We start from the raw sequence: 228,423 nt of genomic DNA on the forward strand, positions 1-228,423 counted from the left end.
GAGATGCGAACACCTACGCGCTTGGGGTCGACGTGGACGAGCACTGCCTCGATCACCTCACGCAGGAACTGAAGCCGACCTTGCAAGCTACCGCCATATTTGTCGTTGCGCCGATTGATTGTTGGTGAGAGAAACTGATGCGGCAAATACCCATTCGCAGCGTGAATTTCGACGCCATCACAGCCCGCCTTCATTGCATTCGAGGCGGCCTTGCCATAGTCCGCCACGGTATCCTCGATTTCGTCCAGCGTCATCGCGCGCGAGGGCGTCGCGGCAATGCGGGCATAGCGGCCATTGGCCATCAAACCCCACACCTGCAGCGCGTCCAGGTCGTCATTTACCGCAGATGGGGACAGCGGCTGCTGACCCTCCAGGATGGCGTCAGCGCCCACGCGTCCGCAATGCCAAAGCTGCATGAAGATACGTCCGCCCGCTGCGTGCACTTCATCCGTGATATGTCGCCAACCGCGCACTTGGGTCTCGCTGTAAATGCCTGGCGCTTTTTCGAATGCGCAGGATTTTGGGGAGATGTTGGTCGCCTCGGTCACGATAAGACCGGCAGATGCGCGCTGCGCGTAGTACACCGCACTGATGGCTTGCGGGACATCCCCGTCGCCCGCACGGCAGCGGGTCAGCGGCGCCATGGCAGTTCGGTTAGGAAGATGCAGACCGTGCAGGTCTAGCGAGGTAAGTAAAGCAGACATGGCAGCTCCGTAGAATTGAAAATGTGACGCTCAGTCACTTCAGGCCGAGCTCTTGGCAGGAGCGCAGCAGCTTCTCGCTGGCCGGCTCCACATGGAGGACCTTGAAAACATCCGTCGGGTCGCGTGCCTCCTTGGAATTCGACTCGATGACAAGAACTGACTGAACCGACTGGTTGTCGCAGGCGCGGTAGTATTGCGGGCCCTTGTAGGTGTCGTATTTCAGCGTGCGCAAAGAGGCCGCGACCTTCTCGCTGTCCGTGGTGCCCGCTGTCTTGACGGCAATGAGCAGCGACTTGACGGCCGAGTAAGCCATCGCGCCATAGTCGGAAGGATATCGACCTTCGTTGGCGGTACGGAAGGCGGCATTAAAGGCCTTGGCCGAGGGCGTGCTGTCCTGGATGCCCCAGAAGTACTGCGTTCCGCCAATGACGCCTTCGTAGGTCGTGGCGCCGCCTGCGACGCGAGTCGTGTACGTCATGATGGGCGTGACGAACTTGATGGCCTTCTTCATGCCGAAGTCGTTGGCCTGCTTGATGGAAATCCGGTTGTCACTGCCGAAATTGTTGAAGATGAGCACGTCGGGCTTCATGGCCTGGATGCGCGGAAGGAAGGTGGAATAGTCCTGGTGGCCAAGCGGATGCTTGACCTCACCGACGACTTCCGCGCCCATTTCCTTGGCCACGCGTGTGAAGCCGCGCGTCATTTCCTGTCCGTAGGCGTAGTCAGCCGTGAGGAATGCCACACGCATGCCCTTCTTGAAGACGTAGCGGCCCACTGCCTGGGTCGTCATGTGCGGGTTCAACGCCTCGTGGAAGGTGTAGGGGCCGGCATCCGTGGCTTCGTTGATGGCATCGGACTGGCTGATGGACACATAGATGACCTTGCGCTGCTTGGTCACGTTGTTGATGGACAGCTGGGTCGCTGCGGACAGGCCGCCGACGATGAAGTGGGCTTGGTCCTTTTCGATGAGCTCAAGCGTTCGGGTGGCCGCTTCGCCAGGATTGAGCTTGTCGTCTCGGACCAGGAGCTCGGCCTTGCGACCGGTCAGCCCGCCGGCGTCGTTGAACTCCTTGATCGCCAGCTCAGCGTTGCGAACCTGGTCTTTGGCTTCGGCACCGTAAGGGCCAGTGAGCGGCACCGGCAGACCAATTTTGATGGCTTGTGCGTGCGCGGCGCCTAGCACGAGGGCGAACGACATAGCGGTTACCGCGTGTAGCGCCTTGCGAGCCGAGTGGGGTGGGGTGAGACTGAATTGGGTCATGGGGGTTCTCCGGGTTTCCGAACGTGACAGCAAGTGGTATGCTATTTATCGTTTGATAAGTTTATGCATGTCATTTTATTTGTCAAGTGATAAATTAACTAGGGAAAACCCGGAGTAAATGATGACGCTGGAAAACACGGCCGCGGTTCCGTTAACAGACCCCCTCAAGGAGCTTGCCTCCCCGCGGCGACGCTTGGCCCCGGAGGACCGGGAGCATCAAATCGTGCAGGCTGCCATCGCGTTCTTCGCGCGCCATGGCTTCGACGCCAGCACACGCGACCTTGCCAGGGAGATGGGGGTGACGCAGCCTTTGTTGTACCGGTATTTCCCCACCAAGGAGGCATTGGTCGACCGGGTCTATGACGAGGTATTCGTTCGGCGCTGGAACCCCGAGTGGGAAGAGTGGCTGGCGGACCGCTCCTCGCCGCTGGCAGACCGGCTCAAGCGCTACTTTAAGGACTATGCCCGCTTTGTCCTTAGGAGTGAATGGGTGCGCATCTTCATCTACGCGGGCCTGAGCCGGGGCGGCATCAACCAGAAGTACTTGGGACGTCTTCGTGAGCGCCACTTCCTGGTTATCGCTCGTGAAATGCGCCACGAGTACGGCATCCCGGAGCCGGCGGACAGTGCTGCCGAGGATGACGAGGTCGAACTGGTCTGGGCAATGCACTCAAGCGTCTTCTACATCGGTGTCAGGAAATGGGTTTATGACTTGCCAACACCGAAAAACCTGGAACGCCTCATCGACATGCGGGTAGATGCTTTCATTCATGGCGTACCCGTAGTGCTGAAAACTCAAAGGGGTGGCTGAGCTCAGCCTCAATCAGTTCTTTAGGGGGGGGCGGGCGCAGCCTGGTAAAAAAACGCTTGCGGGGGATTTTTCTTTCGTTTATTATTTATCTATTGATAAGTTAAATTAAACAGGAGTACCCAATGCCGATAAACAAGCTGGCCCATTTCTCCGTCCGGACGACTCAGCTGGACGCCTCCAAGCACTTCTACACCGACGTGCTCGGCTTCAAGGCGGGGTTTCGGCCGCCCTTCAATTTTCCTGGTGTCTGGCTCTATCGAGGCGGAGATGAAGCGGACTTCGGCGTCGTTCACCTTATCGGCATTGACAAGGACGACCCCTGTGGGCTTAAGGACTACCTGGGGGATAAAGCCGAGGAGAGTCTGCATGGCAGCGCAGCGGTTGACCACTTGGCGTTTTTGGCCAGTGACCTGGCCGACATGCATGAGCGCTTGCGCAAGGCTGGCTACCCGTACCGCGAGCGCACGGTCCCAAGTATCGGCCTGCACCAAGTATTTGTTGAAGACCCCTCGGGCATAACCATCGAGCTGAACTTCGCGGCCGATGAGGCAAGGGTTCCGGGTGCACCGGGCGCGGCGGCTGAGAAGCACAACGGCTGAACGGCCACAAGGAGACATTCATGACACAAGGCAAGAAAGCTATCGTCGTCGGCGGTTCCCTTGGGGGCCTCTTTGCGGCCAATTTACTGGTTCGGGCCGGCTGGGACGTCCATGTGTACGAGCGCGTGGCCGAGGAGCTGGAGGGGCGGGGTGCCGGCATCGTGACGCACCCGGAACTCATGGAAATCTTAAGCCAAGCGGGTGTCGTAGTCGACGACTCCATCGGTGTGAAAGTCGAGGAACGGGTGACGCTGGGGCGTGACGGTGAGACGGTTGGCTCGCGGGCACTCCCCCAGACACTTACCGCGTGGAGCCGGCTGTTTCATGTTCTGAGGTCTGCATTCCCCAGTGAGCGCTATCACAACGGCAAGACCTTGACGTCATTTGAGCAAGATGAAAACTCAGTGACAGCCCGCTTCGCAGACGGCGAGTCCGTGACTGGTGACGTCCTTGTGGCGGCGGATGGCGTTCGTTCCATCGTCCGCAATTCATTGGTGCCAGATTCCAAACCACTGTACGCCGGCTACATCGCCTGGCGTGGCCTGGTCGAGGAGTCGGCGCTTTCAGAGCGGGCCAAAAAGGAAATGTTTCCCTACTTCGCATTCGGCTTGCCGCCTCATGAGCAGATGATTGCTTATCCAGTGGCCGGCAAAAACAACGCGGTCGAGCCCGGCAAGCGCCGCTACAACTTTGTCTGGTACCGGCCCGCTGACGAGGCAACGACCTTGCGCGACTTGGTGACCGACGCGACCGGTAAAGTTTGGATGGACGGCATTCCGCCACCGCTTATCCGACCCGAAGTCCTGGCAAAGGCGCGCCAGGCGGCGCGCGACGTGCTCGCTCCGCAGTTCGCGGAGATGGTGGATAAGACCGAGAGCCTCTTCTTCCAACCCATCTTCGACCTGGAGGCTAAAAAGCTGGCGTTTGGCCGGGTGGCACTTCTTGGTGATGCTGCCTTTGTTGCGCGTCCGCACTGCGGCATGGGCGTCACCAAGGCGGCCGGCGATGCGGTGGCGTTGGTCAAAGCCCTGGGAGAGAATAGCGATATCATTGCGGCACTGAAAGCTTACGAGACGCCGCGTGTCGAGTTTGGCGAGTTCATTGTTGGCCACGCCCGGTCCCTCGGTGCCTACATGCAAGCGCAGATTCGTACGCCGCATGAACGCGAGATGGCGGAAAAGTACCGTACGCCAGAGGCAGTGATGAAGGAAACGGCTGTCTCGCTACGCATGCACTGAGGGATTGCCATGGCCTCTATTACGCAGCGAACCATACACTTGACGTTGCGCTTTCTCGCGCAACCCGGCACCGTCAGCTTTGGTGGCAAGGTGCATAGCGGCGAAGGAAATGTCGCGCTGCAAGATCGACAGCATCATTTCGATCACCGAGATCACGGGCGTCTGCAACCTCTCATGCAGCTATTCCATACATGCATTTCGCGGGACCACGAGCAAGATGCGGCATCAGCGACGGATCGCCCAACAGCTGGAGCGTGTGCGCTCTCTCCTCGCGGAATTCGAGCGCCTGCTCGCAGACGTCGCTGCGGCGTGCGGCTTTGCAAACCAAAGTCACTTCACGCGCGTCTTCACCCGGTGCACCCGCACACCGCCTGGCAATTGGCGCCAAAGGATGCAGGTCGGCGACTGAGCCCGTGGGCACTCGTTTTACCCGGCTCCACAATCCACGATATCGCACAAAACGAGAAATCAACGCCGCATTGTTCAAGCCCCAAACGCACTGAGAATCCAAGCTTGTTGTTGATTGACGCGCCGAAGCCTGAACGCCATGGCGTCGTCCCACGGAGCTTGCAATGACCATGAGAACTCGCTATCGACGCCGGGCCAAGATCTTTGCCGGTGCCCTGGCGATGGCGTCCGTGGGCGCATTAGCCGCTTGGGCCTTGACGCTTCGATCCGCGATGCCAGAGATAGAACGGCCCGTGGATGCGAAATTTTCCAAGGCGGAGATACAGCGGGGTGCTTCGCTCGCTGCGGTGGGGGACTGCGCCGTGTGCCATACGGCCGAGCGAGGGAAACCCTTCGCCGGCGGAAAGGCACTTGCCACACCATTCGGCACGCTCTATGCCACGAACATTACTCCTGATGCCGGTACCGGCATCGGTAGCTGGTCGGTCGAGGCCTTTCAGCGCGCCATGCGCGAGGGCGTAAGGAGAAATGGGGAGCATCTGTATCCGGCATTGCCCTATGAGCACTTCACGAAGACGAGCACCACTGATCTGGCGGCGCTGTACGCGTTTCTCATGACGCGCGAGGCCGTCGCTTCGCGGCCTCCGCCGAATGAACTCATTCCGCCGCTTGGCTTCAGACCGTTGCTGGCGGGCTGGAAGTTTCTCTTTCTCCCTCAAACGCCTTACATCCCGGATGCCACGAAGAGTGCCGAATGGAACCGCGGCGGCTACTTGGTCGAAAGCCTCGGGCATTGCGGTGGCTGTCACACACCGCGCAACGCGCTCGGGGCGGAAAAGTCTCACCTCGCGCTGACCGGCGGCAGCGCCGAGGGATGGATCGCACCGCCGCTTGACGGCAGTAACCCGTCGGTGTCGCGCTGGAACGCCGATTCTCTCTTTCGCTATTTGCGCACCGGTGCGGATGCCCGGCATGGCATGGCGGGCGGCCCGATGGGCCCGGTATCGCATGCGCTGGCAGGCGCATCGGAAGACGACGTGAAAGCCATTGCGGTCTACATCGACGCAGCGATGCATCCTGCGGGCGGCACGCAGCCCAGGTTATCGCCTGCGGCAGGGGCACTGATCGATCACACTGAATCCGCGGCGCGAGAACAGCCCGTCGGCGCCATCCTCTTCGCGGGCGCTTGTGCAGGGTGTCACGGCGATGGGGCACCCATGTCGAGGGTAGGGCGCGCGCCGCTTTCGCTCGTAACATCCGTCCAAGCGGGCGAGCCGCACAACACCGTGATGGCCATCTTGCAGGGGTTGCGCACCTCCACCCCAGAACAGCGGCCCTTCATGCCCGGATTCTCCGATGCGCTGAGCGATGCGCAGGTCGCAGCGCTCGCGGCCTATGTACGGGCCCGATTCACCGATCAGCCGCCATGGAGCGACCTGGAACGCAGCGTGGCAACGGCCCGCAAGGAAGGCACATCGCCATGACACTCCATCTCCAAATCAATGGCGTGCGTCGCGTGGTCGCAACCGATCCATCAACACCGCTGCTGTACGTGTTGCGTAACGACCTGGCGCTGAATGGCGCCAAGTACGGCTGCGGGCTTGGGCAGTGCGGCGCCTGCACCGTGCAAGTCGATGGTCGCGCGGTCTTTTCGTGCGTGACGCCCATCGCTGCGCTCGAGGGGCGGACTATCCGTACTATCGAAGGGCTCGGCAATGCCGGGAAGCCGAGCGTTCTGCAGCAGGCGTTTGAACTGGAGCAAGCGGCCCAATGCGGCTACTGCATCGCGGGCATGGTGATGCGTGCGCAGGCACTGCTTGACAAGAATCCACGACCCAGCGACGACGAGATCCGTGCCCACATGCAGCCGAACCTGTGTCGCTGCGGGACGCACGTGCGCATCCTGCGCGCGATTCGTCGCGCCGTCGACATGCTGAGCGCTCGGGTGGCGACTGGAAAGGACATGCCGTGAGTACGCCGCAAAACCTTCCATTTCGGCGCCGTTCACTGCTTGCCGCCGGCGCTCTTGTCGTCGGTTTCTCCCTTTTGCAAAGAGCGCGGTCGCAATTGGCCGGCGGCGGCGAGGGGAGTGCCGCACCAGAGGTGATTGCGCCCGATTTGGCGGGCGATCTGAAGCGCACACCGCTCCTCGACGCCTGGATCCGCATCGACTCGGATGGAAAGATCACCGTGTTCACGGGAAAGGCCGAACTCGGGCAGGGCATCCGAACGGCGCTCATCCAGGTGGCCGCTGAGGAGCTGGACGTGATGCCCGCGCATATCGCGCTAGTGACCGCCGATACAGCACGAACACCGAACGAAGGACTGACCGCTGGCAGCCACTCGATGCAGGACAGCGGCACGGCGATCCAGAACGCCTCGGCAAACGTCCGCATGCTGCTGACGCGCGCAGCAGCAACACAGTGGGGAGTGAGCGAAGCGTCCGTGCAGACGACCGGCGACGGCCGGCTGCTGTCCAGCGACGGACGTTCCGCAGGCTATGGGGAAGTCGCGGCGCGGTTGTCGATGCATGTGTCGGCGCTGGCGAATGTACCGCTGCGCGAGCCTGCCCGATTCCGCACGATGGGCAAGTCATTGCCACGCGTCGACATTCCCGCCAAGCTGAGCGGCGGCGTCGCCTACGTGCACGACATACGGCTGCCCGGCATGTTGCATGCCCGTGTGGTACGCGGGCCCAGCTACGGCACGCGTCTGACGCAGGTCGATGCAGCCGCCCTGGCTCGCCTTCCAACCGATGTCAAGGTGGTGCGGAACGCTGGCTTCATGGCGGTCGTTTCCGAAAGCGAATGGAGCGCCATCATCGCGATGCGTCAGTTGCAGGCGGGCCGTTTCATGCGCACCGCACCGCCGTTACCGCTCACGACGGTGACGCAGACGCTCAAAAGCCTGCCATCGCGCAATATTGTCATCCTCGACACGAACGACCGCACCGCGCCGGCGACACGCACCATCAAGGCGAGCTATGTGCGGCCTTGGCTTCACCATGGCTCGATCGGTCCGTCCTGCGCGGTGGCGTTGTTCAAAGACGATGTGATGACCGTATGGAGCCACAGCCAAGGGATTTTCGATGTCCGTCGCGTTGTGGCGGACCTTCTCGATTTGCCACTGAACAAGGTGCATGCGATCCACGCCGAGGGTGCCGGCTGCTATGGGCAGAATGGCGCCGACGATGCCGCCGCCGACGCTGCCCTCATCGCACGCGCAGTGCCGGGTCGGCCGATCCGGCTCCAGTGGATGCGCGAACAGGAGCAGGGCTGGGAGCCACTGGGCCCTGGCATGTTCACGGAGTTGGAAGCATCGCTCGATGCGGATAACCGCATCGTTGCATGGCGCCATGACGTCTGGAGCAACCCACACAACAACCGCCCGGTGGGCGCGGGCGGCGTGATTGCGGGTCAGGAAGTGAGCCCGTCCTTCCCGATGCCGGAAGGCAAGCCGATTCCAATGCCCGAAGGTGACGGCAGCCGGAATTCGAACCCGCTCTATGCGCTGGCCAACATGAAGGTCAACTACCATTTCATCAAGGATATGCCGCTGCGCGTGTCCGCGCTGCGCTCGCTCGGTGCGCACCTCAATGTGTTCTCGATCGAATGCATGTTCGACGAACTGGCCAAAGCGGCCGGCGTGGATCCGCTGACGTTGCGGCTGGCTCATATGAAGGACGAGCGTGCGCGCACCGTGATGCAGACGGTCGCACAGCGCTTCGACTGGTCGAAACGGCCGCGCGGCGGCGCATTGAAAGGCTGCGGCATGGCATTTGCCCGCTACAAGAACATCGGTGCGTACTGCGCCATCGCGATGGAAGTCGAGGTCGAGCAGGAGACCGGCCGCATCGCGGTGCGGCGCGTGGTCTCTGCAGTGGACAGCGGGCAGGCGGTGAACCCCGACGGAATTCGCAACCAGATCGAAGGCGCGATCGTCCAGTCGCTCAGCTGGACAACGGCCGAGCAGGCGACATTCGACTCGACGCACAGGAGCAGCTTCGACTGGAGCGCTTATCCCATCCACAGATTCTCCGACGTGCCCCATTCGATCGAGGTGCACATCGTCGATCGGCCCGGCCTGCCTTTCCTGGGCACGGCAGAAGCCGGTCAGGGACCTGCTGCCGCGGCGCTTGCGAATGCACTGGCAGATGCCACTGGCCAGCGCCTGCGTGAGATGCCGCTGAGTCCGCAACGCGTCAAGCTCATGCTAGGCGCTTCCCCTGGGAGTGCCTCATGACGACGGATATCCCTTGCACGTGTCAACATTTCCGCCAGCGGTATCGCATCGGCGGTTAGCGAGGGCGCGATGGCCATTGCCTTCGCCCATCAACATCTGGCCGGAAACCAGGGACACTCGGCCTCGACCTTGGCACCGACACCATGCCGCAGAACGGTCCCATTCCGCGCTACTACCGCGCCGCGTCCGGCGGCGGCACGGCACGCGGGGGCAGGCCTGATGCTTCACGGCATTGCGCCTGATTTCCTTCAGGCCCTTGCGCATGTTGATGCCCATGGCGTAAAGCCCGGCCGTGCCTCCGTTGTAGCGAATCTCGAACTGGAAATTCCTAGGTGAGGCAACGTCGCCGAGCAACTCTTTGAATGTTTCTTCAGACTCACCGGTTTCGATCCAAGCGAGGCCGCTGCCCTTCGCACCCCCGGAACCAGGCACGACGGGTAGGCTGGCCACGTGCTGGCCTGCGCCGGGTTTGAAGTACATGTTCGGCTTTCCGATGGGCCATGCAACCATCGCGCTCGGCGTCTGGAGCTCAAAGCCCCGTACCGTTCATCAGCTGTCGACCAGCGTCCTTGCCGGTCGTGCTCACGTCGACTGTCGTCTTGTGATCGGCGGCGAACGCGAACCGACGTCTACCGTCCAGCGCGCGAGAGTCGGTTCCCTGTTCTGCTGACCCATGGCCCATATGCCAAGGGGCCGGCATTTCAGGATGGTTGCCGTATGCCGGAGGCAGTGATGAAGGAAGCGGCTGTCTCGCTATGCATGCACTGAGGGGATTGTCATGGCCACTATCACGCAGCGAACCACACACTTTACGTTGCGCTTTCTCGCGCAACCCTGCACCGTCAACTTTGGTGGCAAGGTGCATGGCGGTACCGTCATGAGCTGGATAGACCAGGCAGGATACGCATGCTCAAGCGGATGGTCGCAGCGCTACTGCGTCACCGCCTATGTCGGCGGAATCCGTTTCGTCAGACCCATCAAGATTGGTGATGTTGTCGAAGTGGAAGCGCGGCTTGCGTACACAGGGGACACGTCCATGAATATTGCGGTCGAGGTGCGTTCGGGCGACCTTAAAGGTGGTGGACTGGAGAAGACAACGGAGTGCGCCATCGTCATGGTGCTTGTCGATGCGGACGGAAAACCGGTCGCAGTGGAGCCATTTCATCCGACCGATGATGCGGGGAAGACGCTGGCCGCTGAAGTGAAGAAACGCCTCGTTGGGCGTTGAGAACCAGGTCCAGTTGCAAAAGGCATCCAATGTCTGCCCTCACGGCTCGCTCTTCAGCCTTCGCTGGCTCGTGTGACGTGTTGCTCGAGAAACTCCAGCAGGGCCTGAACCTTTCGCGAATGCCGTCTATTGGGCAGATAGGCGGCGTACACGGAGACGGTCTCCTGCTGTGGGTTGACCTGCCAGTCCTCAAACAGCCGCTGCAGCTTGCCAGCGCGAACGTCGTTGCCGACCAGCCACTGGGGAAGCAGCGCGATGCCGACGCCGCCAAGAACCGCCTCGCGAAGCATGTCGGAGCTGTTGACGAGGAAGCGCCCACCAATTTCGACCTGTTCGGTGTCACCGCCACGCAGGAAAGCCCAGCGCTGTCTGCCTGGCTGATACGAGAACCGCAAGCACTCATGCGCCGCCAGGTCCTGGGGTTTCAGGGGCAAACCCGCGCGCTCAAGGTACTCCGGGCTCGCGACGACGAACCGGTGGTGCTCACCCAGCGTGCGGACGACCAGATTGGGTTCCTGGGACCGAACGCCAATGCGGACGGCTACGTCGATGCGCTCGCTTGCGAGGTCGAGGTAGGCATCCGAAAGCACCAGGTCCAGGGAAACGCGAGGATAGGTCTTGAGGAAGCTCGCTATATGAGGTCCCAGACACAGGCGCCCGTAAGTGACGGGCATCGACACCCGAAGCGGCCCAACCGGCTCTCCGCTGGTGTCTGCAACGCTGTCGTCTGCCTCCTCAAGTTCGGCGATGACCCGAAGGACTTGCTCAAGGTACGCGGTTCCGGTATCGGTCAGCGTGACTTGCCGGGTTGTTCGTGTGAGGAGGGCCGTGCCCAACGACTGCTCCAAGGCATCTATGAGCCGCGTCACCGAAGACGTGGCCACGCCCATGCGACGCGCCGCCTCAGAAAAGCCACGAGATTCCGCTACTTCGACGAATGCCTGCAAGGCTTGCAATTTATCCATATAACATTTGTTGCGCAAGGCGCAAAGCTGGGTTGCATTTCTAACATATTCTCTATTCTGCCTGCAACGCTTATCTTCTATGCATCCCAACAAGGAGTTCAAAGATGAAATCAGTCGAAGTAGAAGTTGTTTCCGACTTTATTTGCCCGTGGTGCTGGATTGGCCACCGGAATTTGAAGGACGGCATCGAGCGCGCCGGCCTCGATGCGGCGGCCGTTCAGTTGCGGTTCGTTCCGTACGAGCTCAATCCCCAAATGCCCAAGGAAGGCTTGAACCGCAAGGAATACCGCAGCCGCAAGTTCGGCAGCTGGGCGCGCTCGCAAGCCATGGATGCCGACGTCGCGATGGCTGGACAACGCGTAGGCGCACAGTTCAACTATGACCGGGTGGCGGTCACACCGAACACGCGTCAGGCGCACCGGCTGATGTACTGGGCGCAGTTGCAAGGCGACGGCGCCAAGAGTGCGGCGCTCTACGAGGCCATCTTCTCGGCGTACTTTTCCGAAGGCAAGAACATCGGCATTGTCGATGTCCTGGTGGACCTGGCAGTGGCCAATGGCTTCAATGGGGATGTCGTGCGCGCCTTCCTGGAAACCCACGAAGGGGAGCGCGAGGTTGTTGCGTCAGAGCTTCGCGCCTCGGTCGCCGGGGTGCAGTCGGTTCCCACGATTCGCATCGCAGGCGTTCAGGTCAGCGGCGCGCAGCCCTCCAACGTGATGGCACAAGCGTTGCGCGCAGCGGCGGTCGCAGAACCGGTGGCCTGAGCATGAACCAAACCGGCGTCATGGGCCCAGTCAACCGGGCTTATTCAATCGCGCTGGGCGCGGGCCGGATGACCATGGGTCTCATGACACCGGCTGCACGTCCGGCCGGGTCGATGGCCGACATGGCACTGGAGCGGAAGATTGCTGAACGAGCGGACCACCACGGCTTTGCTGCCTTGTGGGCACGCGACGTGCCGTTGATGGTCCCCCAGGGCGCTGACAACGAGTCCAGTCCCTTGGACGACCCGTTCCTGTGGCTGGCGACACTGGCTGCCGTCACGCGCAACATCGCCCTCGGCACCGCCGCCGCTGTATTGCCGCTGCGCGACCCACTGCACTTGGCCAAATCGGCCTTGACCTTGGACCGCCTGAGCGAGGGGCGTTTCATCCTGGGCCTCGGTTCGGGTGACCGGCCCGCGGAGTTTGCCGCGTTCGGGGAAACGTTCAGTGACCGCGGCGAAAGGTTTCGGAGTCAGTGGAATGTGCTGCGCTCGGCGCTGGAGCCGCGTTCGTCCGAACGCGCACCCCTGCTACAGGCCACCGGTGGGTACGACCTCATGCTTGCCCCCATCACTCGCGTCCCGATGGTTGTGGTCGGCTCGGCACGCCAGTCCCTTCAGTGGATTGCAACCAATGCCGACGCCTGGGCAACCTATCACCGTGACGAGGTGCGCCAGCAGGGTCGAATTGGCCTGTGGCAGTCCGCGCTGCGCGACCGGGTGGGCGGCGAGCCGAAGCCGTTCGTGCAGTCCGTGCATCTGGACTTGCTGGAATCACCTGATGCGCCGGCAGAGCCGCTGGAGCTGGGCCTGCGCGCAGGTCGTCGCGCGCTGGTCTCGTATTTGGCCCGAATGGAGCGTGCGGGCGTCGGTCACGTCATGTTGCACCTTGCACAAGGCCCCCGGCCGGCCATGGAAGTGGTCGAAGAAATTGGATTGGACGTTCTGCCAGGCCTGGCCGCCGAATTGACGTCTCTGAAAGAGAAAGATTACTCATGAATACCACCAAAACCCCCCGTGCCATCATCATTGGGGGGTCTCTGGGCGGCCTTTTCGCTGCCACCTCGCTGCGTGCCATCGGCTGGGACGTGGACGTCTTCGAACGCTCACCACACGAACTCGACAGCCGCGGCGGCGGGGTGGTGCTGCAGCCCGACGTCCTGGCGGCTTTCCGCTTTGCGGGCATTGTCCACTCGAGTGCGCTCGGGGTGCAGTCGGGTGACCGCATTTACCTCAACCGGGATGACCGTGTCATACAGCGGCAGTTCATGCCGCAGACGCAGACCTCCTGGAACATGCTTTATGGCGCGATGAAGCGAGCGCTGCCAGCCGAGATGGTGCATGCCGGCGAGGAATTTACCCGCTTCGAGCAGGAAGGAGACCGCATTCATGCGCATTTCGCAAGCGGTCGAGTTGAAACCGGTGACCTGCTGATTGGTGCCGACGGGGCACGGTCATCGGTTCGCAAGCAGGTGATGCCCGGCCACGATCCGAGCTACGCCGGTTATGTTGCCTGGCGTGGGCTGGTGCCGGAATCGAGGCTGCCTGCCGATGCGGCGGCAGTACTGGGAGGTACGTTCGCCTTTCAACAAGGGCTTGGCCATCTCATGCTCGAATACATGGTCCCGGGCGAGGACGAGTCGACCACAAAAGGCGAGCGTCGCTGGAACTGGGTCTGGTACCGCAAGGTTGGCGCAGGTGCCAACCTCTCGGATTTGCTGACTGACCGCGACGGTGTCCGCCATGCGTTCTCTCTGCCGCCCGGCGCACCCAAGGACAGCGATATAGCCGAAATGCACCAGGCATCAAGAGACTTCTTGGCCCCGACATTTCAGCGCTTGGTAGAGGCGACCGATGAACCCTTCGTTCAGGCCATTCTGGACTTGCAGGTGCCGCAGATGGTTTACGGCCGGGTCATTTTGCTTGGGGACTCCGCGTTCGTGCCGCGGCCGCATACCGCCGGAAGTACGGCCAAAGCCGCCGCCAACGCCGTCGCTTTGGCCCAAGCGCTGCGTGCTGACGGCGCAGATGTCGACAAGAGTCTTGCCCATTGGCAGGCAGGGCAGCTTCGCCAAGGAATAGGAATGACCACATGGGGCATGTCCATCGGTGACCGGATCATGAACATTCATCCCATCGGTGCCCCGTCTGAAGAGGAGTGACATAAAACATGCGCGAGGACAAAACGCAGTGGCGCTAATGCTTGGGCAAAACGCGGAGGGTGAGGTCACTGGGGATGACCCGATTCATTGATGCAGATTGAATAGCAGCGCGACCCAGTAGCGCGTGTACGTCGAACGCAGGTCCGACTCTTAAGGCCGGAACGCGCCAATTCATGAACTGTTCATAGGATTTGGTTGGCCTCTCCGGTTTATTGAAGAAATGGAGAGTTACGCCCTCGGTAAGAGACTTGGTGGCGCTAAAGCGCCGTTGCATCTCTTCAGTGACCTCGACCCATTTTTTTAAGGGTTCGTTCGGCCGCAGCTCTGCTGCCGCTTGGACGCAGGACAAAATAACCGGCAGTGAGTGAGCTATCCCGGTGAGATCATCGGGCGCACTTATGACGCGCAAAAGCGCAGCAGCGGACGGAGTGAATAGCGGTGTTGTAGTTTCAAAAGACTTTGCACGACACGTGCATGCAGGCGCACGTGCTCCAGTTCAAAGACCAAAAGGAAGGGTGTTTTTTCGCCCGGTGTTGGGCGCTGAACTGGACGCTTTAGTCCATACTTTTTATTAAGGACGTCCAATATTTTTCAAATTCGAATTGTGATTTCTTTGTGACCCCAATGGTCGTGAATGAGTCGGATCATTGGAGGGGCAAGAAATCTGGTGTGACATCGAATCGATTCGCGGGAGATCTAAATAGGCGTCATGTCACGCCACCAGGCACTGGAGCAAAGTGCTGCAATACTGATAAAATCACGCTATAGAGTGTGAAAAAAGCATTTGGCACCGACTAAAACCTAACGAGTTACATATTAGTGTTTGAACTCTCATAACCCAAAGTCTAGGCTGGTAGCAAACGCCCACTTCATGTGGGCGTTTTGCTTTTGTGCCTACTCTGTGCCCATATCGTGCCCAGCCTGTGCCCACAAAATTTCTCAAAATTCAGTAGTGACCATTGGGCTATTTCTGTAGGTAGCCGTGTCACTGACCGACTGATGAGCGTCTCTGGTCGTAGGGACGGCCCGGTTCAAGTTCCGACAGACCTTATTTCAAAGGCGTCTTTTTGCGGTGTCGGCGGTGGTGGTCTCGATTGGGTGCATGTTGTCGATGACTTTGGCTACTTGTGTAGAGTCCGACTGACTTTGGTCCCACGTTGCAACGTCAAAGGAATGTATTTGCGCAGGATTTTCAGCGGTTCAAGATTCGTTCGCCTGCTCAGTGATTGGGCCTCTGTGGAGGTTGATGCGTCGAGGCAGGATTTTGCGGAACGACTGGGCGAGTGGCTGGGCGTTTTCGATGCCATCACGCTCCATGCGGCGCACCAGTCGATCAATACGGTTGACGAAAAGAAACCATCGGATGCGCCGCTGGCCAGAACCTTCGCCCTGGAAGAAGAATTTCAGCGGGTGCGAACGGCCCTGGTGAAGGCCATCACGGCAGGCGGTGCAGCCCCTGCCAGCGGCAAACTTGTCAGGAACCCCGTACCCCAGCCAGAAGCCGCCACGGAAACGGACGCTGGCTATGCACCGTATCACCAGCGTTATCTCGATCAGCAACGCCAGATGGCATTGAGGATTGATGCCTTGCGTGCCTATGTCCGGCAAGCCCTCACGAAGCTCTCTCCCCAACTCGGGCAGCTGGCAAGCTTCGATACCGTGATGGAGCAGATGCTCGGTGGTCGGGAGCAAAAACTGCTGTCAAGCGTGCCCGTGCTGCTTGAACGGCGTTTCGAGCACTTGCGCAAAACCCACCAGCTCGGGCTGGACGCTGCGCAGCAACAGGACGTCTTCGGCAAGGAGATGCAGGAAGTCTTGCTGGCGGAACTGGAGGTCCGGTTGCAGCCGGTCGTAGGATTGATTGAAGCATTCAGCAAAGAGGTTAAGAAGTAGCCATGAACAGGATTTTTTTTGCAGTCGCCTTCGCTATCGGTCTGATCACCGTGGCCTGGGTGGGCTCGGGGTTTGTCGGCTCGAGCTGGATGGCCCTGGTCATGACGGCGGTGATTGCCGGCGTGTATTTGCTGGGCGCGTTTGAACTCAGGCAGTTTCGAGTTGCCACGTCCTCGCTGGCGGCGGCGCTGGCCGACATTGCGCCGCCGCTGCCGGACATGAGCGTCTGGCTAGGTGGCGTTCACCCCTCTCTGCAAAACGCCGTGCGTTTGCGAATCGAGGGTGAACGGGTCGCCTTGCCGGGTCCCGCGCTGACACCGTACCTGGTGGGGCTGCTGGTGATGCTGGGGATGCTCGGCACCTTCCTGGGCATGGTCGTGACCTTCAAGGGGGCCGTGTTTGCTCTGGAGGGTTCGACCGATCTTCACGCTATCCGGTCGGCGCTCGCTGCACCTATCAAGGGCCTGGGGCTTGCATTTGGCACCTCGGTGGCCGGGGTGGCCGCGTCGGCCATGCTGGGCCTGCTGTCGGCCATCAGCCGCCGCGAGAGGGTGGACGTCGCGCGGCAGCTGGACTCCCGTATTGCGACCGTCTTTCGGCCGTTTTCGCTCGCCCATCAACGCCAGGAAACCTTCAAAGCGCTGCAGGTGCAGGCGAATGCCTTGCCCGACGTGGTCGACAAGTTGCAGGCCATGATGGAGGGCATGGAACGCCGGAGCCAGCAGTTGAACGAGCAACTGCTGGGCAGCCAGGCGCAGTTCCACCGCGAGGTGAGCGTTGCCTACACCGGTCTGGCCGACACCGTCGGGCAGTCCCTGAAAGACAGCCTGACGGCCAGCGCAAGGGTGGCGGGCGAGAGCATCAAGCCCGTGGTCGAGGCGGCGATGACGGAAATTGCGCAGGAATCGAAGCGCCTGCACGAGCGCGTGAGCGACGCAGCGCAGACGCAGTTGACGGGCCTCTCGGCCCAGTTCAGCGCCACCGCCCGCACCGTGTCCGAGACCTGGACGACGGCTCTCCAGAACCATGCGCGGACCAGCGAAAGCCAGGTCAATGGCCTGGACCGGGCACTGGCTGCCTTCACGGACACCTTCGAGCAGCGCGCCAGTGCCTTGCTGGCCACGGTCAACGAGGCCGTGTCCAGGTCGCAATCGGACCAGGCCTCGGCGGATCGGCAGAGGCTGGAGGCCTGGACGCAGGCGCTGGAGTCCATGGCGGCCACGCTGCACGGCGAATGGCAGCGTGTCGGGGCGCAGACGCTCGCCCAGCAGCAGGCCGTCTGCCAGACACTGGAGAAGACCGCCGGCGAGATCACCCAGCGCAGCAGCGATCAGGCAAGCCGGACACTCGCCGACATGACGCGGCTGTTGGCCCAGTCCGAAGCGCTCATTCGTTCGCGCGTGGACTCGGAGGCCGACTGGGTGAAGCAGCACGGCGACCGCATGGAACAGCTGGCCAGTTTGTGGCGCACGGAACTCGGTGCGCTCAGGCAAGAAGAGGCAACGCGCGGCAACGCCGCCGTCGAGCGGCTGGGCGAACTGCAGGCTGCGCTGGCCGGTCATCTGGCCACGCTGGGCGCCGCGCTGGAAACACCCATGACCCGGCTCCTGCAAACGGCCTCTGAAGTGCCCCAGGCCGCTGCCGAAGTGATTGCGCAGTTGCGGCAGGAAATGACCCGGCTCACCGAGCGGGACAACCTCGCGCTTGAAGAGCGCACCGGCCTGGTGGAACAAATCAGGGCGCTGCTTCAGACCATCAACCAGGCCTCGGGCGAACAACGTGCGGCCATTGAGTCGCTGGCCGCCTCTGCGGCGGCGGTGATGGACCAGGCCAGCCAGCAGTTTGCCGACACGCTGGGCGCGCAGGCGGGCAAGTCCGCGGAAGTGGCGGCGCAGGTGGTCGGCAGCGCGGTCGAGCTGGCTAGCCTGGGCGAATCCTTCAAGCATGGCGTCCAGCTTTTCAACGCGACCAATGAGAAGCTGATTGAAAGCCTGCAGCGCATGGAGGGCACCATGAACCAGTCCATGGCGCGAAGTGACGAACAACTCGCCTACTACGTGGCGCAGGCGCGCGAGGTCATCGACCTCAGCATCACGTCGCAGCAGGGCATTGTCGAAGACCTGCGCCAGCTCCACAGCAAGCAAGCCGCGCAGTCCGTGGGAGTCGCCGGATGATCGACCTTGACGAAAGGGGCGACGGCATGGAGCAGACCGCGCCGGTCTGGGCCGTTTTCGGGGACCTGATGTCGGGCTTGCTGGGCGCCTTCGTGCTGATTCTGGTCGGGGTGCTGGTGGTCCAGATGGACCTGATGGCCAACCTGGAGGCGGAGGTGCAAAAGCGCCGGGTGGAGGAGCAGCGCCGTATCGCCCTGGAAAAGGCTCTGGCCATTCCGCTGGCAACGGGCCGGGTCACGCTGAACAACGGACGCATTGGCATCAGTGGCAGCGTGTTGTTTCCCCTGAACTCGGATCAGTTGCGTCCCGAAGGCCGGCTGCTGTTGAAGAGTCTCGTGCCCCCGTTGCAGGTGTACCTGGGTGAGCGCGATGAACTGTTGATGGTGAGCGGTTTTACCGACGACAAGCCCATCCAGGAAGGCAACCAGCGCTTTGCGGACAACCTGCAGCTGTCGGCCCAGCGCGCCCTGACGGTGACCCGTGCCCTGATCGAGGAAGGCATGCCGTCGTCCCGGGCCTTTGCCGCGGCGTTTGGCGCAGAGCAGCCGGTAGCCTCCAATACGGATGAAAAGGGGCGCGCGCTGAACCGGCGCGTGGAAATGGCGCCGGTGCCCAAGTCCGCCAATGTGAAACCTTCCACCCATGAGTGAGTCGGGGCTCGCCGAAATGCCGCATTCGCAGCGGGATGGAGAAAAGTCGCTTCTGTCGTGGCATGCGTCCTTGCGAAACGAAGGAGCCCAGCGCCTCGATCCCGCGCGCTTTCATTACCTGGAGGTGCTGTCGCAGCGCATGGACACAGCGCCAGGCGAGGTGCGACGCATCCTGGAAGGCAAGTTCAAAGTTGCACTGGCGGACTATGGCGAACGCTTCAGGCAGGCGCAGAAGGCGGCCAGCGACGAGTTGGCGAGCCTGTCAGCCAGGCATCCGGACCTGGCTAGTGAACTGCACCGGCTTTTCGCGGCAGGCGATTACGGGGGCATGCGCCGGCTGGGCGCGCAATCGGCGTTCAACAGACCCTGCGCGCCGCTGGCCCAGCTGAACCAGTACATCCAGAACGTGAAGCAGGACGGCATTGATCACCGCCTGGGGAGTGGTCTTGGGTGCAGTCTGGTCAGCGACATGGAGGCCAGTTCTGAAATGGCGAGCGTGCGTCGCTTCAGGGAGGCGTGGTCCAGGATTGCTGCCGAGGACCAGGTGGACCAGGCCGTCGAGCGAGGGCCTGTCAACGCCGGCCCGCTGAATTCGCACATGCTTGTGCTTCGTTCCCTTGCGCTGATGCGCAAGCTGTCACCCGACTACCTGCGGCGCTTTCTGTCGCATGTGGATACCTTGCTGTGGCTCGATCAGGCGAACCAGAAATACACGCCAGTGACGGCGAAACCGGCGCGTCGAAGCCGGCAGAAGAAATGAAGGCGAGTTGCGTGTGATTTGAGTCCTGCTATCTGCTATCTGCGATGTGCTCATGCAGATCAAGCGCCACCTCGATCTCTGCTGGATCGAAAGCGGTGATCAGCAGATAAGCGCCGGCATCCTGCGTATCAAGGCGCTTAAGCAGTGGTGGATTATTGAGAATCTTGCTCCCCGCCTGGTGCTCACCACCCATGAGCTGTGGGCCCTGAAGACCGGTCAACCCCCAGCAAGCCGGGCAGTGCATCGCAAGCCTTCACTCCGCTGGTCACACTCATCCGCTACGCAGGCGATGAACCCAACGATCTGGAACTGGTGTGCAACGCCATGGACCGGATCAGGAAGCTGCCTGCGGGCGCTGCGATCGCGCGCCGCTGGGCCGCGTTTGGGAAGTCATCACATCATGAACATCTACCCGCTGCAATTTGAAGTTCTGCAAATCAATGCCCAGTTGGAAAAGTCCACATTGACGGCTGGCGTCTGAGAGTTCCATGTCGCCGAACTTGATGAACCACTGGCAAGATGCGGCATGGCCAAGCTAAAACAGCCCAAGCGCATGATTCATCCATTGGAAATTCTCGTCTTAGCCAGATTGGGGGCGCTGATGGTCTGCTCTTTTTTACGCCCGTTATTTCTGCTGGAGCAGATTGGAATTTAGAAGTGAATTTCTTTACGTGTTGGGCGGTCGCAGGACCTGGTTGGCATCATCGCGCAGTTGCATTGCAATGCTGGCCGCCAGGTGGAGGCGGCGCAGCACCCACGGGCTGAGGTCGCTTTCAAAAGGGTCTGGCAACGCCACTGGGCCTGGTGAAGCATCGGTGCAAGGCGCGTCAGCGGCCGTTGCTGGCGGGTTGGCAATCAGGGTGGCTTCGATGATTTCGGCTGTCTGCATCAGTGGTGCGCGAATCTGCTCGGCATTGAGGCGTCCGCGACGCAGCAGCAGCATCGTTTTGACTGAGGTGAGTTGCGCGAGCAACTGGTAGCTGTGCGCGAGCAGCCTCCCAAGAGGCTCCAGCGGTGGGCGGACCGCGCGCGGCTCGGAGAGTGAGCGCTGGGTGGCCTGGACCAATGCCGAGAGGCTGTCATAGGCTTCACGCCGTGCGAGCCGCCATTCGAGTTCCGGCTCGTTGTCGACCGCCTGCAATTGACCCAGGCCCAGCGAGACGCGTGCATGGCGCACCTGGGCCGACAGCGTGCGAGCCACCAGCGCGGGGATCTGCGTGCGCTCCCATGAAGGCAGCACATAGCTGAAAGCCCAGGCGATGGCGACGCCTATCAGCGTGTCGGCCATGCGTTCGATCACGTCGAAGGCGGGACTCAGCTCCGCATTGAGCATGTGCGCCTGTACAAGGCCGAGCACTGTGGCCGCGACCGCCGTGACCAGATAGCGCCTGATGGCGAGGGCGTGCGCCACCGCCTGCGCGAGTGTCACGACCCCGAGCAGCACGGCCACCGGGGCATGCATGGACAGCAAGGCCGCGGCCAGAATACAGCCGATCAGCGTGCCTGCCACGCGGCTGTTGCGCCGTTCCAGCGTCTGGGCAAGGCTGCCGCGCAGAACCACCACAATGGTCAGCAAAATCCAGTAGTCGTGCGTGCCCCAGGGCAGCCCGAGTGAAAGGAGATAGGCGCTGCCGACGGCCAGCGCGGCGCGGATGGCGTGGCGCAGCGGCGGCGCATCCCAGCGCCACAGGGCGAAGAAAGGCCGCCAGGACCAGGCGGTTGGGCTCACAAACATTTGCCAGGCGGCGCGCACCACGGCCAGGTCGGGCTTGGCCTCGCCGCGCGCCAGTGCGATCAGGCGCAGGGTTTCATCATTGATGTTGCCGACGCGATTGGCCAGCCCGCGCGCCAGCATGGCTGGCGAGGGTGTGGCCTTATTGCCAGACGGCGGTGCATCTTCGCCCCAGTACAGCACCGCCAGTTGGGGGCGGCGGCTTTCAACGGGAGGCGGCTTGCGGCCGGCCAGCAGGGCGTCGGCCAACTGCTCGATCTCGTCGGCCAGGGCATCAAGAACCTCGCGCAGGGCATCCAGCACCGGTGCATGGCCGGGATGGGCCTTCAGCGTGTCGAGGTCGAGCTCGCAGGCCAGCAAGTGGTCGCGCATCTCCAGCACCTGGATCAGCATGCCGGCCAGCTGCTGCCGGCGCGGGGTGCGCGGCGATTCAAGCAGGATGTTTCGGGCCATTTGAAGTTGGTCGGTCAGTGCCGCCTGTTGTTTCAGCAATTGGCCAATCAGGGGTGCGTGGCGGCCGCGCTCCTCCGCGGCTGCCGGTGTGAACTGGCGCGACTGCGTGCGCATGAGACTGGTCAGCGATAGCAGCGTGTCCGCGAGCATCTGGACACGGTAACGCGCGTTGAGAGCCGCATTGGCGAGCGTCGCCCAAACCAGATAGCAGCCCGCGCCGAGCGCGAAATACAGGCTGCTGGACAGCGCGGATCCACCCGTGGAGTGCCCCGGCATGGCCATAGAGAAGATCATCGCGAACATGATGGACACCGCGATCGGCAGGCCGCGCTTGCCCCAGGCGCCCGCCAGGAAGGCGATAAAGGTGGCCGGCACCAGCAGCAGCCCCAGGTGAACAGGGGTGGCGTGCAGCACTTGGACGCCGAAGAAAAGTGGCAGACCGATCAGCGCCGCCGGCAGCAACTGCCAGAACTTCCCGCGCCTGGGAGCCGGCTGGTCGGGCGGAATGCACACGATGACGCCTACCGAGGCGGCTGAGGCGGCGAAAGCGCCCACAAACAGGTGCACGGCACTCGATATCAGCAACAGGCCGAGCGCAGCCGACAGACCAATCGTGATGTAGTAGCTCAGCGCGAAACGCAGGGCCGCCCGGGCGCGGCGTTGGGTGAAACGGGGGATCTGCATGGTGAATGGATTGAATGGCAAATCGGTATGAAAAGCAATTAGAGCGCAATTGTCTCGTCCGACCTGCATGGCCCGCTCGCCCCGTGCGGGTGATCGACATGGCGGATTCAAATTTGAAGTGCAACACCTTAACCAGGTAAGAAGGTGTCTCGCTGATAGACCGATGGAACCGGGGCCAGGGGCTTGACCAGACAATGTCGGTCAAGCCTCGGTTCAGTTTGGCGCTGAATCGGGGAGTACGGCTGTGACTTCAATCTCGATCTTCGCGCGCTCTTCCACCAGGGCGGCCACCTCTATGCAGGTCATGGCCGGGAAGTTTTTTCCCATGACTTCGCGGTAGACACCGCCCAACTCCTTGAGCCTGGCGACATATTCAGCCCGGTCCACGATGTACCAGGTCATGCGCACCATGTGCTCCGGCCCGGCGCCGCCGGCCTTGAGTACGGCCGCGATATTTTGCAGCGTCTGCCGGGTCTGCGCGATGAAATCATCGCTTTCAAACTGCTGCCGGGCATTCCAGCCGATTTGTCCGCCCACGAACAGCATGCTTCCGCGTGCGAGGATGCCGTTGGCGTAGCCCTTGGGTTCTGCCCAGTCGGGAGGTTGAATTTTTTTGATCATGATGCTTGCGGGATTCGTTGGAGGTAGGGTAAAAGCGCGCTGCGCAGTTCATCGGGAATGCACACGGGTTTTCCGTGGGGGATCTCCGAATAAACCACCACGCCATGGGCTCTCAGCTTGAGGGTGGCCGTGCTGCCCGGCGTCTTGGGTGGGCCATGAATTTCATACTGCATCCCTATGCTTGCGTTGCCCACTTTGGTCAATTCAAGCGTCATCGTGAGTTCGTCGCCATGGCGGCACATGCCCATGAATTCGGTTTTCAGGTCCACGATGGGAACGCCCGTCCCGCTTGCGATCAAGGCATGTTCGGGAAAGCCGATGTGAGTCAGAAAATCTTCCTGCACCTCATGCAGCAGGTAAAAAAATTGCGGATAGAAAACAATGCCGGCTGGGTCGCAGTGATGAAAGCGCACCTGTTTGTAGGTCGTGAATTTCATGATTGCCGCAGTTTGAAGCGTTGCAGCTTGCCGGTTTCGGTGCGCGGCAGTTTGGGCACAAATTCAATTTTTCGCGGGTATTTGAAGGGCGCCAATGTGGCCTTCACATGGTCTTGCAGTGTTTTCGCCAGGCTGTCGCTGGCCAGCTGATCGGGTTTGAGCACCACGAAGGCCTTGACGATCATGCCGCGCTCGTCGTCGGGCACCCCCACCACGCCGCATTCGGCCACCGCCGGGTGTTTGAGCAGCGCATCTTCCACCTCCGGGCCGGCGACGTTGTAGCCCGCCGTGATGATCATGTCGTCGGCGCGCGCCTGGTAGAAGAAATAGCCATCGGCGTCCTGCATGAAGGCATCGCCCGGGTAGTTCCAGCCGTCCTTGACGTAGTTGCGCTGCCGCGCATCGTCAAGGTAGCGGCACCCGGTAGGGCCCATCACCGCCAGCTTGCCAATGGTGCCGCGCGGCACTTCCACGCCATCGTCATCCACCACCCTGGCGGAGTAGCCCGGTACGACCCTGCCAATCGCGCCGCGGCGAACATCGCCTCCCGCCGATGAAATGAAAATATGGAACATCTCGGTGGCGCCAATGCCATCAATGATTTCAATGCCGGTGGCGTCTTTCCAGAGCTGCCGCGTCGCATCGGGCAGTCCTTCGCCGGCGCTCACGCAGAGCCGCAGGCTGGGCACGCCATGCTGCCTGGAAAAGGCGGCCATCTGGCGATAAAACGTGGGTGCGGTGTAGCAGATCGTGGCGCCCACCTGCCTGATGAGCTTGACCATCGCCTCGGGGGTGTAGGGGATGGATGGGTAGTAGACAGACGCCCCGGCCCACATGGGAAAAATCAGCATGCCGCCCAGTCCGAAGGTGAAGGCCAGTGGCGGTGAGCCCATCACGATGTCTTGCGGCCCGGCCTGGAGCACATGGCGTGGCCAGGTTTCGCAGGCGGCAAGTATGTCGCGGTGCGTGTGCACCGCCGCTTTGGGTTTGCCGGTGGTGCCCGAGGTGAAGGCCATCATGGCGATGTCGTCGGCCGCAACCGGGCAGGGCGTGAACTGGCTGTCCTTTTGCGCCGAGAGCACCGCCAGGGAACCCGGCTCGTTCATGAGGTTGAACGGGACGATGGTCTGCAGCGTGGCGCTTTGGTCTTTGGCGATTTTCAACTCTTCCAGCAGGCTGGCATCGCACAGCGCCAGCACCGGCTGCGCTTTCTCAATGATCTCGCCCAACTCCTTGGCGCGCAGCAGCGGCATGGTGGCCACCGCCACCAGACCGGCCTGGACCACGCCCAGCCAGGCCAGCGCCATGCCTATGGAGTTGCCACCCCGCAGCAAGACCCGGTTGCCCGGCACCAGCTTGAAGTCTTCGGTCAGCACCTGGGCAATCCGGTTGACGCGGGCCAGCGCGTCGGCATAACTCAGTGTGATCCTGTCCGAGCGCAGAAAGGGCCTGTCGCTGTGCCCCTCCCGAGCGGCCTTGGCGAACAAGACCTCCACCAGATTGGCCCGGGCCGGTATGCGCAGCTCGGGCAGCGCATAGACCAGGGTCGGGCATTGGTCCTGCGGCGGCAGGCGGTCGTGCACGAATCGGTCGGTTTGCGCCGAAGGCGCGGGAGAGCTTGAAGCGTTCATGATTGCAATACCGCCTTGCCAATGATGAGTTGCTGAACTTCGGTCGCGCCTTCGTAAATGCGCAGCGAACGGATGTCGCGGTACAGGCTTTCCACCTTGGTGCCGACCTTGACCCCCAGGCCGCCATGCATCTGCAGCGCCATGTCGATCACGCGCTGGGCGTTTTCGGTGGCCGTCATCTTGGCCATCGCGGCGGCCACGGTGCGGTCTCTGCGGCCTTCGGCCTCTGCCGTGGTGCCTGCGGGGCTGCCGACGCGCTCGCCTTGTTCGTTGTGATGGTCGCGCATCCAGGCGGCGCGGTAGGTCAGCAGCGCCGCCGCATCCACCAGGGCTGCCATGTCCCCGAGTTTGGCCTGCGTCAGTTGAAAGTCCGCCAGCGTCTGGCCGAACATCTTGCGTTCCTTCGCGAAACTCACGGCCTCTGCGAGGGCGCGGCGTGCCATGCCCAGTGCGGCACCGGCCACCGAGGCGCGGAAAATGTCCAGCGTCTGCATGGCCAGCTTGAAGCCGCCGTGCAGCGTGCCCAGCTGGGCGGCGCCTGCCAGTTGGCAGTGGACAAATTTCAATGTGGCCAGCGGGTGCGGCGCCATCACGGCGATGTGTTCGCTGCTGTCCAGGCCCTTGGTGGAGGCGTCCACGATGAAGGCCGTGATGCCGCGCGTGCCGGCGTCGGGGTCGGTTTTGGCAAAGGTGACGTAAAAATCGGCAATGCCGCCATTGCTGATCCAGGTCTTGCACCCGTTGAGGGCCCATCCGGCCTCCAGAGCGGTGGCGCTTGTGCTCATGGCGCCCGCGTCGGAGCCCGCGTCCGGCTCGCTCAGCGCGAAGGCGGCGATTTTTTCACCACGGGCTACTGCCGGCAGGTAAGCCGCTTGCTGCGCAGGTGTGCCTGCCAGGGTGATGGCGCCGCTGCCCAGTCCCTGCATGGCAAAGGCGAAATCGGCCAGCGGGGAGTGAAAGGCCAGGGTCTCGCGCAGAATCACCAGCGCCCGGGAGTCCAGCTTGTCGAGTGCGCCGCCCAGCGTCCCCTCCTTGCCGGCTGGCACGCAGTAGCGCAGCCAGCCCTGGTCGCCCAGCAAGCTGACCCATTCCCTGCAGGCCCGGCGGTCATCGCTTTCGTCGACATGCTGCTGCGGCATCCAGTCGGCCAGCCGGTGGCCGAGGTCGCGGTGCACGTCGTCAAAAAATGGCAGCGTCAGGTGGGTAGTGCTTGATCTCATGCGTGGAATATCCTTGCTGATTGGTTTGCTTGACTCAATCCCCGCGGAACACGGGTTTTTGCCTGGCCGCAAACGCTTCATAGGCGCGTGTGAAGTCCTGGGTCTGCATGCAGATGGCCTGGGCCTGGGCTTCGGCTTCTATCGCCTGGTCCAGCGTCATGGCCCACTCCTGGTGCAGCATGGTTTTGGTCATGCCGTGCGCAAACGTCGGGCCGCTGGCAAGCTCATGCGCCAGCTTGTGGGCCGCACCCAGCAGTTCGGGCGGCTCATGCAGCGCGTTGAAAAACCCCCATTGCAGGCCTTCCTGGGCGTTCATGGCGCGGCCGGTAAACAGCAGCTCCGAGGCGCGGCCCTGGCCGATCAGGCGCGGCAGCAGTGCGCAGGCGCCCATGTCGGCACCGGCCAGGCCGACGCGCGTGAACAGGAAGGCGGTTTTGGCCTGGGCCGTGCCCAGCCGCAGGTCGGCGGCCAGCGCCATCATGGCGCCGGCACCGGCGCAGATGCCGTCGATGGCCGCCACGATGGGTTGCGGGCACAGGCGCATGGCCTTGATCAGGTCGCCGGTCATGCGGGTGAACTCCAGCAGTTCGGGCATGCGCATCTTCGTCAGCGGGCCAATGATTTCGTGCACATCGCCGCCCGAGCAGAAGTTGCCGCCCGCGCCCGTCAACACCACCGCCTTCACATCGGTGGCGCTGTTCAGTGCGCGAAACAGGTCGCGCAGCTCGGCATAGGAGTCAAAGGTCAGCGGGTTCTTGCGCTCGGGGCGGTTCAGGGTCAGCGTGGCCACGCCGCCCTCGAAGGCGTAGGCGAAATGTTGCGCCTGGTAGCCGGCCAGCGCGTCGAATTGCGCGTGCATGGGGTTGGTGGGGCCTATGTAGTGCTTCATGCGGTTTCCAGTTTGTGGTTGCTGTGTTGGTTGCCTGATGGGGCGCTGTGGTGCTGCTTGACCTTGCCGAGCAGCTTGTGCAGGGATTCCACTTCGCGCGGCGACAGGGCTTCAAAGGCCGCCACAATCCAGGCCTCGTGCTGGCGCGCCATCTCGTCAAACAGCTTGCGTCCGCGCGCCGTCAGGCGCACGCGGTAGGCGCGGCGGTCACCCTCCACCTCCATGCGTTCCACCAGCCCTTCGGCGACCAGCTGGTCGGTGATGCCGGTGACATTGCCGCCGGTCACCATCATGCGGCGCGACAGCTCGTTCATCTTCAGGCCGTCGGGGCTGCGCTCCAGTTGGGCCATCAGGTCGAAGCGGGGCAGGGTGGTGTCGAACTGCTCGCGCAGCTGGCTGCGCACCTGCTTTTCCACCAGTTGGGTGCAGGTCAGCAGCCGCAGCCAAAGCCGCAGGGCTTCGGGGTGCTCGCTATGGCCTCGTGCTTCCAGGTCCATGGGATTCCTTGTGTTGATTTTGCTATCTATTTGGTAGCTTCTTGCGCCCGTCCTGCCTGGGCTGCAAGCTCTTTTTGCTTGGAAATTTCGCGGTAGAGCTGGTCCCTGCCGCTCAAATACTGTTTGGGCCAGTCCACGGCCCGGCTTTGCAGCTTGGCGGCCTCGTGCAGCGTCCAGGCCGGATCGGCCAGGTGCGGGCGGGCCAGCGCGCACAGGTCGGCGCGGCCGGCGGCAATGATGCTGTTGACATGGTCGACTTCGGAAATCGCGCCGACGGCGATGGTCTGTATGCCGACCTCGTTGCGGATGCGGTCGGCAAACGGCGTCTGGTACATGCGGCCGTAAACCGGCCGGGCCTGGCGCGTGGTCTGGCCCGAGGACACGTCGATCACATCGCAGCCGGCCTCCTTGAACAGCCGGGCCACCACGATCGCGTCGTCGGGCGTGTTGCCGCCCGGTGCCCAGTCGTGCGCGGAAATGCGCACGCTCATGGGCAGGTGCGCGGGCCAGACCGCGCGCATGGCGCGAAACACCTCCAGCGGGTAGCGGCAGCGGTTTTCGATGCTGCCGCCGTACCCGTCGCTGCGCACGTTGGTCAGCGGCGAGATGAAGGCCGACAGCAGGTAGCCGTGCGCGCAGTGCAGCTCCAGCCAGTCGAAGCCGGCGGCCGCGGCGCGCCGGGTGGCGTCCACAAACTGCTGCTTGAGCGCTTCCATGTGCGTCTGCGTCATGGCCTGCGGCGTCTGGTTGCGCTCACCATAGGGCACGGCGCTGGCCGACATCACCGGCCAGTTTTCATGGGGCCCACCGTCGGGTAGCGGTTCGTCCATCTCTTCCCAGCCCACCTGTGTCGAGCCCTTGGGGCCGCTGTGGCCGAGCTGCATGCCGATCTTGGCCGTGCTCTGGCCGTGCACGAAATCCACGATCCGCTTGAAGGCCGCCGTTTGCTCGTCGTTCCACAGTCCGGTGCAGGCCGGCGTAATGCGGCCCTCGGGGTTCGGGCTGGTCATCTCCACCATCACCATGGCGGCGCCGCCGAGCGCGCGCGCGCCCAGGTGCACCAGGTGGAAGTCCTGCGGCACGCCGTCGATGGCGCTGTAGGTCGCCATCGGCGAGCAGACAATGCGGTTCTTCAGCTCGGTGCCGCGCACCTTGAACGGGGTCAGCATGGGCGGCACGGGATGGCCCCCACGCTTCGCGGCGTTGCCTGCTGCGCTGCCCCCCGAGGGGGCTGCCCCGCTTTGGGGCGGCCCGGCGTCGGTGCGCCCGCCCGCCAGCCAGGCTTCGTAGCCTTCCAGCCATTTCGCATCGCGCAGCCGCAGGTTCTCGTGGCTGATGCGCTGCGAACGCGTCAGCAGCGAGTAGGCGAACTGCTCGATCTCCATGCCGCTGTAGCGGTTCACGTTCTCGAACCACTCGGTGGAGTTGCGCGCCGCGTTCTGGATCTTCAGCACCTCGACCGAGCGCACCGCCTCGTAGGCCTGCAGCGCTGCATCGGCGTTCGCATGCTGCGCAAAACAGCGGCTCAGTTCGATCGCATCTTCCAGCGCCAGCTTGGTGCCGCTGCCGATGGAGAAATGCGCGGTGTGCGCGGCGTCGCCCATGAGCGCGATGGGCACGCGCTTGCCTTCAACCGTTTCGTGATGCACCCAGCGCTCGCAGACCACGCGCGGAAAGCGGATCCAGATCGCCGAGCCGCGCACATGCGTGGCGTTGTTCATCAGGGCGTTGCCGTCCAGGTATCTGGCAAACAGCCGCTCGCAAAAGGCGATGCCGTCTTCCTGGCTCATCTGGTCCAGGCCATGCGCCTTCCAGACGGCTTCCGGGGTCTCGACGATGAAGGTCGAGGTGTTGTCGTCGAACTTGTAGGCGTGCGCGGCGAACCAGCCGTGCTCGGTCTGCTCGAACGCAAAAGTGAACGCGTCGAAGGTCTTGCGCGTGCCCAGCCAGACAAAGCGGCAGGCGCGCAGCTCGACATCGGGCTTGAAGGTTTCGGCGTAACGGTTGCGGATGCGGCTGTTCAGGCCGTCGCTGGCCACCACCAGGTCGGCCTGGTACTGCGCGGCGATGGCCTGGTCGTCTGTGACGTCGGTTTCAAACACCAGCTCGACACCCAGCGCCATGCAGCGCTCCTGCAGGATGTTGAGCAGGCGCTTGCGGCCTATGCCGCAAAAACCATGGCCGCCCGAGCGCACGCTGCGGCCCTTGAAAAACACCTCGACGTCGTCCCAGTGGTTGAAGGCATCGCCAATCAGCTGCGCGCTGACCGGGTCGGCCGCGCGCAGATTGCCCAGGGTCTGGTCGGACAGCACCACGCCCCAGCCGAAGGTGTCGAAGGGACGGTTGCGCTCGACCACCGTGACCTGATGCGCCGGGTTCTGCAGCTTCATCAGCAGGGCGAAATACAAACCTGCGGGACCACCGCCCAGACAAAGGATGTGCATGAATGCGTGCTCTCTAGATTAATCTAGCTTTAATTATTTAGGTTTAAAGCAAATTCGTCAAGTGCGTGTTTCCCCATGCCGAAAGGGCGGGCTTTCCGGGGGCGGGATCAGGGGTTGAAGAAGGGGGGCGGCGCGTCCGGCCGCGATGCTCAGGGCGCCTGAAAGCCTGCTGCGCGGTAAGTGAGCACCAGGGTGTCCCGAAAGCCGCTTCCGCTGTGGCCGTCGGCCGGAAGAATGGGCGTGGTTTCGTGAATCAGGCGGGCGTCGTCCAGCAGCAGGGCGGTCAAGGGCTCCTGCATCAAAAAACGCACGCCCTGCGGCCCAAAAGCGTCAAACACCCGGGTTTCACCGCCCTTCACGCCCTGGCGTGCGACCATCAGCACCACCACAAAGTCCACGCCGTCGCGGTGCGCGCCTTCAGGCGTAGGCCGGCCCACGCCGCCTGCGGTATCGATGCGGAACTGGTGGGCTTCGATGTGCCAGCGCGGCACGGCCCGAACCTGGGCAAACAGCTTGCCGAAGCTGGCCAGCAAGTCGGTCCAGGCGGGCGCCTGGGCCACGGCCGGCTCTATGGGGTCAAACCAGCGTTCAAAGCCGCCATGCAGGGCGTTGTATTCGGTGGGTTGCCAGTGGGCGCGGTGCGGGGTCTGGGTCAGCGTCCCGCCGGGAAACTCCTGCACGTAGCAGGCATGACGGCGCTTGCGGTAACCCCCGCCATCCTTGAGGTGGGCGTCGGGCGGCAGCCGGTTCCAGGAGTCGGTCAGCTGCATCCAGCCTTCCGTCCATTGCGGCGTCGGGAGCTGAAGGCTGGCCGTCAGGTCGGCCGGGTAAAGCAGGCTCAGGCCGTCCTGGCGAAGCGCCTGGTCGGCGGGTTTTTGAGCAGTGGCAATATTGAACATGCATCTATTTTGCTTTACCCCGCCGCCGTCCGCCCGGCCCGGTGAAGTCCGCAGAAATGGCGGCCACGGGAAGTCAGCCCGAGGCGGCGAAAAAGGAGGGAGGCCTGAGGGGCTATGGGTGAGTCATCAGCGGAAAATGACGGGTAAAAAGAAGTGAACCCGGCCTATGTACATGCCTCTAACAGCTGCTCATAATGAAATCGCTGTTTTAACCGAGAGGAAACCGCAATGCTTTACAAATTCAAATCAAAAGATATTGGCGACGTCATCATGCTGGAACCCAATGGCCGCCAGATGCTGGAAATCATCGGCAAGGAGGCCGGGCCCAGGGGCATCATCCTGCCCGAACAGATGGCCGCCGCGATTGCGGCGCTGAAAGCCGCCATTGCCGACGAGGAGGCCAGGGACAAGGTGCGCTATGCCGAACCGGCCGGCGCCGCACGCGAGGATGAGTTGCCCAGCCATGGCGATCCCGTGGCGCTGCGCCAGCGCGCGCAGCCCTTTATCGAGATGCTGCAGCACAACCTGGAGGCCGGCCACCAAGTCGTGTGGGGCGTTTAGCCTGGCCGCTTTTCAGCTGACCGGCTGACGCCCGCGCCACGAATCAGACGCCCCGGCCCCCGGGGCTTTTTTGTGGCCGGCTGCGGGCCATGCGGCATGGCCGCAAGAAGATCAGTCCACCTTGGCGCCGGAGGCTTTCACCACCTGGGACCATTTTTTGTGCTCGGCGTTGATGAAGGCGCTGAACTGCTGGGGCGTATTGCCACTGGGGATGGCGCCCTGCGCCAGCAGCTTTTCCTTGATCGCCGGCGTGTTCAGTGACTTGGCGACTTCCTGCTGGATGCGGCTGACGATGTCGGGCGGCGTGCCGGCAGGCGCCAGCAGGCCAAACCAGGAGCTGGCCTCAAAGCCCTTGAGCGCGGGGCCGCCCGCCTGCTCGACCGTCGGCACCTCGGGCAAGACCGCTGAGCGCTGCGAGCTGGTCACGGCCAGGGCCTTGAGCTTGCCCGATTTAATCAGCGCCATCGACGAGGGCAGGTTGTCGAACATCACATCCATGTCGCCGCCCAGCAGCGCCAACAGGGCAGGGCCCGAGCCGCCATAGGGAAAGTGGATCATGAAGGTGCCGCTCATGGTCTTGAAGAGTTCCCCGGCCAGATGAATCGAGGTGCCGTTGCCGCTGGACGCCATGTTGAACTTGCCCGGATTGGCCTTGGCCACGCGGATGAAGTCGGCCACATTGTTGATGCCGGCGGCCCGGGCTTTTTCGGTGTTGACGACCATCACATTGGGCACGCCCGCCACCAGGGTGATGGGGGCGAAGTCTTTTTGCGGGTCGTAGGTCATCTTGCTGTAGAGCGACTTGTTGATGCCGTGCGTTCCGACGGTTCCCATCAGCAGGGTGTAGCCGTCGGGCGCCGACTTGGCCACCACGTCGGCGCCAATGTTGCCGCCGGCCCCGGCGCGGTTCTCGACCAAAAAGGGCTGGCCGAAGGCCTTGGTGAGTTCGGGCGCCATCGCGCGAGCCAGGATGTCGGTGGTGCCGCCGGGTGCGAAGGGCACCACGATCTTGACCGGCCTGGCGGGCCAGGGGCTTTGGGCTGCGGCCGGATTTGCTGCAAAAATAATAGCTGCCAGCGCAGAGTAGACGAGGGCTAGGCGGCGATTTTGTTTGAAATTGAGCGTCAAGGTGGTCTCCGGTGGGTGATGGGCGCTGCGGCAGCAAAACGATAGCCCTGGCCAAACCGCTCTTCAAGAGGGTTAATCCGGGCATAAAAAAGCCGCCCGGCAATCACCGGGCGGCTTTGGCGGTCAAGGCCGGGCTGGTCAGTCGGCGAATTTGCCGGCGGCTTCAATCACCGGCTTGAGCTTGGCGATCTCGGCCGCCACAAAAGCCTTGTGGGCCGCCGGCTCGACGCGATTGTCAGTGACTACCACGGCGCCCAGGCCTTCCTGCCGCTTGATGAAGTCGGGGTCCTTCAGTGCCAGCTTGAGCGCCGCATTGATCTGGGCCAGGGCGGCGGGCGGCGTGCCCTTGGGGGCATACAGGCCGTGCCAGATCGTCAGGTTGAAGCTCTTCAGGCCCATTTCCTGCAGCGAGGGGTAGTCCTTGAGCAGCTTGTTGCCGCTCAGCGGCCTGGCGGTCGTCACCGCATAGGCCTTGACGCGGCCGGCTTCAATCTGGCCGGTGGTGTTGGTGGTCTGGTCGCACATCATGTCGACCTGGCCGCCCATCAGCGCGTTCATGGCCGGTGCCGTGCCGCCAAACGGAATGGTGGTCATGGCATCTTTGGCATTGATGGCCGCCTGCCACATCAGCCCGCACAGATGCGAGGCTGAACCCAGGCCGGCGTGGGCGATGTTGAGTTTGCCGGAGTTGTTGCGAATGTAGTTTTCAAGATCGCGGTAGTTGTTGGCGGCCAGCTGGGGTTTGCCAATGATGGTCATCGGCACTTCATTGATCATGCCCAGGTAGTCGAAGTCCTCGAGGGGCTTGTAGGGCAGCTTGCGGTACAGGCCGGGTGCGGCCGCCATGCCGATGTGGTGCAGCAGCAGCGTGTGGCCGTCAGGCGCCGCCTTGGCGACCTTGTTGGCGCCTATGGTGCCACCGGCGCCGTTGACGTTTTCCACCACGAAATTGGCGCCACCCATGGATTTGCGCATGGCTTCGGCCAGGTCGCGCGCCACGCGGTCGGTGGGGCCACCGGCCGCAAACGGCACCACCAACGTGATGGGCCTGGAGCCCGGGAAGGTTTGGGCGCTGGCGGCGAAGAGGGCCGTGGCTGCGGCAGCCAGGACTAGCAGGCGTTTCATGAGCATCTCCTTGTATTGAAGCCGCGAAGTTTAAGGGCGGTCCTCTGCGCTCGCATCGCGGGAACTACTTAGGGGCAATCCCGTCCATGGGGACCTGGCTGCGCTTTCTTATTTCTTTCTTATTGGTAGCTGCGGGCATCCTCTATCACCTTGCCATCGTTGGGCAGGCTGCCCGGCGCCAGCAGCTCCACCGTGCCGCGCAGCTTGGTGACATCGCGAATGGCTTCGCCGATGCGCTGCGCCATTCCGGCCGGTGCAGAGGCCGCCTCGACCTGGAGCGTCATGCTGTCGTTGGCCATCTCGCCGCTGACGACCAGCCGCGCCTTGATGACTTCGGGGAAACGCCGGGCGATGTCTGCCACCTGGGCCGGATGCACGAACATGCCGCGCACCTTGGTGGTCTGGTCGGCCCGGCCCATCCAGCCCTTGATGCGGGTATTGGTGCGTCCGCTCGGGCAGGCGCCGGGCAACACGGCCGACAGGTCGCCGGTGCCAAAACGGATTAGCGGGTAGTCGGGGTTGAGCGTGGTCACGACGAGTTCACCCACCTCGCCCTCGGCGACCGGGTCGCCGGTGCCGGGGCGGACAATTTCCACGATCACGCCTTCATCGAGCACCAGCCCTTCGCGGGCTTCGGTCTCGTAGGCTATCAGGCCCAGGTCGGCCGACGCATAACACTGGTAGCCGGCGATGCCGCGCTCGGCCAGCCAGTCGCGCAGGCTGGGCGGAAAGGCCTCGCCCGAGACCAGCGCCCGGGTGACGGTGGGCAACGCCACCTTCATCTCGGCGGCTTTCTCGACAATGATCTTCAGGAAGCTCGGCGTGCCGATATAGCCGGCGGGCCTGAGTTCGGCCATGGCCTGCACCTGCTGCTCGGTCTGCCCGGTGCCGCCGGGAAACACGGTGCAACCCAGGGCATGCGCGCCGGTTTCCATCATGGAGCCGGCCGGCACGAAGTGATAGCTGAAGCTGTTGTGGATCAGCTGGCCGGGGCGAAAACCCGCGGCATGCATGGCCCGGGCCATGCGCCAGTAGTCCTTGCGCGTGCCTTCGGGCTCGTAAATCGTGCCGGGGCTGGCAAACACGTGCGGCATCAGAGCGCCGTAGCGCAGCGCGCTGAAACCGCCAAACGGGTCGCCGCCCGCCCGGCGTTCGGCCTGCTGGCGTGCCAGCAATTCGTGCTTGCGGGTGACCGGCAGGCGTGCCAGCGCCGTGCGTGAGTGGATGGTGCTGCCGTCGACCCCTTGCAAGATGGCGGCAAAGGCCGGCGCATGCGCCTGCGCGTGGGCGATCTGCTGCGGCAGGGCGGCGAGCTGGCTGGCCTCGCGTTGCGCAGGGCTTCGCACTTCCAGTGCGTCGTAATGTGTTGTCATTTGAGATCTTCCAAATCTTGTCAATACCTCAGTGCGATCAGATTGCAGTGGCGGACCAGGCGCGATGAATTTCAAACCAGCAGGGGCCGCGGAACCGGCTTTGCCGGGCCGCAGGCGCAGCGCCCCCTCGGGGGGAAGCGACCCGCGCAGCGGCGGAGCGTGGGGGCCCTATGCCAGCCAGCGCTTGCGTCGCTTGTAACTCTTGACGTCCTTGAAGCTCTTGCGTTCACCGCCGCCCACGCCGAGGTAGAACTCCTTCACGTCCTCGTTGCTGGCCAGATCGCTGGCGGCGCCGTCCATCACGACCCGGCCGCTTTCCATGATGTAGCCATAGTCGGCGTATTTCAGCGCCATGTTGGTGTTCTGCTCGGCCAGCAGGAAGGTGACTTTTTCTTTCTGGTTCAGGTCCTGCACGATGTTGAAAACCTCTTCCACAATCTGCGGCGCCAGGCCCATGGAGGGTTCGTCCAGCAGCACCATGGAGGGATTGGCCATGAGCGCCCGGCCAATCGCGCACATCTGCTGCTCGCCACCCGAGGTGTAGGCCGCCTGCGAGCTGCGCCGGGTTTTCAGGCGCGGAAAATAGGTATAGACCTTTTCCAGGTTGGCGGCAATTTCGCTTTTGCTGTGGCGGGTGTAGGACCCTGTGAACAGGTTTTCTTCAATGGTCAGGTGGGCAAAGCAGTGCCGTCCTTCCATCACCTGCACCACGCCGCGCTGCACCAGGTCGGCCGGCGACAGGTTTTCGATGCGCTCGCCGCGCAACTCGATGGAGCCCTTGGTAACCTCGCCGCGTTCGCCCTTGAGCAGGTTGGAGATGGCGCGCAAGGTGGTGGTCTTGCCCGCGCCGTTGCCGCCCAGGATGGCGACGATGCGGCCTTCAGGCACCTGCAGGGATACGCCCTTGAGCACGAGGATCACATGGTTGTAGATGACCTCGATGCCGTTGACGTTTAAGACGATGGGGCTGGAGTCGTGTGTCATGGTTGCGATGAGCGGTGGAGGGTTTTCAAGGCCAGGACACCGCGCACCCGGCTTTGCCGGTGCGCCAGTGTCGCCCCTTGAGGGGGCGGCGGCGCTGAGCGCCGCCACGGGGGGAGTCAGCTTTGGCAGTCGGCCGCGTTGCGGCGGGTCATCTTCTTGTCGGCCATGTACTTTTCGGCACCGGCCTTGACCATGGGCTTGAGGATTTGCTCGTCCGCCTGAATGAAGTCGGAGCTGAACTCCCACTTGCTGCCGTTCCAGGTCTGCACGCGTGCCCAGGTCGAGCCCATGTGGTCAGAGCAGGATGTGGACAGCGGGCGCATGATGCCCGCGAAGCCCAGCGCGTCCAACCGCTTCTGGTCCAGCGCCAGGTTTTCCATGCCCCAGCGAACCTGCTCGCCGGTCATGACCTTGCCCTTGCCAAAGCGTTCCTGGGCCCGGCGCACGGCCTCGATGCTCAGCATCTGGATGATCACGCCGCGGGTGTACAGCACCTGGCCGACTTCATCCTTGGGGCCGGTGCCCTGGCCCTTTTCGTGCACATATTTCAGGATGTCCTGAATGACCTTGGGCTGCTGGCCGGAGGTGTTGAGCGCCAGGGCGTGGTAACCCTTGGCGCCTTCGCCCACGTCCTTGACGTCGGGCTCGGCACCGGCCCACCACACGCCATACATCTTGTCGCGCGGATAGCCGGTGGCCTGCGCTTCCTTGAGCGCCGTCGAATTCATCACGCCCCAGCCCCACAGCAGCACGTAGTCCGGCCGGGTCTGGCGCACCTGCAGCCAGGCCGATTTCTGCTCGACACCGGGCGCCGTGACGGGAATCAGCTGCAGGTCAAAGCCATGCATCCTGGCGCGCTCCTGCAGCAGCGGGATGGGCTCCTTGCCAAAGGGGGAGTCGTGGTAGACCAGCGTGATCTTCTTGCCCTTGAGCTTGTCGAGGCCGCCTTCCTTCTGGCCGATGTGCTGGATCAGGATGTCGGCGCCGGTCCAGTAACTGCCCATCAGCGGGAAGTTCCATTTGAAGGCCTGGCCGTCCTGCGAAACGGAGAGGCCATAGCCCAGCGTGATCAGGGGGACTTTGTCCGTGGGTACTTTTTCGGTCAGCGCAAAGGTGATGCCGGTGGCCTGCGGGTCGAAAATCGCAACGCCCGGGCGGCCCTTCAGGCGCTCGTAGCATTCCACGCCTCGGTCGGTGGCGTAGCCGGTTTCGCATTCCTCGTAGGTCAGCTTCACACCGTTGATGCCGCCGTCGCGAGCATTGACCATCTTGAGGTAGTCCTGCTTGCCGTTGGCCCAGGGCACGCCGTTGGGCGCATAGGGGCCGGTGCGGTAAGACAGCAGTGGGAAGAACTGCTCCTTGGCCTGCGCCCAGGCGCTGGTCGTCAGCATGGCCGAAGCGCCGGCGGCGATGGCAGCCACGGCCAGAATCAAATCTCGAATCTTCATGGTTGTCTCCTGAAAGTTAAAAGCAAAGCACCTGAAAAACCGATCTCGAAAACAGACACCTGAATCAGCGCGCAAGCCCCGGGACGCGCCTGGGCTTCAATGAGGAAAGGGCCACAGGCGCAGCTTCTGCTTGGCCGTGGACCACAGCTTGGCCAGACCGTGTGGTTCCACGATCAGGAACCAGACAATCAGGCCGCCAAAAATCATCAGCTCGGCATGGGAGACCCCCGCCGTTGAAATCTCTATGCCGGCCAGGCCCGCCAGCGCGGGCAGTGCCTGGCTCAGCGCAATCGGCAGCACGGTGATGAAGGCCGCACCGAGAAATCCACCCAGGATTGAGCCCAGCCCGCCTATGATCACCATGAACAGCAGGCGGAAGGAGAAGTCCACCGAAAAGGCCGCGGGCTCCCAGGCGCCCAGATGCACAAAGCCCCAGAGCGCGCCGGCCATGCCGATGATGAAGGAGCTGACCGCAAAGGCGCTGAGTTTGGCGTACATGGGCCGGATGCCAATGACGGCGGCGGCCACGTCCATGTCGCGAATCGCCATCCACTCGCGGCCGATCGCGCCGCGCACCAGGTTCTTGGCCAGCAGCGCTATCACCACCAGAATCGACAGGCACAGCCAGTACTTGCTGTGCGCGCCTTCAATCGGCAAGCCAAACACCTGCAGCCCGGTCACCGAGATGGAGCCCGATGGCGAGTCGTTGGTGAACCACTTGATGCGAAGAAACATCCAGTCGCTGAAAAATTGTGCGGCCAGTGTTGCCACCGCCAGGTACAGGCCCTTGACGCGCAGGCTGGGCAGGCCAAACAGGATGCCGAAGAAGGTGGCGCACAGCCCGCCCAGAATCAGCGCCGGAATCAGCGGCAGGCCGGGCATGCGCACGAAGAAGTTGTAGGCGCCATAGGCCCCCACGGCCATGAAGGCCCCCGAGCCCAACGAGATCTGGCCGCAATAGCCGACCAGGATATTCACGCCCAGTGCGGCCAGTGAAATGATCAGGAAGGGAATCAGGATGGCGCGAAAGAGGTAGTCGCTGGCCAGCAGCGGCACCGCCACAAATGCGAAAAGCAGAAGCAGACCGATGACGATGCGGTCCTGCAGGATGGGGAATATCTGCTGGTCGGCCCGGTAGGTGGTCTTGAACTGGCCGTTTTCTCTGTAAAGCATGTTGGATGTTCCGTTGATCTTTTAGCTACGACGCGCTGCGCTTAACTTGCTGCGCAAGCTGGCCTGCACTGAAAAATCATCCTTCGCCGTATCCGGCGAAGGACCCGCCCGCGGGTTGATCTCGTATTTCATACGCGGTCGATTATTTTTTCGCCGAAGAGGCCTTGCGGCCTGAACAGCAGGAAGCCCAGCGCCAGCACATAGGCAAACCAGATCTCGATGCCACCGCCGACAAAGGGGCCGAGGTAGACCTCGGAGAGTTTTTCGCCCACGCCGATGATGAGGCCGCCAATGATGGCGCCCGGTACCGAGGTCAGGCCACCCAGAATCACCACCGGCAGGGCGCGCAGGGCCACGGTCGCCAGTGAAAACTGCACGCCCAGCTTGCTGCCCCAGATCATTCCGGCGACCAGCGCGACAACACCTGCCACGCACCAGACGATGACCCAGATGCGGTTCAGCGGAATGCCTATGGACTGCGCGGCCTGGTGGTCATCGGCCACGGCGCGCAAGGCCCGGCCGGTGGAGGTCTTCTGGAAAAAAAGGCTCAGCAGGGCGACCAGCAGCGCTGCGATCAGGGCCGCGTAGAGATCTTCCTTGTTGATCAGGATGCCGCCCTGGAATGCCGACTCCAGCACAAAGATGGGTTCTTTGGGCATGCCGATATCGATCTTGTAAATGCTGCTGCCAAAAAGGGTCTGGCCCAGGCCTTCCAGGAAATAGGCAATACCCAGGGTTGCCATCAGCAGCGTTGCGCCTTCCTGGTTGACCAGGTGGCTCAGCACCAGGCGCTCGATCAGCCAGGCCACCGCAAACATGATGGCGCCCGCCACCGCAAAGGCGGCCACGTTGGCCAAGAGCAGGCTGTTGATGCCCGTCCACTGCGGAATCCACTCAGAGAACCTGGCCATGGCCAGTGCGGCAAACAGCACCATTGCACCCTGGGCGAAGTTGAAAACGCCCGAGGCCTTGAAGATCAGCACAAAGCCCAGTGCCACCAGTGAATACAGCATGCCGGCCATCAGGCCGCCTAGCAAAGTTTCCAAAAAAAATGCCATCAGATGCTCCAATTTCCAGCAGCGGCCGCAGAACCGGCTTCGCCGGGCTGCAGGCGGCGTCCCCTGCAAGGGGAGAGGCGGCTACGCGAAGCGAGTCCGCAACAGGGGTGTGTCATATTCATTAGTGACTGGTGCCGAGGTAAGCCCGGATCACGTCTTCGTTGTTGCGTACTTCGTCAGGGGTGCCGTCGCCTATCTTTTTGCCGTAGTCCAGCACCACCACGCGGTCTGAAATGTCCATGACCACGCCCATGTCGTGCTCGATCAAGACCACCGTCGTTCCGAACTCGTCGTTCACGTCGAGCACAAAGCGGCACATGTCTTGTTTTTCCTCCACGTTCATGCCGGCCATGGGCTCGTCGAGCAGCAGCACCTGCGGCTCCATGGCGAGCGCCCGGCCCAGGTCCACGCGCTTTTGCAGGCCGTAGGGCAGCTGCCCCACAGGCGTCTTGCGATAGGCCTGGATTTCGAGGAAGTCGATGATGCGTTCCACCGCTTCGCGGTGTTTGATTTCCTCTTTTTCGGCGGGGCCGATGCGCAGCGCCTGCAGCAGCAGATTGCTTTTGATCTTGAGGTTGCGGCCCGACATGATGTTGTCGAGCACGCTCATGCCCTTGAACAGCGCCAGGTTCTGGAAGGTGCGGGCCACACCCATCACGGCCACCTGGTGGCTGTTCATGTGCTTGAAGGTCTGGCCGCGGAAGGTAATCGAGCCCTGCTGCGGTGAGTAGACGCCGTTGATGCAGTTGAGCATGGAGCTCTTGCCGGCGCCGTTGGGGCCGATGATGGCGCGGATCTCGTGTTCCTTGACATTGAAGGAGATATCCGTCAGCGCCTTCACGCCGCCGAAGCTCAAGGAGATATTGCTGATATCCAGGATGACCTCGCCGATTTTCTTGGCCGTGACTATCGGCTGGTTGGCGCTGGTCTGTTCGACCAGCCGCGCCGCAGTGGCCGGTTCGATGATTTCAGCGGGCTCGGTCCGCAGGGGAATGGTGCTCATGCTACCGCCTTCACAGGTGCAAATGTTTTCGTGTCCGCAATCTTCAGGGTCGCGCTCACGCTGCCGCTGCGCCCGTCTTCAAACTTCACCACGGTTTCAATGAACTGCTCGGTCTTGCCGCCGTACAAAGCGTCAATCAGCGGCTGGTATTTCTCGGCGATGAAACCGCGGCGCACCTTGTTGGTCCGGGTCAGTTCGCCGTCATCGGCGTCCAGCTCCTTGTGCAGCACCAGGAAGCGGCTGATCTGCGAGCCGGCCAGCAAGGCATCGGCGCTCAGGTCGGCGTTGACCTTTTCGACGCACTCCTTGACGAGCTGGTAGACCTCGGGCTTTTGCGCCAGGTCGGTGTAGCCGGCATAAGGCAGGTTGCGCCTTTCGGCCCAATTGCCCACCGCGTCAAAGTCGATGTTGATGAAGACGCAGACTTTCTCGCGGCCATCGCCGTAGGCCACGACTTCCTTGATGTGCGGGAAGAACTTGAGCTTGTTCTCGACATATTTGGGCGCAAACAGGGCGCCGTCGTTGGCGCCGCCCTTGATGCGGCCCACGTCCTTCACCCGGTCAATGATCTTGAGGTGGCCGCTGGCGTCCAGAAAGCCCGCGTCGCTGGTGTGGTACCAGCCGTCGGCGGTCAGCACTTCCGCGGTGGCGGCAGGGTTTTTGTAATATTCCTTGAGCAGTCCGGCGGACTTGACCAGGATTTCACCGTTGTCGGCGACCTTGATTTCCACCCCCCGACAGGGCACGCCCACGGTGTCGGCGCGCGCCTGGTTGTCGGGCTGCAGGCAGACAAATACGGCGGTTTCGGTGGAGCCGTAAAGCTGCTTGAGGTTGATGCCGATGGAGCGGTAAAACGTAAAGAGGTCCGGGCCAATGGCCTCGCCGGCGGTGTAGGCCACGCGCACGCGCGAAAAGCCCAGATTGTTGCGCAGCGGGCCATATACCAGCAGGTTGCCTACGCTGTACAGCAGGGCCTGCAGGGCGCCCACCGGCTTGCCGTCCATGCGGGCTGGCCCCACGCGCTTGGCCACCGCCATGAAATAGTTGAACATGCCGCGCTTGACGCGCCCGGCGTCCTCCATGCGGATCATCACGCTGGTCAGCAGGCCTTCAAAGATGCGCGGCGGCGCAAAGTAATAGGTCGGGCCGACCTCCTTGAGGTCAATCGTCACCGTGCTGGCGCTTTCGGGGCAGTTCACCACGTAGCCGCAGCACAGCCACTGCGCGTAGCTGAAGATGTTCTGGCCTATCCAGGCCGGCGGGAGGTAGGCCAGCACTTCTTCGTTGGCCGTGAGCTGGTCAAAGTCGGCACCGGCTTGCGCACGGTCCAGCAGGGTCGCATGCGTGTGCACCACGCCCTTGGGGTTGCCGGTGGTGCCGGAGGTGAAAAACATCGCGGCCACGTCGTCGGGGCTGGCCTTGTCGACCTCCGCCTTGAACAGGGCGGGCTGGCTTGCTGCCAAGGCCTGGCCGGCTTCGAGCAGCCGGTCCAGCGACATCAGGCCGGGTTCGTCGTAGTTGCGAAGGCCGCGCGGGTCGTCAAAAATGATGTGAGCCAGGTCCGGGCAGCGATCGCGGATTTCCAGCAGCTTGTCGACCTGCTCCTGGTCTTCCACCATGGCAAAGCGCACGTCGGCATTGGTGATGGGAAACACGCATTCGGCGCCCACGGCATCCTGGTACAGCGGAATCGGAATGGCGCCCAGCGACTGCGCGGCCAGCATGGTGGCATAAAGGCGCGGGCGGTTGGCGCCTATCACCGCCATGTGCTCGCCACGCTGCAGGCCGGCCTGGTGCAGGCCGCAGGCAATGTGCTCGACCAGCGTGGCCATGCCGGCCCAGCTGTGCGCCTGCCAGATGCCGTATTCTTTCTCGCGCATGGCCGCGGCGTCCGGGCGCTCGGCCGCATGTTTGAGCAGCAATCGGGGGAAAGTGGTCTGCATTCCGCGTCCTTGTCTCGAGTTTTGGTGCGGCCTTCTTTCAGAAAAAGCCGCTGGTATGCGCCGCATGGTAAGACCGCATTTGACGTTATCTTGTCATTGCAACGACAATTTCGGGGTAAGTCCTACTGGGGTGTGCCCGGAGTTGGACCTGTTTATCGGATAGGGCGCCCTTTCTTCCATTCCTTTGAGACCCCATGTCCACTGACCTGACCCTCCACCAGCGCCGCCGAAAGCCCACGCCTGATGAGCTGCAAGGCATTCCGTGGCTGCGCCTGCTGCGCCCCGATGAGCGCGCATTTGCGGTGGCTGAGTTGCTGGTGGGCGATGCCGCGCCCGGCGACTATGTCTGCCGTGTCGGCAAACCGGTGACCTACTGGTTCGGCGTGATCGAGGGGCTGCTCAAGATGAGTTCCGACAATGCCCAGGGCATGACCATGACCTTCGCCGGCCTGCCGCCTGGCGGCTGGTTTGGCGAAGGCACGACGCTCAAGCGCGAGCCCTACCGCTACAACATCCAGGCGCTGCGCAAAAGCGTGGTGGCCGGTTTGCCGGTCGACAGCTTTCACTGGCTGCTGGATCACTCGATCGGCTTTAACCGCTTTGTGATGAACCAGCTCAATGAGCGCCTGGGGCAGTTTATTTCCGCGCGCGAGATTGACCGCATGAACGATCCGGATCTGCGCGTAGCGCGCAGCCTGGCCGCGCTGTTCAATCCGGTGCTGTACCCGGGCGTGGGCGATGTGTTGCGCATCACCCAGCAGGAACTCGCCTATCTGGTGGGGCTGTCACGCCAGCGTGTCAATGAGGCGCTGGCTTCACTGGAGGCGCAGGGCATGATACGGGTGGAATACGGCGGGCTGCGCGTGCTTGTGCCCGAGGCCTTGCGCTCGCAGGTATTTGCCAGGGGGCCACAGCCCTGACAGCCCCTGGTTGTTAAAGCGGCAGTGTGAGCTGCAGCCCTGGCGACCAGGCGCGGCCGGGCGCAGGCTAGTAATTCTGGCTTTGCGCCCGGCCGCGCCCGAAAGCCAGTCCCCCGCAACAAGCGCCAGCAGCAGTCGGGCTGATTTCATGAGTCCTCCTCTGTCAATGGACAGTTATCAGGGAACGCCGGATTTTCATGAGGCGCACCGGCGGCGAAAAAGCAAGGGGCCGGCGCCCCGAAAACGGGTCATTGGAGGGCAAATGCCGGCCGCCAGGATCACCGACAATCAAGGCTGGCACCACGCCGTCTCACAACGCTACACACTGGAATCTGAATCGGCATGACTTCTCCGTCGTCCCCTCCCCGTTACAAGGCCACGCCTTCGCAGGCAGCTGCCGCGCCCGCCGGCCAACCTGCCGCCACCATCCGCCTGAACAAACGCATGGCGGAACTCGGGCTGTGTTCGCGCCGCGAAGCCGACGACTGGATCGCCCGTGGCTGGGTGCGCGTGAATGGCGCCCCGGCCGTGATGGGTCAGCCCGTGGCGGCCGATGCGCGCATCGAGGTGGACCGCCAGGCCGAGCAGCAGCAGCGCCAGCAGGTCACCATTCTGATCAACAAGCCGGTCGGCTACGTCAGCGGCCAGGCCGAAGACGGGCATGAACCCGCCGTGGCGCTGGTGCAGCCGCAAAACCGTTGGCGCGAATGCAACAGCCGCATGCGCTGGGGCCATGAGCAGCTGCGCGGCCTGGCGCCGGCCGGCCGCCTCGACATCGACTCCATTGGCTTGCTGGTGCTGACGCAGGACGGCCGCGTGGCGCGGCAACTGATAGGCGAAGACTCCGAAATTGAAAAAGAGTACCTGGTGCGCGTCAGCTATGGCCCGGAAACCGTGAATGTGCAGGCCATTTTCCCGCGCGAAAAACTGGCCCTGCTGCGCCACGGCCTGAGCCTGGACGGGCAGGCGCTGCGGCCCGCGCAGGTGGACTGGCAAAACCCTGAGCAACTGCGCTTTGTGCTGAAAGAAGGCAAAAAACGCCAGATCCGCCGCATGTGCGAGCAGGTGGGCCTGTTTGTGACCGGGCTCAAGCGTGTGCGGATCGGCCGCGTCAACCTCGGCCACCTGCCGGTTGGCCAGTGGCGCTACCTGGCGCCGCACGAGCGGTTTTAACGCCCGCAAGCGACAGCGCTGGCTATTTAATTCCCGTCACAGTTTCTGAACGTCTGAAATGGCGCTGGATTCAAGCCATTCAGAGCGGCGTCACCATGAAATGGTCAGCTCAATGGGGTCCGCAGAGTTCATGGGCTGACCCGCCATCACGGCAAGATGGCTGTGATCAGGCTTACCAGCCACGCCATTCACCATGCGCTGGTATTGCCCGGTTTTGCCGGCAAAAGCGCTGGCAATCGCCTGCACGTCCACCGTCGCCGGGCAGCTGATGCTCAGCGTGCCGGCCTGCCCTTCGGCTTGCCTGCGGTGGGTGCACCGGTGATCGGCCGTGGCTGCTTCGCTGAAAGTGCGCAGCACAATGGTGACGCCAAAAGAGCCCGAAGTGCTTTCCGCGTGGGCCAGTCCGCCAACCCCCAGCAACTGGGCGAGAAGAATGACCATGGCGGTTTTGAAGGCTTGCATGGCGCTGGCTCCTTGTGGTCATCACTACATGAAAAAAATGGTAGTTAAATTGATAAGGCAGTGCAATATCAAATAAGTATGTGTTTTGTTCTTTTGTTGAGATTTAGTAATGAATCAGGGTTAATTTAAGAAGTAAATTATTTTTGATTGATAAAAATGAAAGACGTGGCGTGCTTCTATCCGCCTGGAAGGCAATTCGGCCCGTCTTGGGTGCTTGGCGGGCGCGGGTGCGATCCAGCACGGGGCTGCCGGGGCCGCTCTCTTTTCTGTTACGCCGTGTGGTAAATCGGGCGCGTGTTTGGGCCTGCGGGCGCTTGTTGACGATTTACTGAGGTCCGCGCCGGATGCGCGTCAAGGTTTGCCGCGTCGCTTGCCCGCAGGAGCCGCGGCACCTTGGTTACCCCACCCATTGCAGCGCCTGCCAACAAAGGCAGGCGGCCACTGGCGGCCGGGATGGTCAATCAGAAATCGTTGCGGAGGGCGCCTGGCTTGGCTGGAACGCGTCAAGCTTCAGCATGATCTTCCACATGGGCGGGTGATGACGTCTGAGATCCAGCCGACCGCCTGAGGCATGAACCATATGGAGTTGCTCAGTCGTCAGAGGTGGCGCAGCAACTGGCGCGGCTGACGACATGGAAGGTGCTGCCGGTTTAGTAGGTGACGGTGAGCGTTACCCCAGTCTTGGTCGCGGTGCAGGTGCCTGTCGCGCAAGTGCCGGCCTGCCCGGCCGCAATGGTGCCCGTGACCGTGTAGGGCTGGGCCAGACCGGAGCCGACAATGGCGGGTGGGCCGCCTGATGGGGACAAGGCCAATGTGTAGTTCAAGCCCAGCAGCGTGCCGGAGGTCAGCGAGAGTGCCAGTGTGTAGGTGGTGTTGCGCGTGCAGTCCACCGTGAAATTCATGGTCGCGGTCTGGTTTGTTGGCGCAAACGAGGTGTAGGCCAGCGTCAGTGTTGATGGCGAAATAGCCCCGGGTGCCGTGTTGCCGCTGGCGACCTGGCCCACGAAACACGCGGCGGTAATGCTGACGGTGGGCGCGAAGATCGCCGTTGCGACATTGGCGCCGGCTGTAGTCAGCTGCAGGTTTGCGGTAAATATTTCATCGTAAATGCCCGCCGTTTTACTGCTTTGCCCCGCCGCCACGAGAAAGTCATAGGTCAGCGGCGCGCTCGCACTCAGTGCCCCGCCGAAAGACAGCGTCCCGTTCGCGCGCCCGCTTCCGACGGTGGTCCAGTTGTTCCCGTCGCTGTTCCGGAGGACGCTGACATTGAGCCGGTCGGGGCTGGTCGCTCCGCCGCCGTGGCGAAAGACGCGCAAGGCCCCGGCTGAGCCACGGTTAACACCTACCCAGTAAGTCTGCGTGTTCGGGTCGGTCGACAAGCGCGTGCAGTTCACTGTGATCGTGCCGCTGGCAGTCGCATCGGAGCCCTGGCCGTTGACGTAGTTGAGGTTGACCGATGTTGCCGTGAGCGTGCAGGTGATGGCTGCGTTGGCCTGCAGCGCCCAACTGCACAGCAAGGCGGCTGCCACAAGGCGTAATGCGTAAGAAACAGTCATCGGGTTACTCCGTTGCATCGCACAGGCCGCGCATGTGTGATGGCTTTTAGATGATGGCGGTAACGTCTTGTAACGGTATCGTGAACGCTGCGATTTTTCAATCCCTGCAAGTGGCTCAGCGCCCGCCAACTCGTGACAAAAGCCTCAACGTGCCGCGCCCTATAGATCAAGAGGCGGCTCCAATCGGATCATGGACTGATTTTGGCCGCACTGGGTGGCGCAGATGCCGTTGAGCGTGAAGTTTGGCGGAAAACCCGTGTCCGTCTGGCGCGGTACACAAGTGAAGGAATACCGCTGCGGCAAGACGCCATGGCTTCATAGGGATCATTGCTTGACCCCTTGGCAGCGGACCGGGCCCACCCGCGTGATGTCTTCCAGGTTCCCGGGTGGCAGTTCCACGTTGAACATGCAGCTTGCCCCGTTCCACTTCAGGCGCAGGCGGTTCACGGTTTGCAGGCCCGTAACGAAAGCCTCGCCACGCCGGGCGACGAAAAACTCTTTCTTGTCGCCTACCAGTTCGATTTCTGCGCCGGCGGGCGCGGGCTCGCCGTCATCGAACACAATGCGGATCAGGGCGCCACGGCCCGAGCGAACCGGGAAGGTGATCTTGACCGCGCTACGCTGGGCCGGAACGGCTTCCTGTTCAATTGAATCGAGCTCGGCGCTGATGGGCAGCTCGGTCGGGTCCAGCCGCACGCTGTTGCGCTGGAACGGCAGCAAACGCGGCAGCAGGGCCACGCCGTCGGCGTTGGTGCGGGTCAGCGTGCTGCCCTGGAAGCCCACGCCTACATTGGCATAACCCGGCACCTCCACAATCGCGAAGCTGTCCTGCACCCGGCGTGTGGCAAATACCTGCCCTTCGGCCGCCACCAGGCCACCAATCAAACCCAGCCGCACATTCTGCTGGCTTTTTGTATCGCTGACGTCTGCGGAGAAAAGTCCTTTGGTGCCCTGGTAATAAGCGCCACCCTCTGCGTAGGCACTTTCCGCGCGTGAGCCCAGCGCCGTTCGCCAGCCCCAGCCGGTTTCCGCGCTCAGGGCTCGGCTGGCGTTCACGTAACTCTCGGTAGTGCCACTTCGGGTGGTTACTCCCGAAGCCACCGTGATGCGGTTTTCCAGGGGCACGATCAAAAACGCGCCTATGGATGTGCCGGAGGTCGTACCGCTGAGCCTGGTAGCGCTCAGGGTCAGGGCGCTGCGGACACCCAGACGCACGGTGTAGCTCAGGTTCAGGGTGTTGAGTCGGCCGGTGTCGTAGTTGTCAAAACTGGCATGGCTCAGGTTGAATGCCCCAAAATCGTCGCTGCTGTAACTGTAGCTGGCTGTGGTTTGCAGGCGCGGCAGGGGCGATTGGGTGTCGATGCCGAGTTGCCGGTAGCCGCGCGACGCGCCTTGGGCGCTGAACGAAACGCCATGGCGCATGCCGCTGCGCTCGACCCCGACCAGCCAGTTGCCGCCGCTGCCACCGGTGTCGCTATGGCTCACTGACAGCGCGGTTTGCCCCAGCATCTGTAAGGGCAGCCCGTAGCTGGCCCCCAGTCCTCCACGTTTCAGGGTCTTTGACCATTCGCCGTTGACCTCGGCGGTCAGGCTTTGGCTCAGGCCCTTGCGCCAGAGGCCTGAGACAAACCGGGGGCCGTAGTTGGCGTTGTCAGTGCCCAGGTTGTTGCGTATGGCTCCCAGTTCAAAGCTCCAGTCGTTCAGATTGGCTTCCAGCAGATTGGCGTTGCTGAAAAACGGCTGGGTGATGATGGTCTCGCGGCCCAGGATGTCGCGCACCACCACCCGGGCTTCGCCGGACCCGGTCAATGCCGGAAAGTTGTCAATGCTGAAGGGCCCAGAGGGCACCTTGGAGGTTTGCCGCAGCGCGTCATTGACATACAGCTCCACCGTGCTGGGCGCGGCAGACAAGCCAGTCACCGTGGGAATCGGCCGGGTGATGAAGCCAGGCTGCAGGGAAAAGTTCTTGGCGAACTGCACCCCGCCGAAGTAAACCGAGCGCCCCGAGATGCCGGTGCGTGTGGTGCTGTCCCCCAGGCGCAGCGTGCTGGTAGTGTCCAGAAAATTCCGGGTGTAGGTGGTTTCAAGCCGCCGCCAGGAGGCGCTGAGGCTGGGGTCCTGGCTGATCAGGTTGCGGCCCACATAGCTGCTGGTCAGCAAACCCCATTGCCCCGACAAGCCCAACTCGGTCAGCGCGCCCAGGTCCCGGGCATCCGCCACGCCGCCGGGGTTGCGGCTGCGGCTGATGGTGTAGTTCAGGTCGTAGTTGGCAAATGCCGCCGGAATCGTGGGCGACAGCGGGGGACGCAAGGTGGCTTCCTGTGTCAGGCGCACCGCGTTGAAGGCCGACGGAGAAAACACCAGGTCCACCGACTGGTTGGCAAAATTGAGCCTGGCCTCAAATCCGGGAATGGCCGACAGCGGGTACCACGGCTGCCCCTGAAACTGGATGTCCTGCGCACTGGGCTGGTGGTTCAGGCGCCACTCTTCAAAAGCGTCGGCTGGCGCATACAAAACGCCGTTGCGCTCCAGCAGGGTCCAGACGCCACCCTTGGTGCTGTTGATGAACACATCCAGCGGCAGCAGGCGGTCATTCGCCCCGCGGGCCGGGGCCGGCGGGCTAGAGGCAGGCGCGGTCTGGGCTTGTGCCACCGTACCGCAGCCCAAGCCTGCAATGGCAAGGGCCAGGAGATGCTTTTGTAGCGTCCATCCACACCTCCGCGTCATAAGTCGCTAGTGCCAGTTCAAGGCAGGGTGATGCTGGTGGTCAGGCTTTGTCCGTCGTCAAAGGTCACAACCAGTTGCGCGTCACCGGCCGCGACGGCTTTCTCGCCCATGAGGCTGACGGTTTTGCTGGCGCCCGGCAGGATGTAGCTGCCGCCCTCAAAGCGGGCCAGCGGCTGCTTGTCACGCAAAAGGGACGCTTCACGAATCTGGGCGTAGGCCGTGCCGGTGTTGCTGCACTGCAGATTGACGGTCTTGGTATCTGCCCGCTGGGCGGCGCAGTTCATTTCGCGTTTGGCTGCCGGGGGGGTGATAAAAACCGGCATGCTCAGGGCCAGGGCAATCGGCACCTGGATGCCCGAGGCCGGCTGGGCTTCCGGCACTTCGCGAATGATCATGCGGTAGGTCAGCTGACGGCTGGCATCGGCCGGCTTGAGCAGCGCCAGCCGCACCACCTGGCGCGCCTTGGGCGCGAGTTTGATGATGGGGGGAGCCAGAATCAGGTCTTCGGTCAGCACCAGTTCATCGGTCCCGTCCGGCTTTTGGTTCCAGGTGTTGATGTCGGCTTGCAACACCACTTCGGTCTCGGCTTCGTTGGTCAGCGTCACGGCAATCGCGCGGTCGCGTGGCGACATGTACAGCCGCACGGGCGTCACGGAAAAAACACCGGCTGTAGTTATTTGCCAGGGCGCCAGGAGTCCCAGCAGAAGGACGCAGGTGACGAGGTGGCGGTGGCGCTGTGGAGTGTTCATCCTTAAAAGGATACCAGCATCTCTACCGGCCCCGACCGGCCGTCGACCCGGGCAATCCGCAGGGCCGTCAGCAAGCCGCGGTCATCCTGCTGGCGCAACCGGGCCTGGGTTTGCGCGGCTTCGCCGTCCGTGTTCACGGCGTACAGCCGGCTCTCAACTTTCCACCCGTCGCCGGCTTCATTGCTGGCGCTCAAGGCCTGCTGGTCATCCAGACGGCAGGCCATGCTTGCCGCCCGGTCGTCACGTGAAATTTCACTGCGGCAGTAGTCAGGCAGCAAGGAGTCCCTGGCCGGCCGAAAACCCGACAGGAATCTGACAGAGCCCAGGGTATCGACCGGCGCAATATTGACAAAGACATTGGCCGAGCAGCGCACCTGCACCGAAGAACTGCCGGTGGCTGAACTGGTGGCGCTGACACAGCTGTCGTTGTTGGAGGTACCCGCGCTGTTCAGCGTGATTTGCACGCTGAATTGTCCGTTCGCACTGCCCGCAAAGCTGGCCGCAGCCACAAGCAGCAAAGAAACGCCTAGGACGAGGTTGCGGCGCATGGGTGTGGGCCAACAGCGAGTCGATTAGTACGTGATGGTCAGCGTGCGAGCGGAGTCGGTGGCGGTACAAACGGTTGGGGAGGTTTGTGCCGTGCTGCAGGTGCCAGACTGGTCCTTGGCCACTGTAGCCTTGATTTTATAGCTGGTCGCGGTAGTTCCCGCGCCTGTTCCAGTGCTGGCATTGGCCGTATCTCCAGCGTTACGAATAGCCAGGGTGTAGTCGAGGCCCACCAGTGTGCCCGAAGTCGAGCTCAGTGCCATTGAGTAGCCAAGGGTGTTGGTGCAACGTACCGCGAAATCGGTGGAGTTGGTCGCATCGGTGGTCTGAAAAGACGTGTAATTGACCGACAAATTGCCTGGCGTCGTGGTGATCTCGCATTTCGGCGTCAAGTTGACGGTAACGTCGAAGTTGCCAGTCGCAGTAGCGGCCTGGACGGGCAGGGTGGCAACGCTAATCAGTGCCAGGGCCAGAAGGGTAAGTAGTTTTTTCATGATGATCTCCAGGTGAGTTGAGGAGGAAATGTAAGTAATCGATTTATGTGTGATTTGAATGTAACCAAGAGTTGCGGGATTGAACAGTAGTCGGGCACTCCAAGGTTTGAGAAGTCGGTAATTTGTCACGACTTGCCATTGAAATCATTGATTTTTTTCAAATCAAGGCGAGGCGGCTGAAGGTGTTGAATTGTAAATGAGCTTTTCTTTTTGGCTCGCTCTTTTGGGTTTTGTAACTTCATTGATACATATTTGTTGCAACCTTGCAAAAACAAACCCTGTTCTTTTGGGCCGAAGGCGTCCGCCAACTGCGCCGGCACTCGCGCGGTGAAGGTGTTTTGAGGTCATTCGGCCACTGAGCTGCAGCTTGGTTGCTATGCTTGTGATAGCTTGTTGGCGCCGTATTTATTGGGTCTTTGGCTGTTTTATCAAAACCCCAGGGCCGGCCGGCGCGACGCTCCGCGCTCCACGCTGCCGTGGTGGCGACCGGCCCGGCCTTAACAGCCCCTCATCGGCCACACCGGCAAGGGCCCGCACCAGCGCCATGGGCGCCCTTCAAGGCGGGGGGCGTCAAACGGCAGGCGCCTGTTGCGCATAATCCAGCCTTGACAAGTTGCGGCACTGTCCCTATTTCGGGTGGGTTCCGCTCTTTGAAAAACTTATCCCCTCCACATTCCGTACTCCATGCAAAAACAAACCCTCGCTTTCCAGGCCGAAGTCGCCCAGCTGCTGAAGCTGGTCACCCATTCGCTGTACTCCAACCCCGAAATCTTCCTGCGCGAGCTGATCTCCAATGCCTCGGATGCCTGCGACAAGCTGCGTTTTGAGTCGCTCAATGACGCCGGCCTGTATGAAGGCGATGCCGAGCTCAAGGTGCGCGTGAGCTTTGACAAGGCCGCCCGTACCCTGACCATCACCGACAACGGCATCGGCATGTCGCAGCAGGAAGCGATTGAGCACCTCGGCACGATTGCCAAGAGCGGCACGCGCGACTTCATGGCCAAGCTGTCGGGCGACCAGAAGAATGACGCGCAGCTGATTGGCCAGTTCGGCGTGGGTTTCTATTCGGGCTTCATCGTCGCCGACAAGATCACCGTGGAAAGCCGGCGCGCCGGCCTGCCTGCCGCCCAGGGCGTGCGCTGGGTCAGCGATGGCACGGGAGAGTTTGAGGTCGGCGAGATCGAGCGCGCCGAGCGCGGCACCAGCATCATCCTGCACCTGAAGGACGACGCCACCGAGTACCTGAATGCCTGGAAGCTCAAGGGCATCATCAACAAATACTCCGACCACATCTCGCTGCCCATCCTGATGCCCAAGGAGGAGTGGAAAGAGGGCGAGAACGACCAGCCCGGCGAGATGGTCACCACCGGCGAGTGGGAAACCGTGAACCAGGCGGCGGCCCTCTGGACGCGGTCCAAAAAAGACATCACGCAGGAACACTACGACGAGTTCTACAAGCAGATCAGCTACGACAGCGAAGCGCCGCTGGCGACTACCCACAACCGGGTGGAAGGCGCCACCGAGTACACGCAGCTGCTGTTCATCCCGGCCAAGGCGCCCATGGACATGTTCAACCGCGACAAGGCGGCGGGCGTGAAGCTCTACGTCAAGCGCGTCTTCATCATGGACGATGCGCAGGCACTGATGCCGACCTATCTTCGATTTGTGAAGGGTGTGGTGGATTCGGCCGACCTGCCGCTGAATGTGTCGCGCGAGCTGCTGCAGGAAAGCCGCGCCGTGAAGGCGATTCGCGAAGGCAATACGCGCCGCGTGCTGTCCATGATCGAAGACCTGGCCGCCAACGACGCCGGGAAGTTCAAAACCTTTTACGCCGAATTTGGCGCCGTGCTCAAGGAAGGCCTGGGCGAGGACTTTGCCAACCGCGAGCGCCTGGCCAAGCTGCTGCGCTTTGCCAGCTCGACCACCGACACGACCACGGTGAGCCTTGCCGATTACAAGGCCCGCATGAAGGAAGGCCAGGACGCGATTTACTACATCACCGCGGATACCCTGGCCGCCGCCAAAAACAGCCCGCAGCTGGAGATCTTCCGCAAGAAGGGCATCGAAGTGCTGCTGATGGCCGACCGCGTGGACGAGTGGGCGCTGAATTATCTGAACGAATTCGACGGCACGCCGCTGCAGTCCGTCGCCAAGGGCGCTGTGGATCTGGGCAAGCTGCAGGACGAGGACGAGAAAAAGGCCGCCGAAGAAGCGCAGACCCAGTTCAAGCCCATTCTCGACAAGCTGAAGGAAGTCCTCAAGGACAAGGCCAAGGATGTGCGCGCGACGACGCGCCTGGTGGACTCCGCGGCCTGCCTGGTGGTGCAGGACGGCGACATGTCGACCCAGCTGGCCCGCCTGCTGAAACAGGCCGGCCAGGCCGTGCCCGAAGTCAAGCCCATCCTGGAAGTGAATGCCCAGCATCCGCTGGTCAAGAAGCTGGAAGCCAGCGCCGAATCCGCGAATTTTGACGACCTGGCCCACATCCTGTTTGATCAGGCCTTGCTGGCCGAAGGCGGCATGCCGCAAGACCCGGCGGCTTACGTCAGGCGAGTGAACGCCTTGCTGCTGTAGTTTTTAGCCGGTCGGCAGGCACACAATCACCAGGGCCCTTCGGGGCCCTTTTTTATGACAAAAAGTGGCTCAAGCCGGCGTCAGGTATGCGTTGTCAGCTATTGATTGAATAGCGTTTGACGGGCCGCCCTGCGCGTTAGCAGATCAGCGGCGCTTCCTGCATGGCCTCGATCTGCTCTTCCAGCATGTCGACCTGGCCTTTCCAGTAGTCGCTGGAGCCAAACCACGGAAAGTTGATCGGGAAGATCGGGTCGTGCCAGCGCTGCGCCAGCCAGGCGCTGTAATGCACCAGGCGCAGCGTGCGCAGGGGCTCGATCAGGGCCAGCTCGCGCCGGTCGAACTCGCCAAACTCGTCGTAGCCGTCCACCAGCGCGCCGAGTTGCCGCGTGCACTGCGCGCGGTCGCCCGACAGCAGCATCCACAAGTCCTGCACGGCCGGTCCGCTGCGGGCGTCGTCCAGGTCGACAAAATGCGGGCCGGCCAGCGGCAAACCTTCGGGCGTCCACAGGATGTTGCCGGGGTGGCAGTCGCCATGCAGGCGCAGCTGCCGGACCTCGCCCACGCTTTCAAACACGGTCTGTGCCACGCGCATCGCTTCTTCAAAGGCCTTGTGCCAGCGTGACTCCATGTCCAGCGGCAAATATCCGTGGGAGCCGCCCGCCAGCAGGATGTCGCGCGAGGTGTAGCCAAAGGTTTGCAGGTTCAGCGCGGGGCGGTGCGTGAAGGGCCTGGCCGCGCCCACCGTATGGATGCGTGCCAGAAAACGGCCTATCCACTCCAGCACGTCGAGGTTGTCCAGTTCGGGACGGCGCCCGCCCCGGTAGGGCGACACGCTGAAGCTGAAGCCGCCGAAATGGTGCAGGGTGGCGCCGCCCAGTTCCAGAGCGCCCACCACCGGGATTTCGGCCTCCATCAGCTCGGCGGCAAAGGCGTGTTCCTCGATGATTTGGGCATCGCTCCAGCGCCCAGGCCGGTAAAACTTGGCGACCACCACATTGCTCGCCAGGTCGCCCGAGCCCACCGGGCTGTCCAGATGGACCTGGTAGACCCGGTTCTCGTAGCTGGACAGCGCCATCAGGCGGCCATCGCCCAGCAAGCCCACGCTGGCCAGTGCGTCCAGCACCAGGTCAGGCGTCAGGGGCTCATAGGCATGCGCGGCTGCGGGGGCCGTGGCCGGGGTTTTTTCAGTCATGCCCTATTGTCTGCGCAGATGGCTTTGCGTTGTGCGGCTGGGGGCGGTCTTTTGCCCGGTGGCCCGTGCCGCGGGCCGGACCTTTTGGCCGCAGGATTGAAGGTTAAAAGTTCTTTTCACCCAGGATTGGCGGGCACTGTGAGCTATGAAAAGAGTAGCGATTCCCTGCGTGGGTGAGCGTGTTGACGGCGCTGCCGGCGCCAAAAAAACAGCCCCTGGGAAGAGGGGCTGGGCGGGATAGGAAATGGGCGAACCTGGGGACTTACTTGAGCGTGATCGTGACGTCAATATTGCCGCGCGTGGCGTTGGAATAGGGGCAGACCTGGTGGGCGGCATCGACCAGCGCCTGGGCGGCGGTGCGGTCCATGCCGGGGAGGGACACGTCCAGGCGGGCGGCAATGCCGTAGCCGTTGGGGATCTTGCCCAGATCCACGCTGGCGTCGATGGCGAGATCGGCCGGCAAGGTGATTTTCTGCATACCGGCCACAGCCTTGATGGCGCCAATGAAGCAGGCCGAGTAGCCGGCGGCAAACAGCTGCTCGGGGTTGGTGCCGGTGCCCGGGGTGCCGGGCGAGCTCAGGGTCACGTCCAGCCGGCCGTCGTCGGTTCTGGATTGGCCATCGCGGCCGCCGGTGGTGTGGGCATGGGCGGTGTACAGCACTTTGTCGAGTTTCGTGGTCATGATGCTTCCTTGGAAAAATGCCTCGGGCGTGAGGCGGGTTGAGAAATCTGAAAGGGCGGTGTGGGGCGCATGAAGGCCGCTCAAGCCACCAGTTGCCGGCGCAAGGCCTGCACTTGCTGGGTCAGTGCCACCAGTTCCGGAATACTGCACCGGGTGGCGCTGAGCACGCAAGCGGGGATGCCGGCGGCCCGGGTCTTGAGGGCGCGGCCCTCGGGCGTGAGGGTGATGTGAACGCGGCGCTCGTCTTCCACGGCGCGCAGGCGGGAAATCAGGCCGGCCGATTCCAGCCGTTTGAGCAGGGGCGTGAGCGTGCCCGAATCCAGGTACAGGCGCTCGCCGAGTTGCGACACCGTCAGGCCATCGCGCTCCCACAGCACCAGCATGGCCAGGTACTGCGGGTAGGTGAGCCCCAACTCATCGAGCAGCGGCTTGTAGATCTTGGTCATGGCCAGCGAGGTCGAGTACAGCGCAAAGCAGAGCTGGTTGTCCAGCCGCAGCATGGCGTCGGCCTTGGCGGACAAGGGTTTGGGGGTTGGCATGGGTGAATTATAGCGCGCAATTAAATTGTGTGCAATACAACTGCAAGATGCTGCCCGGGCAGGGCCTTTGCCTGCTAGCGGCCCCGGGGCGGTAGGGCGGCACTAAACTCAAGGGCCATGCAAAAAACCAGTCCCCCACGCGAGAGCCAGCCGTCGCGCAAATCGCCAGGCGCCGCGCCGCAAGCCACCGGCAAGACCGCACAGGTCATTGAAGAAATCCGCCCCGGCCAGTCCATAGAACTGCTCAAGGAGCTGCACATCCTCACGCGCGAGGGCCGGCTCAACCAGGACACGCGGCGCAAGCTCAAGCAGGTTTACCACCTGTATCGCTTCATTGAGCCCCTGCTCGAGGAAATGGCCGAAGTGGCCGGCAAGGAGCGCGGCTTCACACTGGCCGACCACGGCGCCGGCAAGTCCTACCTGGGCTTTATTCTTTACGACCTGTTTTTCAATGTCGCGCATGCCGGGCAGCCCGTCGCCGGCCACATCTACGGCATAGAAACCCGTGCCGAACTGGTCGAAAAATCGCGCGAACTGGCCGCCCGGCTGGGCTTTGCGAACATGTCCTTCCTGAACCTGTTGGTCGCAGAGGCCACCACCTCCAGCGAGCTGCCGCCGACGGTGGACATCGTCACCGCGCTGCATGCCTGCGACACGGCCACCGACGATGCGATTGCCTTCGGGCTGGCCAAGCAGGCGCGCCACATGGTGCTGGTGCCCTGCTGCCAGGCCGAAGTGGCCGGCGTGCTGAAACGAAACAAGGTGCTGGCCATGGGCAAAACGCCGCTGGCCGAACTCTGGCGCCATCCGCTGCACACGCGCGAATTCGGCAGCCAGATCACCAATGTGCTGCGCTGCCTGCAGCTGGAGGCCAGCGGCTACCAGGTCACCGTGACCGAACTGGTGGGCTGGGAGCATTCGATGAAAAACGAACTCATTCTGGCCAGCCGGCCGGCCATGCCCAGCGCCGGCAAAACCCGCGCCGCACAGCAGCGCTTGCAGCAGGTGATCGAGCAGCTGGGCCTGGGCGACCTGACGGCGCGGTTTGCGGTGACGGCCGATGCCGTGTAGAAAAGCAGGCTCAGGCGCTTGTCAATCCTTGCTTTGATGCTATCAATCGAATAGCGCTCAGCACTTCGCCCTGGGCTTGGGTGGGGCTCATGTCGGCCCGCAGCGTCAGGCCCACGAGCTCCTCGGTTCCGGCCATGCTGACCGGCAGGCTCACCAGCGCCCCGCTGTCCAGCTCGGGCCGCACGGCGCCCAGCGGGAAAAACCATACCGCATCGCTGCCGGCGGTGTAGTGGCGGGCGACGGTCACCGACAGGGTTTCCAGGGTGCGCGCCGGCGGGCCCAGGCCGCGGGCCAGCAAAAAGCTGTCGACCGTGTGGCGTATCGCCGTGCCCTGGCTGGGCAGTATCAGCGTGAACGCCGGCAGGTGCGCCAGCGGATTGGCCCGCAGGACCGGGTCGCTCAGCAGGGGGTGGCCCGCACGCACGGCCAGCACCAGCGGGTCGGCATACAGGTGCTCAAACGTCAGGCCCAGCATGTGGGCGGGTTCGGCAAAGCGGCCAATCACCAGGTCCAGCTCGCGCTGGCGCAGCTGCGCCAGCAACTCGGGGTTGGCGCCGGTGTGGATGCGCAGGCTGGTGTTCAGGCCTGCCTGTTCCAGCTGCCGCAGCAGCTGCGGCATCAGCCAGGGCGCCACCGTCGGCAGCACGCCCACGGTGACCACGGCGCGGCCCTGGCGGCGGGTTTGGTCCACGCTGGCCACGGCTTCACGCAGGGCGCTGACGCTGGCGCCGGCGTGGCGCATGAAGGCTTCGCCCTCGCGCGTCAAAACGGCCCCCTTGCGGCCGCGCTCGAACAGCCGCACCGCCAGCATCTCTTCAAGCTCCTTGAGGGTTTTTGAGACCGCCGGCTGGGTGATGGACAAGACACCGGCGGCTTTCTGCAGGCTGCCATGCTGCGCCACGGCCAGAAAACACTGCAAATGCCGGAATTTGATGCGGTCTTCGATCATGCGTAACTATATCCAATGGTTATAAATGCCTGCAGAAAATGTCAATATACATAACCATTGATGTCGAATACAGTCCCTTCATTCCTCGTCGAGGTGCCTGAACGCACCCCGCGGATCGTTCCAACATCCCATGGAGACCTTATGAAACCGGACCTCAGTGACAGCTACCTCGCGCCCCGCGACTGGACCAGCCACCCCGCCCACATTGACCCTTTGTACAAGTCGACGGCGCTGCGCGGCCCGACCAGACCGCTGCTGCCCATCAAGCAGGCCCTGTCGCAGCTCAATGCCCCGGTGTATGGCAGCGACAGCCTCGGCCCGCTGGACAACGACCTGACCAAAAACGCCGTGAAGAACGGCGAGCCTTTGGGCGAGCGCATCATCGTCACCGGCCGGGTGACGGACGAAGACGGCCGGCCGGTGCGCAACACGCTGGTCGAGGTGTGGCAGGCCAATGCGGCCGGCCGCTACGTGCACAAGGCCGACCAGCACGATGCGCCGCTGGACCCCAACTTCCTGGGCGCCGGCCGCTGCATGACGGACGACCAGGGCCGCTACAGCTTCAAGAGCATCAAGCCCGGCGCCTACCCCTGGGGCAACCACCCCAATGCCTGGCGGCCCAACCACATCCATTTCTCGCTGTTCGGCGACTACTTTGCCAGCCGCCTGGTGACGCAGATGTACTTCCCCGGCGACCCGCTGCTGCAGTACGACCCGATGTACATCGGCGCGCCCGAGCACCTGCGCGACGTGATGGTGGCCAGGTTCAGCCTGGACGTGACCCAGCCCGACTATGCGCTGGGCTATGTGTTCGACATCGTGCTGCGGGGCCCCAAGGCAACGCGTTTTGAATAAGCCGCCAGGAGACATCATGAGCCAACTCAAACAGACCCCTTCGCAAACCGTGGGACCCTACTTCGCCTACGGTCTGGCACCCAGCCAGTATGGCTACGACCTGAAGAGCCTGTTCACCCCCGTGCTGGCCCAGCCGCACGCCGCGGGCGAGCACATCCGCATCACCGGCCAGGTGTTTGACGGCGCCGGCAATCCCGTCAACGATGCGCTGGTCGAGATCAGCCAGCCCGATGCGAACGGCCAGCCGGTCGCCTCCGTCGCCGATGCCGAGGCCAGGGGCTTTGCCGGCTTCGGCCGCTGCGGCACGGGCACGCTGGCGCAAAACCACTATGTGTTTGACACCGTCAAGCCCGGCGTCGCCGAAGGTTTCGAAAACAAGGGCCAGGCGCCCTTCATCAACGTCTGCGTGACCATGCGCGGCCTGCTGGTGCACACCTTCACGCGGATCTATTTTGATGACGAGGCCGCGGCGAACAGCCAGGACGCGGTGCTGGCCAGCGTGCCCGCGGAGCGGCGCGCCACCCTGATCGCCAAACGCCAGATGACGGGCGCCGGACCGGTGTACCGCTTTGACATCCACATGCAGGACAGCGCCAGGGGCAAGGAAACGGTGTTCTTCGATTTGTGAAGGTGCAGTGCCGGGCCGCAGCGCGCGGACGGCCAGCATTCGCTATTAAAACAATAGCTGTTTGCGCCCGAGTCTCCTGGGCGCGGGCGCTATTTTTCTTGTGAAATGGGGCAAAGACAGCCGTCCGGCGCGCTGGCCCGGCACGGGCTGCCTGGGCCGGATTAAGGTTTCTTTAGGGTTGGCGTAAGCAATTTTTAGCAACGCCGGCAGGTGCATCTTTCTAGACTTTGGCCATGGTTTTTCGGTCCTGCTGGCGCGTGGCGCCACGCCGGGAAACCTCCAAGCAGGCGCTCGCCTGAGAAAGAAGCCCCATGAATATCCATCCCCAAGAAATGCAACAGGTCGCTGCACAAGACGCACCGCGCCTGGACCTGTACGCCGGCATTCACAAGGCGCTGCGCGCACTGATGGCCGACACCCTGCTGGCGCTGGGCCGCATGGACGCCGACGATGCGCTGGAGCTGGCCCAGACCAGCCAGCGCGTGCTCGAACTGCTGGATTTTTGCGCCTCGCACCTCCAGCACGAGAACGAGTTCATTCACGCGGCCATGGAGGCCCGCGCCCCCGGTGCCAGCGAGGCCATCGCCCACGAGCACGAGGAGCACGAACAGCACATCGCCGAACTGGGCGGGCTGGTGGGCGCCCTGCTCAAGGTGCCTGCGACGCAGCGCGCCGGCGCCGCGCTGGAGCTTTACAGGCAGCTGGCCCTGTTCATTGCCGACAACTTCCAGCACATGCATGTGGAGGAAACTGCGCATAACGCGGTCCTCTGGTCGCGCTACACCGATGCCGAACTGGCTGAGCTCCACGCCGCGCTGGTGGCCTCCATCCCGCCCGACGAAATGATGTACGTCGTGCGCTGGATGGTGCCCTTCATGAACCCGGCCGAGCGCATCGCCATGCTCGCTGACATGCAGGCCCATGCACCCGCGCCGGCCTTCGCCGCGGCCCTGGATCTGGTGCGCCCGCACCTGAGCGATGTCGAATGGGCCAAGCTCACGCGCGGCCTCGGGCTGCCAGCCGTACCGGGGCTGGTCCAGGCCTGAATACGGCCGGAAAGCGCCGCCGGCTCAGGCCGCCACGTCTGCGAGGGCCAGCGGGCGCTGCACGGCCAGCCTGAAGCGGCCGCGCCCGGTCTTCTCGATGCGGATATGCGGGCCATGTTCTGCCAGGCGCCGCTGCAGCAGCAACAGACGGGCTTCCAGGTTGTCGGTCACATCGGGCAGGCGGATGGCCGGATCCAGCCGCAATTCACGGTTGGAAAATTCGGTCCGTCCCTGCCGGACATAGTCCGTCACCAGTTTCCAGAAGATCGCGCCCGCCACGCCCTTGATGAGGTAGCTGTCGTTGACAAACACGCTGTCGTTGCTGTTGAAGCGCCGCAACTGCAGGGCGGAACCACCGGCCTTTCGCGCAGCCCCTTCAACCCCTTTTGCCGGCGCTGCATCCGGCAACTCGGCCGCTTCCGGGCCGGCCTGCATCAGGTCGATGGCCGCACCCAGATGCCCGGCCAGCGTGACCAGCACGTCTTCCTCCTCAAAGCCGAACTGCAGGTCGTGGGGGCTTTCGGCAAACAGCACCCCCAGCAGCCGCCCGGCCGAGACGATGGGAACGGCCAGCTGGCTGTGCGGCTCGGCCAGGCCGGGGTAGGGAATGTCGGTGTCCAGCATCAGCTCAGGCATATCGGCGCGCAGGCCGCTTTTAATCGCCCGGCTGTAGGCGTAGGCGCTGCTCATGTGCACGATGCGAACGGGGGTGTGTTCCCGCGCGGCCACGCCAATCACGCCTTCGCCCATTTCAATTTCCGAGCCCACCCCCGAGGTGGCATAACCGCAGCTGGCCACGGTGTACAGCCGCTGGGTGGCCGCATCCAGCATCAGCACCATGGCGTGCCGGATGTCCAGGAAATCGGTCAGCGTCGCCAGGGTCGCGTTGAGCAATTCCCCCAGCCCGGTGCAGTGCGACAGCCGTTCACTGCCGCGGCGCAGCACCGTCAGCATGCTGGTGCGCGGTGAGGGCGCGGGCAGCGGCTCGCCGGCAACGCATTCAATCGCCTGCACTTCGTAAATGTCGGAGCCCAGCAGCCGGAACACCCCCGCCATGCCGCTGTGCGACGCGATGCCGGCCAGCTGGGCCTTCATGCCCTCGAACACCGGCCCCTGTGTTTCGGTGCGCAGGTAGCGGATATGCATGCGAAAAAATGCCGCCGTGACCGGATGCAGCACCAGCACGGTGGCATGCGGATTGGCCAGGATGTTCTTTCGCGTTTTGTTGAAGAACTGGAAGGACAGCGCGACATGGCGCTCGTCCACATAAAACACCTGCGAGATGTAGGCCACATTGGGCGTTCCGTCCAGGGCGCAGGTGGCCATGACGGCCGGGATGGCGCCCTCCAGGCAGGGGCGTATTTCCGCCAGGGTGGGCTCCGGGGCCAGCGGCGCCGCGTTCATGGCGGGCTCCCTGGCCCATGGGGCAGCGGCGCACCGGCTTTGGGGCCAGGCGTCTGGTCAAACGCCTGCGCGGGTTCAAAGCTGATGGCCACCAGGTCATCAAGCCGCCCTGCCAGCATGGCGCGGGTAAACGCCGGCGCGTAACCGACCCGTTCGATTTCCTTTTCCATGGACGCCAGATAGCGCTCCAGCGCCGGCTCGTCCGATGCCTCGGCGCAGCGGATGCGTGCGCCCCCGGCCTTGACCTGAACCGTGCGGTGCGAATCCGGCTCGGAAAACACCACGGCGATGCGGCCGGTGCTGGCAATGTCCTGGATCAGCTGCCGCGACTGCTGCCTCGACACATAGACCGTGATGCTCCGGCCATCCGGCGCAATGGCGCTGCCCATCGCGCGCATGATGCTGGGACGCATCTCGAGGCTGCAGGCGCTCACGATGACGGACACGCCCTTGTCCATCATGGCGATGAGATCTGGCGGCAGCAGGGCAGGGAGAACGGGCGCGGCGGCGTTCATGCGGCGAGTATAAAAGTGTCGGGTTGGCGTTGCCGCCCCGGCGGCCCGAGGCAGGGGCGCTTGAATCGCACTGGCGGCCGGAGTACCCTGCTTTGTTGCAAGCATTTTTGCAACTTCGCCACTCAAGGAGACAGCCATGCACCCACGTATGAAACTCGCCCTTTTGGCCTCGACCGTCGCCGCGCTGGGCGCCTGCGCATCCATGTCCTCGATGTCGCAAAACCCGATGAGCTTTTTTGTGACCAGCGTCAACCCGGGCAAGGGCGCCGATCTCGGGGGGCTTGCCGGCGCCGATGCCTACTGCAAGCAGCTCGCCAGCACGGTCAATGCCGGCCGCAAGAACTGGCGCGCCTACCTCAGCACCACGGCCAGCGGCGCCAGCCCGGCCGTCAATGCGCGCGAGCGCATAGGCCGCGGCCCCTGGCAAAACGCCAAGGGCGTGGTGGTGGCGGCCAATGTGGAGGAACTGCATGGCGCCAACATGGTGAACAAGCAGACGGCGCTGACCGAAAAGGGCGAGGTGGTCAGCGGCCGCGGTGACCCGGTCAATATGCACGACATGCTGACCGGCTCCACGCCCGACGGCCGCGTCGCCGTGGCGGCCGGCGACACGACCTGCGGCAACTGGACCCAGAGCGGCGAAGGCTCGGCCATCGTCGGCCATCACGACCGCACCGGCCTGGACGACTCCGCTGCGGCCCATTCCTGGAACGCCTCCCATGCCACGCGCGGCTGCAGCATGGAAGGGCTCAAGACCACCGGCAGCGCCGGGCTGTTCTACTGTTTTGCCGCGAATTGAGCGGCGGGCGATGGCGCTACTGTTTTAGTAGCTGCTTGCGCCCGTGTTGATTGGGCTGGAGCCCTGTTTTTCTTAAGAATTTAGTGCCGACGCTGGTGGGCGGCTCTAGCTCCGAAAACGCCGGCGCGTCAGCGCCAGCGCCACCCAGAAGGCCAGCGCGGTGTAGACCACCAGCACCAGGCCGTGCCGCAGCGGCGCTTGCGGCCACTGGTCCATGAACAGCGGGCGGATGATCTCCACCGCGTTGGTCAGCGGCAGCCAGTCGGAAATGACGCGAACCACCGTGGGCAGCTGCTCGCGCGGGAAAAACACGCCGCTCAGAAACATCATGGGCGTCAGCACCAGCGTGAAGTAGTAGGTGAAAAAATCGTAACCCTTGGCCAGCGCGTTGAAGATCAGCGCAATGCAGGAAAACATCATGCCGACCAGCAGCAGGATAGGCCAGGCCAGCAGCAGCTTGGGGCTGTGGCTGATGCCCAGGGCCAGCATCACGCCCAGGATGGCCGTCACGGTAAACAGCGCCTTGAAGGCCGCCCACAGCATCTCGGCCAGCAGCACGCTGTCCAGGCTGACCGGCGCGTTCATGATGCCGTCCCAGGTTTTTTGCACATGCATGCGCGAAAACGCCGAATACAAGGCTTCGAAGGACGCGGCGTTCATCGCGCTCATGCAAATCGAGCCGCTGGCCAGAAACAGGATGTAGGGGACTCTGGCGGCATCGCCGCCCACGCTGACCTCGCCGACCAGCGCGCCCATGCCGTAACCAAAGGCCACCAGCCACATCAGCGGCTCGGCGATGTTGCCGACCAGGCTGGGAATGGCCAGCTTGCGCCAGACCAGCAGGTTGCGCATGAACACCGGCCACCAGCGGCCCGACAAGTCAGGCGCACGCCAGACCGATTGCTTTTTCATGCTTGCCACCACTTGATGATTTGCCATCACGCATCCTCCCTGATTTGGCGGCCGGTCAGCTTGAGAAACAGGTCTTCCAGGTTGGCGGGGCGGTGCAGCGTGCGCAAGTGGCTGCTGGAAGCCAGACTGGCCAGCAGCGGGCGCGCGTCCTGGGTGTAGAAAAACACGGTTTCACCGCTGACCTCCACGCGCGAGGCCAATGCCCGCAGTGCGGCGTGCTCGGCGGCTCCGGCCAGTGCCAGCGCACCCGCGCCGTAGACCTCCACCACATCGGGCTCCAGATACTCGGCGATCAGCGCCTTGGGCCGGCCTTCGGCGATCTTCCTGCCGTGGTCCAGCACCAGCAGGCGCGAGCACAGGCGTTCGGCCTCGTCCATGAAGTGCGTGGTCAAAAGGATCGACTTGCCCTGTTGCAGCAGCAGCTGCAGGCGCTCCCACATCAGGTGGCGCGCCTGTGGGTCCAGCCCGGTGGTGGGTTCATCGAGCAACAGCAGCTGCGGGTCATTGACCAGTGCTCGCGCCAGGCTCAGGCGGCGGCGCATGCCGCCCGACAGCTCGCCGGGCTTGCTGCGGGCCTTGTGCGACAGCGAGGCAAATTCCAGCAGCTCCGGCACGCGCGCGCGCACCTGCGCCGCCGTCATGCCGAAATAGCGGCCGTAGACCTGCAGGTTTTCGGCGCAGCTGAAGTCCGGGTCCAGGGTGTCGAACTGGGTGACCACCCCGAGTTTGGCCTTGATCGCCAGCGCGTCTTCGGGCATGCGCCGCCCGGCATCTTCGCCGTTCAGATGGAAGGAGATGCGGCCCGCGTCGGGCACGGTCAGGCCCAGGCACATGCGTATGGTGGTGGTTTTGCCGGCACCGTTGGGGCCTATCACGCCCAGGCATTCACCGGGGGCAATCTCAAACGACAGGTCATTGACCACCACGGCGTTGCCATAGTGTTTGCTCAGGCCTTGGACATGGACGAGGGGATGGCGCATGCGGCTATTGTTGCCTATCGAAGGCCATCCATGGCTTGCCTGCGGCCGGCTCAGGCATCTTCGCCGTAGTCGTGGTCAGGGTGATTGACCGTGCCCAGCTTCCAGTAGCCGCGCCCGACAATCCGGCTGCGGTCCACGCCAAGCTCATCGATCAGCAGCCGGCGAATGCGGCGCATGGCGGCGGCCTCGCAGGCCAGGTAGATGCGTGCGTCGGCGGCCGGCGGGCCGGCCAGGCGCAGCGCCGCTTCCAGGGCGCGGCCGGCCTGGGCGTTGTCGGCCCCCCGGGCGACCCACTGCGCATCGACTTGCGCGGCACCGGGCAGCGCGCGCTCTTCCGCGCCGTCCACCACCTCCACCAGCAGGCGCGCATGTGCCGTGGCGGGCAGCCTGGCCAGAATGGTTTCCAGGGCCGGCAGGGCGCTGTCGTCGCCTATCAGCAGGTGCTCGGGCGCTTGCGCCGGCAGCGGGTAGCCGGGGCCCGGCCCCATCAGGTACAGCACCTGGCCGGTCTGGGCCTGTGCCGCCCAGGTCGATGCCGGGCCATCGCCGTGCAGCACAAAGTCCACATCGACTTCCAGCACCTCGGGGCGTACCGCCAGCGGCGTGTAGGTGCGCATCGCGGTGGGGCGGGGGCCGTCGGGCAGTGGACGGTCGGGTTCGGACTGCCCGGGCTCGGGAAAAATCAGCTTCATGTAGCCGGCCGGGTCCTTGACCTCGAAACCCTCCAGTTCCGCCCCCTGGAGCGTGATGCGGCGCATCAGCGGGCTCAGGGTCTGCACGCGGGTGACTTCCACCCGCCGGGGCGGCCGGCGTTTGCGCGGGGGCGGGGCGATGTCGGTGGATGGGCTGGTGTCGGGGGTTTCGGACATGGTGACTTTCGGACGGGCTCCCCATGGGGAACGGGACAGGGCGCTTAAAGGCGGGTTTTGTTGAGAATGATTTTCATGTAAAAGCATTGACCGCTGGCCGGCAGGGGCAAAATGCCGTGTTTGCGGCCCGGCAAGCGCCGTTTCGTTGTGCAGTAAAGTAGCCGGGACTGGACGCCATGCCCGCTGTGCCATGGCCCCATCCGGCGCCGCTTTCCTGGCGCATTTTTTCTTCTCTATTCTCCTCGGCGTATATGACCACCTTCGGTACCCCCTTGTCCCCCCACGCAACCAAAGTCATGCTGCTCGGCTCCGGCGAACTGGGCAAGGAGGTGCTGATTGCGCTGCAGCGCCTGGGCGTGGAAACCATCGCCGTTGACCGCTACGCCAACGCGCCGGGCCAGCAGGTGGCGCACCACGCGCGCACCATCACCATGAGCGACCCCGCGCAGCTCAAGGCCTTGATTGAAAAAGAGCGGCCCCATCTGGTCGTGCCCGAAATCGAGGCGATCGCCACGCCCATGCTGGAGGAACTCGAAGCTCTAGGGGTGGTGCGGGTGATTCCCACGGCACGTGCCGCGCGCCTGACCATGGACCGCGAAGGCATACGCCGCCTCGCCGCGGAAACGCTGAGGCTGCCGACCAGCCCCTATGTGTTCTGCGATTCGCTGCAGGAGCTGCAGGCCGCCATTGATTCCAAAATCGGCTACCCCTGCATCGTCAAACCGGTCATGAGCTCGTCGGGCAAGGGCCAGAGCAAGATTGCCGGACCGGCCGACGTGAAAGCCGCCTGGGATTACGCCATGGCCGGTGGCCGCGTGAGCCATGGCCGCGTGATTGTCGAAGGCTTCATCGATTTTGACTACGAGATCACGCAGCTCACCGTGCGTGCCGTGGGTGAGGGCGGCCACATCGAAACCCATTTTTGCGACCCGATAGGCCACATCCAGGTCAGCGGCGACTATGTGGAAAGCTGGCAGCCGCACCCCATGCGCCCGGCCGCCTTGCAAAAGAGCCGAGAGATCGCCAGGGCCGTGACCGACAACCTCGGCGGCCAGGGTCTGTTTGGCGTCGAGCTGTTTGTCAAGGGCGACGACGTGTGGTTCAGCGAAGTGAGCCCGCGCCCTCACGACACCGGCCTGGTGACCCTGTGCACGCAGTGGCAAAACGAGTTCGAGCTGCATGCGCGCGCCATTCTGGGCCTGCCGGTCAACACCGCGCTAAAGAGCTCGGGCGCCAGCGCCGTGATTTATGGCGGCGTGGACGCCCAGGGCATCGTGTTTGACGGCGTGGCCGAGGCCCTGCAAGTGCCCAATACCGACATTCGCCTGTTCGGCAAGCCCGAGAGCTTCGTCAAGCGCCGCATGGGCGTGGCGCTGGCCTTTGATGCCGATGTCGAGGTGGCGCGCACCCGGGCCAAACTGGCGGCGGCAAAAGTCAGGCCCCGGGTGGCCTGACCTCAGGCCGCCGGACCCAGGATTCATCCCGTCTGCCGCCTGAAGGCCAAGTGGCGAGGCAGCTCAACTGAAAGTGACATCAAGTGCCCTTCAAATCGGGGAAAAATCGTCCTGACTCAAGGGCGCACTTTTTCACAGTACCCCTTAAGCGACAGCGACCTGCCCTATATTGGCCGGTTAAATTGAATAAACTCATCTCAACCCATTTCAAACCAGAGGATCGCAATGACAACCGGAAAATCGAAAATCATTTACACGCTCACTGACGAGGCGCCGCTGCTGGCGACCCATTCCCTGCTGCCCGTCATCCGCACGTTCGCGGCACCGGCCGGCATTGACATCGTCGAGAGCGACATCTCGGTTGCGGCGCGGGTTCTGGCCGAATTCCCCGAGTTCCTCACCGATGCGCAGAAAGTGCCCGACACGCTGGCCGAGCTGGGCCGCCTGACGCAGGACCCCGACACCAACATCATCAAGCTGCCCAACATCAGCGCCTCGGTGGGCCAGCTTGTGAGCGCCATCAAAGAGCTGCAGTCCAAGGGTTTCAACATTCCCGACTACCCCGAAAGCCCCAAGACCGACGAGGAAAAGGCCATTCGCGCGCGCTATGCCCGGTGCATCGGCAGCGCCGTCAACCCGGTGCTGCGCGAAGGCAACTCGGATCGCCGCGCGCCCAAGGCCGTCAAGGAATACGCCCGCAAGAACCCGCACTCGATGGCCGAGTGGAGCCAGGCCTCGCGCACGCACGTCTCGCACATGCACCACGGCGACTTCTACCACGGCGAAAAGTCGCTGACGCTGGACAAGGCCCGCGATGTGAAGATGGAGCTGAGCACCAAGAGCGGCAAGACCATCGTGCTCAAGCCCAAGGTCTCGCTGCTGGCCGGCGAGATCATCGACAGCATGTTCATGAGCAAGAAGGCGCTGCTCGAGTTCTACGAAAAGGAAATCGACGACGCCTTCAAGACCGGCGTGATGTTCTCGCTGCACGTCAAGGCCACGATGATGAAGGTCTCGCACCCCATCGTGTTCGGCCACTGCGTGAAGATTTTCTACAAGGATGCCTTTGCCAAGCACGGCCAGTTGTTTGACGAGCTGGGCGTGAACGTGAACAACGGCATGGCCAACCTGTACGAGCGTATCTCCACCCTGCCGCAAAGCAAGCAGGACGAGATCAAGCGCGACCTGCATGCCTGCCACGAACACCGCCCGGAGCTCGCCATGGTGGACTCGGCCAAGGGCATCACCAACTTCCACTCGCCCAACGACATCATCGTGGACGCCTCCATGCCCGCGATGATCCGCAACGGCGGCAAGATGTGGGGCGCCGATGGACGCCTGAAGGACGTCAAGGCCGTGATGCCCGAATCGACCTTTGCCCGCATCTACCAGGAGATCATCAACTTCTGCAAGTGGCACGGCAACTTCGACCCCAAGACCATGGGCACCGTGCCTAACGTGGGCCTGATGGCTCAGCAGGCCGAGGAATACGGCTCGCACGACAAGACCTTCGAGATCGCCGAAGACGGCGTGGCCAGCATCGTGGACATCGCCACCGGCGAAGTGCTGTTTTCCCAGAACGTCGAAGCCGGCGACATCTGGCGCATGTGCCAGGTCAAGGACGCACCGGTGCGCGACTGGGTCAAGCTGGCCGTGACACGCGCGCGCAACTCGGGCATGCCGGCCGTGTTCTGGCTCGACCCCTACCGCCCGCATGAAAACGAGCTGATCAAGAAGGTCGAGTTGTACCTCAAGGACTACGACCTGGCCGGCCTCGACATCCAGATCATGTCGCAGGTGCGCGCCATGCGCTACACGCTGGAGCGCGTCATCCGCGGCCTGGACACGATCTCGGTGACCGGCAACATCCTGCGCGACTACCTGACCGACCTGTTCCCGATCATGGAGCTGGGCACCAGCGCCAAGATGCTGTCCATCGTGCCCCTGATGGCAGGCGGCGGCATGTACGAAACCGGCGCCGGCGGCTCGGCGCCCAAGCATGTGCAGCAACTGGTGGAAGAAAACCACCTGCGCTGGGACTCGCTGGGCGAGTTCCTGGCGCTGGCCGTGTCGCTGGAAGACCTGGGGCTCAAGACCGGCAACGCCAAGGCAAACCTGCTGGCCAGGACGCTGGACGCCGCCACCGGCAAGCTGCTTGACAACAGCAAAGGCCCCAAGACCCGCACCGGCGAGCTGGACAACCGCGGCAGCCATTTCTACCTGGCCATGTACTGGGCGCAGGCGCTGGCTGAGCAGACGGAAGACAAGGAACTGCAGGCGCATTTCGCGCCGCTGGCCAAGGCGCTGACTGAGCAAGAGGCGCAGATCGTGGCCGAGTTCAATGCGGTGCAGGGCAAGCCGGCGGACATCGGCGGTTACTACCTGCTCGACACGGCGAAGGCCGAGGCCGTCATGCGCCCGAGCGCCACCTTCAATTCAGCATTGAGCGCGGCGCACCTCTAAGCGTCAGGCTGTGCGGATCTGCGCGATGCGGCAGATCCGCACTGGCAGGGCCGCAAGGCCCAGGGAAATCCCCGGAAGCCGCGCCCGTCTAGAGGGCGCAGGCTTCGGCCGGCTTGCTGCCGGCTGGCACGCAGTTCATGAAGGCATGGCTGTCTATCAGCGGGAATTGCCCGGCGTCCGGCAACTGGTAGTGCCACCACTCATTGGGATGGTGCACAAAGCCCGCTTCCAGCATGATGGTGAGCAGGTACATGCGGTTGACCTGGATGGCCGCCGGCAGCGCCGCATGAAAATGGTGGGAAGCGGCGGTCATGGTGTCCACCGGCGTGCCCATGTCGAGCACCTGCCCGTCCGGGCCTGTCAGCGTCAGGTCGACGGCGACGCCCCGCGTGTGGTTGGAGCCCTTGGCCGGGTCTGCGACATAGCCGGGAATGGGCGCGACGGCCCACAGTGCTTCCTGCGCCTCCTGCGGCCGGAATGCATCGAGGATTTTGAGCCGAAAGCCAAACCCCCGGGCGGCCGCGCTGGCCTTGCGCAGGCCCGCTTCAGCCTTGGGGTGCAAAAAGCACAGCGGGTGCTCGTAGATCACCTGGCCGGTGAAGTTGTCCTCGCCGGCGTAGATGAGATCAATTTCTACGTCGTGGGTGTGCTCGGTGATGAGCACGAGGGGGCGCTGGGTTTCCATAAATCCTGAGCGGTCATTTTTGCCAGAACCTGCCATTTAAACACGGACCGCGGCCATGCGAGGGGGGGGAGCGGCCGGGCGGGCATACGGTGCCTCGTGCGATGATCATGGGCATCACAAACGATGATGGTCAAGCCCCACCGAAGGAGTCTGCATGGAACTGCGCCAACTGCGTTATCTGGTCCGGGTGATCGAGCTGGGCAGCATCAGCCGCGCGGCGCTGGACCTGGACATGGTGCAGTCGGCCCTGAGCCAGCAGATCAGCCGCCTGGAGGGCGAGCTGTCGACCCGCCTGCTGCAGCGCAGCCCCAAGGGCGTGGTGCCCACCGAGGCCGGCCTGGCGTTTTTCCGCGAGGCCCAGCTGGTGCTGCGCCATGTGGAGCAGGCCGCCCGCGCGGCGCAGCACTCGCGCCTGTCGGGCAGTGTCAGCGTGGGCATGGCGCCCACCACCGCCGCCGTGCTGGGCCTGCCATTGATGCGGGCCATGCGGGCGCGCTACCCGGATGTCCGCCTGCACATGGTGGAGAGTCTGTCGGGGCATCTCACGGCCATGCTCAACGCGCGCCAGCTGGATCTGGCCGTGCTGTTCAATACCCATGCCGGGCGCCGCTGGAGTGTGCTGCCCCTGCTCGAGGAAAAGCTGTATTTGATCCGGTCGCGCCAGGGGCTGGCGGGGAAGCCCGCCAGCCGCATCCGCGTGGCCCAGCTGGCCGGCATGCCCCTGATCCTGCCCACCGGCACGCATGGTTTGCGCAGCACGCTTGACAGCGCCTTTGCCCGGGCCAAATGCAAACCCACGCTGGTCGCCGAAATCGATTCCCTGGCCATGCTGATGGATGCGGTCGACAGCGGCCTGGGCTGCACGCTGCAACCCTGGGCGGCGGTGAGCCGTTTTGCCGATGCGCCCCAGCGCTTTCATCTGGCGCAAATCACCGACACGCTGGCGCACCGCAGCAACTCGCTGTGCAGCCTGTCCGACGACGAGCTGTCGCCGGCCGCCCTGGCGGCGCGCGTGGTGCTGGCGGACTGCGCGGCCGAGGCGGTGCGCTCGGGCCGTTGGGTCGGCGCACGGCTGGCCGCGGGCTGAAACGTGCCTGACCCGCCTGAACCCCATCACGTTTTGTGATGGCCCCATGCCATGCACCGCCTTCCGCGGGCCGCGCTTCAGCGCTAAATTGCAGCCTTCGACGATTTCTACCCAAGGCCAAGAGGAGGCAACACGATGGATTTGCAACTTGAAGGAAAAACCGCGCTGGTGACCGGCGCCAGCACCGGCATAGGCCGGGGCATTGCGCTCGCGCTGGCTGCCGAGGGCGTCAGGCTGGCGATTTCGGCGCGCCGCACCGCCCTGCTCAACGAGGTCGCCGAAGAAATTGTCAGCCGCGGCGGCCATCGCCCGGTGGTCATTGAGTCCGACCTGTATGCCGAAGACGCCGCCAAAACCCTGACGGGTGCGGCCATGGCCGGGCTGGGTCATGTGGACATCCTGGTCAACAACGCGGGCGGCTCGCGCTCCTTCGCCGACCTGCATGTGGACGAAGACCGCTGGCAGGAAGCCATCACCCTCAACTTCCACCGGCCACGCCAGGTCGCCGATGCGTTGATCGACCAGATGATCGCGCGCAAATGGGGGCGCATCATCAACATCACCGGCAAGAGCGAGCCCGACCATGTCAATGGCGCCTTCTGCGCCAAGGCCGGCATTCACAGCTGGGCCAAGGGCCTGAGCCGCATGATCGGCAAGCATGGCATCACGGTCAACAGCATTCCGCCGGGCCGCATCCATTCGGAGCAGATTTTCCGCAACTACACGCCGGAGTACCGCCAGTGGCAGTGCGAAAACGAAATCCCCATGGGCCGCTATGGCGAGCCGGAAGACATGGCCAACCTGGTGTGTTTTTTATCGTCGCCACTGGCCAGCTACATCACCGGCGCGGTGATTCCGGTCGATGGCGGCCTGCGCCGCTACCAGTTCTAACCACCAGGGTCCGCCAGAGATCCGTCCCCGCAAGGCCCTACCAGGAGACAGCCTCATGATGAACGTTTCAATTTCCCGGCGTACCGTTTTGCAGGCTGCCGCCCTCGGTGCGTCGGTGCTGGCCTTGCCCGGGGCGCGCGCCCAGGCCGCATGGCCGTCCCGGGCCATCCGCTTTGTGGTGCCGTTTGCACCGGGAGGCACCTCGGAAATTGTCGCCCGCTCGGTGGCCGCCGAGCTCAGCAAGCAGCTGGGGCAAAGCGTGTATGTGGACAACAAGCCCGGCGGGGCGGGCACGGTGGCCATGCACGAGGTGGCGAGGTCGGCCCCGGACGGCCACACCCTCATCCTGGGCCATGTGGGCACGCTGGCCGTCAATCCCTACATGCTGAAGAACCAGCCCTATGACGTCAACAAGGATTTCATCCCGGTGACCCTGCTCGCCAAGGTGCCCAACGTCTTTGTGATTCATCCCGATGTCCCGGCCAAAAACTTCGAGGAGTTTGTGGCCTATGCCAAGAAGAATCCCGGCCGGCTCAATTACGGCTCGGCCGGCAATGCCAGCGCCGGCCACCTGGCCATGGAGTACTTGAAGCTGGTCACCGGCATGTTCATCACGCACATTCCCTACCGCGGCACCGGCCCGCAATTGACCGATTTGCTGTCGGGCCGCACCCAGGCCTCGTCGGCGGGCCTGCCCGCCCTGAGCGCCTACATCAAGAGCGGCAGGCTGCGCGCCATCGCCGTGGGGACCACGCAGCGCATCTCCGGCCTTCCCGATGTGCCCACCGTGGCCGAGATGGGGTTCAAGAACTTTGAAACCTCGCAGTGGTACGGCATTCTGGCACCGGCCGGCACGCCCGCAGACGTGGTCAAGCGCCTGCAGGAAGAGTCGCTCAAGGCGCTGAAGTCACCGGCGGTCACGGCCCGCTTCACCTCGGACAACGCGATCAGCGGCGGCGGGCCTTCCAGTGAATTCGCCTCTTTCATCGCGGGCGAGCAAAAAATCTGGAGCGACATCGTCAAGCGCGCCGGCATTCACGCCGATTGACCAGCGACAGGAGTGATTGGCATGGTGGATGTATTGGTCATCGGTGGCGGCAACGCCGCGCTGTGTGCCGCGCTGATGGCTCGCGAAGCCGGCGCCAGCGTGCTGCTGCTCGAAGCTGCGCCGCGTGAATGGCGCGGCGGCAACTCGCAGCACACGCGCAACCTGCGCTGCATGCATGAGGCGCCGCAGGATGTGCTGACCGAGGCCTATCCGGAGGAAGAGTACTGGCAGGACCTGCTCAAGGTCACCGGCGGGCAGACCAACGAGCAGCTGGCCCGGCTGGCGATTCGCGAGTCCTCGCACTGCCGCGGCTGGATGCGCCAGCACGGCGTGCGCTTTCAGCCCTCGCTGTCGGGCACGCTGCACCTGTCGCGCACCAACGCGTTTTTCATGGGCGGCGGCAAGGCGCTGGTCAACGCTTACTACCGCAGTGCCGAGCGCCTGGGCGTGCAGATCCGCTATGAGTCACCGGTAGACCGTCTGGAATTGCGTGCCGGCCGTTTTGTGGCGGCGCACTGCGGTGCGGAGCGCATCGAGGCGCGGGCCTGTGTGGTCGCCAGCGGCGGCTTCGAGTCCAACCGCGAATGGTTGCGTGAGGCCTGGGGCCAGAACGAGGCCGGCGAATGGCCGGCCGACAACTTCGCCATCCGGGGCACGCGCTTCAACATGGGGGTGCTGCTGCGCGACCTGATCGCGCAGGGCGCCGACACCATCGGCGACCCGACGCAAAGCCACTCGGTGGCGATTGACGCACGCGCGCCGCTCTACGACGGCGGAATCTGCACCCGGGTGGACTGTGTCTCACTCGGTATCGTGGTGAACAAACACGCCCAGCGCTTTTACGACGAAGGCGAAGACTTCTGGCCCAAGCGCTACGCCATCTGGGGCCGGCTGGTGGCGCACCAGCCCGGGCAACTGGCGTATTCGGTGATTGACGCCAAGGCCATTGGCCGCTTCATGCCGCCGGTGTTTCCCGGCGAAAAAGCCGATTCGCTGGAGCAGCTGGCGCGCCAGCTGGGCCTGGACGAGCCGGCCTTTATGCGCACGGTGAAGGACTACAACGCGGCCTGCCGTGTCGGCAGCTTTGACCATGCGGTGCTGGACGATTGCCATACCGAGGGCTTGAGCCCTGCCAAGACGCACTGGGCCCGGCCTTTGGACACCGCGCCGTTTTACGGTTACGCGCTAAAGCCCGGCATCACCTTCACCTACCTGGGCATGAAGGTCAATGAACAGGCCGCCGTGCATTTCGGCGGCCAGGCCAGTCCCAACCTGTTTGCCGCCGGCGAAATCATGGCGGGCAATGTGCTGGGCAAGGGCTACACCGCCGGGGTCGGCATGACGATTGGCACGGCGTTTGGCCGCATTGCCGGTGTGCAGGCTGCGCAGGCAGCTATCAAAAATGGAGCAAATTTTGCAACAGCTTGAAGCCCTGACCCGCGACGCCCGCGCGCTGGCACTCGGCGAATTGGCGCTCACACCGTATGAGGCCGAAGTCGGCCGGCAGCTGCAGATCTGCAATGCCTGCCGCTACTGCGAGGGCTTCTGCGCCGTGTTCCCCGCCATGACGCGGCGCCTGGCGTTCGGCCAGGCCGACATCCACTACCTGGCCAACCTGTGCCACAACTGCGGGGCCTGCCTGCATGCCTGCCAGTACGCACCGCCGCACGAGTTTGCCGTCAGCGTGCCGCAGGCCATGGCCCAGGTGCGCGGCCAAACCTACGCCGACTACGCCTGGCCGCCCGCGCTGGGTGCTCTCTACAAGCGCAACGGCCTGACCGTGGCGCTGGCGCTGGCTGCCGGACTGGCGCTGTTCCTGGTGCTGGCGCTGGTGATGAACGGCACGCTCATTCACGCGCCGCTGGCCGGAAACTTCTACGCCATCTTTCCGCATAACCTGCTGGTGGCCATGTTTGCGCCGATTTTCCTGTTTGCCGCGCTGGCCCTGGGCCTGGGCGTGCGCAGGTTCTGGCGCGAAGTGTCGCCGGGGGATGCCCCGGGGGCTGCCGTGGCTGAGGCCGCCGGCAATGCCTTGCGCCTGAAATACCTGGACGGCGGGCACGGCGAGGGCTGCAACGACGCCGACGATGCATTCACGCTGTGGCGGCGGCGTTTTCACCACGCCACCTTCTACGGCTTCATGCTGTGCTTTGCCGCCACCTGCGTGGCCACCGTGTACCACTATGTGTTCAGGTGGTCCGCGTCCTACGGCCTCACCAGCCTGCCGGTGCTGCTGGGCACTGTCGGCGGCATAGGCCTGCTGGTCGGCCCGGCCGGGCTGTTGTGGCTCCATCTGCATCGCCATCCCCAGCAGGGTGACGCCGCGCAAAAGCCCATGGACCGGGGGTTTATCGGGCTGCTGTTCTTCACCAGCCTCACCGGCCTGGCCTTGCTGGCCGGGCGCGACACGGCGGCCATGGCCTTGCTGCTGGCGCTGCACCTGGGCGTGGTGATGGCGCTGTTTGCAACCCTGCCTTACGGCAAGTTCGCCCACGGCATCTACCGCTGCGCGGCGCTGCTGAAATGGGCGATTGAAAAGCGCCAGCCCAACCGCCTGCAGCTGGGCAGCGATTGAGTTTTTAAGAGGAAAGTGCCTCTGGCCCAGAAGCGGCGGTCGCTGCCAGCTATACAAAATATAGCGGCATGGCCGAGTGCCTACTGGAAAGCCACTTCCGAGAAGCTGCGCAGTTTGCGGCTGTGCAGCTGGCTGATGCCGCTGGCGCGCAGCAGTTCAACGGCGCGCATGCCGATGCGCAAATGCTGGTCGACACGCTCGCGGTAAAACTGGTTGGCCATGCCGGGCAGCTTGATCTCGCCGTGCAGCGGCTTGTCGCTCACGCACAGCAAGGTGCCATAGGGCACCCGAAAGCGAAATCCGTTGGCGGCGATCGTGGCGCTTTCCATGTCCAGGGCAACGGCCCGGCTCTGGCTGAAGCGGCGCTGCGGCTGGTTGCCGGGCAGCAACTCCCAGTTGCGGTTGTCGGTCGAGGCCACGGTGCCGGTGCGCATGATGCGCTTGAGGTCAGGGCCTTCGGCGTGGGTTACGTCGGCCACGGCTTTTTCCAGTGCGACCTGGATTTCGGCCAGCGCCGGGATCGGCACCCACAGCGGCAGCTCTTCGTCCAGCACATGGTCTTCGCGCACATAACCATGGGCCAGCACATAGTCGCCCAGCCGCTGGCTGTTGCGCAAGCCGGCGCAGTGGCCGAGCATGATCCAGGCGTGCGGCCGCAGCACGGCGATGTGGTCGGTGATGGTCTTGGCGTTGGCCGGACCCACGCCAATATTGACCATGGTGATGCCGCTGCGGTCCGCGCGCAGCAGGTGGTAGGCCGGCATTTGCGGCAGTCGCGGCGGCGCCGCGCCCACTTCGTCCCCGGCCTCGGCGGGCAGGCCCGCGCGCCGGGTCACCACATTGCCGGGCTCGACAAAGGCGATGTACTCGCTGTCCGGGTCGGCCATGGCCTCGTGGCCCAGGCGCACGAATTCATCGATGTAGAACTGGTAGTTGGTGAACAGCACAAAGTTCTGGAACCAGTCGGGCGAGGTGCCGGTGTAGTGGCGCAGGCGTTGCAGCGAATAGTCCACGCGCGCGGCGGTGAACAGCGACAGCGGCTGCGGCTCCCCGGGAAGCGGGGCGTGGGTGCCGTTGGCGATGCCATCGTCCATGGCGGCCAGGTCGGGCAGGTCAAATACATCGCGCATCAGCAGGCGGCGGGCCGCGCTCATGGTGCCCTCGATGTGGTCGTTTTCGGCAAACGAGAAATGGATGGGAATCGGCTGGGTGCTGGTGCCCACCTCCAGTTCCACATCGTGGTTTTGCAGCAGCAGGCGGAACTGTTCCAGGTAGTAGTCGCCATACAGGTCGGGACGGGTCAGCGTGGTTTCAAAACGGCCGGGGCCGGCGACAAAACCGTAACTCAGCCGGGCGCTGTCGGGGGCGGCCGGGGTGCGCGCCACCGTGTCGGTGTGCAGGCGTACAAAGGGGTAGCAGGCGCGCACATGGCCGGGCAGGGTCTCCCCCGCCACGTAGCGCTGCATGGCATCGCGCAGATGGGCAATTTGCCGGTCGTAAATCGCTCGGACCTGCGCCAGTGCGGCGGCGGGGTCGGTGTAGCGGCTGGGGGCGATGAAAGTGGGCAGGTAGGACATATGGAGTAGGTAGAGGCGTTGGTCAGTCGGGCGTTTTCACGGGTTCGCGCATGGTGACAAATTCTTCCGCGGCCGTGGGGTGGATGCCAATCGTGCTGTCGAAGAGGGCCTTGGTCGCGCCGGCCTTCATGGCCACGGCAAAGCCCTGCACGACTTCACCGGCGTCGGCGCCCACCATGTGCAGGCCGACCACGCGGTCGGTGGCGTCGTCGACCAGCAGCTTCATGAGCGTGCGCTCGGTGCTGCCGCTGAGCGTGTGCTTGAGGGCCTTGAAGTCGCTGCGGTAGACGCTGATCTGGCCGAATTTCTCGCGCGCTTGGGCTTCGGTATAGCCCACGGTGCCGATGTTGGGATGGGTAAACACCGCCGAGGGAATGAACTCGTAGCTCATGTGGCGCGGCTTCTTGCCGGCAGCCGGGCCAAACAGCCGGTCCGCCACCACCATGGCCTCACCCAGCGCCACGGGCGTGAGCTGCAGGCGCGCCGTGACGTCGCCAACGGCGTGAATCGAGGGCACCGAGCTCTGGTACTGCGCATTCACCTGAATCGCCCCGGCGTCATTGACCGCCACGCCCGCGGTGTCCAGGTTGAGTCCGCCGGTCAGGGGCTCGCGGCCCGTCGCATACAGGACGGTGTCGACCACGAAGCTGGCGCCGCCACCTTTGACTTCCACCCGCAGGCCTTCCGCCGTTTTGGTGATGGCGGCGATGTCCGTGTTGAGTTGCAGGTTGACGCCGGCCTTGCTCATCTCGCCGGCAATGAAGGCGCGCACATCATCGTCAAAGCCGCGCAGCACCTGGGCGCCCCGGTAGGCCTGCGTGACCTGGGCGCCCAGCCCGTTGAAGATGGAGGCGAATTCGCAGGCAATGTAGCCGCCGCCCACCACCAGCAGGCGCTTGGGGAAGGGCGTCAGGTCAAAGATCTCGTTGGAGGTGATGACATGCTCGCGGCCGGGTACTTCGGGGACGCTGGGCGTGCCGCCGGTGGCAATCAGGATGTGGCGGGCGCTGTAGTGCTTGCCGCCCACGTCCACCGTGTGCTTGTCCGCCAGCGTGGCCCAGTCTTCAATGATCTGCACGCCCGAGCTCCTGAGCAGCTGGATATAAATGCCGTTGAGCCGTGAAATTTCGCGTGCGCGGTTGGCCTTGAGCGCCTCCCAGTCCAGTGTGGGCGCCTCGCCGACCCAGCCAAATCCATGGGACTCTTCAAAACTCTCGGCGTAGTGGGCGGCATAGCTGTAAAGCTTCTTCGGGATGCAGCCCACGTTGACGCAGGTGCCGCCCATGGCCGCCACTTCGGCCAGCGCCACGCGGGCGCCGCGCTGCGCGGCCATGCGTGCGGCGCGCACGCCGCCACTGCCCCCGCCGATGACGAAAAGATCAAAGTCAAAAGCCGGCATATGTTTTTTTTCCTTTCAGGACTGGAATTCCTGGAGTTCCTTTTTGATCCACTCGATGAACACCCGGGTGCGCATGGGCAGCAGCCGGGCGTGCGGGTAGACCACGTTGATCGGGTGCCTCGGCGGCTCAAAATCCTCCAGCACGGTGCGCAACTGCCTGCTCCGCAAAAAAGGCGCCACCTGGTAAGAGAAAAAAGAGCCCAAGCCCGCACCCGCCGCGCAAGCCGCCACCGCCGGAGCGATCTGGTTGAACTCCAGATTACCACTGACGGCCAGGCGCAGTTGCCGGCCCTGGTCATTGAACGGCCCCCATGTGGGGGTATGGTCGGTCACGCGCACGCAGTTGGCTTTCAGCAGGTCCTTGGGATGTCGAGGCACGCCGTGGCGCCGCAGCCAGGCGGGGCTGGCCACCACCAGGCGCCGGATATGCCCGACGTTCTGCGCCACCAGGCTGGAGTCTTCGGGCTCGCCAATGCGAATGCCCACGTCAATGCCTTCTTCCAGCAGGTTGACCACGCGGTCCAGCAGCACCATGCTGCAACGCATCTTCTCGTGCTGCTGCACAAAGCGCGTCACGGCAGGCGCCACATGCATCTGCCCGAACAGCATGGGCGCGGTGATGGTCAGATGGCCTGCCGGTTCCGCCGCTTCGGCCGTCAGCGCCGCCTCGGCATCGGCGAGTGCGGCCAGCACTTGCCGGCAGCTCTCCAGGTGGCGCCGGCCTTCTTCGGTCAGTGAAATGCGCCGCGTGGTCCGGTTGAAGAGGCGCACGCCCAGTTGCGCCTCGAAGCCGGCCAGTGTGCGCACCATGGCCGGCAGCGACGATTCCATGACCCGGGCCGCGGCGGTGAGGCTGCCTTCTTCGGCAATATGAATAAAGGCCTGCATGGCCCTGAGCTTGTCCATGGCGGGGATGTTACTTCTATTCATCCATTCAGTGGATTGGTTAAATGCGTCACAAGCTATTTATTCAGAATAACGGATCAAACAGAATCCAGCCTTCCAGATCAACTCCCCGAAAGACCCGCATGAACACCACCGCCACTTCAACCCCCAGCGCGGGCCGCAAGGCCCTTCCCGCGCAGCCCATCACGCTGTACCGCTCCGCCATTTCAGGCCACTCCCACCGGGTGGAGCTGTTCCTGTCCCTGCTCGGCCTGCCGTTTGAGCGGGTGGATATCGACCTGGCGGCCGGGGCCCACAAAACGCCGGCCTTCCTGGCCATGAATGCCTTCGGCCAGGTGCCGGTGATTCAGGACGGCGAGGTCACCCTGGCCGACTCCAACGCCATCCTTGTCTACCTCACCGGGCGCTATGCCGTCGATGCGGACCAGTGGCTGCCTGGGGAGCCGCTGGCCGCCGCCGCCGTGCAGCGCTGGTTGTCGGTGGCCGCCGGCCAGCTGGCATTCGGGCCCGCTGTGGCGCGCGTGATCCAGCTGTTCAAGCGACCCGACAGCCCGGATGCCGCCGTGGCCCGTGCCCACGCTCTTTTTGCGGTGATGGAGCAACAGCTTGGGCAGTCCGCGTTCCTCACCGGCAGCACGCCCACGCTGGCCGACATTGCCAACTACAGCTACGCCGCCCATGCCCCCGAGGGCAATGTGTCACTGCAGGCCTACCCCCGGTTGCGTGCCTGGCTGGCCCGCATTGAGGCGCTGCCACGCTTTGTGCCCATGGTCAAAACCCCCATCGGGCTGGCGGTGTGAACGCTCCCACCTTTCACGAAGGCGAGCGCGCGGTGCAGGCGCGCGTGGGCGTGCGGGAGCGGCTGGAGCAGATGGGCCCGCGCGTCATCCGGGACTTCATGCCGGACCAGCACCGCGCGTTCTTTGAGCAACTGCCGTTTGTGCTTGCCGGCACGGTGGATGCGGGCGGCCAGCCCTGGGCCTCGGTGCTGGCGCAGCCGCCGGGCTTCATCCGCTCGCCCGACCCGCAGCACCTGCTGCTGCGGGCGCGGCCTCTGCGGGGCGATCCCCTGCAGGACACGCTGGCGGACGGCGCGCCCATAGGCCTTTTGGGCATCGAGCCGCACACGCGGCGGCGCAACCGCATGAATGGCGTGGTGCAGGGTGTGAATGCCTCGGGGTTTGGGGTGGCGCTGAGCCAGAGCTTCGGCAACTGCCCCAAATACATCCAGGCTCGCGAGCCGGTGTATGTGAAAGAGCACCTTTCCATCCAACCGGCTGTACACACCGCGACGCAACTGGATGATGCCGCGCGCCGCATGGTTGCCGCGGCCGACACGCTGTTCATCGCCACCGCGTATGCCGGAGACAGCGCGCAGGCGGGCCGGGCCGCTGGTGTGGATGTCTCGCACCGCGGCGGCAAGCCCGGCTTTGTGCGGGTGGATGCCGACGACACCCTCACCGTGCCGGATTTCATCGGCAATTTTTTCTTCAACACCTTGGGCAATATTGCGGTCAACCCGCGCGCCGGGCTGCTGTTCATCGACTTCGACCGCGGCGACCTGTTGTACCTCGCCGTCACCGCCGACATCATCTGGGACGGGCCCGAGGTGCGGTCCTTCGCCGGGGCGCAGCGCCTGCTGCGTTTCAAGGTGCAATCGATGCGGCGCGTGGAGAACTCACTGCCCCTGCGTTGGGGTGAGGCGGAGCTGCCACCCTAGAAACGGCAGTTGACCGCTTATCACTGTCTCGCCGGCCGCATGGATGCTGACGTTGGCGGCTTCGATGGCGTTCACCCGCGTGGTGAACAGCGCTATGCACCCGCCAGCACCGCGCTCGACGCACCATGCGGCGTTGCTCCTCCTTGCGCACAGGAGTGCGCCGCGTCGTCTCGCCTTGCTTGGCACGCCGATCACGGCACTGGCGGGCGCATCCAACTGCCGTTTCTAGGGTCACCGGTGCTGGAGACCACCGGCGCCTGGAACGCCTGGAAATGAGGGCCTGACCTGCAACGTTGACGCGAACTCAGCCGATGGCTTCCATCGCGAGCTCGCGCTCCAGCCAGGCGCGAAACTTCTGCACGGCCGGGCGCTCTGCGCCGTGCACTGAGGTGACGATGCGGTAGCCCATGCCTTCGACCGTCTGGCCGGGTAGCACCACCTTGAGCTGGCCGCTCCTGAGCAGCGGCAGCACCAGCGGCGTGCGCCCTATGGCGATGCCGGCGCCCTGCACGGCGGCGGTCAGCACATGTTCGTACTGCGAGAAATAGAGGCAGGGCTGTTGGGTCGACTGCTTGAGGCCCAGCCGCTCATACCAGGCCGTCCACGACATCCAGGAAAAGCGCGTGGCCGGGTCGTAATACACGAGCAGCGGCGTGCGCAGGATGCCGTCGGCCGTTTCGATGCGCGCCGCGACGGCCGGCGCCGCCACCAGCAGGGCTTGTTCCTGCAGCAGGGGCGGCGGGCCTTCGCCGCCGGGTAGCGGCGGGCTCAGCCGCACGGCCAGGTCCATGCCTTCGCGTTCCAGGTTCACCCGCGCTTCCGAGGCGTCAACGCGCACGTCGATGGCAGGCTCCAGCTGCTGGAACTTCGCAAGCTTGGGCGCCAGCCACAGCGCGGCAAATGACGGCGTGGTGGTGACCGACACCGACACCCTGTCCACCGCCAGCAGGCGGTCCACGGCCGAGGCCAGTTGCGCCAGCGAGGCACGGGCCGCCTCAAAGAGCTGGCGGCCCTCGGGCGTGAGGCTCAATCCTTTTCCGCCGCGCAGGAACAGCGCCGTGCCCAGCGCATCTTCCAGGCTTTTGACCTGCTTGCTCACGGCCGACTGCGTGATGAACAGCTCTTCGGCCGCGGCGGTGAAACTCAGGTGGCGCGCGGCCGACTCGAAGCCGCGTATCGCATCAAGCGACATGGCGCGCAGTGCACTGGAGGAAGAAGGGCTCAGCATGGCATGAATGATTGGAATACCCCGGATGACAAACCATCCGGCCGCGCGGGCCGGAACCAGGAAAGAATCAAACCACACTTTCCAGGGAGATCGCCATGCTTGCCCCGCAAACCCCGCTGAAGCTCGGGTCCATCCCGAAACCCCTGCGCCTGCGGCGCGGCCAGGTCCTGAGCTGCGCCGGGGGCTGCCTCTGGATCACCAGCGATGCGCTGGCCGGGCGCCGGGACAGCGACGTCGTGCTGGAGAGCGGCCAGTCCTTTGTCACGCCGCAGGCCGCGACCTACTTTGTTGGCGCCCCGCGCGGTTACGGCGTCCTGTCATTTTTATCCCCCGACACCCCTGCCCGAAACCCTCTGGAGACAACATGCTGATAGAAACCGAACGCCATGGCCAACACGTGGTGTTGACCTTGAACCGCCCCGAAAAACTCAACGCCCTGAGTTATGAGCTCATTGACGAACTCATGGACCGGCTCGATGCGCTGGAGCGTGACGAGACGGTGCGCTGCCTGGTGCTGACCGGCCGGGGGGACAGGGCTTTCTCTGCGGGTGCCGACATCGCGGGCTTTGCGCCCGACGTCGCCGCTTCACCCGAGACGGCGTACCGCAACTTCGTCATGCGCGGCCAGGCCATGACGCGGCGCATCGAGAACTATCCCAAACCCATCATCGCGGCCGTCAACGGCATCGCCTTCGGCGGCGGCTGTGAAACCATGGAGGCCTGCAGCCTGGCGATTGCAGCGGAGCACGCCACCTTTGCCAAGCCCGAAATCCGGCTGGGCTTTCCGCCGCCGTTCGGCGGCACGCAGCGCCTGCCGCGCCACATAGGCCGCAAGCGCGCCAATGAAATGATCCTGACCGGAGAGGCCGTCAGCGCGGAAGAGGCGCTGCTGATCGGGCTCATCAACCATGTGGCGCCGGCGCAGGACCTGCTGCCGGCCTGCCTGCGCATGGCGGACCTGATTGCCGCCAACTCGGCTGTCGCCGTCACGGCCTCGTTGCGCGCCGTCACACGCGGCCTCAACGTTTCCATCGACGAAGGCCTGGCGATCGAGGCCGCGCAGTTCATGATCGCCTCAGCCTCGCCTGATGCGAGGGAAGGCACGGCCGCCTTTGTGGAGGGGCGGCGGCCGGTGTTTCGCCATCGCTGAGGAGGCTTTGCACAGGCTGGCGCGATGGGCCGTGCGATATCCTCTCGCTCTCGAATAGGCAAGCCCCTCAAATCCGGCGTGTGCAGTCTTCGGGGCGCACCGCCGCCATGATGGCGTCTATCAGATGCTGTGAGAACGCATCACCCAGTGCGCTGAGCGGTGCTTTCTCCAGCGAGGCAATGCCCAACTGGTAGGCGATGCGGGGGCGAAACGGGCGGCTGACGAAATTCATGTCCCGGCAATAGCTGGCCAGCAGCGCATTGACGATGGATACCCCCAGGCCCTGCGCCACGAAACCGCAGGCCACCCCCACGGAATGAACTTCGGCAGCGACGCGCGGCAGTACGCGGGCCTGCCGGAAGGCCATGTCGATCTCGTGGCGGATCAGGCGCTGGCGGCCCAGCAGGATCAGCGAGACGTCGATGAGGTCAAGCACGCCGACAGTTTCCAGTTTCTCCAGGGGGTGCCCCCGGGGCATGATGCAGACGGCCTCCGATTCCAGACAGGCCGTCGCCTTGAGGCCCGCCATCTCCACCGGCAACCTGACCAGCCCCATGTCGGCTTCGCGGCTCAGTACGGCCCGCTCCGCGTCGGAATAGGAGCCGGACAGCACTTCCAGCACCACGCCCGGATGCTGGCGCACGAAGCTGGCCACCACGGACGGCATGAGTTGCTGGGACAGGGTGCCTGGCACGGCCACTTTCAGCAACGGGCGGTTGAACCCGCCCAGACGGAGCTGTTCGCTGTGCCGTCGAAAGCATTGCGCGGAATCGACCAGGCCCTGGGCATCCTGAAGCAGAGCTTGGGCCTCGTTCGTGGGGACCAGCCGTCCTTTTTCGCGGACAAACAGGCGCAGGCCGAGATCTTCTTCAAACTGGGCCAGCAGGCGGCTGACGGCGGATTGCGACAGGTCCAGGCGTTGCGCTGCACCCGTCGTCGAGCCCGACGCCATGATGGCCTGGAAAGCTTCGAGTTGTTTGAAGTTCATGGCGGCACAAGCCCGGTTGGAGATTCGCTTCACCGACCACCCTTTCGCGCCGGTTTGACCATGCTATTGCGCCCATGAGCACACCGCAATTTCTCCGCGAATCGCATAGCGCAATGCGAATTCATCATACCGTTGCGGGTCCGAAGCGCGCGCACCAGAATCCCTACTCAACAAGCTTGCGTCGAACTCCCGTTAACCTGGCCGGAGCACTGTTTTCATGAAAATCCCTGCCCTGAGTTCCGGCATCCGTCACCGCTTTTGATTTCGCCGCCACCTTTTTTCCTCTACTGGAGCAGACTTTCATGAGCAGACGTCATTTCTTGCGGGTCGCTGCACTCGCCACTTTCGCCGGCCTGGCCGTCCCGGGCGTGCAGGCCGCCGGCTATCCCGACAAGCCCGTGCACATCATCATTCCGTTTCCGGCGGGCGCCGCGGCGGACAACGCCATGCGCGTGGTCACGCGCAAGCTCTCCGAGTACTGGGGCCAGGCGGTCATCGTCGACAACCGTCCAGGCATTCCGGGCATGCAAGCTGCGGCAACGGCCCCGGCGGACGGGTACACGCTGGTGCTCGGCGCCGGCTCCGGCATCGTAACCACGCCGCTGTTGATGAGCAAGCTGTCGTACAGCCCGTCCAGGGATTTCGCTCCGGTGGGCAAAGTGCTGACCAACACCCCGGTGCTGACCATCCATCCTTCGATGGGCGTGAAATCGGTCAAGGAGCTTATTGCACTGGCGAAAAGCAAACCCGGCACGCTCAACTACAGCTCCAGCGGCACGGGCGGCCCGAGTCACCTGGCCATGGAGATGTTTCTGGCGATGACCGGCACCGAGATGGTCCATGTGCCGTACAAAGGTGCCGCACCATCGGTATCGGAGCTCGTCGGCGGCCATGTCCAGCTGGGCATCAACGCGGTGCCGAGCGTGGTCCAGTACATCAAAACCGGCAAGCTCACGGCCCTGGCCGTGGCCAGCACCAAGCGGTCCAGTGCGCTGACCCACATTCCCACCATGGCCGAGTCGGGCGTGCCGGGTTTTGAATACGACATCTGGTATGGCCTGTTTGCGCCGGCCCGCACGCCGGCCGACCTCATCGGCAAGGTCAGCGCAGACCTGCAGCGCGCGCTGCGCGACCCCGAGGTGGCGAAGCAACTGGTGACGCAAGGCAGCGAGCCTGCGCCGAGCAGCGCGCAGGAACTGGCCCAGTACATCAGGGACGACACGGTGCGCTGGACCAAGGTGATCAATGAACGCAGGCTCAAACTCGACTAGCCGGGCGACTACCACATGAAGAAACTAAAACAGATACAGGAAGCAGCGCGCGTCGGCTCGACAGCGCGGGCGCATGACGTGGTGACGCAAGGCGGCGTCATGGTGGTGATGCGTGACGGCGTGCGCCTGGCGACGGATGTGTACCTGCCGGCCTGCAATGGCCAGCCCTTGGCCGGCCCGTTCCCGGTGCTGGTGGAGCGCACGCCCTACGGCAAGAACAACGAAGCCAACCGGGAGCGCACGGCGCGCGATCCGCGCCCCGTGCCCCGTGCCGATATCGCGGCCTGGTTCGGGCGCCGCGGCTATGTCGTTGTGTTGCAGGATTGCCGGGGCCGCTTCGCCTCGGAAGGCGTCTTCACCAAATACCTGGGGGAGGCAGACGACGGTTTCGACACCCTGGCCTGGATTGCGCAACAGCCCTGGTGCAACGGCCGCATCGGCACGCTGGGCCTGTCTTATGCGGCGCACACCCAAACCGCGCTGGTGAGCCGGCATCCCCCGGGCCTGGCGGCGATGTTTCTGGATTGCGGCGGCTTTGCCAATGCCTACCGCGGCGGCATCCGCCATGGCGGCGCGTTCGAACTCAAGCAGGCCACCTGGGCTTACACCAATGCCCAGCGGACCGGCCCGGCGCAGCGTGACCCTGTCATCCAGGCGGCGCTGGCCGCCGAGGACATCGCCGCCTGGTTTACCGCGATGCCCTGGAAGCGCGGGCACTCGCCGCTGAAATGGGTGCCCGAGTACGAGCACTATCTGTTCGAACAATGGGAGCACGGCAACTTCGATGCCTACTGGCGTCAGCCGGAGCTTTACGCTGCCGGGCACTATGACCGCTTCGATGGAATCCCCACGCTGCTGATGTGCGGCTGGTGGGATCCCTATGCCCAGACCACGACGGACAACTACCTTGGCATCTCGCGCCGCAAGGAGGGCATCGCGCGCCTCGTGCTTGGGCCGTGGACGCACGGCGAGCGCAGCGTGACCTACGCCGGGGATGTCGATTTTGGCCCGCAGGCAACGCTCGATGGCACGCTGGCCGAGAATCATCTGGCCTTTCGCCTGGCCTGGTTCGACCGCTGGCTCAAATCTGATGCCGAGGGCGGGAACCTCAGCGCGGCGGACGATCCGGCGGTGCGCTATTTCCGCATGGGCGGCGGCTCAGGGCATCGCACGGCGGGCGGGCGGCTCGATCACGGCGGCGCTTGGCGCACGGCCAGCGGCTGGCCGTTGCCCGGCACCGAGTTCCGGCCGTACTTCCTGCAGGCCGATGGCACGCTGCAATGCCAGGTCCCCATGGAGGAAGCCGTGCTGGCGTTCGATTTCGATCCGGCGCACCCGGTTCCGACCATTGGCGGCTCCATCACATCGGGCGAGCCCTTGATGACGGCCGGTGCGTACGACCAGCGCACCCAGCACGGAATTTTCGGGGCGCAGCCTCCTTATCTGCCGCTCGCCGCAAGGCGCGACATCCTGGTGTTCGAAACATCGCCGCTCGAAGAGGACATGGAAGTGACAGGCCCGGTCGTCATCAGGCTGTGGATTTCATCGAGCGCGCCGGACACCGATTTCACCGCCAAGCTGATCGATGTGCATCCGCCCAATGCCGATTACCCGCAGGGCTACGCCATGAACCTCACCGACGGCATTCTTCGCAGCCGCTACCGGCGCTCGTGGGAAAACCCGGAGTTGCTGTCGCCCGGCGAAATTGCCGAGATCACCATCGAGCCTATGCCCACCTCCAACCTCTTCAAGAAGGGGCATCGCATCCGCCTCGACATCTCCAGCAGCAACTTCCCGCGCTTCGATGTGAATCCCAACACCGGCGAACCCGAAGGCCGCGCGCAGCGCAGCCAGGCAGCCGTCAACCGGGTGCATGTGTCAGCGGCTTACCCCTCGCAACTGCTGCTGCCCATCGTGTCGCAGCCGGGCGCCGACGGGCACTGAGTCGCGTGCGCCGATAATCGGCGCATGAGCACCCTTTCCAAGACGCCATCATCTGGCGCAGCAAGCACTGACTTCAACACCCTGTCGCTGAACCCGGCGATGCAGGCCAACCTGCAGCAGCTGGGCTACCTGCAGATGACCCCGATCCAGGCCGCCAGCCTGCCGGTGGCGCTGCTGGGCAAGGACCTGATTGCCCAGGCCAAGACCGGCAGCGGCAAGACCGCCGCCTTTGCCATTCCCCTGCTGGCCAACCTCAATGCGCGCCGTTTCGCGGTGCAAGCCCTGGTGCTGTGCCCCACGCGCGAGCTGGCCGACCAGGTCACCACCGAAATCCGCCGGCTGGCGCGCGCCGAGGAAAACATCAAGGTCGTGACGCTGTGCGGCGGCGTGCCGCTGCGCAACCAGGTGGCGAGCCTGCAGAACGGCGCGCACATCGTGGTGGGCACGCCGGGCCGCATCATGGACCACCTGGAGCGCGAGACGCTGAACGTCGACGCGCTGAACACCCTGGTGCTGGACGAAGCCGACCGCATGCTGGACATGGGCTTTTACAACGACATCGCCACCGTGACCAAACAGTGCCCCGATGAGCGGCAAACCTTGCTTTTTTCGGCTACCTATCCCGAAGGCATTGCCAAAATCAGCCAGCAGTTCATGAAGGAGCCGCAGACCATCACCGTGCAGGCGCAGCATGAAAAAAGCAAAATCCGCCAGCGCTGGTATGAGGTGAAGGAAAGCGAACGCCTGCACGCCGTCTCGCTGGTGCTCAACCATTACCGCCCGGCCAGCACCCTGGCGTTTTGCAACACCAAGCTGCAGTGCCGCAACCTGGCGCAGGTGCTCAAAAGCCAGGGCTTCAGCGCGCTGGCGCTGTACGGCGAGCTGGAGCAGCGCGAGCGCGACCAGGTGCTGGTGCAGTTTGCCAACCGCAGCTGCTCAGTGCTGGTGGCCACCGACGTGGCGGCGCGCGGCCTGGATATTTCGCAACTGGAGATGGTGATCAACGTCGACGTGACGCCCGATGCCGAGGTGCACATTCACCGCATAGGCCGCACCGGCCGGGCCGACGAGGAAGGCTGGGCCATCAGCCTGGCCAGCATGGACGAGATGGGCTCGGTCGGCAAAATCGAGCAGTTGCAAAATGCCGAGTCCGAGTGGCACAAGGTGGCTGAGCTCACGCCCGCCAGCCAGGAGCCGCTGCAGCCGCCCATGGCGACGCTGCAAATCGTGGGCGGGCGCAAGGAAAAAATCCGCGCCGGTGACGTGCTGGGCGCGCTGACCGGCGAGGCCGGTTTCACGCGCGAGCAGGTCGGCAAGATCAACGTCAACGAGTTTTCAACCTATGTGGCGGTGGACCGCAGGATTGCCGCGGAGGCGCTGCACAGGCTGTCCACCGGGCGGGTCAAGGGCAAAAGCGTCAAGGTGCGCCTGCTGGACGACGAATCCTGAGAACTGACAGGAACGAGACATTCTTAATAAAATCGGCCCCTAGCCCAGATAAATAGGGCGTGAGAAGCTATTAAATCCATAGCGAAAATCTGAATCAATGGTTTCTGCCGGGTTCCTGTGTAGGCGCCCACGCCAGCAGCAGGCCGGACGCGGCATCCAGATGCCGGAAGCCAAAGGCGGAAATTGCCGGCACGGCACCGGGCCGGGTTCACAATGATGGGTACACCCGTCCAGCGGAAGGTCCGCTCGCCCGCCCAAGGCGGGTGCCACCCGCTGGAACGCATCAACCCTTATTCCCTTATTGATATTGACGGTTTGGCGATGGCCGGCCCCGCGGGGGCCGCGCCGTCATGGACCCGCCAAGGAAAGAACCCATGGTCAGGCTCCAGTTCTCCGTCGAACTCAACTACGATATTTCGCCGCCGGGCGGCGACTTCATCTTCAACATTCACGCGGCCCACACGCTGCAGCAGACCGTGGTGAACGAGACCCTGCACGTCAGCCAGCCGGTGCCCTACACCATCGACACCGACCCGGCCAGCCGCAATCGCTACCTGCGGCTGCAGGCCCAGGCCGGCCTGCTCAAGGTCATGTACGAGGCGACGGTCGAACTTCAGCATTACACGGCGGCGCCCAACGCGCTGGGCGAGGTGCCGGTCTGCCAGCTGCCGGGCGCCGTGCTGCCCTATATCTACCCGAGCCGTTACTGCCAGTCAGACCGCCTGCAAAAACTCGCCTTCAAGGAGTTCGGCCATCTGCCGCAGGGCTATAGCCGCGTGCAGGCGATCTGCCAGTGGGTGCAGCAGCGCGTGAGTTTCGAGTCCAACAGCTCGCACGGCAGCACCTCGGCCGTCGACACGGTGGTCGACCGCGTCGGCGTCTGCCGCGACTTTGCGCATTTGATGATCGCGCTATGCCGGGCGGTCAATCTGCCGGCCCGTTTTGCCACCGGCATCGACTACGGCGCCGACCCGGCGCTGGGCCCGACCGACTTTCATGCCTATGTGGAGGTCTATCTGGACCACCGCTGGTACATGTTCGATCCTTCAGGCACGGCCATTCCCATGGGCTTTGTGCGTATTGCCACCGGACGTGACGCCGCCGATGCGGCCTTTGCCATGCTGTTTGGCAGCATTACCTCCAGCGCGCCCATCATCCGCATCCAGCCCGTCGCGGACCGGCAGGGCCATGTGGTTTTTCCGGCGCATGGGAGCCTTGCCCTGTCGACGGATGGGCTCTAACAGGAAGTTATTCCATTTCTAATTCGATGCGAGATTAGGCGCACCCCCGCAGACAGTGCTACAGCACGGCAAGGGGGGGCAACGACATATCGTATTGAAGTAGAAATGGAATTACCGGTTCGCGATGGCCGCCTGATTCGACGCCGGGATATTGCCCTTTTTCAGCACCTGGACTGCCTTGACCGCCGCGATCCAGGCATTGGTGGACCCGACCGCCGCAAAGCGCGTGTGAAACACCACGCTGAAGATGCGGTGGATTTTTTCCGCGCTGGCCTGGCCGGAATTTCGCGCTCCCCGGCGGAATGTCTGAATAAAATTGGCTGTAACCCTTGTCAGTCGGGCGTAAATAGCTATCAAAATAATAGCGATTCGTGCGCCGGATCCGCCTCGCTCAGGTTTTTGCAGAGGCCTGGCGGCGGCGTTCCAGAAAGGCGTGCAACTCGCCGACCACGCCCTTGCGGAAGGCCAGCACGCAGATCACGAAAATCGCGCCGATGATGACGGTGACCCAGGAACCCACCTTGTCGGCCAGCAGGTTTTGCAGCGCGATCACGATGCCGGAGCCGAAGACCGGGCCGAAGAAGGTGCCGACGCCGCCCAGCAAGGTCATCAGGATCACCTCGCCCGACATGGACCAGTGCACATCCGACAGCGTGGCAAAGCCCATGACCAGCGTCTTGAGCGAACCGGCCAGCCCGGACAGCGCCGCCGAGAGCACGAAGGCCAGCAGCTTGTAGCGGTCCACCTGGTAGCCCAGCGAGATGGCGCGGGGCTCGTTTTCGCGGATCATCTTGAGCACCTGGCCAAAGGGCGAGTGCACGATGCGCGAGATGAACAGAAAGCACAGCACAAAGACCGCCACCACGAAGTAGTACATGGCGGTGTCGGATTCCAGTGATAACAGGCCCAGCAGGCGGCCGCGCGGCACGCCCTGCAAACCGTCTTCACCGCCGGTAAAAGGCGCTTGCAGGCAGACAAAAAACACCATCTGGGCGATCGCCAGCGTGATCATGGCAAAGTAGATGCCCTGACGCCGGATGGCGACGGCACCGACCACCAGGCCAATCAGGCCGGCCGCCACCGTGCCGGCGAGGAGGCCCAGCTCCGGCGTCCAGCTCTGTGACTTGATGAACCAGCCGGTCACATAGGCGGCCGAGCCGAAAAAAGCGGCGTGGCCGAACGACAGCAGGCCGGTAAAGCCCAGCAGCAAATTGAAGGCGCAGGCGAACAGCGCGAAGCACAGCAGCTTCATGACGAACACCGGGTACAGCCCGATCACGGGCGCCACCAGCACCAGCGCCAGCAGGGCCAGGTAGGTGATGCGGGTCGCATTCATGACGGGAGCGGCTTTGGGCATGGCGGGTGGGTTGACGGTATCGGTCAGGGTGTTGTGCATGGTTCAGGCTTCCTTGCCAAACAGGCCCGCGGGCCTGAACATGAGCACGATGACCATGATCACGAAGACCACGATATTCGAGGCTTCGGGATAGAAAACACGGGTCATGCCCTCGACCAGGCCCAGCCCCAGGCCGGTGATGACAGAGCCCAGAATCGAGCCCATGCCGCCAATCACCACCACGGCAAACACCACGATGATGAGGTTGGAGCCCATCAGCGGGTTGACCTGGATGATGGGGGCGGCCAGCACGCCGGCCAGCGCGGCCAGCGCCGCGCCGGCGCCATAGGTGCACATCACCATCAAGGGCACGTTGATGCCGAAAGCCTGGACCAGCGGCGCATTTTCGGTGCCGGCGCGCAGGTAGGCGCCCAGCCGTGTGCGTTCGATGAGAAACCAGGTGCCCAGGCAGATCACCAGGGACACCAGCACCACCCAGGCCCGGTAGTTGGGCAGGACCATGAAGCCCAGGTTGGTGGCGCCGGACAGCAGCTCGGGCACCGGGTAGTTCTGGCCCGAGACGCCGTAGAGTTCGCGGAAAATGCCTTCGGCGATCAGCGCCAGGCCAAAGGTCAGCAGCAGCCCGTACAGCGGATCGAGCTTGTACAGGTGCTTGAGAAACAGGCGCTCAATGATCACCCCGAGCACGCCCACGGTGAGGGGCGCCAGCAGCAGCGCCGCCCAGTAGTTGATGCCGAACTGGTCGAGCATGATCCAGGCGGCGAAGGCGCCCAGCATGTAGAGCGCGCCATGCGCAAAGTTGACGATGCCCAGCAGGCCGAAGATGACCGCCAGCCCCAGGCTGAGCAGGGCGTAAAACGCGCCATTGACCAGGCCCAGCATCAGCTGGCCCAGAAAGGCTTGGAGGGGGATGCCGAAAATTTCCATGGAGGCCCGTCAGTTCACGCCTGGAGAATATGAAAAGGGGCCGGTCGCAGGCGCGGCCGGCCACCCCGGGGAATCAGCTTACTTCTTGAACACCGAGCATTTGGACTCGGCCTCCGTGGTGAAAGCCTGGTCGCCGGGCACCTTGGCCACGGTCTTGTAGTAGTCCCACGGCGTGCTCGAATCCTTGGCGCCCTTGACCTGGTAGAGGTACATGTCGTGAATCATGCGACCGTCGGCACGGATCTGGCCCTTGTTGTAGAAGTCGTCGATCTTCATGGACTTGAGCGTGCTCATGACCTTGTCGGCATCCGTCGTGCCGGCGGTCTGCACGGCTTTGAGGTAGTTCATGGCGGCCGAGTAGTCGGCGGCCTGCAGGCTGGACGGCATGCGCTTGTACTTGTCGAAGAAGCGCTTGGCAAACTTGCGTGACGCGTCGTCCTGGTTCCAGTACCAGCTGTCGGCCAGTTGCAGGCCCTCGGTGTTGGCCAGGCCCAGGCTGTGCACGTCGTTGATGAACACCAGCAGGCCGGCGACCTTCATGGTCTTGGTGATGCCGAACTCCTTGGCCGCCTTCATGGCGTTGGTGAAGTCGCCGCCGGCATTGGCCAGGCCCAGGATCTGGGCCTTGGACGACTGGGCCTGCAGCAGGAAGGCCGAGAAGTCGGACGCATTGAGCGGATGGCGCACGGCGCCGGCCACGGTGCCGCCATTGGCCTTCACCACGGTGGCGGCGTCGCCTTCCAGCGAGTGGCCGAAGGCGTAGTCCGCCGTCAGGAAGTACCAGCTCTTGTTGCCGGCCTTGACCAGGGCCGAGCCCGCCACCTTGGCCAGCGCCACGGTGTCATAGGCATAGTGCACGGTGTAGGGCGTGCAGTCTTCATTGGTCAGGCGGGCCGAGCCGGCGCCTATGGAGATGAAGGGGCGCTTTTTCTCGGCCGCCACCTTGGCCATGGCCAGCGAGGTGCCGGAGTTGGTGCCGCCAATCAGCATGGACAGGCCGTCCTTGTCTATCCATTCGCGGGCTTTGGAGCTGGCGATGTCGGGCTTGTTCTGGTGGTCGGCCGAGACCACCTCGATGGGGCGGTTCAGCACCTTGCCGCCGAAATCCTGGGCGGCCCACTTGACCATTTCGGCGCCGGCCGGGCCGTCGATGTCGGCATACAGGCTGGACATGTCGGTGATCATGCCGATCTTGACCGGGCCGGTGCCCTGGGCGAAAGCGGCGCCGCCAAAGCCGACGGCCAATGCGAAGGCAAGTGCTTTGAGTTTCATGGTATCTCCTGGGTGAGGTTGTAAGCGAGAGAAAACAAAAACGGGGGCCGGCGGCGCGAGCCGCCTAAACCCCCAAATACTCTTGCAGCATGCCCATGTTGCTGGACAGCTCGGCCTGTGCGAATTGCTTGACGATCTTGCCGTGCTCCATGACGTAGAAACGGTCGGCCAGCGGCGCGGCAAAGCGGAAGTTCTGCTCCACCAGCACGATGGTGTAGCCCTTGGCCTTGAGCGCCAGGATCATCTCGGCGAGTTTTTGCACGATGACGGGCGCCAGGCCTTCGGAAATTTCATCCAGCAGCAGCAACCGCGCGCCGGTGCGCAAAATGCGCGCCACCGCCAGCATCTGCTGCTCGCCGCCCGACAGGCGCGTGCCGGGGCTGTTGGCGCGCTCCTTGAGGTTGGGGAACATGGCGTAAATCTCGGCAATGCTCATGCCGCCCGGGGCAATGGTGGGCGGCAGCATCAGGTTTTCTTCGGCCGACAGGCTGGCGAAAATGCCGCGCTCTTCGGGGCAATAGCCCACGCCCAGCCGCGCCACCTTGTGCGGCGCCAGCGAAATGGCTTCTTCGCCGCTGATTTTGATGGCCCCCTTGCGGGCACCGGTCATGCCGACAATGGCGCGCAGCGTGGTGGTGCGGCCGGCGCCATTGCGCCCGAGCAGGGTGACGACTTCCCCCTCGTTGACGGTGAGGTTCACGCCGTGCAGGATGTGCGACTCGCCGTACCAGGCGTGCAGGTCTTCTATTTTCAGGAACTCTTTTGTCATCAATGAGCACCTTGCAGTTCGGTGTTGGTGGTACCCATATAGGCTTCGATGACCAGCGGGTTTTTTGACACCTCGGCGTAAGGGCCATCGGCAATGATGGCGCCGCGCTGCAGCACCGTGATGCGGTCGGCAATCGACGACACCACGTTCATGTTGTGCTCGACCATCAGGATGGTGCGGCCCGCGGAGACTTGTCTGATCAGCTGGGTCACGCGGTCCACGTCCTCGTGGCCCATGCCCTGGGTGGGTTCGTCCAGCAGCATCAGCTCCGGCTCCAGCGCCAGCGTGGTGGCGAGCTCCAGGGCGCGCTTGCGGCCGTAGGGCAGGTTCACGGTCAGCTCATCGGCAAAGGCGCTCAGGTCCACCTGGGCCAGCAGTTCACGGGCACGGTCGTGCAGGTGAAACAGCGTGTCCTCGGCCTTCCAGAAGTGAAACGAGGTGCCCAGGTTGCGCTGCAGCGCGGCGCGCACGTTTTCCAGCACCGTCATGTGCGGGAAAACCGCCGAGATCTGGAAGGACCGGACAATGCCGCGCCGCGCCGTTTGCGCGGGCTTTTCATGGGTGATGTCGTGGCCGTTGTAGACAATGCTGCCGCGGGTGGGCGTCAGGAATTTGGTCAGCAGGTTGAAAAAGGTGGTCTTGCCGGCGCCGTTGGGCCCGATCAGCGCGTGGATATGCCCGCGCTGGACCTTGAGGTCCACGTTGTTGACGGCCACGAATCCCTTGAATTCCTTGGTCAGTCCTCGTGTTTCAAGAATGAACTCCACTGACACATTGCTCTCCGGCGGGTTGGGGTTGGCTTCACGGTGACTGGCCGCCTGGCAAGCCCGGGCACAGTCCGCGAAACGCTGGGCCCATCCTAGCCACCCGGCCGGGGCGGCGGTACCGGGTAAGACCCTTAGGTAGTTTTGCGTGATGGGCAACCCTGAGCCTGCAACCGGCCGCCGGCCCGCAGAGCCCCGTGGCGACGGGGCCCGAAACCATGCCGGTTCCCCGATTGGCATTAAAAAGAGCCTGCAGCGCCTGATGGTCCGGCGCCACAAGCTATCAAAAAGCTAGCAACTCTGGCGGGCTGGGGGCAGTGCGGGGCTTATTGCTCCGGGTTGCGGTTAGGCCTGCCCTCTGGCCTGGGGCCCCGTTCATTGACGGTGTCTGCCGGTCGCGCTGATGGGCGCTCCTGGGCCTGCTGTTCCCTGCGCAACAGCTGCTGTTGCCGTTGCTGTTCATTGGCTTGGCGTTGCTGCGCCTGCAGGGCTTGTTGCTGAGCTTGCTGTGCCTGCTGCAGCGCTTGCTGCTGCTGGCGTGCCTGTTCGGCGCGTTGTTGTTGCTGTGCCTGTTGTGCCTGCTGCTGAGCTTGTTGTTGAGCTTGCTGCTGGCGTGCCTGTTCCTGCTGTCTTTGCGCCTGCTCACGCATGGCGCGCTGCTGGCTCAGTGCCTCTTCGCTTTGCCGGCGTTGCTGCGGCTGTTCGGCACGTTGTTGCTGTGCCTGTTGTGCCTGCTGTTGAGCTTGCTGTTGCTGGCGCGCCTGTTCCTGCTGTCTTTGGGCCTGCTCGGCACGTTGTTGTTGCTGTTGAAGTTGCTGCGCTTGCTGCTGGCGTGCCAGTTCCTGCTGGTGGATCAACTCCCCTTGCTGGCGCTGCTGGTCGCGCTGCACCTGTTGTTGCGCCCGTTGCGCCTGCTGCGCCTGCTCCGTCGCATTGCGCTCGGCCGCGGCGCGGGCCTCCGGATTCACAGGGGGGGCGCTGCCGTTTTTCAGCGCCTGTTCGCGCAAGGCGCGCTGTCCCGGCGACTCGTCGGCCTGCCGGCGCTGCGTGTCTTGCTGCCGCGTCAACTCGCGCTGCTGGCGTTCCTGGTCGCGCTGCAGTTGCTGCTGCTCGCGCCGCACCCGCTGTTCGGCGTCGATGGCGCTGCGGTCCTGGGCGGGCGGCGTGAGCAGACCCGGCCTGGCGGCTGGCGGCTGTGCACCCAGCACGCCGGCGGGAAGCGGCGGGGCCGGCGCGCGCGCCTCGGCCGGGGTATTGCGCTCAGCGTTGCCCGGCCGGTTGTCCGGTCGTGCGGCGCGCGAGTCCTCCTGCCGCTGTGCGGCCTCGCGTCCTTCGCCCCGTCTGTCGCCCTGGCTGGCCACCACCGGTCTGGCGATGATCGCGGCGGGCGGCAGCGCGGCAGCGGGTTGCGGGCGCTCCCGCACCTCGGGGCGCTGCGGCAGTGCGCTGCGGTCAGTCACCACGCGGGCCTGGCTCAGATCGGCGGCGTTCAGGACCTGGCGGCTGTCACGCACCGGCCGGCCGCGGACGAAATCGTCCCGGCTGATGGCCGTCACGGCGGCGGGCTGGTGCTGGTAGCGGTAGATATTGGTCACGTTCACCGTGTTGTTGATCACCACGTTGTGGTTCACCTCGGTGAAGTAGCGCGGGCTGGCCCGGTAGGCCGGCAGGAAGGCTTCACCCGGGGCCAGCGGGAACCAGCCCACGCCCGGCCGCGGTGCGCCGCCCGAGGCGATAGCGATATTCCAGTCCACGCCGCCGCTGCTGCCGCCCACAAAGGCGACCAGCGCGGGTGCGTACACCGGGCGCGGCGCCAGCCGGCCCGGCACCCAGGCCCAGCGCGGGCCAATCTGGGCCCAGCGGCCGTAGTGAAACGGGGCAAACCCCCAGGGGGCGTCGTCCACCCAGGTCCAGCCCCAGGGCGGGATCCAGCTCCAGTGGCCCATGCTGTAGGGCGCCCAGTGCACGGGCACGATGCGCGGCAGCCAGATGGCGCCGTAGCTCGGATCCTGGCTCCAGTCGCCATAGGCGTCGAGCTGCTGGTAGCCTATGGTTTCGCGCGGGATGTAGCGTGCCGACACGGACCGGTCCTCGCGCCGGTCGCGGTCGGCGGCCCAGGCGTCAAAGCTGTCCTGCAGCGCGGCGCCGGGGGCTGCCGGCATGAGTTGCGTGCCGGTGAAGCTGGCCTGCTGCTGGGCGCCCAGATTCACCGAGCTGCCGTTGTCGCCATAAATCACGCCACTGCCAGCCTGCGCCACCACCCGGGTGGTGTCGCTGGCCGGGTTGACGTCCAGGCGGTAGTCGCCCGGCTGTGAAATGACGAAGGCCAGGTTGGGCGTGTCTATTTCCAGGCGCTGGCCCTCATACAGAGCCCGAACGCGCAACTGGACGGTGCCTTGCGCCAGGCGCAGCTGGGTCAGGTTGTCGTCCAGGAGCAAAAAATCCAGGCTGGTCTGCTCGTTCATGCGCACCGCGGTCGAGCCCACATGCAATTCCGAGCGCGCGCGCGGGCCGGTCCACAGCCTGTCGCCGCTGGTCAGGGGCCGGTTCAGTTCGGCAGCGCTCCAGTCCGGGCGGTCGGGGGTTCCGTAGTCGGCGGGCGCAAAACTCACCGCGCCTTCGGCCAGGTTCAGGCGGGCGACGCGGCCGGGGGGATCCAGGGACTGGCCTGGCTGCTGGGCCCAGGCCGCGCTTTGCAGCACGGCCAGCAGCAGGAAAAGCAGCAGAAAAATCGGCTGCAAGGCCAGGCGCCGCCCGGGATGGGGGGAGGGCGGCGCAAGCCGGGAACAAAGGCCGGTTGAACCTGTGGGAATTGATGTCATGTTGCGCTCTCCTGCAGTCGTGGCGGGCCTGGATAAATTCGACCCTACCCAGCCATAACGCGCCAGAAGGTGGAGGGACTGCTAAGCGTCTGTAAAGATTGCACCAATTGGTGGGGCCTGCAAGGGGCGCTCCTTAACGCCCCTGGAGCGGGGTGGTCAATGCGCGCCTGAATTACCCTGTGAAAACAGGCTCCAGCCCAATGGGAGCGGGCGCCTCAAGCTATCAAAGCAGGAGTCGTTTGAAGGTGGCCCGACGCAGTATGCGACGATGGCAGCCATGCAGAATTTCTGGCCCTCCAGCGGCGTTCACCTGCTCCGGCGCGACGAACGCGGCTGGCTGATCCCGACCGACGACTATTGGCGGCTGTTCCTGGCCCGCCCCGAACTGGCGCCCTTGCCCGAATCCTGCCGGGCCGAGCTGGCCCTGCATGCGGCACTGCTTGCCCGGCCTGCAAAGCCGGTCGCGGCCGGCGAGCTCCAGGCCCTGCAGGATGCCGACGCCCGTGAAAGCTATGCCCTGTTTTTGCGCTTTCGCGACGGCCTGCTCGCCGCCGGCACGCTGGAGGCCTATTACCTGAGCCTGTTTCCGCGCGACGGCAGGGGCCGTATCGATATCCCGCCGCTTTTCATTGACCTGCTGACCCAGGCCATCGTTCAGCACCTGCTCGCTGACGCCCGCGATGCCTACGAGCTGCGCGCCGGCGAGATGCTGTTTCGCCCCCAGCGCATCAGCACCCAGGACGGCCAGGTGCTCAGCGACGACAACGCGCCCGACTACTGGCAGCAGGCCGACAGGCATCAATTTCTGCTCGACCTCACGCACGAAGTCAGCAACGATCTGAGCCACGGCCTGGTCCTCACCATGACGCGTGCCCGCTCTGGCCTCAAGGCGCTGGCGAGCGTGCTGCAAAAGTGGGTGCTGCATTTCCTGGGTGTCGCCGTCACCATCAAGCCGCTGCAAAAGGTCGATGACGAGGCCTGGCGCTGGCATGTGGGGCTGGATGTGGCAGCGACGGCGCTGCTCAATGACCTGTACGAGGGCCGGGAGGTCGAGCCGGCGCGCCTGCAGCGCCTGGTCAGCCTGTTCCGGCTGGACTTCGCCAACCCGCAGGAGATGCGCGCCGATGTGGCGGGCAAGCCGGTGTATCTGGGGCTGATGATGGATGAGGAGGGCGTGGTCCGGCTGAAACCGCAGAACCTGCTGGTGAATTTGCCGCTGAGCCAGTCCATGTAGCATGGCGGCCTGCCGAATAAAATCCTAAGCATGCAAATGAATGCCGGTGCGCGCCCCTTGCCGTACCGCATGTCTGCAGACCCTAACCCGGAGACCTCACGATGTTTCGAAAGCTGCTTTCTTTCCTGTTTCTGGCCTGCGTGCTGACTGCCGCGCAGGCCCAGCCCTATCCCGCCAAGCCTATCCGCCTGATCGTGCCTTTCCCGCCGGGCGGCGGCACCGACATCCTGTCGCGCCTGGTGGCCAACAAGCTGACCGAAGTGAGCAAATGGACGGTGGTTGCCGACAACCGCGTCGGCGCCGGCGGCACCATAGGCATTGCCGAGGCCGCCCGCGCCGCCCCCAGCGGTTACGACATGGTGATGGGGCAAAAGGACAACATGGTGGTCGCGCCCTGGCTGTACAAAAAACTGAGCTATGACCCGACCAAGGACCTGGTGGCCGTGGCGCATGTGGCCTACACCCCGGTGGTGATCGTCACCAGCACGAATTCGCGCTTCAAGACGCTGGCCGATGTGGTCGCCGCGGCCAAGGCTGCGCCCGACGCCGTCACCTACGGCTCGCCTGGCAACGGCACGACGATTCATCTGGCCGGCGAAATCTTCAAGACGGCCGCCAACATCAAGATGCGCCATGTGCCCTACAAGGGCTCGAATCCGGCCTTGATGGATGTGCTGGCCGGCAACGTCGACCTGATGGTGTCCTCCCTGCCATCGGCCATGGCCCAGATCAAGTCCGGCAAGCTGCGGCCGCTGGCGGTGACCTCGGCGAGCCGCAGCACCTCGCTGCCCGACGTGCCCACGGTGGCCGAACTGGGCTACAAGGGTTTTGATGTCAGCACCTGGTACGGCCTGTTCATGCCGGCGGGCACGCCCAGGGAGATCGTGGCCACGGTCCACGACGAGGTCAACAAGCTGCTGGCAAGTCCCGACATGCAGGCGGCCATCCATGCGCAGGGCGCCGAGACGCAAAACATGTCGTCCGAGCAGTTTTCCAGCCTGCTCAAGACCGATTACCAGAAGTGGCGCGGCATTGTGCAGGCGTCCGGCGCGACCATCGAATAAACAAACAACGGACGGTGCCGTCCGCACCTTCCGGCAGGCGGGCTTTGCCCCGCCTGCAGCGTTTCAGAAATCCCGGATACGTACAGGCCCTGGGAGATGCCGCTGTCGGTGCATGACATGGCATCACATCACATGATCTAGTCATCTATAGGACTAGATCAATTATGATGGCTCCCTCCTTATGACTCCTTCCCTGACCGTGGTGCCCGTCGAGCCGGGACAAAGCCGTTATGCCGCGCTGGCCGCTGCCTTGCGCGCCAGAGTGGTGGCGGGCGAATGGCCGCCGGGCAGCGCCTTGCCGGCCGAGCAGACCCTGGCCGCCGAGCATGGCGTGGCGCTGGGTACCTTGCGCCGCGCGCTGGAGCTGCTGGCCGACCGGGGGCTGATAGAGCGCATCCATGGCCGCGGGACTTTTGTGCGTGCCGGCATGACAGGCGGCACCATGATGCGGTTTTTCCGCTTCGGCGAAGGCACGGGCGAGGTGCCCGCATCGCGCATCGTCTCGCGCCAGGTGCTGGTGGCGCCTGCGGAGGTGGCGCGCCGCCTGGGCCTGGCGCGCGGCGACACGGCGCTGCGGCTGCAGCGGGTGCGCTCCCTGTCGGGGCAGCCCTGCGTGTATGAGGAAATCTGGCTGCCGCTGGCGTTGTTTGCCGACCTTGCCGAGGGCGAGGCCGCTGCATGGAGCGATCTGCTTTATCCCATGTTTGCCGAACGCTGCGGGGTGCATGTGCATCGCGCGGTCGACGAAATTGCATTTGGCGCGCTGACGGCGGCGCAAGGCAGGCACCTTGCGCTGCCTGCCGGCCACCCCTGCGCCCTGGTGACGCGCAGCGCCTACGACCTGGCCGGCCATTGCGTGGAAGTCCGCTACACGCGGGGCGACGCCCATGCCTTTCATTACACCGTCACGATCACCTGAATCAACCATTCAAACCTGAGGAAACCATGAAACTGAACCACAACACCCCACCCGCCGGCAACCCGCCGCTGAACCGCTCACGGCGGCTCCTGCTGCAGGCCACGGGCGCGGCGGTCGCCGCGCCATGGACCTTCGCCCATGCGGCCGGCCAGATCGCCGGCGGCAAGCCGATCACCCTGGTGGTGTCCTATGCCGCGGGCGGCGGCGCCGACCTGATGGCGCGCCTGATCGCGCCGCGCATGGCGGAAGTGCTGGGCCAGAGCGTGCTGGTGGACAACAAGCCCGGCGCAGGCGGCCAGATTGCCGCGGCGCTGGTGGCCCGCGCCGTGCCCGACGGAACGCAATTGCTGGTCGATGCCTCTTCCTTTGCGGTGAACCCCGCGCTGTACCCCAAGCTGCCCTACGACACCGACACGGCTTTCGCGCCGCTAGGCGTGCTGGCGCAATTTCCCAATGTGCTGGTGTGCACGCCCGGCTTTGAGGCCAAAAGCGTCAAGGACCTGATCCGCATGGCCAAGGCCAGGCCGGGCCAGATTGCCTATGCATCGTCAGGCAACGGCTCGGCCCAGCACCTGGCCGGCGCGCTGTTTGAAGACCTTGCCGGCGTCAAGCTGGTGCATGTACCTTACCGCGGCGGCGGCCCGGCCATGAACGACGTGATGGCCGGCCAGGTGCCGCTGTTCTTTGCCAACGTGGCCTCTTCACTGGGGCAAATCCAGTCGGGGCGCCTGCGCCCGCTGGCGGTGACCAGCCGGCACCGTGCGCGCGCGCTGCCCGACATGCCGACCATGGAGGAAGCCGGCGTGCCGGCTTACGAAGTGCTGGAATGGAACCCGGTTCTGGCGCCCGCGGGCATCGATGCCAAAACCAAGACCGCATTGATCGCCGCAATCCGCAAGACCATGGCCGACCCCGAAGTGCTGGGACGCATTCGCAGCCTGAGCGGCGAGGCGTTTCCCGACGGTCCCGAAGGGCTGACGCAGGCTTTCCTCAAGGCTCAGCAACTGAAATGGGGCCGCATTGTGAGGGACCGCAAGATCACCACGGGATAAGCCTGTGCACAGCGCAACGGTTGATCGGGTGGCGCCCTGCTGGGACAGCCATGTCCATGTGTTTGATGCCGGGGCGGCGGTAGCGACTGGCCATTACAGGCCTGCGCACAGGCCGCTGGCGGACATCGAAAAACTGGCCCAGAGCCATGGCTTCGGCCATCTGGTGCTGGTGCAACCCAGTGTGTACGGTACCGACAATACGGTGCTGCTCAATGCACTGCGTGCCGGCCAGGGGCGGCACCGCGGCGTGGTGGTGCTGCCGCCGTCAGTCGACGATGCGGCGCTGCACGCCATGCATGCGCTGGGTGTACGGGGTGTGCGCTTTAACTTGGTGTCTCCGGTAGGCGATCGTCTGAATGGGCTGGACGGCCAGGGCGCCCTGGACAGCTTTCACGCCTTCGCGCCGCGCCTGCGCGCACTGGGCTGGCATGTGCAGTGGTACGCCCGCCCGGAGGATTTGCCGACCATCGCGGCCCTGCATGCCGCCAGCCCTGTGCCGGCGGTGCTGGATCACCTGGCAGGCCTGCATGCGGACCTGCCTCTAGGCCATGCGGCCTGGCAGGCATTGGAAGAACTGGCCGGACGGGGTGCCTGGGTGAAGCTGTCGGGCTGGTACCGCTTGCATGCCATGGCGCCGTACGAGGTGCTGGATGATTCCATCCGCAAAGCGGCTCTGCTGTTCAAAGAGCGCATGGTCTGGGGTTCGGACTGGCCGCACACGGCTTTTGCGCCGGATGCCTTGCCGGCGTATGCGGGCACGTGGGCGCCTGTGGAACGCGTGCTGACTGCGGCCCAAAAAAACCACGCGCGGGAGCAGGCGCCTGCCGCGTTGTATGCCTGATAGGCCACCGTCATGGCAAGCGGCATGGAGTGGCTTAAAATCACGGGCTACGCCATTTTTAACCGGAGTTTTTCATGTCCAAGAAAATCAGAGTCGAAGCCGACATCTGCGCCCCCAAGCCCGTGCCTCCCAAGGGCTACACCCTAAGCTCTGGCCGCGGCCAAAAAATCAGCCTCGAGCGTGGTTCCCACACCCGCAGCAAAAAGAACCCAGGCAAGCGCCCCCACCAGGGCTAAGTCCTCTCTTTTTTTTTGGGGGGGATGGTCTGGCCACAGACCGCCACAAGCCGGTCGCTTCTGCCCTGCGCAGAGGCCCGGCTTTATTTTTGGGTGTGTGGCTGAGATTCAGGCATGAAAATTGGCTCTGTCCCAAAGGGAGCGGGCGTAACCAGCTATTAAAAGGATAGCGTGCTGCGCACCTGAAACCCGCACTGCCATCCCTCACGCATCTCCCACATATTGCGCCGGTACTGGCCACCCACCCCAAACAGCGCATGGGTGATCTGCCCCAGCGAGCAGACGCGCACCGCCGCCATCAGCACTTCAAACACGTTGTGGTTCTCAATCACCGCCTGCTGCAGGCGTTTGAGCATGGCGGGTGATGCCTTGGCGTGGCGCTGGTGTCTGAGGTGATGGTCTTGGCTGGAGTGAATTTCAGTTCAACACAATTGCTTGCGCCGCAAACCGCACCTCAGGCAAGGCATCAACTTCGGCTGCCTCAATCATGTCTTTTAGTGTCTGCTTAGACGAAACCTTGAGGACATCCCCTGCGAGTTTTACGCAAGTTTCCCTGATTAAAGACGCCGTCACTGCTTTCGTGCTTGTTGGCCTGATTTCGTTGTAATCAGCATCTTTAAACAAGCCAGGCAAGCAATCAGCCAACAAATCAACATCGGCAGATGACAGCCAGTTCTTCTTTAGCATTTCGCCCGCATTCCAAAGTAAAGCAGGTAGACCGATTGTGCGACCAGACTCAATGAGATAGATCATTTTTGAGACCAAGTTGTCGGGTGGACCTGGTACCTTCTCAGACGTAGCAAGACTTTTCCATTGATACAGCGCATGTGCCGACCATCTAACTTCATTGGCCGTGCGTCCCTGCATGCCTTTACGTATCGCGTTCCCCACGGTAACTGCAATGCTGTCATTTAGCCCAGCGAAATATGGGAGCGCCATAACCGCAGGTAGCGAGCCGACATCTGCATAGAGCGCCAATACTTTTTCAAATCGCTGTTCTGTAACGGCATCGGGAGCGAGTGAGGGCGTGATGGAAATAGACAGTGCTTCTCCAATATCCTCAATTAAGGCCTTTCTCTCCTGCGCTCTCATTCCCAGTGGATCGTCATCTTGTGTTGATGGTCGCCATAACACGAGGCGCTCAAAACATTTGATAGCTTGTTCGCTGCTGGGCAGCAGAGGAGCCGGTTTGCTGGTGGCTGCTCCGACCAAACCCGACAGGTGTGTTGAGGTAAGAAACGAATCATCTTCGCCATCGAACAGGAATTTGGCCATTAACAAATTAGCCTCATTCCGGTCTGGTACGGGAAGTGCCAACAAGGCATGTGAGAGTAAGCCGGTATGTGGCAAGGTCTTGTAGTCAGGCTCTTCGCCCCAAAGCCTTTCTGCCAGCTTATCGAGTTCATCTTTCCTTAGTGTATTGTTCTTGATCAAAGGCAACAGCCTCAACAAAGCAGCAGTGCATGAAGTTGTCCCCGATATTGCAAAGTCGATCAATTGCGAAATTCGAGTATCCAAATGCGAGTTGCTTTCGCGTTTGCATGAGACATTTATCACGGGGTTAGGCCATCGCTCAGTCTCATGCGTCCTGTCGATACCAATTTCGCCGGGCAATGGAAAGGAAAGTACTTCAAAGAGTAAGTCCGACTTCTGCGTGTCCGGAATACTTTCGAGGGAATATTGCATCAAGTGGCTGACGACTTCAAACAACCAGAAATGCCGCAAGGCCGCATTTTGTCCAATTTCTATTGCCAGTCGGAAAACTTTCTTGGCCTCTTCCGGGGAAAGTCGAAGGGCTAGTCGAGCCAAAACCTCAATGAGAATACGGATAGTGTTGATGGAATGGTTTTTCTGTTCCTGGTTACCTACCGATGCTTGCTTGCGCCAGTACTCTATGGCCGGAATTAGCCGATTGGTGAGGGCATCCACCACACCTTGGTGTGTATTGGCCAAAGCTATGCGCGAAAAAATCTGTTTAATTGCAGGAGAACTATCACTGCTTGCACATCTGATCGCCAAAGTGAAGTTGTGTAGGTCAAGGCCTTCCGACACTACCAACTGTTCAGCCACACCAGCAAGCAGGTTTACACGATTCCACCGAAGTGGTAACCCCACATCTTCTGCCAAACCCTCCAAAAAGAAAAAAAGCGGCATTTCGCTAGTAAATCGCGTGTCGTTGGAATGATCCCGATAATGTCCTTGCTCAAATAAAGGTTCAATGCTCTCTTGACTTTTTAGATATTCCTCCTGCTGTTTGGAAGCCTTCTCCCTGATGTGAGTAATTTGATCCCAGGGATCGCATCGCAATGCTTTGTAAGCGCTCGGAAATTCTTCATACACCCCGTAGTTGCGAGAAAAGTCTACAAGGCGAAATAGCCAATTCGCCCATGCGAGGCGGGACTGGAGGCGTATCGAGTTTGGGTCGTGCCGACTGCGTTCAAGCAAGTCTTTATAAGCATCCGAAACCAGACGTTCGCCTTCGTCAAAACGCCCAAGCTCCGAAAGTAAAGAAGCCTGTTTGAGTTTCCAAATCGGATCTTCGCCGGCAATTTTTTCTACAACTGCTTCAATACTTGGATAGTCGAAGTGGTCACGCGCCACTAGCGCTTGCTGGTAGGCAATCTCAGCCGAGCAGTCCGGCAAATGCAACGCATGCTTTTCAAGTAGTGCAACCCATTTTGCGAGCTCCAGCGCGTCGTCATTTTGGCGTGCCGTCTTGAGCAACAACAATGCCATTTCCAACTGATGACGTTTCGTAGTAGCACATGGGGTCGTTGGATCAGCAATCTTCGCAAGCTCTGTCGCAAGCCAAGGGGCAACTGGAGTAAAGGTGATGGTGTGCCGCCAAGCGATCTCGTAAAGTAATCTTGCGCGGGAATCCATTTCAAGGCATGCGACGTTGTGCGTGTTAGGGTATGGATCACTAATTTGCGATTGAATCCTCCGGCGCAACTCCGGCGGACATACCAACCATCCTGGATAAGCCTCTCTATCCTGTCGAAGTGTTTCGATCTGCCGTTCCAGCAAAGATGCCGCATATGCATGATCCTTGAACTTGCGCGAATGATCCTCGCTGGTTACTTGCTGGCGAAGCAGAGAAGTTGGCTCCCACCTATGGCGCGGCTTGGGTCTTGCCTCCCGCAGAGCCTTCAGAAATATTTCTGATGCTTGCCGGTGTCGAAGATCAGAATCATCTATGTGTTTGACAGCCTCCCAGAAGTCCACAGGAGCAATATTGATCGACTCGAGTAACTTCCTTTGAGCAGCAGATAAATTCAATGCCCCGACTAAATATATGCGTCTTGCATGACCAGCAAGGTTGTCCCGAACCCAGCCAGCCCATTGCAGGAAATTAGGGTCGTCGCCTGAAAAACCAAGCAGGCACAATTCGTTCTCGATGAAGACTTGACGGGCAAAGTTGACAAACGCAGCAAACTGTTGAGGATATTTTCGATAGTCCTCTTGAGCAAAAACGAATTGATCGGTTGCGCCAATGGAACCATGAAGTTTGACTATTCGTGGGGAACGGGCGGACGAAAGCTCGGATTGCTTTGAAACAACGCCATATATTGGGCTATGGACATTGAGAGAAGCTCTCTCCAGCAAAGTATCCCAGTTGGTCGTCATGATCTCGGACCATGGGAGACTCAACAGCTCAGAGTGCAGCGTCCCCGGTTGCCACGCTGCGTCGTGAATTTCCGACCTAATCAGTTCGTTAAGTGCAGCCTGACCAAAGTAAGCTCGATATTCCTCGGCCAACCGTAAAGGGTCAGAAAAAGCCAAGTCCTTATTTGTACCATTCAACTCACGCGCTAGTTTTTTTGCAAAGTCGCTCCATAACGGGAGCTTCTTTGTGCCATCTACATGCTTGGATGAGCAGCGGCTAAACCCCGCACCGATCATGATTGCAGCCCCGCATTTCTTGGCATCCTGCTGCCATAGGGCTTCGGATAGCTTTCTTAAAGCTGTGAAATCAGGTAGGTTGTCAATCATTTGTTTCGAGATTCTCGGTTGGGGACATTCAATAGTGTTGTACGGGAATAGAGCCGGCCTGGGGACTCACCCTGCTCTAGGGAAAGTCTGCACAACCTTGGCCACTGTGAGGGGTCGCGCATTACCAATTCACAGAATGAAACCAGAAGCGCTATTTTCACGACTTTTTGAGCACATTGGCTCAGATTCGTTGTCTTTTAGAGCTGCTCGTGCAGCGTATGCCCAATTGCAGGTGCACTCATGCGTGCGCGCATCGTGCAATTCGTTTGCGAGCCATCCACCAGTTGCTTACCAAGCAGGCCGGAGCCGGTGCATGCATAGCACGGAGCTTTGACCGCCGCAATGCGGTTGCAGCCAATTGCTGCGCCTATGTGTGACTTAACTCATTGAACTCACCGGCATGCCCGATGTTGTTGGCCGAGAGTAGCAACTTTGCGCATTGATCAGCGCCTTAAATTGCTCCAAAAAATACTATTGTGAGAGTATGGATGGCCAAGAGTTGCTGGAGCAGCGATTTGACGGCCAAGAGTTATTGAACAAAATCATGCACTTACGACAGTGCGCTCAAAAATAACTAAAAGATTGACCGCGAGTGGTCTGCAAAAGAGCGATTTGGGCTGCTGAATGAATATGCACCCCGAAAGACTCCGACACGCGCAGATGCCGCGCGCTTTACTAGACTCGTATCCCCAAGCTTGAACGCCGGTATTAGTCGTCCATTGCACGTTCAAGAGCCGTTTGCCGTTCCCTCCTGCACCATGCGAATCTGGTTACTTGGAGAGGTGCCCGGCGGCCGCGCCCGCAGCCCCCACATGGCGCCGCGTCAGTTGGTCGAACCACAGGTAAAGCACCGGCGTGATGAGGACCGTGATCAGTTGTGAGAAGACGAGGCCGCCCACGATCACGATGCCCAGCGGCTGGCGCAGTTCGGCGCCGGCGCCAAGGCCCAGCGCCAGCGGCAGGGCGCCCATGATGGCGCAGAAGGTGGTCATCATGATCGGGCGAAAGCGCAGCAGGCAGGCCTCGCGGATGGCCTGCTCCGGCGGCAGGCCGCGGCTGCGCTGCGCGTCCAGCGCAAAGTCAATCATCATGATGGCGTTCTTCTTCACCACGCCGATCAGCAGCAGGATGCCGATCATCGCCGTGAAGCTGAGCTCCAGCCCCGTCAGCCGCAGCGCCAGCAGGGCGCCGAGGGCGGCGGAGGGAATGCCCAGCAGGATGGTGACCGGGTGCAGCCAGCTTTCGTACAGCATGCCCAGCACCACGTAGATCACCGCCACGGCGATGACGATCAGCCACAGCTGCGTGCGCTGCGCCTCGGCAAACAGCGCAGCCTGTCCGCCGAAGGTGCCGAAAACGCTGTCGGGCATGCCGACCTGCTGCCGGGCTGCCTCGATGGCGGCCGTGGCGTCGGACAGGGACTTGCCGTTGGCCAGATCGAAAGAGAAGGTGATGGCCGGCAGCTGCGACTGGTGCAGCACCGTCATCGTGCCCTGGCCGCGCCGGACGGTGGCGAACGCGCTCAGCGGCACCAGGCCGCCGCCGGCCCCGCGCACGTGGATCTTCGACAGGTCGCTCTCGTCGCGGCGGTGCTCGGGCGCCAGTTCAAGGATGACCTGGTAGCTGCCCTCGCTGGCGTAGATAGTGGAGACCTGGCGCGCGCCGTAGGCGGCGTACAGGGTGCTGCGCAGGGCGGCCATGTCCACGCCCAGCGCGGCGGCGCGCTCCTGATCGACCTGGACGGTGGCTTGTGTGCCGGCCTTTTCGAAATCGTTCTCCAGTCCCACGAAGACCTCAGACTGCTTCAACGCCCGCAGCATGCGGCCGGCCCAGAGGTCGAGCTCGTCCGATCCGACCGACTGCAGGATGTACTGGTACGCGCTGGCCGGCGCGCTGGAGCCGACCTTCAGGCTCTGCACCGGGCTGAAGTTCACCTTGATGCCGGCCAGGGAGCCGGTGGCCTTGCGCAGCCGGGCCAGCACCTCCCGCATCGGCCCGCGTTCGCCGGGGGGCTTGAGGTCCATGGTGAAGCGGGTGGTGTCGTGGTCCACCTTGGACCACAGCGTCCGGATCGCCGGATCCCTGAGCAGCACCGCCTGCAGCGTGCGCACCACCGCCAGCCGCCCCTCGTAGGACATGTCCTGGGACGCCGTCACCTTGGCCTCCACCTGGCCGTTGTCCTCCTGCGGGAAAAAGCCCTTGGGCGCCATCGCATACAGCACGCCGGTCAGCACGAAGGTGCCCACGCCCGCCGCCAGCACGGTCTTGCGGTGCGCCAGCGCCCAGTCCAGCCCGCGCTGGTAGACGCGGGTCAGCCAGGTGAAGAAACGCTCGAACCCGTTCAGCCACCCAGGCGTGGCCATGCTCGACGCCGCCGGCGCCTGGCGCAGCATCATCGGCACCAGGATCGGTATCAGCGTGAGCGCCACGGCGGCCGAGACGAGAATGGCCAGCGACACCACGATGGCGAACTCGTGGAAGATCAGCCCGGTGGTGCCGGGCATGAAGAAGATCGGGATGAACACCGCGACCAGCGACACCGAGATCGACATCACGGTGAAGCCGACCTCGCTGGCACCGCGCACCGCGGCGTCGAAGGGCGGCATGCCCTCCTCGATGTAGCGCATGATGTTCTCGAGCACCACGATGGCGTCGTCCACCACCAGCCCGACGGCGATGGTCAGCCCCATGAGCGAGATGTTGTTCAGGCTCAGCCCCATCGCATACATCAGCGCGAAGGTGCCCAGCAGCGAGATCGGCAGGCTGATCGCCGGGATCAGCGTGGCCGTCAGGTGGCGCAGGAACAGCAGGATGACCATGATGACCAGCGCGATGGTGAGCAGCAGCGTCAGGTTCACGTCGTGGATCGCCTGGCGGATGGATACCGACCGATCCCCCATGACCTCGACGCGCACCGAACCGGGCAGTTGGCTCTGCAATCGCGGCAGCAGGGCCTTGACCGCATCCACGGTCTGCACCGTGTTGGCGTCGGGCTGGCGTTTGATGTCCAGCAGCACGGAGTTGAGGCCGTTGATCTCGCTCGTGTTCTGCGCATCTTCCACGCCGTCCCGCACCTGGCCGATGTCGGCCAGCCGGATGACCTGGCCCTGGCGGTTGGCCACCACCACCTTCTCGAAATCCTGGGCCTTCATCAGCCCGTTGGCCATCTGCAGCATCAGCATCTGCCGGCGGTTGTCGAACTGGCCCAGCGGTGCGTTCGAATTGGCCGCCTTCAGCGCCGCGCTGACCTCGTTGAGGGTCAGGTCGAGCGCGGCCAGGCGATCCGGGTCCACCTCCACCCGGACCGCGTAGCGCTTGCGGCCGGTCACGTTGACCTGCGCCACGCCATCAATGGTGGAAAGGGCGGGCACGACCAGGCTGTTGATGTAGGCGTTGAGCTCGGCCAGGGGCATCGTCGGCGAACTCATGCCGACGGTGATCACCGGGGCATCGCCTGGATTGATCTTCTTGTAGGAGGGGGGCGCCGGCATCTCCGTGGGGAGCGTGCGGCCTATACGGAACAACGCCGCCTGGACGTCGGCAGCAGCGTCGTTGATGTTGCGCGAGGGGGAGAATTCGAGCCGGATCTTGGTCTCGCCCTGGATGTTTTCCGAGGTGGTGCTGACCAGGCCGGGAATCGCCGAGAACTCTTTTTCCAGGGGCGTGGCCACCGAGGTGGAGATGTTCTCCGGGCTCGCGCCCGGCAGCTTGGCCGAAACCTCGATGGTCGGCGTCTCGTACCGCGGCAGCGCCGAGATCGGCAGATGGAACCAGCAGACCACGCCGGCGACCACCACGCTCAGCCACAGCAGCATGACGGCGACGGGCCGATGCATCGACAAGCGGGCAACGTTCATGGCGCGCCTCTTTCTGGCGCAACCTTCACCTTCATGCCGGGCCGCAGGTTCTGGTTGCCTTCCCGCACCACGCGCTCGCCACCGGCGAGCCCGTCCACCACCGCCAGGCGGTCCTGGATGCGCAGCAGCGTGACCGGCCGGGCGGCAACTTCGCTGTCCGGCGTGACGACGTAGACGAAGTGGCCGTTGGGGCCCTCCATCACGGCCTGCGGCGGCAGCACGATCGCATGCCTGTTGAGCCCCGCGCCGAGCATGACCCGCACGAAAGCGCCGGGCCACAGCATCTGGTCCCTGTTCGGGAAGCTGGCCTTCATGCTGATGGTGCCCGTGCTGGCGTTGACGGTGTTGTTGATGAAGCTGACCTGGCCCGCCACCTCGCGCCCGTCGCCGGTTTCCAGGCTGACGCTCAGCGTTCTGTCGGCCCGGGCCGCCACCACGGCCGCCAGCTGGCTCTCCGGCAGGTTGAACTCGACGCCGATGGGGTCGAACTGCACCACGGTGACCAGCGGCGTCGCGCTGCCCTCCTGGGCCAGGCTGCCGCGGTACATCTTGACCGCTCCCGCCTTGCCGGTGATCGGCGCCACGATGCGCGTGCGGTCCAGCTGGACGCGCACGCCCTCCATGTCCGCGAGCGCGGCCCGGTGCTGGGCCTGCAGCGATTCGACCTTGCTCGCGCTGGTGTCCACCGCGCTCGACGAGATGAAGCGCGACTTCACCAGCTCCCGGGACCGCTGGTAGTCGCGCTGCGCGTCATCGAGCTGCGCCTTGATCTGCGCGACCTGCGCCTGCGAGCGGTTGAACTGCGCGGTGGCGTCGGCGGCGTCGAGCGTGAACAGCAACTGCCCGGCCTCGACGTCGTCGCCTTCCCGGAAATGAACGCTGCGGATGGTGCCGGTTCGCAGGGGGCGCACGTCCACCTGGCGCAGGGCGACCAGGTGGCCCTGCACGGTGAATTCCACCGGCAGATCGCGCATCTGCGCGCTGGCCAGACTGACGAGCGGCGGCGCCTTGGCTGATGGGGCGGGCTTGGCCGAGGGCGCGAGCCATGCACGGCCCGGACCGTAGGCGGCTGCGGCGCCGATGGCCGCTGCGAGAAGTGCTGCCAGCACTGTCCAGCTTCTTTTGTTCAGACGGATCATGGGTAATACAGGTTGAAGTGGAGGTGACGGGTGACCGCGTGGGGGCGGCCTCAATGGGGTGCCGGCGCAGGCGTGGCAGGGGCGGTCGTGGTGGTCAGCCAGGCGTTGACGGCTGCCAACTGCGCTTCCTGCAGGTCGCCGATCGCCGCCGCCAACTGCAGCCGGCTGAACAGCAGGCCGTAGCGTGCCGCGACCAGGTTGTAGAGGGTCTGGTAGTAGGCCTGTTCGGCATTGAGCACCTCGAGCACCGTGCGCACGCCGACCTCGCGCCCGAGCTTGCTCGAAGCCACCGCGGTCGCTGCGGATGCCTGCGCCTGCTCCAGCGCGCGAACGCGGGCGCTGCCGCTGGCCACGTCGAGGAAATACTGCTGGGCCTGCTGCTCCGCGTCGCGCTGCAGGCCCTCCAGCGTGTTGGCCTGCTGGTCGGCCAGGGCCACGGCCTGGCGCAGCCGTGAATCGCGCGCGCCGCCGGCGTAAAGCGGAATGGACAGCTGCAGCCCGACCGCGCCGTTGAGGGTGCGATCGGATCCGCCGGAGGAAGAAAAGCTCCCGCGGTCGAGCTGGTTGCCCAGCGAGGCCACCAGGGACACCACGGGCGAACTCTCCAGCCGGTAGCGGTCGATCTCCAGGCGCGCAATCTCCACGCCCAGCTGCTGCGCCCGCACGTCGAGATTCTGGTGGCGCGCCTGCGACAGCAGCGCCGCCAGCGCCTCGGGCGCGGCCGGCGGCGTGGGCATGCCGGACGAGATGGGAACGAGGCGCGCCGGGTCGAGGCCGGTGAGCTTGCGGTAGGCGTTCGCCTTCACCTCCAGGTCGTTGCGTGCGGCAATCCCGGTTGCCACGGTGGTGTCGTAGCGGGCTTGTGCATCGTCGCTGTCGGTGACGCTCGACAGGCCGAGCTCGAACATCTTCTGCGCCCGTGCCAGCTGTTCGCCCACGGCCTCGGTCTGCGCCTTGGCAAGGTTCACGTTCTCCTGCGCGATCAGCACGTCGCAGTAGGCCTTGGCGGTGCGCAGGATCAGGTCCTGTTCGGCGGCCAGGTAACGCAGCTGCGCCTGATCCGACTGCCGGTGGGACTGGTCGCGCGTGGCGGAGGCGGCGCGGTTGTAGAGCGGCTGCACCAGCGAGAGCCCCAGTGTGAACTGCTGGCCGCGGCCGTTCTTGCTGCTGGTTGCGGCCTGGCCGGCGTAGTAGTCCTTTTGGAGCTGGCGCGCGGTGCCGTCCAGGCTGACCTGCGGCAGCAAGCCGGCATCGCCCTGCTTTGCCTGTTCGATCCCGGCCGAGAGGGCATCCCGCGCGGCGGCAAAGTAGGCGTCATGGGTGCGTGCTGCCTGCCATGAAGCCAGCAGGTCCTCGGCCCGTGCACTTGAGAACATGAGTAGCGGCAGCAGTAGCGAGAGCCGGCCCATTCTCGTCAACAGCATGGGGTGGCTCCTGTGGTTTCTGCCGCCTCTGGCGTGTCTGGCCGATTCAACCGAAAGCAAGGCCCTCAGCACAGCGCTGCCTGAGTAACAAATTCGTCTATAGCGACTGGACGCCGCAGCGGAAGGCTCCATAGAACCGTCTTTAGAAAAGGAGGGGGCAATACTTGCATGCTCAACTTGAAGATTGGTAAAAACGTAGCCCGTTCTGTCGCTTTTGAAAAACACATTCATCAAAGCGCCTAACTTAAGTGATGAACCTAAACGCAAGCTAAATTGGGGGCGATTTCTGAGTGACGTTCCGATACCGCGAACTGGCGATGGCCGGGCCCGTAAATTCGACGGACAGGTCACGCTGTTCGCTCCCAGGCGGCAACAGCCGCCCCTGGCCGATCGGGTGTTCAATAGCGTTCTTTACCGAGCTTGATTTCCCGTGCGAGCAGATCGCCATTGCGGCGATCAAGCGTCAGTTTTACTTTTCGTCTTGCGCTGTCGTAGCCCTCCACCTTGAGCAGAAGGTCGCGGATCTCCATCTCCGTCACGTACAGGCCATGAGCGGCGATGCGGCGATCCATCTCGCTTTGGGGGAGAACGCCGACTGTGGAAATCGGGGGCGGCAAGGTGGCTTGCGCGGGAGCCGTACTGGACGGCGAGGACACCGCGGGTTGAGCGGAGAGGTGACTGACCGGAACGACGCTTGTGGCGACGCAAAGCAGTACTGCGGAAACGATGGATTTGAGAGAGTGCTGATGCATGAATGAACTCTTGCAGGTTGTTGAAGCCAACATTGGCTGGCTCGTTTATAGGGGCCTGTCGCTGACAAATAGCCGCCATTCAGCGTCAGCCAAATATCAGCATTGCCTTGGGTATGCTTGGGCAGATGAAAAACCGCCGTTCCCTGCTTTGCGCCCTGACACTGCTGCCACTGCTTCTGACCGGCCGGGTCATGGCCAAGGGCAAGGACAAAGAGGATCACGATGTCGCCTACGAAGCGATGCGGCGCGGGGAGATACTCCCGCTGTCCCGCATCCTCGCCATTGTTGCGGAGCGGGTGCCTGGCGAGATCATCAAGGTGGAACTCGAAGGCAAGCGGCTGCAATACAAACTCAAGGTGCTTGCGCCGGACGGACGAGTCCGCAAGATGCGCCTTGACGCGCGCAGCGGAGCCACCCTCTCTATCGATGTGGATGAATGAGGTTCTGCGATATGCGTGCGCTACTGGTTGAGGACGATCCGGATGTAGGCGAACACGTGTCGCGGGCCCTTTGCGAGGCTGGGTTTCTGGTGGATTGGGCACGCGACGGCCACGAAGCCTGGTTCAAGGGCGACGTCGAGAACTATGACGTCGGTGTGCTTGATCTGGGACTGCCGCTGCTCGATGGCTTGTCCGTGCTTCGGCGCTGGCGTTCGGCAGGCCGCACCTTTCCTGTCCTGATCCTCTCTGCCCGCGGAGACTGGACAGAGAAGGTCGAGGGCATCGAAACCGGAGCCGACGACTATCTCTCGAAGCCGTTCGAGATGGGCGAATTGGTTGCACGGATGCGTGCCATCGTGCGTCGTGCCGCCGGGCTTAGTGCGCCGCTTCTATCCTGTGGATCATTGGTGCTCGATACCCACCGCATGACGGCGACCTTCGGCAGTCGGCCCATACGGCTCTCGCCGCTGGAGTTCCGCTTCTTCGTCTACCTCGCACACCATCCCGGTCGCCCTGTTTCGGCCGCGGAACTGGCCGAGCATCTGTACGGAGAAAGTGATGCCGGCGACACCAACGCGATCGAAGCGCTGGTCTTGCGTCTGCGCCGCAAACTCGGTGCGTCGCTGATCGAGACGCGCCGCGGCTTTGGCTATCTGCTCACAGGCATGGCAGAGTGAGGGCGAAATCACTGCGCCTTCGCTTGCTGATGGCCGCGGCGCTGGCGATCCTCGCCGCCATGGTGATCGCGTGGCTTGTGATGGGCTGGCTCTTCGCGCGCCATATCGAGCACCGCGTCGCCAGTGAACTGGAGAACGATGCCGTCGTCCTTCTATCGGAATTGACACTGTCCGCCAACGGCACGCCTCAAGTTGACGACACGCCGCCAGATCCGCGTTTCGAACGCCCGGCAAGCGGCCTCTACTGGCAGTTGAGCACGTCCGCAGGCGCTCTGCGCTCCCGGTCCTTGTGGGACCAGTCGCTGCCGAGCGGCCTCAATGCCAGTTCAGGAAATTGGGTGGCACGTGGTGCCGAAGGGCCGTTCGATCAAAAGCTGCTCTTGCTGGAGCGCACGGTTATCCCAACCCCTGGCGGTTTCCCTGTGCTCGTGCAACTTGCCCACGACAAGGCCTTGCTCAATGTCGCACGGGATGAGTTCGGGCGAGAGCTCGCCTTGTTTCTCGGTATCCTGTGGCTGGTATTGCTAGCCGCGGCGGGATGGCAGGTTCGCACGGGACTGGCGCCCTTGGCTCGCCTTCGGGATGAACTCGTGACGATGCGTCGTCACCCGGCGACACGGCTCGCCAGAGGTCATCCCCGCGAAGTTCTCCCCCTGGTGGAGGCGATCAACCAACTCGCGGACTCGCGCGAAGGGGATCTCTCGCGTGCTCGACGGCGTGCCGCGGATCTGGCGCATTCACTCAAAACGCCATTGGCCGCCCTGGACGCACAAAGCCGGCGCGCGCGCGATGCGGGAGCGGCCGATGCCGCAGATGGCGTCGACCGCGCCGCAGCGGCCATGGCTGCCGCTGTGGAGGCGGAACTCGGTCGCCTGCGGGCCGCCTCCGCGCGCGCGGTCGATTACCACTACGAAGCATCGCCGCGAGACGCGGCTGAGAAAATCGTGGGCGTTGTCGAGCACACGTCGGCAGGAGAAAGCCTGGTCTTCGAAGTCGATATTCCCGACGAACTGCGCGTTCCCTTGCGCGCCGACGACGCCAAGGAGTTGCTGGGCGCACTGATTGAAAATGCCGCACGCTTCGCCCGCCGTCGAGTCAGGATTCAAGGCCGCGCACTCGGCGCTGGCGTAGCCATCGTGATCGAGGACGACGGCGCGGGCCTGGATGCCGCCACCCTGCAGGCGCTGCAGGCCGGGGGCAAGCTTGACGAGGCAGGCCCCGGTCATCACGGCCTGGGGTTGGTCATTGCCCGGGAACTGGTGGAAGCGACAGGGGGTGAGATGCGCCTGGAGCGGGCGTCGTTGAGTGGCTTGTCCGTGACCTTGGTGTGGGTCTGACCCCTGTCATGACTGGAAATGGAATAAGTCGCCAGCTTTATCGCGCAACGGGGTTCAAAAAAAACCGCAGCGCGGTGCACTCAGCACACACGCTGCGGTACTCAATGCGTTCATTGCTACTGCTGTCCGGTGCCATCCCCGCCCCCGGATGTGGCAACTCCTTCAAGCATGCTTATTCATGCTCTTCGTGCAGAGGCGCGGGCCGCCATTTCGCGAGATGGTTCTCGATGCGGGTCATCAGGTACTCGGCCGCCAGCGCCACCACCATGATGATGACGATGGCCGCGTACATGCCGCCGGCATCAAACGAACCCTTGGCGATGTTGATCAGCAGCCCGATGCCGTGGCGCGAGCCGACGAACTCGCCGACGATGGCACCCACAATGGCGAAGCCGAAGCTCACGTGCAGCGACGCAAAGATCCAGCTCATCGCCGACGGGATCACCACCGCGCGCGTGAGCTGCCAGCCGCGCGCGCCGAGGATCTGCGCGTTGGCCAGCAGGTTGCGGTCGGCCTCGCGCACACCCTGGAAGGCGTTGGAGAACACGACAAAGAACACCATCACAAAGGACAGCGCCACCTTGGAGGTCAGGCCCAGACCGAAGAGCATGATGAAGATCGGCGCCAGCACCACGCGCGGCACTGAGTTGATTACCTTGATGTAGATCGAGAACACGTCGGCGAGCATGCGGTTGCGGCCCAGCGCGATGCCCGCGATAATGCCTCCGATTGCGCCGCTCAGGAAGCCGAGTATCGACTCCTCCATCGTCACCCACAGGTGGTACCAGAGCGGCCCCTCCGAGGTTCCCTCGACTGTCCAGGTATAGAGGCGTGCGACGATGTCCGACGGCTTGGAGAAGAAGAATTCATCGATCAGCCGGGTCCGCGCGAGCAGTTCCCAGCCGCCCAGGAACACCACCAGGATGAAGTAGCGCCAGAAATAGACCGTCTGCTTGCGGCGGCGGATGGCGCGTGCGGCGGCAGCCTCGATTTCGGCATGGCTGGTGCCGCGTGCCGGGATGACGTTGGGGGTGATGGTCGTTTCGCTCATGATGTGGTCTCCGCCACGCGCGCCTCTTCACGGGAGGCGCCGCGCAGCACTTCGTCGCGCAGGTCATCCCAGATGGTGCGCGAAATGTCGATGAATTTTTGCTCGTAGCGGATTTCGCTCGCCACCCGCGGGCGCGGGATGTCGATGGGGTACACCGACTTCACCGTTGCCGGGCCGGCCGTCAGCACATAAACCTTGTCGGCCAGTGCGATGGCTTCTTCCAGGTCGTGGGTCACGAAGACCACCGATGCCTTGGACTGCGACCACAGCCGCAGCAGCTCGTCATGCATCAGCACCCGCGTCTGCACGTCGAGCGCCGAGAACGGCTCGTCCATCAGCAGGATCTGCGGACCGTTGATGAAGGTCTGCGCGAGCGACACGCGCTTGCGCATGCCGCCCGAGAGCTGGTGCGGGTACTTGGTCTCGTGCCCGGCGAGGTTCACGCGCGTCAGCCACTGGTGGGCGCTCTCGTAGGCCTCTTTCCTGGATTTTCCGCGAAAGAGGGGGCCGGCCGCCACGTTGTCGATCACGCTGCGCCAGGGGAACAGCGCGTCGGTCTGGAACACGAAGCCGATGCCCTCGTTGATGCCGTTGACGGGGCCGCCCATCACGCGGACCTCGCCGGCCGAAGGTGCGGCCAGCCCCGTGACGAGGTTGAGCGTGGTGGACTTGCCGCAGCCGGTCGGGCCGACCACGGCCACGAATTCGCCGCGCTCGACGGTCATGTTGAAGTTGCGCAGTGCCGTCATGGACTTTCCGTCGGGCGTCAGGAAGCGCCGGCTGACGTTGATCAGCTCGATCGCCGGGCTTTGCGCTGATGGAGCAGCTTGAAACATGGCTTACTTCACTTTCTTCACGAATTCGGTCGTGTAGGTCTTGGACAGATCGACGGTCTTTCCCTTGAAGTTTTTCGAGAATGTGGACAGCACCGACAGTACCGTCTCGGGGCCGCCCGCGGGCATGACGCCGTCCACCGTGAACATGCCCTTGCCGTCAGCCAGCGCCTTGACGTAGCCGGCCTTGTCGCCGACATAGAAGTCGCTCGGCATTTTGGAGGCGATCTCTTCCGCGCCATGCGTGTTGATGTAACGCAGCGTCTTGACGAAGGCGTTGGCCAGCTTCTGCACCGTCGGTTTGTTCTTCTCGACCCAGTCCGCGGACATGTAGAGCGAGGCGGCCGGGTAGGTGCCGCCCAGCGCCTGCTTCGTCTTCTCGGGCGTGCGCAAGTCCACCAGCACGCGCGCCTCGTTGGTCTTCAGGAGGCGCGAGATCGTCGGTTCGGTGGTCATGCCGCCTTGGATCTTGTCCTGCTGCATCGCGGCGATGAAGGTCGTTCCGGCACCCACGGGCAGCGTGGTGAATTCACCCAGCGGCACGCCGGCCTTCACCATCAGGTACTGCGTCAGGAAGTTGGTCGAGGAGCCGAGGCCGGTCACCCCCATGCTCTTGCCGCGCATGTCGGCCATGCTCTTGACCTGCGGGTACTTGTTCGAGATAAGCTCGACTTCACCCGGTGCGTGGCTGAGTTGCACCACCGATATGACCTGCTTGCCCTTGGTCTGCAGGTCGACGCAGTGGTCGTAGAAGCCGACCACGCCCTGTACGGCGCCGGCCAGCATTTCGTTTTCCGCGTCGACCCCGGCGCCCTCGTTCAGGAGTTCGACCTCGAGGCCTTCTTCCTTGAAGTAGCCCAGGCGTTCGGCCAGCTTGGCGGGCAGGTAGATTTGCTTCTCGTAGCCGCCCACCATAAGGGTGACCTTGTCGCCTGCATGCACTGCAGGTGCGACGGCGAACAGGGTGGCGAGTGAAGCGCTGAGTAGAAGTTTGCGTCTGACGTTCATGATGTCTCCTTCATAGATTCCGAAATGGAATCTGGATACTAGGAAGACAACCTGAAACTGGCGTGAAAGATTTCTGAAGGCGTGTTCAGGTACGGCCTGTGCCGCTGTCGGGGCCGGCGCAGGCCGTGCTAAATGGTAGCGGCGGGCCAGGCGATCGCGTTGCCCGCCGGAAGCTCAATCACGATGCGCAGGCCTCGGCCCACGTCGCTGCTGGTCGCCCGGATATCCCCCTTGTGCAACTTCACGATGCTGCGCGAGATCGCCAGGCCCAGGCCGCTGCCATGGGGATCCTTGCCGGCCGGGTTCAGGCGCACGAAGCGCTCGAAGATCTGTTCGCATTGCTCGGGAGTGAGCCCCGGACCATCGTCGACCAGGCTCAGACGCCACACGCCGTCCGATAGCAGCGATTCCAGGTTGATCACCCCACCCGGCGGCGAAACGTTCAGGGCGTTGACGAGAAGGTTCAGCAGCACCTGCCGTATGCGCTTGTTGTCGACCGCCACGGTGCCCTCGCCGCGGTGATCGCAGACGAATTTCACGCCGTGGTGCTCGGCCAGAACGCGTGCGTCCTGCTCGAAGCCGTGCAGAAACGCTTCAGGCCGCTGCTCCACGAGGTCAATAGTGATGGCCCGCGCATCGGCGCGCGACAGGAATAACAACTCATCAATGATCTGGCCTACCCGAGCGAGTTCTTCCAACTGCACCTGGACCGACTCCTTTTGGGAAGCGTCCAAATCACTGTTGATCATCAGGCGTTCGGCGTGAAGGCGCACCAGCGACAGCGGCGTTTTCAGCTCATGGGAGGCGTCGGCCGAGAAACGCCTGATTTCGTCGAAGGAGGTCTCCAGGCGGTCGAACATCTGGTTCAGCAGGCGTGCCAGCTGGGATATCTCGTCCTTGACCTCGGCCACGGGAATCCGCTCATTCAGGTTGTCCGAGCGTATGCGGTTCGCCGTCGCTTGAATCACTCGTACGGGCCGCAGGATCAGCTTACTCAGTACATAGCCGATCACAATGCTGGCGACCAGCATCGCCGCCAGCAGGCCGAAAAACACCTTGCGGTAGCCGGCCAACAGGTCATACACCGGCGCCAGGGGCGTGCCCACCATCACTTCGAAGGGGGGCAGCAGAAACTCGCTCACCCTGAGCTCACCGATCCTATCGACGTCGATCGAATAAGTATGCTGTCCCACGAGGTCCGGAATCGAGTGCCCTTGCAGATTGTGCGACTTGAAGAACCGGTTGGTCATCGGTCCATGCATGTCGACGTAGAACAGCGAAGACGCGGACTCCGTGGCTTCACGGATGCGATCATCTACGGTCGATGGCGTCAGCGTGCGGTAGTCGGGGCCCAGCGTGGCCTTGAGGTGCTTGAACTGTGCCTCATTGATTTCGTCGAGCTGGTGGATCAGGTAGCTCTCGAGCAGATAGTGACCCGCTACGAACAGGCAGGCCAGTATCGCAGTCGTTGTGATTGCATAAAAGACCGTGATGCGGGCGCCAATTGATTTCATGATCGGGACATGCTAATCGAATTCAATGCCGCGTTGGCTAAACGAATATTCAGGATCGTCTCAGAATCGGTACAGGATTGCTGCCTATATTTGCCAGCGCTCGCGATACATTCGCATTGAGCTTCATCAACTACTTCACCGGAGACATCATGCACAAACTCCTTCGCACCGCGGCCGCTGCCGCCGTTAGCGGTTTCCTCATTCTGGGAAGCGCTGCGGCCTGGTCGGCCGATGCGCCGCAAAAGAACTGGACCCCACCGCAGCACAAGATCTATGGCCAGAAGCTGTCCGACGACACCATGGCCAAGCATCCGGAACTCCTGAGCATCACCCTGCACGGGGTACCCCCAGGCCTGGAAAACATCTACACCATGTTCGCAGGCTCGTACCCCGAGCGCGTCGGCAACCCGGACGATCCGGATGACATCGACGTGATCAAGAAAGGCATCACCATCCTCGATCCGCGTTGGCACCGCACCAAGGACACGGTCAAGAAGTTCGTGGTGCTCATGCCGATGCGCGACGCAAAGGGCGAGAACGTCGGCCTGGTCGTCTATGCTTTCAAGGAACCCAAGGGCAACCTTAACACCAGCGCGAGCGAAAAGGCCTACATGGCCAAGGCGACCCAGCTGCGCGACGAGCTGATGAAGAAGATCCCCAGCTACAACGCGCTGTTCGACCCGGTGAAATAAGCGCCGGTCCCTCTGCGTTCAACGCAACTTGTGCGTCGCCGGCAGCACTGGAGTGCCCGGCGCGCGCAAGGCCCACCCGATGTCGACCCGGGATGCCCTCGGGACCGGATCGACGCGGCGCCGCGCCGGCGCCAGGCCTCCAACCCCCTACTGCAAACATGCCATGAACTCATTGATCACCTCCGTGCTCACTGCCGCCGCCCTTGCCGCTGCGACCCTCGGCCCCGGCAATGCGGCGGCCCAATCCACCGCCGCGGCGAGCAGCAGGCCCGCAGCCACCAGCTCTGCCCTGCGCCTGGTCAGCCGCACGGTGCTGCCCGGTTACACCGGCGACTTCGACCACCTTGCCGCCGACGTGGCGGGCAACCGCCTGTTCGTCGCCGGCGAGGATGGCGGAACGCTCGAAGTGTTCGACCTGACGACAGGCAAGCACCTCAAGACTATCAAGGGCTTCGAGGTACCGCACGGCGTCCTGTACTGGCCCGAGACCAACCGGCTCATCGTCTCCGACTCCGGTGACGGCATGAGCAAAATGCTCGACGCCACGACCTATGAATTCGTCGGCACGCTCAAGCTGACGCCCGGCGCCGACGTGATGAGCTATGACCCCTCCACCCGGCGCGCATGGATCGTCACCGGCGGCAAGAACGCCAAGTCCAAGCTCCCCGACACCACCGTCTCCGAGATTGACCCGGCCACCGGCAAACACCTGGGCGACCTGAAGTTCGACACCGATTTCACCGAGGGCATCGCCTTCGAGCAGCGCGGACACCGCGCCTTCGTCAACGTGGCCGGCAAGCACTACGTGGCCGTGGTGGACAAGCGTACGCGCACCGTCATCGACAAGTGGCCGGTCAAGGAAGGCTTGAACAATGCACCGATGGCGCTGGACGAAGACCACCAGCGCCTGTTCATCGTCACGCGCAAGCCGTTCAAGCTGGTGGTGTTGAACACCCAGACGGGCGCCTCCGTGGCCAGTTTCGACGTCCCCAACCGCACCAACGAACTTGCGTTCGACAAGGTCAACAAGCGCATCTATGCAGCCGGTGACGACTACATCGGCGTCTTCCGGCAGAACAGCGCCGACCAGTACGAGGAGCTCGAGCGCATACCGTCAGCCTACGGCGGCAAGACCGGTCTTCTTGTTCCCCAGATCAACAGCCTGTTCATCGCGGTGTCGCCCGGAGACAAGAAGATTCCGGCGGAATTGCTGAAGTTCGAGGTCGTGCCGGCCGCTCGCTGAGGTTCGTCGCCTGTACCTGGGCATTGGAGAGGCAACACCCATGAGACGCAACATCTACCGCCTGGCCGGCGCATTTCTTCTTTCGACGGCTGGGGCGGGTTTGCACGCCGCGGCGGTTGATCCTGGTCTGCCGCACTATCAGCCGGCCATTCTTGAGACGCCAAAAAGCGCCAGTTACCAGACCCCCGACGGAGCCATCGCCGTCGTTGGCTACAACGACATGCGCCATATGCTGGAGCGGCAAGTAGCGCTTTTCGCAGCCACTCATCCGGGTATCCGGTTCTCCCTTGATTTGCCGGGTACTCGTTTTGCGCCGGCGGCGCTCGCGAGAGGGAAGTCGGCGTTGGCACCCATGGGGGCCGAATTTACACCGCCGCAACTGGCCGACTACCGTTCTGTCACCGGCAGCGACCCCATCGAGTTCCGCGTTGCCCATGCTTCTCTCAACCCGCATGCATTGAGCGGGCCTCTGGCGATTTTCGTTCATCGCGTGAATCCGATCGGCATGCTGACACTCGAACAACTCACCCGTGCCTATACGGGCAAGGCAACGCGCTGGGGGGATTTGGGAGCGCTAGGCGACTGGGCGGCACAGCCGATACATCTCTACGGTGTCGAGCGAGGTACGCCGCTGGCGTTATTCATGCAAAAGGCTGGGCTCGGCGGGCAGTCGTTCGCCCGGGGAATGACCGGATTCCATCAGTCCGCCGATGTTGTACGGCATATGTCGGAAGACCCGCTGGCGCTCGGATTTGCGGCCGCCATGCGTACGCTGCCGTCCGTGCGCGCGCTGCCGCTGGCCCGACGCGCCGGAGAAGAGCCGATGGCGCTGACGGAAGAAAACATCATGGCGGGCCGCTATCCGCTTGACCGCCACCTGCTCATCTACGTCCGCCCGCCTCTTACGCCGGTCGTTCGTGAATTTCTGCGGCTCGTTTTATCCCGCGAGGGACAGGAGGCAGTCGCTGCCTCGCCACAAGGCTATTTGCCTCTTTCAGCGAGGGAAGCGGCCATCGAGCGGGCCAAGCTGGATTGACATTTCCCAGACGATGGCTGATCCATCCAGGCCGCCTCGCAGATGACGCGCAGGCGGCTTCCGCGCGTCCAGCTTACATGAGCTGGTAGCCGACGCCCCGCACGGTCTTGAACAGGGGCTTGCCGTGCAAGGTTTCGAGCTTGGAGCGCAGCCGGCTCATGTACACATCGAGCAGGTTGGTGTCGACGTCGTAGTGGGAGGACCAGATTTTCTCGGAGATGAGCGTGCGCGGCAGGATGCGGCCATGGTTCTGCATGAAGACCTCGAGCAACGCATATTCGCGGCTCGTCAGGTCAACGTCATGGCCATCTACCTTCACGGTGTGGCTCACCAGATCGAGACGGATGCCGTTGTGTTCAAGCACGATCTGCTTGACGGAGGCCTGGCGGCGCACCAGAGAGCGCACCCGCGCCACCAGCTCCTCCAGACTGAACGGCTTGGGAAGATAGTCGTCCGCGCCGAGGTTCAACCCCTTGACGCGGTCCTCCACGCCGTCGCGCGCGCTGAGGATCAGCACGGGTTCGTTGAATCCGCTGTTGCGCCAGGTGCGCAACAGGTCAAGGCCGTCGCCGTCAGGCAGTCCGAGGTCCAGAATGATGGCGTCGTACTTTGTTTCGCACAACGCATCGGAGGCTTCGGCGCAGGTGCGCACCCAGGTGGCCGTGTAGGCGCACTCTTTCAGGCCCTGCTTGAGGAACTGGCCGAGCCGGCTCTGGTCCTCCACGATCAAGATTTTCATGGTCTGTCTCCTCTCGGCACTCCCGGGCGCAGCTGGCAACCATGGTGGCCGGATTGTTAGAAGCACGCCCGTCTTGAGGGTGCGCGCCTATCGCCGCTCAGATAATCCGAGCCTGCCAGCACATTATCACCTCGCAAAGGAGCGCGCAGTCCTAGGGTTGACGCTCAGGCAGACAGTCGCGCATCAGGTCAGGATTTCAGGTTGCGTTTAGTTTGTGGCCTTAAGTTAGCAATCCATGCAACCTCCGTTGTCGTCGTCTTGCCGTCAGGGTCAGCCGGCGCCGAATGGGAATTTGATCATCACCATAAGGAATCCACGACCATGCAAATCACAGGTATGTTGCACGGCGCGCGCCTGCTGCACTTCGCAGGCTTCCCCGCCACCGAGGTGCTGGGCCCCGCGGCCAGCGAAGAAGAGATCAAGACACTGATCGACAAGTACGGCCTGATCTTCATCAAGCCCGTGTTCAAGGGCGGCATCGGCAAAAAGGGCAAGGCCGGCCTGCTGGGCCGCGCCAGTGACCTGAAGACCGCGCTGGCCGAAAAGGAGCGCCTTTATTTCGCCGAGCACCAGGTCGGCCACGTCAAGGCCAAGGCCAACGGCGTGACCTTCGAGGCTGGCGTGCCGGCCGAGCACGAAGTCTACTTCTCCATCAGCGACTCCACCCACTTCCGGGCGCCGACCATGACGCTCACGCACATGGGCGGCATGGACATCGAGGAACTCGACAAAGGCCAGGTCGCGATGGTGCCCTTCGACCCGCTCACCGGCCTCAAGGCCTTTGTGGTGGCCAATGCGCTCACCGAGATCGGCGCCCCCAAGGAAATCATCTCCCCCCTGGTGCAGCAGTTGCCCAAGCTGTGGGAGCTGTTCCACGACTTCGGCATGACCACGCTGGAGCTCAATCCGATCCGGATGCGCGAGGACAAGAAGGGCCGGCTCACGCCGGTCGCCTGCGACTTCAAGTGCGGATTCGATCGCGACGACCCGCGCTGGCTGCGCCTGGGGCTGCCGCCGCACCTGTTCGCGGCCGACTATTCCGACTTCGAGCAGGAGATCAACACCCTGCGCACGCACCAGGGCCAGAGCGACGTCTACGTGATCAACGACAAGGGCACGGTGCTGGCCCCCACCTTTGGCGGCGGCGCCAACTCGCTGGTGACCGAGATGCTGGGTGACGACGCGATCATCAGCTCCGACTTCGGCGGCAACCCGCCCTACGAGAAGATGAAGGAGGTGGCGCGCATCTGCTTCAGGCACTGGCTCAAGCAGGCCAACGTACTCTTCATCATCGGCGGCAAGAGCAACAACACCGACATCTTTGAGACGCTGCGCGCGATGGCCGATGCATTGCGCGAGCATTTCAGCACGCACGGGCCGACGCCGCTCTACGTGGTGCTGGGCCGCGGCGGGCCGAACCTGGTGCGCGGCATGGGCGCCCTGCGCGACACCTGCGATGCGCTGGGCCTGCCCTACCGGCTGTTCGGCTTCGACTCCGACATGAGCGAGGTGATCCAGTTCGCGAAGAAGGTCAACGGCTGGATGAAGGCCGGCGGGCGCACGCAGGTCGCCGCCAGGCTCGGCATCCAGGCCCCCACAACCGCCAATGCCCACTGAGGCAGGAGACATACCATGCAAAGCATCTGGCAGAAAACGGGCGTCGGCGACTTCAAGTACCACGTTGGCATCAGCTCGCTCACACAGGTGGCGTCGCGCGACGACCGCGTTTGCGTGCTCAACATCCTGGGTGGCGAATCGAGCGAAGTGACGCCGGTGAGCCACGCCTACTCGGGTGGCAACGTGGTGTTCGGCACCGCGCCGGGCAAGTGCGGCGCGGTGCTCGAAACGCCGATCGGCGACATCCCGGTCTACAACAACGTGCGCGATGGTCTCGCGGCGGGACATCGCTTCAATAGCGGCGTGGTCTACCTGCCGCCTTCGGCGGCGCGCGACGGCGTGGCCGAGCTGATTCGCGTGAACCCCGACCTGCGCAAGATCTTCATCATCACCGAAAAGATTTCCGTGCACGACGCGCGCGAGATCCGCGCCATGGGCCAGCACAACGGCATAGACATCTTCGGTGCCAACGGCTTGGGCGTGGCCGATTCGTGGAACCAGGTGCGTATCGGCGGCGCGCTGGGCGGCGACAAGCCCGGTGACTCGCTGCGGCCGGGCTCAATCGCGATCTTCTCCAACTCGGGCGGCTTCTCCACCACTATCGCGCAGTACCTGCGCATGGCGGGCTGGGGCACGACCACCGTCGTCTCGTCCGGCAAGGACGTCTACATCCATTTCGCAGCACCCGAGTTCGCCTTTGCGCTGGCCAACGACGCGCGCAGCAAGGCTGCGGTGCTCTACTGCGAACCAGGCGGCTACTACGAACTCGACGCCCACTTCAACAAGCCGGTGGTGGCCTGTGTTGTCGGTCGCTGGAAGAGCACGCTCACGCGCGCGGTCGGCCATGCCGGCGCGATGGCCGGCGGTTCGGATGACGCGCTGGCCAAGGAACGCTGGTTCATGGAGAAGTTCGGCGTGGAGGCCATCTTCACGCCCGAGAACCCGGTGGTCTCGGCCAAGGGCGCGCTGGTGACCAACATTGCCCACATCCCGGCGGCACTCACGGCCGTGATGCGGGCCAATGCCACCATGCCCGACTTCGCGGCCGAAGGAAACCTTGCGCTCAAGCCCTGGTTCGGTTCCGACGAAGGGCTGGACCTGCCCGCCGAGCTTCGGTTGCCGGTTGTGGAGGCGCTCGCGCCCTACAGCGAACAGGTGGCGCTGCTGAATACGCAGATAGGCAGCGTGGTGCCGCGCCAGGCCATGAAGGATGCCTCGGGCGCCTCGCAGATGGACGCGAAGACGCAGGTCAGCAGCCTGCACGGCACCAGCATGCTCGATGCGGCGAAACTGCCATTCGAGTCGAACATCGCATTGGCGCTGCTGCACGATATCGGCGGCGAGAACGACTGCAAGCTGATTGCGCCCGCGGTGGCGGCCTGCATCAACCTGCACGGCCGGCCCGAACTGGCGGCGGCGCAGGCCAGCCGCGAGGCGGGCAATGCGCCCAACGCGGTGCTGGCCGCCGCGGCCGCCATCGTCGGGCCGAAGTGCCAGGAGGCCGCTCGCAGCGCGCTCAAGTTCATGCTTGAGCGCTTCCATGCTGCCGGGCTGGGCACCGAGTTCGGCGCCTCCCTGGGCGAGAGCTTCGACGTAGAGGCCGTCGACGCAGCCGATCACCCTGGCTTGACCTGCGAGACACCCGACGCACGAGCGGAGGCGCTCATTGCGGGCGTCGAGGACCGTGGCGGCCGTTCGGTGTTCTTGCGTTGGCTCATGACTCTGCCAGGTCATCCTACCGAGGATGCGGTGCTGGCCGCGATCTCGGCCACGTTGGCTTGGGGGCCCTTGATGCGCAAGCGGATCTCGCGTCTTACGGCTGAAGGGCTTCCCTGGTGGCTTCGGTTGTTCGGGACGCTGATCGGCGCCTCGGCCGATGCCGGGCATCACGAGTCTTGCCGCTTCTGTGGCATCACCGAACGAGATCTGCTCGGCAGGCTGAGTCTGGGCGAAATCTCTTTCGCCGCCTTGCTCGGCCGCGTGCCTGATGCAGATGACCTGTTCGCCTTCCAGACCCTGGTCGGCTTGCTTCTGACCAACGGCCCGGGCGCGATTTCTGCGCAAGGCGCCAAGGGCGCGGTCTCGGCCGACGGGCCCGAGCAGCCCGAGCGCGTGCAGCTCAACAAGGCGCTGATCGGCTTTCTCACGCACACCGGCTATGCGCACGGCGGTAACGGCTACGAAGGCATCGCCTACCTCAACGAACAGTTCAAGGCGAGCGGCCTGAAGGACCCGAGCGCCAAGGATCACGGCATCAACCTGAAGGCGCTGGCCGCCAGGGCGGTCGAGCAGTACGCGCAATACAAGAGCGCGAAGAAGACCGCCGGCAGCCTCGATATTGCCAAGCTGCCGGGCGTCAATCACCCGGTGTTCAAGGACAAGCCGGTCAATTTCGATCCGCGCGAGGTGTTCATCGCCAAGCTGTTTGAGGAACGCGGCGAGACCAACGTGTTCCATGCCTTCTACCGCGCACTGGTGCAGCAGCTGTTCGATGCCGGCGTGTCGCGCAACGTTTACTGCGTCAATATCGACGCGGTGATCGCGGCACTCCTGCTCAAGATGCTGTGGAAGCCGTTGCAGGCGGGCGAGATCGGCGAGCGCGATCTCGAGACGGCGGCCTTCACGATTTTCCTGTACCCGCGCATGCTGGGCTGCGCGGCCGAGATAGACGACCACCTGAATCGCGGACGCAATATGGATACCCGCACACAAGCGTCGCAGTGCCGGTTTGTCGTCTGAGTGGGTGCATCCGCTTCGCCCGGAAGGAACTTTTACGACGCATTCAGAGGCCTCCGCCGCCGTAGGAGACACTTCCTGAACCGATTTTCAGAATTCGTTCAGTTCACCTTTAGCGTGGAATCCTAAGCTGCCTGTCCAACGGTGGGTTCGCTTCGATGCGCTGCGTTCAATCCCTGATCGCTCGCCGGACGGGCACCGTGCTTTCGTTTTTTTTACCATAGCCCGAAAGGGCAGGAGACATTTGCAATGACAACTTCAACGCTTTCCAGCCGCCGGCACGCCAGATTGGCGACTCGCCTGGTACAAATCGCCGGCCTGACGGCGCTTTCAGCCCTGCTGACGACGCCCGCCTTCGCCCTGAAATACGCGGCCCCCGAGCACAACCTGGCGGTCGACTCCTCCATCCCGAGCTGGACGCCGGGCGAGGTCACTGTCAAGCCGGAGGAGGAGCTCAACATCGTGGGTGCCGACGTGATGGACGAGATCACGCTCGGTTGGGCCAAGCTGATGCGCAAGGCCTACCCGAGGCTCAGCGTCACGATCGAGGCCCGCGCCTCCGGGACGGGTGGGCCGGCCCTGACGGAGGGCAAGGCGCACCTGGCGCCGGTGGGCCGCGAACTGCTGCCTGCCGAGGAAAAGGGCTTTGTGGAGAAGTTTGGCTACAAGCCGATGGCGATCCGCGTGGCCACGGGCAGCGTGGGCTCGCTGGGCAAGACGGCCACCTCCGTCGTGTTCGTCGACAAGGACAACCCGATCAAGGGCCTGACCCTGGCGCAGCTCGATGCGATCTACTCGAAGACGCGCCTGCGCGGCCATGCCGACATCACGAAATGGGGCGACCTGGGCCTGGGCGGCGAGTGGGCTCAGCGGCCCATCCATCTCTACGGCCTGAAGCCGGTCAACGGCATTGAATACTTCCTCAAGCTCAACGTACTGCAAGGCGGCGAGTACCGCGAAGGCGTCCAGTTCGTCAAGGGCAAGGGCTTCAGCCACGCCTTCAACGTCGCCGCGGACGACATGGCCCAGCACCCGGGCGGGCTGACCTATGCGCTGCTGGCCAACCTCACGCCCAACGTGAAGGTGGTGCCGCTTGCCGCCAAGGAGGGCGAGCCTTTCGTGGCGCCGACGCTGGAAAACGTCTATTCGCACAAGTACCCGCTGAGCCGCTACGTCTACATCTTTGTCAACAAGCAGCCGGGCAAGCCGCTGGAGCCCAAGGTCAAGGAATTCCTGAAGGCCGTGCTGAGCCGCGAGGGGCAGGATGTCGTCGCCAAGGAAGGGGTCTACATCCCGCTGACCCCCGCCGTTGTGCGCGAGGAGCTCGCCAAACTCGAGCGGCCGGACTGACGCCACGGCGACCGGGGAACGAGACGACTTCCCTTTTTCATGCCTGCACCGGCAACACGGCTGGTGCAGGCTCTCAGACCCCAAGCGTTCCGCAGCCGTCATGGTTCCGGGACGCTCTTCATTGCGGCCACAGATCGGGTCGAACTTTGGCCTGCCAGGTGCCCATTTCGTGTTTCCCGGAAATAGGGCAAGTCGTCGCATGGTTCCTGAAACAGTTTTCAGAAACGCGACAGCTTGGCTTTAGCCTGTGCGCCTAATCTTCGTCCACGCTTGGCATAAGCAGGCAGATTCCACACGGCTTGACCCGTGAAGTTCGAATAAGTATGAAAATATAAGGAGACAGACGATGATTCTCAAAAAAACCCTGCTGGCGTTTGCGGTGATGGCCGCCTTCCCGCTGGCGCGGGCGCAGAGTGCGGACGCTGCCGCGACCGCGCGCGTCGAAGCCAAGACACACGCGCAGGCGCTGGTCGACCGCACCGTGGCCGAATACCCCGAACTGCTGGAACTCGACCTGCATGCCGTGCCGCCGCAGGGCTCGCACAGCGCGATCGTCGCAGCCCGGTCCGCCAAGCGCATCGGAAACCGCACCGATCCGGACGATCTGGAGGTCTACAAGACCGGCACGCCGTTTATTGAAGTGAACCAGACCGGCGACCAGAACGTCGAGGTGCACCTGCCGCTGTTCGATGCGCAGCGCCGCATTGTCGGCGTGATCGAGCTGACCTTTCCCTATCCACCCGGCTCGGGGAACGACAAGACCACGCTGATTCGCATGGGCGAGAAGATCCGCGACACGCTCGCCCCGCTCATTCCGCAGGCCGCGAGCCTGGCCGAGCCGGCCCGCGTGGCAACGGGTGATCGGCGCGCCGAGCCGTCGGGCGCGCGCCGCACAGTGCCGCCGGAGGCTCTGGACGATGAGGTAAACAAGGAGGCGCTGGGTAACAAACAGTCACTGCCGATGACCAAGGAGGTGGCCTCCGGCGAGGCCCTGCAGAACAGCCAGGAAGGCTACACCGAGGCGGTCAAGAACCAGGCCGGCGTCTCGCCTTCCAACTCCAAGGGCAGCCCCAACGACTCGATCAACATCCGCGGCATCAAGCTCAACCTGTTTTCCAACTACCGGCTCAACGGCGGGCTGGCCATTGCCGGCGTGGTGACGACGCCGACCGAGGACAAGGAGCGCATCGAGACGCTCAAGGGCGCCAATGCGCTGATGTTCGGCGTGGCCAGTCCCGCCGGTATCATCAACCTGGTGACCAAGCGCGCGCTCGATCGCGACGTGACCAGCGTTTCGCTGCAGGGCAACTCGTTCGGGCAGTACGGCGCGGCCGTGGACCTGGGCCGCCGCTTCGGCGAGGAAAAGCAGTTGGGAGTGCGCGCCAACCTGTCTGCGGCTCACCTGGAGAATGGTGTGCGCGGGGCGGGTGGCGACAGTGAGTTCGCCAGTATCGGTGCCGACCTCAAGGCGACCAGCCGGCTGAGTTTCCAGCTCGACCTCGAGAACTACCGCCGCGACGTCGTCGAGCAAGGCACGGTGAGCCTGCCGGCGGCCGTGAAAGGTGTGATCCCGATTCCCCAGGTGCCGGACCCGCGCAACCTGCTGTCCGGTCCGTGGGCGCTGTACACGCCGCGGACCACCAACGTGCAGCTGCGCGCCGACTACCTTCTGAACGACGCGTGGAAGGTGATCGGCGAGATCGGTCGCTCTAACGCCAGCCGCTCGCGGTTGACGGTACGCATCGGCGGCTACGACGTCGCTACCGGCAATAACGGCATTCCAACCGTCAATACCGTCACGCAGGAATATGTGAACAGCTTCAAGCGAACGGAACTGATCGGCAAATTCGACACTGGGCCTTTCAAGCACGATCTCACATTGGGTATTTCCAGCAGCGTTCGCGATGCGATGACGCCGGCGCAGAACCAGATCGTGATGCCGCAGCGGCTGAACATCTATAACCCCATCGCACTGCCGGTGCCGGTCCCGACCAGTCCGTCCACGTCGTTGCCCCTGCAGGACAGCAAGGACACGGGCCTCTACGTGTACGACACCATCGGCTGGGGACCGAAGTGGAAGTTCCTGGCCGGCTTGCGACAGACCCGTTCGTCGCAGGACAACCAGGTCAAGCAAGAGTCGGCGACGACCAGTTCGCCCGCGCTTGGCGTGTTGTATGACATCCGGCCCACGACCACGCTGTTCGCCAGCTACATGAAGGGGCTGGAAGATGGCGGCGTGGCACCGCTGATCGCAAAAAACGCGTTCGAGATCCTGGCGCCGGGCATCTCGACGCAAAAGGAAATCGGCATTCGCGATTCGTATTTCAAGGGCGTGTCGATCAGCGCCTCGTACTTCGACATCAAGCGGGTGAATGCGGTCACCGATCCGGTCACCAGGATATTTGCCAACGACGGCGTGACCGTGTTCCGCGGCGTGGAAACAGTGGTCTCGGCCGACATCACCCGCCATTGGACGGTCAACGCCGCCGCGCAATGGCTGCATGCAGTGCAGCACGCGGCGCGCGACAAGACCATCGAGGGCCTGGTGCCCGAGAACACGCCCGACTTTGTCGGCAACCTCTCGGTCACGCACCGCGCGGCCTTCCTGCCGGGCCTGACGCTAACGGCCGGCGCGGCCTACATCTCCAAGCGTCCGGTAAACCCCCAGAACCAGGGCTTCATCCCGGGCTACGCGCTATTCAGTGCCGGCGCCGGCTACGCCACCAAGCTGGCCGGCCGTCCGACGACGTTCCAGCTCAGCATCGACAATCTGACCAACAAGCGCTACTGGAACTCGGTGCAGACCGGCACCTTGGGCACCGGCATGGACCGCAGCATCCGGTTCAACGCGAAGATCAGCTTCTGACGAAAGCCGCAACCATGAAACCCATGATCCGCCTCCTTCTACCCCTGTTCGTGGCTGCCCTGGCGGTTCCTGTGCAAGCGCAGGTGCCCGTCAAGATCTACGCGCAGGAACTGGTCGACCGCACGGTCGCGCAGAACCGCGATGTACTGGTGGCGGCGATGCACGTCACGCCGCCCAAGAGCGACGGCAACATTGTCATTGCCTCCAACATCGGGCGCCTGGGCAAGCCGGGCGACGAGGACGACCTGCGCGTGATCGCCACCGGCGAAACCCGGGTCAAGGTGGCGCGTAGCGGCGAGCGCATCTCGATCGACATCGCGCTGCGCGACGCGACCGGCGACACCGTCGGCTCCCTGGGCCTCGTCTGGCCGTACCGGGCCGGCGAAGACACGGCCCAGTACGAGCGCAAGGCCCAGGCCATCCGCGACACGCTGGCCCGGCGCATCCTCAACACGGGCAACCTGATGGACCCGTTTCCCTTCGACCCATCGGCAACGACCAAGACCCGCGCGCAGAAGCTGGTCGACGAGGCCCAGGAACGCCAGCCCGAGGTCCGCGTGCTGGCGCTGCGCGGGCACAACCGCGCCAGCGGGGAGCTGGTGCTGCTGGGCTCGACCTTCGGTCGCCACGGCAAAAAGGCCGATGCCGACGACCTGAAGATCCTTGCGGGCACCGAGCCTGTGACCGGGGTGTATTCGAACGGCCGGCGCTTCGGCGTGGACCTTCCGCTGCGGGACGCTGGCGGTAGTGCTGTCGGGACGATGAACGTCGGCTATGCCTACCGTACCGGTGACGATCAGCAGGCGTTGCTCGCCAAGGCTGTCGCGCTACGCGACGAGCTTCAGCGGCGAATTGCCAACACTCCCGCTCTCGACGAACTTGATCCATGACTACCATGCAAAATAGACCTGTCAAACGCACGATCCGCGCGGCGCTGCACGCCGCCGCATTGCTTCTGGCTATCGGTGCGCAAGCCGCCCCTCCGCCTTCAGAGGGCTACCGTCCGCAGCGTGTGGCCTCAGGCGCTATCGCCAGCGTCGGCGACACGGCCATGCAGCCGCTGATGGATGCGTGGATCGACGCCTTCCACCAGCGCCAGCCTGGCGTCACGCGCAGCCAGCGCTGGCTGCATGTCGGTGACGTGGCTGCGGTCGGCGCGTTGATGTTCGAGCTGGCCGATGTGGCTCCGATGACGCGCGCGCCGCTGCCTGCCGAACTGGCGCCGTATGCGCACCAGTTCGCCGGTGACATGATGAAGAAGCCGCTGCTGGTGCGCGTCGCTTGGCGTGGTGGCGAGCCCGCCTACCTTGCGCTCAACAAGCGGCCCGATGCGCCGCTGGCGCCCAAGCTGCAGGAATTTGTGCGCTTCGCGCTCAGCCGTGACGGGCAGGAGATTGTTGGACGCCAGGCTGGCTTCCGTGCCTTGTCGGCCGCCGAAGCGGCGCAGGAACTACCCAAGCTCGACGGTTTTCTGGCCACCCTGGACCCGGCCCTGCCACCCTATCGCGCAGGCGCCCAGGTGCACGGCGACGTCCGCAGTGTCGGCAGCGACGGCATGAAGTCGTTGATGGAGCGCTGGATGAATGGCTTGCATGCCGTACAGCCAGGCGTGCGGCGCGGCGAGCGCTGGGAGCATCTGGGTACGCTGAACGGATTCCACGCTTTGCTTGCAGGCGAAACCGACTTGGCGCCGATGGGACGCGAGTTGTGGCCCGACGAAGCTGCCGCCTACTCGGCCTTGTACCCGGGGCAAAAGCTGTTCGAGGTACGTGTCGCGCGCGGCGGCTTCAACACACCTCAGCGCACCACGGCGCAGGCGATTTTCGTCAACGCGAACAATCCTATTGGTCGCATCACCGTACCGCAGCTCGCGGCGATTCTCGGTAGCTCGCCTACCATCACGCGCTGGGGTCAACTTGGCCTGACGGGCGAGTGGGCCGAGCGCCCGATCGCGATCCACATGCCGCCACGGGTTGCGCCGAACGCGATGTCGATGCAGGGCGTGGTGCTGCGTGGCGGTGCGTGGAACGATGCGAGACACGAAGCCTCGATCGCCGACACCGCCAAGGCCATCGCGCAGGACCCGGCGGCCATCGGCTTCGGTGGATTCGAGGAGGGCGGTCCCGGTCTTAAGTCGCTGGCCGTAGCAGCGAGCGAATCGGGCCCGTACGTCGAGGGCAACGGCGAGACCGCATCGAGCGGACGCTATCCGCTCACGCGCTACATGTACATCCGCCTGCATCGCAAGCCGGGCCAGGCGCTTGCGCCGCAGGTCAAGGAGTTCTTTCGCTATGTACTTAGCCGCGAGGGCCAGGAGCCCATTCTGTATTCCGGCTATTTCCCGCTCAGTGGACGTGAGGTCGAGGAAGAACTCGCAAAATTAGAATAAGAAAAAGAGAGTACGCCTCAAGGACGCTCTGCAGAGATACCGCACAGGCACTGCCTGAAAAAAGTTTCAGAATCGATTCAGACTGGCGATAGGGACGAGGCGTAACTTTAGACCTCCCATCATCAAAGATGGCGACACATCAATTTTTAACAGGAGACACGACAGTGAAACTCAAGCAACTGGCTGCGAAGGCGCTGCTCACCGGCGGCGCACTCGCGATCCTTAGCCCCATCGGAGGAGCATATGCCCAAACGGGAGAACGGCCCATGGTCGAATGGGTGATGCCGGCGCTGAAAACCAACCCGAAGCAGACCGAAGAACAGGCTGAGTCCGGTCGCCAAAAGGGGCGAGAACTGCCGGCACCCGAGGTTCTGCAGCCCATGCTGGATGCGCAATTGCCGGCTTACCAACCGAGGCGCGACATCAAGCTGACGGGCAAGTTCAATGGGGGGGCTTCTGACGTGCTGGTCGTGGTCGCTCAGAAGTTGTTCGAAAAATTCAAGAGCTACTACCCCGACGTCACGATGACCATTACGCCGCCCTATGCAGGAAGCCTGGGTACCATCGAATTGATCAAGGGAGACCTCGACTACGTCTTCGTCTCGCGCGAGCTGAAACCAAGCGACATAACGACCTTCAGCGACAAATTCGGTTACGCTCCATTGAGCGTGCCGATATCGGGCGGCTCTTATCGCCATTTCGGTGCGCTCGATGCGGTTGGGTTCTTCGTCAGCAAGGACAATCCGCTGGAGAAGATCACATTCGACCAGATCGACGCAATGTACTCATCCACGCACCATCGCGGTGGTAATGCCATCACCAAGTGGGGTGAGTTGGGCCTCACCGGAGAATGGGCCGACAAGCCCATCAAGCTTTACGGCATCAAGCCCTGGAACGGCTTCGAGGAGTTCATTCGCCAGCGCGTCATGAACGTCGGTGATAAACGCGGCGAATGGCGCAAAGACATCACTTTCGAGAAGCAGGTGTTTCCGATGGCCAAGCACGTCGCCGAAGACCGTTACGGCATTGGCTATTCGGGAATTGCCTACATCGATGCCCCAGTGAAGATGATCCCGGTGGTAGAGCGTACCGGTGATGTACCGCAGGCTCCGACCTACGAGAATGTCGCCTTGGCTACTTATCCGCTGAGCCGCCTGACTTTCTTTAACGTCAACAAGGTGCCGGGCAAGAAACTTAACCCCGTGATTGAAGAGTTCCTGCGATTTGTTCTCAGCCGTGAAGGCCAGCAGGTGATACTCGACCACGCACGCTACATTCCACTGCGCGCGCATCAGGTGACCAGTTCCCGCGCGCTGCTCGATCGGTAAAGAAAAACCGCACGCCTTCGCCAGAGCGTGCAACCCTTGGCTCCGATGGGTCTTGCCGAATCCTGGGATACCACGAACATGCGCTTGCACCTCCTGCCGTCGAGCCTTGTCCTCGTGGCCGCCATCGTGCTGCACGGGGCGGCAGGCGCCGCTCCGGCGGTCGATGCCCAGGCCAGCGCCGCGGCATGGGCGCGCGACGGCCGGCTGCTGCCGGAGCCCGAGGTCCTGCAGCCTCGGCTCGACCCGGACCTTCCCGCTTACCAGCCTTGTTCCGCACAGCCGTTGCGCGGCTCCATCGAAGGCAGCGTGCCGGCCATCCTGCCGAAGCTCGTCCATCGCTGGGCGGCGGCGTTCCAGGCCCGTCAACCGGATGTGCGCATCAGCGCACCGCCACCCTACCTGGCGCCCCAAGGCTCGCTGAGCCCGCCGATGCAGAAGTTTCTCGATGGCGGCAGCGATTTCGCGTTCGTGTCGCGCGACATGGCGGCGTCCGACATCGCGGCGTTCCGGCGCGCGCACGGCGTGGCACCGCAGGCCATCCCGGTGGCCGGCGGGGCCTGGCGGCATTTCGGGTTTGTCGATGCCGTCGCCGTCGTCGTCAACGACGCCAACCCGCTGCGGGGGGTGACGCTGGCCCAGCTCGACGCGGTCTTCTCCAGCAGCCGGTTGCGTGGCCATGGGCCGGTGCGCACCTGGGGCGACTTGGGTGTGACCGAATGGGCCGACAAGCCGGTGCATGTCGTTGGCGCCGCATCGTGGAAAGGCGCGCAAGCGTCGGCCCGGGCCATCGTCGTGCACGAGCGCGTGCTGAGCCTCGGCTCCAGGCAGGGGCAGTGGCGCGACGATGTAATGGCTAATGGAACCGAGGCCGACGTGCCCGGCCAAGTGGCGGCAGACCCCTATGCGATCGGTTTCACCGGCATGGGGCATCTGGTCGCCGGGATCAAGACGGTGCCGCTGGCGCAGGAAGCCGGCGGGCCGCCGGTCGACGCCTCCTATGAAAACGTGGCGCTGGCGCGCTACCCGCTCAGCCGTGTCGCGCATATCGTGCTGGCCCGCGTGGCAGGGCGCCCGCTGGAGCCCGCACTGCGGGAGTTCGTGCGCTTTATCCTCAGCCGGGAGGGCCAGCAGATCGTGCTCGACCAGGGCGTGATGCTGCCTCTGCGCGCGGTGCAGGTGGAGGCGGCGCGGCGCCTGCTGGGTGCGAACGGCGATCCCGGCGGCTGTTAAGGAGCTACAGCCAGTCACTGCGTCACATATTTCGCCGGTACTGCCCACCCACCTCAAACAGCGCATGGGTGATCTGCCCCAGCGAGCAGACGCGCACCGCCGCCATCAGTACCTCGAACACGTTGTGGTTCTCAATCACCGCCTGCTGCAGGCGTTTGAGCATGGCGGGAGATGCCTTGGCGTGGCGCTGGTGGAAGTCGGCCAGGCGTTGAAGCTGGCTCTGCTTTTCCTCATCGGTCGAGCGGGCCAGCTCCAGCTTGTCCTGTACCGCATCGCCATGCGGATTGCGGAAGGTATTGACGCCAACGATGGGCAGCTCGCCGGTGTGCTTGAGCATCTCGTAGTGCATGGACTCGTCCTGAATCCGTCCGCGCTGGTAGCCGGTTTCCATGGCGCCCAGCACGCCGCCACGGTCGGCGATGGCAGAAAATTCCGCCAGCACCGCTTCTTCGACCAGTTCGGTCAGCTCCTCGATGATGAAGGCGCCCTGTGACGGGTTTTCGTTTTTGGCCAGCCCCCACTCCCGGTTGATGATGAGCTGAATCGCCATGGCGCGGCGCACCGAGTCTTCGGTCGGCGTGGTGATGGCCTCGTCAAAGGCGTTGGTGTGCAGGCTGTTGCAGTTGTCGTAAATCGCGATCAGCGCCTGCAGGGTGGTGCGGATGTCGTTGAACTGGATTTCCTGCGCGTGCAGGCTGCGGCCCGAGGTCTGGATGTGGTATTTCAGCTTCTGGCTGCGCTCGTTGGCGCCATATTTTTCCTTCATCGCCACGGCCCAGATGCGGCGCGCCACGCGGCCCATCACGGTGTATTCCGGGTCCATGCCGTTGCTGAAGAAAAAGCTCAGGTTGGGCGCGAAATCGTCGATGTGCATGCCGCGCGCCAGATAGGCTTCGACAAAGGTGAAGCCGTTGGACAGCGTGAAGGCGAGCTGGCTGATCGGGTTGGCGCCGGCCTCGGCGATGTGGTAGCCGCTGATGGACACCGAGTAGAAGTTGCGCACCCGGTTGTGCACGAAGTACTCGGCGATGTCGCCCATGACCTTGAGGCTGAACTCGGTGCTGAAGATGCAGGTGTTCTGGCCCTGGTCTTCCTTCAGGATGTCGGCCTGCACCGTGCCGCGCACGTTTTCCTGCACCCATTCCCGGATCTTGGCGGCCTCGGTGTCGGTGGGCTCGCGGCCGTTGTCGGCGCGGAACTTGTCCATGTTCTGGTCGATCGCCGTGTTCATGAACATCGCGAGTATGGTCGGCGCCGGGCCGTTGATCGTCATGGAGACGCTGGTGCCCGGGTTGCACAGGTCAAAGCCGCTGTACAGCACCTTCATGTCGTCCAGCGTGGCAATGGAGACGCCCGAATTGCCGACCTTGCCGTAGATGTCGGGGCGCAGGTCGGGGTCGTTGCCGTAGAGCGTGACCGAGTCGAAGGCGGTGGACAGGCGCTTGGCCGGCATGCCTTCGCTGAGCAGGCGAAAGCGCTTGTTGGTGCGAAACGGGTCGCCCTCGCCGGCGAACATGCGGGTCGGGTCCTCGCCTTCGCGCTTGAAGGCGAAGGTGCCGGCGGTGTAGGGGTAGCTGCCGGGCACGTTGTCCAGCATCAGCCACTTGAGGATTTCCCCGTGGTCCTGGTACTTGGGCAGGCAGACCTTGCGAATCGTGGTGCCCGAGAGCGATTTGCTGGTCAGCGCCGTGCGGATTTCCCGGTCGCGGATTTTCACCACGTATTCATCACCCGCATAGGCCTTTTGCATCTCTGGCCACTGGGCCAGCAGTTTTTTGGCGGCCGGATCCTGCCCCTGTTCGCGCAGAACCGCCAGATCAATCGCCGCCTCGGCGGCGTGCACCTTGTCGGGCTTGTCAGCCGTGAGCATGGCGGCGGCGGCGCGCAACTGCTGGATTTCACGGGCCAATGTGGCCTGCTCAAGACTGCGCTTTTTGTAGCCGCGCACCGTGTCGGAAATTTCGGCCAGGTAACGGGTACGGGCCGACGGCACCACCGGTGTCTGATTGGTGCTGTGGCGCACCGCGACCACGGGCAGCGTGCCGCCTTCCAGCGGCAAACCCAGCGCGGCCAGCCGGGGTTTGAGTGCCTGATACAGCGCCGTGACGCCATCATCGTTGAAGCGTGCGGCCATGGTGCCGAACACCGGCATCTGGTCGGCTGGCGTGGTCCAGGCTTCCTTGTTGCGTTGCACCTGTTTGGACACATCGCGCAGCGCATCAAGTGAGCCCTTGCGGTCAAACTTGTTGATGGCGACAAACTCGGCAAAGTCCAGCATGTCGATTTTTTCCAGCTGGCTGGCCGCGCCAAACTCGGGCGTCATCACGTACATGGGAACGTCCACATGCGGCACGATGGCGGCATCGCCCTGGCCAATGCCGGAGGTTTCCACCACGATCAAATCGAAGCCGGCGGCCTTGCAGGCGGCAATCACATCGGGCAGGGCCTTGCTGATCTCCGAGCCGAATTCGCGGGTGGCCATGGAGCGCAGGAAGACACGCGGCCCCTGCGACCAGGGGGTGATGGCATTCATGCGGATGCGGTCGCCCAGCAGCGCGCCGCCGCTCTTGCGGCGCGAGGGGTCTATGCTGACGACAGCCACGCGCAACTGGTCGTTCTGGTCCAGCCGCAGGCGGCGGATCAATTCGTCGGTCAGCGATGATTTGCCGGCGCCGCCGGTGCCGGTGATGCCCAGAACCGGTATCTTTTTGGTAGCAGCCTGCGCCTGTAGCGCCTGGACCAGGGGCTTGCTGGCCTTGTCGTTTTCGAGTGCGGTGATGAGTTGCGCCAGCGCCCGCCAGTTCATCTCGCCGTGGCCTTCAATGGCTTGGATGTCCTTCGGCGCAAAGCCCGCCAGGTCCTTGTCGCAACGCATCACCATCTCGCCTATCATGCCGGCCAGGCCCATCTTCTGACCGTCTTCCGGGCTGTAGATGCGTGTCACGCCATAGGCCTGCAACTCGCGGATTTCCGGCGGCACGATCACGCCGCCGCCGCCGCCAAAGACCTGGATATGCTCGCCGCCGCGGCTTTTGAGCAAATCCACCATGTATTTGAAGTACTCCACATGCCCGCCCTGGTAGGAGCTGATGGCGATGCCCTGCGCGTCCTCCTGCAGGGCCGCCGTCACCACCTCGTCGACGCTGCGGTTGTGCCCCAGGTGAATCACTTCGGCGCCCATGCTTTGCAAGATGCGCCGCATGATGTTGATGGCGGCATCGTGCCCGTCAAACAGGCTGGCGGCGGTGACGAAGCGCACCTTGTGCGTGGGGCGGTAATGGGCAAGGGCCTTGTACTCTGCAGACAGGTCGGTCATGGCGTCTATTCCTCGGCTGTGGCAAATGGCCCCGATCGGAGGCCGGCAACGCATGATATTACGTTTACGTAAACGTCAACTTGAAGTGGGTCGGAAAATTTTGTGCTTCAGGGTAAAGCCGCGCCGTGATTAATAGGTTATGGCTCCGGGTTAACCCCTAGATTCCTGCGCGAGGGCGCACCGTGAAAGTGCGTGTGAAATATTTTTGGCGGATTTCTAAAAAAAGTTCATCGCCTTTTGCCGCCCATTCGTGCCAGCCTGCTGAAAACACTAAGACAACTTATCGTCAAGTCGGATAGATTAGGACGGCATCCGTGGCTTGCAGGAGGCGTACTGCGGTGTCGGGCTGACCGATGTGCAGGCTGAGTTTATTTACCACTATGGAGACAACATGAATATTCGTTTTGCCAAATTGGCCGTTGCGTCAGCTGTTTTGAGCGTTGCCGGTATTGCCACTGCAGCCGACCCGATCAAGATCGGCGTCAATGGCCCTTTCACCGGTGGCTCTTCCTCCATGGGTGTCAGCATGCGTGATGGCGTCAGGCTCGCTGTCGAGGAAATCAACAAGTCCGGTGGCGTTCTGGGGCGCAAGCTGCAGGTGGTTGAACGTGACGATGAGGCCAAGAACGAGCGCGGCGTGCAGATCGCCCAGGAGCTGATCAACAAGGAAAAAGTCACCGCCGTCGTGGGTTACATCAACACCGGCGTGGCGCTCGCTTCGCAGCGCTTCTTCCAGGAAGCCAAGATTCCGGTGATGAATAACGTGGCCACCGGCAGCGTCATCACGCAGCAGTTCAAGGACCAGCCCGAGAATTACGTCTTCCGCAACTCCGCCAATGACAGCATCCAGGCGCCGATGATTGTGGAAGAGGCCATCACCCGCCGTGGCTTCAAAAAGGTCGCCATTCTGGCCGACTCCACCAACTATGGCCAGCTTGGCCGCGAAGATCTGGAAAAAGCGCTGGCTGCCAAGGGCGTGAAACCGGTGGCCGTCGAGAAGTTCAACATCAAGGATGTGGACATGACCGCGCAACTGCTCAAGGCCAAGGAAGCCGGCGCGGAAGCGGTGCTGACCTACGGCATAGGCCCCGAGCTGGCACAGATTGCCAACGGCATGACCAAGCTGGGCTGGAAAGTGCCCATGGTCGGCAGCTGGACGCTCTCCATGGCCAACTACATCGACAATGCCGGCCCCGGCGGCGAGGGCGCGCGCATGCCGCAAACCTTTATCCAGCAGCCCGACACCGCCAAGCGCAAGGCTTTCATTGACGCTTACCTGAAGACCTTCAAGCCCAAGAACAACCGCATCGACTCACCGGTGTCGGCTGCACAGGGCTATGACTCCATCTTCCTGCTGGCCGCCGCCATCAAGCAGGCCAACAGCACAGAAGGCCCCAAAATCCGCGAAGCGCTGGAAAACCTGACTGCCAAGGTTGAAGGCACCGTGACCACGTATGACAAGCCTTTCACCAAGGACGACCATGAGGCCATTACCGCCAACATTCCCGTGTTTGGCGAAGTCAAGAGTGGCAAGGTGGTTTATGCCTATGCGGAAGACATGAAAAAAGGCGGCGACCTGCGCCTGAAAGACCCCAAGGCCAAGGTTGCAGCTGCCGCTGCCAAGAAGTAATCCGACAGCTTGATTGAGTGATTGGCACCGCGCCGGCTGATACGGCTTTCGCGGTGCCTTTTTTACGTCGAGAGCCTTTGCGTCATAAGGCTCAGGGCCACTATGAAAAGACCCTGGGCCATTTCGTGGAACTGTATTTATGGAAATCCTGCTTCAACTTGTCTATAGCGGCGTGGCGCTGGGCATGATCTATGCGGTCATTGCCTTCGGCTACCAGCTGACCTTTCAGACCTCGGACACCCTCAACTTCGGTCAGGGCGATGCACTCATGCTGGGCGCCATGGTCGGGTTGACGCTGGTCAATCTGGGGCTGAACTACTGGCTGATGATTCCGCTGGTCATTGTGTTCGGTCTGTTGCAGGGGGGCCTGGTCGAGCGCATCGGTGTGCGTCCCGCCATCAAGATCAAGAGCGAGTTTGGCTGGATCATGTCGACCATTGCGCTGGGCATTATTTTCAAGAACGTGGCCGAGAACGTCTGGGGCAGGGACGACCTGAAGTTTCCCTCGCCGCTGCCTGAGGCCCCCCTCAAGGTACTGGGTGCCAATGTGCTGCCCATGGAGATCCTCGTGGTGGTGGGTGCCGTGCTGATGATGCTGGCCGTGGAGTTTTTCAATCGCAAGACCATTTATGGCAAGGCGGTGGTGGCCACTTTCAATGACCGTGATGCCGCCAAGCTGATGGGCATCAATACCGGCCTGGTGATCACCTTCTCCTATGCGCTGTCTTCCGCCACCGCCGCCTTTGCCGGCGTGCTGATTGCGCCACTGACGCTGACCGGCGCCACCATGGGCGCCGTGCTGGGACTCAAGGCTTTTGCCGTTGCCATCATTGGCGGCTTGACCAGCGGTATGGGCATTATCGTGGGCGGCATCATTTTGGGCGTGGCCGAAACCACCACCGGTTTTTACATTTCCACCGGCTACAAGGATGTCCCTGGACTGGTCCTGCTGCTGCTGGTGCTGGCCTATAAACCCGCTGGCCTTTTCGGTAAAAGCGCGATCAAGAAAGTTTGAAGATGAACCGCAAGACCCTTGTTGCCGCCGTGATTGGCCTGGCCTTGCTGGCCGCTGTGCCGCTAATGACCAGCAACTCCTATTACATCCACATGGTGGGCACCATCATGATCTACGCGATCCTGTTGTTCGGCCTGGACATCGTGGTCGGCTACACCGGCCAGGTGTCGCTCGGCCATGCGGGCCTCTTTGGCGTGGGCTCCTACACCGCGGGTGTGCTGTTCATGAAGCTGGGTGCGCCGCTGTGGCTCATCGTGCCGGCCAGCATCGCCGTGACGGCCGGCTTTGGCGCCGTGCTGGCCTTGCCCGCCCTGCGCGTGACCGGCCCCTATCTGGCCATGGTGACCCTGGCTTTCGGCACCATCATCCAGATCCTGATCAATGAGATGACCTTCCTCACCGAAGGCCCCCTGGGCATCAAGATTCCCAAACCATCCATCGGCGGCTTGCAGTTGAACGAGCATGGTTTTTACTGGCTGGTGTTCGCGCTCATGGTGATTTCACTGGTGGTGGTGCACCGGATTCTCCGCTCGCAGCTGGGCCGTGCGTTTGAAGCCTTGCGCGGCAGCCCCGTGGCGTCGGACTGCATGGGGGTATCGGTCTACCGCTACAAGGTGTATGCCTTTGTGATCAGCGCAGGCTTTGCCGGGCTGGCCGGCTGCCTGTATGCCTATTCGGAGCAGTACATCTCGCCCAATACCTACAACTTCGAGTTGACGGTGCTGTTTTTGCTGGCGGTCATCATGGGTGGCCGCAAGACCCGCTCCGGGGCCTTGCTGGGCGCCGCCATCATTGTGATTTTGCCCAAGCTGCTGGACGATCTGGAGCTGTTCCGCGTCGTTTCCACCGTGCTGGCGACGCTGATCACCGTGGGCGCCGTGGTGGGAGTGATCAAAAAAATGACCCCCCCCAAGGCCATGGCGATTCCGGTGTTTGGCACTGTTGCGCTGGCGGGGTTTGCGTTCTGGCTGGAGTCCATCACCGACTGGCGCCTGAGCATTTTCGGCCTGATGATTCTCTTCGTCGTGTATTACCTGCAAAACGGCATCGTGGGCTTTGTCCGCAACCTGCTCCATGTCCGCACCGTGGTGAGCGTTGACGCGGCGGTGCCGGTGGATGCGGGCAAGGATGCCGTGATGGTCGCGGCCCGTGCCGGGGCCGGCGAGGCCGGTAGCGATTTGCTGGTGGCCAGGGAAGTGCTGATGCAGTTTGGCGGCTTGAAGGCCATCAACCAGGTGGATCTGCGCGTCAAGCGCGGCACCATCCACGGCCTGATTGGTCCCAACGGCTCCGGCAAAAGCACCATGATGAATGTGCTGACCGGCATTTATGTTCCGACGGCGGGCAGCATCGACTTTGCCGGTCGTTCGGTCGTTGGCCGGACTTCGTCGGACATCGCTTCGTCGGGTATTGCGCGCACCTTCCAGAACGTGCAGCTCTTCGGTGAAATGACCGCGCTGCAAAACGTGCTGGTGGGTTTGCATCACACCTTCAACAGCAGCATCGTCGATGTGGCGCTGCACACGCCTCGCTACAACCGCGAAGAAAAGGCCGCCGTCGAGCGCGGGCTGGGCTTGCTGCGCTTCGTGGGGCTGGGAGATCTGGCCGCCGAAGAGGCGCGCAACCTGCCTTACGGCAAACAGCGCCTGCTGGAGATCGCGCGTGCACTGGCGCTCGATCCGCAGCTGCTGTTGCTCGATGAGCCGGCCGCCGGACTCACGGCGCCTGACATCAAGGAGCTGGTGAGCATCATCCGCAAGATACGCGACCATGGCATCACGGTCATTCTGATCGAGCACCACATGGATGTGGTGATGAGCATGTGCGATACGGTGTCCGTGCTGGACTTTGGCCAGAAGATCGCCGAAGGCAAACCGGCTGACGTGCAGGCCGATGAAAAAGTGATCGAGGCTTACCTCGGTGGCTCCGCCGCATAAAAAAAGAGAAGTTCACCATGTTGAGTATCAAAAATCTCGAAGCCGGTTACGGCAAGGTGCAAGTCCTGCACGGCATCTCGATGGATGTGCCCAAGGGCAAGGTGGTCACGCTGATTGGCTCCAACGGCGCCGGCAAGACGACGACCATGCGCGCCGTGTCCGGCATGATCAGGCCCACGGCCGGCGAAATCACGCTGCATGGCAAGCGCGTCGATGGCCTGGAGTCCTACACCATTGCCAAGCAGGGCCTGGCGCATTCACCCGAAGGGCGGCGTGTGTTTGCCACCATGACGGTCACCGACAACCTTATTCTGGGCGCCTTTCCTCGCCTGACCGGCAGCCGGCCCAAAGGCGATGTCCAGGGCGACCTGGAGCGGGCGATGGAATTGTTTCCGCGCCTCAAGGAGCGCCGTAGCCAGCTGGCCGGCACCTTGTCCGGTGGTGAGCAACAAATGCTGGCCATGGCGCGTGCCGTGATGCTGAACCCTGAAATCGTCCTGCTGGACGAGCCCTCCATGGGCCTGGCGCCGATTCTGGTGGAAGAGGTTTTCCGCATCATTGCCGACCTGAAGTCGCGCGGGGTGACCATGCTGCTGGTCGAGCAGTTTGCCGCAGCGGCGCTGAAGGTCGCCGATTACGGCTATGTGCTCGAAAACGGCCGCATTTCGGTGCATGGCGAGGCGGCCAGCCTGCGCGATGACCCTGCGGTGAAGGCCGCCTATTTGGGCGGCGGGCACTGAATTTCCCCTGCCGCGGCCGGCTGCCCGTCAGGTGACCTTGAGCCCCTTGAGCGCCGGGTCTCCGGGCGGGTAGCGCAATTCAAGATTCTGCAGTGCATGGCGCACGACCGTGGCGACCATCAGGTTGCGGTGGGTTTTGGAGTTGGACGGCACCACGGTCCATGGCGCCCAGGGCGTGCTGGTGGCGTTGAGCAGGTCTTCATAAGCCTTCTGGTATTGCTTCCATTGTTTGCGCGCCTCCAGGTCGCCCATGTTGAACTTCCACTGTTTGGTCGGGTCATCCAGCCGGGCTTGTAGCCGCTCGCGTTGCTCGTCCAGGCTGATGTGCAGCATGAATTTGAGAATCACGGTGCCAGTTTCGCTCAGCATGCGCTCAAAATCATTGATGTGCTGGTAGCGCTGGGCTGTTTGCTCTGGTGTGATCCAGCCGTTGACTGGGGGCACGAGCACGTCTTCATAGTGGCTGCGGTTGAAAATCATCATCTCGCCCGCACCGGGCATCCTCTGGTGGATGCGCCAGAGGTAGTCGTGCGCGCGCTCCTCTTCGGTGGGTGCCTTCCAGCCGGCCGTTTGGACCCCCAGAGGACTGATGCGATTGAACACGTCGCGCAGCGTGCCATCCTTGCCGGCGGTGTCGGTGCCCTGCAATATGACCAGCAGCTTGTAGCGTTTGTCGGCGTAGAACAGGTTTTGCAGCTCATCGAGCTCCAGGGCCAGGGCCTCGACGGCTGCCTTGTCGAGCTGCTTGTCCCCGATGGAGAATGGCTTGGCGGCCGGATCGAAGTCAGCCAGTGAGCGGTGCTTGCGCTTTCTGTTGTTGCTGTCCTGGCCCGGGGTTTCACTCGTTGGTGCGGGCTGCCACGGAGCCAGGATTTTGGCCAGCGACTTGCGTGCGGCAGGGGTATCCGGCGAGAGAGGAGGGGCACCAGGGGTCGAGGGCATCGGGGTCTCCGGGAGTTGATCAAGGTACTCCCGATTTTGCATGTCGCCGGGCGGTCGCGCCGCGCTGATTGGCGTCGTTCTCCTGACATGCCCGCGTTTATCGCGAAAGAATACACTCGATTTTCAGCCATGCCGCTGTGCGCATTCGCGTAGGGGCGTGAATGATTCAACTCGAAACACCACAGGTACCGACATGAAAACCGTTGCTTCATCTTTGCTTCAAATACGGCCTGCGTCAGGCTACGCCGGCGACGTGCCCGCCCCGCTCGCCCTGCAATGGATTCAGGCGGGCGACGCCGTCATGGTCGATGTGCGTACCGACGCCGAGCGTGAATGGGTGGGTTATGTGCCGGGCGCGATAGCGCTGGCCTGGAAGCAGTGGCCAGGCATGGCCATGAACCCTGGTTTTGACGAAGGGCTGAAAGCGGCCGTGCCGGCAGGCAAGAAAGTCGTGCTGCTGTGCCGCAGTGGCGTGCGGTCGGTGGCTGCGGCCAAGCGCGCCGCCGAGCTGGGCCTGGAGGCATACAACATTCTGGAAGGCTTTGAGGGCGATGCCGATGAGCAGGGGCAGCGCGGCCATCGAGGCGGTTGGCGTTTTCAGGGCCTGCCCTGGAAGCAGGGGTAGACCGACGCGGTCCATTGTTAATTGTAACAATTTGCGTAAATTCCCGGCGTTGTATCAACGATGACAGAGGCAAATTCGTCATTTATCGATGCAAAAAGAAGGAGGGGGAATTAAATCAATACCTGTCAGTTCTGACAGGGGGTGGGGTGTGTCAAGTTGTGTGAGCGCATTCAATGGGGTTTTTTATCAACGGAGCCCCCCATGCAAGTACTCGAACGCAAACTGCCAGCCGCCACCCCAACCTTCCGCAACCCCGCCCTTGGATCGCAGCTGACCCAGCGCATTGCGCGCGACTTCACGCCACGCTGGGACCAACAGTGGGGCGGAAAATTCGCCTTGCATGGCAAGCAGCCCAGCTCCAACGCCATTCGTCTCGACGGCAACGATTACCTCAGCGTCACAGGCCATCCACAAATTGTTCAGGCGCAGGTCGACGCCCTGCGCAAGGAACAGGAATTTGTGGTCCAGTCCGGCGTGTTCCAGCTCAACCAGCATCCGACGCGCACGCTGGAGCTGGCACTTGCAAATTGGGTGGGCAAGGAAGACGGCTTCATCTGCCAGTCGGGCTTTTCGGCCAACGTCGGTTTGTTGCAGGCCATTGCCGATGCGCAAACACCGGTCTATCTGGATACCTTGGCCCATGCTTCACTTTGGGAGGGTGTCCACGCGGCACGTGCGCCGGCCCATGCATTCCGCCACAACGACCCCGCGCACCTCGCCCGCGTGGCCGCCAAAAACGGGCCCGGCATTGTGGTGGTGGATTCGGTTTACAGCACCACGGGCGCGCTTTGTCCGCTGGAGGAAATGGTGGAGGTGGCAGAGCAATACGGCTGCATGATATTGGTCGATGAATCCCATTCACTGGGAACGCACGGCCCGCAGGGCGCAGGCCTGTGCGCCGAGCTGGGCTTGACAGAGCGCGTGCACTTTATCACCGCCAGCCTGGCCAAGACTTTTGCGGGGCGTGCCGGCTTCTTCACGGCGCCGGCACATATGCACTACTACATTCTCAGTGCAAGCTTTCCTAATATTTTCAGTTCCAGCCTGCTGCCCCACGAAATTGCCGGGCTGGCCGCTACCCTGGAGGTGATACGCCGGAGCGACGATGCACGGATTCGCTTGCGGGCGAATACCAAGCGTCTGCGTGGAAGTCTGAGTGAGTTGGGTTATCCGATCCATCAGGGCAGCGAGCAGATCATTGCGCTGGAGGCTGGCCTGGAGTCCGACACCATGGTGCTGCGTGACCGTCTGGAGGAGCGCAATGTGTTTTCTGCCATGTTCTGCGCGCCAGCGACCGGTAGCAAGCGCGCCATGATGCGAATGACGCTGAGTGCCGGCCTGATGGACCTGGAGCTCGACCATGTGGAAGCTGTAGCCCGCGAGATTGCTCCTATTGTGAAACCTTGGGATTGGCCCATTGCTCGCCGGGCCCGTGCCACGCGGGGCCAAGCCTAGGACTGCAGCGTTCTTTCGCCGCATGTCGCTATAAAGCGTTCGTGACTGCTCATAAAGCCAGGGCAAAAGGGGTCATTGACCGTGAAAAGGGCGGCATAGAGCGGCGCTGGGTCGGATGCTATGGCAAACGCCGGACGGGCCAGTGGCTTGTGGTCTGCGCCGAGCGCCAGTTGCAGCTCCAGGTCAATGAGTTTTTTGCCAGCCCGGATGTCCTGCACGGTGGCCGCATCCCAGTCCTGGGATGCGGCCATTTCGGCAAGCTCCGGAAGGGTTTCAGCCTGCTCCAGCTGCAGCCAACTCACGGCGCCCTTGTGGTTCAGCGCAAGCACGCCGAAGGGTGCGCCTATCGTCACATGTTCTATCCATCCTTGCCGGAGCACCAGATTTTCCAGTTCCAGCGCGATGGCGGGACTGCAGAGCAATGCGTGCTGCTGACGGGACAGGGTGGCACGCCAGATTTGCTGGTGCCGCCCGTCAGGAACACGAAACCGGTTCTGAATGGCATCTGTCAGGCGCAGGCGAATTTCAGGGGACTGCTTGGGAATGAACTGCTCGATCAAGCCGCGGTTGAAGGCCGAGACGGCCAGTTGTTCGTCGGCGCGGCCCGTCAGCAAAACGCGTGAGCCGGACCAGTCTGTCAATTCACTGAGTACCCGCAGCCCGCTCATGGCGGGCATGGAATAGTCCACCACACAGACCTGGGTCAGGGCGAAGCGCGCCGTGCCGTCCTCTCGCCAGTACTGCAGGATTTGCGAAATCAGGGATGCCCCTTCACGCCAGCGATTGATGATTTCCTGCTGGCGCCAGGCATCAGCTTCCCAGAGGGGCGGTTCCTGCTGCAGCAGTTCGATGCAGTGCCCGGGGCGCAGGAACAGGCGAACGTACCAGTCTGGCGGCATGACTTCGGCCAGCATTTCGAGATAGTCGGGGTCGTCATCAAGAAAAACCACGCCCCCGGGGCGGCGGTAGAGTGAAAAGGACATGGTGATCGGGCTCATCAAGGGGTCAAAAAATAAACCGTTGCAACGGCATCAGCCCACGACGGGCAGTTCAATCGTAAAAATGGCACCGACGGCGTATTCAGATTTCACATGAATGCTTCCGCCTGCACTTTGCACCACTTGTTGGCAAAAGGCCAGACCAAGACCGTGGCCGGTGCCCTGGTTGCTGGAGAAAAATGGTTTGAAAATATGGGGCAGCAATTTCGCCTCAATCCCCATGCCCTCATCAGCCACAGCGATACGGCCGCCCGACCGCTGCAGGCCGACTTCAATACGTAGTGCACCTGGGGCATATTGGGAGTCAGCCGCCGTCAATGAGTGCAGTGCGTTCTTGATCAGGTTGTCCAGCACCTGTGAAAATTGCGCGGCGGACGACCGAAACACGAAGTCCTCGTGAATGACCACCTTCACGCATTCCCGCTGACGGCTGGTGATATAGGGGTAAGCCGCCACGACGTTGCGGACCAGTTCCGCGGCGGACACCTGTTCGGTATGGCGCGGCAGCTGCATCAGCTTGGCATTGGCGATTTGCGTGTCGATCTGGTGGTTCATGTTGCGAACCAGCGTGTGCAGACGGAAGGCCAGCTTCTCAAGTTGCTTTGCGCGAGGGTTATCGGGCTGGCGCTGTACTTCCAGTTGAATCGCGTCACCAATCAAGGCGGCGGTAGACAGCGGCGTACGCAGTTCATGCGCCATGATGCCCATGGTGGCGAGGGTGCTGGACAGGTGTTCTCGCCGCAGGTTGGCAGACGACAGGCTGAGGACGAGTGCACTTGCCCATGAAAATGCAAACACCACCGCATGAACGAGGCGCTGGCTTTCGGGGACAGGGGGCGCTGCCGGACCTATTTCCTTGAATAGACCCCAGGCCACCAGACCGCCCGTGATCGTCCCCAGGGTGGCCAAACGCCAGTCGGTGGCGTGGTAATAAATCAGCACCATGACGCTCATCGTGGCGAGCCACACTGCGCTGCCGCTGTTGCAAAGGTACATCCAGCTGAACAGCACGGGCAACTCCAGCCAGAACACCAGGCCAAAGAGTCTTTGCGTCAACCGGCTTGCGGGGTCATGGTTAATCCGGCGTGTCATCAGGCTAAAGCCTAGCAAGCTAGCGATGATCCGAAGCGGCGGATTTTCGTACGGTTGCGGCAGCCACGTCGACCAGATCCAGCCGAAAAGAGGTTGGCCGACAAAAATAAACAGACCCAGCCACCAAAGCCGCGGGGACGATGGATGCAAAATAGGCTCTAAGGGGGCAAGTATCAACTCCTTGCGCGACCATTGAAGCAAGGGATGCTGTGCAAGCCATGCCTGGAAGCGGATGCCCCTCACTTTAAAAATCTCTCCAGCACAACCTGAATCTCGACGGATGACGCATTTGACATTTGGTTGTATTGTCCGTGTTCTTTTCCGGGCCGGTTAATGCCATACCCTGCCAACTTTGACAGCGTGAGTGTGGATGGCGTCATCAGCGACTGGCTGAGAGCCTTGCGCGAATACTCGGTAGAAGCCTTGATGGTGCTGGGCCCCGATCCCTTTGGTGGTCGCGATGACCGGCTGGTGCTGGCCCTGCACCCGCCGCGCCTGCTGGACGCCGCGGAAGCCCTGGCCGAGAGCCGGGATTTCGGCGCGCCCTGGCGTGACTCCGATGCGCCGCTGGTGGCCTGGCAGGATATTTCAAAGTCGTCTTTCGAAAGCATGGGGCGCTGGCGCAGGCTTTGGCTGGGCCACGGCTACCAGAGCGTCGTCCGGATCGCCTTTCCGCTGACGGTCGGGCGCGCTTTCGAATGTTATCTCTTCAGTCCGCGTCAGTGGCATGACCGCAGCGAGGCGGCGCTGCTGGCCTGGTCTTCGCTCAACATCTGGCCGCTGCTGAAGCGGGCGCTGGCCGAGGCCCGCAGCCCCTTGAGCCCGCGCGAACTCGAATGCCTGAGCCTGGCGTTTCAGGGCATGACGGCGCGTGAAAGCGGCGAACAACTGCTTTGCAGCGAGCGAACCGTGAACTTTCACCTCGCCAATGCCATGAGCAAGCTCCAGGTGGACAACAAACTGGCGGCCATCCAGCGCGCCTGCTGGTTTGGCCTGATTTGAGCCCGCGCGTGGCATCTGCCTGAAAACCTCTCTTCCCGGCTGCTATAGCACGGAAAATCTGTTCATAATCCAGCCAAATGACTTTTCTAGCGCTTGACGTGGGTAACACCCGCCTGAAATGGGCCCAGTATGACCTGCCAGCGCCGGGGGCCAAACTGCTGGCGCAGGGCGCGGTGTTCCTGGAAAACATCGACAGGTTGGCCGAAGATGAGTGGCGCACCATGCCCGCGCCCTCGCGGATTCTCGGCTGCATCGTGGCCGGCGATGCCATCAAGCGGCGCGTGGCCGAGCAGATGGAACTTTGGGACGTGGCGCCGCGCTGGGTCGTGCCCAGCGTCGAGGAGGCCGGCCTGAGCAATGGCTACGATCATCCGGCGCGGCTGGGGGCCGACCGCTGGGTCGCCATGATAGGCGCGCACCACCGGCTGCTGGCGCGCGGCAGCCGCAAACCCTGCGTGGTGGTGATGGTGGGGACGGCCGTGACCGTCGAGGCCATTGACGCCGCCGGAAAATTCCTGGGCGGCATCATCCTGCCCGGCCACGGCATCATGCTGCGCGCGCTCGAATCCGGCACCGCGGGCCTGCATGTCCCGACCGGCGAGGTGCGGGATTTCCCGACCAACACCAGTGACGCGCTGACCAGTGGCGGCACATTTGCCATTGCCGGCGCCGTGCAGCGCATGGTGGAAAACGTCACGCGACATTGCGGCGAAACGCCGGAATGCATCATGACCGGCGGCGCCGGCTGGAAGATGGCGCCCAGCATGTCGGTGAAGTTCGAACTCGTGGACAGCCTGATTTTTGATGGCCTGCTGGAGATCGCATCGCGGCGGTTTGCTGCCTGAGGGGCGGCCCGCCATGGCGGCTGTTATGCTATTGAAAATATAGCTGACTACGCCCGCCACTAAAGGGGTGGAGGCCTGAACGGCTTGAGGATTCAGCCCTCTTCGCCCCACGGCAGCATCAGCGTCACGATGGAGAGCCTGGCAAACTCGGGCACGAATTCGTCAATGATGCGCTGCGGATCCGGGCACAGCAGGCTGTCGGTGATCACGCCAAACTGCACGCCGCCGCCGTAACTCAGGATAGACACGCCCAAGCCCACATCGCCCGATTGCGGCACCCAGAACAGGCTTTGCTCCAGCGTGGCGCCGCAGAACTTGAGTTTTTCGCGCGGGCCCGGCACATTGGTCATCACGGCCGTGGTCTTCTTGGAAAACAGATTGAGCATCATGTCCTGCGCCGGCTTGATCATCAGGCCCGCCACGGCCAGCAGGCTGAAGGCCAGCAGCGGCTGGTAACTGCCCTTGAGGGCCGCCATGCGGCGGCGCACTTCGTACACGCGCTCAATCGGGTTGTCCACGCCGATCGGCAGCACCAGCGGCACCAGGCCAAAGCGGTTGCCGAGCTGGTGGGCCTGCTCCAGGGGCCGCAAATTCACCGGCACCACGGCGCGGATTTCCTGGCCCGAGACATCGTCGCCATGCGACTTCAAATACTCGCCCAGGGCGCCGGCGACGCAGCTGAGCAGCACATCGTTGATGGAGCAATTGAGCGCCTTGCCCACCGCCTTGACCTCCTCCAGCGGGATAGGCTCGCACCAGGCGACCTTCTTGACGCCGCCGGGCTTGCCCTTGAGCCGGGTTTTGGCGTCGTCCGGCATCAGGGCCAGCGCGGCCGTGTCCGAGAGCACCTGGAACAGAACCCTGGCCATGTCCACCGAGCTTTTCAAACCCTGTTCCAGGCCGTGTTCCAGGCCTTTTTTCGGATCGCCCAACAGGCCCAGCGATCGTGCCGCGCCGTCGCCCATGGCGCCCAGCGCCTTCACGGTGATGTCGGTGAAGGGTTTGAGCAGCGTGTCGCGAAATAGGTCAGTTAGCCAGTCTTCGGCGCCGTGGGCAGCGGCATCTTTTTTCCGGCGCTCGGGCGGCGGCGCACCGCCGTCGACCAGCAACATGGTCACCGAGATCAGCGCGATGCCGTCGGCAATGCAGTGATGAATGCGCACAATCATGGCGCTGCCCTTGACGCCGTCCGCACCCAGGTAGTCCTCGATCAGGTGGATCTGCCAGAGCGGGCGTTTCGGGTCCAGGCGCTGGGTGGCCAGTTCGGCCACGCGGTCCTGCAGCGCCGGCTCCTGGTTGGCCGAGCTGGGCAGCTGTTCCAGCACCACATGCCGGGCCAGGTCGAAGTTGCGGTCATTCACCCAGGTGGCGCCGGCCGCGTCTTCCACCACGCGCTGCCGGAAGCGCTCGTATTTGAGCAGGCTGTTTTCTATGCGCTCGCACACCGCCGCGTACTTGACGCCGGGCGCCAGCTGCCACACGCCGACAATCATCATGAGGTTGGTGTCGCTGTCCATGCGCAGCCAGGCGGTGTCGACCTTGCTCATGCGCTCGCCCGACAGACCCAGGCTGCCCGAGACGGCCCGCGTGACGTTTTTCTGAACGCTTCTGGCCACCCTGGCCGCCATTTCGCCCGCCAATTTGGGGGCGATTTTTTGAGCTGCGGCTGAGCCGCTGACGCGTGTGACCATGAACACTCCCTGTGCAAACCCGCCCCGGCTGGAGTAAGTTCCCTATTTTGCCGAGAACTTCTGGCTAAGATACCGGGCAGTTACCCCACCTCCTTGGGCCAATAATTTCAGAAACGGAGCCTCCCCATGTCAGACCTGAAAGCCGCCTTCGACAAGGCCATGGCCGACTCGAAAAACCTCAGCGAGCGTCCCGACAACGCCACCCTGCTGAAAATCTATGCCCTCTACAAGCAGGGCAGCGTGGGTGACAACGCCGAGAAAAAACCCGGCTTCAGCGAGATGGTGGCCCGCGCCAAGTGGGAGGCCTGGAACAACCTCAAGGGCACGTCGCAGGATGACGCCATGCAGCAGTACATCGACCTGATTGCGTCGCTGGAATAAGCGGATCCTTCTGAAGAAAAAAGCACCCCGCGCGCGCTGCGCGGGGTGCTTTTTTCTTTGCGGGCACGCGTTGTGGCTGCTCAGTCGGCCTTGATGTTGGCCAGCTTCACGATGCGAGCCCACATGTTGCGCTCGTTGCTGCCCAGCGTGGCCAGCTCGGCCCCGCTCATGACCACCGCCTTGGCGCCCTGGTCTTCGGCGCGCTTTTTGAAGTTGTCGGACTCCACCACCTGCCTGATGGCCAGCGACAGGCGATTCTGCAGGTCGTTTGATAGGCCGCTGGGCCCGTAGACCGCAAACCAGGACGAGGCCACCAGCGGCACGCCGGCCTCGGTGGCCGTGGGTATGTTGGGCAGGGCCGCCAGGCGCGTGCGCCCGGTCACCATCAGCGCTTTCAGTTTGCCGGCACGGATGTGCGGCAGCAGCGGCGGCGGCGTGGTGATGGTGAAGTCCACCGTGCCGGCCAGCAGGTCATTGAGCGCCGGGCCTGTGCCGCGGTAGGGGATGTGCACCAGGTAGGTCTTGGTCAGGTCCTTCAGCAGCTCGGTGGTGACATGCTGCAGCGAGCCGTTGCCGCTGGAGGCGTAGTTGATGCGCGCCGGGTTGGCTTTGGCGTACCGGAGGAATTCGGCGAACGTGTTGGCCGGAAAGTCGGCGCGCACCACCATCAACTGCGGCGCATCGATCAGGTGGCCGATGGGCTTGAGGTGGGTGGCGGGATCGAACCCCGGCATCGGCTGGATCAGCGGCGTGATGCACTGGTAGCCCGAGTACTGCACGAGCAGGCTGGAGCCGTCCGTCGGGCCACGCGCAACCAGTTGGCCGGCAATGTTGCCATTGCCGCCACTGCGGTTGTCCACAATCACGGAGGTTTGCAGAATCTTGCCCAGCGGCTCGGCCAGCATGCGCGCGGCGATGTCGGTGGTGCCGCCGGCCGCCGCGGGCACGACCAGGGTGAGGGGTTTGCCGGCGAGCTGCGCACGCACCGGGCTGAGCCAGGCGGCCGAGGCGAGGCCGGCGACCGTCACAAAGGTACGGCGGGAAATTGGGGTGCTGGGGGTCATGCTTGTCTCCTGGGATAGTTGTAGGGGCCTGTTCAGGCCGGTTCGGAAATCTCGATCAGGTTCAGGTCCGGGTCGCGCACATAGACCGAGCGGATTTTCTGCGTCGCGCCGGTGCGCAGGACCGGGCCTTCGATGATGGGCCAGTGCTCGCGCTCAAGACGGGCAATCACCTCTTGCAACGGCACGCTCGCGAGGAAGCACAGGTCCAGCGCGCCGGGTACCGGCCGATGCGCCTTGGGTTCGAATTCGCGGCCCTTGACGTGCAGGTTGATTTTCTGCTGGCCAAAGCGCAAGGCCTTGCGTTCCACGGGCGGCGTGCCGCCCACGAAGGTCTCCAGCGTCATGCCCAGCACCCGGGTGTAGAAGTCCACGCAAGCCGTTTCGTCGGCGGTGGTCAACACCAGATGATCGAGGTGATCAATCACGCGAACTGCTCCCGCAGGGCTGCTACAAACTCCGGCGCCGGATGCAGGTCTTCAGTGCGTCCCGCCTTGGCGACCTGGCCCGGTACTTCGTGGCCGACGATGTTCGGCATTTGCCGCGCCACTGCCAGCAGCTTGGGCAAATCAATGCCGGTGTCGTAACCCATGGCGGCCAGCATGTGGATGGCGTCCTCGCTGCTGATGTTGCCGCTGGCCCCGGGCGCATAAGGGCAGCCGCCCAGGCCGCCCAGTGAGCCGTCAAAGCGCGTGATGCCGCCCTGCACGCCGGCCAGCAGGTTGGCCAGGCCCATGCCACGCGTGTTGTGAAAGTGCAGAGTCAGCTGCAACTGGGCAAAGCGCTGCTGCAGTGCCTCCACCATGCGGCTGACCTGGGCCGGATGCGCCATGCCGGTGGTGTCGCAAATCGTGACGCCGCGCACGCCCAGGTCGGCAAAGCGCTTGACCCAGGCCAGCACGCTTTCCTGCGGCACCTCGCCTTCCATCGGGCAGCCAAAGCAGCAGGACAGCGAGACGTTGATGGGGGTTCGGCCATCGACACGCTGGATCACTTCCGACAGCGCTGCAAAGCTGTGCGCCATCGGCATGCGCAGGTTGGCCAGGTTGTGCGTTTCGGAGGTGGACATGACGAGGTTGAGCTCATCGGCCCTGGCCTCCAGCGCGCGCTCTGCGCCGCGCAGGTTGGGCACCAGCACTGTGTACTCGACGCCGGGCACGCGGCGTATGCGCCCCATCACCTCGTCGGCGTCGCGCAGCATGGGGATGGCCTTGGGCGAGGTGAAGGAGGTGACCTCGATCTTGGCATAGCCGCATTCGCTCAGGGCATCGACCAGCGCCACCTTGCTGTCGGTCGGGATGAATTCCGGCTCGATCTGGAAGCCGTCGCGCGTGGCGACCTCGTTGAAGAAAATCCGTTTCATGACACGATGCCCTTGTCTTTCAGTCCCTGGATCTGTTCGGGCGTTAGGCCCAGTTCCCGCAGCACAGCGTCGGTGTCCTGGCCCAGCGTGGGTGCGTTGCGTCGGTGGCTGCCCGGTGTGAGCGAGAGCTTGGGCGTGATGCCGGGCACGGCCAGCGTACTGCCGTCGTCCATCTGCACGCTGTCCAGCATGCCGCGCGCCAGGTAATGCGGGTCGGCCGCGATGTCGGCCACGGTGTAGATGCGGCCGGCGGGTACCGAAGCCCGGTCCAGTGCCGCCAGTACTTCGTCCACGCTCAGCTCCGCGGTCCACCGGCCGATCGCCGCGTCAATTTCGGCGACCCGCGCTACGCGGCCAGCGTTGTCCGCCAGCGCCGGATCGGTCCCGAGGTCGTTGCGGCCTATGGTGGTCATGAGGCGCTTGAAAATGCTGTCGCCGTTGCCGGCGATCAGCGCGTAGCCCTCGTCCTTGCAGCGGTAGGCATTGCTGGGCGCGATGCCGGGCAGGGCGCTGCCGGCCGGGCCGCGCACGGCGCCAAACGCGCTGTACTCGGGCAGCAGGCTTTCCATGCAGTTGAACACCGCTTCGTAGAGCGCCACGTCGATCACCTGGCCCTGGCCCGATACGCGGCGATGCTGCAGCGCCAGCAAAATGCCGATCACGCCGTGCAGCGCGGCCAGCGTGTCGCCGATGCTCACGCCGACGCGCACCGGCACGCGGCCCGGTTCAGCGGTCAGGTGGCGCAGCCCGCTCATGGCCTCGGCGACCACGCCAAAGCCCGGCTTGTCGCGGTAGGGGCCGGTTTGCCCGTAGCCGCTGATGCGCAGCATGATCAGGCGCGGGTTGAGCTTGAGCAGTTCGTCGGGCCCCAGCCCCCAGCCTTCCATGGCGCCGGGCCGGAAGTTTTCGATCAGCACGTCGGACTCGGCCGCGAGCCGACGCACGATGTCCTGGGCCTCGGGGCTTTTCAGGCTAAGGGCCACCGAGCGCTTGTTGCGCGACTGCACCTGCCACCAGACCGAGGTGCCGTCCTTGAGCAAGCGCCATTTGCGCAGCGGGTCGCCGGCGCCGGGGGTCTCGATCTTGATGATGTCGGCGCCGAAATCGGCCAGCGTCTTGGCGGCGAAGGGGCCGGCAATCAGCTGGCCAAGCTCCAGGACTTTCAGGCCGGCCAGCGGGCCTGGGGCGGCATTCGCCGGGGTGGGGGTTTCAGTGGGGACCATGGCGGGCAGTGTGCCGCCGCAGGCCTGTCCCGTCCATTACTGCTTTGGGGGCTTGGCTTTCGCATTTTGCGAAGGCTGAACCAGAAAGGCGATCAGCGCGCTGATGCCCGCATCGCTCTGGCCCGGCGGGCTGGCCACCAGCAGGCGGCGCCGCGCCCAGGGGTCGGTCAGCGGGCGCCAGCTCAGCTTCATCGCGCGCATGATGGGCAGGGCCGCCGCTTTGGGCAGCACGGCAACTCCCAGCCCCGAGGCCACCATGTGGCAGACCGCGTCAAAGCTGCGCACCTGCATGCGCAGCTTGAGCGGCCGGTTTGCGGCCAGCGCCGCCTGCTGCTGCTTTTGCAGCATGGCGGCCCCGGCGGTCAGGCTGATCCACTCCTCGTCCAGCGCATCGGTGAACGCCAGCGGCGACTTGCCCGCCAGCCGGTGTTGGGCGGGCAGGACCAGCACCAGTTCATCGTGGCGAAAGAGCTGGGTGTCCAGCCCGGTCGTGTCCGGCCCTTCGACGAACACCGCGACATCGGCCCGGCCTTCGCGCAGCGTGGCCACCACCACTTCCGACACCTGTTCTTCCAGGTCGACATGCACCTGGGGATGCAGTTCGCCATAGCGTGCCAGCAGCGGCGGCAGGAACTGGCTGATGGCGGCGCTGCTGGCGCACAGCCGGATGTGGCGCGCAATGCCTTGCCGCAAATCGGCGAGTTCACCCGCGAGTTGTTCCATTGTTTGCAGCAGGGTGAGCCCGTGCTTGACGAACACCCGGCCCGCAGCGGTGGGGAGCAAGCCGCGTGCATGGCGCTCAAACAGCGTATCGCCCAGCGCGCTTTCCAGTTCACGGAGGCGCCGGCTGGCCGCGGCCAGTGCCAGATGTGCCGTGCGTGCGGCGGCGGTCAGGCTGCCGGTCTGGGCGCAGGCCACCGCCAGGCGGATCGACACCAGATCAAACCGGGCCAGGTTCATGCGGTGCTTACGCGGGCGGCTATCAACGCTGCGGGACTCATGCCTTCGTTTTGGCCGCGGGCTTCCTGGCGGTAGGCGTTGGGGCGATCAGCACGTCCAGGTTCTTGACGATCTCTTCCTCGATCTTTTCCTTGAAGGCGCCGAGCAGAAAGCCCAGCTTGGCGTTCAGCTCGAAGCTGTCCTTGGTCACCGTCAGCGTGCCGTTGACGCCCGAACGGCTGAAGCTGACAAGGTCTGTGGTCTGGCCTTCCTCGTAGGTGCAGGCCATGGCGAGTTTTTCTTCGACCAGCTCGGCCCACTGGAAAGCGATCTTGCGCGCCTGCGGCAGGCCGAGGGCGTGCCCGCGTTCGATGTGGATGTCAGCCATTCGCGTTTCCTTGTGCTTGATTCTGAGGCTCGTCGTGAGGGGCCAGCGCCTTGAGTTGCTGGTGTCGTTCTTTTTTGGGCAGTTCGGCCAGGCGCTTCACCGCATCATAAAACCGTTCCCAGTCCTGGCCTTCGCGCTGGAACAGGGCCTCAAAGCCGGGCACCAGTTCATCATAGGCGGCCTGCGCGCCAAACGAGGCATTGTTGGCCTGGGCCACCCAGGCGTCGTAGCCGGCATAACCGCCCCAGGCGGCTTTGAGCTGGGCGTACTGCTGCTTGAAGTCTGAAAGCGCTATGCTTTTCATAGCCATTTGCGGAGCTCTGGCGGGGGCTTCCGCCCAATTCAAGTCATAAATTCCAGCCAGCCTGCGGCGCGTGGCCAGCGTCAGCGCGCGGAACTGCTGGCGTCGCTCTTCGGACCGGGCGTAAGCCCGGTGGGCATCGTCATGGGCCTCGCGGCTTAGCCAGCGCTGGCTGCCCATGCGTTCGACCGCCGTGGCAAAGGACTCGTTGAACATGGTGTCGCCCGGGACGTAGATCACCTGGTGGGCCAGTTCGTGAAAGATCAGGCGCGCCAACTCGCCCTCCGGGGAGCCTATGAAGGTGTTGAGCAGCGGGTCGCCGCCGGCCCAGTTCATCCAGCCCAGGGTGGAATAGGCCGGCACGCCGTACATGTTGACCTCCCAGCCTTCGGCTTTGAGCCGTTCGGCTTCGGCGAGGGCCTCGTCCTCGTTGAAGTAACCGCGGTAGCCGACGCAGCCGGCGACCGGAAAACACCAGGTCTTGAGCGTGAGCGACAGCTCAGGGGCGGCGACCACGTTCCAGACCACGGCCTTGCGCTGCAGGTCGGCGTAACGGTTGTAGCTGGGGTTGTCGGGCAGCTTCAGTTCCGTGACGGCAAAGCGGCGAATGCGCTGCGCCAGCGCCAGCCGTTTTTTGAGCTGGGCCGGGGTTTGGGTGTCGCTCAGCCAATCATCCACCGGCCGGGCGGCGTAAAGCATTCCCAAATGCCCGCTGGCCGATTGCCAGTAGTAGCCCAGGTCGGCGCAGCCGGCCATGCCGGCTGCGGCCAGACCCGCCGCCAGTGCTGCCCTGAGTCCCTTCAATGCCATGGCAACTCTCCATTTCACATCGCCTGCGGCTCCGGTGCTGCGGCCAACAACTGAACCTCGACCAGGCAGTCGTAAAACACCGGGCCGCGGCCCAGGTCGGTCAAATGCTGGCTGGTGAGCTGGTTCACATTGGTGCCATCCAGCCCCAGCTTGCGCCACCAGATGCCCATGCCGTTCACCACGCCGGGCCGGGCGCGGCGTGACACCTCGGCCTTGACGCGGTACTCGCCGCGCTGGTTGAACACCTTGACGATGCTGCCGCTATGGATGCCGCGCGCGGCGGCGTCCTGTTCGTGCATCTCCAGCAGCGGTTCACCCTCGATATCGCGCAGGCTTTTCACATTGACAAAGCTGGAGTTGAGGAAGTTCCGCGCCGGCGGCGAAATCATGGCCAGCGGAAACTCAGCCGAGGAACCCGGCGTTTCATGGTTGGGCACATGGTCGGGCAGGCCGTCCAGGCCCTGGGCCGCCAGCCGCGCGCTGAAGAACTCGCAGCGGCCTGAAGGAGTCGGGAAGTTGCCCTCGGCGAAGGGTGCATCGGGCAGCTTCAAAGTGGCAAAGCCCTGGTCCAGCAATTCCTGAAAATCGACCTTGTCGCCATAGACCGCACGGCACAGCGTTTCGTCCGTGTCGGAAAAGCAGCTGTCGGTAAAACCCATGTGCACCGCCAGTTCGCGAAAAATCTGCGTATTGGGTTTGGCCTGGCCCAGCGGTGCGATGGCCGGGCGATTCAGCAGGGCATCGGTGTGGCCATAGGCGCTGTGCACATCCCAATGCTCCAGCTGGGTGGTGGCGGGCAGCAGGTAGTCGGCATGGTCGGCGGTGTCGGTCTGGAAATGCTCCAGCACCACGGTGAACAAATCCTCGCGCGCAAAGCCCTGCACCACCTTGCCCGATTCGGGCGCGACCGCCACCGGATTGCTGTTGTAGACAATCAGCGCCTCGATTTTCGGGCCGAACTGCGGCGAGCTTTCACGCAGCAAATCGTCGCCAATCGTGCTCATGTTGATGGTGCGCGGCCGGCGCCCGGCCAGCAGCTCGGGCCGCTGCAGCGCGGCCTTGTCGACCGGAAATTGGCCCGAACTGCTGAGCAGCACGCCACCGGCCCGGTGCCGCCAGGCGCCGATCAGCGCCGGCAGGCAGGCCACGGCACGCGCCGCATTGCCGCCACCGCGCACGCGCTGCATGCCGTAGTTCAGCCGGATGGCGGCCGGTTGCCGGTTGACAAAACACTGGCCGTAGTCGCGCGCCAGGGCTTTGATTTGTTCCACCGGCACGCGGCAGACTGCGGCGGCACGCTCGGGTGGCCATTGCAGCGCGCGTTCCTTCAGTGCCGGCCAGCCCAGGGTGTGGCGGGCCAGGTAGTCGTGGTCCAGCCAGTCGTGGCTGATCAACTCGTGCATCAGCGCCAGCGCCAGCGCGGCATCGGTGCCGGGCAGCAGCGCGATGTGTTCATGGCATTTTTCGGCGGTTTCGCTTTTGCGCGGGTCTATGCAGACCATCCGGGCGCCGTCGCGCTTGGCCTGCTGCGCATAGCGCCAGAAGTGCAGGTTGCTGCCAATCGGATTGCTGCCCCAGATGATGATGAGCCTGGACTCGGCAAAAAACTCGACCTTCATGCCAACCTTGCCGCCCAGGGTTTGCGTGAAACCTTCGCCGCCGGCGGTGGCGCAAATGGTGCGGTCCAGCAATGAGGCGCCGAGCCGGTTGAAAAAGCGCGCCGCCATGCTTTCGCCTTGCACCTGGCCCATGGTGCCGGCGTAGCTGTAGGGGACGATGGCCTCGGGGTCGCGCGCCGCGATGGCTGTCAGGCGGCTGGCAATGTCGCTCAGTGCCGCCTCCCAGCTGACCGGCTCAAACTGGCCGCTGCCCTTGGGGCCGACGCGTTTGAGGGGCTGCAGCAGGCGTTCGGGGTGGTAGGTGCGTTCGGTATAGCGCGAGACCTTGTTGCACAGCACGCCGCCGGTGTGGGGGTGCTCGGGGTTGCCCTGCACCTTGATCGCCACGCCGTTTTCCACGGTCGTCAGCAGCGAGCAGGTGTCGGGGCAGTCGTGCGGGCAGGCGCCGCGCACCTGTGCTGGCGATAAATCGGATGGCAATGCGGATGCCGGGGCGGGGACGATGCGGGTGGGGAGGCTCATGCGGCAACTCTATCCGGGATTGAAAAGCCGCTGGGGGAGTGCGCCATCCGCAAGCTCAGTAGGCACTGGCGTCAGGCGATGGCCCGCGTGGCCACCAGTCCACGCATGAAGTCCTCGCAGCGGGCCAGCTGCTCCAGGCTGACATATTCATCGGGCTGGTGCGCCTGGTTGATGCTGCCGGGGCCGCAGACCACGGTGGGGATGCCCGCGCTTTTGAACAGACCCGCCTCGGTGCCGAAGGCCACCAGCGTGGTGCGCTGGGCGCCCGCCAGGCGCTGCGCCAGCCGGGTCACGGCATCGCCGGCAGAGCCCAGAAAAGCCGGCACTTCGCAAATCGTCTCAAAGCTGAAGCCGGCCTCAGGTGCTATTTTTTTCATAGCTGGTTGCGCCCGTTCCGAAAAGGCTACGACCTCTTTTTGCATGGAAACGGCATCGGCGGTGGGCAGGTTGCGGAATTCATAGCGGAATTCGGCGTCGCGCGGCACCACGTTGTCGGCAATGCCGCCGTGGAACTGGCCGACGCTGGCCGTGCTGAAGGGCACGTCAAAGCCCTCGTAGCGCGGCTCGTTGGCCTCAAAGCCTTCGGCCATGTCGCGCAGCTTGCCGACCACGCGCGCCGCCATCTCGATGGCATTGACCGACTGCGGCGTCAGCGAGGAGTGTGCTTCCTTGCCGCGCACGCAGCATTTGTAGCGGTACACGCCCTTGTGGGCGGTGGCCGGCACCATGCTGGTGGGCTCGCCCACGATGCAGGCCAGCGGCGCAATGCCGGCGTCCTTCATGTCGGCGATCAGTTCCTTCACGCCCAGGCAGCCGACTTCCTCGTCGTAGCTCAGGGCCAGGTGCACGGCAAAGGGCGCGGCGCTGTTCAGGAAATCGCCGGCATGGGCCAGCGCCATGCCGATAAAGCCCTTCATGTCGCAGCTGCCGCGGCCGTACAGCCTGCCGTCCTGGATCGCGGCCGAGAGCGGGTCTCCCGTCCAGTCCTGGCCGTCCCAGGGCACGGTGTCGGTGTGGCCCGACAAAATGATGCCGGCCGGCTTGCCCTCGCCCAGGGTGGCAAACAGGTTGGCCTTGGTTTTGTCGGCGCTGGTGGTGAGGCGGCTGGCCACGCCCAGCTTTTGCAGTTCATCGCGCACAAAATGAATCAGCGCCAGATTGCTGTTGTGGCTGACCGTGTTCATCTGCACCAGGGTCTGGATCAGTTGCAGGGCGCGGGGGGAGGGGGTGAGGGCAGGCGTCATGGCCATATTTTGGGCCTATTTGGGTCCTGTTTGGGGCCTGTTTGGGTCGCCCGGCGCGGCCGCGGACCGCAAGCTGCTCAGTTATGCTCGAACCTTGCTTCCAGGCCGGAAGCCTATCTTCTCTCATTGATGCCTTCTTTTTCCACCTTCCTGCTGGCGTTGATCCGCCTCATGCGGCCGCACCAGTGGCTCAAAAATACCTTTGTGTTTGCCGGTCTGGTGTTCAGCCACAACTGGTTTGACCAGGCGCTGGATGGGCGCGTGCTGCATGCCTTCGCCGCGTTTTGCTGCACTTCCAGCATGGTTTACATCCTCAACGACTGGCATGACCGCGCCAGCGATGCCCTGCATCCCCGTAAACGCGGGCGTCCGCTGGCCAGCGGCCTGGTTCCGGCGCCGGTGGCGCTGGCGCTGGCGGCCCTGCTGCTGGGCGGCGGCCTGATGCTGGCGGCGGGAAACCGCAGCCTGCTGGCCCTGCTGGGCGTGTATGTGGCGCTCAACCTGGCCTACTCCTGGCGGCTCAAGCAGGTGCCGGTGGTCGATGTGTCCATCATTGCCGCGGGTTTCATGCTCAGGTTGCTGGCGGGCACGGTGGCCGTGGGCGTGCCGCCCTCGCGCTGGCTGCTGCTGACCGGGGTTTTTCTGACCCTTTTCCTCGGCTTTTGCAAGCGCAAGGCCGAGAGTTTCCATGACGAGACCAGCCAGCGCGCCGTGCTGGCGCACTATCCCGCGGCGCTGCTCGACACCTTTATGGCCGTCACCATGACGGCCACGCTGACCACCTACAGCCTGTTTGCGACCAGCCTCGAGGCGCAGCTGCAGCACGGCGAGCGCCTGCTTTACACCGTGCCGGTCGTGATCTTTGGCATGTTGCGCTACACCTACCAGGTGCACCGCGGCCATGGCGAGGACGTGGCGCGCGACCTGCTGCGGGATGTGTGGATTCTGGCCGCCGGCCTGGCCTGGCTGGCCATCTTTCTGGGGCACCGGCTGTGACGGACCCCCGCGGGCAGCCGGGGGGCGGCGCCGTGCCTTTCAAGCTGCCCGTCAAACAGCTCTTGCTCGTGCTGGGCCTGGTGGCGACGGCCTACGCCGCGGCGCTGCTGCTCTGGGGCGACAGTCCCAAGACCTCGCTGGCCCGCCTGTGGTCCTGGACGGGGCTGCAGGCCGGCGCCTTGTGCCTGCTCAATTACGGGCTGCGCGGATGGCGCTGGCGGCGCTGGATGGCGCATTACGGCCGGCATTTTGGCCCGCTGCAAGGCCTGCGCCTGTACCTGGCGGGCTATGCCTTCACCCCGACGCCGGGCAATGTCGGCGAGGCCGTGCGTGGCCTGATGCTGGCCCGCCAGCCCCTGGGGGCCAGGCAAAGCCTGGCCATTTTCGGTGCCGAGCGGCTGGCCGACCTGCTGTGTCTGCTGCTGCTGTGCATTCCGGCGGGCCTGTGGCTGCTGGGCAAGGGCGAGGTCCGCACGGCAGCGCCCTGGCTGCTCGGGCTGGCGGCTGTAGGGGGCCTGGCCGTCTGCGTGGGCCTGGCGCTGCTATTGCGGCACTTCGCTGCGGTGTTCCGGCGGCATCCGTGGCTGCAGGAGGCCTGGCACTGCCTGGCGCTGCGTCCCCTGGTCTGGTTCGTGCTGACGCTGGCGGCGTGGGCGGCGCAAGGGGTGGCGGTCTGGCTGGTTTGCCGGGACATGGCGCTGCCGGTGGACCTGTTCACGGCCACGGGTTTTTACGCGCTGGCCATGGTGGCCGGCGCGCTGTCGGCCCTGCCCGCCGGGCTGGGCGGCACCGAAGCCGTGCTGACCGGTCTGCTGGTGGCGCAAGGGGCGTCGCCCGGTGACGCCCTGACGATGACCGTGCTGGTGCGCCTGCTGACCCTGTGGCTGGCGGTCGGACTGGGCGTCATGGCCTTGCTTTATAGTGCGGCCATTCATAAGGAAATCAGTTTTCGGTAGAACGCGCGGGCGGCTGCCCGCTCGCCGTCTTGCTGCCGCGCTTGCCCTGCGCTTCCCGTCCCTTTTCGCCCCCACCGCCCAGATGAACGCCATACCCCAGAATCCCCCCCTTGCCGATTTCCCCACCACCCTGAGCCGCTGGCTGCTGGGCGTGGGGCTGGCGTCGCTGCTGCTGCGGCTCTGGATTGCCGTGACCTTTCCCGTGACCGGGGACGAGGCCTTTTTCTACTGGTGGGGCGTTTTCCCGGCCTGGGGTTACTCGGACCATCCGCCCATGGTGGGCTGGCTGATTGCCCTGATGCGGGCCACCGTGGGCGACAGCCTGCTGTCGATTCGCCTGCCGGTGGTCTTGCTGCCGCTGGGGCTGGGGGCGGCGCTGTGGTGGGCGCTCGAGCCGCTGGACCGCGTGCGTGCGGCCTGGGCGGTGCTGTTCTTCTGGCTGACGCCGCTGAACTGGCTCAATGTACTGATCACCACCGACACGCCGCTGATCTTCTGGTCGGTGTTGTCGGTGGCGGCCCTGATGCGGGCCGAGCGCCGTGAACAGCTGGACCGCGCCGCCTATGGCCTTTACGCGCTGTCGGGCGTGTTTTTGGGCTGCGCGTTTTTGTCCAAGTACTTCTCGGTGGTGCTGGGCTTGACCTACCTGGTGTACTTTGCGCGCTACCGCCGCGAGCGCTGGTCTGGCCTGGCACTGATGGTGTTCTGCGCGCTGCCCGCCCCGGCCATCAACATCGCCTACAACATGTCGCATGGCTGGTCGAACATCATGTTCAACCTGTACAACCGCAATGAGGGCGCGCAGTTCGAGTGGCGCAAGCCCCTCATGTACGTGGGCATGATGGCCTACCTCATCACGCCGGCCGTGCTGTGGCTGGCGCTGCGGCATCGCCGGGCGCTGCTGGAAACGGCGCGGACCCAGGCGCCCATCCCGCGTTTGCTGGCCTGCCTGGTGGTGGTGCCGCTGCTGTTTTTTGCATTGCTGTCGTTCAAGAAGGTGATTGGCCTGCACTGGGTGCTGTCGTTTTACCCCTTTGGCTTTGCCCTGCTGGCATTTGCCTTGCCTCTGGACAAGCTCAAGACCTGTGCCAAGGGCATGGCCTGGTTTGCCGGCCTGCATGTGCTGGTCGTGGCGGGGCTCTACATGACCCATCTGGACACCTGGCGCAACACCAAGATCTACCCGCAAATCGTGCGCAGCTACAAGACGGCCGAGATACTGCAGAAAGTCACCAGCCCCGGCACCGTGCTGATGGCCGACTCCTACACGGCCGCCGTCATTTACGCCTATGAGCGGCGCCAGTACACGCCGGTGTTTGGCGTCGGCAAGTACCACGCGCGGCAGGATGATGCGCTGGTGGACTTCTCGCTCTACCAGGGCAAAACCATCAGGGTGATCACGCCGGATGTGCCCAACATGGGCGAGTTCTCGCCTTATTTTGAGTCGGTGCGCCAGTTCAGCATCACGCAGGACGGCGTGCCCTTTTATGTGGTGGAAGGCACGGGCTTCAAGTACCAGGCCTACCGCGAAGGCGTGCTGGGCGAGGCCTACCGGCTTTTCTACAACATCCCGAGCTGGCTGCCCATGACCGGTTGCCCCTTCTGCGAACGCTATTGCGGACAGCTGCGATGCTCCCGGTAAGCCCCCCGGTGATCGCCGCCTTTGACTTCGACGGCACCCTGACCCGCGGCGACTCGTTCAGGCCTTTTCTGGCGCGCGGCCTGGGCTGGCCCCGTTTCTTGTGGGCCATGCTGAGGTGTTCGCCCTGGCTGGCGGGCTACGCGCTGCGCCTGGTGCCCAACAATGTGGCCAAGCAACGTGTGATGCGGGCGACGCTCACGGGACGAACGAGCGCAGAGATGGACGAATGGACCACGCGCTGGCTGGCCCGGGACTTTCCCGGCCAGCTTCGCGAATGGACGCTGCAGCGTCTGGAGTGGCATCGGAAGGAAGGGCATTGCTGCGTGCTGGTGAGTGCTTCGCCCGACATCTATCTTCCGGCCGTGGCCCGCCAACTGGGCTTTGACGACCTGATCTGTACCGAGATGGAAGTGCAGGGCGATGGAGAAGGCCGCCGCCTGACCGGCCGCATGCGCACGCCCAATTGCTACGGCGAGCAGAAGGTGCTGCGCCTGAATGCCTGGGCGGCGGCGCGTTTTGGCGCGGCGTCTGTGGGCGATATGCCGCTCTACGCCTATGGCGACACGGCGGGCGACATTCCCATGCTGCGCCTGGCCCGGCACGCCTGGTACCGGGGCCAGCCATGGCCAGCGTAAAGGCGGACCGCTGATGCGGTGGATGCCGCCACGTGGGTCGTGCTGGTTCGCAGGGCGTAGCCGGCCAATTCACTGAATTTTTGGGCTGTTTAGGCCTCCAGCCCAAGCAGAGCGGGTGTAGATAGCTATCAAAAAATGAGTAAAAGAGAAGGTCGGCGCTCCTTGCGGCGCGTCGGTTCGATGGTCTTTTTCGGCGCTTGAGCCCTCAGTCTTCCAGCTCGGCTTTTGCCATTTCCACATCCAGCCGTTCGGCGGCGTCCACCGGCTGGCTGGCGGCGGCCTGCTCGTAGAGCCTGGTGGCCTCTTTCATTCTTTTGTCGCCTTCGAGCATGACCATGCCGTTGGCGTACTCGACCATGGCGATGGCGGATGCCGGGTTCAGTTTCAGCCCTTCCCTGTAAAGCGAGAGGCCGATGTCTTTTTTGGCGCCATAAGTCATGCCGCCAATCAGCGAGCCGACCTTGTCGATCACCTCGGCATGAAAAGACGCCAGCGCGATGTGGGCGTCGCCATGCTTGGGGCTAAGCTTGATGGCCTGCTCCAGCGCCTGCTTGACCTTGCCGCCCAGGCCCTGCGCCAGCGCCTTGGCCACGCTGATACCCTGGCTGTAGCGCCCCAGGGCATAGGCCTGCCAGTACCAGGCATTGGCATTTTTCGGGCCTTGGGCCTGCTGCGCCTCGGCGCGCTGGGCGACTTCCAGAAAGAGTTCCAGCTTGGTCTTTTCCCTGGCTTCCAGGTAGTTGGCATAGATGCTGGTGGCCTTGTTGGCGACCGTGATGCCATCGCCGCCCAGTTTCAGGCCGGCCTCGGCCGCCTTCTGGAACTCGCCGTTATGAAACAGCACCCAGGCCTGCAGCACGGCAGTTTCTTGGGGCAGCGGTTCGCAGTCGCCCTGGTGCAGGCGGGCCCAGTTCTTCTTCAGGCTGGTGGCGTCAAATGCGTAGTCGCCAGCGTGGGGAAAAGCCGTCCATTTGGCCATGGGTGTCTCCTTGAATGGTGTTTTTTGATGTTGGCTCGGGGCCTGCCCGTTCAGGCGGGCTGGCCGGCGGGGCTGCTGTAGGCGCCGACCAGGGCCTGCAAATGCGCGCGCTGGTCTTGTTCCAGGTAGGGGATCAGCAGGTTCAGCACATGGTGCGCGCCCCGCATCAGCGCGGCCTGGGCGTTGGCGGGCTCCAGTGCATTGCGCGGGTCGCGAACGTATTCGAAGCTGAGCCAGTAAGTAAGCACTACCACCATGCTGGTGGCCGTGGCCTCCACCTCGCGCGAATCGATGCGCATGGCGCCGGCGCGGCTCATGCCGTCCAGCAAGGACTTGACGGCGCGGGTCTTGTTTTTGAGCACCCACTGGAAGTGGGTTTCCAGGCGGCGGTTCTTGCTCAGCAGGTCGTTGAGGTCGCGGTACAAAAAGCGGTATTGCCAGATCAGCTCAAACAGCGTGTGCATGAAAAACCAGGCGTCCTCGACGTTGCGCACCCCGTCGCTGGCATTGAGCAGTTCGCTCAGGGCGCGCTCGTAGCGGTCAAACAGCGAATTGATCAGCTCATCTTTGGCGGGGTAGTGGTAGTAGAGGTTGCCGGGGCTGATGCTGAGTTCGGCGGAAATCAGCGTGGTCGAAACATTGGGTTCGCCAAAGCGGTTGAACAGGTCCAGCGTGACCTCCAGAATGCGCTCTGCTGTGCGGCGTGGCGCTTTTTTCGCCATAGGTGTCTGCCTTGTTTTGTTGTTTTGTACTCTAACCCAGCGCCCGGTCGCGCGAAACTAGGGTAGTCCAGCAGGCGCGCTGGCCGGGCACAGGCGTAAAAAAAGGGACTTGAAGTCCCTTTTCAAGGTCGCTGGTCGCGCAAAGTAGCGCTCAGGCCGATTTGCGCGGGGCCGGGCGCTTGGCTGCGGCCGGTTTGGCGGAAGGGTTGGCTGTCTTTTTGGCCGCAGCCGTTTTGCTGCTCATTTTCTGCACGCTCTTGCTGAGTTCATCAACGCGTGCCGCCAGGGCCTCCACGTCCTTGGCCGAAGGCACGCCAAGCTTGTTCAGCGCCTTGGCAACGCGCTCTTCGAAGATGTTTTCCAGCTTGTCCCAGCGTTGGCCCGCCTTGGACTGGATGTCGGTCGCCATGCTGGCCATTTTGCTGCTGGCTTCAGAGAGCTTTTCTTCGGCAACGGCCTGGGTCTTGCGCTGGATGGAGAGGCCTTCCTTGACCAGGGTTTCAAACACCTTGCCGCCTTCTTCCTGGGCCTTGGAGAAAGCCCCCAGGCCGGCCAGCCAGATTTGCTGGGCCGACTCCTTGACCGCGCCGGACAATTGCGGGCCCGCTTTTTTTTCGTCGCTCATTTTTTGCAGTTTCTTGACCATGGTGACTCCAGACTGATTTTGGTTTTGGAATGTTGCGCAGGCCATATGCCGCGCACATCGGAAAATATAAATCCTCTGTGGACCAGGGTTTAGGGGCCGGGTTCTAGAAAGCTGGATGCGCCGCTCAAGCGCGGGTTTTTGCTGAATGGGGCTGGCCCGGGTTCAAGCAAGAATCGGCTTTCCTTTCGCTTTCCTTTTCTTTCCATTTGGCAGCTCAGCGGAGAACACGCAATGCATTATTTCGTCACAGGGGCCACAGGCTTCATTGGCAAACGCCTGGTTAAAAAGCTCCTGGAACGAAAAGGCGCGACCGTCCATTTCCTGATCCGCCAGGAGAGCGCCGGCAAAGTGGCGGCGCTGAGGGCCTTCTGGGGCGTGGGCGCTGCCCGGGCCATCGCCGTGCAAGGCGATCTGACCCGCCCAAAGCTGGGCGTCAGCAGCGAAGACATCAAAAGGCTGAAAGGCGAGATCACCCATTTCTACCATCTGGCGGCGGTCTATGACCTGGGCGCCGACGAGGAAAGCCAGACTGCCGTCAATATCGACGGCACCCGCAACACGGTGGAGTTTGCCAAGGCCGTTGATGCAGGGCACTTCCATCATGTGAGTTCGATTGCCGCGGCCGGCCTCTACGAGGGCGTGTTCCGCGAAGACATGTTTGAAGAGGCGGAAAACTACGAACACCCGTACTTCAGAACGAAGCATGAGAGCGAAAAAATCGTGCGCAAGGAGTGCAAGGTGCCCTGGACGGTGTTCCGTCCCGCCATGGTGGTGGGCGACAGCGCCACCGGCGAGATGGACAAGATCGACGGCCCTTACTACTTCTTCAAGCTCATCCAGCGCATGCGGCAACTGCTGCCGCCCTGGATGCCGGCCGTGGGGCTGGAGGGCGGGCGCGTCAACATTGTTCCGGTCGATTTCGTGGTGGACGCGCTCGACTGGATCAGCCATCAAGAGGGTATCGCCAAAAAGTGCTTCCATCTGGTGGATCCCGTGGGGTATCGCGTCGGTGACGTGCTCGACATTTTCAGCAAGGCGGCGCATGCGCCGAAGATGAACCTCTTCGTCAATGCGGCCTTGTTGGGTTTCATCCCGCGCGGCGTCAAGAAAAGCCTGATGGCCCTGGCCCCGGTCAGGCGCGTGCGCAATGCCGTCCTGGCCGACCTGGGGCTGCCCGAGGACATGCTGACCTTCGTGAATTACCCGACGCGCTTCGACTGCCGCGAAATGCGGGCAGCACTGAAAGGTTCGGCGATTGAATGCCCGAACCTGAAAGACTACGCCTGGCGCCTCTGGGACTACTGGGAGCGTCACCTCGACCCCGACCTGCACATTGACCACACGCTCAAAGGGACTGTCAGCGGCAAGGTGGTGCTGGTCACCGGCGGCTCGTCGGGCATAGGCCTGGCGGCCGCCCACAAATTTGCCGAGGCCGGCGCCATCACCCTTATTTGCGGCCGCGACCAGGACAAGCTTGACGAGGCCTGCAAGGAAGCGAAAGCCAGGGGCTACAGTTTCGTCGCCTACCCGGCCGACATTGCCGACATGGCGGACTGCGACCGATTTGTCACAACCCTGATCGCCAACCACGGCGGCGTCGATTTCCTGATCAACAATGCCGGGCGTTCCATTCGCCGCGCCATTGAAGCCAGTTACGACCGGTTTCATGATTACGAACGCACGATGCAGCTCAATTATTTTGGCTGCCTGCGGGTCACCATGGGTTTATTGCCGGGCATGGCGGCCAAACGCAGGGGGCATGTGGTCAATATCAGCTCCATCGGGGTGCTGACGAATGCGCCGCGCTTTTCCGCCTATGTGGCCTCCAAAGCCGCCCTGGACGCCTGGACACGTTGCGCCTCCAGCGAATTTGCCGATGTGGGCATCGGCTTTACCACCATTAACATGCCCCTGGTGCGCACACCCATGATTGCGCCAACCAATCTGTATAACAACGTGCCAACCTTGTCTCCCGAAGAGGCCGCTGACATGATTGCGCAGGCCTGCATTTTCAAACCGGTGCGTATTGCGACTCGCCTGGGTATAACCGGGCAGTTAATGCACGCCCTGGTGCCGCGCATCGCACAGATCGCCATGAACACCAGCTTTCGCATGTTCCCGGACTCATCTGCCGCCAAGGGGGAGAAGGGCGCCAAGTCGCATTTGTCGGCTGAGGCTGTCGCCATGCAGCAGATGATGCGCGGGATTCATTTTTAAAGCCACGCGCTGATTGCCGCGCATCCTGCGGGATTTTCAGATCAGGAAGTCCTGCTTGGTTCGGCCGGCCGCCAATTGGGTCGCCAGCCATGCCGGTGTCTTGCCACGGCCGGTCCAGGTCTTTCCGCTGGCGGGATCCTTGTATTTGGGCGCGACAACAATGCGTTTGTCATCCGATGAAGCCCGCTTTGCGGGCGCCTTGCCCGAAAATCCCAATTCCGAAGCCGTCAAGCCATGGGTCTTGATAAGCTCCCTGGCTGCCGCGATGGCCTGAGTGCGTTCGGTTTTTCGCTCTTCATCCAGCTTTTTGCGAAGCTCATTGACTTTGGCTTCGGCTTCATTGATTTGTTGCTGTAATTGGCTAAGAGTCGACATGAAGATATTTCCTCGTAAAAATCTGGAGATTATTAATCCCAAAGAGGGAGGGCTGCTGATTCAACACAACGCCAGTGTATTTTATTGTTTTCATCGCTCTATTGGTTTGCCGGATTTTAATAAGGTTTTTTTGTGGCCTTCTAGGGTGTTTGATTTGACTGAGTCGCAATTTGTTGAGGATGGCCTTCTTGAATTTTGTTGCCAGCGGCGCCGCCTTTATCCGCGGCAGCTTTGTATCGGACTTTCTTGCATGGTGACGACCAGACTTTCCATCGTTGAAATCTCAAGTGGCCCAGGTGGGTTGGTGGCTCAACTTCTCACATATCTCTGATATTCACACTTGCTACGAATACTCAGGCATCGGCAATTTGTAATAAGGATGTTACTTGTTATGCCGGATTCCACTGGCGCTCCCACTTAGAATCGTGGGCTAAATTTGGTATGAAAAATGGAAGAAACTCAGACCCCCTTGACAACTAGAAATGAGGAAATCGGCCTGCTGGACATGCTGGTTACCGTGGTAGAAAACGCCAAGCTGCTTATCCTGGGGCCATTGCTGGTGGGGCTGTGCGCGCTGGGGATTGGCTTCATGTTGCCTCAAACCTATGAAAGCGTGGCCGTGCTCCAGGCGGAGCGGCCTGTGGACCCTCAAAACACGCCCGTCGGTCTGAATTCCGCAACTGTCGCGAGCCTAATGGCCACTGCTTCGGTTCTGGATCCAGTTGCCGTTACCTTGGGATTGGTTGTCGAAAATGACATTGAGGAAGCGCGTCGCAAGCTGCGAGAGCAAATCAAACCTTCCGTGGGGCGCACTGACAAACTATTGACGCTCACTGTTTCAGCGTCCAGTTCGCAGCAAGCGCAAGCTTTGGCCCGCGCAGTGTTGCGTCAAACCTATATTCAAAGCCGTCCCAAGGGTAGTGACCGTTCTCGGCTGGAAAGTCAATTGGCCGCAGCCAAGACTCGCGCGGAAAATGCACAGAATGCTGCAGTTAGCTTGGCTAAGCGGCTGGAATCGCCGGGGGCGAGCGTCAGTAACGACTTGGCGCGGAGTTATGCGGATCTGCTGACAGTTACCGCAGCGGCCCAAGCACAAGCCACGCGGCTGGAGGCTGAAATAGAAGGCTTGAGCGACGCCCAACTGGTCCAGGAGCCCACTCTGCCGAAGAAAGCCAGTCAGCCCAAAAAAGGCTTGATGGCCATTGGTGCGACGCTGGCGGTGGGGCTGGTGCTCATGCTCTTTGTTTTTGTGCGGCAAGCGTTGCGTAACACGGCGGCAAACGCCCGGGTTGCCGGGAAGTTAGCGCGTATTCGCCAGTCGCTGGGTCTTAAATAAAGTCCTCAAGGCCCGGGGTGATGAGGGCCGCCCAGGGCTTTACAGTACGGATGTACCCACCATCACAGCAACCAAGCGGCTTAATGCCGGGTAATTGAACACCCTATGACCATTCTCGTCTCCGGCGGCGCCGGCTTCATTGGTGCCAACTTCGTGCTCGACTGGCTGGTGCATTCCAGTGAACCCGTCATCAACCTCGACAAGCTGACCTACGCCGGCAATCCTGAAACCCTGGCCAGCCTGCAGGGTGATGCGCGGCACGTCTTTGTGCAAGGCGATATTGGCGATACCGACCTGGTGGCCAGCCTGCTGGCCAAACACCAGCCTCGGGCCGTCATCAACTTTGCCGCCGAAAGTCATGTGGACCGCTCCATCCACGGCCCCGAAGACTTCATCCAGACCAATATCGTGGGCACCTTCCGCCTGCTGGAGGCCGTGCGCCATTACTGGAATGGTCTGTCATCGGATACCAAAACCGGTTTCCGCTTCTTGCATGTCTCCACCGACGAGGTCTATGGCTCGCTCAATGCGGGTGAGGCCGCCTTCAGCGAAACCCACCGCTACGAGCCCAACAGCCCTTACAGCGCTAGCAAGGCCGCCAGCGACCACCTGGTGCGCGCCTGGCACCACACCTACGGCCTGCCGGTGCTTACCACTAACTGCTCCAACAACTACGGCCCCTACCATTTCCCCGAAAAGCTCATTCCCCTGATGATCGTCAACGCCCTGGCGGGCAAAGCCCTGCCGGTGTATGGCGACGGCATGCAGATCCGTGACTGGCTCTACGTGAAGGACCACTGCAGTGCGATACGTGAAGTGCTGGCGCACGGCCGCGTCGGGGAGGTCTACAACATAGGCGGCTGGAACGAAAAGCCCAACATCGAGATCGTCAAGACCGTCTGCGCCCTGCTCGATGAGCTGCGCCCCAAAGCAGACGGCGGCAGTTACAGCACCCAGATCAGCTACGTCAAGGATCGCCTCGGCCACGACCGGCGCTACGCCATCGACGCCAGCAAGATAGGGCGCGAACTGGCTTGGCGCCCGGCCGAAACCTTCGAGACCGGCATCCGCAAGACCGTGCAGTGGTACCTGGCCCACCCCGAATGGGTGGCGCATGTGCAAAGCGGCGCCTACCGCGACTGGGTGCAGACCCAGTACGCTGGAACGGCCGAAGCATGAAAATCCTGCTTCTTGGCAAAAAAGGCCAGGTCGGCTGGGAGTTGCAGCGCAGCCTGGCCCCGTTGGGCGAGCTCATCGCGCTGGATCGCCACAGCCCTGAGCTTTGCGGTGACTTGGCCGACTTGCAAGGCCTGGCTCAAACCGTGCAAACGGTACGCCCCGACGTTATCGTCAATGCCGCCGCCCACACCGCCGTGGACAAGGCTGAAAGCGAGCCAGAACTGGCCCGCCTCATCAACGCCACCGCGCCCGGCTTGCTGGCGCAAGAAGCCAACAAGCTCGGCGCCTGGCTGGTGCACTACTCCACCGACTATGTGTTTGACGGTAGCGGTAGCCGCCCCTGGACGGAAACCGACACGCCCGCACCGCTCAACGTCTACGGCCAGACCAAGGTCGAAGGCGAGCAACTGATTGCGGCAAACTGCAAGAATTACCTCATCTTCCGCTCCAGCTGGGTCTATGCGGCGCGCGGCGACAACTTTGCCAAAACCATGTTGCGCCTGGCGCAGGAGCGCGAACGCCTCACCGTCATTGACGACCAGTGGGGCGCACCCACCGGCGCCGAGCTGATTGCCGATGTGACGGCCCACGCCATTCGCCACATCCTGCAGCGCCCCCAGGATGCGGGCCTCTACCATCTGGCGGCCAGTGGCGAAACCACCTGGCATGGGTATGCAAAACACCTTATAGCCCAAGCAGGACGGGTGCAGCATGCTATGAAAATAGTGGCAAGAGAAGTTACCTCCGTGCCTGGAAGTGCCTTCCCTACGCCGGCTAAGCGCCCGCATAACTCCCGGCTCGACACCACCAAACTTCAAACCACCTTCGGTTTGGGCCTGCCCAGCTGGCAGCAGGGTGTGGACCGCATGCTGAATGAGATATCGACTATATGAGCATCAATTGATGCAATAATTGATGCCTAAAAAAGGTTTTTCATGCGTACCACCATCAATCTTGACGATGAACTGCTAGCCCAAGCCCAGCTCATGAGCGGTTTGACTGAGCGCACTCAGTTATTGCGCGAAGCGCTGCTGGCACTGGTGCAGCGCGAGAGCGCTCGCCGCCTCGCCAAGCTTGGGGGTACACAAGCCCAGTTGCAGCCCATCCCTCGCCGGCGGGATGTTTCTGCATGATGCTGGTAGACACTTCCGTTTGGATTGACCATTTCAGGCATGGCGACGCAACATTGACGACTGCACTCGAAGCAGGACAAGTCGGGATGCATTCATTCGTGCTGGGTGAGTTGGCTTGCGGCAATTTGCGCTCGCGTGTCGAGGTGCTCAGCCTGCTGCAGGCGCTCCCCCCCATGCCAGTGAGTACCGACAAGGAGGTGCTGTTTTTTATTGACCAGCATGAATTGATGGGGCGAGGCATCGGTTACGTGGACGTTCACCTGCTGGCATCCGCCCGACTGGGTGGCACCCTGCTTTGGACCAGAGACAAGAGGCTCCACGCCGTTGCAACTGAACTGGGCTTGGCGCATGCCGAAACGCAGCACTGACAATCAAAAACAAAGAAAAATATGACCTCACGCAAAGGCCTCATCCTCGCCGGTGGCTCCGGCACCCGGCTGCACCCGGCAACCCTGGCCATCAGCAAGCAGCTGCTGCCGGTGTACGACAAGCCCATGATTTATTACCCGCTCAGCACCCTGATGCTGGCCGGCATCCGCGACGTGTTGATCATCAGCACGCCGCAAGATACTCCGCGGTTTCAACAACTGCTGGGCGACGGCAGCCAGTGGGGCATGAACCTGCAATATGCCGTGCAAGCCAGGCCGGACGGCCTGGCGCAGGCCTTCCTCATTGGCGAACAGTTCGTCGGCAACGCCCCCAGTGCCCTGGTGCTGGGCGACAACATCTTCCACGGCCACGACTTTCAGGGCCTGTTGGCAGATGCCAACCAGCAAGGCAGCGGCGCCACCGTGTTCGCCTACCATGTGCAAGACCCCGAGCGCTACGGTGTGGTGGCCTTCGATGCCATCGGCAAGGCCAGCAGCATTGAAGAGAAGCCGCTCAAGCCCAAGAGCAGCTATGCCGTCACAGGTCTGTATTTCTACGACAAGCAGGTGGTGGACATCGCCAAGGCCGTGAAACCCAGCGCCCGCGGCGAGCTGGAAATCACCGCCGTCAACCAGGCCTATCTGGAAAGCGGCCAGCTCAATGTGCAGATCATGCAGCGCGGCTATGCCTGGCTGGACACCGGCACGCACGAGAGCCTGCTCGAAGCCGGCCAGTTCATTGCCACGCTGGAGCGCCGCCAGGGCCTGAAGATTGCTTGCCCGGAAGAGATCGCCTGGCGCACCGGCTTCATCACGTCCGAGCAGCTTGAAAAGCTGGCCCAGCCCCTGGCCAAGAATGGCTATGGCCAGTACCTGCTACATCTGTTGACGGACGAAAACAAGGCATGAAGGTCACGCCCACTGCCATTCCTGACGTGTTGATCATCGAACCCAAGGTGTTCGGCGATGCCCGCGGCTTCTTTTATGAAAGCTTCAACCAGAAAGTTTTCAACGAAGCCACAGGTATCAATCAACAGTTTGTGCAAGACAACCATAGCCGCAGTACCAAAGGTGTGCTGCGCGGCCTGCACTACCAGATCCAGCAGCCCCAGGGCAAGCTCGTGCGCGTGGTGCGCGGGGCGGTGTTTGATGTTGCGGTGGATATCCGAAAGGGTTCGTCCACATTTGGCCAATGGGTGAGCGCCGAGCTGACAGAAGAAAATCGGAAACAGGTGTGGGTTCCTCCAGGGTTTGCACATGGATTTCTGGTCCTCAGTGAGAGTGCTGACTTTCTGTACAAGACCACCGATTACTATGCTCCTGAGCATGAGCGATGCCTTGCCTGGAACGATCCCTCTATCGGGATTGATTGGCCTATCGACACGCCGCCCAGCGTTTCGGCTAAAGATCTGCAAGGACTGACGCTTTGCGATGCTGAGACGTTTTAATGTGGTTGGTGTGATGCGACTACGGCTCAACCAAGAACGGCGGGCCGTGCTAGGTGGGTGCGCTGTGCGCCCATGTGCCGCTAAGGTGAGGAGGGCCTGGCCGCGTGGGATAGGGCCGGAAAATGGCCAGACCTCGAAAATTGTCAACGTCTAATCGTTATCGTTTGCTATCAAATTAGGAGCTTCATCCATCATGGCACAACCCATCTACGTGACCCAACCCTACCTCCCTCCGCTGGAAGAGTTCACACCGTACCTGGAAAAAATCTGGGCCAATAAAATCCTGACCAATGGTGGCCCCTTTCATCAGCAACTTGAGCAGGCTTTGTGCGATTACCTGGGCGTTAAGCACCTGGCGCTCTTTACCAATGCCACCATCGCGCTGATTACGGCACTACAGGCCCTGCGCATCACAGGCGAAGTCATCACCACACCCTATTCATTCGTAGCCACAGCCCATTCGCTGTTGTGGAACGGCATCAAGCCCGTATTTGTGGATGTGGACCCGCGCACGCTAAACCTGGACCCTTCTAAAATTGAGGCGGCCATCACGCCGCAGACCACGGCCATCATGCCGGTGCACGTGTATGGCCACCCGTGCGATGTAGAGGCCATCCAGAAGATTGCTGACAATTACAACCTGCGCGTGATCTACGACGCAGCTCATGCATTTGGCGTACAAGATGCGGGTGGTAGCGTACTGCGGCATGGCGATCTATCCGTGCTGAGTTTTCATGCTACCAAAGTATTTAATACCTTTGAAGGTGGCGCGATCATTTGTCCCGATGCCAAGACCAAAATGCGCATCGACCAATTGAAGAACTTTGGCCATGCTGGTGAAATCACCGTGGTGGCGCCTGGTATCAACGGCAAGATGAGCGAGATTAACGCTGCGTTTGGCCTGTTGCAATTGCAACACATAGACCAGACGCTGGCCCTGCGCAAGGAAATCGATGCCACTTACCGCGAACTGCTCAAGGACGTAAAGGGAATTCACTGCCTACAGGATGCTGGTGAAAAAGTTGCCAATTACGCATATTTTCCGATTCTGGTGGAAGCCGATTACCCGATTAGCAGAGATGAGCTATATCAGAAACTGCGGGATAACAACATCTATTCCCGTCGCTATTTCTACCCGCTGATCTCGGAGTTTCCGATGTATCGAGGACTGCCGTCGGCGCAACGGGATAACTTGCCAGTGGCTTTCGATGCTGCGCAACAGGTACTCTGCCTGCCTATCTATCCGGCTTTGGAGGTTGCGCACATCGAAACTATCGCCCGACTGATTGCGCAATAAATGCATACAGAAAGACTTGTTGCGAAGTGGGCAGGCATATGAAAGCAGCCATCATGCAGCCGTACTTCTTGCCCTACATCGGCTACTTTCAGCTCATCAGCTCGGTTGATTTGTTCGTCGTGTATGACAACATCAAATACACCAAGAAAGGCTGGATCAACCGTAACCGCATGCTGCAAAATGGTAAGGACGTCATGTTCTCGCTGCCGTTAAAGAGCGATTCTGACTATCTGGATGTGTGGGAACGGGAACTGGCGGCGGACTTCAGTCGCGACAAATTGCTGAATCAATTCAAGGGAGCGTACCGACGCGCGCCGTACTTTGCTCAGGCATTCCCGCTGATTGAGCAGATCGTTCGGCACGATGAGCCCAACTTGTTCAAGTTCATTCATAACTCGATCGTCAGAACTTGCGAGCATCTGGGTATCACGACGGAGATCCGGATCTCATCGGACATCGCGATTGACCATAATTTGAAGAATCAGGAAAAGGTGCTCGCTTTGTGCGAAGCGGTCGGTGCTAGTACTTATGTGAACGCGATCGGCGGGATGGAGCTTTACTCCAGGGCCGAGTTCCGGACACTTGATATCGAACTGAAATTCATCGAGTCCAAACCGTTCAAGTACGCACAGTTCGACAACGAATTTGTCCCTTGGCTCTCGATCATCGACGTGTTGATGTTCAACCCGCTCGACGCCATCCGGGAATGTATTAATTCGAACTATGAGCTGATCTGATCTACACGGGAGAAATAGAACACATGTTCAAATGGAAAAAATTGGGGAAGGTCTTCTCGCCGCAGGCTGTGGAAGGTCGCAGCTGGCTGAAGGAGTTCGCACAAGCGCCCGCAACACTGGTATTTGACGACTTCTTGCGGGTCTATTTTTCCTGCCGTCCGCCGGCGGACGAGAACGGGCAATACGTGAGCTATTCAGCTTACGTCGATCTGGACCGTACTGACCTGTTCAAAGTGCGACATGTCGGCGAGCAACCCATCCTGAGCTTGGGTGGGTTGGGTGAGTTCGATGAGTTCGGAACCTATCCCGTGTCTGTCATCCGCGCGGGCGACGAGGTCCGTGCCTATTACGCGGGGTGGACGCGTTGCGAATCGGTCCCATTCAATGTAGCCATCGGTTGCGCGACTAGCCGGGATCAGGGTAAGACTTTCACCAAACTGGGCAACGGCCCGGTACTTAGTTATTCGCCGGACGAGCCATTCGTGCTGAGCGGCCCGAAGATACGCCGCTTCAACGATGTCTGGTATCTGTGGTACATCGCCGGTCGAAAGTGGAAGGTGGTGATGGACAGGGCGGAGCCGGTCTACAAGATACGCATGGCTACTTCTCTTGACGGCATCCATTGGAACAAGCTGAACAAGGATCTGATCGAGAGTCGCATAGAAGAGGATGAGGCGCAGGCCAGTCCGGATGTGTTCTATGCCAACGGCAAATATCACATGTTCTTTTGCTACCGCTACAGCAGCCACTATCGCGGCAAAGAGAACGGCTACCGTATAGGCTATGCCTCCAGCAGTAATTTGACCGATTGGGTGCGCGATGACACGAAAGCCGGTATAGGCGTATCGGACCGAGGATGGGATGCCGAAATGGTCAGCTATCCGCATGTGTTTGAACTAGACGGGAAGACCTATCTGGCCTACCTTGGTGATCAGGTTGGCAGGTATGGTTTCGGTCTGGCGGTGCTCGATGGAATTTTGGATTAAGGGGGGTGTGATGAAATGGAAAAAGCTGGGAAAGATATTCGATCCGACGCAGCATAAGCTGCCGAACGACTGCGGTCAATTCGCGCAATCGCCGCAAGTGCTAGTGTTCGACGATTTTGTGCGCATCTATTTTTCGACGCGCGCAGTGGACAAGAGCAATGGAAAATACCTGAGCCACATTGCCTTTGTTGATATGCGCAAGAATCAGTGGGACATCATCCGCGTATCCGACAAGACGGTCATTCCGCTTGGCGGGCTCGGCTGTTTCGACGAGCACGGCATCTTCCCTATGAACGTGGTTCGCCACGGTCATGTGATCTATGGTTATACCTGCGGCTGGAACAGGCGGGTCTCGGTGTCCGTCGATACAGCCGTCGGCCTAGCCATCAGTCGCGATGACGGACTCACCTTTCAGCGCATTGGTGATGGACCGGTGCTCGCGGCATCGTTGCACGAGCCGTGTCTGGTCGGCGACGGCTTCGTGAAGATCATCGGTGACACATTCCATATGTGGTACATCTTCGGCACTGGCTGGAAGAGATATGCGCCCGACGCGCCACCTGATCGCACCTACAAGATCGGACACGCAGTTTCGAAGGACGGCATCACCTGGTCCAAGGAAGAGGCGCGGCAGATCATTAGCGATCGATTGGATGGGGATGAGAGCCAGGCACTTCCCACGGTGATCGAGATCGCGGGGCGCTATCACATGTTCTTCTGCTATCGTCAATCATTCGACTTCAGAAAGAACAACGACCGTGGTTATCGCATCGGCCATGCTTATTCTGACGATCTAAGCAACTGGACGCGAGATGACGAGAACCCCCTGCTTGATGGCAGTCCGGGCGAATGGGATTCTGCAATGCAGTGCTATCCGCATGTGTTTGAATGCGACGGCAAGGTCTATTTGCTCTACAACGGCAACGAATTCGGGCGTTACGGCTTCGGGCTGGCGGTACTGGAAATATGACCGAGCCGGTGGTGTTCCGTTTGAACCAGGCGACCGAGACGGAGATCGCTAATCACTTGTCGCGTTGTGATGCCGACTTCGTTCCGCCCCTGAGTGATCGGGTTGATATAAACAACTATGCTCACAAGATCGCCGACAATGCAACTCGGTTCGAGGCGTGGGTGGGCGTCACGCTGGTCGGGTTGGTTGCAGCCTATTGCAACGATGGCGAACGGCGAATCGCTTATATCACCAGTGTCAGTGTGCTGCGGGAATGGCAGGGCGGAGGGATTGCCTTACGCTTGCTGGAGCAGTGTGTTGAGTATGGGAAAGAGCGGGGTTTCGAGCGCATCGAACTCGAGGTAGATAACGAGAACGCCAGTGCGATCAAGTTATATGGGAAGCAGGGTTTTATGATAGGCAGGGTTAGTGGTCGTGCTGTGACCATGCGCCTGAACACCGGAAAGAACGTACATATGAGTAAGCAACGCGATTACAACGTCGAAATTAAAGACACCGTCGATCACCAATACGCCTACAGTTTTGATTTCGATGTAATGCATCCCTACATGATCAGATCATTTGAACCCTTCTTTAACAAGGGCAGTCTGCTTGAATTGGGAAGCTTCAAAGGCGATTTTACTAAACGATTCCTGTCCTATTTCGATGACGTGACTTGTGTGGAGGCTTCCGGTGTTGCCATTGAAGAGGCAAAGCGCAAGCTGGGCAATAAAGTTGAATTCGTTCATTCGCTCTTCGAAGCGGCGAACCTGCCCAAACGATATGACAACATCGTGTTGACCCATGTACTGGAACACATTGATGATCCTGTGCGGGTGCTGAAACGTATCAATGATGAATGGCTCGCCGAAGGCGGGCGCTTTTTCTTGGTTTGTCCGAACGCGAATGCGCCCTCGCGGCAGATTGCCGTAAAGATGGGTTTGATCACGCATAACGCCGCTGTTACGCCAGCAGAGGCTGAGCATGGACACAGATGCACCTATTCAATGGATACGCTGGAGCGGGACGCTGTGGCCGCGGGATTGAAGGTCGAGCACCGTTCGGGGATATTTTTCAAGGCGCTGGCGAATTTTCAATGGGATCGTTTGCTGCAAACTGACATCATCTCCAAAGAGTACCTTGAGGGTTGCTACAAACTGGGGCAGCAATATCCGGATCTGTGTTCGAGCATTTTCCTGATGTGTGAACGGGGCGACAGCAAATGAAAATTTCATTTGTTATCGCGGTTTATCACAATGAAGGAGCCTTATCCAAAACTCACGAGAAAATCCAGTCGGTTTTCACAAAAGAATTGACTGAATATGATTATGAAATTGTTTTTGTGGATGATGGATCGAAAGATGGATCGCTATCGGAGATGTTGGGTCTAAAGAAGAAAGATCCTCAAGTCAAAGTGATCACATTCACCAGGAATTTTGGCCAGATGGCGGCTATGTTGGCTGGATTTAGGGAGGCCACTGGAGATGCGGTTATCAATATCTCGGCCGATCTGCAGGATCCGGTTGAGCTAATCCCGCAGATGGTGGAGAAATGGCGTGGTGGTTCTGAAATTGTGATTTGTCATCGAACGGATCGCTCAGACACCTTGCTTGCGAAACTATTTTCACGTTTGGCCTACAGCGTGTTGCGCATATCACTTCCACAAATACCTCCTGGGGGTTTCGATTTTGTATTGATGGATAGAAAGGTCATGGATTCATTCAATGCGGTTGATGTGCGACACCGATTTTTTCAGGGGGATCTGCTATGGACTGGATATCGTACCAGTTTGATTCCGTACGTTCGCCTGAAAAGGACGATAGGCAGGTCTCAGTACAACTTTGGAAAAAAGTTGAAGAATTTTCTGGATGCAATTTTGGATGCTTCCTATTTGCCGATTCGGTTCATCTCTCTTGCTGGGTTAACTACTTCTGGACTTGGGTTGCTGTATAGCATAAGTATCGTTATTAGTTGGTTTCGTGGTGAGACCCCATTTGCGGGGTGGGCGCCCATTATGATTGCAATTCTCTTTGTGGGGGGATTGATCATGGTGATGCTGGGAGTGATTGGGGAATATGTTTGGCGGATCAATGAAGAAGTGCGCAAAAGGCCGAATTACGTAGTTAGGGATAAGTTTCTATGAGCGATGCCTTACCCTACACCGTGGTTGAAGGAATAAGATGTTTTAGTCCGGAAGTGGCAAGCTCTTATGCGGATTATCCGGATGATGGGTTTGATCTTACGGACAAGAGTGGAGAAAGTAGTTTTTGGGTTCGCTCGCGAAATAGGCTCTTCAAAAAGATTGTTCAGAACAACCTAGTTACGTCGCATAAAACGAAGTTTCTCGAAATAGGCTGTGGAACAGGTGGCTTCATTCAGAAAATTGTCGAGAATGAGAATTTGGAAATTACGGGGTCGGAGATTTATTTAAAAGGACTTCTATATGCTAAAAAAAATCTCCCTGCTGTTGAGTTTGTTCAGTTCGATGTCACCAAAGGAGTAATTGGTGAGGCGTTCGACTTGATTGTTGCATTCGACGTCCTTGAGCATATTGAGAACGATGTTGCCGCGATATCAAATATCAATAAGATGTTGCATGAGGGGGGGCGTGTGATAGTTACAGTTCCTCAACATATGTTCCTATGGAGCCAATTAGACGAAATTGTTAAACACAAGCGCAGATACTCGAGACGGGAGTTGGTGACTAAACTTCAAGAGAATGGGTTCGACATCAGCTATTGCACCTCTTTCTTATTTGTCCTGTTTCCTTTGATGTTGATTTCCAGGATGTTTGATAAAGGCCGCAGCCAATCAAAATCCGACGACTTGGCGCTGGGGAAGAGAGTCAATTTTTCCAAAATTCTGAATTGGATATTTGACTGCTTCATGCGAATTGATGAAGCCCTTATTGGATTGGGCATCTCACTGCCTTTTGGTGGGACGCTGGTAGTTGTTGCCAAAAAGTGTTGAACAGTATTTTTGGGAATTTATGCTCTCTAAGCAGTGCATCTTGTTTAACTTGCTAGAAGATAACTTTAATTTCAAGAAAGCTCGAGTCGATCCAAATTGTGCGTGCATCGGCCGCAAGATTCGTTTTTGTCGGAAATGTTAATTTCCTTTGTGCCCGGTTCATTGAATTATTTCAGATGAATGGGATACGTAAAGACATTCACATTGCTTTCTCTGTCTTCATGGTGCCCTGACTTATGGCGCTATTTTGGTGTCCTGATGGCAATTGTCACTTATCCTTCCGCTTTATCTCCTTTTGGAGAGGCCCGTGATCAAAGTGGACAACTCCATAAACAACCTAACTACACGCGTGACGAAAGGGCAGGCGTAGCTTCCATGCCTCGTCAAATTGGCTTTTTTTACTTCTGTGAGAGCAATGCATAAATTTAAAATCGAGGCCACAAAATTCACGCTTGTGGGCGCAGCAAATTTCATGCTTACTTTTATTGTGTTCACCACGATGTTGAAGGTGCTGCAGGTGAACTACTTGCTTTCATTGGTGGCTGCGTGGGTTATCGGCATGATTTTTTCGTACATACTGAATTTTTCATGGGTGTTCAAGCCAGAGCAAAAAATTGATTTTAAAGCTCGATTCTTTAGGTTCTTCTGTGCGAGTGTATTATCGATAACTTTGAATATGTTGGCCCTGAGTTATATCGTGGAGCGCTTTGATTTTGAGCCTTTTTACATTCAGATGGTGCTGCTTCCCTTCATCGTCGCCTTCAATTTTTCCACAGCAAAATATTGGTCTTTGCGGCGTTCAAGTGGTGGGAAGCGCAAGGAATTTTTGTCATGAAGGCTCAAGGGGATCGTTTCACCGCTATTCCGTTTCTATCCGTTGAAATCATTGAGCGTATAGCCAGAACGGGGATTCTACTGTGTCCATTTCTGGTAATCGCCTACTGTGTCTGGACCCTGGATCGCGGTTTCGAGATTACCGATGAGGCATATTACTTGTTACTGGCCATGCATGCTGGTTCGGTCAAGCTTTTCATCAGTGCACAGCAATGGATAACGGCTGGGCTTTGGCAGCTCACCGGAAGCCTTGCAACATTCAGAGCTGCAGGCTTGGCCTCTTTGCTGGTTAGTTCGGCATTGCTCGGGCTTGGGGTTTTTTCTATATGCCTTCGTTTTGGCTTGGTGACAGATCACTTTGAGCTGAAGTGGGTAGTTCTTGCTGGCTCTGTAGTCGGCGCCATGCTATACGCCTCAACGATCAATCTTTCACCTAGTTATAACCTGTTGGCTTCTACAGGGGCCTATGCCGCGGCCGGTATGGCCTTGCTGGCATCGAATCGTTCGAGCATCCTCCAAAAATATGCCTTGCTCACTATGGCAGGCTGCGCCATTGGAGCGGAAACTCTATGCAAGCCCTCCGCAGGTGTAGCGACATTAGCGCTTCTTGTCTTGTGGGTGAGCATTTTCGAGTGCTCGCGCTTCGACAAGAGATTTGGTCCAGTGGCGTTGGTCTTCGGAGCTATCACATTTGCGGGCATTGTCTTGCTGGTCAATACAACGATTAGCGATGCAACACAAGGTGTTGAACAGGGAATGCAGATATTCAGGATGGTGCAGGTAGAGGCGGTCGAGGCACGTTTGATCAGATACTTTATCGAGTTTTTGGGGTACTTCTTGACAACCCTGAGAGCGTTTGCTGTTCCCATTGTCGCAATGACTATTTATGCAATGACACGCCGGCCCATCTTTGCGCAATGCGGGCTGGTTACGCTCGTGGCCACCCTGATATTCGGAAATCTCCATGCTGGGTTGCCAACACTTTCGACATTTAACGCGACTTCCGGGAGTTATCTTTTCGGAGGTTTCAATAGATACGATGCGCAGATCGTTGCAATATTTTCGATGCTGCTCATGATGCTGATTGTGACTATTCCGGTATGGAGCAAGAATCGAAATACGTTCGCATTATTTATTGGATTATTTTTGCTCCCTTATTCTGTGGGTATAGGCACCGGCAATGCGCTATTCACACAAGTCATTGACTCGCTTGCCCCTTGGGGGGCATTGATTGCGGTGCTGGTGGTCGCACGCCAACCCGATCATGTCAACAAAATACCTAGTTCGCTAATTGGTAGCTGTTTCATGGTAACTATTGCACTACAGATCGTTACCAGCAATTTTAGGCCATATAACTTGTCGCTTCCCCTCACCAGGCAAGATCAGGCGACTACAGTGGGACAGCTAGGAGAAGTAAAAGTTGATGCAGGAACTTACAAATTTCTTGCGGAAATGAAGGCGGCGGCCAAGGTGTGTGAGATTGCGCCAGGCGCGCCATTCTTTGGCTTGTACAACATTCCAGGAGTGGCACTGGCATTGCAAGCTACTCCAGTATTGACTCCATGGATTAACAACAGGGCACAGGCGGAATTTGTCATTGAGCGGGTGCGCTCTGAGGATTTGCATTCAGCTGTAGTTGCTTTTCAAATGAAGGGCCGTGATTTCTTTCCTCCGATACCACAACAAATGGCAGCATTCCCGTTGGGTTATCGATATTGTGGAATGGCCACCTATCCCTATATGCATCAGCGAATCCAGATTTGGAAAGTTCAGACGCAATAAGCATGTCGCTAAAGAAGAACATTTTTGCCAATTACGTCAGCCAAATCTACGTCACGCTAGTCGGCGTCGTCATGCTACCGCTGTACGTCAAGTACATGGGCGCAGAAGCTTATGGTTTGGTGGGCTTTTTTGCCATGTTGCAAGTATGGTTTCAGCTGTTGGACATGGGCCTCACGCCGACCATGGCTCGCGAGACCGCCCGGTTTAATGGCGGTGCTTGCTCCGCACTGGAGCTGCGGCGCCTGCTGCGGACGCTGGAGGGCATTTTTCTCGGCGTGGCCTTGCTGGGGGCTGGAGCCATGTGGGCGAGTGCAGGCGGCATTGCCAAACAGTGGCTGAAAGTGCAGCAACTGCCACTGGTTGAGGTAGAGCATGCCCTGCAACTCATGGCAATCATCGTTGCTCTGCGTTGGGTCAGTGGCCTTTACCGAGGCGCAATAAACGGGTTTGAGAAGCAGGTGTGGCTCAGCAGTTTCAACAGTGCCGTGGCCACCGCACGCTTTGTGCTGGTGATACCGTTCTTTATCTGGGTGGGCAGTAGCCCTGGTCTATTCTTTGGCTTCCAATTGGTTATTGCCGTTTTTGAATTGGTTTGGCTTGTGGGTAAAACTTATGCCATTTTTCCCAAGGCAGTGCAGGGTGCAAGTACCCCATGGGCTTGGCAGCCTTTACGCCGGGTGCTCAGGTTTTCGCTTGGCATCGCTTTTACCAGTTCGGTGTGGGTACTGGTCACGCAAACCGATAAGCTCATTCTTTCCAAGTTTTTGCCTCTGACCGACTATGGCTACTTTACCTTGGCAGTATTGGTGGCCGGCGGAGTGTTAACAATCAGCAGCCCCATTAGCGCAGCTCTTATGCCCCGATTGGTCAAGCTTAATGCTGAGCATGATGAAGCAGGGTTAATCCAGCTTTATCGAAATGCTACGCAATTGGTCGCTGTCATCGCCCTTCCTGTATGTACTATGCTGGCTTTTTTCTCTGAGCAGGTTCTTTGGGCCTGGACGGGCGATGCCGCTCTTGCAGGCAAAGCGGCCCCAGTGCTAACACTGTATGTCATTGGTAACGGCATACTGGTGCTCGCCGCCTTCCCGTATTATCTGCAGTACGCAAAGGGCGATTTGACGTTGCATATGATTGGGAACGCTATCTTTGTTCTGCTGCTCATCCCCAGCTTGATTTGGGCGTCTTGGCGCTACGGAGCCACCGGAGCTGGGTGGGCATGGTTGGGGTCCAATGCAGTAGCCTTCGCTCTTTGGCTTCCGATGGTTCACGCGCGGTTTTGCAAAGGCCTGCACATTCAATGGCTCTTACGTGATATCGCGCCTATCGCGATCAGCAGCATTGCGTTTGGCGTGACCAGTCAATGGTTGTTTGCGTGGCCAACTCAACGTGGCCCAATAGCGCTTCAAATTGGTGCGCTCGGTGTCCTGGCGCTACTCGTTGCCAGCCTCAGCACGTCGTGGGTTAGAAAAAAAATATCAAATCAATGCAGAAACCACTACGCTGCGCAGAAATAAAAATGAATGCCACCGAAGTCACAAGAAAATTACCCAAGGTATCGATCTGCGTTATTACGTATAACCAAGAAAAATACATTAGGCAATGCCTGCAAAGCATTGTCGACCAGGAAACTGATTTCGATTTTGAGGTGATTGTTGGGGATGACTGCTCTACGGATGGAACACGCGCAATAATTGAAGAATTCGCAGAGCGTTACGCTCAAAAGGTAATACCAATATTTCGCCAAAGTAATACTGGAGGGCTCAAGAATTATCTAGAGACGCACAACGCAGCTACTGGTTGTTATGTGGCGCACATGGATGGTGATGATTTTGCATTACCAGGAAAGCTTCAGATGCAGGCGGGTATTTTAGATTCTGATTCGACGTGTACAGCTGTATGGCACCGAGTCGACTATTTCGATGATACTGGTGGCTTTTGTTCTGGAGAGACAGCTGATTTATCAATCTTTAATGAGGGGAAAGTGTCATTCTCTGAGGCAATTCGATTGGGCTTTATCGGCGTGCATAGCTCTCTCATGTACAGACGTTCAGCCCGGGAGAAAGTGTCACTCGATAAAAAAGTACTAGATCTTTATCTTACTTGGGATTTATTGTCAAAAGGGTCCGGATATGTTGTCAACGAAATTCTAGGGCGGTATCGTATCGCTGCATCAGGATCGTTGACCGTGAGCTCATTGCCGCGGATTCGCCGGCTATCGATTGATCATGCCGATCATTTTTTAAAAAAATTCCCAGAGCAGCGGAAAAGCTATTTCATATGGGCAATTAGTAATGCGGTTATTGATTTTAAGAATGCCCGTCTCACTGCAATCGATTTCATTATTTTCGCGTTGCGAAATATTTCACTTGTAAGGCCGGGTGAAATTTTTACTAATCTTCTGAATATTCAGCGAACTCAGGTTCGGTGGAGTCGAGGAAATAATTCTGAGAAAGTTAGATAGTGGCAATTTTATTTACCTTTGGATTGTTTCTATATTATTGGTTTTTCTTGCGTCAGCATGCCAAAGCTGGATCTACGCTGGCGATGTTGCTATGGCTCTTGTATGTCGGTTTGGGGTTTTCTGGAATATTTATAGCGCTAACAAATGGCATTGAGCCGATTTATGAGCCAAATTACTTGGCTACATTATTCCTATTATTTGGTGTGGCGGTAAGTATTTCGGGGTTCTTGCGGTTTCGTGAGCAGGATGTTTCTCAGGTATTTGGGGTAATTCGTGGCCAAAAAATCATTGAGAATATATTGTTTTTTTCGCAATTATTCGCCATGGCATATTTTTTGCCATTTGCGATAAGCTCTCTAACGGGGGATGCGAATGAGAATAGATTATTTTTGAGTGAAAAAATGGAGCTTATGGGTTCATATGGGTTGATAAATACTGCTGCCGGGGCAGCAAGTCAGTTGTTTGGTTCTTCCATTGTATTGGCTTTCATTAGGTTGGCATCCAAAGAGAGTCAAGGGCGAAATATGCTCAGGGCATTTTCCCTTTTGTTCTCCAGTTTGTCCTACGTAATTTATATTCTTGCGTATGTTGGTAGGGATGGCGTCGTTTATTGGTTAATGACGAGCGTGATGATTTTTTGGGTATTTCGCCGACATATTAATCCGGTGGATGCTAGGCGGATATATTTATTTGGATTTTTCTGCGCGATTGCGCTTTTAATTCCATTTGGAGTGATAACTGTTTCTCGGTTTTTTGATGCTGATCAAGGTGCTGGGTGGAGTTTTTTTGAGTACTTTGGAGCACAAATACATAATTTTAGTGATTATTCATCGATTGATCGTCCGTTGACTTTAGGGCTTCAAAGTTTCCCGATGTTCATTAATGCAGGGTGCTCAATATTGGGGTGGGATTGTCTTTCATGGCTGGATGTAAAAGATGCCATTTTCGGGGAGTATTTGGATCAAGGTAAGGCGCCCTGGCTATTTGGTACATTCATCTCTGATTGGGTAGGCGACTTTGGATTGATTGGAGCATTTTTGCTCTTAAGTATTTTTTCGCTATTTTGTGCCAAGATGTGCTCTTATCGCGGATCGGGAAATCTATTATCGCTTGAGCGGTTGCTTTTGATGCTTTTATTGTATTTGGTGCCATACTGGGGCGTGTTTTATTTTAGATTTGCTATAAGCAACGGATATATTGTTGTTAATTTGATTTTTATTCTGCTTGTAAGGCTGCTGCATGAAATTATTCCAGAGGTTCCGGCGGTAGGTAATGTGGCTGAGAGAGGTCTTTAGGCAGTGATTTTGTTGCTGAATTGAAATAATCTATGAATAAAATCGCAATTATCGGTGCTTCGGGATACATTGGTAGGCACCTGGTGGCGGAGCTCGTGCGCGTTGGTGGCAGTCGCGTGCGGGTATTAACCAGGCAGAAGGCTGCAGGGTCTACGGGTTTTGAATGGCCAAGTGATGTGGAAGTAATTAACGGAGATATGCATGATGAGGCATCTCTGCTTAGATTTCTTGAGCCGAACTGCACTTTGATCAATCTTGCGTATCTCTGGAATGGTGGTGAATTGGCTAACTTGACCGTAATCAGGAATTTGCTTGAGGCGTGTAAGGTTATGCGTGTTAAGCGACTTATTCATTGCAGCACGGCTGCTGTGGTTGGTCGTGTTTCCGGGGGGCATATTACTGAAAACGTTGAGTGTCGACCGATAACCGAGTATGGAGTCACCAAGCTCAAAATTGAGCAGGCAATAATTCATGCCTCTGAAGGGGTCTTCGATGCAGCCATTCTTCGCCCTACTGGAGTCTTTGGTCCCGGCGGTGAGCCTTTGAAAAAGCTTTCCAACGATCTTGTTAATGGGGATCGTTTAAAGAACTACTTAAAGTCATGTCTTTTCGGTACGAGGAGAATGAATCTCGTTCACGTTGCCAATGTCGTTGCGGCAATTTTGTTCTTGATTCGACGTTCTGAGCGTATAGGTGGCGAGATTTTTATTGTTTCCGATGATGAAAAATCAAACAATAATTTTTTGTATATTGAGCAATTTCTAATGCGCTCACTAAATTGCACGAACTACCCTTTCCCGCAAATACTCTTACCATTGGATGTGTTGAGCCTGTTGCTTAGATTGCTGAGGCGAAACAACATTAATCCCCGCTGCAACTACAGCCAAGAGAAGTTAGAAAGCATTGGATTCAGGAGCCCGGTTGATTTTGATGACGGACTTTCCGAGTATGCGAAGTGGTATCGGGCGACTTATTTTGCAGCATCTGGTGAAATGGCAAAGTAATGCGTGTGTTAAATGTCAACTCCTCACTTGATTTCAAGGCCGGTGGAGGGACTGCTGAGCGTACTTTTCAGATGAGCCGATTTCTGGCCAGGGAAGGGGTGGAATGCACGGTTCTTACCATTGATACCGGACTCAACGATGCACGGGTGTTGGCACTCAAACCCGCAAAAGTGGTTGCTATACCGTTGCTCTGGAGGCGTTTCTACGTGCCCAGGATAAGCTGGAGAACTATCAAAACGCTGGTAGATGATGCTGATGTAATTCATCTGATGGGCCATTGGGGGGTGCTGAACGCGCTCACTTATTGGGCAATTCGTTGGGCCGGCAAGCCATACGTAGTTTGCCCAGCGGGTGCGCTCCCCATTTTTGGTCGCTCCAGCTTATTAAAGCGCTTCTACAACGCCCTCGTAGGTGCGGCCATCATTCGCAATGCGTCTGCCTGGATAGCCGTGACCGAGGCGGAAATGCAGCACTTTGAGGCATACGGCGTTCCATCCTCCCGGGTGACGGTTATTCCCAATGGGGTTTGCGCGGAAGACTTTCCCGAGACTGATTCCCTGGCTGGCCAGGCTCAATTGGGCGAGGGGCCGATTATTCTTTTTATGGGCCGCCTAAACCTGATCAAAGGGCCTGATTTGTTGCTTGACGCATTCATCAGGATTGCAGGACAACTTCCCAATTACCAACTGGTCTTTGCGGGACCCGATGGGGGCATGATGACGGAGCTCAAGGCCCTCGCCGAACGCCATGCGCTTAGTGACAGAGTCCATTTCCTCGGACATGTAGAAGGTGTGAAAAAGTCGGCAATTTACCACCGTGCAGTGCTATTGGTGGTTTCATCGCGGCAAGAGGCGATGTCGATCGTTGCGTTGGAAGCGGGGATTTGCGGAACGCCCGCGCTGTTGACAAACCAGTGTGGCTTTAGCGAGATCCGATCTATAGACCCGCGCTTGGAGGTGTCAGCCAGCGCTGAGGCCCTTGCGGCTGGCATGGTTAGCCTGCTGGCAGACTCAGCGGTGCTTGAATCCATCGCGCCAAAATGGAAACGCTTCGTCATGACAAAGTACGCGTGGGAGGTTGTAGTACCTCGTTATCTGATCCTCTATCGCGACTTGCTGGGCAGAAAGCTCCGGTCATGAGAGTGCTAGTTGTTTCTCAATACTTCTGGCCCGAATCGTTCCGCATCAACGAAGTGGTGGAGTCGCTGCGGTGCGTGGGTTGCCATATCACAGTGCTGACGGGCCAGCCCAATTATCCGCAGGGTGAGGTGTTTGGCGGCTATCGTGCTTTCGCTTTCAGAGCGGAGCAACACGACGCCGGCTACACCATCTACCGTGTGCCACTAGTACCGCGAGGCGGTGGCGGCGCATTGGCGTTGGTGGCCAATTATTTGTCGTTTGTGGTTAGTGCCAGTTTGATCGGACCTTGGCTGCTGCGCAAGCAACGTTTCGATGTGATTTTTGTTTATGCACCTTCGCCGATTATTCAGGCCATACCCGCTGCGTGTCTTGCATTTATTAAGCGTGCAAAGTTGGTAACTTGGGTGCAGGACCTTTGGCCTCAAAGCTTGGAAGCAACCGGTTTTGTGCGCAACCGGCGAGTGTTGGATATGGTGGCTGTGGTGGTGCGATGGATTTACCGGCGTTGTGATTTGCTGCTGGTGCAGTCGCAGGCTTTCATTCCCACGGTGCAAGCCATGGCCGGTAAAACCCCCGTGCAGTACCACCCTAACCCTGGGGAGCTAGCTTTCAGCCAGCCTCAGCCACCGGAGCCACCAGCTTTGATGCTAGACCTGAGGTTCAACGTGGTGTTTGCTGGTAATCTCGGCACTGTGCAGGCTTTGGGCACGGTGCTTGATGCGGCCGAGCTTTTGCGTCCCCATGCAGATGTGCGCGTGGTCCTGGTGGGGAGCGGTAGCCGTAGTGAATGGTTGTGCCAAGAGGTTGCCCGCCGGCGGCTTGATAATGTGCAACTTGCGGGGCGATTCCCCCCTCAGTTCATGCCGGGCATTCTTGCCCAGGCTTCAGCCCTATTAGTGAGTTTGACGCGCAGCCCCATCATGAACCAGACGATTCCCAGCAAGGTGCAGGCGTACTTGGCTGCAGGCAAGCCCATTATTGCGTCGCTGGATGGCGAGGGTGCCCGTGTGGTTGAAGAATCAGGCGCTGGCGTGTCTTGCCCCGCTGAGGACGCTGTAGCGCTGGCTCAGGCGGTGCTCATGCTCAAAGCTGCCCCACCAGATGAGTTGCGGCGTATGAGCGAGGCTGGTCCTATTTATTACCAGCAGCATTTCGATCCAACCGTGCTCGCTACAAGGCTTGTCCAACACTTTTCACATGTCATGGCAGGGTGAAAATAATAGAAAAGAAATGAACAAATGATCAGTAGAAACTTGATTGTATGACCACCAGCAACAAAATCAGAGTGCTAGTGTTAGGCGTATCCGGCATGCTGGGCAACGCTGTGTTGCGCGTTTTTGCGCAAGACGAGAGTTATTCCGTGGTGGGCTCGGCCCGCTCGGCCAGTGTGCTGCGCCTGCTGCCACCCGAGCTGCGCGAGCATGTGATTTGTGGAGTGGATGTAGAAAACACAGACAGCCTCATGCGGCTATTCGCGCTAGCCCGCCCCAACGTAGTGATTAACTGCATTGGTCTGATCAAGCAGCTCGCCGAGGCCGATGATCCTTTGGCCGCCATCCCCATCAATGCGCTGCTGCCTCACAGGCTGGCCCGGCTTTGTGATGTGGCGGGTGCCCGCCTGATTCATATGAGCACTGACTGCGTGTTTGCCGGTACCCGGGGGATGTACCGTGAGCAAGATGTGTCGGATGCGAAAGATTTGTACGGTCGGAGCAAATACTTGGGTGAGGTGGACTACCCGCACGCAGTCACGCTGCGCACCTCCATCATTGGCCATGAACTCAGTAGTTCACACGGCCTAATAGGCTGGTTTTTGGCGCAACAAGGGGTGGTAAAAGGCTACACACGCGCCATATTTTCAGGTCTGCCAACGGTAGAGCTGGCCCGTGTCATGCGCGATTTCGTGATACCCAATCCTGGGTTGCGGGGGCTCTACCATGTGTCTGCCGAGCCGATCAACAAGTTTGAGTTGTTGAAGCTGGTAGCCCAAGCCTATGGCAAGTCCATAGACATCACACCGGACGATAAGCTTGAGATTGACCGGTCACTGGACTCAAGCCGATTTCGCGAAATCACTGGTTACCAACCGGTGACCTGGCCAGAACTGGTGCGCCGTATGCACGATTTCGCTTGAGTCAACATATAGAGGGAAGTCGACGAGATGTTTAAAGACAAGGTACTGCTTATTACCGGAGGAACGGGCTCATTCGGCAATGCCGTACTCAACCGTTTCTTGCATTCGGATTTTTCAGAGATTCGCATTTTTAGCCGCGACGAGAAAAAGCAGGAAGATATGCGCATCGCTCTCAAGAGCGACAAGCTCAAGTTTTACATTGGTGATGTGCGAGAGTACGACAGCGTTCATGATGCGCTGCGCGGTGTGGATTTTGTGTTTCACGCTGCCGCACTCAAACAGGTGCCGTCATGCGAGTTTTATCCCATGGAGGCCGTGCGTACCAATGTGCTGGGTGCCGAAAACGTGATGCGCGCCGCCATCGCTCACGAGGTGAAGCGCTGCGTGGTGCTTAGTACCGACAAGGCGGTGTATCCGATCAACGCCATGGGGATCTCCAAGGCGATGATGGAAAAGCTGATGGTGGCCAAGTCGCGGCTGTGCGATCCCGGTAAAACGGTGCTGTCTGCTACACGCTATGGCAATGTGATGGCCTCGCGTGGGTCAGTGATTCCGCTTTTCCTGAGTCAATTGCAGGACGGCAAACCTCTGACGGTGACTGATCCCAACATGACACGCTTCCTGATGTCGCTTGAGGAGTCGGTGGACTTGGTTCTGTACGCTTTTGAGCACGCGCGCCCGGGTGACATCTTTGTGCAGAAGGCCCCAGCATCCACGGTGGGCGACTTGGCGCAGGCCATGAAGGAGTTATTGCGTAGCGCCGACGACATCAAGATTATCGGTACTCGCCACGGCGAAAAGTTGTACGAATCGCTGGTATCGCGCGAAGAAATGGCCCGCGCAGATGACCTGGGGGGGTACTACAGGATTCCCGCTGATTCGCGCGACCTCAACTACGACAAGTATTTTGTGGAGGGTGAAACGGAAATTTCCAAAATAGACGATTACACCTCACACAACACCCATCGCCTGGATGTCGAGCAGGTCAAGGAGGTGTTGATGAAGCTGGACATCATTCGCGAGGCTGTTCATGCGTAAACTCAAGGTCATGACGATTGTCGGGACGCGGCCAGAGATCATTCGCCTGTCCCGCGTCATTGATAAGCTAGACCGGCATTGCGAACATGTACTTGTGCACACCGGGCAAAATTACGACTACGAGCTCAATGGGGTGTTTTTCAGCGACCTGGGTATTCGTAAACCTGACGCGTTTCTGGAGGCTGCCGGCGTCTCGGCGGCGGAAACCATAGGCCAAGTCATTATTTCCGCGGACAAGGTGATGGAGCAGTACCAGCCCGAGGCCTTGCTTTTGCTGGGTGACACCAACAGCAGCCTTGCTGCTATTGCCGCAAAGCGCCGAAAAATCCCGATCTTTCATATGGAGGCCGGAAATCGATGTTTTGACTTTCGGGTGCCGGAAGAGATCAACCGGCGCATCGTAGACCACACATCGGACATCAACCTTACCTACAGCGAGATTGCCCGTGAGTATTTGCTGCGCGAGGGCTTGCCGCCAGACCAGGTGATCAAGACCGGAAGTCCAATGCGCGAAGTCATTGAGTACTACCGTTCGGGCATTGAACGCTCTGATGTGCTTGCTCGGTTGGATCTGTCCGAGCGGCATTATTTTGTGGTGAGCGCTCACCGCGAGGAAAACGTCGACTCTCCGCGCAATTTGCAGCGACTTTTTGAGGTATTGAATGCGCTGGCGCAGGAATATGGTGAACCCGTCATTGTTTCCACTCATCCACGCACGCGCAAGCGGATGGATGCTTTAGGGCTTAGTGCTCACCCTCTGGTGCAATTTCACAAACCCTTTGGCTTTCTGGATTACATCCGGCTCCAGACGGGCGCGCATGCAGTACTGTCAGACAGTGGCACGATTACCGAGGAGTCTTCAATTCTCAATTTCCCGGCGCTGAACCTGCGTGAAGTTCACGAGCGGCCAGAGGGCTTTGAAGAGGCTGCTGTGATGTTTGTCGGTCTGGATGTCAACAGGGTGCTCCAAGCGCTGGATTTGTTGGCAAGTCAGCCGCGCGGAGAAGATCGGTCACTGCGAATGGTGACTGACTATGAGCCAGCCAATGTTTCAGACAAGGTGTTGCGAATTATCTTGAGCTATACAGATTTTGTGAACAGGAAAGTCTGGCAAAAGGTGTGATGCCGCGCGATATATCTTTAAATGAGACAAATATGATTCTCGTGACTGGCGCCTCAGGCTTCGTCGGCGGTGCCGCAGTTGATCTTTTTGTCAAGCGTGGGCGCTTGGTTCGCGTAGCAACGCGGCGTGCGGGTGTGAGCACGGCAGCAAACGCCGCAATGGTGACGGTAGGCGATCTGTCGGCGCAAACTGATTGGTCAGCGGCCCTCGCGGGTGTTGAGGCGGTCGTTCACGCTGCAGCCCGGGTACATGTGATGCAAGACGTGGCCGTCGATCCGCTGGCAGAGTTCCGCCGCATCAACGTCCAAGGCACGCTGAACCTCGCCCGACAGGCGGCAGCAGCCGGTGTCCGGCGATTTGTCTTTATCAGTTCCATCAAGGTCAATGGGGAAGCCACGACGTTGGGGCTTCCTTTTTTTGCAGATGACATTCCCGCGCCCCTTGATCCCTACGGCGTTTCCAAAATGGAGGCTGAGCAAGGACTGCGCGAGATTGCTGCAGAAACGGGCATGGAGGTCGTGATCATTCGGCCTCCATTGGTGTACGGACCTGGTGTGAAGGCCAATTTTCAGGCCATGATGCGCTGGTTGGCCCGCGGTGTGCCTTTGCCTCTGGGCGCCATTAAGAACCGCCGTAGCCTGGTGGCGCTGGACAACCTGGTTGATTTGATCGTGACATGCGTTGATCACCAGGCAGCTGTGAATCAGACGTTTCTGGTGTCCGATGGCGAAGACTTGTCCACGACGCAATTGCTGCAGCGCATGGGGCAGGCCTTGGGTCGGCCGGCGCGTTTGGCTCCCGTTCCGCCTGCTTTGCTCAAGCTGGGTGCTGTGCTTGTGGGAAAGCCGGCCGTTGCGCAGCGCTTGTGCGGGTCTTTGCAGGTTGATATATCAAAAACCAGGCAGTTGCTGGGGTGGACGCCGCCCTTGTCTGTCGATGAAGGGTTAAAAAAAGCGGCGGAGGGATATTTGCGTGAAGCGTCTGTTTGATTTGATGCTCGCCTTGTGCGCGGCCGTGGTTTTGGCGCTTCCTGTTGCGATGGTTGTAGTGGCTGTCCGCCTGACATCACCGGGACCCGCCCTGTACTGGTCCGACCGGGTGGGGCGCAACAACAAGATTTTCAAAATGCCCAAGTTCCGCAGCATGCGGGTAGGCACGCCTGCCGTGGCTACGCATTTGCTGGCCAACCCCAAGGCGCACCTTACGCCGATTGGCAGCTTCCTGCGTAAGAGTAGTTTGGACGAGTTGCCGCAGCTCTGGAGCATTTTGCTTGGAGACATGAGCTTTGTAGGGCCGCGCCCGGCGCTGTTCAATCAACATGATTTGATAGCGCTACGTACTCGATATGGCGTGCATGAACTGCTGCCTGGGCTGACGGGTTGGGCGCAAATTAATGGGCGTGACGAGTTGCCCATTCCCGACAAGGTCCAGCTGGATGTTGAATACCTGCGACGCCAGTCGCTGTGGTTTGACATTCGTATCCTTTGGTTGACGTTTGTGAAGGTGATTCGGCGTGACGGAATTACCCATTGATGGACAGTGTGCAATGAAACGTTTGTTAATCGTGGGGGCCGGCGGGCATGGCCGTTCAGTCGCCGAGGCTGTATTGGCGGGTGGCGCCTTCCAGTTGGCGGGGTTTGCTGACGATGCGGCTCCCGCTCTGCAGCAGGTGTGGGAGTGGCCGGTTTTTGGCGCCACCGCTGATATCGCCAATTGCCGCCAGCATGCCGATGCGGCCATCGTGGCCATAGGCAACAACCGCTTGCGCGAGGAGCTGCATGGCCGGCTGACTGCGGCAGGCTTTGAGCTGGCGACTGTTATCCACCCCAAAGCCATCGTGTCGCCCCGGGCAGTGATTGGTGCCGGGAGTGCCATCATGGCAGGGGCCATTGTTGGCACCGAAGCTCAACTGGGCACAGGCGTCATCGTCAATTGCGGTGCGGTGGTTGACCACCATTGCCGGGTTGAAGACTTCGGCCATTTGGGCGTGAACGCCGGTATGGCGGGGGGCTCGGTGTTGGGCCGTGGCGCGTGGATGCAGGCGGGATCTGTTCTGGGTTATGGCGTCAAGATTGATGCCGGGCTTGTGCTGGAGGCCGGCCAGGCGGTCAGTGAAATAAGAAGTCGAAATGCCATTCAATAAATCAATAATCGATCCCTTGCTGGCACTGCCGCGTCCCGTCAAGCGCCTGGTGGTGGTCGCGCTCGATCTGGTACTGGCACTGGCTTCCGTGTGGTTTTCCTTCTATTTGCGGATTGACCAGACGGGATGGCCTCAGCATCAGCAGAAGTATGTTTACCTGCTGGCGCCCCTGCTGGCATTCCCTTTGTTTGTGCACTTGGGCTTGTACCGTGCGATCTTTCGTTACACCGGGCTGGCGGCCCTGGCTACTACAGCCAAGGCGGTAGGGGTCTATGCGGTGTTGTTCTTCCTCTCCCTGTTGTTGTTTCAGTGGGTGGGCGTGCCGCGCAGTGTAGGGTTGATTCAGCCCATCCTGTTTTTGCTGCTGGTAGGCACCAGTCGTGCGCTGGCCCGGTTTTGGCTGGCGGGTGGGGCCGGCAGGTCTAGCCACGCTGAGGGCCGTCTGCTCATATACGGTGCCGGGGAGGCGGGGGTGCAAACGGCCTCTGCTCTGGGCATGGCGCGCCAGTTTGTGTTGCGCGGCTTTATCGATGATGACAAGACCAAGGCGGGGCGAAGCATCAACGGTGTCGATATCATCGGCCCGGATGATGTGGCGGCTGCGGTAGAGCGCATGGGCGTGACCGACATTCTGCTGGCCATGCCGTCCCTGGACCGTGCGCGCCGCAATGCAATCATTGCCAGCTTGCGGGAGTTGCCGGTTCACGTTCGCACCTTGCCGGGCATGGTTGACCTGGCTTCCGGGCGGGTGACGGTTCAGGACTTTCAGGAGCTGGACGTCGAAGACCTTTTGGGCCGCGCGCCGGTGCCACCCGATTCCACCTTGCTGGCGCGCAACCTGGCTGGCAAGACGGTGCTGGTGACGGGCGCTGGCGGCAGTATCGGCGGCGAGTTGTGCCGCCAGATCATTCTGGAGAAGCCGCGCCAGCTGGTGCTGGTGGAACACAATGAATTTGGCCTCTACACCATCCATCGCGAACTGGAGGGCCTATGTGCCGAGCATGGGCTGCGGGTGAACGTGGTCCCGCTGCTTGCCAGCGTGGGAAACTTTGGGCGCCTGAAGGAAATTTGCCTGCTTTACCGGCCCGCCACCGTCTACCACGCGGCCGCTTACAAGCATGTGCCGCTGGTGGAGAGCAACCCCGCTGAGGGCGTGTTGAACAATGTCTTTGGCACCTTGAACATGGCCCGCGCGGCCATGGAAAGTGGCGCCGCGCATTTTGTGCTGGTGTCCACCGACAAGGCGGTTCGTCCCACCAATGTGATGGGGGCTACCAAGCGCATGGCGGAGCTGGTGTTGCAGGCCCTGGCGGCCAGCACGTCGGTACGCTTTCATTTGCCTGATGGCACGCAAAGCGCTGAATTCCGGAACAACACCGTGTTTGCCATGGTGCGTTTCGGCAATGTGCTGGGCAGCAGCGGCAGCGTGGTGCCCCTGTTTCGCAAGCAGTTGCGCGATGGCGGCCCGCTGACGGTGACGCATGAGGAGGTCACCCGCTATTTCATGACCATTCCCGAGGCGGCCCAGTTGGTGCTGCAGGCCGGTGCCATGGCCCGGGGCGGGGACGTGTTTGTGCTGGACATGGGCCAGCCCGTGAAAATCATCGACCTGGCGCGGCGCATGGCCCAGCTCTCGGGCTTCACCTTGCGCGATGAGCGCAATCCCGATGGCGATATAGAAATCAAAATCACCGGCTTGCGCCCCGGGGAAAAGCTCTACGAGGAATTACTCATTGGCGACAACCCTGAGGGCACCGCACACGAGCGCATCATGAAGGCGCGCGAAGACTTCGTGGTCTGGCCCGAGCTCGCCACCGTGCTGGTCGACATGCGGCAGGCCGCCATTCAGGACAACGAGACGGCCATCAAGCGTATCCTGATGCAACTGGTGCATGGCTACAACCCGCAGCCTGTTGAGCCCGCTGCGGCCTGTGTTCCCGTTGAAGGGTGATGCGCTGGCTGGCCTGGAGACCAGCGCCGTCCGCGGGATGGGCATAGGGGACGGTGCCCGGGCGCGTGTGGGCCCCGCCCGTGCAATGGGGCACAATTTGCAGATTCTCATTTTCTAATCCCTTGACACCATGACCCACCCATCCCCTGCCGACCCCGACCTCTCCCACGTCGGCCCGCGCGACAAAGCCGAAATCCTGGCCCAGGCGCTGCCCTACATCCGCAAGTTCCACGGCAAGACCCTGGTCATCAAATACGGCGGCAACGCCATGACCGACCCGGCGCTGCAGGCCGACTTTGCCGAAGACGTGGTGCTGCTGAAATTGGTGGGCATGAACCCGGTGGTGGTGCATGGCGGCGGCCCGCAGATCGAAACGGCGCTGAACCGGCTCGGCAAGAAGGGGCATTTCATACAGGGCATGCGCGTGACCGACGAGGAAACCATGGAAGTGGTGGAATGGGTGCTGGCCGGCCAGGTGCAGCAGGACATTGTGGGCCTGATCAACCAGGCTGGCGGCAAGGCGGTGGGCCTGACGGGGCGCGACGGCGGCCTGATCCGGGCGCAAAAGCTCAAGATGCTGGACAAGAGTGATTCGACCAAGGAGCACGACATCGGCTTTGTCGGCGATATCGTCAGCATAGACCCCAGCGTGGTCAAGGCGCTGCAGGACGATGCCTTCATTCCCGTGATCAGCCCGATTGGCTTTGGCGAGGAAAACGAAAGCTACAACATCAATGCCGACGTGGTGGCGGGCAAGCTGGCCACCGTGCTCAAGGCGGAAAAACTGGTGCTGCTGACCAATACCCCCGGTGTGCTCAACAAGGCCGGTGAGTTGCTGACCGACCTGACGGCGCGCGAGATTGATGAGCTGTTTGCCGACGGCACGATTTCGGGCGGCATGCTGCCCAAGATTGAAGGCGCGCTGGACGCCGCCAAAAGCGGCGTGAATGCTGTGCACATCATCGACGGCCGCGTGCCGCATGCCATGCTGCTGGAGATTTTGACCGACCAGGCCTACGGGACCATGATTCGCTCGCATTGAGCCGAATGTTCAAGCGAAATAGGCTGCTAACCCAAGATTGACGGGCGCAGCCAGCTATCAGATGCATAGCGTCTGATTTGTCGGATGCCTCTGTGAAATCTGGTGCGCCGGGCTGGCGAGCTTGCCGATCTTGAACATCGGCCCGCCTGCGCCGAGACGATGTTGTGGCCGCGCCTGAGCCTGTCATTCAGCGCGCCTGCGGTGGCCCGGCAGCGTCGAACTGGCGCAAACCTAAGGTGCTCCGGGCCCGCAATTGCGGCTGTGCGAGAATCATTTGCAACGATCCCCGGTTTTTTGAAACATTCTTTTTATCGCCTATGTCCGACTTAGTGTCTGCACCCGAACTGAGCCCGTCTGCCACGCCCGCTTCTGCCGAGCCTGCCGCGCGCAAACGTCCGAAGCCGGGTGAGCGCCGGGTCCAGATTCTGCAGGCGCTGGCCGCCATGCTGGAGCAGCCAGGCGCTGAACGCATCACGACGTCGGCGCTGGCCGCCAAACTGGAGGTGAGCGAAGCCGCGCTTTACCGCCATTTCGCCAGCAAGGCGCAGATGTTTGAAGGGCTGATCGAGTTCATCGAGCAAAGCGTCTTCACGCTGGTCAACCAGATCGGCGAGCGCGAGCCGGATCACGCGGTACGCACCCGCAAGCTGGTGGTCATGGTGCTGCAATTCGCCGAAAAAAATCCGGGCATGACGCGCGTGATGGTGGGCGATGCGCTGGTATTTGAAAACGACCGGCTGCAGGAGCGCATGAACCAGTTCTTCGACAAGCTGGAGTCCAGCCTGAAACAAAGCCTGCGCGACGCCGCTGCCGCCAGCGGCGCGGCCACCCCCACGGTGGATGCCCAGGTCCGCGCTTCCGTGATCGTGGCCTTTATGGTGGGCCGTCTGCAGCGCTTTGCCCGTTCGGGCTTCAAGCGCCTGCCCTCCGAACATCTGGACGCCAGCCTGGCGACGATTCTGGGCTGAAATTTCAAGAGGCGAATTCAGCTATCAAAACCGTAGCTGATTGCGCCCGTTCTTGTTGGGCTTCAAGCCTTTTCTTTAAAAACTCTGGGCGCTTTCGGTCGACTTCATTTAAAGCGTGGCGCCCACCTTGCCTGCGGCATCGACAATTTCCTGCCAGGTGTGAAGGTCGATCTCCACGCCGTCACGTTCACGCTGCAGGCGCGCAATGCGCTCGGGGTCGCCGGCAATCTGCACGCCTTCATGGCCAGCGGCCGGCGGACTTTGCTGCAGCCATTCCACGAAGGCCAGCGCTTCGGCTTCAAACGCGACTTGCGTGCCGAGCTTGCCCGGATCGATCAGGATGGTGAGCATGCTGTTGGTCACCGCGCGCCGGCTGTCCGCGGGGCGGTGCCAGGTGCCGCCGCCCGTGAGGGCGCCACCCAGCAACTCGCAGGCCACGGCCAGGCCGTAACCCTTGTGCTCGCCAAACGGCATCAGCGCGCCAAAAAATCCGTTGGCCTGCGGCACGACCACCACGCCCGGGTTGGTGGTGGGCTGGCCCTGCTCGTCAATCAGCAGGCCGGGCTGCACGGTCTTGCCCTGGTTGTGCGCCACGCGCATCTTGCCCTGGGCGACGCGGCTGGTGGCAAAGTCCAGCACGAAGGGCGGCCGGTTTTTCAAGGGGATGCCTATGCAGCAGGGGTTGGTGCCGTAGCGCCCGTCGGTGCCGCCCCAGGGGGCCACCACGGGGCGTGACATGACATTGACGAAATGCAGGGACACCAGCCCTTGCGCCACCGCCATCTCGGCAAAGTGGCCGATGCGCCCCAGATGGTGTGAGTCGGCCAGCGCCATGATGCAGCTGCCGTGCGCCCTGGCGCGGGCCATGCCGAGTTCCATGGCCTGCTCTCCGATGACCTGCCCATAGCCGCGCTGGCCATTCAGGCTGAGCAGTGTGCCGATGTCGAGCATGGTCTCCACGCTGGCATTGGGTGTCAGGCCGCCTTCCAGCACGGCATCCACATAGCGCGGCAGCATGCCGACGCCGTGCGAGTCATGGCCGCTCAGGTTGGCCATGACCAGGTTGGCCGCGACTTTTTCGGCTTCCTCTTTCGAGCTGCCGGCTGCTATTAAAACGGTAGCTACCTGGGCGCGTAATTGATGGGCGGAGATGATGTGGCTCATGATGGTGCTGGAGGTGTTATGGGGTTCTATCCCCTCTCCCCTAGGAGAGGGTTAGGGTGAGGGCTCACGGCGCGCAGAGCCCTCACCCCCGCCCTCTCCCAAGGGGAGAGGGAGTGAAGAAAAGGACTACATCACCGCGCCGACCTGCCAGGGCACGAACTCGTTTTGCCCATAGCCATGCTTTTCGCTCTTGCTTTGCTCGCCGGAGGCGGTGGCCAGCACCATGTCAAAAATCCGCTGGCCCATCTCCTGAACGGAGACGCCGCCGTCGATGATCTCGCCGCAGTTGATGTCCATGTCCTCTTCCTGGCGCTGCCACAGGGCTGAATTGGTGGCCAGCTTGAGCGAAGGCGAGGGCGCGCAGCCGTAGGCCGAACCGCGCCCAGTCGTGAAGCAGATCATGTTGGCGCCGCCGGCCACCTGGCCTGTCGCGCTGACGGGGTCGTAGCCGGGCGTGTCCATGTAGACAAAGCCGTGGGCGCTCACCGGTTCGGCGTACTCATACACCGCCTCCAGATTGGTGGTGCCGCCCTTGGCCACCGCGCCCAGCGATTTTTCAAGAATGGTGGTGAGGCCGCCGGCCTTGTTGCCCGGCGAGGGGTTGTTGTTCATCTCGCCCTCGTTGATCTCGGTGTAGTGCTCCCACCACTTGATGCGGGCAATCAGTTTTTCAGCCACCTCGGGCCGCACGGCGCGGCGCGTGAGCAGGTGCTCGGCCCCGTAAATTTCCGGCGTTTCGCTGAGGATGGCGGTGCCGCCATGGGCCACCAGCAAATCCACCGCCGCGCCCAGCGCCGGGTTGGCGCTGATGCCCGAGTAGCCGTCCGAGCCGCCGCATTGCAGGCCGATGGTGATGTGCGAAGCGCTGCAGGGTTCGCGCTTCACCGCATTCGCCTGCGGCAGCATGTCCTTGATCATCGCAATGCCCTTGGCGACCGTCCTGGCCGTGCCGCCGGTGTCCTGGATGCTGAAGACGCGCAAGGTTTCGCCTTCGCGCAGGCTGCCGTGGGCCAGCCAGGCGTTGATCTGGTTGGACTCGCAGCCCAGCCCCACGACCAGCACGCCGGCGAAGTTGGGGTGGGTGGCATAGCCGGTCAGCGTGCGCTGCAAGATCTGCAGCCCCAGGCCGTCACTGTCCATGCCGCAACCCGTGCCGTGCGTGAGCGCGACCACGCCGTCCACGTTGGGGAAATCCTTTAGCGCGGCTGGATTGTTTTGCCGTGAAAAATGATCGGCAATGGCGCGCGCCGCCGTGGCCGAGCAATTGACGCTGGACAAAATGCCGATGTAGTTGCGCGTGGCCACCCGGCCATCGGGCCGCTTGATGCCCATGAAGCTCGCTTCGCGCCGGGCCGGCACAGGCTTTACGTCCGCGCCAAAGGCGTAGTCGCGCGCAAAGTCACCCTTGTCGGGACCCATGTCGAGGTTGTGGGTGTGCACATGCTCGCCGGCGGCGATGGGCTTGCTGGCAAAGCCGATGATCTGGTTGTAGCGCCGCACCGGGTCGCCGGCCGCCAGTGCTCGCGTGGCGATCTTGTGGCCCGCTGGAATCAGTCCTTTGATGGTGATGTTTTCGATCTGTGTGCCGCCCACCAGCTGGGCTCTGGCAATCAGGACATCGTCGTTGGGGTGGAGTCGGATGAAGGGTGTCATGGTTCTGCGGTGGTTTGGCGGGCTTTGGCCCGGCGCCAGCTGGCGCTGAACCGGGCGTGGGATTTGTCCATGTGCGCGTGCATGGCGGCCCTTGCGGCGGCCTTGTCGTGTGCGCGAATGGCTTCAAAAATGGCTTCATGTTCGGCAATGGCCGCGCGCCAGGACTGCACGGTTTCGAAATAACCGCCCAGCCGCGTGAACAGCGGGCCGCGGCGGGCATCCCAGAAACGCTCCACGGTCTCGATCAGCACCGCATTCCCGCAGGCCTCGACAATGGCCGAGTGGAATGCGCGGTCGCCGTCAAGCGGCAGCACGCCGTCGTCGGTGGCTTCTTTCATGGCCGCCAGGGCGCTGCCGATGGCCTCAATGTCCTTGCGGGTGGCGTGAGCGGCGGCCAGGGAAGCGACTTCGCCTTCGATCACGCGGCGCGCGCGTATCAGTTCCAGCGGTCCCCATTCGGCAGGCGCAAGCTGCTCGGCCTGGGGCGGGTCGTCCCGGCGGCTGCGGTCCAGCACATAAACGCCGGAACCCGTGCGGACCTCGACCCAGCCCTCGACCTCAAGGGCAATCAGCGCCTCGCGCACCGAGGGGCGGCTCACGCCGAGTTGCTTGGCCAGATCGCGCTCGGCCGGCAGACGGGCGCCCGCGACGAACTCGCCGGCCGTGATCAGCGCGCGCAATTGCCCGGCAATCTGGCGGTAAAGGCGTTGGGGTTCGACGGTCTGCAGCGGCATGGCAGCGAAGGTGCGGGATTAAGGGTTAGCCAGAATTGGACAGGTGGTAAGACCAATTCATAATCCCATAAATCGCAGGCAACAACATCCGGCAAAACCCTGAAGTCACTTCAGGGGCATGCCACAACCATGGAGATGCAATGAGACTCAAAGGAAAAACCGCCCTCGTCACCGCCGCCGGCCAGGGCATTGGCCACGCTGCCGCGCTGGCACTCGCCGCGGAGGGGGCCCAGGTCTGGGCCACCGACGTGAACGCGACACTGCTAGAGACCTACAAAGGCGTCGCCAACGTGAAGGCGCTGCCGCTGGATGTGCTCGACAAGGCCGCCATCCAGAAGGTTGTGGCCAGCATGCCGCAGATCGACGTGCTGTTCAATTGCGCGGGCGTGGTGCACAACGGCACGGTGCTGGACGCCACGGACGACGAGCTTGAATTTGCCTTCAACCTCAATGTGCGCGCGCAGTTCTGGGCCATCCAGGCGGCGCTGCCCAGGATGCTGACCAACAACGGCGGCAAGGGCGGCGGCAGCATCATCAACATGGCCAGCGTGTGCAGCAGCATCAAGGGGCTGCCCAACCGCTTTGTCTACGGCACCACCAAGGCTGCCGTGATCGGTCTGACCAAGGGCGTTGCCGCCGATTTTGTGGGGCACGGCATCCGCTGCAATGCCATTGCGCCGGGCACGGTGGATACGCCTTCGCTGCACGACCGCATCAATGCCAATGCGGATCCGGTGGCCGCGCGCAAGGCTTTCGTGGCGCGCCAGCCCATGGGGCGCCTGGCGCAAGCGCATGAAATCGTGCCGGTGGTGGTGTTCCTGGCCAGCGACGAGGCGGTGTTTGTGACCGGCCAGACCTACGCCGTCGATGGCGGCATGACCATATGAACCAGCTCGACCTGGCGGGCCGCCACGCGGTCATCACCGGTGGCGCTGTCGGGCTGGGCTTTGCCATTGCCCAGCGCATGCTGGCCTCGGGCGCCACGGTCACCTTGTGGGACATCAACCCGCAGGCCCTGGCCGCTGCGAGGGACGAACTCGGCGCGGGCGTGCGCACCGTCCAGGTGGATGTGAGCCGTCATGCGAGCGTGGTCGAGGCGGTCCGGCAGACTATTGCCGAGCATCCGGTCATTGACGTGCTGGTGAACTCGGCCGGCATCACCGGCCCCAACGTCAAGCTGTGGGACTACCCGCCCGAGCAGTGGATGCAGGTGCAGCAGGTCAACCTGAACGGCCTGTTTTTTTGCTGCCGCGAAGTGCTGCCGCACATGCGCGCGCGCAACTATGGCCGCATCGTCAACATCGCCTCGGTGGCCGGCAAGGACGGCAACCCCAATGCCAGCGCCTACAGCGCCAGCAAGGCCGGCGTGATCGCGCTCACCAAATCGCTGGGCAAGGAGCTCGCCGATACCGGCGTGCGCGTCAACTGCGTGACGCCGGCCGCCGTGAAGACGCCGATTTTCGACCAGATGACGCCCGAGCACATCCAGTTCATGCTGTCGAAAATCCCGTTGGGGCGCTTTGGCACCCCCGGTGAAGTGGCCGCCATGGTGGCCTGGCTGTGCACCGAAGACTGCTCGTTCTCCACCGGCGCCGTGTTCGACCTGTCGGGCGGGCGATCCACTTACTGATGGGGACATTTATAAATCCGATTCCCGGGCGCCTTGCCCTGCATCCCGATAATCAAATTTCTAGAAGCCCTATCTCTTTATCTGTTCTTGTGTCAATAAAAAAGGAGATACCATGAAACTCGTTCGTTATGGCAACCCGGGCAAGGAAAAGCCCGGACTGATTGATGCCGATGGCAAGCTGCGTGACCTGAGCGCCGTGCTCAAGGACATCGGCCCCGACCAGCTAGGCGATGCCGCGCTGGCCAAGCTGCGCAAACTCAAAACCGACAAGCTGCCGCTGGTCAAAGGCTCTCCGCGCATGGGCAGCCCGGTCAGCGGTGTGGGCAAGTTCATTGCCATCGGCCTGAACTACGCCGACCATGCGGCCGAGTCGGGCCTGCCGATCCCGAAGGAGCCGATTGTGTTCATGAAGGCCACCACCTGCATTCAGGGGCCCAACGATCCGGTGATGCTGCCCAAGGGTTCGGTCAAGACTGACTGGGAAGTCGAGCTGGGCGTGGTGATCGGTACGCGGGCACGCTATGTGTCGCAAAAAGAAGCCCTCAACCATGTGGCGGGCTACTGCACCATCAACGACGTGAGTGAGCGTGAATACCAGATCGAGCGCGGCGGCACCTGGGACAAGGGCAAGGGCTGCGATACCTTCGGCCCTATCGGCCCCTGGCTGGTCACGCGCGACGAGGTGCCCAACCCGCAAAAGCTGGGCATGTGGCTGGAAGTCAATGGCCAGCGCATGCAAACGGGCAGCACCAAGACCATGATCTTCAGCGTGGCCAAGATCATCAGCTATGTCAGCCAGTTCATGACGCTGGAGCCCGGCGATGTGATCACCACCGGCACGCCCCCCGGCGTGGGCATGGGCATGAAGCCGCCGGTATTCCTGAAAAAAGGCGACCAGATAGCCCTGGGCATTGAAGGCCTGGGCGAGCAGCGGCAGTTGGTGGTCCCTTTCAAGCTCTGACCGGGCGCGTGGCCGGGCCGGCCTTGCGCCCGGCATGAAAACTCAGGGTTTACCCGCAGTGCGGCTAGACCTTGTTCTCTATTTGACGGGTGCCAACAACCCCTCGGGGCAGTCTGTCATCAAAGTGCTGCAAAATAGAACGATCGTTCGTTTTATTTCATTCAGCACATGCCTATCACTGAACACCCTGTCAAAGCGGCCAGCGGCACGCCACTTGTGGTGGCCGCGCCCAAAAGCCAGCAAAAAGGCCAGCAGACCAAGGCTGCCATTGTGGATGCGGCCTTGGGCCTGGCCACGCAGATCGGCCTGGAGGGCCTGAGCATAGGCGCGCTGGCCGAGGTCATGCGCATGAGCAAGTCCGGCGTGTTTGCGCACTTTGGTTCACGCGAAGAGCTGCAGATTTCCGTGATCCGCGAATACCACGCCAGGTTCGAGGAAGAGGTGTTCTTTCCGGCCTTGCAACAGGCGCGGGGCTTGCCGCGTCTGAGCGCCCTGTTTCACAACTGGATGAACCGCACCTCGGTCGAAATTGATTCGGGCTGCCTTTACATCAGCGGCGCCGTCGAGTTCGACGACCGGCCCGGGCCGGTGCGCGATGCACTGGCCGGTTCGGTGCGGACCTGGCTGGCCGCCATGTACCGCGCGGTGGTGCAGGCCAAGGAGGCCGGCCATTTGCGTGACGACGCTGATGAGCGCCAGATGGCCTTCGAGATTCATGGCCTCATTCTGGCGCTGCATTACGAAGCGCGTTTTTTGAAAACCCCCGGTTCCATAGACCGGGCCAACACCGGCTTTGCCAACATCCTGGCGCGCTACGGCAACGACGCCGCGCTGGCACAGGCAGAGCCTTCCTCTTCCGTTTCGCCGAAGAAAGCTTCGGCCAAGCCCTCTTCATCCAAACCGGTTTAAAGCTAAAGGACCCACCATGCCCCAGTACAGCCCACCCCTGCGCGACATGCAATTCGTCATGCACGAAGTGCTCAAGGTCACCGACGAATTCAAGGCCATCCCGAAACATGCGGACGTCGATGCCGAGACCATCAATGCGGTGCTTGAAGAGGCCGGAAAGTTCGCCTCGGAAGTGACCTTCCCGCTGAATATCAGTGGCGACGAAGAGGGCTGCAAGCTCGACAAGACGACCCACGAGGTCACGCCACCCAAGGGCTTCAAGGAGGCTTACGCCCAGTACATCGAAGGCGGCTGGGCCGCGCTGAGCTGCGACCCCGAATACGGCGGCCAGGGCCTGCCCTTTGTGGTCAACCAGTGCCTCTTCGAAATGCTGAACTCGGCCAACCAGGCCTGGACCATGTACCCCGGCCTGTCGCACGGCGCCTACGAGGCCCTGCATGCGCACGGCACCGACGAGCAGAAAAAACTCTACCTGCCCAAGCTGACCAGCGGCGAATGGACCGGCACCATGTGCCTGACCGAGCCGCACTGCGGCACCGACCTCGGCCTCTTGCGTACCAAGGCTGAGCCGCAAGCCGACGGCACGTACAGGCTGACCGGCAACAAGATTTTCATCAGCGCCGGCGAACACAACATGACCAGCAACATCGTGCATCTGGTGCTGGCGCGCCTGCCCGACGCGCCCCAGGGCAGCAAAGGCATCAGCCTGTTCGCCGTGCCCAAATTCAACGTCAACCCCGACGGCTCGCTGGGATCGCGCAACGGCATTTACTGCGGCGGCCTGGAGCACAAGATGGGCATCCATGGCAACGCCACCGCGCAGATGGTGCTCGAGGGCGCCGTGGGTACCATGGTGGGTGCGCCCAACAAGGGCCTGGCCGCGATGTTCGTGATGATGAACGCGGCGCGCCTGGGCGTCGGCAACCAGTCGCTGGGCTTGACCGAAGTGGCCTACCAGAACGCGCTGGCCTATGCCAAGGACCGCATCCAGATGCGTTCGCTGTCGGGCGTGAAGGCCAAGGACAAGCCGGCCGACCCCATCATCGTGCACCCCGACGTGCGCAAGATGCTGCTGACCGCCAAGGCCTATGCCGAAGGTGGCCGCGCGCTGGCCATCTACTGCACGCTGCTGCTGGACAAGGAGCAGCACCACTCCGACGAAAAAGTGCGCAAGGACTCGGGCGAAATCGTTGCCCTGCTCACGCCCATCGTCAAGGCCTTCCTGACCGACAACGGCCACATCGCGACCAACGCCTGCATGCAGGTCTTCGGCGGCCACGGCTTCATCAAGGAATGGGGCATGGAGCAGTTTGTGCGCGACAACCGCATCAACATGATTTACGAAGGCACCAACACCATCCAGTCGCTGGACCTGCTGGGCCGCAAGATCCTGGGCAACAACGGCGCCACGCTGAAGAAATTCGGCAAGCTGGTCGCCGCGCTGATTCTAGAGGAAGGCGTCAACGAGAAGATGGCCGAGTTCATCAACCCGCTGGCCTACCTGGCCGACCAGATGACCAAGTTCACCACAGAGATCGGCTTCAAGGGTTTCCAGAATCCTGATGAAGTGGGCGCCGCTGCGGTGGACTACCTGCGCGTGGCCGGCCACCTGGTGTTCGGCTACTTCTGGGCCCGCATGGCGCAAACCGCGCTGCGCGAGATTGCCGCCGGCAACACCGACAAGTTCTATGTCGCCAAGCTGCAGACCGCACGCTTTTACTTTGCCAAGCTGTTCCCGGAAACCGCGATGCTGATGCGCACCGCGCGTGCCGGTTCGAAATCGCTGATGGAAACCGACGAGGCGTTGGCTTGAAACCATGCGGGGTCAGCCCCCACCCCTGCCCTCCTCCAGTGGGGGAGGGAGCCCCTCATCTCCGCCTTATCCCCTCGCCCTCCGGGAGAGGGTTGGAGTGAGGGCTCTCAGATAAAGGAATACACCATGCAAAAATTCACAGTTAAAAAAGTCGCCGTCCTCGGTGCCGGTGTGATGGGGGCGCAAATCGCCGCCCATTTGGTCAATGTCAAAGTGCCCGTGGTGCTTTTTGACCTGCCCGCGAAAGAGGGCCCGAAGAACGGCATCGTCATCAAGGCGATTGAAGGCCTGAAAAAACTCAAGCCCGCACCTTTGGGCGTGCCGGAAGACGCGGCGCTGATCCAGCAGGCCAACTACGAAGAGCACATGGACGTGCTCAAAGAGTGCGACCTGATCATCGAGGCGATTGCCGAGCGCATGGACTGGAAGACCGACCTGTACCACAAGATCGCGCCCTTTGTGGCCGACGGCGCCATCGTGGCCAGCAACACCTCGGGCCTGTCCATCACCCAACTCAGCGAGGCGCTGCCCGAAGCCATCAAGCCGCGTTTTTGCGGCATCCACTTTTTCAACCCGCCGCGCTACATGACGCTGGTTGAGCTGATCAACACGCCGACCACCGAGCCCAAGGTGCTGGACGACCTGGAAGCGTTTGTCACCAGCGCACTCGGCAAGGGCGTGATCCGCGCGCATGACACGCCCAACTTCATCGCCAACCGCGTCGGCATCGCCGGCATGCTGGCCACCATGAAGGAGGCCGAAGCCTTTGGCCTGACGTATGACGTGGTCGATGACCTGACCGGCAAGAAGCTGGGCCGCGCCAGCTCCGGTACTTTCCGCACGGCCGATGTGGTCGGGCTGGACACCATGGCGCATGTGATCAGGACGCTGCAGGACAATCTGGGCCCCGTGGGCAGCGGAAAAGTGGAAGACCCGTTCTCGGACATCTACGGCACACCGCCGGTGCTGGCCAGGCTGCTTGAAGCCAAGAGCCTGGGCCAGAAAACCGGCGCCGGGTTCTACAAAAAAGAGGGGCGCGACATTTTGCGCCTGGACCCGGAGAGCATGGAGTACGTCGCTGGCGGTGCCAAGGCCAACGAGGTGGTAGGCCGCATGCTGAAAAAGCCGGCCGGCGAACGCCTGAAACTGCTGCGTGAAGCCGAAGGTGCTGAAGCCCGCTTCCTGTGGGCGATCTTGCGCGACCAGTTCCACTATGCCGCCGTGCACCTCGAAAGCATTGCCGAGACCGCGCGCGACATCGACTTCGCTATGCGCTGGGGCTTTGGCGCGAAGCAGGGCCCGTTCGAGCTGTGGCAAGAGGCGGGCTGGCTGCAGGTCGCCAACTGGATCAAGGAAGACATTGAGGCTGGCAAGGCGCTCAGCAAAGCGCCGCTGCCTGACTGGGTCTTCAATGGCCCGGTGGCCGACGCCGGTGGTGTGCACACGGCTGAAGGTTCGTGGAGCGCCTCGGCCAAGAAGTTCATTCCACGCCGCAAGCTGCCGGTGTATGAACGCCAGTTCTTTCCCGAGAACGTGCTGGGTTCCAAGGCACCTGCCTTTGAAACGGCCGGCACCACGTTGCACGAAGACGATGCCATTCGCTTGTGGACGCTGGACGGTGACCAGAACGACGTGCTGATCGCCAGCATCAAGACCAAGATGCACGCCATCAGTCCCGACGTGGCCGAAGGCCTCGCCTTGGGCGTGGACTTGGCCGAGAAGAGCTACAAGGGCCTGGTGATCTGGTCCAACGACGAGATGTTCTCGGCCGGCGCCGACCTGCAGGCCATGCTGCCCGCCTTCATGATGGGCGGCGCCAAGGCGATTGAGGGGGCCGAGGCCGAACTGCAAAACGTCATGCTCAAGCTGCGTTACGCCGCCGTGCCGGTGGTGTCGGCGATTCGCGGCATTGCACTTGGCGGCGGCTGCGAAATGGCGGTGTATTCCGCCAAACGGGTGGCCGCCATGGAAGGCTACATCGGCCTGGTGGAGGTCGGTGTGGGCCTGGTGCCCGGCGCGGGCGGCCTGGCCTACATCGCGCGCCGTGCTGCCGAGAACGCCGCCACGTCGACCAACAAGGACGTGCTGCCTTTCCTGACGGAAGGATTTACAGCCGCCGCCATGGCCAAGGTCGGCACAAGCGCCCTTGAAAGCCGCAAGCTCGGCTACCTGCTGGACAGCGACGTGATCGTGCCGAACAAGGACGAGCTGCTGTTCGTGGCGCTCAATGAAGCGCGTGCCCTGTTCAACTCCGGCTACCGGGCGCCGCACAGGCGGCAATTTCCGGTGGCGGGGCGCAATGGCCTGGCCACCATCAAGGGCCAGCTGGTCAACATGCGCGACGGCGGCTTTATCAGCGCGCACGACTTTCACATCGCCAGCCTGATCGCGGGCGTGGTCTGCGGCGGCGACGTGGATGCCGGAACGCTGGTGACCGAAGAGTATGTGATGACGCTGGAACGCAAGGCCTTCTGCTCGCTGCTCGAACACCCCAAGACGCAGGAACGCATCATGGGCATGATGAGCACCGGTAAGCCGGTGAGGAATTGATGACTGATTTGACGAAGACGCCCCCCAATCGCCTGGAGCGCCAGCTGGATCGGCTCTCCGAAGTGCCGGCCTTTGCGCGCAACTGGTTTCGCAGTGTGATCCTGCGCCGCGCCGTGCCCTTTACCGGGACGGCCGGTCTGGACTTTCTGCAGATGAGCCGCGGCAGCGTCGAGATCGGCATCAAGAACGAGAAGAAGGTGCAAAACCACATCGGCGGCATTCATGCCTCGGCCATGAACCTGCTGGCGGAAACCGCCACCGGCATGGTGGTGGGCATGAATGTGCGCGACGACTGCATTCCGCTGGCCAAGGAGCTGAAGATGGCGTTCAAGAAACGCGCCACCGGCTCATTGCGGGCCGTGGCCACCTTGAATGCCGAGCAGCGCGCGGCCATGCAGGCCAGCGACAAGGGTGAAGTCAAGGTGCAGGTCACGGTGACCGACGAGGCCGGTGTGAACCCGGTCGAGTGCGAATTTGTATGGGCCTGGATTCCCTCCGGTCCACGGAAGTAGCAGCGTGCCATGACAGCCGCCTCAAACTTATCTGGAGCGCCTGCTGATGCAGGTCCCCTCTCCCGCACCCGGGAGAGGGAGCAAGAGCACATTAAAGGAACATCATGAGCAAACAAATCCAGGAAGCCTATATCGTCGCCGCCACGCGCACGCCCATAGGGCGCTCGCACCGGGGCTTTTTCCGCAACACCCGTCCCGACGACCTGCTGGTCAAGGCCCTGCAGGCCGCGTTGGCGCAAGTGCCTTCGCTGGACCCCAAGGCCATTGAAGACATCATCTGCGGCTGCGCGATTCCCGAGGGCCCGCAAGGCCTGAACGTGGCGCGCATCGGCGCCGTGCTGGCCGGCCTGCCCACCAGTGTGGGCGGCATCACCGTCAACCGCTTTTGCGCCTCGGGCCTGTCGGCCGTGCAGATGGCGGCTGACCGCATCCGTGTCGGCGAGGCCGACGTGATGATTGCCGCCGGCACCGAGAGCATGAGCATGGTGCCCATGTCGGGCAACTCGCCCTCGCTGTCGCCCGCCATGTTTGCCAATGACGAGAACATCGGCATTGCCTACGGCATGGGCCTGACCGCCGAGAAGGTGGCACAGCAGTGGAAGGTCTCGCGTGAGGCGCAGGACCAGTTTGCCTATGAGTCCCACATGAAGGCGCTCAAGGCGCAACAGGCCGGCGAGTTCGCCAATGAAATCACCCCCGTCGAAGTGACCGACCGTACGGCCGACCTGGAGACCGGCGAAGTCATCGCCAAAACCCGTACCGTGAGCCTGGACGAAGGTGCGCGACCCGACACCACCGTCGAAGGCTTGTCCAAACTCAAGACGGTATTCGCGGCGCGCGGCTCGGTGACGGCGGGCAACAGCTCGCAAACCTCCGACGGCGCCGGTGCGCTCGTCCTGGCCAGCGAAAAAGCCGTCAAGGAATTCGGCCTCAAGCCGCTCGCCCGTTTCGTGAGCTACGCCGCCAAGGGCGTGCCGCCGGCCATCATGGGCATAGGCCCGATCGAAGCCATTCCCGCGGCGCTGCGCTATGCGGGCCTGAAGCAGGACGACATCGACTGGATCGAGTTGAACGAAGCCTTTGCCGCGCAGTCGCTGGCGGTCATCAACACGCTGGGCTTGAATGCCGCCAAGGTCAACCCCATGGGCGGCGCGATTGCGCTGGGCCACCCGCTGGGCGCCACCGGCGCCGTCCGCGCCGCGACCGTGATCCATGCATTGCACCGCCACCAACTCAGGTACGGCATGGTGACCATGTGCGTGGGCATGGGGCAGGGCGCCGCCGGCATCTTCGAACGGGTGTAGGGCTGCTGCACGAACCTCATGTTGCGTTGGTCCGATGGAGTGGTATCCCGTCACAAAGACGACTGCCTGAACTACCTGGCCGCACACTACGATCATGACGATACATCCCTTTGACCAGGCCCTGCAGCTTGAAGCCGCGGGCAGCGACCGGCCCGACACCTGGCTGGGCCACAGCAGCCCCGACTACTGGAACATGGTCGGCCCGTTTGGCGGCACCACGGCAGCCACCGCGCTGCGCGCTATCCTGCTGCACCCGGCCCTGCTGGGCGAGCCGATTGCGCTCACGGTGAATTACGCCGCGGCCATGGCCGAAGGGCCGTTTGCCGTGACTGCCAAACCGGTGCGCACCAACCGCTCCACCCAGCACTGGACGGTGGAGTTGTCGCAGGCCGACACCTCGGGTGCTGAAGGCGTGGTGATGACGGCGACGGCGGTGACCGCCGCGCGACGCGAAACCTGGAACGTGAACGATACGCCCATGCCTTCCGTGCGGTTTTCGGATTCATCGGCCCGGCTCCGGTTTTCAGCGTCGGCATGGACGAACCGCTACGACCTGCGCCCGGTGCGCGGCGCCATCCCGCAGGTGTGGGATGGCAGCGGCCAGGGCGGTGAAGAAGGCAGCCTGACCCAGCTCTGGGTGCGCGACGAGCCACCGCGCCCGCTGGACTTTGCTTCGCTGGCCGCCATGGCCGATGTGTTTTATCCGCGTGTCTGGCTGCGCCGCGCCACGCGGGTGCCCGCAGGAACGGTCTCCATCACCACCTACTTTCATGCAGACAGCCGGCAACTGGCGCAAAGCGGCATGGGCCATTTATTCGGCCAGGCCAAGGCCCAGGCCTTTCGCAACGGCTTTTTTGACCAGACCGCGCAGCTGTGGAATGAAGCGGGGGCGCTGCTGGCCACGAGCAGCCAGATCGTTTACTACAAGGAGTAGGCCTGCCGTCTTGGATCTGGCCGGGCACTTCCCGCGGCGCCTACACTTGCCTAAACTTGGTCTTTCAACACTGAAATCATCATGAGCACATCCACCTCTGCAGACATCCTCAGCCACGTTGACGCAGGCGTCATGACCCTCACGCTGAACCGCGTGGACAAGAAGAACTCCATCACCGCCGCCATGTACGACGCCCTGGCCGATGCGCTGGAGGCGGCCAACCACGACGCTGCCGTGCGCGTGGTGGTGATCCAGGGCCATGAAAGCATTTTCTCGGCCGGCAACGACATCGGCGATTTTTTGAACAAGCCGCCCTCCACGCCCGACTCACCGGTGTTCCGCTTTCTGCGCGGCATCAGCAGCTTCCCCAAGCCCCTCGTGGCTGCGGTGTGCGGCCCGGCGGTCGGCATAGGCACGACAATGCTGCTGCACTGCGACCTGGTGTATGCGGGCGACAACGCGGCGTTTTCCATGCCCTTCGTCAACCTGGGCCTGTGCCCCGAGGCCGCGTCCAGTTTTCTGGTGCCGCAATTGATGGGCTACCCGCGCGCCGCCGAAGCCCTGCTGCTGGGCGAGCCCTTCATGGCCGAGACCGCGCTGGAGATCGGGCTGATCAACCGTATCGTGCCGCCGACCGAGGTCAACGCGCTGGCGCAAAGGCAGGCCCAGAAGCTGGCGGCCAAGCCGCTGAGCGCGCTGATGGAAACCAAGCGCCTCATGAAAAAAGGCCATGCCGGCATCGTCGCCGAACGCATGGCCGAAGAAGGTGCGAGCTTTGGCCGCATGCTGCAGGAGCCCGCAGCCCGTGAAGCCTTCACCGCCTTCATGGAAAAGCGCCGCCCGGATTTTTCCCAGGTTTAACGGCGCTTTCGCAAAAAACGCCGGCCAGACTTTTCCAAAACATAAGAGCGTTTTCTATAAAAACGCCGTCCGGACTTCAGCAAGGTCTGAAGTACGCGTCCGAAGGACGATCCACGAAGTGGGACGGCACTTTCGCTAAAAGCGCCGCCCGGATTTTCCCGGGTTTGAGGATAAAAGATGCTGCCAGCACAGTCAGAATAAGCGCAGGGTGCTATTGAATTAATAGCGTTTGGTGCGCGTCGTGTGCAAGACAAGACACTACGCCTCCATGGGCTGCACGGGCGGCTCACAGCTGGAATGCCAGCCACCGGATCAGGCCCTCGGAAATTTCACGCACCACGCCCGGTGGCTGCGCGCGGTAGAGCGTCGCGCCGGCCCGCTGCCTTTCGATCCAGTGAGCGAAACGATGGACGTCAGCGGATTCGAAAAAGGCAACCATCATCTCGTAGTTGAGGAACAGGCTGCGTTCATCGAGGTTGGCCGATCCCGCCAGCGCGAGTTCGTTGTCCACGGCGACGGCCTTGGCATGGATCATTCCATCGAGCAGCCACACCCGGGCGCCCGCCGCCGACATTTCGCGCAGCGCTGCCGGGCGCGCCAGATCGGCCAGCCGGTGGTTGGAGCGGCGCGGCAGCACCAGGTCCACGGCAATCCCGCGCCTTGCGGCCAGCGTCAGCGCCATCAGCAAGGTGGCGTCGGGCACGAAATAAGGGGTGACCGCCATGATGCGTGCTTGCGCGGTGAAGCAACTGGAAACGAGCAGCGAATACAGCGTGTCATCAGCCTGGTCCGGGCCGCTGGCGATCAGCTGCGCTCCCGCCGCAGGGCAAGCCGGTGCCGGGGTTTGCGGATGGGGCGCATCGCTGCGGGGTGCTTGTGTCGCGAAGTCCCAGTCCTGATCGAATTGCGCCCGGGCCTGGCGGGCAAGGTCGCCCCGCAAGTCAAAGCTCAAATCGATCCATGGTGCGTTTTGAGAATGGGAGGCTGGGTCGCCGACAAAGTACTCGGCGGCAAGATTGCGGCCGCCGGACCACAGCCTGTGGTCATCGGCAATCACCATCTTGCGGTGATTGCGCAGATTGGTTCGGCCGGGCAGCGCGGATCGAAAGGGCGAAACGAAGAGCGCCACCTCCACCCCGGCAGCAGCCAGACGCCTGCGGTCTGGATGCCCGCCCAGGTACACGCCGATGCCGTCAATCATCAGGCGCACCCGCACGCCATCCTGCGCGCGCTGCACCAGCATGTCCGTGACCTCCTTGCCCAGCGCATCGCGTCCCAGAGTGAAGGTGCAGAGGTCCAGGCTGGAGCGCGCCCCGCCTATCACGGAGCGCAGCGCCTGGAGGGCGTCGTGCCCATCCTGATGAATTGCGAGCTGCTGGTAGGAAGCCGCCGGCGGAAGGCCCATGGCCCCCGCGAGATGCTGGAACCTTGCTGCGGACGTGTCGGAGTGCCGGGCTTTGAAGGGCGCTGCTGGCGGGCGCGCCGACGAAGCACGAACGACCTTGCGGCTGCCAAACAGCAGGTACAGCGGAAGCGCCAGGTAGGGTATCAGTGCGAGCGACACGACCCAGGCGATGGCCGCCGAGGGATGACGGCGCTGCCGCCGTGCATGCGACCCGATGACGTAAACGGCAAGGCCCAGCATTGCCACAAGCCCGTGCAAGGCGGGCCAATGCCGGGTCAGAAGTTCAGCGAGCATGGCTGATCCGGGCGCCGTCGGGCTGGCTCAATCTACCCGCACGAAGTCGATGAAGCCGCGCTCCACGTTGGTGGCCACAAGTTTGACACGGATCTTTTCTCCAACCTCCAGGCCGGCCACGCCCTCCACCAGCTTGCCCTCGGCATGCGGTGAAAAAATCCGTACCCAGACGCCTTTGGCCGCATTGCCGGTCACGATGGCGTCAAAGTGCTGGCCGAGGCGCGACTCGAGCACCAGCGCCGCCTCGGACTTGCGCATTTGCCGCTCCACTTTCTGGGCCGCGTCCTCCTGCTGGCTGCAGTGCAGGGCCAGCTTTCCGAGTTCGACGTCCGGGTAGGGCGGCGGCTTGCCGGTCAACGCTGCCTTCATGAGCCGCGAGGTGACCAGGTCGGGAAAGCGCCGGTTCGGGGCGGTGGCGTGCGTGTAGTTGCGCACGGCCAGGCCGAAGTGGCCTATGGGCGTGCTGCCGGGCGTCTCCACCACATACTCGCCCGAGCCCATGAGCTTCACAATGACGAGCGACAGATCGGGAAAGCGCAGCGGGTCCGCCTTGCGGCGCCTGGCCAGAAAAGCCGCCAGCGCCTGGGCATCGGGCTCGGCCGGCAGCGATTCACCGTAGTTTTTCGCCACCCCCGCGATACGCAGCCAGCGCTCCGGCGAGCGCACCACTCGGCGCAGCGATGCGCGGCCTTGCGCGGCCAGAAAGCGCGCGTTGCAGCCGTTGGTCGCGATCATGAGCTCCTCGATCAGCTGGCGCGCCCGGTTGTGCGCCTGTTGCCGAATGTCAACCACCTTGTCGCCCTCGAACACGGCACGCGGCTGGAAGGTCTCGAACTCCAGCGCGCCTTCGGTGTGCCGCCGCACACGCAGTTGCTGGGCGAGCGCGTCCTGCGTGCGCAGTTGCGCCGCCATGCCGGGGACGGCCGCGGCCGCGGCGGGCAGTTCGCCTTCGCCTTCGAGCCAGGCGGCGACGGCGTCGTAGGTCAGCTTGGCCTTGTTGCGCACCAGCGCCCGGGACACGCTGGAACTCGCCAGCGCGCCGTCGGCGTTGAAGACCATCCCGGTCACCAGCGCCAGCCGGTCCTCGCCGGCATTGAGTGAAGTCAGGTCGGTGGACAGACGCTCAGGCAGCATGGGGAAGATGCGTGCCGAGGTGTAGACCGAGGTCGTGTTCATGTGGGCGTGGTCATCGATGGGACTTCCCTTTTTGACCAGCACATCCACATCGGCAATGGCCACCAGCATCCTGACGGCGCCATCGGCCAGCGGCTCGCAGACCGTCAGCTGGTCCAGGTCCAGCGAATCGTCGTTGTCGATGGAACACCAGAGCAGTCCGGTGAGGTCCTGAATCTCCGGGCCGGCTTCGTGGCCAGGGCCGGTGATGGCGGCCAGCTGCTGGCGGACGCGGTCCGAAAACTCGGGTTCCAGCCCGCGTTCGGTCATGGCGCCGGTGGCGATGCGGACGAGGTCGGAGCGGTGGTGGTGGCTGGCGTACATCGGCTCACTATACCGCCGCCAGCACAGGTTTCACGCCCGTCGGGCGGCCATTGTTGCGGCTCCGGAAGCCTTGAATGTCATCACTCACTCGCTGCGCCTGCGACTCGCGAAGATAGCGGGCTGAAGATACTCGGTCCTGCGTACCTGCACTGTGCTTTAAGGCTCCGCTAATATGGGTGTGTCATAAATACGCCTTTATGAACCACATTGAAACTCTCAATCGCGCTTTTTTTCTGAAGATCAATGCGGGGCCGGGGACGGCGGCATGGATCATCGACAGAGCGGCCCTTGTGGCCGATGACTTGATTTATCTGATACCGGTGCTGCTGGTCGGGCTCTGGCTGTGGGGCCGCGAGGGCAGGCGCAATCTGGCCCTCAGGGCGGCTCTGGTCGCCATGCTTGGCATCGGCTTGAACCAGCTGATAGGCCTTGCGTGGCCACATCCTCGTCCGTTCGCCATCGGTCTGGGACACACCTGGATAGCGCACGCTGCGGATTCGTCGTTTCCCAGCGACCATATGACCGTCTTCAGCAGTATCGGCATCAGTCTGTTGCTGGGCGGCGAGGTCTGGTTCGGCGTGCTCACGCTGGCAGCGGCTTTGTGTGTGGGGTGGGCGCGTGTTTTTCTGGGCGTGCATTACCCGCTGGACATGCTGGGCGCCATCGGCGTGGCCCTGTTCGCCCACGCTGTCATCGCCAGGCCCTGGCGATCCGGCGGGCCGCGGCTGACGCTTTTTGTGGAAAAAATCTACTGGCGGTTGCTGGCGCTGCCCATACAACAGGGCTGGCTACGCCGCTAAATAGTCACCAAAGCCCGGTAGCCAGGGCAGGGATGAGTCGTTCATGCTGCAGCATCTGATTGCCTGGCTCGGGCGTCTCGGCCAATGGGGCTATCTTGTCATCTTCCTTGGTGCGATGCTGGAATCGGCTGCCTTTATCGGCCTGGTGATTCCCGGTGAAAGCCTGGTGTTGGTGGCCGGCTTTTTTGCGGCCCAGGGATTGCTCGATCTTGATGTTCTGATGGCTGTCGTTGCCCTTGGGGCAGCCGTCGGAGACAGCCTCGGTTATGAAATGGGACGCTGGATGGGGCGGCCAGCGCTGGTGCGCTATGGCGGTCGATTGGGTTTGACCGACACACGGATTCACAGGGCGGATGAATTCTTTGCGCGGCATGGCCGCAAAGCCGTGTTTCTGGGGCGATTCGTCGGCTTCGCCCGGGCCCTGGTGCCCTTTCTGGCCGGCTTGTCCCGGATGGCCTATAGAAAGTTCCTGCCCTATAACGTTGCCGGCGCTGTGCTTTGGGCGTCTGCGGTCACGTTGCTGGGGTACTTTTTGGGGGCCGGCTGGCAAGCCGCCGAGCGGTGGATGGGGCGAGCCAGCACATTGCTGGGCGGCATCGTGGTCTTTGCGCTGTTGCTGGTCTGGCTATGGCGCTGGGCCGCGCATCATGAGGCCTTCATCAAGCACGCCTGGAACGGTTTTATTCAGCGGCCGCGTGTCCATGCGCTGCGCGTCCGCTTTGCCTCACAAATCGCCTTTATCCAGGCCAGGCTGTCCCCTCGCGGTTATCTTGGCCTGCAACTCACGACAGGTGCCCTGGTACTGACTGGCGCCAGCTGGCTGTTCGGCGGTATTGCCGAAGATGTCGTCAGCGGTGATCCGCTGACCCTCGTCGATTGGCGCGTGGCTCAATGGTTCCACGCCCATACCGCACCGCGCTTGACCCAGGCCATGCTGGCGGTGACGCACATCCACGACCCCATCCCCGTCACCGTGGCTGCAATGCTGGTGGCCGTGTATCTGGCCTGGAAGAGGGTCTGGTATTGGTTGATTGCCTTGAGTGTGACCGTACCGTTCGGGATGCTGCTCAATGTCCTCATGAAGTATGCGTTTCATCGTGCCCGTCCGAGTTTCGATGTCCCGCTTCTTGTGCTGACAAGCTATAGCTTCCCCAGCGGTCATGTGGCGGGCGCCACCTTGTTCTATGGCGTGGTTGCTGCGATGCTGGTAGCGAAGATCAAGGCCTGGCGGTGGCGCGTGACGATAGTGCTGGCTGCCATCACGCTGGTGGTGCTGGTGGCGCTGACCCGCATGTATCTTGGCGTCCATTACCTGAGCGATGTGCTGGCCGCTTTTGCGGAGGGCGTCGCATGGCTGACGCTGTGCCTGACAGGACTGCATACCTATT

At 62.1% G+C, this 228,423-nt stretch carries 202 protein-coding genes and 1 pseudogene (2 of these 203 cut by a window edge); 118 read left to right on the forward strand and 85 right to left on the reverse strand.

All coding sequences use genetic code 11. The features are described from left to right. Positions 1–704, reverse strand: partial view of an alkene reductase gene (locus PJE01S_RS00285; RefSeq protein ID WP_068831143.1) — the 5' portion only. The gene continues 397 nt to the left of window position 1, outside the view; the window shows 704 of its 1,101 coding nt (coding positions 1–704); it begins with the start codon at positions 702–704; the stop codon falls past the left edge of the window. A gap of 34 nt (positions 705–738) precedes the next feature. After that, on the reverse strand, positions 739–1,965 hold the full coding sequence (locus tag PJE01S_RS00290) for an ABC transporter substrate-binding protein (RefSeq protein ID WP_084389274.1): 1,227 nt from the start codon (positions 1,963–1,965) through the stop codon (positions 739–741). Positions 1,966–2,083: 118 nt separating this feature from the next. Between PJE01S_RS00290 and PJE01S_RS00295 the strand changes: the two genes are divergently transcribed. From PJE01S_RS00295 to PJE01S_RS00305, 3 genes are all read left to right on the forward strand, one after another. After that, complete coding sequence (locus tag PJE01S_RS00295; RefSeq protein ID WP_245660504.1) at positions 2,084–2,776, forward strand: TetR/AcrR family transcriptional regulator; 693 nt, start codon at positions 2,084–2,086, stop codon at positions 2,774–2,776. A gap of 122 nt (positions 2,777–2,898) precedes the next feature. Then, positions 2,899–3,375: a VOC family protein gene (locus tag PJE01S_RS00300; RefSeq protein WP_068831146.1), complete on the forward strand. Its 477-nt coding sequence runs from the start codon at positions 2,899–2,901 to the stop codon at positions 3,373–3,375. Positions 3,376–3,395: 20 nt separating this feature from the next. Beyond that, entirely contained in the window at positions 3,396–4,613 is a 1,218-nt protein-coding gene (locus tag PJE01S_RS00305; RefSeq protein ID WP_068831147.1) for an FAD binding domain-containing protein, read from the forward strand. On the opposite strand, the gene PJE01S_RS25690 is transcribed toward PJE01S_RS00305, so the two are convergent. Continuing rightward, positions 4,599–4,769, reverse strand: coding sequence for a hypothetical protein (locus PJE01S_RS25690; protein WP_218017488.1), 171 nt, complete (start codon positions 4,767–4,769; stop codon positions 4,599–4,601). The two genes, PJE01S_RS00305 and PJE01S_RS25690, sit on opposite strands and share 15 nt — an antisense overlap. Here PJE01S_RS25690 and PJE01S_RS26250 point away from each other — a divergent pair. The 4 genes from PJE01S_RS26250 to PJE01S_RS00325 all read left to right on the forward strand — a co-directional run bounded on the left by PJE01S_RS26250 (position 4,723) and on the right by PJE01S_RS00325 (position 9,263). After that, on the forward strand, positions 4,723–5,022 hold the full coding sequence (locus PJE01S_RS26250; RefSeq protein ID WP_068831148.1) for a helix-turn-helix domain-containing protein: 300 nt from the start codon (positions 4,723–4,725) through the stop codon (positions 5,020–5,022). The two genes, PJE01S_RS25690 and PJE01S_RS26250, sit on opposite strands and share 47 nt — an antisense overlap. 163 nt (positions 5,023–5,185) lie before the next feature. Then, positions 5,186–6,505 carry a c-type cytochrome gene (locus PJE01S_RS00315; RefSeq protein WP_068831149.1) on the forward strand — a complete coding sequence of 440 codons (1,320 nt, stop codon included), beginning with the start codon at positions 5,186–5,188 and terminating at the stop codon, positions 6,503–6,505. Then, complete coding sequence (locus PJE01S_RS00320; protein ID WP_068831150.1) at positions 6,502–6,993, forward strand: (2Fe-2S)-binding protein; 492 nt, start codon at positions 6,502–6,504, stop codon at positions 6,991–6,993. The genes PJE01S_RS00315 and PJE01S_RS00320 overlap by 4 nt, the downstream gene beginning before the upstream one ends. Next, a complete protein-coding gene (locus PJE01S_RS00325) occupies positions 6,990–9,263 on the forward strand; it encodes a xanthine dehydrogenase family protein molybdopterin-binding subunit (RefSeq protein WP_068831151.1) in 2,274 nt (757 codons plus the stop codon). Before PJE01S_RS00320 ends, PJE01S_RS00325 begins: the two co-directional genes overlap by 4 nt. Here the strand turns inward: PJE01S_RS00325 and PJE01S_RS00330 are convergent. Continuing rightward, the gene (locus PJE01S_RS00330; RefSeq protein WP_157090179.1) at positions 9,258–9,743 is read right to left on the reverse strand and encodes a hypothetical protein; all 486 of its coding nucleotides are present in this window, start codon (positions 9,741–9,743) and stop codon (positions 9,258–9,260) included. The genes PJE01S_RS00325 and PJE01S_RS00330 overlap by 6 nt on opposite strands. 298 nt (positions 9,744–10,041) lie before the next feature. Between PJE01S_RS00330 and PJE01S_RS00335 the strand changes: the two genes are divergently transcribed. Continuing rightward, a complete protein-coding gene (locus PJE01S_RS00335) occupies positions 10,042–10,491 on the forward strand; it encodes an acyl-CoA thioesterase (RefSeq protein WP_068831153.1) in 450 nt (149 codons plus the stop codon). A 53-nt stretch (positions 10,492–10,544) separates the two neighbouring features. Here PJE01S_RS00335 and PJE01S_RS00340 read toward each other — a convergent pair whose 3' ends face one another. Then, positions 10,545–11,456: a LysR family transcriptional regulator gene (locus PJE01S_RS00340; protein WP_068831154.1), complete on the reverse strand. Its 912-nt coding sequence runs from the start codon at positions 11,454–11,456 to the stop codon at positions 10,545–10,547. Between the two features lie 104 nt (positions 11,457–11,560). Here PJE01S_RS00340 and PJE01S_RS00345 point away from each other — a divergent pair, with 104 nt between their 5' ends. From PJE01S_RS00345 to PJE01S_RS24930, 8 genes are all read left to right on the forward strand, one after another. Continuing rightward, the gene (locus PJE01S_RS00345) at positions 11,561–12,220 is read left to right on the forward strand and encodes a DsbA family oxidoreductase (protein WP_068831155.1); all 660 of its coding nucleotides are present in this window, start codon (positions 11,561–11,563) and stop codon (positions 12,218–12,220) included. 2 nt (positions 12,221–12,222) lie between these two features. Next, positions 12,223–13,218 (forward strand): TIGR03571 family LLM class oxidoreductase, encoded by a 996-nt coding sequence (locus PJE01S_RS00350; protein WP_245660505.1) that lies wholly within the window; start codon positions 12,223–12,225, stop codon positions 13,216–13,218. Then, positions 13,215–14,381 (forward strand): FAD binding domain-containing protein, encoded by a 1,167-nt coding sequence (locus PJE01S_RS00355; RefSeq protein WP_068831156.1) that lies wholly within the window; start codon positions 13,215–13,217, stop codon positions 14,379–14,381. The genes PJE01S_RS00350 and PJE01S_RS00355 overlap by 4 nt, the downstream gene beginning before the upstream one ends. A 1,179-nt stretch (positions 14,382–15,560) precedes the next feature. Then, a complete protein-coding gene (locus tag PJE01S_RS00360; protein WP_068831157.1) occupies positions 15,561–16,274 on the forward strand; it encodes a DUF3348 domain-containing protein in 714 nt (237 codons plus the stop codon). Between the two features lie 2 nt (positions 16,275–16,276). Next, the gene (locus tag PJE01S_RS00365) at positions 16,277–18,448 is read left to right on the forward strand and encodes a DUF802 domain-containing protein (RefSeq protein WP_068831158.1); all 2,172 of its coding nucleotides are present in this window, start codon (positions 16,277–16,279) and stop codon (positions 18,446–18,448) included. Further along, positions 18,445–19,098, forward strand: a complete 654-nt coding sequence (locus tag PJE01S_RS00370; protein WP_068831159.1) for an OmpA family protein — start codon at positions 18,445–18,447, stop codon at positions 19,096–19,098. The genes PJE01S_RS00365 and PJE01S_RS00370 overlap by 4 nt, the downstream gene beginning before the upstream one ends. 70 nt (positions 19,099–19,168) lie before the next feature. Next, positions 19,169–19,858, forward strand: a complete 690-nt coding sequence (locus PJE01S_RS00375; protein ID WP_169804346.1) for a DUF2894 domain-containing protein — start codon at positions 19,169–19,171, stop codon at positions 19,856–19,858. Between the two features lie 52 nt (positions 19,859–19,910). After that, a complete protein-coding gene (locus PJE01S_RS24930) occupies positions 19,911–20,339 on the forward strand; it encodes a hypothetical protein (protein ID WP_157090180.1) in 429 nt (142 codons plus the stop codon). A 186-nt stretch (positions 20,340–20,525) separates the two neighbouring features. Here the strand turns inward: PJE01S_RS24930 and PJE01S_RS00385 are convergent, their stop codons facing one another. The 9 genes from PJE01S_RS00385 to PJE01S_RS00425 form a co-directional block, all read right to left on the reverse strand. Next, positions 20,526–22,727: an FUSC family protein gene (locus tag PJE01S_RS00385; RefSeq protein WP_068831162.1), complete on the reverse strand. Its 2,202-nt coding sequence runs from the start codon at positions 22,725–22,727 to the stop codon at positions 20,526–20,528. 213 nt (positions 22,728–22,940) lie between these two features. Further along, entirely contained in the window at positions 22,941–23,348 is a 408-nt protein-coding gene (locus PJE01S_RS00390; RefSeq protein ID WP_068831163.1) for a RidA family protein, read from the reverse strand. Next, complete coding sequence (locus PJE01S_RS00395) at positions 23,345–23,785, reverse strand: acyl-CoA thioesterase (protein ID WP_068831164.1); 441 nt, start codon at positions 23,783–23,785, stop codon at positions 23,345–23,347. The genes PJE01S_RS00390 and PJE01S_RS00395 overlap by 4 nt, the downstream gene beginning before the upstream one ends. Continuing rightward, positions 23,782–25,416: an AMP-binding protein gene (locus tag PJE01S_RS00400; RefSeq protein ID WP_068831165.1), complete on the reverse strand. Its 1,635-nt coding sequence runs from the start codon at positions 25,414–25,416 to the stop codon at positions 23,782–23,784. The genes PJE01S_RS00395 and PJE01S_RS00400 overlap by 4 nt, the downstream gene beginning before the upstream one ends. Beyond that, the gene (locus PJE01S_RS00405; RefSeq protein ID WP_068831166.1) at positions 25,413–26,636 is read right to left on the reverse strand and encodes an acyl-CoA dehydrogenase family protein; all 1,224 of its coding nucleotides are present in this window, start codon (positions 26,634–26,636) and stop codon (positions 25,413–25,415) included. Before PJE01S_RS00405 ends, PJE01S_RS00400 begins: the two co-directional genes overlap by 4 nt. A gap of 34 nt (positions 26,637–26,670) precedes the next feature. Then, positions 26,671–27,525, reverse strand: a complete 855-nt coding sequence (locus PJE01S_RS00410; protein ID WP_068831167.1) for an enoyl-CoA hydratase family protein — start codon at positions 27,523–27,525, stop codon at positions 26,671–26,673. Then, entirely contained in the window at positions 27,522–28,022 is a 501-nt protein-coding gene (locus PJE01S_RS00415; RefSeq protein WP_068831168.1) for a MarR family winged helix-turn-helix transcriptional regulator, read from the reverse strand. The genes PJE01S_RS00410 and PJE01S_RS00415 overlap by 4 nt, the downstream gene beginning before the upstream one ends. Before the next feature lie 26 nt (positions 28,023–28,048). Continuing rightward, the gene (locus tag PJE01S_RS00420; RefSeq protein ID WP_068831169.1) at positions 28,049–30,466 is read right to left on the reverse strand and encodes a bifunctional salicylyl-CoA 5-hydroxylase/oxidoreductase; all 2,418 of its coding nucleotides are present in this window, start codon (positions 30,464–30,466) and stop codon (positions 28,049–28,051) included. Between the two features lie 149 nt (positions 30,467–30,615). Continuing rightward, complete coding sequence (locus PJE01S_RS00425; protein ID WP_068831170.1) at positions 30,616–31,365, reverse strand: 2OG-Fe dioxygenase family protein; 750 nt, start codon at positions 31,363–31,365, stop codon at positions 30,616–30,618. Between the two features lie 228 nt (positions 31,366–31,593). Here PJE01S_RS00425 and PJE01S_RS00430 point away from each other — a divergent pair, with 228 nt between their 5' ends. Beyond that, complete coding sequence (locus tag PJE01S_RS00430) at positions 31,594–31,926, forward strand: DUF1840 domain-containing protein (protein WP_068831171.1); 333 nt, start codon at positions 31,594–31,596, stop codon at positions 31,924–31,926. Positions 31,927–32,037: 111 nt separating this feature from the next. On the opposite strand, the gene PJE01S_RS00435 is transcribed toward PJE01S_RS00430, so the two are convergent. The 9 genes from PJE01S_RS00435 to PJE01S_RS00475 all read right to left on the reverse strand — a co-directional run bounded on the left by PJE01S_RS00435 (position 32,038) and on the right by PJE01S_RS00475 (position 43,161). Then, positions 32,038–33,003 carry a Bug family tripartite tricarboxylate transporter substrate binding protein gene (locus PJE01S_RS00435; RefSeq protein ID WP_245660549.1) on the reverse strand — a complete coding sequence of 322 codons (966 nt, stop codon included), beginning with the start codon at positions 33,001–33,003 and terminating at the stop codon, positions 32,038–32,040. A 189-nt stretch (positions 33,004–33,192) separates the two neighbouring features. After that, complete coding sequence (locus PJE01S_RS00440; protein WP_068831173.1) at positions 33,193–34,179, reverse strand: tripartite tricarboxylate transporter substrate-binding protein; 987 nt, start codon at positions 34,177–34,179, stop codon at positions 33,193–33,195. A gap of 119 nt (positions 34,180–34,298) precedes the next feature. Beyond that, positions 34,299–35,552, reverse strand: a complete 1,254-nt coding sequence (locus PJE01S_RS00445; protein WP_068831174.1) for a phenylacetate--CoA ligase family protein — start codon at positions 35,550–35,552, stop codon at positions 34,299–34,301. Between the two features lie 168 nt (positions 35,553–35,720). Beyond that, a complete protein-coding gene (locus PJE01S_RS00450; protein ID WP_068831175.1) occupies positions 35,721–36,536 on the reverse strand; it encodes an ABC transporter ATP-binding protein in 816 nt (271 codons plus the stop codon). Positions 36,537–36,652: 116 nt separating this feature from the next. Continuing rightward, a complete protein-coding gene (locus PJE01S_RS00455; protein WP_068831176.1) occupies positions 36,653–37,984 on the reverse strand; it encodes an ABC transporter substrate-binding protein in 1,332 nt (443 codons plus the stop codon). A gap of 96 nt (positions 37,985–38,080) precedes the next feature. Continuing rightward, positions 38,081–39,157 (reverse strand): branched-chain amino acid ABC transporter permease, encoded by a 1,077-nt coding sequence (locus tag PJE01S_RS00460; protein ID WP_068831177.1) that lies wholly within the window; start codon positions 39,155–39,157, stop codon positions 38,081–38,083. Between the two features lie 128 nt (positions 39,158–39,285). Next, positions 39,286–40,215 carry a branched-chain amino acid ABC transporter permease gene (locus PJE01S_RS00465; RefSeq protein WP_068831178.1) on the reverse strand — a complete coding sequence of 310 codons (930 nt, stop codon included), beginning with the start codon at positions 40,213–40,215 and terminating at the stop codon, positions 39,286–39,288. A gap of 121 nt (positions 40,216–40,336) precedes the next feature. Beyond that, positions 40,337–41,218 carry an ABC transporter ATP-binding protein gene (locus PJE01S_RS00470; RefSeq protein WP_245660506.1) on the reverse strand — a complete coding sequence of 294 codons (882 nt, stop codon included), beginning with the start codon at positions 41,216–41,218 and terminating at the stop codon, positions 40,337–40,339. Then, positions 41,215–43,161: an AMP-dependent synthetase/ligase gene (locus PJE01S_RS00475; protein WP_068831179.1), complete on the reverse strand. Its 1,947-nt coding sequence runs from the start codon at positions 43,159–43,161 to the stop codon at positions 41,215–41,217. Before PJE01S_RS00475 ends, PJE01S_RS00470 begins: the two co-directional genes overlap by 4 nt. Before the next feature lie 194 nt (positions 43,162–43,355). On the opposite strand from PJE01S_RS00475, the gene PJE01S_RS00480 reads away from it, so the two are divergent. Further along, the gene (locus tag PJE01S_RS00480; protein ID WP_068831180.1) at positions 43,356–44,081 is read left to right on the forward strand and encodes a Crp/Fnr family transcriptional regulator; all 726 of its coding nucleotides are present in this window, start codon (positions 43,356–43,358) and stop codon (positions 44,079–44,081) included. A 342-nt stretch (positions 44,082–44,423) separates the two neighbouring features. Next, positions 44,424–45,254: a pseudouridine synthase gene (locus PJE01S_RS00485; RefSeq protein WP_068831181.1), complete on the forward strand. Its 831-nt coding sequence runs from the start codon at positions 44,424–44,426 to the stop codon at positions 45,252–45,254. Positions 45,255–45,344: 90 nt separating this feature from the next. On the opposite strand, the gene PJE01S_RS00490 is transcribed toward PJE01S_RS00485, so the two are convergent. The 6 genes from PJE01S_RS00490 to PJE01S_RS00515 all read right to left on the reverse strand — a co-directional run bounded on the left by PJE01S_RS00490 (position 45,345) and on the right by PJE01S_RS00515 (position 51,788). Then, positions 45,345–45,716 carry a hypothetical protein gene (locus PJE01S_RS00490; protein WP_068831182.1) on the reverse strand — a complete coding sequence of 124 codons (372 nt, stop codon included), beginning with the start codon at positions 45,714–45,716 and terminating at the stop codon, positions 45,345–45,347. A 650-nt stretch (positions 45,717–46,366) separates the two neighbouring features. After that, on the reverse strand, positions 46,367–47,272 hold the full coding sequence (locus tag PJE01S_RS24935) for a spore coat protein U domain-containing protein (RefSeq protein WP_157090181.1): 906 nt from the start codon (positions 47,270–47,272) through the stop codon (positions 46,367–46,369). 324 nt (positions 47,273–47,596) lie between these two features. Continuing rightward, a complete protein-coding gene (locus PJE01S_RS00500; RefSeq protein ID WP_245660508.1) occupies positions 47,597–49,924 on the reverse strand; it encodes a fimbria/pilus outer membrane usher protein in 2,328 nt (775 codons plus the stop codon). Between the two features lie 92 nt (positions 49,925–50,016). Continuing rightward, positions 50,017–50,748 carry a fimbrial biogenesis chaperone gene (locus PJE01S_RS00505; RefSeq protein ID WP_068831185.1) on the reverse strand — a complete coding sequence of 244 codons (732 nt, stop codon included), beginning with the start codon at positions 50,746–50,748 and terminating at the stop codon, positions 50,017–50,019. 2 nt (positions 50,749–50,750) lie between these two features. After that, positions 50,751–51,296 (reverse strand): hypothetical protein, encoded by a 546-nt coding sequence (locus PJE01S_RS00510; RefSeq protein ID WP_245660510.1) that lies wholly within the window; start codon positions 51,294–51,296, stop codon positions 50,751–50,753. Between the two features lie 24 nt (positions 51,297–51,320). Continuing rightward, positions 51,321–51,788: a Csu type fimbrial protein gene (locus PJE01S_RS00515; RefSeq protein WP_068831186.1), complete on the reverse strand. Its 468-nt coding sequence runs from the start codon at positions 51,786–51,788 to the stop codon at positions 51,321–51,323. A gap of 684 nt (positions 51,789–52,472) precedes the next feature. On the opposite strand from PJE01S_RS00515, the gene htpG reads away from it, so the two are divergent. Beyond that, complete coding sequence (htpG, locus tag PJE01S_RS00520) at positions 52,473–54,362, forward strand: molecular chaperone HtpG (RefSeq protein WP_068831187.1); 1,890 nt, start codon at positions 52,473–52,475, stop codon at positions 54,360–54,362. 136 nt (positions 54,363–54,498) lie between these two features. On the opposite strand, the gene PJE01S_RS00525 is transcribed toward htpG, so the two are convergent. The 3 genes from PJE01S_RS00525 to PJE01S_RS00535 form a co-directional block, all read right to left on the reverse strand. Next, entirely contained in the window at positions 54,499–55,554 is a 1,056-nt protein-coding gene (locus PJE01S_RS00525) for a serine/threonine protein kinase (protein ID WP_068831188.1), read from the reverse strand. A gap of 262 nt (positions 55,555–55,816) precedes the next feature. Continuing rightward, positions 55,817–56,236, reverse strand: coding sequence for an organic hydroperoxide resistance protein (locus PJE01S_RS00530; RefSeq protein ID WP_068831189.1), 420 nt, complete (start codon positions 56,234–56,236; stop codon positions 55,817–55,819). 80 nt (positions 56,237–56,316) lie between these two features. After that, positions 56,317–56,775, reverse strand: a complete 459-nt coding sequence (locus tag PJE01S_RS00535) for a MarR family winged helix-turn-helix transcriptional regulator (protein WP_068831190.1) — start codon at positions 56,773–56,775, stop codon at positions 56,317–56,319. A gap of 117 nt (positions 56,776–56,892) precedes the next feature. Here PJE01S_RS00535 and PJE01S_RS00540 point away from each other — a divergent pair, with 117 nt between their 5' ends. Continuing rightward, complete coding sequence (locus tag PJE01S_RS00540) at positions 56,893–57,846, forward strand: class I SAM-dependent methyltransferase (RefSeq protein WP_068831191.1); 954 nt, start codon at positions 56,893–56,895, stop codon at positions 57,844–57,846. A 10-nt stretch (positions 57,847–57,856) separates the two neighbouring features. On the opposite strand, the gene pcaQ is transcribed toward PJE01S_RS00540, so the two are convergent. Continuing rightward, complete coding sequence (gene pcaQ / locus PJE01S_RS00545) at positions 57,857–58,795, reverse strand: pca operon transcription factor PcaQ (RefSeq protein WP_068831192.1); 939 nt, start codon at positions 58,793–58,795, stop codon at positions 57,857–57,859. A gap of 141 nt (positions 58,796–58,936) precedes the next feature. On the opposite strand from pcaQ, the gene pcaH reads away from it, so the two are divergent. From pcaH to PJE01S_RS00560, 3 genes are all read left to right on the forward strand, one after another. Next, entirely contained in the window at positions 58,937–59,650 is a 714-nt protein-coding gene (gene pcaH, locus PJE01S_RS00550) for a protocatechuate 3,4-dioxygenase subunit beta (protein ID WP_068831193.1), read from the forward strand. A 16-nt stretch (positions 59,651–59,666) separates the two neighbouring features. Beyond that, complete coding sequence (gene pcaG / locus PJE01S_RS00555; protein WP_068831194.1) at positions 59,667–60,278, forward strand: protocatechuate 3,4-dioxygenase subunit alpha; 612 nt, start codon at positions 59,667–59,669, stop codon at positions 60,276–60,278. A gap of 311 nt (positions 60,279–60,589) precedes the next feature. Next, positions 60,590–61,324 carry a hemerythrin domain-containing protein gene (locus tag PJE01S_RS00560; RefSeq protein WP_068831195.1) on the forward strand — a complete coding sequence of 245 codons (735 nt, stop codon included), beginning with the start codon at positions 60,590–60,592 and terminating at the stop codon, positions 61,322–61,324. Positions 61,325–61,348: 24 nt separating this feature from the next. Here PJE01S_RS00560 and PJE01S_RS00565 read toward each other — a convergent pair whose 3' ends face one another. Next, complete coding sequence (locus PJE01S_RS00565; RefSeq protein WP_068831196.1) at positions 61,349–62,728, reverse strand: GAF domain-containing protein; 1,380 nt, start codon at positions 62,726–62,728, stop codon at positions 61,349–61,351. Further along, on the reverse strand, positions 62,725–63,243 hold the full coding sequence (locus PJE01S_RS00570) for a hypothetical protein (protein WP_068831197.1): 519 nt from the start codon (positions 63,241–63,243) through the stop codon (positions 62,725–62,727). Before PJE01S_RS00570 ends, PJE01S_RS00565 begins: the two co-directional genes overlap by 4 nt. A 136-nt stretch (positions 63,244–63,379) precedes the next feature. Between PJE01S_RS00570 and PJE01S_RS00575 the strand changes: the two genes are divergently transcribed. Beyond that, positions 63,380–64,042, forward strand: coding sequence for a hypothetical protein (locus tag PJE01S_RS00575; protein ID WP_245660512.1), 663 nt, complete (start codon positions 63,380–63,382; stop codon positions 64,040–64,042). 105 nt (positions 64,043–64,147) lie between these two features. Here PJE01S_RS00575 and PJE01S_RS00580 read toward each other — a convergent pair whose 3' ends face one another. Genes PJE01S_RS00580 through PJE01S_RS00590 form a run of 3 tightly spaced genes read right to left on the reverse strand, consistent with a single transcriptional unit; the run spans position 64,148 to position 66,803 of the window. Next, positions 64,148–64,981, reverse strand: a complete 834-nt coding sequence (locus tag PJE01S_RS00580) for an ABC transporter permease (RefSeq protein WP_377371984.1) — start codon at positions 64,979–64,981, stop codon at positions 64,148–64,150. Next, the gene (locus tag PJE01S_RS00585) at positions 64,981–65,934 is read right to left on the reverse strand and encodes an ATP-binding cassette domain-containing protein (RefSeq protein WP_068831199.1); all 954 of its coding nucleotides are present in this window, start codon (positions 65,932–65,934) and stop codon (positions 64,981–64,983) included. Before PJE01S_RS00585 ends, PJE01S_RS00580 begins: the two co-directional genes overlap by 1 nt. A gap of 50 nt (positions 65,935–65,984) precedes the next feature. Further along, complete coding sequence (locus tag PJE01S_RS00590; protein WP_068831200.1) at positions 65,985–66,803, reverse strand: siderophore-interacting protein; 819 nt, start codon at positions 66,801–66,803, stop codon at positions 65,985–65,987. Positions 66,804–67,054: 251 nt separating this feature from the next. Between PJE01S_RS00590 and purT the strand changes: the two genes are divergently transcribed. Continuing rightward, the gene (purT, locus tag PJE01S_RS00595) at positions 67,055–68,257 is read left to right on the forward strand and encodes a formate-dependent phosphoribosylglycinamide formyltransferase (RefSeq protein WP_068831201.1); all 1,203 of its coding nucleotides are present in this window, start codon (positions 67,055–67,057) and stop codon (positions 68,255–68,257) included. A 225-nt stretch (positions 68,258–68,482) separates the two neighbouring features. Continuing rightward, positions 68,483–70,720 (forward strand): NADP-dependent isocitrate dehydrogenase, encoded by a 2,238-nt coding sequence (locus tag PJE01S_RS00600; protein ID WP_068831202.1) that lies wholly within the window; start codon positions 68,483–68,485, stop codon positions 70,718–70,720. Positions 70,721–70,808: 88 nt separating this feature from the next. On the opposite strand, the gene ddpX is transcribed toward PJE01S_RS00600, so the two are convergent. Beyond that, positions 70,809–71,405, reverse strand: coding sequence for a D-alanyl-D-alanine dipeptidase (ddpX, locus tag PJE01S_RS00605; protein ID WP_068831203.1), 597 nt, complete (start codon positions 71,403–71,405; stop codon positions 70,809–70,811). 154 nt (positions 71,406–71,559) lie between these two features. Between ddpX and PJE01S_RS00610 the strand changes: the two genes are divergently transcribed. The 5 genes from PJE01S_RS00610 to tcuB all read left to right on the forward strand — a co-directional run bounded on the left by PJE01S_RS00610 (position 71,560) and on the right by tcuB (position 77,006). After that, the gene (locus PJE01S_RS00610; protein WP_068831204.1) at positions 71,560–72,492 is read left to right on the forward strand and encodes a LysR family transcriptional regulator; all 933 of its coding nucleotides are present in this window, start codon (positions 71,560–71,562) and stop codon (positions 72,490–72,492) included. Positions 72,493–72,627: 135 nt separating this feature from the next. Next, positions 72,628–73,383, forward strand: coding sequence for an SDR family NAD(P)-dependent oxidoreductase (locus tag PJE01S_RS00615; protein WP_068831205.1), 756 nt, complete (start codon positions 72,628–72,630; stop codon positions 73,381–73,383). Between the two features lie 55 nt (positions 73,384–73,438). Further along, the gene (locus PJE01S_RS00620; protein ID WP_068831206.1) at positions 73,439–74,431 is read left to right on the forward strand and encodes a Bug family tripartite tricarboxylate transporter substrate binding protein; all 993 of its coding nucleotides are present in this window, start codon (positions 73,439–73,441) and stop codon (positions 74,429–74,431) included. Positions 74,432–74,452: 21 nt separating this feature from the next. Then, positions 74,453–75,859 carry an FAD-dependent tricarballylate dehydrogenase TcuA gene (tcuA, locus tag PJE01S_RS00625; protein WP_068831207.1) on the forward strand — a complete coding sequence of 469 codons (1,407 nt, stop codon included), beginning with the start codon at positions 74,453–74,455 and terminating at the stop codon, positions 75,857–75,859. Continuing rightward, positions 75,846–77,006 (forward strand): tricarballylate utilization 4Fe-4S protein TcuB, encoded by a 1,161-nt coding sequence (gene tcuB / locus PJE01S_RS00630; protein WP_068831533.1) that lies wholly within the window; start codon positions 75,846–75,848, stop codon positions 77,004–77,006. The genes tcuA and tcuB overlap by 14 nt, the downstream gene beginning before the upstream one ends. Before the next feature lie 80 nt (positions 77,007–77,086). On the opposite strand, the gene PJE01S_RS00635 is transcribed toward tcuB, so the two are convergent. Genes PJE01S_RS00635 through PJE01S_RS00645 form a run of 3 tightly spaced genes read right to left on the reverse strand, consistent with a single transcriptional unit; the run spans position 77,087 to position 80,888 of the window. Then, complete coding sequence (locus tag PJE01S_RS00635) at positions 77,087–78,583, reverse strand: AMP nucleosidase (RefSeq protein ID WP_068831208.1); 1,497 nt, start codon at positions 78,581–78,583, stop codon at positions 77,087–77,089. Between the two features lie 22 nt (positions 78,584–78,605). After that, positions 78,606–79,982 (reverse strand): glutathione-disulfide reductase, encoded by a 1,377-nt coding sequence (gene gorA / locus PJE01S_RS00640; protein WP_068831209.1) that lies wholly within the window; start codon positions 79,980–79,982, stop codon positions 78,606–78,608. 15 nt (positions 79,983–79,997) lie between these two features. After that, positions 79,998–80,888 carry a LysR family transcriptional regulator gene (locus PJE01S_RS00645; protein ID WP_068831210.1) on the reverse strand — a complete coding sequence of 297 codons (891 nt, stop codon included), beginning with the start codon at positions 80,886–80,888 and terminating at the stop codon, positions 79,998–80,000. Positions 80,889–81,010: 122 nt separating this feature from the next. Here PJE01S_RS00645 and PJE01S_RS00650 point away from each other — a divergent pair, with 122 nt between their 5' ends. After that, positions 81,011–81,688, forward strand: a complete 678-nt coding sequence (locus tag PJE01S_RS00650) for a glutathione S-transferase family protein (RefSeq protein WP_068831211.1) — start codon at positions 81,011–81,013, stop codon at positions 81,686–81,688. Next, positions 81,685–82,608: a pyridoxamine 5'-phosphate oxidase family protein gene (locus PJE01S_RS00655; protein ID WP_068831212.1), complete on the forward strand. Its 924-nt coding sequence runs from the start codon at positions 81,685–81,687 to the stop codon at positions 82,606–82,608. Before PJE01S_RS00650 ends, PJE01S_RS00655 begins: the two co-directional genes overlap by 4 nt. 304 nt (positions 82,609–82,912) lie before the next feature. Here PJE01S_RS00655 and PJE01S_RS00660 read toward each other — a convergent pair whose 3' ends face one another. Beyond that, the gene (locus PJE01S_RS00660; RefSeq protein ID WP_068831534.1) at positions 82,913–83,836 is read right to left on the reverse strand and encodes a LysR substrate-binding domain-containing protein; all 924 of its coding nucleotides are present in this window, start codon (positions 83,834–83,836) and stop codon (positions 82,913–82,915) included. A 95-nt stretch (positions 83,837–83,931) separates the two neighbouring features. Between PJE01S_RS00660 and PJE01S_RS00665 the strand changes: the two genes are divergently transcribed. Both PJE01S_RS00665 and PJE01S_RS00670 read left to right on the forward strand, forming a co-directional pair. Beyond that, positions 83,932–84,207: a DUF2917 domain-containing protein gene (locus PJE01S_RS00665; protein WP_068831213.1), complete on the forward strand. Its 276-nt coding sequence runs from the start codon at positions 83,932–83,934 to the stop codon at positions 84,205–84,207. After that, positions 84,201–84,986, forward strand: coding sequence for a crotonase/enoyl-CoA hydratase family protein (locus tag PJE01S_RS00670; RefSeq protein ID WP_068831214.1), 786 nt, complete (start codon positions 84,201–84,203; stop codon positions 84,984–84,986). Before PJE01S_RS00665 ends, PJE01S_RS00670 begins: the two co-directional genes overlap by 7 nt. Before the next feature lie 67 nt (positions 84,987–85,053). On the opposite strand, the gene PJE01S_RS00675 is transcribed toward PJE01S_RS00670, so the two are convergent. Then, positions 85,054–85,974, reverse strand: a complete 921-nt coding sequence (locus tag PJE01S_RS00675; protein WP_068831215.1) for a LysR family transcriptional regulator — start codon at positions 85,972–85,974, stop codon at positions 85,054–85,056. Positions 85,975–86,276: 302 nt separating this feature from the next. Here PJE01S_RS00675 and PJE01S_RS00680 point away from each other — a divergent pair, with 302 nt between their 5' ends. The 4 genes from PJE01S_RS00680 (at position 86,277) to PJE01S_RS00695 (ending at position 91,879) form a co-directional block, all read left to right on the forward strand. Continuing rightward, positions 86,277–87,245, forward strand: coding sequence for a Bug family tripartite tricarboxylate transporter substrate binding protein (locus tag PJE01S_RS00680; RefSeq protein ID WP_068831216.1), 969 nt, complete (start codon positions 86,277–86,279; stop codon positions 87,243–87,245). A gap of 15 nt (positions 87,246–87,260) precedes the next feature. After that, positions 87,261–89,189 carry a CocE/NonD family hydrolase gene (locus tag PJE01S_RS00685; RefSeq protein WP_068831217.1) on the forward strand — a complete coding sequence of 643 codons (1,929 nt, stop codon included), beginning with the start codon at positions 87,261–87,263 and terminating at the stop codon, positions 89,187–89,189. A gap of 24 nt (positions 89,190–89,213) precedes the next feature. Then, positions 89,214–90,638 (forward strand): ATP-dependent RNA helicase DbpA, encoded by a 1,425-nt coding sequence (gene dbpA / locus PJE01S_RS00690; protein ID WP_068831218.1) that lies wholly within the window; start codon positions 89,214–89,216, stop codon positions 90,636–90,638. A gap of 374 nt (positions 90,639–91,012) precedes the next feature. Then, positions 91,013–91,879: a transglutaminase-like domain-containing protein gene (locus tag PJE01S_RS00695; RefSeq protein WP_068831219.1), complete on the forward strand. Its 867-nt coding sequence runs from the start codon at positions 91,013–91,015 to the stop codon at positions 91,877–91,879. Positions 91,880–91,990: 111 nt separating this feature from the next. Here the strand turns inward: PJE01S_RS00695 and PJE01S_RS24200 are convergent. The 7 genes and pseudogenes from PJE01S_RS24200 to PJE01S_RS00725 form a co-directional block, all read right to left on the reverse strand. Beyond that, positions 91,991–92,164 (reverse strand): annotated as a pseudogene (locus tag PJE01S_RS24200) (cysteine hydrolase); the annotation flags it as partial. Positions 92,165–92,270: 106 nt separating this feature from the next. Next, a complete protein-coding gene (locus PJE01S_RS00700; RefSeq protein WP_068831535.1) occupies positions 92,271–93,215 on the reverse strand; it encodes a branched-chain amino acid ABC transporter permease in 945 nt (314 codons plus the stop codon). 63 nt (positions 93,216–93,278) lie between these two features. Beyond that, complete coding sequence (locus tag PJE01S_RS00705; RefSeq protein WP_068831220.1) at positions 93,279–94,163, reverse strand: branched-chain amino acid ABC transporter permease; 885 nt, start codon at positions 94,161–94,163, stop codon at positions 93,279–93,281. 78 nt (positions 94,164–94,241) lie between these two features. Continuing rightward, the gene (locus PJE01S_RS00710; RefSeq protein ID WP_068831221.1) at positions 94,242–95,435 is read right to left on the reverse strand and encodes an ABC transporter substrate-binding protein; all 1,194 of its coding nucleotides are present in this window, start codon (positions 95,433–95,435) and stop codon (positions 94,242–94,244) included. 64 nt (positions 95,436–95,499) lie between these two features. After that, positions 95,500–96,204 carry an ABC transporter ATP-binding protein gene (locus PJE01S_RS00715; RefSeq protein WP_068831222.1) on the reverse strand — a complete coding sequence of 235 codons (705 nt, stop codon included), beginning with the start codon at positions 96,202–96,204 and terminating at the stop codon, positions 95,500–95,502. Continuing rightward, positions 96,204–96,977: an ABC transporter ATP-binding protein gene (locus PJE01S_RS00720; protein WP_068831223.1), complete on the reverse strand. Its 774-nt coding sequence runs from the start codon at positions 96,975–96,977 to the stop codon at positions 96,204–96,206. The genes PJE01S_RS00715 and PJE01S_RS00720 overlap by 1 nt, the downstream gene beginning before the upstream one ends. Positions 96,978–97,294: 317 nt before the next feature. Further along, positions 97,295–99,790, reverse strand: a complete 2,496-nt coding sequence (locus PJE01S_RS00725; RefSeq protein ID WP_084389277.1) for a DUF6600 domain-containing protein — start codon at positions 99,788–99,790, stop codon at positions 97,295–97,297. A 277-nt stretch (positions 99,791–100,067) separates the two neighbouring features. On the opposite strand from PJE01S_RS00725, the gene PJE01S_RS00730 reads away from it, so the two are divergent. The 6 genes from PJE01S_RS00730 (at position 100,068) to PJE01S_RS25460 (ending at position 105,136) form a co-directional block, all read left to right on the forward strand. Further along, positions 100,068–101,024, forward strand: a complete 957-nt coding sequence (locus PJE01S_RS00730) for a DUF6352 family protein (RefSeq protein ID WP_068831536.1) — start codon at positions 100,068–100,070, stop codon at positions 101,022–101,024. Positions 101,025–101,125: 101 nt separating this feature from the next. Continuing rightward, a complete protein-coding gene (locus PJE01S_RS00735; RefSeq protein ID WP_068831225.1) occupies positions 101,126–102,088 on the forward strand; it encodes a Bug family tripartite tricarboxylate transporter substrate binding protein in 963 nt (320 codons plus the stop codon). Positions 102,089–102,269: 181 nt separating this feature from the next. Beyond that, positions 102,270–103,007 carry a GntR family transcriptional regulator gene (locus PJE01S_RS00740; protein WP_068831226.1) on the forward strand — a complete coding sequence of 246 codons (738 nt, stop codon included), beginning with the start codon at positions 102,270–102,272 and terminating at the stop codon, positions 103,005–103,007. A 26-nt stretch (positions 103,008–103,033) separates the two neighbouring features. Then, on the forward strand, positions 103,034–104,059 hold the full coding sequence (locus tag PJE01S_RS00745; RefSeq protein ID WP_068831227.1) for a tripartite tricarboxylate transporter substrate binding protein: 1,026 nt from the start codon (positions 103,034–103,036) through the stop codon (positions 104,057–104,059). 4 nt (positions 104,060–104,063) lie between these two features. Continuing rightward, positions 104,064–104,900, forward strand: coding sequence for an amidohydrolase family protein (locus PJE01S_RS00750; protein WP_068831228.1), 837 nt, complete (start codon positions 104,064–104,066; stop codon positions 104,898–104,900). 74 nt (positions 104,901–104,974) lie between these two features. Beyond that, entirely contained in the window at positions 104,975–105,136 is a 162-nt protein-coding gene (locus tag PJE01S_RS25460; protein WP_169804347.1) for a hypothetical protein, read from the forward strand. 158 nt (positions 105,137–105,294) lie between these two features. Here the strand turns inward: PJE01S_RS25460 and PJE01S_RS00755 are convergent, their stop codons facing one another. From PJE01S_RS00755 to PJE01S_RS00780, 6 genes are all read right to left on the reverse strand, one after another. Then, complete coding sequence (locus tag PJE01S_RS00755; protein ID WP_068831229.1) at positions 105,295–105,492, reverse strand: methylmalonyl-CoA mutase; 198 nt, start codon at positions 105,490–105,492, stop codon at positions 105,295–105,297. Between the two features lie 61 nt (positions 105,493–105,553). Further along, a complete protein-coding gene (locus tag PJE01S_RS24205) occupies positions 105,554–109,129 on the reverse strand; it encodes an SIR2 family NAD-dependent protein deacylase (protein ID WP_084389278.1) in 3,576 nt (1,191 codons plus the stop codon). Positions 109,130–109,899: 770 nt separating this feature from the next. Beyond that, complete coding sequence (locus tag PJE01S_RS00765; RefSeq protein ID WP_068831231.1) at positions 109,900–112,986, reverse strand: efflux RND transporter permease subunit; 3,087 nt, start codon at positions 112,984–112,986, stop codon at positions 109,900–109,902. After that, positions 112,983–114,125, reverse strand: a complete 1,143-nt coding sequence (locus PJE01S_RS00770) for an efflux RND transporter periplasmic adaptor subunit (protein WP_084389279.1) — start codon at positions 114,123–114,125, stop codon at positions 112,983–112,985. The genes PJE01S_RS00765 and PJE01S_RS00770 overlap by 4 nt, the downstream gene beginning before the upstream one ends. A 50-nt stretch (positions 114,126–114,175) precedes the next feature. Beyond that, entirely contained in the window at positions 114,176–115,549 is a 1,374-nt protein-coding gene (locus PJE01S_RS00775; RefSeq protein WP_169804348.1) for a TolC family outer membrane protein, read from the reverse strand. A gap of 398 nt (positions 115,550–115,947) precedes the next feature. After that, a complete protein-coding gene (locus tag PJE01S_RS00780) occupies positions 115,948–116,301 on the reverse strand; it encodes a hypothetical protein (RefSeq protein ID WP_068831234.1) in 354 nt (117 codons plus the stop codon). Positions 116,302–116,426: 125 nt separating this feature from the next. Between PJE01S_RS00780 and PJE01S_RS00785 the strand changes: the two genes are divergently transcribed. The 3 genes from PJE01S_RS00785 to PJE01S_RS00795 are packed head-to-tail and all read left to right on the forward strand — an operon-like array spanning position 116,427 to position 118,755. Further along, positions 116,427–116,741, forward strand: coding sequence for a PepSY domain-containing protein (locus PJE01S_RS00785; protein WP_218017483.1), 315 nt, complete (start codon positions 116,427–116,429; stop codon positions 116,739–116,741). 11 nt (positions 116,742–116,752) lie between these two features. After that, positions 116,753–117,418, forward strand: a complete 666-nt coding sequence (locus PJE01S_RS00790; protein ID WP_068831236.1) for a response regulator transcription factor — start codon at positions 116,753–116,755, stop codon at positions 117,416–117,418. A 29-nt stretch (positions 117,419–117,447) separates the two neighbouring features. Then, complete coding sequence (locus PJE01S_RS00795) at positions 117,448–118,755, forward strand: ATP-binding protein (RefSeq protein WP_084389311.1); 1,308 nt, start codon at positions 117,448–117,450, stop codon at positions 118,753–118,755. 172 nt (positions 118,756–118,927) lie between these two features. On the opposite strand, the gene PJE01S_RS00800 is transcribed toward PJE01S_RS00795, so the two are convergent. The 4 genes from PJE01S_RS00800 to PJE01S_RS00815 all read right to left on the reverse strand — a co-directional run bounded on the left by PJE01S_RS00800 (position 118,928) and on the right by PJE01S_RS00815 (position 123,161). After that, the gene (locus PJE01S_RS00800) at positions 118,928–119,806 is read right to left on the reverse strand and encodes an ABC transporter permease (protein ID WP_068831238.1); all 879 of its coding nucleotides are present in this window, start codon (positions 119,804–119,806) and stop codon (positions 118,928–118,930) included. After that, on the reverse strand, positions 119,803–120,642 hold the full coding sequence (locus PJE01S_RS00805) for an ABC transporter ATP-binding protein (RefSeq protein ID WP_068831239.1): 840 nt from the start codon (positions 120,640–120,642) through the stop codon (positions 119,803–119,805). Before PJE01S_RS00805 ends, PJE01S_RS00800 begins: the two co-directional genes overlap by 4 nt. Before the next feature lie 3 nt (positions 120,643–120,645). Continuing rightward, on the reverse strand, positions 120,646–121,647 hold the full coding sequence (locus PJE01S_RS00810) for an ABC transporter substrate-binding protein (RefSeq protein ID WP_068831240.1): 1,002 nt from the start codon (positions 121,645–121,647) through the stop codon (positions 120,646–120,648). Between the two features lie 128 nt (positions 121,648–121,775). Next, the gene (locus PJE01S_RS00815; protein ID WP_068831241.1) at positions 121,776–123,161 is read right to left on the reverse strand and encodes an ATP-binding protein; all 1,386 of its coding nucleotides are present in this window, start codon (positions 123,159–123,161) and stop codon (positions 121,776–121,778) included. A gap of 149 nt (positions 123,162–123,310) precedes the next feature. On the opposite strand from PJE01S_RS00815, the gene PJE01S_RS00820 reads away from it, so the two are divergent. The 3 genes from PJE01S_RS00820 (at position 123,311) to PJE01S_RS00830 (ending at position 126,132) form a co-directional block, all read left to right on the forward strand. Beyond that, positions 123,311–123,853 (forward strand): hypothetical protein, encoded by a 543-nt coding sequence (locus PJE01S_RS00820; RefSeq protein ID WP_068831537.1) that lies wholly within the window; start codon positions 123,311–123,313, stop codon positions 123,851–123,853. Positions 123,854–124,016: 163 nt separating this feature from the next. Next, positions 124,017–125,096, forward strand: coding sequence for a YncE family protein (locus tag PJE01S_RS00825; protein ID WP_068831242.1), 1,080 nt, complete (start codon positions 124,017–124,019; stop codon positions 125,094–125,096). 40 nt (positions 125,097–125,136) lie between these two features. Then, complete coding sequence (locus tag PJE01S_RS00830; protein ID WP_068831243.1) at positions 125,137–126,132, forward strand: PstS family phosphate ABC transporter substrate-binding protein; 996 nt, start codon at positions 125,137–125,139, stop codon at positions 126,130–126,132. A gap of 73 nt (positions 126,133–126,205) precedes the next feature. Here PJE01S_RS00830 and PJE01S_RS00835 read toward each other — a convergent pair whose 3' ends face one another. Further along, entirely contained in the window at positions 126,206–126,871 is a 666-nt protein-coding gene (locus PJE01S_RS00835) for a response regulator transcription factor (RefSeq protein WP_068831244.1), read from the reverse strand. A gap of 321 nt (positions 126,872–127,192) precedes the next feature. Here PJE01S_RS00835 and PJE01S_RS00840 point away from each other — a divergent pair, with 321 nt between their 5' ends. From PJE01S_RS00840 to PJE01S_RS00875, 8 genes are all read left to right on the forward strand, one after another. Beyond that, positions 127,193–128,488: an ATP citrate lyase citrate-binding domain-containing protein gene (locus tag PJE01S_RS00840; protein ID WP_068831245.1), complete on the forward strand. Its 1,296-nt coding sequence runs from the start codon at positions 127,193–127,195 to the stop codon at positions 128,486–128,488. Positions 128,489–128,503: 15 nt separating this feature from the next. Continuing rightward, positions 128,504–131,227 carry a CoA-binding protein gene (locus PJE01S_RS00845; RefSeq protein WP_068831246.1) on the forward strand — a complete coding sequence of 908 codons (2,724 nt, stop codon included), beginning with the start codon at positions 128,504–128,506 and terminating at the stop codon, positions 131,225–131,227. A gap of 246 nt (positions 131,228–131,473) precedes the next feature. Next, a complete protein-coding gene (locus PJE01S_RS00850; RefSeq protein WP_068831247.1) occupies positions 131,474–132,574 on the forward strand; it encodes a PstS family phosphate ABC transporter substrate-binding protein in 1,101 nt (366 codons plus the stop codon). Between the two features lie 346 nt (positions 132,575–132,920). Further along, entirely contained in the window at positions 132,921–135,440 is a 2,520-nt protein-coding gene (locus tag PJE01S_RS00855; protein WP_068831248.1) for a TonB-dependent receptor, read from the forward strand. 14 nt (positions 135,441–135,454) lie between these two features. After that, on the forward strand, positions 135,455–136,330 hold the full coding sequence (locus PJE01S_RS00860) for a hypothetical protein (RefSeq protein WP_084389281.1): 876 nt from the start codon (positions 135,455–135,457) through the stop codon (positions 136,328–136,330). Positions 136,331–136,335: 5 nt separating this feature from the next. After that, on the forward strand, positions 136,336–137,829 hold the full coding sequence (locus tag PJE01S_RS00865; protein WP_218017484.1) for a substrate-binding domain-containing protein: 1,494 nt from the start codon (positions 136,336–136,338) through the stop codon (positions 137,827–137,829). A gap of 164 nt (positions 137,830–137,993) precedes the next feature. Further along, entirely contained in the window at positions 137,994–139,157 is a 1,164-nt protein-coding gene (locus PJE01S_RS00870; RefSeq protein ID WP_245660514.1) for a PstS family phosphate ABC transporter substrate-binding protein, read from the forward strand. Between the two features lie 78 nt (positions 139,158–139,235). Continuing rightward, positions 139,236–140,387, forward strand: coding sequence for a PstS family phosphate ABC transporter substrate-binding protein (locus tag PJE01S_RS00875; RefSeq protein WP_169804349.1), 1,152 nt, complete (start codon positions 139,236–139,238; stop codon positions 140,385–140,387). Positions 140,388–140,409: 22 nt separating this feature from the next. Here the strand turns inward: PJE01S_RS00875 and icmF are convergent, their stop codons facing one another. Then, positions 140,410–143,703: a fused isobutyryl-CoA mutase/GTPase IcmF gene (icmF, locus tag PJE01S_RS00880; RefSeq protein WP_068831250.1), complete on the reverse strand. Its 3,294-nt coding sequence runs from the start codon at positions 143,701–143,703 to the stop codon at positions 140,410–140,412. Positions 143,704–144,094: 391 nt separating this feature from the next. Between icmF and PJE01S_RS00885 the strand changes: the two genes are divergently transcribed. From PJE01S_RS00885 to PJE01S_RS00900, 4 genes are all read left to right on the forward strand, one after another. Then, a complete protein-coding gene (locus PJE01S_RS00885) occupies positions 144,095–145,333 on the forward strand; it encodes an ABC transporter substrate-binding protein (RefSeq protein WP_068831541.1) in 1,239 nt (412 codons plus the stop codon). A gap of 139 nt (positions 145,334–145,472) precedes the next feature. Beyond that, positions 145,473–146,348 carry a branched-chain amino acid ABC transporter permease gene (locus PJE01S_RS00890; protein WP_068831251.1) on the forward strand — a complete coding sequence of 292 codons (876 nt, stop codon included), beginning with the start codon at positions 145,473–145,475 and terminating at the stop codon, positions 146,346–146,348. A gap of 2 nt (positions 146,349–146,350) precedes the next feature. After that, entirely contained in the window at positions 146,351–148,285 is a 1,935-nt protein-coding gene (locus PJE01S_RS00895; RefSeq protein WP_068831252.1) for a branched-chain amino acid ABC transporter ATP-binding protein/permease, read from the forward strand. A gap of 17 nt (positions 148,286–148,302) precedes the next feature. Beyond that, a complete protein-coding gene (locus PJE01S_RS00900) occupies positions 148,303–149,025 on the forward strand; it encodes an ABC transporter ATP-binding protein (RefSeq protein WP_068831253.1) in 723 nt (240 codons plus the stop codon). A gap of 27 nt (positions 149,026–149,052) precedes the next feature. On the opposite strand, the gene PJE01S_RS00905 is transcribed toward PJE01S_RS00900, so the two are convergent. Continuing rightward, positions 149,053–149,967, reverse strand: coding sequence for a PPK2 family polyphosphate kinase (locus tag PJE01S_RS00905; protein WP_068831254.1), 915 nt, complete (start codon positions 149,965–149,967; stop codon positions 149,053–149,055). 193 nt (positions 149,968–150,160) lie between these two features. Between PJE01S_RS00905 and PJE01S_RS00910 the strand changes: the two genes are divergently transcribed. Both PJE01S_RS00910 and cqsA read left to right on the forward strand, forming a co-directional pair. After that, positions 150,161–150,592 (forward strand): rhodanese-like domain-containing protein, encoded by a 432-nt coding sequence (locus PJE01S_RS00910; RefSeq protein ID WP_068831255.1) that lies wholly within the window; start codon positions 150,161–150,163, stop codon positions 150,590–150,592. 201 nt (positions 150,593–150,793) lie between these two features. Then, positions 150,794–152,047, forward strand: coding sequence for an alpha-hydroxyketone-type quorum-sensing autoinducer synthase (cqsA, locus tag PJE01S_RS00915; RefSeq protein WP_068831256.1), 1,254 nt, complete (start codon positions 150,794–150,796; stop codon positions 152,045–152,047). On the opposite strand, the gene PJE01S_RS00920 is transcribed toward cqsA, so the two are convergent. After that, positions 152,044–153,030 (reverse strand): response regulator, encoded by a 987-nt coding sequence (locus PJE01S_RS00920; RefSeq protein ID WP_068831542.1) that lies wholly within the window; start codon positions 153,028–153,030, stop codon positions 152,044–152,046. The two genes, cqsA and PJE01S_RS00920, sit on opposite strands and share 4 nt — an antisense overlap. 48 nt (positions 153,031–153,078) lie before the next feature. After that, on the reverse strand, positions 153,079–154,380 hold the full coding sequence (locus PJE01S_RS00925) for a sensor histidine kinase (protein ID WP_068831257.1): 1,302 nt from the start codon (positions 154,378–154,380) through the stop codon (positions 153,079–153,081). 90 nt (positions 154,381–154,470) lie between these two features. Between PJE01S_RS00925 and PJE01S_RS00930 the strand changes: the two genes are divergently transcribed. Together PJE01S_RS00930 and PJE01S_RS00935 are read left to right on the forward strand one after the other, a co-directional pair. Then, a complete protein-coding gene (locus PJE01S_RS00930) occupies positions 154,471–155,139 on the forward strand; it encodes a helix-turn-helix transcriptional regulator (RefSeq protein WP_068831258.1) in 669 nt (222 codons plus the stop codon). A gap of 77 nt (positions 155,140–155,216) precedes the next feature. Continuing rightward, a complete protein-coding gene (locus tag PJE01S_RS00935; RefSeq protein ID WP_068831259.1) occupies positions 155,217–155,984 on the forward strand; it encodes a type III pantothenate kinase in 768 nt (255 codons plus the stop codon). 92 nt (positions 155,985–156,076) lie between these two features. Here the strand turns inward: PJE01S_RS00935 and PJE01S_RS00940 are convergent, their stop codons facing one another. Beyond that, positions 156,077–157,675, reverse strand: coding sequence for a wax ester/triacylglycerol synthase family O-acyltransferase (locus PJE01S_RS00940; RefSeq protein WP_084389283.1), 1,599 nt, complete (start codon positions 157,673–157,675; stop codon positions 156,077–156,079). A gap of 126 nt (positions 157,676–157,801) precedes the next feature. Here PJE01S_RS00940 and PJE01S_RS00945 point away from each other — a divergent pair, with 126 nt between their 5' ends. Further along, the gene (locus PJE01S_RS00945; protein WP_068831260.1) at positions 157,802–158,056 is read left to right on the forward strand and encodes an acyl-CoA-binding protein; all 255 of its coding nucleotides are present in this window, start codon (positions 157,802–157,804) and stop codon (positions 158,054–158,056) included. Between the two features lie 80 nt (positions 158,057–158,136). On the opposite strand, the gene PJE01S_RS00950 is transcribed toward PJE01S_RS00945, so the two are convergent. The 9 genes from PJE01S_RS00950 to argE all read right to left on the reverse strand — a co-directional run bounded on the left by PJE01S_RS00950 (position 158,137) and on the right by argE (position 167,526). Next, complete coding sequence (locus tag PJE01S_RS00950) at positions 158,137–159,120, reverse strand: Bug family tripartite tricarboxylate transporter substrate binding protein (RefSeq protein ID WP_068831261.1); 984 nt, start codon at positions 159,118–159,120, stop codon at positions 158,137–158,139. Between the two features lie 32 nt (positions 159,121–159,152). Beyond that, the gene (locus PJE01S_RS00955) at positions 159,153–159,545 is read right to left on the reverse strand and encodes a VOC family protein (RefSeq protein ID WP_068831262.1); all 393 of its coding nucleotides are present in this window, start codon (positions 159,543–159,545) and stop codon (positions 159,153–159,155) included. Beyond that, complete coding sequence (locus tag PJE01S_RS00960) at positions 159,542–160,480, reverse strand: hydroxymethylglutaryl-CoA lyase (RefSeq protein ID WP_068831263.1); 939 nt, start codon at positions 160,478–160,480, stop codon at positions 159,542–159,544. Before PJE01S_RS00960 ends, PJE01S_RS00955 begins: the two co-directional genes overlap by 4 nt. Beyond that, on the reverse strand, positions 160,477–161,703 hold the full coding sequence (locus tag PJE01S_RS00965; RefSeq protein WP_068831264.1) for a CaiB/BaiF CoA transferase family protein: 1,227 nt from the start codon (positions 161,701–161,703) through the stop codon (positions 160,477–160,479). The genes PJE01S_RS00960 and PJE01S_RS00965 overlap by 4 nt, the downstream gene beginning before the upstream one ends. 36 nt (positions 161,704–161,739) lie before the next feature. Next, positions 161,740–162,663, reverse strand: a complete 924-nt coding sequence (locus PJE01S_RS00970) for a LysR family transcriptional regulator (protein WP_068831265.1) — start codon at positions 162,661–162,663, stop codon at positions 161,740–161,742. A 37-nt stretch (positions 162,664–162,700) separates the two neighbouring features. Continuing rightward, positions 162,701–163,030, reverse strand: coding sequence for a polyhydroxyalkanoic acid system family protein (locus PJE01S_RS00975; protein ID WP_068831266.1), 330 nt, complete (start codon positions 163,028–163,030; stop codon positions 162,701–162,703). Continuing rightward, positions 163,023–164,141: an aminopeptidase gene (locus tag PJE01S_RS00980; RefSeq protein ID WP_068831267.1), complete on the reverse strand. Its 1,119-nt coding sequence runs from the start codon at positions 164,139–164,141 to the stop codon at positions 163,023–163,025. The genes PJE01S_RS00975 and PJE01S_RS00980 overlap by 8 nt, the downstream gene beginning before the upstream one ends. Positions 164,142–164,155: 14 nt before the next feature. After that, positions 164,156–166,282: a molybdopterin-containing oxidoreductase family protein gene (locus tag PJE01S_RS00985; protein ID WP_068831268.1), complete on the reverse strand. Its 2,127-nt coding sequence runs from the start codon at positions 166,280–166,282 to the stop codon at positions 164,156–164,158. Positions 166,283–166,353: 71 nt separating this feature from the next. Next, positions 166,354–167,526 carry an acetylornithine deacetylase gene (gene argE, locus PJE01S_RS00990; protein ID WP_068831544.1) on the reverse strand — a complete coding sequence of 391 codons (1,173 nt, stop codon included), beginning with the start codon at positions 167,524–167,526 and terminating at the stop codon, positions 166,354–166,356. Between the two features lie 129 nt (positions 167,527–167,655). Between argE and PJE01S_RS00995 the strand changes: the two genes are divergently transcribed. The 4 genes from PJE01S_RS00995 (at position 167,656) to PJE01S_RS01010 (ending at position 171,755) form a co-directional block, all read left to right on the forward strand. Then, positions 167,656–168,522 carry a decaprenyl-phosphate phosphoribosyltransferase gene (locus PJE01S_RS00995; RefSeq protein WP_068831269.1) on the forward strand — a complete coding sequence of 289 codons (867 nt, stop codon included), beginning with the start codon at positions 167,656–167,658 and terminating at the stop codon, positions 168,520–168,522. Next, positions 168,519–169,478, forward strand: coding sequence for a lysylphosphatidylglycerol synthase transmembrane domain-containing protein (locus tag PJE01S_RS01000; RefSeq protein WP_068831270.1), 960 nt, complete (start codon positions 168,519–168,521; stop codon positions 169,476–169,478). Before PJE01S_RS00995 ends, PJE01S_RS01000 begins: the two co-directional genes overlap by 4 nt. Before the next feature lie 82 nt (positions 169,479–169,560). Continuing rightward, positions 169,561–171,120, forward strand: a complete 1,560-nt coding sequence (locus PJE01S_RS01005; protein ID WP_068831271.1) for an ArnT family glycosyltransferase — start codon at positions 169,561–169,563, stop codon at positions 171,118–171,120. Next, complete coding sequence (locus PJE01S_RS01010) at positions 171,108–171,755, forward strand: HAD family hydrolase (RefSeq protein ID WP_068831272.1); 648 nt, start codon at positions 171,108–171,110, stop codon at positions 171,753–171,755. The genes PJE01S_RS01005 and PJE01S_RS01010 overlap by 13 nt, the downstream gene beginning before the upstream one ends. Positions 171,756–171,960: 205 nt before the next feature. Here the strand turns inward: PJE01S_RS01010 and PJE01S_RS01015 are convergent, their stop codons facing one another. The 3 genes from PJE01S_RS01015 to PJE01S_RS01025 form a co-directional block, all read right to left on the reverse strand. Further along, positions 171,961–172,734: a hypothetical protein gene (locus PJE01S_RS01015; protein WP_068831273.1), complete on the reverse strand. Its 774-nt coding sequence runs from the start codon at positions 172,732–172,734 to the stop codon at positions 171,961–171,963. 50 nt (positions 172,735–172,784) lie between these two features. After that, positions 172,785–173,456 carry a TetR/AcrR family transcriptional regulator gene (locus tag PJE01S_RS01020; RefSeq protein WP_068831274.1) on the reverse strand — a complete coding sequence of 224 codons (672 nt, stop codon included), beginning with the start codon at positions 173,454–173,456 and terminating at the stop codon, positions 172,785–172,787. 151 nt (positions 173,457–173,607) lie between these two features. Beyond that, positions 173,608–174,102 (reverse strand): phasin family protein, encoded by a 495-nt coding sequence (locus PJE01S_RS01025; protein ID WP_068831275.1) that lies wholly within the window; start codon positions 174,100–174,102, stop codon positions 173,608–173,610. A 231-nt stretch (positions 174,103–174,333) separates the two neighbouring features. On the opposite strand from PJE01S_RS01025, the gene PJE01S_RS01030 reads away from it, so the two are divergent. Then, positions 174,334–176,319, forward strand: a complete 1,986-nt coding sequence (locus PJE01S_RS01030; RefSeq protein ID WP_068831276.1) for an SDR family oxidoreductase — start codon at positions 174,334–174,336, stop codon at positions 176,317–176,319. Between the two features lie 36 nt (positions 176,320–176,355). Here the strand turns inward: PJE01S_RS01030 and PJE01S_RS01035 are convergent, their stop codons facing one another. Continuing rightward, positions 176,356–176,694: an H-NS histone family protein gene (locus tag PJE01S_RS01035; RefSeq protein ID WP_068831277.1), complete on the reverse strand. Its 339-nt coding sequence runs from the start codon at positions 176,692–176,694 to the stop codon at positions 176,356–176,358. Here PJE01S_RS01035 and PJE01S_RS24940 point away from each other — a divergent pair. From PJE01S_RS24940 to slmA, 32 genes are all read left to right on the forward strand, one after another. Next, positions 176,693–177,025, forward strand: coding sequence for a hypothetical protein (locus PJE01S_RS24940; protein ID WP_157090184.1), 333 nt, complete (start codon positions 176,693–176,695; stop codon positions 177,023–177,025). The two genes, PJE01S_RS01035 and PJE01S_RS24940, sit on opposite strands and share 2 nt — an antisense overlap. Before the next feature lie 117 nt (positions 177,026–177,142). Then, positions 177,143–178,030, forward strand: a complete 888-nt coding sequence (locus PJE01S_RS01040) for a Wzz/FepE/Etk N-terminal domain-containing protein (RefSeq protein ID WP_068831278.1) — start codon at positions 177,143–177,145, stop codon at positions 178,028–178,030. Positions 178,031–178,135: 105 nt separating this feature from the next. Then, on the forward strand, positions 178,136–179,209 hold the full coding sequence (gene rfbB / locus PJE01S_RS01045) for a dTDP-glucose 4,6-dehydratase (protein ID WP_068831279.1): 1,074 nt from the start codon (positions 178,136–178,138) through the stop codon (positions 179,207–179,209). After that, positions 179,206–180,102, forward strand: a complete 897-nt coding sequence (rfbD, locus tag PJE01S_RS01050) for a dTDP-4-dehydrorhamnose reductase (protein ID WP_068831280.1) — start codon at positions 179,206–179,208, stop codon at positions 180,100–180,102. The genes rfbB and rfbD overlap by 4 nt, the downstream gene beginning before the upstream one ends. Before the next feature lie 42 nt (positions 180,103–180,144). Next, entirely contained in the window at positions 180,145–180,342 is a 198-nt protein-coding gene (locus PJE01S_RS01055; RefSeq protein ID WP_068831281.1) for a type II toxin-antitoxin system VapB family antitoxin, read from the forward strand. Next, positions 180,339–180,710, forward strand: coding sequence for a type II toxin-antitoxin system VapC family toxin (locus tag PJE01S_RS01060; RefSeq protein ID WP_068831282.1), 372 nt, complete (start codon positions 180,339–180,341; stop codon positions 180,708–180,710). The genes PJE01S_RS01055 and PJE01S_RS01060 overlap by 4 nt, the downstream gene beginning before the upstream one ends. A gap of 21 nt (positions 180,711–180,731) precedes the next feature. After that, complete coding sequence (gene rfbA / locus PJE01S_RS01065; RefSeq protein WP_068831283.1) at positions 180,732–181,619, forward strand: glucose-1-phosphate thymidylyltransferase RfbA; 888 nt, start codon at positions 180,732–180,734, stop codon at positions 181,617–181,619. Further along, positions 181,616–182,158, forward strand: coding sequence for a dTDP-4-dehydrorhamnose 3,5-epimerase (rfbC, locus tag PJE01S_RS01070; RefSeq protein ID WP_068831284.1), 543 nt, complete (start codon positions 181,616–181,618; stop codon positions 182,156–182,158). Before rfbA ends, rfbC begins: the two co-directional genes overlap by 4 nt. 193 nt (positions 182,159–182,351) lie before the next feature. Beyond that, positions 182,352–183,455 (forward strand): DegT/DnrJ/EryC1/StrS family aminotransferase, encoded by a 1,104-nt coding sequence (locus tag PJE01S_RS01075; RefSeq protein ID WP_068831285.1) that lies wholly within the window; start codon positions 182,352–182,354, stop codon positions 183,453–183,455. A gap of 38 nt (positions 183,456–183,493) precedes the next feature. Next, positions 183,494–184,192, forward strand: coding sequence for a WbqC family protein (locus tag PJE01S_RS01080; protein ID WP_068831286.1), 699 nt, complete (start codon positions 183,494–183,496; stop codon positions 184,190–184,192). A 23-nt stretch (positions 184,193–184,215) separates the two neighbouring features. Continuing rightward, entirely contained in the window at positions 184,216–185,178 is a 963-nt protein-coding gene (locus tag PJE01S_RS01085) for a glycoside hydrolase family protein (RefSeq protein WP_068831287.1), read from the forward strand. Positions 185,179–185,188: 10 nt separating this feature from the next. Further along, on the forward strand, positions 185,189–186,148 hold the full coding sequence (locus PJE01S_RS01090) for a glycoside hydrolase family protein (protein WP_084389284.1): 960 nt from the start codon (positions 185,189–185,191) through the stop codon (positions 186,146–186,148). Further along, positions 186,145–187,353, forward strand: coding sequence for a GNAT family N-acetyltransferase (locus tag PJE01S_RS25695; RefSeq protein ID WP_218017485.1), 1,209 nt, complete (start codon positions 186,145–186,147; stop codon positions 187,351–187,353). Before PJE01S_RS01090 ends, PJE01S_RS25695 begins: the two co-directional genes overlap by 4 nt. Next, the gene (locus PJE01S_RS01100; RefSeq protein ID WP_068831289.1) at positions 187,350–188,270 is read left to right on the forward strand and encodes a glycosyltransferase family 2 protein; all 921 of its coding nucleotides are present in this window, start codon (positions 187,350–187,352) and stop codon (positions 188,268–188,270) included. Before PJE01S_RS25695 ends, PJE01S_RS01100 begins: the two co-directional genes overlap by 4 nt. Beyond that, positions 188,267–189,097 carry a class I SAM-dependent methyltransferase gene (locus PJE01S_RS01105; RefSeq protein WP_084389285.1) on the forward strand — a complete coding sequence of 277 codons (831 nt, stop codon included), beginning with the start codon at positions 188,267–188,269 and terminating at the stop codon, positions 189,095–189,097. Before PJE01S_RS01100 ends, PJE01S_RS01105 begins: the two co-directional genes overlap by 4 nt. A 415-nt stretch (positions 189,098–189,512) precedes the next feature. Then, positions 189,513–189,932, forward strand: coding sequence for a GtrA family protein (locus PJE01S_RS01110; RefSeq protein WP_084389286.1), 420 nt, complete (start codon positions 189,513–189,515; stop codon positions 189,930–189,932). Next, positions 189,929–191,713, forward strand: coding sequence for a hypothetical protein (locus tag PJE01S_RS01115; protein WP_068831292.1), 1,785 nt, complete (start codon positions 189,929–189,931; stop codon positions 191,711–191,713). The genes PJE01S_RS01110 and PJE01S_RS01115 overlap by 4 nt, the downstream gene beginning before the upstream one ends. Beyond that, positions 191,692–193,230, forward strand: a complete 1,539-nt coding sequence (locus PJE01S_RS01120; protein ID WP_245660516.1) for an oligosaccharide flippase family protein — start codon at positions 191,692–191,694, stop codon at positions 193,228–193,230. The genes PJE01S_RS01115 and PJE01S_RS01120 overlap by 22 nt, the downstream gene beginning before the upstream one ends. A gap of 2 nt (positions 193,231–193,232) precedes the next feature. Continuing rightward, positions 193,233–194,177: a glycosyltransferase family 2 protein gene (locus PJE01S_RS24215; protein ID WP_169804350.1), complete on the forward strand. Its 945-nt coding sequence runs from the start codon at positions 193,233–193,235 to the stop codon at positions 194,175–194,177. Continuing rightward, positions 194,177–195,472 carry an O-antigen polymerase gene (locus tag PJE01S_RS24945; RefSeq protein WP_157090185.1) on the forward strand — a complete coding sequence of 432 codons (1,296 nt, stop codon included), beginning with the start codon at positions 194,177–194,179 and terminating at the stop codon, positions 195,470–195,472. The genes PJE01S_RS24215 and PJE01S_RS24945 overlap by 1 nt, the downstream gene beginning before the upstream one ends. 32 nt (positions 195,473–195,504) lie before the next feature. After that, positions 195,505–196,476: an NAD-dependent epimerase/dehydratase family protein gene (locus tag PJE01S_RS01125; protein ID WP_068831294.1), complete on the forward strand. Its 972-nt coding sequence runs from the start codon at positions 195,505–195,507 to the stop codon at positions 196,474–196,476. Further along, positions 196,476–197,615, forward strand: coding sequence for a glycosyltransferase (locus PJE01S_RS01130; RefSeq protein WP_068831295.1), 1,140 nt, complete (start codon positions 196,476–196,478; stop codon positions 197,613–197,615). The genes PJE01S_RS01125 and PJE01S_RS01130 overlap by 1 nt, the downstream gene beginning before the upstream one ends. Continuing rightward, positions 197,612–198,829 (forward strand): glycosyltransferase family 4 protein, encoded by a 1,218-nt coding sequence (locus PJE01S_RS01135; protein WP_068831296.1) that lies wholly within the window; start codon positions 197,612–197,614, stop codon positions 198,827–198,829. The genes PJE01S_RS01130 and PJE01S_RS01135 overlap by 4 nt, the downstream gene beginning before the upstream one ends. A gap of 47 nt (positions 198,830–198,876) precedes the next feature. Next, positions 198,877–199,749, forward strand: coding sequence for a dTDP-4-dehydrorhamnose reductase family protein (locus PJE01S_RS01140; protein ID WP_245660520.1), 873 nt, complete (start codon positions 198,877–198,879; stop codon positions 199,747–199,749). Positions 199,750–199,776: 27 nt separating this feature from the next. Then, positions 199,777–200,787 carry a polysaccharide biosynthesis protein gene (locus tag PJE01S_RS01145; RefSeq protein WP_068831297.1) on the forward strand — a complete coding sequence of 337 codons (1,011 nt, stop codon included), beginning with the start codon at positions 199,777–199,779 and terminating at the stop codon, positions 200,785–200,787. Further along, positions 200,780–201,910, forward strand: a complete 1,131-nt coding sequence (wecB, locus tag PJE01S_RS01150; protein WP_068831298.1) for a non-hydrolyzing UDP-N-acetylglucosamine 2-epimerase — start codon at positions 200,780–200,782, stop codon at positions 201,908–201,910. Before PJE01S_RS01145 ends, wecB begins: the two co-directional genes overlap by 8 nt. Before the next feature lie 32 nt (positions 201,911–201,942). Continuing rightward, entirely contained in the window at positions 201,943–202,899 is a 957-nt protein-coding gene (locus PJE01S_RS01155) for a UDP-glucose 4-epimerase family protein (RefSeq protein WP_068831299.1), read from the forward strand. Continuing rightward, on the forward strand, positions 202,883–203,443 hold the full coding sequence (locus PJE01S_RS01160; protein ID WP_068831300.1) for a sugar transferase: 561 nt from the start codon (positions 202,883–202,885) through the stop codon (positions 203,441–203,443). Before PJE01S_RS01155 ends, PJE01S_RS01160 begins: the two co-directional genes overlap by 17 nt. Before the next feature lie 13 nt (positions 203,444–203,456). Beyond that, positions 203,457–204,053, forward strand: coding sequence for a NeuD/PglB/VioB family sugar acetyltransferase (locus PJE01S_RS01165; RefSeq protein WP_068831301.1), 597 nt, complete (start codon positions 203,457–203,459; stop codon positions 204,051–204,053). Continuing rightward, positions 204,040–206,004 carry a polysaccharide biosynthesis protein gene (locus PJE01S_RS01170; protein WP_084389288.1) on the forward strand — a complete coding sequence of 655 codons (1,965 nt, stop codon included), beginning with the start codon at positions 204,040–204,042 and terminating at the stop codon, positions 206,002–206,004. Before PJE01S_RS01165 ends, PJE01S_RS01170 begins: the two co-directional genes overlap by 14 nt. Positions 206,005–206,134: 130 nt before the next feature. Further along, positions 206,135–207,046: an acetylglutamate kinase gene (gene argB / locus PJE01S_RS01175; RefSeq protein ID WP_068831302.1), complete on the forward strand. Its 912-nt coding sequence runs from the start codon at positions 206,135–206,137 to the stop codon at positions 207,044–207,046. Positions 207,047–207,363: 317 nt separating this feature from the next. Then, the gene (slmA, locus tag PJE01S_RS01180; RefSeq protein ID WP_084389289.1) at positions 207,364–208,014 is read left to right on the forward strand and encodes a nucleoid occlusion factor SlmA; all 651 of its coding nucleotides are present in this window, start codon (positions 207,364–207,366) and stop codon (positions 208,012–208,014) included. A gap of 108 nt (positions 208,015–208,122) precedes the next feature. On the opposite strand, the gene PJE01S_RS01185 is transcribed toward slmA, so the two are convergent. The 3 genes from PJE01S_RS01185 to PJE01S_RS01195 all read right to left on the reverse strand — a co-directional run bounded on the left by PJE01S_RS01185 (position 208,123) and on the right by PJE01S_RS01195 (position 211,565). After that, positions 208,123–209,178 (reverse strand): malate/lactate/ureidoglycolate dehydrogenase, encoded by a 1,056-nt coding sequence (locus PJE01S_RS01185; protein WP_068831303.1) that lies wholly within the window; start codon positions 209,176–209,178, stop codon positions 208,123–208,125. A gap of 126 nt (positions 209,179–209,304) precedes the next feature. Further along, complete coding sequence (locus tag PJE01S_RS01190) at positions 209,305–210,831, reverse strand: UxaA family hydrolase (RefSeq protein WP_068831304.1); 1,527 nt, start codon at positions 210,829–210,831, stop codon at positions 209,305–209,307. Continuing rightward, positions 210,828–211,565 (reverse strand): FadR/GntR family transcriptional regulator, encoded by a 738-nt coding sequence (locus PJE01S_RS01195; protein WP_068831305.1) that lies wholly within the window; start codon positions 211,563–211,565, stop codon positions 210,828–210,830. Before PJE01S_RS01195 ends, PJE01S_RS01190 begins: the two co-directional genes overlap by 4 nt. A gap of 140 nt (positions 211,566–211,705) precedes the next feature. On the opposite strand from PJE01S_RS01195, the gene PJE01S_RS01200 reads away from it, so the two are divergent. The 10 genes from PJE01S_RS01200 to PJE01S_RS01245 all read left to right on the forward strand — a co-directional run bounded on the left by PJE01S_RS01200 (position 211,706) and on the right by PJE01S_RS01245 (position 223,039). Continuing rightward, complete coding sequence (locus tag PJE01S_RS01200) at positions 211,706–212,452, forward strand: SDR family oxidoreductase (RefSeq protein WP_068831306.1); 747 nt, start codon at positions 211,706–211,708, stop codon at positions 212,450–212,452. Further along, complete coding sequence (locus tag PJE01S_RS01205; protein WP_068831307.1) at positions 212,449–213,195, forward strand: SDR family NAD(P)-dependent oxidoreductase; 747 nt, start codon at positions 212,449–212,451, stop codon at positions 213,193–213,195. The genes PJE01S_RS01200 and PJE01S_RS01205 overlap by 4 nt, the downstream gene beginning before the upstream one ends. A 112-nt stretch (positions 213,196–213,307) precedes the next feature. Then, positions 213,308–214,156, forward strand: coding sequence for a fumarylacetoacetate hydrolase family protein (locus tag PJE01S_RS01210; RefSeq protein ID WP_068831308.1), 849 nt, complete (start codon positions 213,308–213,310; stop codon positions 214,154–214,156). Between the two features lie 168 nt (positions 214,157–214,324). Next, the gene (locus PJE01S_RS01215; RefSeq protein WP_068831309.1) at positions 214,325–215,065 is read left to right on the forward strand and encodes a TetR/AcrR family transcriptional regulator; all 741 of its coding nucleotides are present in this window, start codon (positions 214,325–214,327) and stop codon (positions 215,063–215,065) included. Positions 215,066–215,081: 16 nt separating this feature from the next. Beyond that, positions 215,082–216,878 carry an acyl-CoA dehydrogenase C-terminal domain-containing protein gene (locus PJE01S_RS01220; protein ID WP_068831310.1) on the forward strand — a complete coding sequence of 599 codons (1,797 nt, stop codon included), beginning with the start codon at positions 215,082–215,084 and terminating at the stop codon, positions 216,876–216,878. Positions 216,879–217,004: 126 nt separating this feature from the next. Next, positions 217,005–219,428: a 3-hydroxyacyl-CoA dehydrogenase/enoyl-CoA hydratase family protein gene (locus tag PJE01S_RS01225; RefSeq protein ID WP_068831311.1), complete on the forward strand. Its 2,424-nt coding sequence runs from the start codon at positions 217,005–217,007 to the stop codon at positions 219,426–219,428. After that, positions 219,428–219,940: a DUF4442 domain-containing protein gene (locus tag PJE01S_RS01230; RefSeq protein WP_068831312.1), complete on the forward strand. Its 513-nt coding sequence runs from the start codon at positions 219,428–219,430 to the stop codon at positions 219,938–219,940. The genes PJE01S_RS01225 and PJE01S_RS01230 overlap by 1 nt, the downstream gene beginning before the upstream one ends. Before the next feature lie 104 nt (positions 219,941–220,044). Then, entirely contained in the window at positions 220,045–221,244 is a 1,200-nt protein-coding gene (locus tag PJE01S_RS01235) for an acetyl-CoA C-acyltransferase (RefSeq protein ID WP_068831313.1), read from the forward strand. Positions 221,245–221,338: 94 nt separating this feature from the next. Further along, positions 221,339–222,178, forward strand: a complete 840-nt coding sequence (locus tag PJE01S_RS01240) for an acyl-CoA thioesterase (RefSeq protein ID WP_068831314.1) — start codon at positions 221,339–221,341, stop codon at positions 222,176–222,178. Between the two features lie 81 nt (positions 222,179–222,259). After that, positions 222,260–223,039, forward strand: coding sequence for an enoyl-CoA hydratase (locus PJE01S_RS01245; RefSeq protein ID WP_068831315.1), 780 nt, complete (start codon positions 222,260–222,262; stop codon positions 223,037–223,039). A gap of 286 nt (positions 223,040–223,325) precedes the next feature. Here PJE01S_RS01245 and PJE01S_RS01250 read toward each other — a convergent pair whose 3' ends face one another. Together PJE01S_RS01250 and PJE01S_RS01255 are read right to left on the reverse strand one after the other, a co-directional pair. Further along, a complete protein-coding gene (locus tag PJE01S_RS01250; RefSeq protein ID WP_245660522.1) occupies positions 223,326–224,738 on the reverse strand; it encodes a phospholipase D-like domain-containing protein in 1,413 nt (470 codons plus the stop codon). Positions 224,739–224,765: 27 nt separating this feature from the next. After that, on the reverse strand, positions 224,766–226,235 hold the full coding sequence (locus PJE01S_RS01255) for an RNB domain-containing ribonuclease (RefSeq protein WP_068831317.1): 1,470 nt from the start codon (positions 226,233–226,235) through the stop codon (positions 224,766–224,768). A gap of 197 nt (positions 226,236–226,432) precedes the next feature. Between PJE01S_RS01255 and PJE01S_RS01260 the strand changes: the two genes are divergently transcribed. Both PJE01S_RS01260 and PJE01S_RS01265 read left to right on the forward strand, forming a co-directional pair. Continuing rightward, positions 226,433–227,035 (forward strand): phosphatase PAP2 family protein, encoded by a 603-nt coding sequence (locus PJE01S_RS01260; RefSeq protein WP_068831318.1) that lies wholly within the window; start codon positions 226,433–226,435, stop codon positions 227,033–227,035. Between the two features lie 43 nt (positions 227,036–227,078). Further along, positions 227,079–228,423, forward strand: the 5' portion of a protein-coding gene (locus tag PJE01S_RS01265; protein ID WP_068831319.1) for a bifunctional DedA family/phosphatase PAP2 family protein. It continues 35 nt past the right edge of the window; 1,345 of the gene's 1,380 nt are visible here — the first part of the coding sequence; its start codon is at positions 227,079–227,081; its stop codon lies beyond the right edge, outside the window.

Source organism: Polaromonas jejuensis NBRC 106434 (assembly GCF_001598235.1).
GTDB classification, from domain to species: domain Bacteria; phylum Pseudomonadota; class Gammaproteobacteria; order Burkholderiales; family Burkholderiaceae_C; genus Polaromonas; species Polaromonas jejuensis.

Bases quoted from the DNA above. Each gene is read 5' to 3' on its own strand.
- PJE01S_RS00660 (WP_068831534.1), bottom strand. From the start codon at position 83,836: ATGCTGAGCCCTTCTTCCTCCAGTGCACTGCGCGCCATGTCGCTTGAT.
- PJE01S_RS00560 (WP_068831195.1), top strand. From the start codon at position 60,590: ATGAATATCCATCCCCAAGAAATGCAACAGGTCGCTGCACAAGACGCA.
- PJE01S_RS00430 (WP_068831171.1), top strand. From the start codon at position 31,594: ATGCTTTACAAATTCAAATCAAAAGATATTGGCGACGTCATCATGCTG.
- PJE01S_RS00710 (WP_068831221.1), bottom strand. From the start codon at position 95,435: ATGAAACTCAAAGCACTTGCCTTCGCATTGGCCGTCGGCTTTGGCGGC.
- PJE01S_RS00615 (WP_068831205.1), top strand. From the start codon at position 72,628: ATGGATTTGCAACTTGAAGGAAAAACCGCGCTGGTGACCGGCGCCAGC.
- PJE01S_RS00840 (WP_068831245.1), top strand. From the start codon at position 127,193: ATGCAAATCACAGGTATGTTGCACGGCGCGCGCCTGCTGCACTTCGCA.
- PJE01S_RS00765 (WP_068831231.1), bottom strand. From the start codon at position 112,986: ATGAACGTTGCCCGCTTGTCGATGCATCGGCCCGTCGCCGTCATGCTG.
- PJE01S_RS00865 (WP_218017484.1), top strand. From the start codon at position 136,336: ATGCAAAATAGACCTGTCAAACGCACGATCCGCGCGGCGCTGCACGCC.
- PJE01S_RS00450 (WP_068831175.1), bottom strand. From the start codon at position 36,536: ATGACACACGACTCCAGCCCCATCGTCTTAAACGTCAACGGCATCGAG.
- PJE01S_RS01110 (WP_084389286.1), top strand. From the start codon at position 189,513: ATGCATAAATTTAAAATCGAGGCCACAAAATTCACGCTTGTGGGCGCA.
- PJE01S_RS01020 (WP_068831274.1), bottom strand. From the start codon at position 173,456: ATGGCGAAAAAAGCGCCACGCCGCACAGCAGAGCGCATTCTGGAGGTC.
- PJE01S_RS00535 (WP_068831190.1), bottom strand. From the start codon at position 56,775: ATGCCAACCCCCAAACCCTTGTCCGCCAAGGCCGACGCCATGCTGCGG.
- PJE01S_RS00970 (WP_068831265.1), bottom strand. From the start codon at position 162,663: ATGAACCTGGCCCGGTTTGATCTGGTGTCGATCCGCCTGGCGGTGGCC.
- PJE01S_RS01125 (WP_068831294.1), top strand. From the start codon at position 195,505: ATGAATAAAATCGCAATTATCGGTGCTTCGGGATACATTGGTAGGCAC.
- PJE01S_RS24205 (WP_084389278.1), bottom strand. From the start codon at position 109,129: ATGATTGACAACCTACCTGATTTCACAGCTTTAAGAAAGCTATCCGAA.
- PJE01S_RS00835 (WP_068831244.1), bottom strand. From the start codon at position 126,871: ATGAAAATCTTGATCGTGGAGGACCAGAGCCGGCTCGGCCAGTTCCTC.
- PJE01S_RS00475 (WP_068831179.1), bottom strand. From the start codon at position 43,161: ATGCAGACCACTTTCCCCCGATTGCTGCTCAAACATGCGGCCGAGCGC.
- PJE01S_RS01130 (WP_068831295.1), top strand. From the start codon at position 196,476: ATGCGTGTGTTAAATGTCAACTCCTCACTTGATTTCAAGGCCGGTGGA.
- PJE01S_RS00735 (WP_068831225.1), top strand. From the start codon at position 101,126: ATGTTTCGAAAGCTGCTTTCTTTCCTGTTTCTGGCCTGCGTGCTGACT.
- PJE01S_RS00700 (WP_068831535.1), bottom strand. From the start codon at position 93,215: ATGAATGCGACCCGCATCACCTACCTGGCCCTGCTGGCGCTGGTGCTG.
- PJE01S_RS01165 (WP_068831301.1), top strand. From the start codon at position 203,457: ATGAAACGTTTGTTAATCGTGGGGGCCGGCGGGCATGGCCGTTCAGTC.
- PJE01S_RS01040 (WP_068831278.1), top strand. From the start codon at position 177,143: ATGGAAGAAACTCAGACCCCCTTGACAACTAGAAATGAGGAAATCGGC.
- PJE01S_RS00910 (WP_068831255.1), top strand. From the start codon at position 150,161: ATGAAAACCGTTGCTTCATCTTTGCTTCAAATACGGCCTGCGTCAGGC.
- PJE01S_RS01170 (WP_084389288.1), top strand. From the start codon at position 204,040: ATGCCATTCAATAAATCAATAATCGATCCCTTGCTGGCACTGCCGCGT.
- purT (WP_068831201.1), top strand. From the start codon at position 67,055: ATGACCACCTTCGGTACCCCCTTGTCCCCCCACGCAACCAAAGTCATG.
- pcaQ (WP_068831192.1), bottom strand. From the start codon at position 58,795: ATGATCGAAGACCGCATCAAATTCCGGCATTTGCAGTGTTTTCTGGCC.
- PJE01S_RS00900 (WP_068831253.1), top strand. From the start codon at position 148,303: ATGTTGAGTATCAAAAATCTCGAAGCCGGTTACGGCAAGGTGCAAGTC.
- PJE01S_RS00590 (WP_068831200.1), bottom strand. From the start codon at position 66,803: ATGTCCGAAACCCCCGACACCAGCCCATCCACCGACATCGCCCCGCCC.
- PJE01S_RS01085 (WP_068831287.1), top strand. From the start codon at position 184,216: ATGTTCAAATGGAAAAAATTGGGGAAGGTCTTCTCGCCGCAGGCTGTG.
- PJE01S_RS00920 (WP_068831542.1), bottom strand. From the start codon at position 153,030: ATGTCCTTTTCACTCTACCGCCGCCCCGGGGGCGTGGTTTTTCTTGAT.
- PJE01S_RS00445 (WP_068831174.1), bottom strand. From the start codon at position 35,552: ATGACAACACATTACGACGCACTGGAAGTGCGAAGCCCTGCGCAACGC.
- PJE01S_RS00775 (WP_169804348.1), bottom strand. From the start codon at position 115,549: ATGCTGTTGACGAGAATGGGCCGGCTCTCGCTACTGCTGCCGCTACTC.
- PJE01S_RS01190 (WP_068831304.1), bottom strand. From the start codon at position 210,831: ATGACACCCTTCATCCGACTCCACCCCAACGACGATGTCCTGATTGCC.
- PJE01S_RS00805 (WP_068831239.1), bottom strand. From the start codon at position 120,642: ATGTTTCAAGCTGCTCCATCAGCGCAAAGCCCGGCGATCGAGCTGATC.
- PJE01S_RS00850 (WP_068831247.1), top strand. From the start codon at position 131,474: ATGACAACTTCAACGCTTTCCAGCCGCCGGCACGCCAGATTGGCGACT.
- PJE01S_RS00745 (WP_068831227.1), top strand. From the start codon at position 103,034: ATGAAACTGAACCACAACACCCCACCCGCCGGCAACCCGCCGCTGAAC.
- rfbD (WP_068831280.1), top strand. From the start codon at position 179,206: ATGAAAATCCTGCTTCTTGGCAAAAAAGGCCAGGTCGGCTGGGAGTTG.
- PJE01S_RS00845 (WP_068831246.1), top strand. From the start codon at position 128,504: ATGCAAAGCATCTGGCAGAAAACGGGCGTCGGCGACTTCAAGTACCAC.
- PJE01S_RS00395 (WP_068831164.1), bottom strand. From the start codon at position 23,785: ATGAAATTCACGACCTACAAACAGGTGCGCTTTCATCACTGCGACCCA.
- PJE01S_RS00780 (WP_068831234.1), bottom strand. From the start codon at position 116,301: ATGCATCAGCACTCTCTCAAATCCATCGTTTCCGCAGTACTGCTTTGC.
- gorA (WP_068831209.1), bottom strand. From the start codon at position 79,982: ATGCCGGCTTTTGACTTTGATCTTTTCGTCATCGGCGGGGGCAGTGGC.
- PJE01S_RS00820 (WP_068831537.1), top strand. From the start codon at position 123,311: ATGCACAAACTCCTTCGCACCGCGGCCGCTGCCGCCGTTAGCGGTTTC.
- PJE01S_RS00930 (WP_068831258.1), top strand. From the start codon at position 154,471: ATGCCATACCCTGCCAACTTTGACAGCGTGAGTGTGGATGGCGTCATC.
- PJE01S_RS00470 (WP_245660506.1), bottom strand. From the start codon at position 41,218: ATGAGCACCATTCCCCTGCGGACCGAGCCCGCTGAAATCATCGAACCG.
- PJE01S_RS00680 (WP_068831216.1), top strand. From the start codon at position 86,277: ATGAGCAGACGTCATTTCTTGCGGGTCGCTGCACTCGCCACTTTCGCC.
- PJE01S_RS00460 (WP_068831177.1), bottom strand. From the start codon at position 39,157: ATGCTTTACAGAGAAAACGGCCAGTTCAAGACCACCTACCGGGCCGAC.
- PJE01S_RS00365 (WP_068831158.1), top strand. From the start codon at position 16,277: ATGAACAGGATTTTTTTTGCAGTCGCCTTCGCTATCGGTCTGATCACC.
- PJE01S_RS00905 (WP_068831254.1), bottom strand. From the start codon at position 149,967: ATGCCCTCGACCCCTGGTGCCCCTCCTCTCTCGCCGGATACCCCTGCC.
- PJE01S_RS00585 (WP_068831199.1), bottom strand. From the start codon at position 65,934: ATGCGCCATCCCCTCGTCCATGTCCAAGGCCTGAGCAAACACTATGGC.
- PJE01S_RS01135 (WP_068831296.1), top strand. From the start codon at position 197,612: ATGAGAGTGCTAGTTGTTTCTCAATACTTCTGGCCCGAATCGTTCCGC.
- dbpA (WP_068831218.1), top strand. From the start codon at position 89,214: ATGAGCACCCTTTCCAAGACGCCATCATCTGGCGCAGCAAGCACTGAC.
- PJE01S_RS00400 (WP_068831165.1), bottom strand. From the start codon at position 25,416: ATGAACGCTTCAAGCTCTCCCGCGCCTTCGGCGCAAACCGACCGATTC.
- PJE01S_RS00455 (WP_068831176.1), bottom strand. From the start codon at position 37,984: ATGAAGATTCGAGATTTGATTCTGGCCGTGGCTGCCATCGCCGCCGGC.
- PJE01S_RS01060 (WP_068831282.1), top strand. From the start codon at position 180,339: ATGATGCTGGTAGACACTTCCGTTTGGATTGACCATTTCAGGCATGGC.
- PJE01S_RS00985 (WP_068831268.1), bottom strand. From the start codon at position 166,282: ATGAGCCTCCCCACCCGCATCGTCCCCGCCCCGGCATCCGCATTGCCA.
- PJE01S_RS01030 (WP_068831276.1), top strand. From the start codon at position 174,334: ATGCATTATTTCGTCACAGGGGCCACAGGCTTCATTGGCAAACGCCTG.
- ddpX (WP_068831203.1), bottom strand. From the start codon at position 71,405: ATGGAAACCCAGCGCCCCCTCGTGCTCATCACCGAGCACACCCACGAC.
- PJE01S_RS01035 (WP_068831277.1), bottom strand. From the start codon at position 176,694: ATGTCGACTCTTAGCCAATTACAGCAACAAATCAATGAAGCCGAAGCC.
- PJE01S_RS00980 (WP_068831267.1), bottom strand. From the start codon at position 164,141: ATGGCATTGAAGGGACTCAGGGCAGCACTGGCGGCGGGTCTGGCCGCA.
- PJE01S_RS01225 (WP_068831311.1), top strand. From the start codon at position 217,005: ATGCAAAAATTCACAGTTAAAAAAGTCGCCGTCCTCGGTGCCGGTGTG.
- PJE01S_RS00425 (WP_068831170.1), bottom strand. From the start codon at position 31,365: ATGTTCAATATTGCCACTGCTCAAAAACCCGCCGACCAGGCGCTTCGC.
- PJE01S_RS00370 (WP_068831159.1), top strand. From the start codon at position 18,445: ATGATCGACCTTGACGAAAGGGGCGACGGCATGGAGCAGACCGCGCCG.
- PJE01S_RS00295 (WP_245660504.1), top strand. From the start codon at position 2,084: ATGATGACGCTGGAAAACACGGCCGCGGTTCCGTTAACAGACCCCCTC.
- PJE01S_RS00315 (WP_068831149.1), top strand. From the start codon at position 5,186: ATGACCATGAGAACTCGCTATCGACGCCGGGCCAAGATCTTTGCCGGT.
- PJE01S_RS00895 (WP_068831252.1), top strand. From the start codon at position 146,351: ATGAACCGCAAGACCCTTGTTGCCGCCGTGATTGGCCTGGCCTTGCTG.
- PJE01S_RS00890 (WP_068831251.1), top strand. From the start codon at position 145,473: ATGGAAATCCTGCTTCAACTTGTCTATAGCGGCGTGGCGCTGGGCATG.
- PJE01S_RS24940 (WP_157090184.1), top strand. From the start codon at position 176,693: ATGAAGATATTTCCTCGTAAAAATCTGGAGATTATTAATCCCAAAGAG.
- PJE01S_RS00810 (WP_068831240.1), bottom strand. From the start codon at position 121,647: ATGAACGTCAGACGCAAACTTCTACTCAGCGCTTCACTCGCCACCCTG.
- PJE01S_RS00785 (WP_218017483.1), top strand. From the start codon at position 116,427: ATGAAAAACCGCCGTTCCCTGCTTTGCGCCCTGACACTGCTGCCACTG.
- PJE01S_RS01155 (WP_068831299.1), top strand. From the start codon at position 201,943: ATGATTCTCGTGACTGGCGCCTCAGGCTTCGTCGGCGGTGCCGCAGTT.
- PJE01S_RS00290 (WP_084389274.1), bottom strand. From the start codon at position 1,965: ATGACCCAATTCAGTCTCACCCCACCCCACTCGGCTCGCAAGGCGCTA.
- htpG (WP_068831187.1), top strand. From the start codon at position 52,473: ATGCAAAAACAAACCCTCGCTTTCCAGGCCGAAGTCGCCCAGCTGCTG.
- PJE01S_RS24930 (WP_157090180.1), top strand. From the start codon at position 19,911: ATGCAGATCAAGCGCCACCTCGATCTCTGCTGGATCGAAAGCGGTGAT.
- PJE01S_RS00715 (WP_068831222.1), bottom strand. From the start codon at position 96,204: ATGACAAAAGAGTTCCTGAAAATAGAAGACCTGCACGCCTGGTACGGC.
- icmF (WP_068831250.1), bottom strand. From the start codon at position 143,703: ATGACCGACCTGTCTGCAGAGTACAAGGCCCTTGCCCATTACCGCCCC.
- tcuA (WP_068831207.1), top strand. From the start codon at position 74,453: ATGGTGGATGTATTGGTCATCGGTGGCGGCAACGCCGCGCTGTGTGCC.
- PJE01S_RS00490 (WP_068831182.1), bottom strand. From the start codon at position 45,716: ATGCAAGCCTTCAAAACCGCCATGGTCATTCTTCTCGCCCAGTTGCTG.
- PJE01S_RS01195 (WP_068831305.1), bottom strand. From the start codon at position 211,565: ATGCCGCTGCAGACCGTCGAACCCCAACGCCTTTACCGCCAGATTGCC.
- PJE01S_RS00300 (WP_068831146.1), top strand. From the start codon at position 2,899: ATGCCGATAAACAAGCTGGCCCATTTCTCCGTCCGGACGACTCAGCTG.
- PJE01S_RS00600 (WP_068831202.1), top strand. From the start codon at position 68,483: ATGACAACCGGAAAATCGAAAATCATTTACACGCTCACTGACGAGGCG.
- PJE01S_RS00940 (WP_084389283.1), bottom strand. From the start codon at position 157,675: ATGGTCACACGCGTCAGCGGCTCAGCCGCAGCTCAAAAAATCGCCCCC.
- PJE01S_RS00645 (WP_068831210.1), bottom strand. From the start codon at position 80,888: ATGGACAAGCTCAGGGCCATGCAGGCCTTTATTCATATTGCCGAAGAA.
- PJE01S_RS01235 (WP_068831313.1), top strand. From the start codon at position 220,045: ATGAGCAAACAAATCCAGGAAGCCTATATCGTCGCCGCCACGCGCACG.
- PJE01S_RS00705 (WP_068831220.1), bottom strand. From the start codon at position 94,163: ATGGAAATTTTCGGCATCCCCCTCCAAGCCTTTCTGGGCCAGCTGATG.
- PJE01S_RS00540 (WP_068831191.1), top strand. From the start codon at position 56,893: ATGCAAAAAACCAGTCCCCCACGCGAGAGCCAGCCGTCGCGCAAATCG.
- PJE01S_RS00335 (WP_068831153.1), top strand. From the start codon at position 10,042: ATGGCCACTATCACGCAGCGAACCACACACTTTACGTTGCGCTTTCTC.
- PJE01S_RS00505 (WP_068831185.1), bottom strand. From the start codon at position 50,748: ATGAACACTCCACAGCGCCACCGCCACCTCGTCACCTGCGTCCTTCTG.
- PJE01S_RS00420 (WP_068831169.1), bottom strand. From the start codon at position 30,466: ATGCACATCCTTTGTCTGGGCGGTGGTCCCGCAGGTTTGTATTTCGCC.
- PJE01S_RS01140 (WP_245660520.1), top strand. From the start codon at position 198,877: ATGACCACCAGCAACAAAATCAGAGTGCTAGTGTTAGGCGTATCCGGC.
- PJE01S_RS00320 (WP_068831150.1), top strand. From the start codon at position 6,502: ATGACACTCCATCTCCAAATCAATGGCGTGCGTCGCGTGGTCGCAACC.
- PJE01S_RS01025 (WP_068831275.1), bottom strand. From the start codon at position 174,102: ATGGTCAAGAAACTGCAAAAAATGAGCGACGAAAAAAAAGCGGGCCCG.
- PJE01S_RS26250 (WP_068831148.1), top strand. From the start codon at position 4,723: ATGTCGCGCTGCAAGATCGACAGCATCATTTCGATCACCGAGATCACG.
- PJE01S_RS00815 (WP_068831241.1), bottom strand. From the start codon at position 123,161: ATGAAATCAATTGGCGCCCGCATCACGGTCTTTTATGCAATCACAACG.
- PJE01S_RS00800 (WP_068831238.1), bottom strand. From the start codon at position 119,806: ATGAGCGAAACGACCATCACCCCCAACGTCATCCCGGCACGCGGCACC.
- PJE01S_RS01145 (WP_068831297.1), top strand. From the start codon at position 199,777: ATGTTTAAAGACAAGGTACTGCTTATTACCGGAGGAACGGGCTCATTC.
- PJE01S_RS00650 (WP_068831211.1), top strand. From the start codon at position 81,011: ATGAACACCACCGCCACTTCAACCCCCAGCGCGGGCCGCAAGGCCCTT.
- PJE01S_RS25695 (WP_218017485.1), top strand. From the start codon at position 186,145: ATGACCGAGCCGGTGGTGTTCCGTTTGAACCAGGCGACCGAGACGGAG.
- PJE01S_RS00830 (WP_068831243.1), top strand. From the start codon at position 125,137: ATGAGACGCAACATCTACCGCCTGGCCGGCGCATTTCTTCTTTCGACG.
- PJE01S_RS01240 (WP_068831314.1), top strand. From the start codon at position 221,339: ATGACGATACATCCCTTTGACCAGGCCCTGCAGCTTGAAGCCGCGGGC.
- pcaH (WP_068831193.1), top strand. From the start codon at position 58,937: ATGAAACCGGACCTCAGTGACAGCTACCTCGCGCCCCGCGACTGGACC.
- PJE01S_RS00355 (WP_068831156.1), top strand. From the start codon at position 13,215: ATGAATACCACCAAAACCCCCCGTGCCATCATCATTGGGGGGTCTCTG.
- PJE01S_RS01015 (WP_068831273.1), bottom strand. From the start codon at position 172,734: ATGGCCAAATGGACGGCTTTTCCCCACGCTGGCGACTACGCATTTGAC.
- PJE01S_RS25460 (WP_169804347.1), top strand. From the start codon at position 104,975: ATGTCCAAGAAAATCAGAGTCGAAGCCGACATCTGCGCCCCCAAGCCC.
- PJE01S_RS00675 (WP_068831215.1), bottom strand. From the start codon at position 85,974: ATGAACTTCAAACAACTCGAAGCTTTCCAGGCCATCATGGCGTCGGGC.
- PJE01S_RS00515 (WP_068831186.1), bottom strand. From the start codon at position 51,788: ATGAAAAAACTACTTACCCTTCTGGCCCTGGCACTGATTAGCGTTGCC.
- PJE01S_RS00385 (WP_068831162.1), bottom strand. From the start codon at position 22,727: ATGCAGATCCCCCGTTTCACCCAACGCCGCGCCCGGGCGGCCCTGCGT.
- PJE01S_RS00410 (WP_068831167.1), bottom strand. From the start codon at position 27,525: ATGAAGCACTACATAGGCCCCACCAACCCCATGCACGCGCAATTCGAC.
- PJE01S_RS00485 (WP_068831181.1), top strand. From the start codon at position 44,424: ATGACTTCTCCGTCGTCCCCTCCCCGTTACAAGGCCACGCCTTCGCAG.
- PJE01S_RS00755 (WP_068831229.1), bottom strand. From the start codon at position 105,492: ATGCTCAAACGCCTGCAGCAGGCGGTGATTGAGAACCACAACGTGTTT.
- PJE01S_RS00995 (WP_068831269.1), top strand. From the start codon at position 167,656: ATGCCTTCTTTTTCCACCTTCCTGCTGGCGTTGATCCGCCTCATGCGG.
- PJE01S_RS00825 (WP_068831242.1), top strand. From the start codon at position 124,017: ATGAACTCATTGATCACCTCCGTGCTCACTGCCGCCGCCCTTGCCGCT.
- PJE01S_RS00405 (WP_068831166.1), bottom strand. From the start codon at position 26,636: ATGAGATCAAGCACTACCCACCTGACGCTGCCATTTTTTGACGACGTG.
- PJE01S_RS01080 (WP_068831286.1), top strand. From the start codon at position 183,494: ATGAAAGCAGCCATCATGCAGCCGTACTTCTTGCCCTACATCGGCTAC.
- PJE01S_RS01115 (WP_068831292.1), top strand. From the start codon at position 189,929: ATGAAGGCTCAAGGGGATCGTTTCACCGCTATTCCGTTTCTATCCGTT.
- PJE01S_RS01010 (WP_068831272.1), top strand. From the start codon at position 171,108: ATGCTCCCGGTAAGCCCCCCGGTGATCGCCGCCTTTGACTTCGACGGC.
- PJE01S_RS01215 (WP_068831309.1), top strand. From the start codon at position 214,325: ATGCCTATCACTGAACACCCTGTCAAAGCGGCCAGCGGCACGCCACTT.
- PJE01S_RS00665 (WP_068831213.1), top strand. From the start codon at position 83,932: ATGCTTGCCCCGCAAACCCCGCTGAAGCTCGGGTCCATCCCGAAACCC.
- PJE01S_RS00305 (WP_068831147.1), top strand. From the start codon at position 3,396: ATGACACAAGGCAAGAAAGCTATCGTCGTCGGCGGTTCCCTTGGGGGC.
- PJE01S_RS24935 (WP_157090181.1), bottom strand. From the start codon at position 47,272: ATGACTGTTTCTTACGCATTACGCCTTGTGGCAGCCGCCTTGCTGTGC.
- PJE01S_RS00530 (WP_068831189.1), bottom strand. From the start codon at position 56,236: ATGACCACGAAACTCGACAAAGTGCTGTACACCGCCCATGCCCACACC.
- PJE01S_RS00935 (WP_068831259.1), top strand. From the start codon at position 155,217: ATGACTTTTCTAGCGCTTGACGTGGGTAACACCCGCCTGAAATGGGCC.
- PJE01S_RS00525 (WP_068831188.1), bottom strand. From the start codon at position 55,554: ATGACTGAAAAAACCCCGGCCACGGCCCCCGCAGCCGCGCATGCCTAT.
- PJE01S_RS00885 (WP_068831541.1), top strand. From the start codon at position 144,095: ATGAATATTCGTTTTGCCAAATTGGCCGTTGCGTCAGCTGTTTTGAGC.
- PJE01S_RS00790 (WP_068831236.1), top strand. From the start codon at position 116,753: ATGCGTGCGCTACTGGTTGAGGACGATCCGGATGTAGGCGAACACGTG.
- PJE01S_RS00345 (WP_068831155.1), top strand. From the start codon at position 11,561: ATGAAATCAGTCGAAGTAGAAGTTGTTTCCGACTTTATTTGCCCGTGG.
- PJE01S_RS00670 (WP_068831214.1), top strand. From the start codon at position 84,201: ATGCTGATAGAAACCGAACGCCATGGCCAACACGTGGTGTTGACCTTG.
- PJE01S_RS00875 (WP_169804349.1), top strand. From the start codon at position 139,236: ATGCGCTTGCACCTCCTGCCGTCGAGCCTTGTCCTCGTGGCCGCCATC.
- PJE01S_RS01255 (WP_068831317.1), bottom strand. From the start codon at position 226,235: ATGTACGCCAGCCACCACCACCGCTCCGACCTCGTCCGCATCGCCACC.
- PJE01S_RS00510 (WP_245660510.1), bottom strand. From the start codon at position 51,296: ATGCGCCGCAACCTCGTCCTAGGCGTTTCTTTGCTGCTTGTGGCTGCG.
- PJE01S_RS01230 (WP_068831312.1), top strand. From the start codon at position 219,428: ATGACTGATTTGACGAAGACGCCCCCCAATCGCCTGGAGCGCCAGCTG.
- PJE01S_RS00855 (WP_068831248.1), top strand. From the start codon at position 132,921: ATGATTCTCAAAAAAACCCTGCTGGCGTTTGCGGTGATGGCCGCCTTC.
- PJE01S_RS00415 (WP_068831168.1), bottom strand. From the start codon at position 28,022: ATGGACCTGGAAGCACGAGGCCATAGCGAGCACCCCGAAGCCCTGCGG.
- PJE01S_RS01245 (WP_068831315.1), top strand. From the start codon at position 222,260: ATGAGCACATCCACCTCTGCAGACATCCTCAGCCACGTTGACGCAGGC.
- PJE01S_RS01090 (WP_084389284.1), top strand. From the start codon at position 185,189: ATGAAATGGAAAAAGCTGGGAAAGATATTCGATCCGACGCAGCATAAG.
- PJE01S_RS01105 (WP_084389285.1), top strand. From the start codon at position 188,267: ATGAGCGATGCCTTACCCTACACCGTGGTTGAAGGAATAAGATGTTTT.
- rfbC (WP_068831284.1), top strand. From the start codon at position 181,616: ATGAAGGTCACGCCCACTGCCATTCCTGACGTGTTGATCATCGAACCC.
- PJE01S_RS00945 (WP_068831260.1), top strand. From the start codon at position 157,802: ATGTCAGACCTGAAAGCCGCCTTCGACAAGGCCATGGCCGACTCGAAA.
- PJE01S_RS00480 (WP_068831180.1), top strand. From the start codon at position 43,356: ATGTCCACTGACCTGACCCTCCACCAGCGCCGCCGAAAGCCCACGCCT.
- PJE01S_RS00340 (WP_068831154.1), bottom strand. From the start codon at position 11,456: ATGGATAAATTGCAAGCCTTGCAGGCATTCGTCGAAGTAGCGGAATCT.
- PJE01S_RS01210 (WP_068831308.1), top strand. From the start codon at position 213,308: ATGAAACTCGTTCGTTATGGCAACCCGGGCAAGGAAAAGCCCGGACTG.
- PJE01S_RS00570 (WP_068831197.1), bottom strand. From the start codon at position 63,243: ATGAACGCCGCCGCGCCCGTTCTCCCTGCCCTGCTGCCGCCAGATCTC.
- argE (WP_068831544.1), bottom strand. From the start codon at position 167,526: ATGACGCCTGCCCTCACCCCCTCCCCCCGCGCCCTGCAACTGATCCAG.
- rfbA (WP_068831283.1), top strand. From the start codon at position 180,732: ATGACCTCACGCAAAGGCCTCATCCTCGCCGGTGGCTCCGGCACCCGG.
- PJE01S_RS00635 (WP_068831208.1), bottom strand. From the start codon at position 78,583: ATGTCCTACCTGCCCACTTTCATCGCCCCCAGCCGCTACACCGACCCC.
- PJE01S_RS01205 (WP_068831307.1), top strand. From the start codon at position 212,449: ATGAACCAGCTCGACCTGGCGGGCCGCCACGCGGTCATCACCGGTGGC.
- PJE01S_RS01100 (WP_068831289.1), top strand. From the start codon at position 187,350: ATGAAAATTTCATTTGTTATCGCGGTTTATCACAATGAAGGAGCCTTA.
- PJE01S_RS00725 (WP_084389277.1), bottom strand. From the start codon at position 99,790: ATGACATCAATTCCCACAGGTTCAACCGGCCTTTGTTCCCGGCTTGCG.
- PJE01S_RS00390 (WP_068831163.1), bottom strand. From the start codon at position 23,348: ATGATCAAAAAAATTCAACCTCCCGACTGGGCAGAACCCAAGGGCTAC.
- PJE01S_RS00695 (WP_068831219.1), top strand. From the start codon at position 91,013: ATGGTCAGGCTCCAGTTCTCCGTCGAACTCAACTACGATATTTCGCCG.
- wecB (WP_068831298.1), top strand. From the start codon at position 200,780: ATGCGTAAACTCAAGGTCATGACGATTGTCGGGACGCGGCCAGAGATC.
- PJE01S_RS00565 (WP_068831196.1), bottom strand. From the start codon at position 62,728: ATGAACGCGGCGCCGCTGGCCCCGGAGCCCACCCTGGCGGAAATACGC.
- PJE01S_RS00975 (WP_068831266.1), bottom strand. From the start codon at position 163,030: ATGGCTGACATCCACATCGAACGCGGGCACGCCCTCGGCCTGCCGCAG.
- PJE01S_RS01055 (WP_068831281.1), top strand. From the start codon at position 180,145: ATGCGTACCACCATCAATCTTGACGATGAACTGCTAGCCCAAGCCCAG.
- PJE01S_RS00350 (WP_245660505.1), top strand. From the start codon at position 12,223: ATGAACCAAACCGGCGTCATGGGCCCAGTCAACCGGGCTTATTCAATC.
- PJE01S_RS00730 (WP_068831536.1), top strand. From the start codon at position 100,068: ATGCAGAATTTCTGGCCCTCCAGCGGCGTTCACCTGCTCCGGCGCGAC.
- PJE01S_RS01250 (WP_245660522.1), bottom strand. From the start codon at position 224,738: ATGCTCGCTGAACTTCTGACCCGGCATTGGCCCGCCTTGCACGGGCTT.
- PJE01S_RS00950 (WP_068831261.1), bottom strand. From the start codon at position 159,120: ATGACCCCCAGCACCCCAATTTCCCGCCGTACCTTTGTGACGGTCGCC.
- PJE01S_RS00685 (WP_068831217.1), top strand. From the start codon at position 87,261: ATGAAGAAACTAAAACAGATACAGGAAGCAGCGCGCGTCGGCTCGACA.
- PJE01S_RS00860 (WP_084389281.1), top strand. From the start codon at position 135,455: ATGAAACCCATGATCCGCCTCCTTCTACCCCTGTTCGTGGCTGCCCTG.
- PJE01S_RS01075 (WP_068831285.1), top strand. From the start codon at position 182,352: ATGGCACAACCCATCTACGTGACCCAACCCTACCTCCCTCCGCTGGAA.
- PJE01S_RS00965 (WP_068831264.1), bottom strand. From the start codon at position 161,703: ATGGTCCCCACTGAAACCCCCACCCCGGCGAATGCCGCCCCAGGCCCG.
- PJE01S_RS00620 (WP_068831206.1), top strand. From the start codon at position 73,439: ATGATGAACGTTTCAATTTCCCGGCGTACCGTTTTGCAGGCTGCCGCC.
- PJE01S_RS01005 (WP_068831271.1), top strand. From the start codon at position 169,561: ATGAACGCCATACCCCAGAATCCCCCCCTTGCCGATTTCCCCACCACC.
- PJE01S_RS00960 (WP_068831263.1), bottom strand. From the start codon at position 160,480: ATGAAACGGATTTTCTTCAACGAGGTCGCCACGCGCGACGGCTTCCAG.
- PJE01S_RS00580 (WP_377371984.1), bottom strand. From the start codon at position 64,981: ATGGCAAATCATCAAGTGGTGGCAAGCATGAAAAAGCAATCGGTCTGG.
- rfbB (WP_068831279.1), top strand. From the start codon at position 178,136: ATGACCATTCTCGTCTCCGGCGGCGCCGGCTTCATTGGTGCCAACTTC.
- PJE01S_RS00795 (WP_084389311.1), top strand. From the start codon at position 117,448: ATGGCCGCGGCGCTGGCGATCCTCGCCGCCATGGTGATCGCGTGGCTT.
- PJE01S_RS00330 (WP_157090179.1), bottom strand. From the start codon at position 9,743: ATGTACTTCAAACCCGGCGCAGGCCAGCACGTGGCCAGCCTACCCGTC.
- PJE01S_RS00440 (WP_068831173.1), bottom strand. From the start codon at position 34,179: ATGAAACGCCTGCTAGTCCTGGCTGCCGCAGCCACGGCCCTCTTCGCC.
- PJE01S_RS00575 (WP_245660512.1), top strand. From the start codon at position 63,380: ATGCACCCACGTATGAAACTCGCCCTTTTGGCCTCGACCGTCGCCGCG.
- PJE01S_RS24215 (WP_169804350.1), top strand. From the start codon at position 193,233: ATGAATGCCACCGAAGTCACAAGAAAATTACCCAAGGTATCGATCTGC.
- PJE01S_RS01200 (WP_068831306.1), top strand. From the start codon at position 211,706: ATGAGACTCAAAGGAAAAACCGCCCTCGTCACCGCCGCCGGCCAGGGC.
- PJE01S_RS01220 (WP_068831310.1), top strand. From the start codon at position 215,082: ATGCCCCAGTACAGCCCACCCCTGCGCGACATGCAATTCGTCATGCAC.
- PJE01S_RS00465 (WP_068831178.1), bottom strand. From the start codon at position 40,215: ATGGCATTTTTTTTGGAAACTTTGCTAGGCGGCCTGATGGCCGGCATG.
- cqsA (WP_068831256.1), top strand. From the start codon at position 150,794: ATGCAAGTACTCGAACGCAAACTGCCAGCCGCCACCCCAACCTTCCGC.
- PJE01S_RS00610 (WP_068831204.1), top strand. From the start codon at position 71,560: ATGGAACTGCGCCAACTGCGTTATCTGGTCCGGGTGATCGAGCTGGGC.
- pcaG (WP_068831194.1), top strand. From the start codon at position 59,667: ATGAGCCAACTCAAACAGACCCCTTCGCAAACCGTGGGACCCTACTTC.
- PJE01S_RS00770 (WP_084389279.1), bottom strand. From the start codon at position 114,125: ATGATCCGTCTGAACAAAAGAAGCTGGACAGTGCTGGCAGCACTTCTC.
- PJE01S_RS00740 (WP_068831226.1), top strand. From the start codon at position 102,270: ATGACTCCTTCCCTGACCGTGGTGCCCGTCGAGCCGGGACAAAGCCGT.
- PJE01S_RS01185 (WP_068831303.1), bottom strand. From the start codon at position 209,178: ATGAGCCACATCATCTCCGCCCATCAATTACGCGCCCAGGTAGCTACC.
- slmA (WP_084389289.1), top strand. From the start codon at position 207,364: ATGTCCGACTTAGTGTCTGCACCCGAACTGAGCCCGTCTGCCACGCCC.
- PJE01S_RS01260 (WP_068831318.1), top strand. From the start codon at position 226,433: ATGAACCACATTGAAACTCTCAATCGCGCTTTTTTTCTGAAGATCAAT.
- argB (WP_068831302.1), top strand. From the start codon at position 206,135: ATGACCCACCCATCCCCTGCCGACCCCGACCTCTCCCACGTCGGCCCG.